Genomic DNA, 229,699 nt, shown 5'->3' with positions numbered 1-229,699 from the left:
AAACCACCCAGGCCGCCACCGCCGTGGAGCAGGCCAAAACCATGTTGGCCACCCGCCAGCCCGACCTCGACCGGCTGGCCGACCACGAGCGCGCCGAACCCTTCGAGAAGCGCTGGGTGCGGGTGAACGCCGCCGCCCGCGATGCGCAACAGGCCGAAACGGCCCGCCAGCAGCTGGCCCGCGATTTGGCTACCGCCCGCGTGCGTCACGCGCAGGCCCAGGCCGCCGTGGAGGCGGCCCGCACGGCCTGGCAACAGGCCGAAGAGGACCTGGCCCGCGAAAAACCAGCGTTGGATGAGGCATTGGCCCAGATTCCCAACCTCGACACGCTAACCAAAGCGGCGGCCATCGCCCGCCGCGAGTGGGACGAAAAAAAAGCCATTCAGCAGCAGGCGCAGCGCGATTTCCTGCACTTCGAACAGCAGGTCACCACTAACCGCACTGAGTTCAATCAGCTCAGCGAGTGGTTAACCCGCCACGCCGCCGACGAAAAGCTGGGAACCGCCGCCGCCCGCCTCGACGGCCTGCTGGCGCAGCGCGATAAAGCCGCCAGCGACTACAGCCTGGTGAAGCAGCAGAAACAGCCGCTGCTAACCGAGCTGAACACCGCCGGCCAGGCCGCGCAAGATTTCCACAATAACGCCGAGCTGGCCAGCGAAGCCCTCGCTGGTCTGGCCGAGGAGTGGGAGCTGTGGCGCCGGCAGCACGCGGGTTTGCAGGAGGCCGCGCAAGACAGACAGCTATTGCTGGTGAATGAGTTAGAGGTAGTACGCGCAACCCACGGCCGGCACTTTGAGCAACTATTGGGCAAGAAATTGTTTGCCCAGCACAAGGACAACCTACAGCCGGGGCACTCGTGTCCGCTGTGCGGGGCCCTGGAGCACCCGGTGTTGCGCGAGGGAGTGGATACTTCGGCCGAAGCCATTGCGGCCTTAGAAAAACAAGTGGCTGCAAGCAGCCAACAGCTGCAAACGCTCACCAGCCAGCAGCAGGATAACGACAAGTTGCTGACCATTCTGGAGCCGTTTCCGCGGGCGTTGGTTGCTAATGCCGCTGCCCGGCAGCTCGACTTGCCCGCTGCCCTGCGCGGGGCGCAACTGTTAGTGCGCGACCTTAACAATGCCCCGGAGCGTCAAACTAAGCACACCAAAGAATACGGCCAGGCCAAAAAGGCCGAAGCTGACGCGCTGGATAAGCAGGAATTGCTCAGTAAGCAGCTGGCTGGGATTGACGAGCAGCTGACGCGCATCCAGGCCGAAGGGCTGTTGGCCGTGCAGGAAATGGAGGAGCTGGCCACCCAACTGGAACTGCCTTTTGACCGCAGGCAGCCGGCTTCGCTAAAGGCGCTGATTCAGGAGCGGGCCACGGCATTTGACCGGAATAATAGCCGCCGCAATAAGCTGGAGGTGGAGCTGGCTGGTGCCACCGCCCGGCTGGAGGCGTTGGAGAAAGCCGCGCAAGGCCTGGTTATGGAAGTCGAAAAACTTGGTGAGCGCCAGCAGGTCGCCGCCCGTGAGGCTGAGGCCTGCGCCGCCGCCATTGCTGCCGCGCACCCTGGCTATGCTTCGCCGCAGGCCGCTCTGAACCACTGGCAAACCGCCGAAAGAACGGCCCGTCAGAGCCATGAGGCCGCCCAAACCACTGAACGCGCTGGCAGCGAGCAGTGCAATAATCTAGAATCGGAGGCACGATATAAGGCTGATGCCCGCAACCTGGCGCAATTTGAGCACGACCACCTGCTCGAAGAGCTCAGCCACCAGCTGCCACTGGCCGGGCTGGCCGCCTCGTCTGCCATTCTCGACTTGCTGTTGCCCGAAGCGCAGCGGCCGGTGCTGCGCCGCCTTGCCACCGAGCTGCGCGGCAACGTAGCCCAGGCCCAGGCCCACCAGCAATGGTGCGCCGTCGAACTGGCCAAAACTCAGGCCCAGGCCCTCACCCCCGAGCCGGCCGAAGCCGTGAAAACCACTTTTGAAGACGCTCAGCAGCATTACTTAACCCAGCGCGACCATCTGGCCAGCCTGAAAAAAGAACTGGCCGACGACCAGCTCAAGCGCGCCACGCACCACGAGCTGGCCCAGGAGCTAACCGCCCAAAAGGCTGAAACCCGGCGCTGGGCCGCCATGTACGAACTGCTGGGCTCGCGCGACAAAAGCAAGTTCAGCCGCTTTGCGCAGGGCCTCACCCTGGCCCGCCTCGTGAGCCACGCCAACCATCACCTGCGCCTGTTCAATGAGCGCTACACCCTGCGCCGCCGCGATGCGACCTCGCTGGGCTTGCTCGTGGCCGACAGCTACGACGACTGCGTGCGCGACGTGGGCACTCTTTCGGGTGGCGAAACCTTCCTAGTGAGCCTGGCGCTGGCGCTCGGCCTCTCCGAATTGGCCTCCAACTCGGCCCGCATCGATTCGCTGTTTATCGACGAAGGCTTTGGTACGCTCGACGCTGATACGCTGGATATTGCCTTAGCGGCGCTGGGCAGCCTGCGGCAGCGCGGCAAAACCATCGGCATCATCACCCACGTCGATGTCGACAAGTTGAAAGATTACATCGACACGCGCGTGGTAGTGGAGCGGGTAGGGCAGGGCAGCAGCCGCCTGCGCGTGCTGCCCGAAGTGCAGCAGGAGGTGTTGGCCTAGCTGGCTCCGCCCGCCGCCTTCACCTCCGCCCACGTCCAGTATTTCTTCGCCTCAATTCCAGCGTAGCCAGCCCGAAAAAACGCCACCACTTCCCGTTCCATCACCTCTGGCGCGATGGACGACGGATAAATCGGCCGGCCATCTGGGTCAGCGTAGCGTTCAGCTTTGCTGAGCTTTTTCCCGGTCAGGCGCAGCAGTGGGCCGGTGTCGGTGATGCCGTCGGCGGCCCATGTGCGGCCACTGGTTTCGAGGGAGTTTAGCCGCGTCACCAGCGGAGCGAGCGCCAGGCGCGGCAGGGTAGGGCGGCTGGCGAGGTCAATCCAGGTGGTGTATTTATACTCCAGCTCGTAGCGGTTGCCCTCGTACTGGCTCAGCACGATATCATAGCCCGCCGTGGGGCCGAAGAGAGCGTAATACGGCAGCGGCACGGGCGTATTCACCACCGCCAGCCCGATTTCCGGGTGGTTTCGCCGCGTGGTTTGAGGACTTTGGGCGATTGCCGCTGCCCGCAGCACCCAGTCGTATTCGGGCTGCCAGGCGGCGCGGCCGGCTTCGGGCTTTTGCAGGATTTCGGCGAAGCGGGGTAGAAACCAGTCAAATTTTTCGGCCGAGGCTTCGTCCTCGCGCCGCCGCCGGATGGGCGCACCGAAGGGCTCGTAGAAGCGGGCTTTTTCCTCGGCATTCAGCCAGCATCCCAGCTTCAGGGCAGCAGCGGCCAGCGGGTGGGCCAGGTCAATTTCGCGGAAGTCGCCCAGCACGGCCACCATACGCAACAGCACTTCGTGCTTCAAAGCCAACTCCGGATTCAGCAGACTCCACACGCCGATAAAGCCGTCGATATCAAAGTGGTTGGCCGTCACGGCCGCCGCCGCCAGGCCCGGCGTGGTGGGCTGGTGCAGCGCCCGCAGCACCGAGCCGGCGCTGGTGTCGTCGCGCAGGGCGGGGGGCGTGGCCGCCCCGCGCCAGTGCGCCAGCGTGAGCACGGCCCCGAGGCCCACGCTATCCACCACAATAGTAGGCTGCTGCCGAAGCTGCGCAAAAGGCACGAAATAGCGGTTCATCCGGCAAAGCTCCGTCAAAAATACCGGGCGGCGCAACCCCGCCTACCGCCGCCCGCGCCGGTTGCTGATGCGCTCCACGCGCTGCTTCCGAATCCAGCGCAGGTAGGTTTGCAGCTCCTCCGCATCCCGCAGGGCTTCAACGGAGGAATAGTGCCGGGCCAGGGCACGGTTGCTCAAAAAGCGGTGTACGCTGCTGTGGCAGGGCTGGCAGAGGTCCACGGTGGGGCCGTGGTTGCCGCCTTGTTCGCGCGGCACGAGGTGGTGGCGCGAAGTGGCCTGCACCTCCCGCTCGCAGAGGCCGCAGCGGGGCACGGAGGCCGGTACTGGGTTATGGGACGGCCAGGGGACGGACCGCGCGCGTGGCCTGGGCATTACGTGATTAGTAGTCGGACGTGAAGAGTTTGGCTGAAACCCCAACCGGCTTAGCCCGCTGCAAGTTGCGGAATCGTTATCGACGTACTATCTTGGCGGGTAATGTGCGGAGGTTTCGCATTTTACCGCTCTTTCTGTTTAGCTGCATTTCACCCTTTTTCTCCTTATTTTAATCGTGATGATAACTGTACCCTCCTTTTTACGGCCTGAACGTTGGCCGCTGGCCGGCTGGCTGACCGGCGCGCTGATGATGTTGCTGCTGCTGGGCTCAGCCCCCGCCGCCCACGCGCAAACCTGGATGGTGAGCACCACCGCCCAAATCAAGCTGGGCGTCCTGGACAAATACGGCCAGCTCGGCCCCTACACGGCCATCTTCATCGTGCATAGTGAAAAAACTGGCAAAGACTACCTGTTGGTGAAGGAACTGGCCAAAGGTCAGACCGGCGTCGACGTGCTTTTTCCCACCGACCCGTCCGACCCCGAATATTTCAAGGCCGAAACCGGGGAAGCGGCCAGCGCCATTCCCGGCCGCTATACTTGGGAATGCCGCGTGAAAGGCGTGAAAGCCGTGGGCGGCCGCTTTACGCTGCCCGAAGTGGCCAATGACGTGACAATTATCAATAAGTAACTGAGCCGGTTCCGGCCGCAAAACCTAAAAGCCCGGCCCCGCGCCGGGCTTTTTGCGTTATACCCAGTCCCAAAGCCCTGACTTCTCGCTTAACCGTTTCGCATCATGCCTCGCAAGTCTTTCCCCGAACTCATCAACAGCCCCGGCATGCCCGTGCTGGTCGATTTTTACGCCACTTGGTGCGGCCCCTGCAAAACCATGGCCCCCATTCTGGAGCAGGTGGCGGCCCAGCACGGCGGCAAGCTGCGCGTGGTTAAAATCGACGTGGACCGCAACCAGGCCGTGGCCCAGCAATACCGCGTGCAGAGCATCCCCACGCTGATTTTGTTCCATCAGGGGCAGCCGGTATGGCGGCAGGCGGGCGTGGTGCCGGCCGCCCAAATCGCGCAGGCCCTGCTGCCCTACGTGGGTAAATAGCCCGTACCGGCGCGGACGCTAAACTATCCGGCGGATACCGGCGTTGGGAGGGCGCTACCTTTGCGCGTTCCTCGACTGTACCGTATGATTTTTAGCTCTGCCCGGCGTTATTACCTGTTATTGTTGGTGTTGGGCCTGGGCTGGCCGCAGGCTGGCTGGAGCCAGACAACGGCGCGGTTCACCATCAGCGGCACCGTGCGCGGCGGGCGCGGCGAAACCCTGCCTGGGGCCAGCGTGGCCGTGCCCGCCCTCGGCACTGGCACGGCGGCCGACTCATTGGGCCACTACTCGCTGAGCCTGCCCGCCGGGCACCACCAGCTGGTCATTGCCTTCATCGGCTACCAGCAAATCATTCGAGAGGTGAACCTGACCAAAAACCAGCGTCTTAGCCTCAACCTGGAAGAAAGCGGCAACGAACTGGGCGAGGTGGTAGTGGAAGGCACCGTGACCCTAGAGCAGAAGCTCAAAACCACCCAAATGGGCGTCGAGCACCTCAGCATTAAGGAGGCCAAGCTGTTGCCGGCGCTGTTTGGCGAAGTCGACATCCTGAAAACCCTGCAACTGAAGCCCGGGGTACAGAGCGGGGGCGAAGGCACCAGTGGCCTGTTCGTGCGCGGCGGCTCGGCCGACCAGAACTTGGTGCTGCTCGATAATACGGTGGTATACAACCCCAACCACTTGTTTGGGCTGTTTTCGGTGTTCAACTCCGATGCCGTGCAGAGTGTGGACCTGTACAAGTCGGGCTTCCCGGCGCAGTTTGGCGGGCGGCTGTCGTCGGTGGTGGATGTGAAGCTGCGCGAGGGCGACCGCCAGCACTACGTGGCCACCGGCGGCGTGGGCCTGATTTCGTCGCGCCTCACCTACGAGGGGCCGATAAACAAGGGCAAAGGCTCCTTCATTGTGAGCGGGCGGCGCACATATTTCGACATTTTCACGCGGGCGCTCAACAAGGCCAACGAGGGCAAGGAGGACTACAGCCCCATTCCCGACTACTATTTCTACGACCTCAACGCCAAGGCGAATTATACCTTGGGTGAGAAAGACCAGGTGTTTCTGACCGGCTACCTGGGCCGCGACGTATTCGGGTTCAGCAGTCCCAATGGCTTCAAATTCAGCTTCCAGTGGGGCAATACCCTCGGCTCGCTGCGTTGGAACCACACGTTCTCGCCTAAGCTATTTGTGAATACGACCGTGTCGGTGTCGGACTACAAATACACGCTGACCAACCAATTGGCCAACGTGTTTAGCTTCAACCTGGGCTCGAAAATCACGGACTACACCGGGCGCACCGATTTCGAGTACACGCCCAACGACCGGCACCAGATTAAGACCGGGGCCATGTTCACGCAGCACCATTTCGGCGTGGGCCGCCTCAGCGCCAGTACCGGCGACGGCCGCCTCGACATCGGCTCCGATGTGCGGTACGACGCCCTCGACGGAGCCGTTTACGCCTCCGACAACTACAAAGCCACCGACAAGCTCCAGCTCGAAGGCGGCCTGCGCCTGACCGGTTTCCGCAGCGGCACCAACCAGTACGGCGGCCTGGAGCCCCGCGCCGCCGCCCGCTACGCCCTGAACGACAAGACTTCGTTCAAGCTCAACTACGCCATGATGTACCAGTATGTACACCTGGTCACGAATTCGGGCGCGTCGCTGCCGACGGATATCTGGTACCCGTCGCGGCTGTCGGTGAAGCCGCAGCAGTCGCAGCAGGTGAGCGGTGGGGCCAGCTTCCTGCTGGGCGGTGGCAAGTATCTGCTCACCAATGAGCTATATTATAAATGGGGCCGCAACCAGGTCGATTTCCGCGATGGCGCGCAGCTGTTCGTGAACCCCGATTTGGACCAGGAATTTATTTTTGGCAAGAGTTGGGCCTACGGCAACGAGCTTTATCTGGAAAAGAAAACCGGCAGAACCACCGGCTGGATTGGCTACACGCTGGCCTGGAGCTGGCGCAATTTTCAGCCCCAGAACGGCACCAACGGCGTGAACGGCGGCCAGGATTTCCACCCCAACTACGACCGCCGCCACAACCTGACCGTGGTGGTGCTGCATCAGCTCAATGCCCGCATTAATCTCACGGCCAGCTTCATTTATACTTCGGGCAACCTCACTACGCTGCCACTGGGCCGGTTTGGCGTGCAGGATATCCCGGGTTCCAGCACGGGCATCGACCCGCGCCCAGTGCCCGTGTACCCTGACCGCAATTCCTACCGCCTCATCCCGTACCACCGCCTCGATCTTGGGGTGGTGTACAAAATCGGGGCCCGGCGCGACCAGGACCTCACCCTGAGCATCTACAACGCCTACAACCGCCGCAACGCCTACTTCGTGTTCTTCGACACGGTGAAGGACAAGGCCAGCGGCCGCACCACCGGCTTCCAGGCCCGGCAGGTGTCGCTGTTCCCGGTCATCCCGTCGCTCACCTACAATTTCCGCTTCTAACCCCTAGGTTTTATGTCGATTTCAATCAACAGAAGCACGTTTGGGGCGCTGGCAATAATTGGACTAGCGTTGGCTGGCTGCGGCAAGCTGCAAAACGACATCAACGTGCCGCTGCCCGCCTTTTCCTCCGATTTGGTGGTGGAATGCTACCTTGAGCCCGGCCGGGTGCCGGAGTTGGCCGTCACTACGTCGGTGCCCTACATCAGCGCCGTGCTGCCGCAGGTGCCCACCGATGTCACCGTCACGCTCACCATGCCCAATGGCACGCTGGTGCCGCTGGCCTTCAACCCCAACTACCGGGCGCTGGTTGACACTACTTCGGGCGTGAAATTCCATTCCCACATTGGCCGCGACCCGCTGGTGGCTCGGGCCGGCGATGTGTTCAAGCTCGACGTGGTGGACACCAAAGGCCGCCACGCCACCGCCACCACCACCATGCTGGTCCCCGTGCCCATCGATTCTTTGAACTACCAGTTCAACGACAAAACCGGCTCCGAACGCAAGGCCCTCTTCCTCACCAGCTTCCGCGACCCGGCCCCGCTCGACGACTGCTACCGTCTGCAGCTCCACAAGGGCAACCCCGCCCGGGGGGCGCTCCTCAAAACCCCGGAAGCGGACCTGTCGGTGGAAGACCGGCTACTCAATGGCCATGAATTTGTGCTCGGCACCAGCTACCGCTTTTTCCCCAGCGACACCATCACGGCCACGCTCTACCACATCGAGCGGGCCATGTACCGCTTTCGGCAGTCGGTGCGAGATGCGCGCCAGGCCAACGGCAACCCCTTCGCTCAACCCTCGGCTATTTATGGCAACGTGCAGGGCGGCATCGGCATCTTCGGCGTGCTGAGCGGCACCACGGCCCAGAAGATTCTGCCGAAGTAAGAATAAGAAGTCGAAAAAAAAGGGCCGGGCTGGGGCAACCATTCGGGCCGGGGAGGCATCTACTTTTCATTCCCAACCAAATTTTTCTCCCTTCTTTCCATGCAAAAACTCCGCTACCCCGTTCTCGCCTTGGCCCTGATTACCCTGAGCCTGGGCAGCTGCAAAAAAGACCCGGCCCCGACGCCACAGCCTACGGTCATCACTTCCACGCAGCAGCTGACCACCGGCAACTGGCGCCTCGACCAGATTAAACAAGCCGGCCAGGTCACCAGCACAGGGTCCGGCATCAAGGACCAGTACTCGCTCACTTTCCGCACCGACGGCACCTACACCCAAAAATTAGTGGCCGATGGCACCACCTACCCCGGTACCTGGATGCTGATGGGCAACAACACCATGCTCCACCTCACCGACAACAAGGGCACCAGCAACGAATACACCGTGGCTGCCCTCTCGGCCACCGAGCTGCGCTACACGTTCACGAATAAGACCGGCGCAGTTGAAGAACGCACGTTCTCGGCCCAGCCGTAAGCGGCTTTTTTAGTAGAAACGATGTAATCAACGAGGCCCGGACATATCGTCCGGGCCTCGTTGGTTTTTGCCCGGCGGGGCACAAGCTAAAGCATGTACTACAGCCCCGCCACCACGGCTTTAATCAGGGCCGTGAGGCGGGGCTCGGCGGCAGCGGCGGCGGCGAAGATGTCGGCTAGTACCACGGGCTTGAGGTGGCCGGGTGCGCACAAATCGGTGATGACCGACACGGCCAGCACCGGCAGGCTGAGGTGGCGGGCGGCAATAACTTCGGGCACTGTGCTCATGCCCACGGCATCGGCCCCGATGGTGCGCAGGTAGCGGTACTCGGCCGGGGTTTCGAGCATGGGGCCGGGCACGCTGGCGTACACGCCGCGCCGGGTGGTGCCGGCCTGGCCCAGCGCCTGGGCGGCGGCTTCGGCCCGGCGCAGCAGGTCGGCATCGTAAGGCGTGAACATATCGGGGAAGCGCGGCCCCATTTCGTCCAGGTTGGCCCCAATGAGCGGGTTGGTGGGCTGCAGGTTGATGTGGTCGTCAATCAGCATCAAATCCGCAAGGTTGAAATCGGGGTTCAGGCCACCGGCGGCGTTGCTCACCAGCAGGCGGGCAATGCCGAGCAGCTTGAGCACGCGCACGGGCATGGCCACCTGCTGCATGGTGTAGCCCTCGTAGTAATGGAAACGGCCTTGCAGGACCGCCACTTTCCGGCCGGCCATGCGGCCCAGCAGCAGCCGGCCGGCGTGGCTCTCCACCGTGCTGAGGGGGAAATGCGGAATATCGGCGTAGTTGATTTCATATTCCACCTCGACCTCGTTGGCCAGCGCGCCCAGCCCGGTGCCGAGGATGATGCCTGTTTCGGGCTGGAAGGCCTGGGAATTGGCTTTGATGTAGGCGGCGGCTTCTTGGAGGTGTTGGAGCATTGGAGGGCAGGGGAAATGACCTAGCGCGAACTTTGTAGTTCGCGCCCCCGCACGACACCCAAATGGGGTTGATGGTGCGAAGACGCGAACTACAAAGTTCGCGCTACAGATGTTCAGGACTGATTTTACTGAATATCCAGCGAATACGGCAGGCGGGCCTGCACGCCGCGCATCTGCATGAGCTGCTGGTACTGGGCGTAGGCGGGGTAAAGGGGGCCGAGCTCGGTTTTGAGGGCGCGGGTTTTGGCGGCATCGTCGTCATCGCCGAACATGGAGATAAAGCCTTCGAGGGCCGATTTCTGGCGGGGCAGGCGCTGCACGCGGTAGTCGTCGGGCTGGAGGTGGGCGCGGGCGGCGGCGATGTTGATGGCATCCTGGTAGTCGCCGAGCACGTCCACGAGGCCGTTGTGTTTGGCTTCGAGGCCGCTCCAGACGCGGCCCGATGCCAGGCGGCGCAGGCGCTCCACGGGCATGTGGCGGCCCTGGGCGGCCTTGCTGGTGAAGTCGGCGTAGATGCGGTTTACTTCTTCCTGCAAGGTGCGCTTCTCGAACTCCGTGAGCGGGCGCGTGATGGTGGGCAGGTCCGAGAACTTGCCCGTCGTCACGCGGTCCACGGTGATGCCGAGCTTGTCGGCCAGCAGCGGCTGGATGTTGGGTAGCACCCCAAACACGCCGATGGAGCCCGTGATGGTGTTCGGGTGGGCCACGATGGTGTCGCAGGCCATCGCAATGTAGTACCCGCCGGAAGCCGCCACATCGCTCATGCTGGCGATAATCGGCTTCACTTTCTTGGTCAGCAGCACTTCGCGGTAGATGATGTCGGAGGCCAGCGAGGAGCCGCCCGGCGAGTTGATGCGCAGCACTACGGCCTTCACCCGGTCGTCGAGCCGGGCCTTGCGGATGGCTTCGGCAAACTTGGTGCTGCCGATGTTGTCGTCGGAGCCCTTGCCGGTCACGATGTCGCCCTCGGCGTACACCACGGCAATATAGCGGCCGGCCTTGCCCTGGCGCTCCTCGGCATCGCCGTTGTAGGAGTTGTCGGCGTAGTCGGAAAAACTTATTATGCTGGGCTTCTTGTCTTTGGCCACGTCCAGCTTGCGGCGCATGTAGTCCTGCACCTCATCGAAGTAGCCGAGCTTGGTGACGAGGTGCAGGCGCAGGGCATCGGGGGCGTTATGCACCAGCATCGAGTCAGAAATCACCTTGAGGCGGGCCGGGTCGATGCCCCGGGTTTTGGCCACCTCGCCAATCATGTAGCCGTTGATGGAGTTCAGGAACGACACCGTCTGGTAGCGGGCCGAATCGGAGAAGTTCTCGCGGAAAAACGGCTCGACGGCGCTTTTGAAGGAGCCCACGCGGAAAATGTAGGGCTCGATGCCGGCCTTGGCGAACAGGCGCTTGTAGAACATCACCTCCGTGCTCAGGCCGTTGAATTCGAGCGTGCCCTGCGGGTTGAGGTAGATTTCGTTGGCCACCGAGGAGAGGTAGAAGCTCTTTTCGGAGGCGATTTCGTGGTAGGCCACCACAAACTTGCCGCTCTTTTTGAAGTCGAGCAGCGCGTTGCGCACTTCCTCCAGCGAGGCCATGCCGCCCTGCACAATGCCCAGGTTCAGCAGGATGCCCTTGATGTCGTCGTCGGCCTTGGCGCGCTTGATGGCTTCCTTCACCTCCACCAGTCCCGTGCTGCCGCCCCCGCCCAAGCCGCCGAAGCGGCCTTCGCGCCCGCGCTCATTGAGCGGCTCGTTGAGCTTGAGCTCCAGCACCGAGTTGGCGGCGGTTTCCTTGGGCTCGTGGGAGCCGCTCACCGTGGCCCCGATGAAGATGGCTAAAACCACAAACCCGAGGAAAGCAAAGGCCGCAAGGCCCACAATGGTGGCGAGGACGTACTTAAGAAACTGGCGCATGGGTGCAGACTAGGTGAGAGCAGGCAAAAGTAGGCGGCGCGGGCCGTTCGGCCGGCCAAATGTAAGGATGGGGCTTTCGACGCCGGAAACCGGTATCGAAAAGGGTGGAAAATATCATCGAAAGGCCGGAAATCAGTGTTAAGCGCCCGGAAGCCGGCATCTCAAGGCCGGGCAGACCGTTCGAAAGCCCGGGAAGACCGTTCGAAAGGTTGGAAAAAGCGTTTGAGGCGCCGGGGAGGATAGTTGAAGCGTAGCCGGTCTGACCGCCCTAGGCGGTCCGGCCGGTTGAAGGCAGCACGTTCTGATAAACAACGACAACCGGTCGGACCGCCTAGGGCGGTCAGACCGGGGCATTCGGAACCTTAATAACCGTACTTTTCGCCCCACCAGCCGCGCAGGCGCTCTTGGATTTTGGCCTCGCCGGCGTTGTGGCCGGGGGCGTAGAAGCGGGTGCCGCTCAGGGCGTCGGGCAGAAACTCCTGGGCCTCAAAATTTCCCTCGCCGTTGTGCGAGTAGGCGTACTCTTTGCCGTAGCCGAGCTGTTTCAGCAGGCGGGTGGGGGCGTTGCGCAGGGGAACCGGCACGGGGTACACGCCGTTGGCCTTCACCTCGGCCTGGGCGGCCCGGATGGCCAGGTAGGCGGCATTGCTTTTGGGCGAAGTGGCGAGGTAGATAACGGTCTGGGCGAGAATTAAATCCGATTCGGGCAGGCCGATGACGGTGCAGGCCTGGAAGCAGCTCGTGGCCAGCATCAGGGCGTTGGGGTTGGCGTTGCCAATGTCCTCGGAAGCCAGAATGAGCATGCGGCGGGCGATGAATTTCACGTCCTCGCCGCCTTCCAGCATCACGGCCAAGTAGTAGAGGGCGGCGTTGGGGTCGGAGCCGCGCATGGACTTGATGAAGGCCGAAATCACATCGTAGTGCATTTCACCGCCCTTGTCGTACTTGGCCAGGGGTCGCTGGGCCACGGTCTGCACCACCGCATCGGTTATCTCGATAACGCCTTTTTTATTGGGCGGCGTGCTTTGCACCACGATTTCCAGAAGGTTGAGCAGCTTGCGGGCGTCGCCGCCGCTGAGGGCCAGCAGGGCGTGGTCTTCTTTCAGCACCACCTTTTTCTGCTTCAGGGCGGCGTCCTCGGTCAGGGCTTTTTGCACCAGCCCGCGCAAAGTGCCCGCGCCCAGCGCCTCCAGCACGTACACCTGGCAGCGCGAGAGCAAGGCCGGAATGACTTCGAAGGAAGGATTCTCCGTCGTGGCTCCAATCAGCGTTACGGTGCCGTGCTCCACCGCGCCCAGCAGCGCATCCTGCTGCGCCTTGCTGAAGCGGTGGATTTCATCAATAAAGAGCACCGTGCCGCGCTGACGCTTGGCTTTTTCAATGACGTCGCGCACGTCCTTCACGCCGGCATTGATGGCGCTCAGGGCTGAGAATGGCTGTTTCAGCTCCGAGGCCAGCAGGTGGGCCAGGGTAGTTTTGCCCACGCCGGGCGGCCCCCACAGGATGAGGCTGGGCAGCCGGCCGGAATTCAAATAGCGGCGCAGCACGCCGGTTTCGCCCACCAGGTGCTGCTGGCCGGCGTAGTCGGCCAGGCGGCGGGGGCGCTGGCGCTCGGCCAGGGGCGCATCCGGGCCGGGCGCGGCGGCGGGGGTGAAGGCGGCGGGTTCGTCGTCGGGGAAGAGGGAGGCCATGGGGATAGTTTTGGGCAAAGTTCGGGCAGCGCAGGCGTTACGTGCGTTTTTCGTTTTAAATCGGCTTGAACAGCCGTTGCAACGCCAAATTTCCGCGGGCTGCTGGGCCGCCGGCCGCGCTTGGCTGCTGGGCTGCCGGGGCTGCCAACTGCCCTTGTACCTTTGCGGCATGGGTCCTTTTTTGCGGCATTTATGGGCGAAGCGTGGCGTTGACCTTTACCAAACCGGACTGCTGATGGCGCTAGTGGTGCTGCTGGTGTGGAATGTGGGCGTGCCGGTGCTGCACGATTGGGACGAAGCGCGTCTGGCCGTGAATGCCTCCGAAATGCTCCGCACCGGCGACTGGCTGATTACCCACTACGATGGGCACCCCGACCTATGGAACACCAAGCCGCCGCTGCTCATCTGGCTGCAAGCCGCCAGCCTGTATGTGCTGGGCTACAGCATGTGGGCCATTCGCCTGCCCTCGGTGGTGGCGGCGCTGGCCACGGCTTGGCTGCTCTACCGGTTTGGGTGCTACACGCTCGGGAGCCGCTTCGTGGGCACCTTTGCCGCCCTGATTCTGGCCACCAGTCCGGGCTACAATGGCATGCATGTGGCCCGTTTCGGCGATTATGATGCCTTGCTGGTGTTGGGGCTCACGGCCACGGCCCTCAATTGGTACCAATACGCGCAGCAGCGGCGGGCCGGGCGGCTTTGGCGGGGAGCGGCGTGGTTTGCCCTGGCGTTGCTCACCAAATCGGCGGCGGCCTTGCTACTACTGCCGGCCGTGGCCCTCGCGCTGCTGCTGGAGCCCGCCAGCCGCTGGGTGTTTGGGCAGTGGCGCACGTATGCGGCCGTGGCGGTGGCGGTGGTGCCGCTCGCGGTGTTTTACAGCCTGCGCGAGGCGGCGGCCCCGGGGTACCTGGCCGCTACGTGGTTCAACGACTGGTACGGCCGGCTAAGCCAGCGCATTGTGACCGTCAATTACCCATGGTGGATTTATATCCAGCGGCTGCTTTTTCCGGGGCTGCTCACGTGGGTGTGGTTGCTGCCGGTGGGCAGCTGGCTGGGTTTTTCGGCCGCCGCTGGCGCTACGCCCACCCGCCGGTTTGCCCGGTTTGCCAGCGTGTACGTCTTCGTCTTTTTGATTATTCTTTCAATGGCGCGCACCCGGCTTTGGTGGTACAGCGCGCCGGTGTACCCCATGGCCGCGCTCCTGTGTGCCCTAGGCCTGGCGCACTTGGTCCGGCAGGCCCGGCACCGCTGGCACTGGCCGAAACCAGCCACAGCGGGCCTGCTCGTGCTTGCCGCAGTGGTGCCCGCGGCGGTGCTCCTGCGCCACGAGTGGACCCGGTGGGAAGCGGAGAAAACCGACCCCATGCTGCAATATGGCTACCAGCTTCCCCGAATAGTAGTTGCCTATCCAACGCTTTACACGTTCAACATCCTGCGGGAGCCAGGGTACCACACCACGCTGAATTTTTACCTGGCCGCCCTGCACGCCCAGGGCGTTTCGCCCATCGAAATCATCGGCAAGGATGCCGCCTTGCAGCAGCTAAAGCCCGGCCAGCGGCTGCTGGTTTGCTCTGCCCTGATGCAGCGCTATGTGCAACAGCACTACCGCACCCAGCCGCTGGAATCGGTAGCGCCGTGCGTATTCCTTGAAATTCTGGGCAGCAAATAGGCAATAACGAGGGTTCGTTTCGTGGCCGGGCAAAAGGAAAGCCAGAACGTATAGCGAAGTAGCGCGACCTTTGTAGTGCGCGTCCCCCGCGCCGTTTCAACGATTGCAAACGACGCGGGGGATGCACACTACAAAGGTCGCGCTACTATGCCCAATCAATTCCGCGTCCATGCGGCCCTCTTCGTCGTTACGGTTATATACGCGGCCAATTATTCACTGTCCAAGGACGTGATGCCGCTCTACATGACCCCGTTCGGCATCGTAACGCTACGAGTGCTGGGGGCGTCGAGCTTCTTTGCGCTGGTGAAATACTTCGTGGCCCCGCAGGACAAAATCATCGGCTGGGCCGATAACCGGCGGTCCATTATTTGCGGTGTGTGCGGCATTGGGGTCAACCAGTTGCTGTTCTTCTCGGGGCTGAACCTGACTTCGCCCATCAGTGCCTCGCTGCTGCAAACAATCGCGCCCATTGTGGTGGTCATCGCCTCGGCGGTTTTATTGAGCGAGAAGATTACGCTGCCGCGCGTGCTGGGCATTGCGGTGGGAGCGGCGGGCGCGGCCTCTCTCATCCTCAGCCGCAACGCGCAGGCGGCTATCTACCCGCACGCCACGCTGGGCAACCTGTTCATCCTGGCCAATGCCACCGTATTTGGCCTGTACCTAGTGCTGGTGCAGCCGCTCATGCGCAAGTATCATGCGTTTACGGTGTTGGCGCGGGTATTTCTGGTGGGGGCCATCGTGGCGGTGCCCTTCGGCTGGCGCGAGGCGCTGAATGCCAACTACGCCAGCTTCCCGCTCAAAATCTGGCTCGAAATCGGCTACATGGTGGTTTTTCTCACCATCCTGGCCTACCTGCTCAATAACTGGGCGCTGAAATACGCCTCGCCGGCCCTGCTGGGCGTGTACATCTACCTGCAACCGGTGCTGGCTGTACTTATCGCCGTCGCCCTGGGCAAAGACAATTTTAGCTGGAGCAAAGCCGGGCAGGCGGTGCTCATTTTCGTGGGCGTGTGGCTGGTGAGCCAGAAGCCGAAAGCCGCGCCCGCGCCGGCCGTGCCGCCGGAAGCGGTGATGGACTGAGAAGGCTGCTTGAAACGTAAGCCGTCATGCCGAGCGCAGCCGAGGCATGACCGGCCTGCTTTCTGCGAGTCCGCCGCGCTAGTGTGCCGTCTGCGGCTGAAACTCCGTAACTGCCTCGCCCAAATCCAGCACCTCCGCCCCTGGGAGTGCGGCTTGCACAATGCTGGTCCCGGCTGCCGAACGGTAGCCGCCCGCGCAGTGAATGAGGATGGGCTTATCGGTCGGAATCTCGTGGGCGCGCTCGCGCAACTCGGGCAGCGGAATGACCAGCGCATTGGCGAACACCGGCGTTTCGGCCTCGGTCCGGTTGCGGATGTCCACGATGGTGAAGGCTTCGGGGTGCTCGCGCACGGCCGCTACGTCCACGGCGGGGGAGGTGGCAGGCTGGGCGGCCGGGGCCAGCAGCGCGCCTTTGATGTTGCCTTCGTAGCCAATTTTGGCCGTTTTGCGGATAACCGTGTCCAGCGCAATTTTGGAATCGGCCAGCAGATAGAAGGACTCTTTGGGGCCGACAACCGAGCCCAGCCAGGTTTCAAACTTGCCGCCGTCCTGCAAATTAATGGCCCCCGGCAGGTGGCCGGCGCGAAACTGGGCCGCCGGCCGCGTGTCGATGAGCAACACGCCGGGTTCCGGCACGGCGTCGCTGCCCAGGTGCGGCACCGCCCGGATGCTGTTCTCGAAGCTGGGCGCACCCAGCCGGTTCAGCGCCACGTCGTGGCCGAAGTACTTGGGTACGAAGGGCTGGTCTTCGAGCAGGACTTTAATGAACTCGTTCTGCGACATGGGTTGCAGGGCGTAGTTGGTTTTCAGTTCCTTGGCGATGGTGGAGTCCAGGTCAAGGCTGGTGGTTTTGCCGCAGAGCGAGCCGGGACCGTGGGCGGGGTACACCTTGGTGCTGCCGGGCAGGGTCATGAGCTTGTTGCGGGTGCTTTTATACAGCTGCGCAGCCAGCTCTTCGCGCTTGTGGCCACCCACGGCCTCGTCCTCGCGCAGGTCGGGCCGGCCCACGTCGCCCACAAACAGCGTGTCGCCAGTAAACACGGCGCGGCTCTGGGCCAGCTCATCCATCAGCAGAATGCTGATGCTATCCGGCGAGTGGCCTGGCGTGTTGATGGCGTGCAGCTCGTAGCTGCCCAGCTTGAGACGGTCGCCGTCATCGAAATTCTTATGCGGATATTTGGCTCCCACCAGCTTGCTGCAATAGATAGTAGCCTCGGTTTCCTCAGCAATTTCCAGGTGCGACGACACGAAATCGGCGTGCGGGTGCGTCTCAATCACGGCGATAATGTTGGCCTCGTGCTCGTCGGCAAAATCGTAGTAAGGCTGCGGGTCGCGGGCGGGGTCGATGACGACGACCTGGCGGCCGCAGCGCACCGCGTAGCTGGCGTGGGCCAGTCCCTTGTCATAAAACTGCTGGATTTGCACGGCCGAGGCCGTGCTACTGGGAAGGGGAGGCATGGGTACAGGGGAGGGTTGGAAGCCGGGTGGTTTGCTCAAATATAAGCAACCCACGGATTGTGGCGAATTGTCCGGCTCGTGCTATCGCACAAAAAAGCCCCAGCCGTTAGGCTGAGGCTTTCCGGAAGAAGCGGGAAGGCAAAAAATTAGGCTTTGGCCTTCATTTTCATCTTGCCGCCGTCTTTGCCGTGGCCGTGGTGTTCGGCTTTCATCTTGTCCATCTTGGCGAACTGCTCCGGGGTGAGGATGGTCTTCATCTGGGCCTCGTAGCGGTCGTGGGCGGCTTTCATTTCGGTGCGGCCGGCTTTGCGGTCGGTGCCGTACTTGGTTTTGAGCGCGGCGCTTTCCTGCTGGCGGGCCAGCATCAGCTGCTCCATTTTGGCTTCCTGGTCGGCGTTGAGGCCGAGTTCTTTGGCCATTTTGCCGGCGCGGTGGTCGGCCATCTTGGCGGGGTCTTTCGGGCCCTGCTTGCCGTTGCCGTAGTGGCGGGCCGTCTGGTTGGCATCGGTGCCGGTGGTTTGCACGGCAGTTTGGGCGAAGCTGGTGCCGACGGTAGCCAAAGCGAGGGCGGCAAGCAGAAACAGGTTCTTTTTCATATTGGAGAAGAGTAAAAATGGGGGTGGGTGAGGAGGGGAGCACTAAGCCATTGCGGGAGCGACTTTGGTGCCTGTCAGGGTAGTTACAAGCGGTATGCCAGCATTTCGCCGGCGGGCTCCAAAAGGCAATTCATCGACGCACGGTCGCTATTTATTGACGGAGCGCCGCTTTATTCGGGCTGGGCGGCCGGGGCGTTGGCGCGACGCTCGCGCATTTTTTCGCGCTGCTCGTCGCGCATCTGGCTGAATTTGAGGAATTGCTCCGGGGTGAGCACCGTTTTAATCTGCTCATCGGCGCGGGCTTCGCTGGCTTTCAGGTCCTGGGCGGTGCCCATTTTCCGGCCGCCGGTGGTGCGCTGCTCGCGTAGCAACTGCAACTGCTGGCGTTGCGCCATGAGGATGGGGGCCAGGCGGGACTGCTGGTCGGCGGTAAGGCCAAGCTCTTTGCCCAGGTACTGGGCGCGGCGCTGGGCCAGCTGATCGGGAGCGGCGGTGGTACTGGCCTGAGCCGGAGCGTTAGCGGGAACCTGAGCGAAGGCGGTGCCGGCCGTGGCCGCGCTGGCGGCGAGGATAAAAAGGAGCTTTTTCATAGTAGTAATAGGGGTTTTCTGATGGGTAGGCGAAAGTAGTGCCAGTATGTTGGATGCATCGCGCCGGACCTGGTTTGGGGAGGGATTTTGGGCATGGGCCGCGCCGTAAAACCGCGCCTGCGCGGGGCCAGTGCCCCGGCGGTGGGAAAATGCTGCCTATATTTCGGCTCCGCCACCAGCGCCCGGGAGGATTTTCATTGCCCAACGGGCCGGGCGGGGATTTTTACTTCCTTCATTTATTTCAAACTTCTTCCTTCTTTACACCGAACACATGGCAAGTATTTTCGCCAAAAAACCATTGGCCGTGCTCTTGGGCGAGGCCAACTCCACCGGGCACGGCACCCTGAAACGGACGCTGGGCGCGGGCAACCTCGTGGCCCTGGGCGTGGGCGCCATCATCGGGGCGGGCCTGTTTGTCCGCACCGCCGCCGCCGCTGCCCAGGCTTCCGGGCCGGGCGTGACGCTGGCTTTCATCCTGGCCGCCTTCGGCTGCGTGTTTGCCGGCTTGTGCTACGCCGAGTTCGCCGCCATGATTCCCATTGCCGGCTCGGCCTACACTTACGCCTACACCACCATGGGCGAGTTCGTGGCCTGGGTTATCGGCTGGGCGCTGATTATGGAATACGCCCTGGGCGCGGCCACCGTCAGCATTGCGTGGAGCGAGTACCTGAACAAGCTCCTGGAGGTTTTTGGCACCAGTATACCGTATAATCTGAGCCACTCGCCCTTCGAGCACGCCGTGATTAACGGGGTGTCGCAGCACGGGGTTGTCAACCTGCCGGCTCTGCTCATCATCGTGGCCCTGAGCCTGTTGCTGGTGAAAGGCACCCAGGAATCGGCCCTCTTCAACGCCGTGGTGGTGGTGCTGAAAGTGCTGATTGTAATCGTATTCATCGCCGTGGGCTGGCAGTTCATCAACCCCGCCAACCATACGCCTTACCTGATTCCGGCCGATGCCGTGGTGAAAAACGCCGCCGGCGAGGTAGTTCGTACCTACGAAGGCTGGAACAAGCACGGCCTGGGCGGCATTCTGGGCGGCGCGGGTATCGTGTTCTTCGCCTTCATCGGGTTCGATGCCGTGAGCACGGCCGCACAGGAAGCCAAGAATCCCAAGCGCGACATGCCCATCGGCATTCTGGGCTCACTGGCTATTTGCACGGTGCTCTACATTCTGTTCGGGCACGTACTGACGGGCGTGGCCAACTGGCGCGAATTTGCCGACCCGGCCCTGGGCGGCGAGGCCTCGGTGGCGTACGCCATCCGGGCGCACATGCCCGGCTACGGCTGGCTGGCTACGGCCGTGACGGTGGGCATCCTGCTCGGTTTCACGTCCGTTATCCTCGTGATGCTGATGGGCCAGAGCCGCGTGTTCTTCTCGATGGCCAAAGACGGGCTGATGCCCAAGGCTTTTTCGGAACTGCACCCGCGTTTCGCCACGCCTTATAAGTCGAACCTGATGCTGATGGTGTTCGTGGGCCTGTTCGCAGCCTTCGTGCCCGGCTCACTCGCCGGCGACCTCACCTCCTTCGGCACCCTGCTGGCCTTCGTGCTGGTGAGCCTCGGCGTGTGGATTATGCGCAAGTCGGACCCCGACCAGCCGCGGCCGTTCCGCGCGCCGCTCTCGTCGGCCAGCTTCCCGCTGGTGCCCATCATGGGTGCCCTGGTCTGCTCAGCCCTGATTTTCGGCCTCGACACGTTCACCCTGAAAGTGGCTTTCGGCTGGATGGCCATCGGCTTCATCGTGTACTTCATCTACGGCCAGCGCAACTCGCTGCTCCAAAAGGGCATCGTGGTGGTACCCACCGAGATGGACGAGGAAGCCTTCATCAAGCCCGATAAGGACAACTGGTAGGCCGTAAAATGGCCAGCACCAAAAAAGCCCCGTCAGCAATTGCTGACGGGGCTTTTTTGGTGCTGGGTTTGGCCGCCTGCGTTTAGCTGGCCGCCTTCACCTCGCTTTTTAGTTTGAGCACGCGGTCGCCGTTTTCCTGTACGATGACCAGGGCGGGGTCATCGGCCGAGCCGTTGCGGTGGATTTCAGAGCCCTTGATGATGCGCGAAATGGGCTCTTTGTGCATTGATTCGATTTTGCCGGTGGCCGTGCCGGTGCCGTATTTCCAGGAAACTTTGGTGCCTTTACGCATAAAAACAGGAAGAAAACGGGGAGTTAAAGGGCTGAACTGAGTTTGAGCTACGTGTACTGCCAACGGCCGTTCCGCGTTGCGGCACTGGCCGGGCGCAGGCGGCGGACCGCGCTGCTCCGCCATTTCGCCGTTCTTTTGCGTAGTTCAACCATGCGTGCTGCCTTTTCGCGCGCCCCCCACGATGTTTCGATTGCTGTCGCTGCTGCTCCTGCTGCCCTTTTTTGCCCCCGCCCAAACGCCGTTCGTGCCCGATGAGCGGGCCTATTACGGGCTGATTGACCGGGGTAGCGGGCGCTGCCTCGACATTGCCAGCGCCAGCACGGCCAGCGGCGCGGCGGCCGTGCAGTGGGAGTTCACGCACGCGCCCAGCCAGCAGTGGCGCTTCGTGCCCATCCGGGCGGGCAGCGAGTACTACCGCATCGAAGCCCGCCACAGCAGCCAGTGCCTCACCGTGGACAAGCCCGGTGAGGGCCTGGGCTTGGTGCAGCGCCCGTTTCAGGGCAGCGAGCAGCAGCAGTGGCGGCTGGTGCCGGCCGGCCCGGTGGGCAGCTTCCAGCTCGAAAACCGCAGCGAAGCCCGCTGCGCCGCGCTGGCGGCTTCGGATAAATTCAACGGTACGCCCGTGGTGGCCCAGAAGAACAACGGCCGCGCCAGCCAGCAGTGGCACCTGTTCCGGCTGCGCCTGAACGTGCTGGAAGGGCCGTCGCCCTTCGGCGCGCCGCAGCCGCTGGCCGGGGCCGTGAATTCGCCCGGCAATGAAGTACATCCCGTGCTGAGCCCCGATGGCAAAACGCTGTATTTCGCCCGCACCAAGTTTGCCGGGAACACCGAGGGCAACACCGACTCCGGCGACGCCTGGCTGAGCCAGAGTTCAGACCAAGGCAAAACCTGGGCCGCGCCCACCCGCCTCGATGGCCTGAACACGCCCCAGAACAACGCCATGGAAGCCACCACCGGCACCGGCGGCCAGCTGCTGCTGGTGCGCGGGACCTACGAGCGCGACGGTACGTTCCGCGACGAGGGCCTGAGCCGGGTGGCGCAGGCCGCCGCCGTAGCCACCGGGGCCACGCCCAAAACCACCCGGCCTGAGGCCCTGCGTATTGCTAATTTCTATTCGGCCGTAACGGGCACGGGGTTTTATATGTCGGCCGATGGGCAAACCATGCTGCTCTCCCTCGAGCGCGGCGACTCGGAAGGCGGCAACGACATTTACCTAAGCCGGCCCGACGGCAGCGGCGGCTACACCGAGCCCAAAACGCTGGGGCCGGTGCTGAACTCGCCCGGCTTCGACTTCGCGCCCTGGCTCACGCCCGATGGCAAAACGCTGTATTTCGCCTCCTACGGCCACATGGGCTACGGCTCGGCCGATATATTTGTGAGCCAGCGGCTCGATGAGAGCTGGACCAAGTGGAGCGAGCCGCGCAACCTCGGCCCGGCCCTGAACGGTCCCGGCTTCAACGCCTACCTGACGCTCACGCCCGATGGCAAGACGGCTTACTACTCGTCCTCGGCCACGCCCAACGGCACCAAGGACATTCTGCGCACGGGCCGCGCCGTGCCGCCCGATTCGCTGCCCAAACCGGCCGTGGTGGCCGAGGCCAATGAAAACTCGGGCCGCGCTTTCCTGAGCGGGCGGGTGCTGGACTCCCGCACTAAGCAACCGGTGCCGGGGGCGGTGGTAAAGGCCAACCTGCTGGGCACCAGCAAAACCAGTCCGCAGTTCCTGGCCACCAGCACGGCCGACAACCAAGGCAACTACCAGATGTCGCTGTTGCCGGGCAAGTACTACCTCTCGGCCAACGGCGCGGGCCTGCTCACGATGGGCGACACGCTGGTGGCGGCTGGCTCGCCCCGGCGCGACATCCTGCTGCTGCCCGCTGCCGTGGGGGCCAAAGTGGACTTGCCCAGCATCATCTTCACCCAGGGCAAGGCCACGCTGCTGGGTTCGGCCTACACCGAATTGAACCGCCTCGCCATTGCCCTACAAGCCGCCCCCGCCACGGAAGTGCGCCTCGAAGGCCACACCGACAACGTGGGGCCGGCCGATAAAAACCAGCAGCTTTCCGAAGACCGGGTGGCCGAGGTGAAGCGCTACCTCGTGGGCCGCGGCGTGGCCGAAAGCCGCATCACCACCGTCGGCTTTGGCGGCTCGAAACCCAAATACGGCAATGACCGTGAAGAAACCCGCCGCCTGAACCGCCGCGTGGAGCTGGTGATTGTGAAATGACGGCCACTATTATCTCCGAAAACCCGCTGCCCGGCCTGCCCTCGGCCTCGGGCGTCGAAATAATTGGCCCCGTGGCCTACGTCATCGGTGACGACTCGCCCTACCTCTACCAGCTCGACGCGGCCACGCTGGCCGTTGCCGGCCGCATTGCGCTGTTCGAGGCCGCCGCTGATTTCGCCTCCGGTCGCCTCCCCAAGCTGATGAAGCCCGACCTAGAGTGCATGGTGGCCCTGACCTGGCCCGCTGGTCGCGCCGGCCTGCTGCTGCTCGGCTCGGGCAGCCGCTCCAACCGCGCACGGGGCTGGTTTGTGCCCACCGAAAACCCCGTGCCCAAGGTCATCGATTTGGCGCCGCTCTACGCCCACTTAGCTGCCAACCTGCCCGCCGGCGTGGTCCTCAACCTCGAAGCCGCCGCCACCACGGCTACCGAACTACTGCTGTTTCAGCGCATCGTTGGCCGGGCCGATGCGGCGCTACTCTTCGTGCTGCCACTGGCCGAAACGCTGGCTTTTCTGAAGAGTCCGACCGGCGCGAACCCGCCCGCCGTGCATCAGCTGGTGTTTGAGCTGCCACTGATTGACGGCTGCCCGGCCGGTTTTTCCGGGGCCACCTTCGTGGATGGCCGGCTGTTCGTATCGGCTTCGGTGGAAAATACCGCCGATGCCGTACTCGATGGGGCCGTGCTGGGCTCGTTCGTGGGCGTGGTGGATGTGGCCGCGCACACTGCGACTTTTGCCCGGCTGGCTTGGGCCGATGGCCGGCCGTATTTCGGCAAGGTGGAGGGGCTGGCCGTGCGCCAGCAATTAGCCCCTAACCAGTTTGAATTGCTGCTCGTGACCGATGATGACGCGGGCGGCAGCACTGCCGCCACGGCCCACCTCGTACTGGACTGAGGCGGACACCTGAGGCCATCCGGCGCGGCCGGTTTCGGCGAAATGGTTTTCGCTGAAACCGGCCGTTTTGCGTCAGGCCGAAACTTGTTTCGGGCCCGACCCCGTGTAGCGCGCTGGAAATGAGGTTTTAACTCTTGGCATTGGGATTGAAAACAGGGAGGCATCTCTCATTCATTCCCTTGTCAACCATGCACAACATCGACCGAACCCTTCAGGAGTTTGAAACCGGAGCCGCTACCAACGGCGAATTTGAAGGCAGCTACGAAACCAGCGGCGAGAACGGCTACGAAATGGGCCAGGAATACGCCCAGGAAATGGGGCAGGAGTTCGGCCAGGAATTCAGCGGCGAGTCGTTCGAAGTAAATAGCGAAGAAGAGCTTGCCGGGCAGCTGCTGGAAGTCAGCAATGAGCAGGAGCTGAACCTGTTCTTGGGCGACCTGATGAGCAAGGCCGTGGGCGCAGCCTCGCAGCTGGCGAAGTCGCCGGCCGGGCAAGGTGTGGGCCGCTACCTCATCGATTTTGGTAAGAAAACCCTGCCCCAGCTCGCCAGCCAGTACGGCGGCCAGGCCGGGGCCGCGCTCGGCAGCCGGGCGGGCGGCGCGCTGGGCAGCCGCCTGGGGCCGGCGGGGGCCCGCGCCGGGCAGTGGGCCGGCGGCAAAGCCGGAGGCTACGCGGGCTCGGCCGCCGGCAACTGGGCCGGTACCCAGGCTGGCAACTGGCTGGCCGACAACGCCCAGAAAGTCTTCGGGCTGGAGCTGGAAGCCCTGAGCCCCGAAAGCCAGGAACTGGAAATTGCCCGTTCGTTCGTGCGCTTCGCTACTGACGTAACCCGCCGTGCCAACCGTGCCCTGCGCCAAAACCCCGGCCTCAGCCTCGGGGCGCTGGGCCGGCAGGTGCTCAGCGCTTCGGCCCCGTACCACGCCCCCGGCCTGCTAAACGGGGCCATGCAACAGCTGAGCGGGCCCGCCCGCCGGGCCCGCTCCGGCACCTGGGAGCGGCGCGGCAGCACCCTGGTGCTCTACGACATCTGAGGGGCCTGGTGCCCCGGCCGTTTGCCCCGGCCCATTGCCTTGGGTGGGGCCCGCTTTTCTCATCCTTCACACTTCACTTTTAACCCCAATGTCATGTACAACAACGAATTTTCTCAGGAATTTGAGCAAGCCATCGGTCAGGAACTGGAAACCGGCGGCTCGTCCATGGAAACCTTTGAGTTTAACCCCGAATTCATGGGCGAAACCAGCGGTGAGACTCAGGGTGAGTCGTTCGAAATGAGCGGCGAGATGAACGAAACCCTGGAAATGGAATTTGCCCACGAGTTGCTGGAAGTCAGTAACGAGCAGGAGCTGAACCAGTTTCTGGGCAGCTTCCTGAAAAAAGCCGCTGGCGCGGTGGGCAACTTTGCCAAGTCTTCCGTGGGCCGCACCATTGGCGGCGTGCTCAAGTCGGTGGCCAAAAAGGTGATTCCCATTGCGGGCGGGGCCCTGGGCACGTTTGTGGGCGGGCCGCTGGGTGGCATGGTGGGCAGCAAGTTGGGCTCGATGGCCAGCAACCTCTTCGAGCTGGAGCTGGAAGGCCTGAGCCCCGAAGACCAGGAGTTTGAAACGGCCCGCGCCTTCGTGCGCTTCGCCAACGCGGCCGTGAACCGCGCCGCCACCCTCCAGAACCAGCGCAGGGGCATGCCCACCTCCGCCGTGGTGCGCCAAGCCCTGGCCAACGCCGCCACCCAGCACGCCCCCGGCCTGCTGCGGCCCCGCAACGCCGACGGTACTTTCCGCTCCATGAACGGCCGCAACGGCCAATATGCCAACCGCAACGGCCACAACGGGGCCCGGCGGCCGGGCTATCCGGCCCCTGGCCAGCCCGCCCGCTACGGCGCGCCGGCCTATGGCTACGCCGCTGCCCCGGCCACGAATGGCTACGACCAAGGGGGGTACGACGACAACGGCGACCAAGGCGACTACGCCCCCGCGTCCACCGGCCGCGCCACCCGCGGCACCTGGATGCGCCGGGGCCGTACGCTGGTTATCAACCTGTAAGCCTTCACCTTCTCACGGCCCCATGCCATGCGAACCGACGCTGACACCCGGTTTTTGGTGAACGAAACGCTGGCGTTGTTCAGCCGCCTCCAAACCGTGCGCTCCTTTTCGCTGAGCACGCCCATGGTGCTGGCGGCGGCGGTGTCGGCCCCGGCCCAGGCGGCCATCAACGCCCACCTGGCCCGCGTGGCCTTCGACCTGCGCCGCAAGCTGCTCAACTTCGTGAAGTGGCTGCACAGCCCCGAAAGCCGCCACCTCAGCGCCGCCAAAGCCCAGGCCCGCTACGTGCTGCTTAAGCTGCGCTTCAATAACCTGCTCGACCAGGTCGACATTTTTGGCGACGTGCTGGGGCAGCGCAGCGAGCACGGCACCGGCACTTGGGTGGCCGGACTGGACGTGCTGGCCGAAGACGCCCTGCACCTGGCCGGCCACCACTACGAGGCCCCGCCGCTCATCTGCTTTCTGGAGCGGGGGCACGGGGCGGCCATCCGGCGGGCGCGCACGCGCCTGCCGGGCGGCGACCTCAACCCGGTGGGCGTAATTCAGATTCCGCGCGAGCGCATGATTGGCTCGGGCATTGCCTCCTCGCTCATCCATGAGGTGGGCCACCAAGGCTCCGAGCTGCTGGACCTGACCACCTCCATTCGCGCCGCGCTGGAACAGCGCGTGGCCGACCACCCCCGCGAACAAGCCCTGCCCTGGCAGCTGCTCAGCCGCTGGCTGAACGAGATACTGTCCGACTGCTGGGCCCTGGGCCACCTGGGCATCTCGGCCACCTACGGCCTGCTGAGCGTGGTGAGCCTGCCGAGCTACTTCGTGTTCCGCATCGGCACCGACGGCCCGCACCCATTTCCCTGGATTCGGGTGAAAATAAGCCTGGCGCTGGGGGCGGCCCTGTTTCCGCACCCGCAATGGGCGGCCCTGGGCCAGCAGTGGGAAGACCTTTACCCCACCGACGAGCTGGGTACTGACAAAAAAGACCTCATCCACCGGCTCGAAGCCGTGCTGCCCGCCTTTGCCGGCCTCGTGCTCGGCCACCGGCCGGCCTCGCTGAAAGGCCTGCGCGTGGCCGATATTTTCCCGGTGGCCGAGCGCCAGCCCGACCAACTCCGCGCCCACTACGATGCCTGGCAGGCCCAGCCGCGCCTGCGCGAGCACAGTGCCCCGTCGCTGGTGTTTGCCGTGGTGGGGCAGGCCAAGGCCGACGGACGCATTTCGACCAACGACGAGGTGCGCGTGCTCTCGGGCATGCTCGCCCGCTGGGCCCTGAACCGGGCCCGCAACTACTGCGCGGTGCCGGCCCTGCCCGCGCCCGCAGCCCGGCACCAGACCTCTGTTTCCTCTCTCACTTCCATCTAAATCATCATGGCTTCTAAACCCTTACGCGGTGAATTAACCTTCACCCCCGATACGCTGGGCCTGGGCGACGACAACGAACTGCGCCTGCGCCTGACGGCCACGCAGCTCGGCGACAAGCTGCGCTCCGGCGGTAGTATTACGCTCGTGTTTACGGCGGATAATGACGCAAATAATCCGCATGAGCAAAGCTACAACTACGAATTCAACCCTAACAAAGGCCTGCTCACGCTCATCCAGGACCCTGCAAATGACAAACTGCCCTTTTACGACCACACCCAGACGGCCCATCGGCAGGTGAAAATCGAGAACGACGCGGGGGTAGACCTGATTTGGAAGTTCAGCAACTGGCGGCAAGCGGGTGGGTACAAAGTGAGCGGCACGCTGGTGCCTAGCGAAGGCGGTGGCGGCCTCGATTTTAAGGCCGGGGTGCTGCGGGTGACGGCCCAGATTGCCGCGCCGGGCCCACCCGCGCCTAACCCGCCGGCCGCCAACCAACCCGCGCCGGTGCCGGCCGCTGGCCGGCTGCCCATTCCGCTGCCCGTCACCTTGTTCGAAGCCGAGCGCGAGCCCAGCGCCGACCAGGTGCTGTGGGGCGTCATTCGGCGGCGCACCGTCAATTTCAGCCGCTACCGGGGCTTTATCGACAAAGTGCTGTGCACCAAGGACGGCCCCGACGGTCCCAACGCGCACCTGCGGGCCGATTTCCGCACCCGCCAGCTGCCCTTCACCCGGGCCGCTTCCTACACCATGCTGCGCTACGCCACCGAGTTTTACCTGATGCACGAGGCCGGCGTGGCCATCGACGATGGCACGGCGGGCATGGGCAGCCAGTGGGACGACGCCGGCGAGCGGCACCGCACCGGCGGCCTGCCGTTCGACATCAGCCGGCTGCGCGACACCTACCTCGAAAGCCTCGAAAACGAGGATGGCAAGGTATTGCCCTACTTCAAGATAATCCGCGAAAAGCTCTCGGAAGTGCCCCTGAAGAACCCCGATGACCTAGTGGGCGGCGACGACATCTGCTACGGCATCCTGAAATCGAAGCTGCAAAACCCGCCCCTGATGGAGCTCATCTGGTCGTACTGGCACGAGGAAGGTGGACTGGTGCAAACCATGAACGCGCTGAGCCTGCGCTTCCAGAACGTGCGCCGCCCCGGCCCCGGCCCCGACCCGCTGGCCAGCATGGCCATCGACCCGCTGCGGCCCCTGAACAACATCATCTGGGGCTACATCGAGGACGAGCGCAACCGCCTCACCATGAACCGCCGCAACCTGGAGTACCAGTACGAGTACGGCTTCGGGCTGATTGGGCGCGGCGTGCAGCCCATTGCCGTGGCCGAAAACCGCACCTTTTTCCTGCGGGGCTTCCACTCGCTGCTGCGCGCCGCCACCGAGTTCTACCAGCAGGCCAACTTCACCACCGTGATTCCCGACGGCTTCCCCATCCTCAACCACCTGCGCGAGGTGCATCTCACCCTGGCCGAAGGGGCTCATAACCAATACGGTGACCTGCCTTGGACGGCCCGCGCCGAGATGCTCACCCAGCAGTGGATTCTGGCCCGGCCCGAGGTGCGCGAGTTTCTGGGCGGCCGCATCATGGTACCCTACACCGAGCCGTGGATGGACCGCGTGGACAACATGAAGAGCATCCAGGGCTGGAACCCCACCAACATCACGCACTTCCACGACCTGGGCGCGTTTGGCGAGCAGCTGCTGCTCAGCATCCGCTACGGGGCCTGGAACAGCCCCACCGTGGGCGCCACCAACGCCGCCAACTGGGCCCACTACTGGCGCGAGGAAATCCAGCGCTATATCCACGCCTACAAGGCCGTAACCGGCATCGACCTGGCCACCGACCTCGGCGACATTCGCCAGAACCTGCCCGAGAACGAGGAGCGCTACCTCCAGCCCGCCCAGCTCATCGAGCGGCAGGTGGCCATCCAGCAGGGGCAGCTCCGCCGCACCCGTCAGCTCAACCAGCCCATCTCTTCGCTGCGCCCCATGGCGGCGCCCATCACCCGCCGCCGCGCCCTGAACGACTGACGGTTGGGTTGTAACCTGTTGGTCAGGAACGTCAGGGTTAAGCCTGAGAATAATAGAACGTCATGCTGAGCGGAGCCGAAGCATCTCTACTGCAATAGAAATTCAATCGTTAGGATTTACTCCTGCGGTAGAGATGCTTCGGCTCCGCTCAGCATGACGTTCTGTTTTTTAATGGCGGTATAAGTTGTTTAAAATCAAACCCCATGCTCGATTTTACCTCCGCGCTGTACCTCGGCCCGCGGCTCTTGCCACCGCCCGCTGGCCTCGTGCTGACCACCGGCCGGCCGGCCGCGCTGGGCGAGGACGACCGGGCCCGGCGGGTGGCGCGGGAAGTGGCCCGGCGGCAGGGGCAGGAAGCCGGCCTGCTGGCTCCGTCCACGCTGCACCTATTCTGGGACGTATTCGGGCTGGTGCCCGATGCGGGTGTGGTGCTGCTCGACCAGCGCCTGTACCCGGTGGGCCAGTGGGGCAGCCTGCGGGCCCGGCAGCGCGGCCTGCCGGTAGCCTGGTTTCGCGCCGACGACCTGGCGGCCCTCGCCCGCCTGCTGCACACCTACCGGCAGCAGGGCCGCACGCCCTGGCTCGTGACCGATGGCTGGCACCCCGGCCGGGGTCCCGCGCCGCTGGCCCGCTACCACGCGTTGCTGGCCGCGCACCCCGGGGCCGTGCTTTTGGTTGATGATACCCAGGCGTTTGGCGTGCTGGGGGCGGGGCGCACCGTAGAAAATCCATTGGGGCAGGGCGGGGGCGGCAGCCTGCCGTGGGCCGGGATAGCAGCCAGCGCGTCGGCCCCCGAAATCCTGCTGATTACCTCCCTGGCCAAAGGCCTGGGCGTGCCCGTGGCGGTGCTGGCCGGCCGCCAGGCCCGGCTCGCGCAGTTCCGGCGGCGCTCCGAAACATGGGTGCATACCAGCCCGGTTTCGACCTGGCACGCCTGGGCGGCCGAGGCCGCCCTCCGCCACGATGCCCGGCACGGGGAGGCGGCCCGCCACCGCCTGGGCTTGCGCATTAGGCAGTTTCGGCGGGAGCTGGCGCGGGCGGGCTTGCGGCCCTTGGGCGGCCCGTTTCCAGTGCAGAAGCTGGTGCTGGCCCGCACCACCGCCGCGCTCAGCCTGCACCAGCAGCTCCGGCAGGCGGGGCTTAATACCCTGCTGCTGGCCGGCGAAACCCAGCCCGACGTGCCCGAAATAGCCTTCTGCCTGCGGGCCGACCATTCGGGGGCCGACATCGCCCGCGCTACCACCGTGCTGGCGGCCCTGGCCCGCCGCACCGACTGGTTTTCCTCTCCTCCAACCGTCACTTCCTCGCCATGAAATCGACTTCTCTGCTTTCGCCGCGGCGGGCCGCGCCCGCTGCCGTGGCCATTCTCTACCCCAAGGTGGGCAACGTGCTGCGGGTGCCGCTCCGGCGCACCGCGCCGCCCGGCGCGGCGGGCTGCGAGCAACACCCCGAGCGGCAGTTCATTGTGTGGTTCAACCGGATGGCGGCGGCCCGGCCCGCGTTTCCGCTCCAAATCAAGAGTATTCTGCTCATTAGCGATGCCCCGCTGTGCCCCAGCTGCCACCGGGCGCTGGCTATGTACCTGAGCCGCTACCACCTGGCTGGCAAGCTGCGCTTGCGCTCTACCGCGCCGGCCGGCTGCGGCTGTGCTACGCGACAATTGCCGGGTGATAATGCTCGGTATCAACTGCCTAGGCAGATTATGCTCAGCCAACTGATTGCCGACTCTGAGTTGGAGGAAGAAGCCTGGTGGGAAAAAGCCAAAAACCTGGGCCGGGCCGCCGTGCTCACCGGCGCGCTGGTGATGGGACCGCAGGGCGCGTTCAAGCCCGTGTACGACGTAGCAAAATCCATCGCCGGAGCCTACGAAAAGCGGCGCAAAACCCAGCAGACGGTAGACGACAACACGCCCCCCAGCGGGAGCCGGTCGGGCCAGGCGCGGGAACTGGTGCTGGGGTAATGGACCGCGCCGCATCGAATGCCCGGTTCCTTGCGGAGCTCCGGCAGCTGGTGGCCTTACCCAGCATCAGCACCGACCCGCGCTATGCCGGTGACGTGCGCGCCTGCGCCGCCTGGCTGGCGGCTCACTTGCGCGGCATCGGGCTCGACGGGGTGCGGGTGTTTGAAACGCCGCGCCACCCGGTGGTATATGCCGAAAAGCGAGTGGGCCGGCACCTCCCCACCTTGCTCATCTACGGGCACTACGATGTGCAGCCCGTGGCCCCGGCTGCTGCCTGGACGGTGCCGCCCTTCGGCAGCGTCATCCGCGGAAACCGGCTGTATGGCCGGGGCGCTTCCGACGACAAGGGTCAGTTTTTCACCCATCTCAAAGCGCTGGATATCCTGCTTCAAGCCGGCGGGCCGCTGCCGCTCAACGTGAAAATTCTGCTCGAAGGCGAGGAGGAAATCGGTAGCCCCAACCTGGGCGCGTTCATCCACCGCCATCGCCCGCTGCTGCGCGCCGACTGGGCCGTGCTTTCCGATACCAACCTGCTGTCGGCCACCCAGCCGGCGCTCACGTATGGCTTGCGCGGCAGCTTCAGCGCCGAGCTGGAAGTGAGCGGACCCCGGGCCGAGCTGCATTCCGGCGTTTTTGGCGGGGCCGTGCTCAACCCCCTGCAAGCCCTGGCCGGGCTGCTGGCCCAACTGCACAACGCCCATGGCCGCATTGCCCTGCCCGGCTTTTACGAAGCCGTAACGCCGCCCCCTGCGGCGGAGCGCGCCTACCTGGCCCGCCAAGGTCCTTCCGATGCGCAGCTGCTGCGCGAAGCCCAGGTAGGGCAGGGCTGGGGCGAGGCCGGCTACAGCCTGTACGAGCGCACCACGCTGCGCCCGTCGCTGAGCATCACGGGCCTGAGCGGCGGCTACCAGGGCGCGGGCACCAAGTCGGTGATACCGCCCCGGGCCAGCGCCAAGCTGAGTTTCCGGCTGGCCCCCGGCCAGGACCCGCACGCGGTGGAGCAGCAGTTGCGGCAGTTTCTGGCGTGGCACGCGCCGCCGCAGGTGCGGGCCACGCTCACGGCGCAGCTGCACGCGCGGCCCTATACCATCGCGCCCGAACACCCGGCCATGCAAGCGGCCGCCCGCGCTTACGCCGTGGGTTTTGGGCGGGTGCCGGTGTTGCAGCGCTCGGGCGGGACCATTCCGGTGGTCACGCTTTTCGAGGAAGAGCTGGGGATTCCGACCGTGCTCATGGGTTTCGGCCTGCCCGACGACCACAAGCACGGCCCCGACGAATTCCTGCACCTGCCCAATTTCTGGCGGGGCATTCGCACCAGTCTGGCATTCCTGCGGGAGCTGGGCAGTGGCTCAATCAGCCGGAGCCGTGCCGCCGGAGCGGACGTGCGGCGCGGCGCACGGCACGCCCAGCCTCGTTCAGCCTTTTCACTTTAGCCCCCATTTTCGCCATGCTCATCATCGACTGCCACTGCCATGCCGGGCGCGGCGACGGCCTCACCGGCCCCTGGGATACCGACGCGCCGCTTCAGCCCTATCTGGCCTGGGCCGATGAGGCGGGCATCGAGCGCACGGTGCTCTTCGCCGCTTTCCACTCCGATTACGCGGTGGCCAACCGTCAGGTGGCCCGGCTGGTACACCAGCAGCCGGAGCGGTTCTACGGCTTTGCCTTCGTACACGCCCAGCGCGACCGCGGCCGGGTGCTGGCCATGGTGCGGACCGCCGTGGAAGAATATGGCTTCGTGGGCATCAAGCTGCACCGGTTCGATGCCCGCATCAGCCGCGAGGTGTGCGACGTGGCCCGCGCCTTCCGCCTGCCGGTGCTCTACGACGTGGTGGGCGAAATATCCGTGGTCGACCTGCTGGCCACCCAGTACCCCGACGTGAATTTTATTATCCCGCACCTCGGCTCGTTTTCCGATGACTGGCGGGCCCAGGCCGGCCTCATCGACTACCTCGTGCGCTGCCCTAACATCTACGCCGACACCTCCGGCGTGCGCCGCTTCGACATCCTGCTGCGCGCCGTGGAGCGGGCCGGCGCGGCCAAATTCCTCTTCGGCTCCGACGGCCCCTGGCTGCACCCCGGCGTGGAGCTTCAAAAAATAAAAGCCCTGCACCTGGCCCCGGCCGAGGCCCAGCAAGTGCTGGCCGGCAACCTGTTGCGCCTCATCGGGCGGGTGCGGCCGGAAGTAGGGGCGGGTGCCGCCCGGCGCGTGGCCGTAGCCGCCGAGCCGCTGGCCAACGAGTGGCGTGACCCCTGGCTGGTGGCCAAATGCTAGGGCCAGCCATTGGGCGCTACGCCAGCCGCAGCTGGCCTTCGGGCTCATCGCGGCGGTGCATTTGCAGGATTCGCTCGCTGCACCGCAGGCGCATGGCGGCCTGCTTCAGGTTGCCGCTTTCGCGGGTGATGGCGACCTTTTTGGCAATTTCCGTCACCTGGTCCTTAATTTCTTTCAGCCCCAAGCCCTGGTAGAGCAGTGTGGTAACGCCAGCTTCCAGCTCGTCGCCGGCCGGGGTGGGAGCGTCCAGCTTGGCAAAGTCCGGCCAGTCGGAGCGCGGAATGTCGCCGATGGTAATCGGCCCTTCGCCCAAATGCTTACTGGCAATGCGGGTGATGAGCTGCTGGAGCTCGCGCACGTTGCCGGGGTAGTCGCGCAGCTGCAAAAAGTCGTACACCTGCCGGTCCACGGGCTGCCGGATGCCGTGCTGCTGCGTAAAAAAGTGCTCGGCCAGCGGCACGATGTCTTCCTTGCGTTCGCGCAGCGGCGGCAGGTGGCAGGTCCAGCCCGAAATACGGTAGTACAAATCCTGCCGGAACGTGCCCTTTTGCACCTCGGCCAGCAGGTCGCGGTTGGTGGCACTCACCAGCCGGAAGCGGGCCTGCCGCCACGTATTGCTGCCCACCCGCTTATAAGTGCCTTCCTGCAACGCCCGCAGAAACTCGGCTTGCAGCGGCAGCGGCAACTCGCCCAGCTCGTCCAGAAACAGGGTGCCCTCGTGGGCCAGGGCCACGGCCCCCTCGCGGGTGCTGATGGCATTAGTAAATGCGCCCTTCTCGTGCCCAAAAAGCTCGCTGCCCGACAGGCCCGGAATGAGGTTGGTGCAGTCCACCACCACGCAGTCGCGCTTGGTGGGGCGCGGGTCGAAGCGGTGGATTTCCTGGGCCACCAGCTCTTTGCCGGTGCCGCTTTCGCCCGTTATCAATACCTGACAGCTCGACAGGGCCATATCGACCACCTGGCGCAGGGTATCGCGCCAGCATTGGCTGCGGCCCACCAAGCGGCGTTGCAGGTCGGCTACGGTGGCGTCGAGGTTTTCCCAGTAGTGCAGACGCGAAATAATGATTTCGACTGGGTGCTCCACCTCAAACCACGAAAACACATCGGTTACGCCGCTGCGCAGAAGGGCCCAGGTGCTGGTGCTGGGGAGGGCTCCCATGCTCACGGCCATCACGTTGGCACCGGGGCTGCGGCGGATTTCGGCCACGGCCTCCTCCACCTCATCCAGTGCCGAGAGCGGGTCCACAAACAGGATGCCCGCGCCGTGGGCATCGTCGTGGGTGCGCCGGATGCGCAGGTCGAGCCCCACCTTTTCCAGACGGGTTACGATTTCGGCCAGGCGGGCGTGCTGGCGCGTGAAAGGCATAAACCACACCGGGCAAGGGGTAGCCATTGCAAACCAGAAATCAGAATGTAGAAGAAATAGACTGTGGTGGAAGGGGCACAAAGATAGGAAAATAATATATAAAATATAATATGTTTAAAATAATAATAATAGACTGTTGACCATCGCATTATTTGTGATATAATGGCTGCTTGTACTTACACAAATCAACTTCGCTGCCGAGCGGTTACGGCAACTGGTGCAGCCAGGCGGTGGCCTCGTCCTCGGTGGCGAAGAGGCGGTAGGTGAGGGCCGATTTTTGCTGCACGGTGCTCATTACCAGGTCCAGGGCCAGGCGGGCGTACACGTCGGTGGGGATGATGATGGCCCCAAACAGGGCGTAGCCGTCGCTGGCGCTCCGGGCCAGCCAGTCCTGGCCAATCCACTGCCGCTCCTCGTCGGTGAACGGGGCCATCTGGCGCTGGTCGGCCAGCATTTTGTGCCAGCCGTGGCGGCGCAGCAGGTGGTGGGTGTGGGTAAGAAAAGCCTGGAAAATAGCAAAATCCCGCGGGGCTTCCGTGTATTGCACCAAGGCATAACCATCGGGGTGCTCAAGCAAACGCCCTACTGGATTCTCAAAATATAATCGCATGCTAAATGCCTAAATTAATGAGATAGAGATAGAAACCGGATAAATTGTTCAGCCTGAAATAATAGATGGCCGGGTCTGCTTACGAGACCTTATAGAATTTGTTGGCAGAAGGGCGCGGGGAGGCTGGTCCGGGCGTAATTTTGTTTGCCTCCGGGGCCGCGCACTACCGCCGCTGGCCTCGCCCGCCCCATTCGTTCTATGCCATTGCTGCCCCGCGCTCAGGAAACGCTGTTCTTTCAAAATGCCGCCGGTAAGGTTTTTTACCAGCCCAGCGGGTTTGTGCGTCTGGTGTGGGCCCCCGAGCGGGCGGCGTTGGAAACCATTCAGGCCTTCTATGAGCAGGTGCTGGGCCTGATGCTGAGCACGGCCACCCGCAAAATTCTCTCCGACCACGGCCAGCGCGCACCTCTCTCCGGCGCGGCCCAGGCGTGGCTCACCGGGCAATGGATTCCGCGCGCCATCAGCCAGGCGCGGGCGCAGTACTGCGCCATCGTGGAAGGGGCCGACCCCATGCACCGGCTCTCCACGCAGTCGGTGGTGAGCGCGGCCCCGGCCGGCCTGGTTTTTCAGCGCTTCTCCACGATGGAAGAGGCCGAAAAATGGCTGTACGGGGCCGTGCTGAGCCGTTAAACTAAAATTGTCATTCCGACGCCGGAGGAAGCTGAGCATTACCTTTCAACGGGTTTTACTCAGATTACTACGGCGTCGGAATGACAATTAGCCTTCAGGCTGAAACTGCTAAGCTGCGTCGGTTTCGGGCACGGCCTGGCCCTTTTCGGCGGCGATAACGCTCTTTTTGGCGGGATTTATTTTACGGCCGCGCGGGGTTTCCTCATCGCCCAGCACCATGCCCCAAGGCTTGAGCGACTCGATGCGGTCGAACACGATTTTGAGAATGGCGATGACCGGCAAGGCCAGAAACATGCCCGCCACGCCGCCAATGGCATTGCCCACCAGCACGCCCACAATGGCCACCAGGGCATTCACCTGAATCTTAGAAGCCACGATGCGCGGAATCAGGTAGTGGTTGTCGATGAACTGGATGAGCATGTAGGCCCCCAGCACCGCCAGCGCGTGGCCGTAGCCGTCCTGGGCCACGAAGGCCATGAGCATGGGCAGGGCAATGGCAATGAGCCCGCCGATGTAGGGAATGAAGTTTAGCAGCGCCCCCATTACGCCCAGCAGCAGCGCATAGGGCACTCCGATGACGAGCAGCACCGTGACGTTGAGTGCGGCCACGATGCTGCCCTCAATCAGCAGGCCCACCATGTAGCTCTGGATGGCGGTTTTGCTTTCGCGCAGCACCTCACTCACGCCCGTATCGCGGCGACGGCCCGAAAAGGCCTGCACCAGAAAATCGACCAGCCGCTTCTGGTACAGAAACAGCAGGAAGATGTAAACCGGTATCAGCGTGAACGATACGAGCAAGCCCGATACCGCCGAGAGCGTGCCGCCCAGCAGGCCCTGGGCCTTGGTGCCGGCCTCGCTCAGCCAGCCCTGCAGCTTCTGGTCGCTCACGCCGAAGCGCGCTTGCAGCAACTGGTGCGCCTGGGCCGAGGTTTCGGCGAACTTCTTCTTGAACATCGGCATCTGGTCCGACAGCTGGGCCGCTTCCATGCTGATGAAATAGACCACGCCCAGCACCGCTGCCACGCCCAGCACCACCGTGAGCAGGATGGCCAGCAGCGGCGGCACCCGGCGGCGAATGAGCCACTGCTCCACCGGATGCAGCATAATGGCGAAAATGGCCGCGAAAAACAGCGGGAAAATGATGTCGCTGGCAATGTGTAACGTGAACACCAGCAGCGCTAGGCCCAGCAGTATGAGCGGGGCTTTTACGTAGAGCGGAAACTGGACCTCGCGGGGTTGGGCGTCGTAGGGGTCGGACATTTCGAAGGAGCAATAAGGGTCGGTTTGGGCAAAATGCCGCCCGGTGCGCCCGCTTACGTGCCCTTGCCCGTCACGTTGCCGGGTTTCGGCGGGTGGGGAGGAATTCTCGGCCAGTGCGGGAGTTGTCACTCCAACGCCGCAGGAATCTGAGGCAATTCGTCCAACGGCTTTATCCAGATTCCTGCGGCGTCGGATTGACAAATTTGGCCTACCGCCCGAAGTCCTCCGTCGTCTGCAGGAACATGGGTGAGGGCACCTCCGTGCTCTGCCCGGTGGGCGTGAGCAGGCCCGATTGCGGGTCGACGCGGTAGCTGAAGATGTTGTTGGAGTTCTGGTTGGCCACCAGCAGCAGGCGGCCGCTGGGGTCGAGGGTGAAGTTGCGGGGCGTTTTGCCCTGCGTGTCCACGTCCTGAATGGGCACCAGCGTGCCGTTGCTGGTATCGATGGCAAACACCGCGATGCTGTTGTGGCCCCGGTTGGAGGCGTAGAGAAACAGCCCGTTGCGCGAAACGTGAATGTCGGCGCAGGAATTCTCGCCCGTGTAGCCGGCCGGCAGCGCCGACAGCGTCTGGAGCTCGCGGAACTGCCCGGCGGTGGCATCATATGCCAGCGCCGTTACGGTGGAGTTCAGTTCGTTGATGAGGTAGGCGTGCTTGCCATCGGGGTGGAAAACCAGGTGGCGCGGCCCCGCGCCGGGCTTGGCCACGAAAGCCGGCTCGGCCGCGCGGGTGAGCTGGGCCTTGGCGGGGTCGAGGCGGTAGCCGTACACGCGGTCGGTGCCCAGGTTCACGGCGAAAGCGAACTTGTTGGTGGGGTCGGGGAGGAGGCAGTGGGCGTGTGAGCTGGTTTGGTTCTTGTGCGGGCCACTGCCGGTGTGCTGGTCCGTGGTGGGCGCGCCCAGCTGGCCATCGGCCGCTACGGGCAGGGCGCTCACGTTGCCGCCCACGTAGTTGGCCACCAGGGCCGTTTTGCCGGTGCGGTCGAGGCTGATATAGCAGGGCGAGGCCCCGTTAGAAGGCTGCTGGTTGAGCAGCTTCAACTCGCCGGTGCGCGGGGCCACGGCAAAGGCGCTCACGCCGCCGCCCGGCGCACCCCGAAACGTCTGGGTTTCGCTCACCGCATACAGGAAACGGTGATTGGCCGAGAGGGTGAGGTAGGTGGGACTGGCCCCGCCGTGCTGGGCGCTTACTTGGGTGAAGGCCCCGGTAGCGGCGTTCACGCGGTATAGGAAAATGGTGTTTTCCTGCTCATTGGCCACGTTGGTGCCTACGTACAGCCAGTAGTCCTTGGGCGCGGCGCTGCTGCCCCCGGCCGGCCGGGCGCAGCCCGCCAGCAGCGTGATGGAAAGCAGCCCGAGCCCGCCCAGGAAGCGGAGCCGGCCGCGATATTCAGAAAAAGCAGTCATAAAGAAGTCAAATTAGAAGGTGCAAAAATGCACAAAACCCGCCGCGCCCAACGGCCCGGCCGCAAAAAGCCATTCCCAGCTACGCAAAACGCCGAAGAATTGCCGGCCTTAAAACAGCCCATGGCACCCGCGCCAAGCCCAAAGCATCGGCCGCCGCACCTCATAAAACATTCACCTGATGCACCTTAATCTTGCAGAAAAAGCACCGCTGACCAAACCCTCATCGTCGCTTTTTTGCCCGTTGCCAATCCGCTTGTTGCCCAGTACCCCGCCATGCCTTTTTTCACGCGCCTCCCCACCGATACCAACCTGATTGAAGCCCACCAGTGGTTTCCGGGGCAGCAAGTGGTTGGGGTGGCCGACGAGGCTCCGGGCTTTGCGGGCAACGACAGCCTGCTGCCCATGTCGCCGCACGCCTACCTCACCACCCGCAAGGGCCGCCTCACCGTGTTCGCCGGCGACTGGGTTATTACCGAACCCAGCGGCGACCAGCACATCTGCCAGGACCGCCTGTTCCGGATGAGCTACACGCTGGCCGAGAATGAGTTTATTCCGTTGTCCGTCACAATGCCCGACGAACAAGTCCAGCCGCACCATAACGGAGCCCTAAACGGCCAATAGCCGTTGGCCCCACCGTGCGCCGTGGCCCTACCTTTGCCGCATGGAGTTTCAGAAAAAGAAGTACGCGTTTCGCGGCATGGATGGCTACGCCGGTTTCCGCAGCGGCCAGGAATACGAACTGGAGCTGGCCCTGAGCCCTGCCGACGAGGAGCGCCCGGCCGAAATTGTCATCATCAACCCGGTTTCCCGCCAGTACATGTATTGCAGCAAACAGGAATTCGCCGTGCGGTGGGAGAAGCGGTAGCTATAGCGCGGACTTTGTAGTCCGCGTCCCCGCGCGGTTGGAGCCTGTCTGATGGCGTGGGGACGCGGACTCTGTAGTCCGCGCTACTACTGCGCTAAACTTACAAGAACGAGGCAACCTCCCCCGAATAAGTGAGCGTGAGCTGGTGCATGGCCCGGGTACACGCCACGTAGAGCATGCTTTTATCGACCTCCGTTTTGTAGGTGCGGGCGGAGGCAAAAGGCACGATGACCGCATCGAATTCCAGCCCCTTCGCCAAATGGGCCGTCGTGATGATGACGCCTTCCTTGAAGGCCGTGGATTCGTCCGTGAGCAGGTAAATACCGGGAGCTTCCAGCGCCTGAAAGGCCTGCTCGGCCTGCCGCAGGGTTTTGCAGATGATGCCCAGCGAATGATTTCCGGAGCTTTGGAAGGTGCTGAGCATCTGCTTAATGGCCTGTAGTTCCTCGTCCGGGCTGCCGAAGCGGGCCACTACGGGCTCCGGCCCGTGCCGTTCCAGCGGAATAATATTCGGGTTCGGCGTGATGCGCTGCGCGAAGGCCGTAATCTCGACCGTGGAGCGGTAGCTGCGGTAGAGCTTCACCACCTCGGCCTGCGGGAAAACCCGCTCAATGGTTTCGGCTGAGGACGCGCTGTAGGGATTAACGGTCTGGCTAACATCGCCGAGAATGGTTTTGCGGCACAGAAACAGGCGCGACAGCACGGCGTATTGCACGGGCGTGTAGTCCTGCATCTCGTCCACGAGCAGGTGCTTGACGTGGTCGTAGGTGCTGATGCCTTCCAGGCGCATGCGCAGGTAAATCAGGGGGAATACGTCCGCGTATTCCAGGCGCTGGCTTTGGTCGATTCGCAGCATTTCGGGCTTGCCTAGCCAACGGTAAAAATCCCGGTACAGGTCTGCCACCTGATGGAACCGGAACATGCGCGGAATGGCCTCCCCAATCGTGGATTTCTCGTGATTGGTGAGCTTGCGCTTGGTGGCGTCGCGCACGAAATTCCGCACCTCCTCGGCCACGAGCGCAAACCGTTTCAGGAGCGGCACCCGATGGAAGGTCTTGAACTTCGCCAGCAGAAACGGCAGCGGTACGATGGTTTGGCCCACGCGCAGCTCCTTCACGGTGAAGTAGTTGTTCTCGACGTAAATCAGGTACTGGTTGAGCTGGCTCAGGAATTCAAACGACGATTTGAACCGGATGCGCTCGATGAACGCGGCGTCGTGCGTATCAAGCAGCGCCGAAACCTGGTCGAAAAAGGTCTGGAACGAGTACTGGTGGTCGAGCAAATCGGCGGCCAGCTCTTCCATGCCCAGCTCGGGAATGTGTTCTTCGCCCAGCTCGGGTAGCACGTTCGAGATGTAGTCGGCAAAGACTTTATTGGGCGAGATAATGAGTACATCCTTGGCCCCAATCGTCTCGCGGTAGCGGTAGAGCAGGAACGCAATCCGGTGCAGGGCAATGGAGGTTTTGCCCGAGCCGGCCACGCCCTGAATGACCATCACCGGGGCCGTCTCGTTGCGAATCACCGCGTTCTGGTCGCGCTGAATGGTGGCGACGATGTTCTTCAGCTTGTCGTCGGAGGACTTGGCCAGCTCGCGCTGCAACACGTCGTCGTGAATGTTGACGTCGTTTTCAATCATAAACTCCATTCGCCCGTCCCGGACTTTATACTGTCGCTTGAGGTCGATAGTGCCCTGCACTATGCCGCCCGGCGTGGTGAATTCGGCTTCGCCCAGCTCAAAATCATAGAACATGGACGAGATGGGGGCCCGCCAATCATAAATCAGGCTCTGGCGCGGCTGCTCGTCGATGAAAGAATAAATCCCGATGTACACCGGCAAGGTGGCTTTCCCCTGCGGCACGAAATCGATGCGGCCGAAGTACGGCGACTGGCCCAGCTTGAGAAGCTTGCGTTTCCGGGCCACGGCCGCGTCGCCCGTAAACGCCATGCGGTTAATGGACTGGCCGGCGGCCACCATATCGGCATCGTCCATGCCCGACTGGTGCTCGTGGATGTACTGTTTCTTCTCCCGAAGCTCGTCCGAAAACTGCTTCACGGAGCCATCGACCCGCCGAATGGCCAGCGTCAGCTTCTCCTTAATTTCTTCCAGGTATTCTCTCTCTTCTCGTTCTGTTGCGTTTATCACTGGCAGTTCTGGGAAAATGGGCTTTAAAGGTGACCGCAAATTTCGGTCAGCCGGAAAGATATTCCCGGCCATTCTCAGCCCCGGCCGACCACTCTATCCTAAACCTTACCCCACGCGTGTTGTTCGCATGCTATTGCGCCAGGGCAATGCCCGAAAGTGTGCGGCGAACGTATGCAAGCCGGAACCTTATACTGGTTCGCAACCCCGAAACTTACCTGTCTACGACATCACCGGAACCCATTATGCACAACCTAAGCCACGATAAAACCGACACCAAAACATTCGAAATGGCCGGCCAATGCCCCTTCGGCGGCGACCGCATCGGCGGCGTGGAAGGCACTCCGCCCACGCTGTCCGACTGGTACCCCAATCGGCTGAAGGTGGAGCTGCTGCACCAGAACGGCCCGCAGGCCAATCCGCTCGGCGACGACTTCAACTACGCCGAAGCGTTCAACGCCATCGACCTGGCGGCGCTGAAGCAGGAAATCAAGACCTTCCTGACCACTTCTGTGGACTGGTGGCCCTCCGACTACAATAACTATGGCCCGCAGATGATTCGGATGGCCTGGCATTCGGCCGGGACCTACCGTATTGCCGACGGCCGGGGCGGGGCCGGCGAGGCGCTGCAACGCTTCGCACCCATCAACAGCTGGTGGGACAACGGCAACACCGACAAGTCGCGCCGCCTCATCTGGCCCATCAAGCAGAAGTACGGCAGCGCCCTTTCCTGGGCCGACCTCATCGTGCTCACCGGCAACTGCGCGCTGGAAATCATGGGCTTTCCCACCTACGGCTTCGCCGGCGGCCGCCACGACGCGTGGGAAGCCGACAACGCCACCTACTGGGGGCCTGAAGTGTGGGACGGCAAGAAAGTAAATACGCCCGACAGCATGGTCACGCGCGACAAGCGCTGGCGCGGCCAGAACGGTGATGCCGACTACGACCTCGAAAACCCGCTGGCAGCCTCCTTTCAGTCCATTATTTACGTGAACCCCGAAGGCCCCTACGGCAAGGGCGACCCGCTGGGCGCGGCCCGCGACATTCGGATTACGTTCAGCCGCATGGCCATGAACGACGAGGAAACCGTGGCCCTCATTGCCGGTGGCCACGCCTTCGGCAAGAGCCATGGGATGGTACCGGCAGCCAAAATCGGGGCGCAGCCCGAAATTGCCCCGATGGAGTTGATGGGCTTGGGCTGGCACAACCCCGAAGGCACCGGCAACGCCGAATTCACGATGACCAATGGCATTGAGGGCAGCTGGACGCCAAACCCGACCCAGTGGGACAACGACTACCTCGAAAACCTGTTCAAATTCGAATGGGAGCAGACCAAGAGCCCGGCCGGTGCCCTGCAATGGACCCCGATTGACAAGAACGCGCCCAAGACACCCGATGCCCACATCCCCGGCCAAATGAACGCCCTGATGATGATGACCACGGACATCGCCCTGAAAACCGACCCCGAATACCGCAAGGTCTGTGAGAAATTCCTCACTGACTTCGACGCGTTTACCCAGGCTTTCTCCAAAGCCTGGTATAAGCTGACCCATCGCGACATGGGACCGCGCGAACGTTATCTCGGCCCCGAGAAGGTGAACGAAAACGACCTGCTCTGGCAGGACCCCATTCCGGTAGCCGATTATACTTTGGTTGACGCAGCGGATACTGCGGGGCTGAAAAGGTCGATTCTGGCGTCGGGTATCTCGGTTTCCGACTTGGTGTACACCGCCTTTTCCGCTGCGGTCACGCACCGCAGCAGCGATAAGCGGGGCGGTGCCAATGGCGGGCGGCTCGCGCTGGCCCCGCAAAAGGACTGGGCGGTCAATCGCCGGACGGTGCCGGTTATCGCGGCCCTGCGCACGATAATGGAAGCGTTCAACAGCCAGGAGGGCAGCAAGAAGGTTTCGCTTGCCGACCTCATCGTATTGGGTGGCTGCGCCGCGCTCGAAAAAGCGGCCGCTGATGCTGGCGTGGCCACCGATGTTCCTTTCACGCCGGGCCGCCGCGACACCACGCAGGAACTCACCGACATTGAGATGTTTACGTGGCTAAAGCCCGTAGCCGACGGTTTCCGCAACTACCTTGACAAAGGTTTCGACGAAATCTCGCAGGGCGTGGCCCCCGAGGAGATGTTTCTCGACAAGGCGCAGCTCCTCTCGCTCACTTCCCCGGAGTGGGTGGCGCTGGTGGGGGGCCTGCGGGCCATGAACACCAACCACGACGGCTCCCCTTACGGTATCTTCACCGACCGCGTGGGCGTGCTCACCAACGACTTTTTCACCGTGCTGACCAGCACGAAATTCGATTGGAAAAAGGCGGATGCGAAGGGCATGACTTTCTCGCTTGACAACCGCGAAACGGGAGAAAGCCGCTTCATGGCGACCCGGTCTGACCTCGTGTTCGGTTCCAACAGCCAGTTACGCGCAGTGGCCGAAGTTTACGCCGGCAGCGATGGCCACAAGCGCTTCGTAAAAGCATTTGTGAAGGCCTGGGATAAAGTGATGATGCTTGACCGCTACGACGTGAAAGTGTAGGGCTTCCCTGCTGCCTTGGCGGCGGCTCCATATAGTTGGTATGACATCAATCAACAACAAAAGCCCCGTGGCGTACCTGCTACGGGGTTTTTTGTTATTATTAAATAGCACCATAAAAAAATGCCAGCAACAAAGCCGACATTAACTGTCCAAGCTTGGTTGCTGGCATTTTTTCATCAGATGTACCCGGAGCCGGAGTCGAACCGGCACATCTTGCGATATTGGTGTTTGAGACCAACGCGTCTACCGGTTCCGCCATCCGGGCAGGATGCTTATTCAGAACAATTCCGCTCTTGCCGGTATCAGGAGCGGGCTGCAAAGGTAGCAACCTGCTGCTGGATGCGCAACAGATACCGCTTTTTTAGGTAGTAGGTACGGATTTGCTGGAGCGCGGCCGGGCGGTGGTCGGCGGGGAGCTGCTCATAGCCAGCGAGAACGGGCTCGATGCCCGCGTCGAGGGTATCGGCCAAGGAGGTGACTTCGGCGGCCACTTTGGCGATGCTGGCCGGGTCGGCGTCCATTTCCAGCTCCATCAGTTCCTCGTTCAGGTCCATCATGTCCATCAGGAAATCGGGCGGGAGCTGCTCCTGCTTGCCTTCTTCGAGCAGGCCGTTTTGGCGCAGGAGGTAGGCCATGCGCTGGTCGGGGTCGGCGAGGGTGCGGTAGGCATCGGTGTTAAGGGTGGCCTGGCGCAGCATCTCGGCCTGGTTTTCGGGCGAAGTGGTGGCGTGGAAATCGGGGTGGGTTTCGCGGCTTTTGGCGTAGTAGAGGCGCTTGAGGGCCGCTTCATCGGGCCGGAAGGATTGGGGCAGGCCGTAGAAGGCGAAGTAATCGGGCGACATAGAAACGGGGGTTATCAGAAGGGGAGTACGGCTATAACACCGGATTCACCGAAAAAGCCACGGGCAGCGCGGCAAATAGCCGCTTGGTGGCCGGCCATACCTCGCCGAAAAGTGCGGATTTGCGGTAGGCGTTGAGGGCAGCCGCATCGTCCCAATGGCTGTGGGTGCAGTAGGTGGCGGGGTTATCGGCATCCTGCCACAGCTCCAGATAGCGGCAGCCGGGCTGCTGCCGGATGCGGTGCTCGGTGGCGCGGAACAGGGCGAGAAAGGCCGGCACCTGCGCCGGCTCGAAATGCATGCGGACGATGCGGATTAGCATTTGGGTGGGGGAGTTGGAGGGGCAAAAGTAAAAAGCCCCGGCTCCGTAACGGGAGCCGGGGCTTGAGAACGTCATGCAGCGCGCAGCGCAGTATCTTTACCGCCACCACTAATCCTTTCGATTGGATTGCGTTGCGCGGTAAAGATGCTGCGCTCTGCATGACGGCCATTTACCTTATTAACCAAACAAAACTACTCCCGCACCACGCGCAGGCGCTGGGGCGAGCCATTGGGGCCGGTCAGCGTTACTACGTACACGCCCGGCGAGGCTTGGCGCAGGAATGTGCCGAGTTGTTCGGCTAGCGCCGCACGCGGGGCCGGCGCAGGGGCTAGTAGGGTGCGGCCCAGCACGGAGCTCAGGATGAGGCGCAGGGGCGCGTCATCGGCCAGGGCGGGGCCGCCGAGGAGCTGCACAGCATCGCCGTGGCTGGGGTTGGGCAGCACCACGTAGGGGCTGGCGGTGGCCGATACGAATACGGCCGGGCTGTAGTGCGTGCTGCCGTCGAGGTCGCGCTGACGTAGACGGTAGTAGGCGGCGGTGGGCGCTTCCAAGTCGGTGTAGGTGTAAGTAGTGGGCTGGCTACCGCCCCGGGCCGGCACGGTGGCCAGGCGGCGGAACTGCTGGCCGTCAGCCGATTTCTCGATGTCGAAGCCGGCATTGTTTTTCTCCAAAGCTGTGGCCCAATTCAGGCGCACGGTGCCGGCACTGGCGCGGCGGCCCTCGAAACGGGTGAGCGTGACGGGGAGCGGAGCGCTGCCATTGCCCACGGCAAATTTCGAGAAGGAACTGATGCCCGCGTAGGTGGCTACAAACGGCCCGCTGCCGGTGATGGTGGCGCGGCCTAGCTCGGTCCAGGTTTCGCCCGCGCCGCCGTGGTTGCGGTAGGTGCTGGCCTGGGTGGGCACGAAGCTAGCGTTCTGGTTGGCGGCATTGTACTGGAGGCTCAGGGCCACGACCGGGCCGGTGACCAAGGCGGGCGTCACTTCCCAAGTGCGGTTCACGAACTCGGCGGTGCTAGCGTAGGGAGCACCGCTGGTGCCATTGGTGAGCAGGCCGCTGAAGGTGCGGACCTGGAACGTGGTGCCGACGCCGCTATTAGCCAGCGCGAGCGGCGTGAACGAGGCCGCCGTGCCCACCGGGAAGGCCACGGCCGAGCCATCGCCCGGCACGGGCCGCACCACGAAGCCACCCGTAGACGCCACGTCGGGCGTTATCACGTAGCGGCTGGCATCGGCCCCGGTTACGGTAGCGGCACTGCCCAAGGTCAGGTTCTGATTATCAATCGTCAAATGGCCGGCCGTGAAAGCCAGCGTGCCGCTCACGCTCACGGGGCTGAGCAGGCGGGCATTCGCCGCATTGTTGATGGTCAGATTATTCAACACCAAAGTCGTGCTGCTGCCGGTGCTTAGCGTCTGTTCGTTGCTGCCGTTCAGCTCCAAAGTGCCGGAACCGGCTATTGAGCCCGTGGCAACCACGTTGCCGCTCACGCGCAGGGTGGTGCCGGTAGCCAGGGTCAGGCTGGCCCCGCTTTCCACGGTAAGGCTGCGGGCGGCCAGGGTGCCGGCCGCCAGGGCGGGGGCGAAGCTGGTGCCGGCCGGCACCAGCACGTCGGTGCTGGCGGTGGGCACTACGCCGGCTTCCCAGTTGCGGCAGTTGGTGGCATCGGCCGAGGCGTCGTTGCTGGTCCAGATGGCCACCTGGTTGGTGGGGGCGGGGGCCGTGAGGGTATTCACGGCGGCGGGCGCGGTGTAGCTCACCTTCACGTAGCAGCGCTGGCCGGCCACGGTGGCGGTGGTGTTGCGGGCTTTCAGGGCCAGCCAGCCGGTGGTGCTAGGGGTGTAGCTGCCCGTGGCGGCGGTGGTGCCGCTGGCGCTGCTCAGCAGCTGGCCGCGCAGGTCGTACACCCCGATGGTGAGGCTGCGGGTGTTGCCGCCGTCTTCGGGGTAGAGGTTGTAGCTCACGGGCTGGCCGGCCTGGGTGAAGATTTTGCCCACCAGCCGGGTGTTGGTCGAGTTCGAGGGGAGCGCACCGCCCTGGCCCAGGCCGCCGCAGTTCAGGTCGCCGAGGTCGTCGGCCATTTCCCATTCCTGGGTGGTGAGGGGGGCGCGGGGCGGCGTGTAGGCGGCATTATCCTGGCCCACGGGTGCCCACACCGAGTAGCCCCGGCGGCCCAGCAGGGCGCTGCCGTTGCAGGGCGGCGTGTTCACGCTCACGTACGCATTGCCATCGCCGCCCCGGAACACGGTGTTTACCGCCGTGCCATTGGCCCCGGAATAGTCCTTCAGCTGCGTGCCCACGGCGAAATCCGTGCGTACGGTGTTGTTTTGCCAAGTCGAAAAATTGTCGTTGATGCCAATCAGGGCCTTCGTGCTGCGCTCAATCACGAGGTGGTCGCCGGAAGTATAGGGTACCTTATAGGCCCCGTCCTTGAAGCCCAGGTGCTGGTGGCACCAGAGCAGGTTCACGAGGTCGGAGCGGGTGGGCAGGTCGGTGGTGGAGGTGGGCACATGGGCGTAGCGCTTGCCCGTGCTGCCGAGGTTGAACAGGTCTTCGATGAAGATGTGCGGGTTGCCATCCACCGCAAAGGCAATGGCGTAGGCGGCCGAGAGGCGCGCATCGAACGGGTCGATGTGGGCGGCCAATTCGTCGCCGGTATTCCAGCCGGTGTAGTTGCCGGTGGCGCTGAGCTGGGGCCGGAACGTGTCGTGGTTGTTCACGAAGGGCGCGGTGCGGTGTACGTAGGTGTTCGAGCCGGCGTAGTAGGCCACGCGCTGGTCCTGCTGCTGGCCCGGAATCTGGCCGAGGTCGTAGTTTCCGCCGCCGCTCACCATGCCGTAAATCGCGCCGCGCAGGCCGAAATCGAAGGTGCCCATCAAGAAATCGTTGCCGCCGTTCTGGCCCTTCACGCTGGTCACGTAACCGTCCAGGTCGGGCTTGCCGCCCACGAATTCGCCCACGTTAAGCATGCCCTCGCCGCCATTGGCCCAGCCGGCATTGTACTTCAGGTTGTAGCTCAAATCCTGCTGGGCGTTGTAGCTGAAGTGCTTCACGGCGTCCCAACGGAAGCCGTCCACGCCGGTCTGCTTCTTCATCCACACTATCCAGTTGCGGGCCTGGGTCTGGCTGTAGCCGGCGCTTTGAGCCGGGTTGAATGCGCCAGGGTACAGGGCTAAGTAATTGGAGCTTAGCTGGCCATAGCCATCGTTGCCGCCGTCGTTGCCGTAGCAGAAATCGGGGCCAAAGTACGGAGCCGCCTGGTCGCCGCTGGTGCTCTGGTGGCCCAGCTGGGGGTGGAAGTTGGTGTAGTTTTTCGGCCAGCGGCCCTGGCGGGCGGCGTAGGCCGCGCCGTTGTCGCCGGTTTCGGGCAGGGGCGTGCCGAAGGAGCTGTAGCGAAAGGTTTTGTAGCCGCTGTTGCTGGCCATCGAGAAGCTGGGCTCGGGGTCCTGGCCGGCGTCGCCGGTTGTGGTGCCGGCCCCGTCGGTGTGGTTCAGCACCACGTCCTGAATTACTTCGAGGCCGTTGGCGTGCAGCACGGCCACTAGGCGCAGAAACTCGTCCTTCGAACCAAAGCGGGTCCGTACGTCGCCTTTCTGGTATTTGTCGCCGAGGTCGTAGGGGTCGAAGGGCGAGTAGCCCACGTCGTTGGTGGCGTTCTTGTTCTTGGGCGTGGGCGGCAGCCAGACGGCATCAATGCCCATTTCCCGGAGGCGCGGAGCCATTTCCGTCAGGTAATCGGCCCACTTAAAGCGGTAGGTATCGTTATAATAATCCCACCAGAAGGCCTGGAGCACCACCTTTTTGATGGTGGTTTGGGCGTGGGCCGAATAACTGCCCAAATGGGCCAGCAGCCACAGCGCCAGTAAGGCGTAGCGTTTTCTCATCGAGTAAGCGGAGGCAAAAAAGAGTTGGGTGGGAAACAGAACCACAAATCTATCAGAATTTGGACTTCAAAACAATGTAAGCGCCTATTTATGAGTGCGCTAAGGTTTGCACAGTGGGGAATTGCGCCAATGCCGAGATACTGCGGCCAACCAGAAGTTTCCGGCTTCTTCCAACCCTGCTAGGTACCAGTCGTAGAACCTGCCGCAAACACCTGCTCTTCATCCTGTCATACTTTACCTGTTCTTTTTCATGAAACTCCCAATCTCCCGTTCGGCGGCCTTTGCCTGGCTTACCGCTCCCGCCCTAGCCGGCGGCCTGCTGCTCAGCAGCTGCAACAGCCAGCCCACCGCCACCGAAACCGACAAAACCGCTACCGTGGTTTCGGAGGGCACCAACGCCGCTTCCGACAGCGCGGCCGTGACCGCCAACGGTATGGGGGCCGTGAAACCCACTGGCCCGAAGCCCGCCTGGGGCCCCAACCTGCACCCCGAGATGCAGGCCGTGATTGAGCAGCTCATGAGCTTCAACAACAAGCCCTTGCCCGAACTCACCGCCGTGGAAGCCCGCAAGGGACCGAGCTTCGCCGAGGCCCTCAAAAAGCAGATGCAGGCCAGCAACATTCCCATGCCGGCCATGAACTGCGACACGATGGGCGTGACTTTAGCGCCCGGCGTGAAGGCCCGCGTATACACGCCCAAGAGCGGCACGGCCCCGTTCCCCGTCATCGTGTATTACCACGGCGGCGGCTGGGTCATTGCCAATAATGACACCTACGCCGCTTCGGCCCAGGCCATGTGCGAGCAGGTGGGCGCCGTGCTAGTATCGGTGGAATACCGCAAGGGGCCGGAGCACAAGTTCCCTACCGCCCACGACGATGCCTTCGCCGCCTACCAGTACGTGCTGAAAAACGCCGCTTCGATGAAGGGCGATCCCGCCAAAGTGGCCGTGATGGGCGAAAGCGCCGGCGGTGGCCTGGCTTGCGCCGTGAGCATGATGGCCCGCGACCGCAAAGTGGCCCTGCCCAAGTATCAGGTGCTGGTATACCCCATCGCGGGCTATGACATGACCACGCCTTCTTACAAGAAATTTACCGATACCGCGCCCCTGAACTCCCCGGCAATGGCTTGGTTTTTCAAAAACTACCTCCGCAGCCCCGCCGATGGCAAGGACCCGCGCGTGAACCTGGTAGCCGCCAACCTGAAAGGCCTGGAACCCACGACCATCATTGGGGCCGAATATGACCCGTTGATGAGCGAAGGCAAAACCCTGGCCGACAAGCTCACCGCCGCCGGTGTGAAAACCAATTACAAGCTCTACGACGGCACCACGCACGAATTCTTCGGCATGGGTGCCGTGGTACCCGAGGCCAAAGAAGCCGAAGCCCTGGCCGCCAGCGACCTCAAAAGCGCGCTGAAGTAGCCTTAACCGGTTAAGCCGAAGGTCAGCTGAACGTCATGCTGAGCCTGTCGAAGCATCTCTACCGCAATGGTAACTAAGTTACTTGAGCGGTAGAGATGCTTTGGCAAGCTCAACGTGACGTTTTTTTGTCAGTTGGCCTTACTCCGCCTGAAACCGGACATCCACCTGCGAGTCAAAATTCAGCCCCAGCAGTTCCGCCGCGTTGCCTTGGCAAATACCCAGACACAAAAAATCCTGGCTGTTGAATACCACCACCGCCTCGCCGGGCGGCACGGCTGAGAAGTGCGGGTGCAGGTCGCGCACCACGTCGCGCCCGAAGTGGATGGCTAATGGCCGGCCGTGGCCCACCGCCTCCACCGCCGTGCGCGAAATGTTGGTGACGAGGTTGCCGTAGTGGTCGACGTGCGCGACGTGGCCCGTGACGCGGTGGTCCTGGAGGCGCAGCTGGCGGTTATTAAGCTGGTGCAGCGTCGTCACGGCCGGGCCAATGGAGCTCAGCGGCTCGCCCTGGGCCAGGGCCACGGCGGCGGGCAGCAGCACATCGCGGGTTGGCGAGGCCGTGATGGCGGCCGGCAGGGCCACCAGGTTTTCGGGGGTGCCGTTGGCCAGCAGGGCCAGAATGCCGTTGTCGCCAGTCAAGAAATAGTGACCTTCAAACTCGGCGGCCAGCCAGCCGGGCTCGGGGCCCGCGCCGTGGTCGGCCACGCCGATGACGTGGACCGTGCCCACGGGGAAATCCCGAAACACGCTTTGGAGAACGTGAACGGCGTGCGCGATGTTGAAGGGTTCGACGCCGTGGCTGATGTCGACCACCGGAACCGCCGGGGCCAGGTGCAGCAGCCGCGCTTTCAGGGCCGCCACGTAATGGTCGCGGTAGCCAAAATCGGTGAGCAGCGTAATCAACCCCATGCCTGTGTTCCGTAGTTTTTCGTAGTATTGTTCCAGCGCCCGAACCGGGGCAAAAGTAGCCGGTTTAGGCTAGAAACAGGCCGTTTTTCCCTCTCCCTTTCTCTTTCCCCCTCTCTTCCAACTTGGTCGAAAAAATCATCACCCTCGAAAACATGTCTTTGGTCGATTTCCTCGGCCCCGACAATCAGAATATCCGCCAGCTGGCCGCCGCGTTTCCCGGCTCCAAAATCATCAGCCGCGGCAACGAAATCAAAATCCAGGGTCAGACGGAAGTCATCTCCCGCATCAACGACATTTTTTCTTCGCTCATCGAGCACTACCACCAGTACGGCCAGATTACCGACAAAACCGTCAACCAATATCTCTCCGCTACTTCGGAAGAAGCCGAAGGCCGGGTGCTGGCCGCTTCTCCCGACGTGATTCTGTTCGGGGCCAAAGGCGGCGTCATCAAAGCCAAAACGCCCAATCAGCAGAAGCTGGTGGATACCGTGATGTCGCACGACCTCACCTTCACCCTCGGCCCCGCCGGTACCGGCAAAACCTACATCTCGGTGGCGCTGGCCGTGCGGGCGCTCAAGAATAAGGAGGTGAAGAAAATCATCATTTCGCGCCCCGTGGTGGAGGCCGGCGAAAGCCTCGGCTTCCTGCCCGGCGACATGAAGGACAAAGTCGACCCGTATCTGCGGCCGATTTATGACGCCCTGGAAGACATGATTCCGGCCGAAAAGCTGAAGTTTTATCAGGAGAATAAAATCATCGAAATCGCCCCGCTGGCCTACATGCGCGGCCGGACGCTGAACAACGCCTTCGTGCTCCTCGACGAAGCCCAGAACACCACGCCGAGCCAGATTAAGATGTTTCTGACCCGTATGGGCCCCACCGCTAAGGTGATGGTGAACGGTGACCGCAGCCAGATTGACCTGCCCACACGCCAGAAATCGGGCCTGATGCAGGCCATGGACATCCTCAAAAACGTGCAGGGCATCGGCTACGTCGAAATGACCTCCGAGGACGTGGTGCGCCACCGCTTGGTGAAGGAAATCGTGGAAGCCTACGACAAGTTCGATACCGAGGAAATGACCCGTACGGCCCAGGCCAACGGCACCCCGCGCCGCGACGAGCGCCACGAGCGCCGCCTGCGCGAGCAGGGCCTGGCCGAAGGCGAACAGCCCGTTTCCGATGAGTCCGAGCTGCCCGTGAACCACGAGCAGGCTCTGTAAGGCGAAGTACCCCAAATCGATAATCCAGGTAAACCGGTGCCCGGCTCTGCAGAGCCGGGCACCGGTTTACTTTTGTCCGCCACATTTTAACGCCGACCCATGCCCGCCACCGCCTTCCGCATTACCGACCTGCGCGACCTCGACGCCGCCTTCACTATTCGCGAGAAAGTATTCGTGGAAGGCCAGGGCGTGCCCGCCACCCTCGAAAACGACCTCCACGACCGCACCGACACTCGCCACTACCTCGCCCGAACCGACGACGGTACGCCCGCCGGGGCTGCCCGCTGGCGCGAAACCGAAAACGGCGTAAAGCTGGAGCGCTTCGCTGTATTGGAAGAATTTCGTAATCAAGAAGTTGGGGCCGCGCTGCTCCACGCCGTGCTTGCCGATGTGCAGGCCGAGCTACCCGATGCCGAAGTGTACCTGAACGCGCAGTTGCGCGCCGTACCGTTCTATGAGCGGCACGGGTTTCGGAAGGAAGGGGAGATGTTTGAGGAGGCTGGAATTCAGCACTATAAAATGATGCTGGGGTAAGTTGCCACTTGGCTTATGCCCCGGTCCGACCGGTTGTCGGTGTTAAAGCCGTTAAGGCCATGCTTCCGGTGACCGGTCGGACCGCCTAGGGCGGTCGGACCGGAGCATACGCTTACAGTAGGGCCGGCCGTTGCGTAATTTCGTGGTAGCAGATGTGGGCCTGACTGAAGTAGTGAAACACCATGCTCTTGCGGGTCTGGGCCGGGTCGCGGTGGGGCTCGCCGCCGTGCATCAGGTTGGCGTGCCAGATGAACACGTCGCCCTTGCGGGCCAGGAAAACCTGCTTGGGAATGCCGGCTTCAGTGATTTTTTGGTTGATGTAGGCCTCGTACTCGGTGTAGGCCTTGTCGCCGATGAGCCACTCGGAGCCTTCGTTCTGGTAGTCGGCATTGAGGTAATAAGGCAGTTTGTGGCTGCCGGGGTAGTAGTGCAGCGGCCCGTTGTCGGGCGTAATATCCTCCAGCGCTACCCACGCCGCCGCCATGCCGCCGAGCGGAAAGGTACTCATGTGAATGCTGTCGGAATGCGTGCGCTGCTGGCTGCCCGTGAGGAAGTTGATGCTTTGAAAAAGGGTGGTTTCGTGGCCCAGCAGAGCGGCCACCAGCTCCCGTAGCGCGCCCTCGCCCGCCGCCCGGATGCGGGCCGACTTCCGAAACGCAAACATGAACTTGTTCACGTAGCGCACGCTAATTTCCCGGCGGGCGATGAGTTGGTGCAGCTCTTGGTTGATACCATCGACGGCCTCGCTGCTGAAAAAGCCGGGCAGGATGGCAAAGCCTTGGTCCTCAAACGCCCGTAGGCTGTCCTGGCTGGCGGTGGGCAGTGCCACAAAAGCGGCCGTAGCGGCCAGCCGCTCGGCCAGCGGGGGCACGGCGGGCAGGCCGGCATTGGCGGGCAGGCCGGCAAAATCGCGGCTGCTGATGGGGGAGAAGTAGCGCTTGTTCAGCCCCAATTGCTGGTAAATGGGCAGGTTGTGGGCCAGCCGGCGGCGCTGGAAAACGTTGTAGGCAGCGTAACTGAGCTTGAGGCGGCGGAGCAGGGAAAGCATGGGCAGGGGAGAGGTTCTTCGGCGGCCCAAGATACGGCCGGGGGCAGGCGTAGCCGGGCCGCAGTTGGCTGTTTCAGCCCAAACCGCTACATTGCCAGCCTAATACTCCTTTCTTTTTCTACCCGCTGATGATTGCCTGGACCACCTTTCCCTTCGTGCGCTATACCCCCGCGCTCATCCTCGGCATTGTGGGCTACCTCTACCTCGGCGCTGATTGGCCGGAGCTGTGGCCCGCCGCCGCCGCCCTGGCCGTTTTGAGCTTAGCCCTGATTTTCTGGGCCGTGCGGCAGCGCACCCCGTTTACCGCCGATGCCGCCGGCTTATTATCGCTGCTCACCATCGTTGCGCTCGGGGCCACGCTCACCCAGCGCGCCACCGAAAGCCGCCGCGCCGACCACCTCTACCGCTTCGGCGATGAAGTAGCATGCTACCAGGCGGTGGTGGACGAAGCCACCGTGGTGCGGGCCGCCACTTATGCTACCACCCTGCGTGTGCAGGCCGTGCGCGTGGCCGGCCGCTGGCGCCGGGCCACCGGCGGCGTGCGGGTGTCGCTGCCCCGGGTGGCGGGCATCGCGCAGCCGCAGTACGGCGAGGTCTGGCTCATTCGCGGCCACCCCGACCCCAGCAAGCCCCCGCTCAACCCCGGCGAGTTCGACTACGCCCGCTACCTGGAGTACCGGCAAGTGTATCATCAGCAATACATTCACCCCGACCAATACTGCGTTTTGGGGCTGGTTCCGCCCAATGTTCTGGTGGCCATTAGCATGCGGGCGGCTGCGCAGCTCGATGGCGTTTTCCGGCACTACATTCACGCAAAACGGGAATATGCCATTGCTTCGGCGCTGGTGCTGGGTATCAAGGACGACGTGGATTTGGCCACCAAGCAGGCTTATACCGCCACCGGCACCACCCACATCATGGCCGTGAGCGGCTTGCAGGTGGGCTTGTTGTTCGCGGCCATGTCGTGGGTATTGCGCAAGCTGTTTGGGCGGGTGAAGGGCTTTTTGCTGTGGTCGTCGCTGGTGGGGCTGGCCGTGATTTGGAGCTACGCTTTTCTCACGGGGCTGTCGGCGTCGGTGCTGCGGGCCACGGTTATGTTCACGGTCATCATCGTCGGCCGGGCGCTGGGGCGGCAGGATTCCATCTTTAATACGCTGGGCGTGGCCGCGTTTGGCCTGCTGATGTGGAACCCGTTTCTGGTGGCCGACGTGGGGTTTCAGCTCTCGTTTCTGGCGGTGCTCAGCATCGTGTACGTGCAGCCGCGCATCGCCCGCTGGCTGGATATCAAAGCATATTTCTACGCCCGCCGGCGGCCCTGGCAGCCCAAGGCGGTGCAGTGGGCCTGGCGCGCCACTGGCTGGTCTCTCGATAAAGTGTGGCAGGCTGTGGCGCTGTCGCTGGCGGCGCAGGTGGCCACGTTCGGGCTGGGCCTGTATTATTTCCATCAGTTCCCGTTCAGCTTTTTGTTCTCCAACCTCGTGGCCGTGCCTATTTCGAGTGGGGCCGTATATGTAGGGCTGGCCTTGCTGGCCGTGAAGGGCATTGTAGCTCTGCCGGGCATCTGGTGGCCAAAGGCTTCGGAATGGCTGGACTGGCTGCCCAAGGGCGTTGCTTGGGTATTTGAGAAAATGGTGTGGGCTTTCAACGAATACATCTTCCTGATAAGTCGTTACTTCTCCGGCTGGGTGGTGCGCGATATCCACGTTTCGGCCCTGCAAACCATCTTGCTTTTCGGGATAATCGGGGCCGGCCTAGCCTGGCTGAACACCCGCCGGCTGGGCTGGCTGCGCGGCATGGCGCTGCTGCTATGCTGCTACGGCGGCAGCCGCGTGGCCGAAGCCCGCGCCGTCGCGCCCACCGAAGAATTCATCGTGTACAGCATCCCGCGCCGCTCGGCGGTGGGGTTCTGGCAGGGCGCGGCGGCCGAGTTTGTCACGCCCGACTCGCTGCCGCTCACCGAAACCGAGCGCACCTACCGCCTGCTGCCGGGCATCATCCGGCGGGCGGCGCGGCGCACGGCCTACCGCGTGGGCTGGCGTGGCTGCACCATCCCCACGCAGCGCCTCGCCGACGCGGACAGCACGAATGAAAAGCTGTATTTCAAGCCCGGCCCGATAGTGCTGGCCCGCTGGCGCGGCCTGCGCGTGGCCTTCGTTTCCAATCGCATTTCCACCGCCACCCGGCCCGCACCAGTCGATGTGCTGGTGCTGCGCCGCAACGCCCGCCTGAAGCCCGAAACCGTGGCCGCCGTATTCGGCCTGCAGGTGCAGGTTGTGTTCGATTCGAGCTGCAAAATCTGGTACGTGGCCCGGCAGGATTCCCTGTTGCGCGCCCAGGGCTTCCGCACCTGGGACGTCACGGCGCGGGGCGCTTTCCGGTGCGCCCCGCCGCTGGCAGCGCGGTAAAGTCCGGGCCGCAGGCAACTGTCAGCCCCGCCAACTCCGAGTTAGGCCCAAAGCCTCCAATCGACCGGTAGTCAGTACGTTTCAACGACTTGGCCGGGCACTTGGTCGAGCGGGGCAGTCCAACCGTACATTTTTTGCGTTAATTGCTTCAAGAGATGCCACCTTTCCAGTGCTGGCGGCATCCCTGCTGTAACCATCCGTCTGCGCCAATCCCGCCCCTATGGAAAACCTGCTCACGCCCGAACTCGAAGCCCTCCGCTACATTCAGTACGAAGCCCAGGACCGCATCGGCTACATCACCCTCAACCGGCCCGACAAACGCAACGCCCTGAATGCCGACGTGGTAAGCGAACTGAAACAGGCCTTCGAGTTCGCGGAAAACGACGAAGACGCCAAGGTCATCGTGTTGCGCTCAGCTGGCGAAGTGTTCTGCGCCGGGGCCGATTTGGCTTACATCCAGGAACTGCAGGGCTTTGGCTACACCGACAACCTGGAGGATAGCACGCAACTCATGCAGCTCTTCCACCAGATTTATACCCTCAAAAAAGTCGTTATTGCCCAAGTACAGGGCCACGCGCTGGCCGGCGGCTGCGGCCTGGCCGCCATCTGCGACATGAGCTTTGCCGTGCCCGAGGCCAAGTTTGGCTATACCGAAGTAAAAATCGGCTTCCTGCCGGCCATCGTGAGCGTATTTCTGCTGCGCAAAATCGGCGAGTCGCGCACCAAGCAGTTGCTGCTCACCGGCGACCCCGTTTCGGCCCAGGCCGCCCTCGAAATGGGCCTCATCACCTTCCTTGCTTCCAAAGAAGAACTGGCCGCGAACGTACACACCTTCGCCCAGCGCCTGTGCCGCGAAAATTCGGCCCAGAGCATGGAGGTAACCAAGGAAATGCTGGCCCACCTGCCTGAGCTCGACCTCGAAGAAGGCCTGCGCTACGCCGCTCAGCGCAACGCCGAAGCCCGTGGCTCGGAGGATTGCCGTAAAGGCATTGCCGCCTTCCTCAGCAAAGAAAAGATTGGCTGGTAGCGCGGAAATCCGTTTCTTCGCACTCCAAACCACCGCAAACGCCGTTCCGCCCCCGGAATTTATGGGGACCGAACGGCGTTTGCGCGTCATTTCTAAACAACCCTTTTCCCGTTTCGGTTACTTCCGCATGACAGCACTGGCCGCTATTGGCATCACCCTCACCACCTTCGGATTCATGGAATTCTGGGCGTGGTTCATGCACAGGTTTGTGCAGCATGGGCCGCTGTGGTTTCTGCACCGCTCGCACCACGTGCGGCACCCTCATCCAGTGGAGCGCAACGACCTGTTTTTTCTGATTTACGGGGCCATTTCGGCCGCTCTGTTCATCACCGGCGACAACGGCGGGCACTGGTGGTTTTGGGTGGGCGTGGGCATTGCCTGCTACGGCACGGTCTATTTTTTTGTGCATGATGTGCTAATTCACGGCCGGCTGCGCTTCTGGAAAAAGTCCCAGAATACCTACCTGCGGGCTCTCAATATGGCCCACAAAACCCACCACAAAACCACGGGCCGCGACGGCTCGGCCGAGTTTGGCCTGCTGTGGGTATCGCCCAAATACCTGGAACTGGCCCGCAAGCGGCAATTAAAAATTAAGCAGGAGAAAATTAAAAATGACCCCAGAGCCGCCGAAATCTAAGGTAGATTCTGTTTGCTAATTTTTTAATTCTCAATCGATAGTTTTTAATTACCCCAATGGGCCACTTCTCCATCAGCGACTTAGAGCAGCTTTCGGGCATCAAGGCGCACACCATCCGGATGTGGGAGCAGCGCTACAACCTGCTGCGCCCGGTGCGCACGGCCACCAACATCCGCATGTATTGCGACGATGATTTGCGCCGCTTGCTCAACGTGACCACGCTCTGCGGCCGGGGCCAACGCATCTCGCAGGTGGCCCGCCTCACCGATGCCGAAATCAGCGAAGCCGTGCTGGCTTGCTGCGACGATGCCCACGACTACCACCGCCAGGTAAATGCCCTGCTGGCCGCCATGCTCGGCTTCGATGAGTCCCGGCTGGCCCAGTTGCTGGGCGAAGCCACTGCCCGCCTTGGGTTCGAAAACATGATGCTTCGCGTGGCCTACCCGTTGCTCCAGCGCATTGGCCTGATGTGGCTGGCTGGCACCGTGGACCTGGCCCAGGAGCACATGCTGGCCCACTTGCTGCGCCAGAAGCTGCTGGCCGCTACCGATTCTCTGCCCACGGTGCCCACCACGGCCCGCCGCTGGGTCCTATTTCTTCCCGCCGATGAGCTGCACGAGCTGGCCCTGCTCTTCATGAATTACCTGCTGCGCGCCCGGGGCCAGCACACTCTGTACCTGGGCCAGAACCTGCCCACCTCCGGCCTGTCCGGTGTGGGCGCCACATACCAGCCCGATGCCGTGGCCACGGTGCTTACTACCCAGCCCGAGCGCGGCCGGGTGGGCGAGTACGCCCACGAGTTGCGCACGCTGTTTCCCGAGGCTCAGCTGGTGCTGTATGGCCCGCTGGCTCGGCAGGAGGGGCTAGTACTGCCGCCCAACTGCGTTTTGCCGATGCTGATGACCGATTTCCTGGCCCTGATTGCCGCCGAGGCAACCGAGCCTGTGGCGGCCTGAGCGGCAATCTGCCGCCGGGCTGATTCCGTAGGTGGCCGCAGGCTTCACAAAACGATAATATCAGTCCGGGCCGGGCATGGTGTCAAAACCCTTGCCCGGTGTACCTTGCCATTCCTGCCCGAAAGAAGGTAGGCGTGCCGGGTAAATTATTTTCGGCCAGGGTTAGCCCATTCTGCGGCTGGTTCGTATATTTGTTTAACAATCGGCCACGAAAAGCTAAACAGCATGACTTCGCTCGAATTCACCTCGCAAGTGCAAAAAATTTCGCTGACGCTCCGGCCCGCCGCCATGAACTTGACGCGAGACGCTGACGATGCCAAAGATTTAGTGCAGGAAACCTTACTTAAGGCCCTGCTAAACAAGGATAAGTTTAAAGCCGGTACCAACCTGAAGGCGTGGTTGTATACCATTATGCGCAACACCTTCATCAACAACTACAATAAGATTACCAAGCGCAGCTCCAACATTGACAGCACGGAGTATTTCCAGTATTTTAACACCGACCAGAATTACATCACCCACAACGGGGCCACGTCCGATTTTGTGGTGCGCGACATCAACGAGGCCATTTCCAGCCTCGGCACCGACTACCGCACGCCGTTTATGATGTATTACATCGGCTACAAGTACATGGAGATTGCCGAGAAGCTGCAGATTCCGATTGGTACCGTCAAAAACCGCATCCACATCGCCCGCAAGGACCTGAAATCGGCCTTGCATGTGTACGCCCCGGTAGGTGCCTCGGCCGCTACCGATGCTGCCGAAACCCTGGAAGACTAGTTCTGCCGCGCCCGCACAGTGGCCGCCGGCCTTGCTGCTGCAATTGCGGCGCGGGGCCGGCGGTTTCTTGTTGAGGCGTACCTCGCCTGCCTGTTCCACCGCCTCCGTTCCTGCTTGCCCTTGCCTTCCCACACCACTCATACGAAACAGGCCGTTGTCATCGGGGCCGGCTTTGCCGGACTGGCGGCGGCCACCACGCTGGCCCAGGCCGGCTGGCGCGTCACCATTCTCGAAAAAAACGAAGGCCCCGGCGGACGGGCGCGGGTGTTCCACGCCCAGGGCTTCACCTTCGACATGGGGCCGAGCTGGTACTGGATGCCCGACGTGTTTGAGAAATATTTTGCCCGCTTTGGCAAGCAAGTGGCTGATTATTATGAGTTAATCCGCCTCGACCCGTCTTACCAAGTGATTTTCAAGGGGCCGGAAGCAGTAGATATTCCGGCTAAGATGAGCGAGCTGCGTGCCCTGTTCGAGCGCTACGAGCCTGGTAGCGCCGCCCGCCTCGACGAGTTTTTGAAGCAGGCGGCCTATAAGTACGAGGTCGGTATCAACCGGCTGGTGTACGCACCGAGCCGCTCCATCTTCGAATTTGCTGACCCGAAACTGCTGGTCGATATGGTGCGGATGGACGTGCTGCAAAGCATGCATAAGCACGTCCGGCGCTTTTTTAAAGACCCGCGCCTGCTGGAGCTGGTGGAGTTTCCCATCCTCTTTCTCGGCGCGACTTCGGAGAACACGCCCGCTCTGTACTCCCTGATGAACTACGCCGACCTGGCGCTGGGCACTTGGTATCCCAAGGGCGGGATGCACAAGATTGTGGAAGGCATGGTGCGGCTGGCCGAAGAGTTGGGCGTGTGCATTGAATACAACCAGGAAGTGACAGAAATTGTGGTCGAAAACGGCCGCAGCACCGGCGTCCGTACCGCCAGCGGCTTCCATGCCGCCGATGTGGTGGTAGCCGGGGCCGACTACCATCACATCGAACAGCAGGTGCTGAAACCGGAGTTTCGCCACTATGACGCGAAGTATTGGGATTCGCGGGTGATGGCTCCATCGAGCCTGCTGTTCTACCTCGGCGTGAACCGCAAGCTGGATAAACTGCGCCACCACAACCTGTTCTTCGATGAGGACCTGACCCAGCACGCCCGCGAGATTTACGAGCAGCCGCAGTGGCCCACCCGGCCCCTCTACTACGCCTCGGTGCCCAGCAAAACCGACCCCACCGTGGCCCCCGAAGGCCAGGAAAACCTCTTCCTGCTCATCCCAGTAGCCCCTGGCCTCACCGACGACGAGGCCACCCGTGAGCGCTACTACGACGTATTGATGGACCGGCTGGAAAAGCACTGCGGCCACTCCATCCGCGAGCATGTGGTGTACAAGCGCAGCTACGCCCACCGCGACTTCATCGCCGACTACCACAGCTTCAAGGGCAATGCCTACGGCCTGGCCAACACGTTGAAACAGACCGCCATCCTGAAGCCCACGCTGAAGAGTAAAAAAGTGGCAAATTTGTATTTCACGGGCCAGCTTACCGTGCCCGGTCCGGGCGTACCGCCTTCGCTCATTTCGGGGCAGGTAGTGGCGGGCGAAGTACTGAAAGAGAATTCTGAATTATGAGTTGTGAATTATGAGTTAGCGCCGCCGACTCGACCAATTCATAATTCATAATTTATAACTCATAATTCAAATAAGTGGACCACGTTAAACTCTTCACCGACACCAGCCTGGCGTGCAGCAAGCTCATCACGGGGCGCTATAGCACCTCGTTCACGCTGGGTATTCGCACGCTCGATGAGCGGCTGCACCTGCCGGTGTACGCCGTGTATGGCTTCGTGCGCTGGGCCGATGAAATCGTGGACACCTTTCATGACCACGACAAGGCTGCCCTACTGGCCGACTTCCGCCGCCAGACCTATGAGGCACTCGATACCGGCCTGAGCTTCAACCCCGTGCTGCACTCGTTTCAGCACGTTGTGCATCGGTATGGGATTGACCGTGAGTTTATTGAAGCGTTTCTGCACAGCATGGCCCTCGATTTGGAGGACCAGAGCTACCACCCCGGCCTGTACCAGGAATACATCTACGGCTCGGCCGAAGTGGTGGGGCTGATGTGCCTGCGCATCTTCTGCGACGGCGACGTGGCCATGTTTGAGCGGCTGCGTGAGCCGGCCCGGCGGTTGGGCTCGGCGTTTCAGAAGGTGAATTTCCTGCGCGACATCCGCTCCGACTACGAAGACCGGGGCCGGGTTTATTTTCCTGGCGTGGTGTATTCGCGGTTCAACGACGCGACCAAAGCAGAAATAGAGGCCGACATCAAAGCCGACTTCGAGGCCGCTTACGCGGGTATTCAGCAGCTGCCGCGCGCGGCCAAGCTGGGCGTGTACCTGGCTTACGTGTACTACCTCAAGCTGTTCTACAAAATCAAAAAGCTGCCGGCCGCCCGCATCCTGGGCGAGCGGGTGCGCGTGCCCGACAATACCAAGCTGCTACTGCTGCTGGGCTCCTATTTCCGCTACCGGCTCTCGCGCATCTGAGGCGGTTTTTGGGCCTGGATTTTGCGTAAAGCCAGTCATTTGCGGCCTTACGCCGTATTTTTGCAGATATGCGAATTCCCAAGATTTTGTTTTTTGCGGTTGTTTTAGGGGTGTGGTCGCCGTCCTCGGCGGCCGGTTTGCGTAGTATTGCCCGGCGGGCCGGCGGCCCGCCGCCGGCTTTCAAAACTGCCCGCCCGGCCGCTAAAGCCGTTCGCCCCTTCTCATTCAAACTCACCTCCCGTCCTGTGTCGTCAACTTCTCCTTACCATCCTGCCACCCTGCGCCGCCACTATGAGGAGGCCGCGGCCGATAAAGTAGCCGGCGAAAAATTCTATAAGCTACTGGCTGATTATCAGGACCGCGACGCGCTGGTGCTGGGCTACAAAGCTGCTTCTGAAGCCATCCGCGCCCGCGACGCGTCGATGTTCAACAAGCTTACCTACGTGCAGGACGCGGCCAAAACCTTCGAGCAAGCCGTGGGCATCGACCCGCAAAACCCCGAAATCCGTTTCCTGCGCTTTTCAGTCGAAAGTAACTTGCCGGCCTTCCTCGGCCTGAGCAAGCACGTCGACGAAGACAAGGAAATGCTGCTCAACGCCGCGCTCAACCACCCCGGCACTGGCCTCGACGCGGAGGCGTTCCGCACGGTGCGCGGCTTCCTGGTAGGGCGAGGGCATGTGAGCGAGGACGAGGCCCAGCGCCTAAGCAAAGTAAAAGAATAGCCGAACCATAATTCCCGGAGCATAAGTTTTGGCTGGTGACGAGCGAAGCGAGTACCGACGTTGGACCGTTCAACGCGGGTACTCCCTCCGCTCGTCACCAGCCAAAACTTATGCTACATTAGGGGGGAATAAAACTGAAATAAGCCAGATTGACGTATTTTCGGCTACCCGGCTTTTTTTTCGCAACCTTGCGGGCGGGTTACTGGTTACCGAGGTCCTATGCCGAACCTGTCGCTCAGCGTCCGAATTGACCCTAACTCCGGCTTTTGCTTTGGTGTGATTTACGCCATTCAAATGGCTGAAGACCTGCTCGATGAGCAGGGCTACCTGTATTGCCTGGGCGATATTGTGCATAACGATGAGGAAGTGCAGCGCCTCGAAGCCCGGGGCCTGCGCATCATCTGCCACGAGCGGCTGGCTGAGCTGCGCGACGAGGCCGTTCTAATCCGCGCCCACGGTGAGCCCCCGGCCACCTACCAAATGGCTTTGGAAAACAACCTGACCCTGATTGACGCGAGCTGCCCGGTGGTGCTCAAGCTGCAAAACCGCATCAAAACCAGCTACGATAAAAAGGAAAAAATATTTATCTACGGCAAGCATGGCCACGCCGAAGTGCTGGGCCTGCTGGGCCAGACTAGCGGCGATGCCGTGGTGTTCGAAAGCTTCGATGAGCTACTAAGCCACGAATTGCCCGCGAACATCACCCTTTACAGCCAGACCACCAAAAGCACCAACAGCTTCTATAATATTAAAAACCAGCTGGAAACGCGGGGATACCAGGTGAATGCCAACGACACCATCTGCCGGCAGGTGAGCAACCGCGACAAGGACCTGCGCCGTTTCGCCGCCCAGTACGACCAGATTGTGTTCGTGTCCGGCACCAAAAGCTCCAACGGCAAGGTGCTCTACCAAGTGTGCAAGGAAACCAACCCGCTCACGCACTTCATCTCCAACGTGGCCGAAATTGACGGGGCCTGGTTCCGGCCGGGGCAGTCGGTGGGTATATGCGGGGCCACCAGCACGCCGCTGTGGCTGATGGAGCAGGTGCGCGACCGGCTGTTGTCACTATAAATTTTGGCGTGAATTCCACCGCAGCCATCCCCGCCATGCGCGTTGCGCCTGCGCCCGTCGGCACTACCGGCGTGGCCATCGGCGGGCTGATTGTGGTGCTGTGGGCGGTGTTGCTGGGCTTCCTGCTGGCGCGGTACCAGCCCGACTGGCATTCGCCCGCGCCCTACCTGCTGGCCCTGCTGCAAACCCACCTCTATACCGGCCTGTTCATCACCGCGCACGATGCCATGCACGGCGTGGTGAGCCCCAACAAGCGCCTTAATAACGCACTGGGTACGCTGGCTGCCGGCCTTTTTGCCTACAACTGGTTCCCTGGGCAGTTGCCCAAGCATCACGCCCACCACCGCCACGTCGGCACCCAGGATGACCCCGATTTCCACGACGGCCGTCACCCGGGCTTCCTGCCTTGGTTCGTACGCTTCGCCTGGAACTACGTGACCTGGTGGCAGGTGCTGCTGATGGCCGCGACCTACAACTTGCTCAAGCTGTTCTTTCCGCAGGCCAACGTCATTGCCTTCTGGATGATACCGGCGGTGCTGGCGACCTTGCAGCTGTTCTTTTTCGGTACCTACCTGCCGCACCGGGGCGAACACGCGGCTGACAATCAACACAAGTCGCGCAGCCAGTTCCGGCATCACCTGTGGGCGTTTGTGAGCTGCTATTTCTTTGGGTATCACTATGAACACCACGACCAACCGTATTTGCCGTGGTGGCGGCTGTGGCGGGCGAAATAGCGGACCACCGATTGAACGGATTTTTTATGGTTCAATCATCATACTGGGTGTTACGAAAGGAAAAGGCCGCCTAATTGGGCGGCCTTTTTCGATTTAAGTCAGAACCAAGCAGAAGTAAAATGGCGGCAGAAGCGGAACCACAAAAAATCCGTTCAATCCGCTAAAACCCGTTCAATCGGTGGGCCTTAGTGGACCGCGTTGGTCTTCTTGCAGCAGTCGGGCAGGCGGTTATAGGCGCGGGCATCGGCGGTGAGCTCGTCGGCGTCGTAGCCGGTTTTTTGCACGGCGGTGCGCAGGGCGGCAGGGGTGGTTTTGTCGGCCTTGTAGGTTACGGTGAGGACTTTGGTGGGTACGTCGAGTACGGCGCTTTGCACGCCTTTCTCATAGGCCAGGCTTTTTTCGATGCGGGCTTTGCACATGTCGCACACGGCCGAGGTTTTGAACTGGGCCGTGGCCGTACCATTGGTGGCGGCCTGCACGGCAGCCGGGGCCGTCTGGGCCTGGGCGGCGGGGGAGCTGCTGAACAGCGGGAGCAGGGAAAGCGAAAGTGGGAGGAGGAATTTCATAACCAGTAAGTTGAAAGCGGATGACAACAGCGTAACAAAATTGCTGCCGGAAAAATTGATTGTGCGGTGAGCACTACTCAATGCGGTAGCGCAGGCCGGCGTAGGTCAGGCGGCCGTATACCGGTCCCCACACCATGGCCGCATCAAACGTGGGCCCGAAGGGGTTGGCCGCGCCTTCGATGGGGTTGGGCTGGCGGTAGTTAGTGAGGTTCTCCACACCTACGTACACCTCCAGGCGCTTGAAGGCGCGGGTGAGCTGGGTATTGAGCAGGGCATAGCGGGGGGCATTTTCGGGCGAGTATTCCTGGCCGGTGCCGTGGGCGTGCGTACTGCTGATGTGGGCCAGCGCCCTTTCGCCAAACCACTGCACCGTGAAATCGGCCCGCCATTTATCGAAGGCGCTGGCGTAGCCCAGGTTCAGGAAGGCGCGGTGCGCGGGCGTGAGGGGCTTGGGCAGCAGCAGGTTGTCGTAGGTGGTTCGCACGTCAAGGTACTTGTATGCTCCTTTCACCTGCAGCCCCTTCACCGGCTCCACCTGAAGCTCTGCTTGCAGGCTGCGTGCGAAGGAGCGGCCGCCCGGCGGGAGATTATCGATGACAATGATGCTGGGAGCGGTGTACATATCGGCCACCACTTGGTTCACGAATTCAGTGTGGTAGTAGTCGAGGATGAGGGTGGCCGGATGGCCCAGCGCCGTGAAATACTGGGTGACGCTACTGCCCATGTTCCAGGCTTTTTCGGGGCGCAGGTTGGGGCCGATGACGAACTCGCGGGCGCTGGCCAGCATGGCGGCATTGTCGGCAATGGGGTTGGCCACGCGAAAGCCGCTGCCGGCGGCGGCGCGCCACACGGTATTTTTCAGCACGTCATACTTCACGTTCAGGCGGGGTGTTAGCTGCCAGCCGTAGAGGTTGTGGTAGTCGGTGCGCAGGCCCGCCACCACGGTCAGGTTGCGGCTGTTCTGATAGGTATACTCGGCAAAAGCGCCGGGCACCAGCTCGCGGCGGGTACGGTGCTCGCGGGCCTCGCGGCCGGCCGGCGTTTCGGTTACATAGGTGCGGCCGTCGCTCAGACGCTCATCGTACTCGTCATACAAAAAGCTTAGGCCCGTGCGATATACGTGCGCCGTGTTGCCTAACGCACTCTGAAACAAGAGGGTGGCATTACCCGTGCGCTGGCTGCCATCGTAGGTGCGCAGGGCGTGGTTGTCGACGAAGTATGGCGGGATGCTCGGGTCGTGGTCGGTGTGGTAGGTCTGGTAGCCGTAGGAGTAGCGCGAGGTAAAGTCGTGGGTAGTGCCCGTCAGCAGCAGGCCCAGGCTCTGGAAGGGGCGCGTGGGCCAGGTGTAGGAGGTTTTGGCGTAGCCGGTGTAGCGGGTGGTGGCCTGCGTGGTGCCGTAGTTCTGGGCGAAGGCCGCCGCGCCGGTGTCGCGGAAACCTAGCTGGCCGCCCTGCCGGGTTTCGCGTAGCGCACCCAGGCCCACCTCGCTCACAATGCCGTGGCCCGAGATATACTTCCACTTATTGAAGGCGTTGAACTGCGTGGCCAGCGGCAGGTCCAGGAAGCCGTCCTTGTTGCGGTCCACGCGGTTGCCGAGGTAGTCGGAGTGCAGCAGCAGCACCGTGCTCCACTTCGGGTTGATGCGGGCCGAGGCGTTCAGGTTGACGTCGAATTTGCCGAGGTCGTTGGCGTAGGCGTTGAACAGCAGTTGGTCCGTCTTCTCCGGCTCCTTCAGCTTCACGTTCACCTGCCCCGAAATCGCCTCGTAGCCATTCACCACCGAGCCCGTGCCCTTGATGATTTCGATGTTCTCAATCCACGGCCCGGCCAGATAGCCCAGGCGGTAAGGCGCGGCCAGCCCGCGCAGGGCCGGCTGGTTGTCCACGGTCAGCAGCGAGTAGCTGCCATCGAGCCCGAGCAACTGAATCTGCTTCGCGCCGGATACCGCGTCCGAAGTCGTGACTTCCACCGAGGCATTGGTTTCGAAGCTCTCGGCCAGGTTGCAGCAGGCCGATTTGGTGAGGTCGCGGCCCGAAATCATCTGCACGTTGGCCGGCGTGAGGGAGGAGTAGGCCGGGGCGCGGTCGGTTACCACCACTTCGCCCAGCTCGGCCCCGGCGCGCAGGGCCACCCGCAGGTAGGGCGCGCCGCCCACGGGCACGGCCACCGTATCGGGCCGGTAGCCCAGCGCCTGCACCACCAGCCGCGAAGCAGCTCGCGCCGGCCGCACCAGCGTGAAGCGCCCGGCCGCATCCGAAGTAGCCGTAATAATCGGTGCGCCGGCATCGGCCGCATCGTAGAGCCAGCGCAGCACCGCGCCGGGTAGGGGCGTGGCTTTGCCGGCCTCCGTCACCTCGCCGCGCACCGGCGCGATGGCCGATGATTGCGCCGCCGCCCGCCCGGCCGGCAACAACGCCGAGAACAGCACCGGAATTAGAAAATGCGGGATAAACCCGCTGATAGGTTTCATTATATCTGAAAGTTAGGCGTTTCTGATGAATTGCTGCCGCAAGCTGCCGCGACGGCATTGGCCGCCCTTGGGCAGCGTCCGCGATGGTCAGAAAAACCTATACTTCGAGGGTGCAGGCGAAGGCCAGCAGCGCCCGGCCACCGAGGGGAGGGGGCGAGGCATCGGCCGCAAACCAGCGCGGGCCAGCCCCGGCCAACGCTCCCCCGGCACCCGGTGCCACCGGCCAGCCCAACGCTGGCGCTGCCAGCAACAGCGCCGGAACCGGCACCAGAACTTTGGCCGCCAGCTCGTGCGCCGGGCTGCTCAGCTTGTGCTCGTGCTTGCTGAAATCGCAGCAGCCGTCCCGGGCTTTGGTCGGGGCCAGCTCGCCCAGGCAGCCGCGCAGCTCGGCCCGGCCGGCTACCGACACGGCCACCGTGCTCTGCCCGCTCATGCGGCAGGTCAGGCGCTGCACCGTGAGGCCCACCGAGGTGATGAGCACCAGCACAGCCAGCAGCACACTAACGAGGCGATGGGATAGGGAATGAGGACGCATAGCTGCCGTAAAGGTACGGCCCGGCACACGTTGTCCGGCGTACGGAATCCGGTTCGGGGAATTGCATCAGCCGGAGCAGCCGGAGCTGCTGTGCTGCCTGCCCATCATTACCCTGACATTCTGGCAAACACCCTGAGTACCCAGATTCACCAAAAGACTAAATGCACGCCAGGCGTTCAAAAACTGCATTTAAACACTCCAGAGACCGTTTTGTATTTGTGGTAGGAAATGGTAAATCGTGGTTGGTTTTCCGTAGGGTTCCCGTACATTTGCTAATGCCGCCGCTTTCCCACCCAGCGGTTTATGCCCATGAACCTGCTCTCCGGCGAATACGAATGCAAGCTCGACCCCAAGGGGCGGCTGGTGTTGCCGGCCAAGGTGAAGGGCAACCTGCCCGAGCAGTCGGGCAACCAGCTGGTGCTGGTGCGGGGCTTCGAGCCCTGCCTGGTGCTCTACCCCCGGGCTGCCTGGCGCGTCATCCACGAGAAGGTGATGGCGCTGGACGAGTTCAACGAAGAGTACCGCCAGTTTCAGCGCAACTTTTTTCGGGGCATGACGGAGGTAGAACTTGATAGTATTAATCGTTTCATGCTGCCGCGCAGTATGTTGCGCTACGCTGGTATCGAGAAGGAGGCTATCATCGTTGGCCTCGGTAACCGCTGCGAAATCTGGGACCCGGCCCGCTACGACGAGTTCCTCATCAAAGACCAGCAGAGCTTTAGCAAGCTGGCCCAGAAATTCTTATCCGTTGAAACCCCGCCGCTCGCCGGCCCGGCCGCATGAGCATGACCGAATACGATAACGACCAGGCCTACCACCGCCCCGTAATGCTGGCCCAGTGCCTGGCCGCCATGGACTTACAGCCCGGTGGCCGCTACGTCGACGTGACCTTCGGCGGGGGCGGCCACTCGGCCCGCATCCTCGAAAAGCTGACCACCGGCCACCTCTACAGCTTCGACCAGGATGCCGACGCGGAGGTCGAAGCCGCCAAGCTGGCCTGCCTGCAGTTTACGTTTGTAAAGGCCAATTTCCGGGATTTATTTGCTGAATTACAGCAACTTGGCGCGCTGCCCGTGGATGCGCTGCTGGCCGACCTCGGCGTGAGCTCACACCAGTTCGACACGCCCGAGCGCGGCTTCTCAACCCGCTTCGATGGCCCGCTGGATATGCGCATGGACCCCGATGGCCCGCTAACGGCCGCTGATATCCTCAATGATTATAAGGAAGCCGACCTGCACCGCATTTTCGGGATGTACGGCGAGGTGACCAACGCCCGCACGCTGGCCGCCACCGTGGGCGCGGCCCGGCGCGGCCGCCGCCTCGAAACCATTGCCGAGCTCAAGCAGGCCATTCAGCCCTGCACGCCGCGCGGCAAGGAAAATAAGTACCTGGCGCAGGTTTTCCAGGCCCTGCGCATCGAGGTGAATCAGGAAATGCAGGCCTTGCAGGAGATGCTGCTGCAAACGGCCGACGTGCTACGCCCCGGCGGCCGGCTGGTGGTGATGAGTTACCATTCGCTGGAAGACCGGCTGGTGAAAAACTTCATTGGCAAGGGCAAATTTTTCGGTACGGTCGAAAAAGACTTCTTCGGCAATGAAAGCAAGCCCTTTGAGGCCGTAAACCGCAAGCCCGAAGAAGCCGACCCGGCCGAAGTCGCGCTGAACAGCCGCGCCCGAAGTGCTAAATTGCGGGTTGCAATCAGAAACTAGCCCCTGCCGATGGCCGCCAACACGCTCCGTCCCACCGATGCCCCGCGCCGCGCCAATGTGCCGCGTCCGGTTGCCGCGCCCGAGCCGGAGGATGCTCCCGCGCCTCCCGTGGTCGAGGACGTGGCTCCCGAGCCGGAACCAGCCCCAGCCCCGCGACCCAGGCGCGAGAAAGTGCGTCGTGAGCCCGCGCCCGAAACGGCCCCGCGCAGTTCGTGGAGCCTGTTTTCGCTGCTTGACCGCGCCACGAGCGTGGACGGGCTGTTCCGCGAGGGGCTGCCGGTACGCTTCCTGCCGCACCTGCTGTTCACAATGCTGCTGGTACTGCTCTACATCGGCAACACGCACTACGGCAACCGCATGAACCGCAATATCCAGCGCCTCAAGCAGGAAACCGAAGACCTGCGGGCCGATTACACCACCCTGAAATCGGACTACATGGAGGCCAGCAAGCAGAGCGAGGTGGCCCGCAAAGTAGCGGCCATCGGCCTGGTCGAAAGCTCCTCGCCGCCCTTCCGCATCACCGTGCCCGCTGGCCACCTCGATGCCGCCGAGTTGGAACTGATGCCCGTGCTAACGGCCGACACGCTGGCTGCCCGCGCCGACCGCGACTCGACCGCCGCCCTGCGCGCCGACCAACTGGCCGGCCGCAAGCACCCGGCCGATGGCAGCGACGTGGACAGCGGCCCCGAAATTATTGCTCCGCCCCAGGCGCTGGAAGGTGATTCGGTGCCGGTTGCCCCCGCGCCGCAGGCTTCGCACCGGGCTGCTGCTGCGCCTCGGGCCGCAAAGGCTACTGCGGCTAAACGCAAATCAAATAGCAAATCGGCTAAGCCCGACAGCAAGAATAAAGCACAAAAAGGTACAACTGCGCACAAGAAACAATCGGTAGATAAGCAGGCCGTTAAAGCTCATTCCCGATGAAAGGCAGCGTTAAGAAATCGATAGTTACGCGGGTGCGGCTGGCTTTTCTGGGTGTAGCGGTGTTTTCGAGCGCCATTTTCTGGAAGGCGACCAAGATTCAGTTTCAGGAGGGAGCCAAATGGCGCGCGCTGGAGCAGGAGCGGCGCATCAGTTATCAGTCGGTGCCGGCCACGCGGGGCAACATTTACTCTGATAATGAGAGTATTATGGCCACTTCGCTGCCTTTTTACCGGGTGGCTTGGGACCCCGGCGTGGTGGAGGATGGCGTGTTTAAGTCCGGGATTGACTCGCTGGCCTGGCATTTGTCGCACTTTTTTGGCGACCGCAGCGTGCAGGAGTACCGCCGCCGGCTGGTGAACGCGCACTCGGCCAAGCAGCGTTACATCCGGCTCAACTCGCGGCAAATCAATTTTCAAGAGAAGAAGCTGATGGCGACCTGGCCGGTGTTCCGCGAGCGGCGGAACCGGGGCGGGGCCATTTTTGAGAAAGTGGACAAGCGTTTCCGGCCCTTTGGTGGGCTGGCGCAGCGCACCATCGGCTTCGTGAACGAGGACAAGCACGGCGCGGGCCTGGAGTACACCTTTGAGCAAAGCCTGGCCGGGAAATCGGGCGAGGCGCTGTTTGAGCGCGTACCCGGTGGCATCAAGCCCGTTTACGACGGCACCGAAATCAAGCCCCTGGCGGGCTACGACGTGAAAACCACGCTCGATATCAACCTGCAGGACGTGGCCGAAAATGCCCTCTACAAGTCGCTGGTGGATAACAACGCCCAGTACGGCTGCGTAATTCTGATGGAAGTAGCGACCGGCGAAATCAAGGCTGTGGCCAACCTGGGTAAGGCTTCGGACGACACGTATAAGGAGGACTACAACTACGCCTTTGCCGACCAGGGCCGCACCGAGCCGGGCTCCACGTTCAAACTGGCCTCGATGATGGCGCTGTTTGAGGCGCACCCGGAGCTGACCCTCGACGACATGGTGGACACCGGCAACGGCCGCATGTACGTGGGCGGAGCCGTGAAATCGGATTCGCACGGCTATGGCCGCATCACGGTGCAGCAGGTGTTTGAGAAGTCGAGCAACATCGGCGTGGCCAAGCTAGTCGATAAATACTTCTCCCGCAATCCGACCGAATACACCGATTACCTCAAGAAATTTGGCCTCGATAAGCCGCTGGGATTCCAGATGACGGGCGAGGCGCTGCCTTACGTGAAGGACCCCCGGGACCGCAGCTGGAGCCGTACCTCGCTCACCACCATGAGCATTGGCTACGAACTGAAGCTGGCTCCGCTGCAAACGCTGGCGCTCTACAACGCCGTGGCCAACGGCGGCGTGAAGGTGCAGCCCATGATTGTGCGCGAAATCAAGCAGGCCGACCAGGTGCTGCTGCACAACGAAGTGAAGGTGCTGAACCCCAAAATCTGTTCCGACGCCACACTGATTAAGGTGAAGTCGATGATGGAAGGGGTGGTGACGGCCGGCACAGCCCGCAGCATCCGGCCCAAGGACTACAGCATTGCCGGCAAAACCGGCACGGCCTGGAAATTCAAAAACGGCCAGTACACCAAAACGTATTCGACCAGCTTCGTGGGCTATTTCCCGGCCGATAAGCCGAAGTACAGCTGCATCGTGGTGGTGGACTCGCCTCGCAACGGCCGCATCTACGGAGCGGATGTGGCCGCGCCGGTGTTCCGCGAAGTGGCCGACAAATGCATGGCCCGCGACCTGCTGAGCCAGCGCCCGCTGCTGGCCAAAGCCCGCCTGAACAAGAGCCACGTTCCGCTGGTGCGCGCCGGCATGAACGACGAGCTGGCCCTCGTGTGCCAGAAGCTGGGCCTGGTGGGCAACACCCAGGCCACCGGCGGCGAGGAATGGGTGCGCGGCGCGTCCGACACCGCTTTCCACGCCCGCACCGTGGCGCTGGTGGTGAACCCCGTGCGCCCTGGCCGGGTGCCACAGGCCCGGGGCCTGAGCCTGCGCGACGCGCTGTTCCTGCTCGAAAACCGGGGCCTGCACGTGCGGGCCGTGGGTTCGGGCCGGGTGCGCGAGCAGTCGCTGGCCCCAGGCTCGCCCATCAAGCGCGGCGACCTGATTACGCTGACCCTCGAAGAATCCGGCCCGCGCATTGCCGCGCCCACGGCCCTACCCGAGCCCGAGCACACCGACCTCGCCGAAAACAAGCTGCTGGTGCCGGTGGATATGGAGCCCGCCAAAGCCCGCAAGTCTTTCGCCGATGGCGAAAAGGCCCATGTGCAGGCTGCGGTAGCCGAACGCTCGGCCGGCGTGAAGCCGAACGCCAAAGCCAGCAAGCCAAACGCGAAGCCCGTCACTACGTCATCAGCTGCTAAATCTGCGGCAACTGGTGCCGCTAAAGCTGCTGATAAATCAAAAGAAGCTACCCGCCAACCCACTTCGGGCAAAAACGCTAAAAAGCCCGTGCCAGCTAAGCCCGCTGTGCGCCGCGCCTAATTTAATCGCCCGCCGGTCCGACCGCCCTAGGCAGTCCGACCGGTTTTTAATCGAACGTAATCAGCCCGGGCCTTGCCCAGCCATCATTGTATTGCCGACAACCGGTCGGACCGCCTAGAGCGGTCGGACCGGCCCAACGAAAACTCATGATTTCCCTGCCGCTTTTTTCCCTACTCACCGACGTGAACGTGCTTGCTCAGCACGGTCCCACCGACGTGCCCATCACCGGCCTCACCCTCGACTCGCGGGAAGCCGGGCCGGGCGTGGCCTTCTGCGCCCTGCGCGGCACCGCCACCGATGGCCACAAGTTCATCGAAGGAGCGGTGGAGAAGGGTTTGGCTGCCGTTATCTGCGAAGAGTTGCCGGCCGTGCTGAACCCCGCCACGGCCTACGTGCTGGTGGCCGACTCGGCCGAGGCATTGGGCCATGTGGCGGCGGCGTTTCACGGGCATCCCTCGCGCCAGCTCACGTTGGTGGGCGTGACGGGGACCAACGGCAAAACCACCTGCGCCACGCTGCTGCACAAGCTGCTGCGCGAGCTGGGCTACCACGCCGGCCTGCTCAGCACGGTGCAGAACCAGATTGACGAGGAAGTCATCCCGAGTACCCACACCACGCCCGACGCCATCCGGCTGAATGCGCTGCTGGCCCGCATGGTAGGGGCCGGCTGCACCCACGCCTGCATGGAAGTAAGCAGCCACGCCGTGGCCCAGCACCGCATCACGGGCCTGCGCTTCGCGGGCGGCATGTTCACCAACCTCACCCACGACCACCTCGACTACCACGGCACCTTCGACAACTACCTGAAAGCCAAAAAGGCTTTCTTCGACGCACTGCCCAAAACCGCCTTCGCCCTCACCAACGCCGACGACAAGCGCGGCCCGGTGATGCTGCAAAACACCGCCGCCCGCCGCGCCACCTACTCACTGCGCGGCGCCGCCGACTTTCGCGCCAAGCTGGTGGCGAACGAAGTCCACGGCCTGCACCTCGAAATCGACGGCCGCGAAATCCTCTTCCGCCTCATCGGCGTGTTCAACGCCTACAACCTGCTGGCCGTGTACGGCGCGGCCGTGCTGCTGGGCGAGGACCCTACCGAAGTCCTGACCATCCTCTCGGGCCTGACCACCGCGCCCGGCCGCTTCGAGCCGGTGGTGTCGGGCCAGCAAAGCATTACGGGCATCATCGACTACGCCCACACGCCCGACGCGCTAGAGAACGTGCTGCAAACGCTGCACGAAATCCGCCAGCCCAGCCAGCGCATCATCACGGTGGTGGGCTGCGGCGGCAACCGCGACGCGGCCAAGCGCCCCATCATGGCCAACCTGGCCGCCCGGCTTTCCAACCAGGTCATTCTCACGTCCGACAATCCCCGCTTCGAGGACCCCGCCGAAATCCTGGCCCAGATGGAAGCCGGCGTGACGGCCCCCGACTCGGCTAAAGTGCAGACCGTGCCCGACCGCCGCGCCGCAATCGAAGCGGCCGTTCGGCTGGCCGGCCCGCACGACATTGTGCTGGTGGCCGGCAAGGGCCACGAGAATTATCAGGAAATTCGCGGCGTGAAAGCGCCCTTCGACGACAAGCTAATCCTTGCCGAAATTTTTGCTGAATTGAACAAGTAACGCGCCGCCCACCGGTCCGACCGCCCTAGGCGGTCCGACCGGTTGACGTAAGAACGCCCTGCCATCGTTCGCCCAATAACCGGTCGGACCGCCTAGGGCGGTCGGACCGGCCCGCTTCCCGCCAAAAACGCTTCCCCAAACCCGAATGCTTTATTACCTCTTCCGTTACCTGCACGAACATTACCACCTGGCGGGCACGGGCGTGTTTCAATACACCACGTTTCGCGCCGGGCTGGCGATAGTGATTTCCCTGCTCATTGCCCAGATTTTCGGACACCGCCTCATCAAAGTGCTGCAACGCAAGCAAGCCGGCGAAACCATCCGTGACCTGGGCTTGCAGGGCCAGAACGAGAAGAAAGGTACCCCCACGATGGGCGGCCTCATCATCATCCTGGCCATTCTGGTGCCGGTGCTGCTGCTGGCCCGTTTGCGCAATATCTACATCATCCTCATGATTTTGAGCACGGTGTGGCTGGGTCTGATTGGCTTTCTGGATGACTACATCAAGGTGTTCCGCAAGAACAAGGAGGGCTTGAGCGGCCGTTTTAAAGTGCTGGGTCAGGTGGGACTGGGCATTACGGTGGGCTGGGTACTGTTCTACAGCAACGAAATCACGGTGCGCGAATACCTGCTGCCCAACGGTACCTATTCGGCCGTCGATGCCAGTAAAATCTTCAAAGACGTGCATTTGATGATTACCACGGTGCCGTTTATGAAGAACAACGAGCTGAACTACGGCGACCTGTTCGCCACGGCGGGCACTTTTTTCAACGGCCTCTACGGCTTCCTCTATATCCCCATCGTCATCTTCCTGATTACGGCCATTAGCAACGGGGCCAACCTCACCGACGGCCTCGACGGGCTGGCGGCCGGCACTTCGGCCATCATCGGCGTCACGCTGGCCATCTTCGCCTTCGTGAGCGGCAACGTGCTACTGGCTGATTACCTGGATGTCATGTTCATTCCCGATTCGGGCGAGCTGGTCATTTTCTGTACCGCGTTTGTGGGGGCGTGCATCGGCTTTTTGTGGTATAACAGCTACCCGGCGCAGGTTTTCATGGGTGACACGGGCTCGCTCACGCTGGGCGGCATCATTACGGTGCTGGCCCTGGTGGTACGCAAGGAACTGCTGATTCCGGTTCTGTGCGGCGTGTTTATCATTGAAAACCTGTCGGTTGTGGTGCAAGTGGGCTGGTTTAAATACACCAAGCGCAAGTACGGCGAGGGCCGCCGCCTGCTGCGCATGTCGCCGCTGCACCACCACTACCAGAAGCTCGGTTACCACGAATCCAAAATCGTATCGCGCTTTTGGATTGTCGGTATTATGCTGGCCGTCATTACTTTAGTTACGCTAAAGCTGCGCTAGCCTTGTGCGGTAAGCTTGAGCTTGCCGTTGCGGAATAATTCAAATGCCTACCCGGCCCTGCGGTGCCAGCTAAAGCTTACTTCACATGCACATCGTCATTCTAGGAGCCGCCGAAAGCGGCGTGGGCGCGGCCCTGCTGGCCCAGGCCAAAGGCCACACCGTTTTCGTGTCGGACCGCGGCCCCATTCAGCCCGGGTACCAGCAGCAACTCACCGAAGCAGGCATCGAATTCGAGCAGAACCAGCACTCTCTGGACAAAATTCTGACCGCCGATGAAGTGGTGAAAAGCCCCGGCATTCCCGAGAAAGCCCCGGTCATCCAGGCCCTGCGCGAGCAGAAAATCCCGATTATTTCTGAAATCGAGCTGGCCGGCCGCTACACCCGCGCTAAGTGCATCTGCATCACCGGCACCAACGGCAAAACCACCACCACCCTGCTCATTTATCACCTCTTAAAGGACGCGGGCCTGCGCGTGGGCCTGGCCGGCAACGTGGGCTACTCGCTGGCCGAGCAGGTTATCGAAGATAAATTCGACTACTACGTGGTGGAATTGAGCAGCTTCCAGCTCGATGACACGTACGACTTTCAGCCGTGGGTTGCCATTCTGCTCAATATTACGCCCGACCACCTCGACCGCTACGACTACTCGCTCGAACACTATGCCCAGGCCAAGCTGCGCATCGTTCGCAATCAGGACAGCGAAGGCACGTTTATCTATAATGCGGATGATGAGAACATTCAGCGCTACTTCAAGTCGGCGCTGCGGCCGGTACACCAGATGCCGTTCAGCCTGCACCACCGCCCCGATATTCACCTGGCGGCGTATTACGAAACCGCCGACCTGCTGTGCGTCGACATGCTGCCCGGCTACTACAGCAAGACTGAGGAAATAAGCACCGCCAACTCGCCCCTCATCGGCCAGCACAACCGCCAGAACACGCTGGCCGCCGTGCTCGCCGCCCGCGTGGCCGGCCTCGAAACCGCGCAGATTGAAACTGCCCTGGGTACCTTTCAAAATGCCGACCACCGCCTGCAACTGGTGGGCGAAATCAACGGCACCCGCTACATCAACGACAGCAAGGCCACTAACGTGGAGGCCGCCTGGTACGCCCTCGACGGCATTCAGCAGCCCATTATCTGGATTGCCGGCGGCACCGACAAGGGCAACGACTACAGCAGCCTGCTGGGCCTGGCCGAGCACCGCGTGAAAGCCCTCATCTGCCTCGGCGTGGACAACGCCAAGCTGCGCACCACCTTCGACCCCATCATCCCGCAAGTGGAGGAAACCCAAAGCATGCCCGATGCCGTGGCCCGCGCCGCCGCCCTCGCCGCTCCCGGCGACGTGGTGCTGCTCTCGCCCTGCTGCGCCAGCTTCGACCTGTTCAAAAACTATGAAGACCGTGGCCGGCAGTTTGCAGCGGCGGTGCATACCCTGCTTGGGGGCGGCGTTTCAGAATCAGTATAATCCGAGAAATCAGTTCTAAAATCAGCGATTATGAAAGACTGGCTGCAACGCAACCTCAAGGGCGACCCCATTCTGTGGGCCATCGTGCTATTGTTCTCCTTCATCAGCATTGCCGTGGTGTATTCGGCTACCGGCACGCTGGCCTACAAGAAGATGAACGGCAACACCGAAGCCTTCCTCTTTAAACACAGTAGTTTGATTTTCCTGGGGCTGGGCTTTATGTGGGCGGCGCACCGCATCGACTACCGGCACTATTCGCGCCTGTCGCTCTACGCGCTGCTGCTGAGCGTGCCGCTGCTGCTGTTCACGTTTTTCATGGGCGGCGAAACCAACGGCGCGTCGCGCTGGATGACCATCCCGGTGATTAACCAGACTTTCCAGCCCTCCGACTTGGCCAAGCTGGCCCTGATTTCGCACCTGGCCAGCATGCTTAGCCGCCGCCAGCAGCACCTCGACGATTTCAAAACCACCATGCTTCCGGTGATGCTGTGGGTGGGCACCATTTGCAGCCTCATCATCCTTAGTAATGCTTCCACGGCGCTGCTGCTGTTCGCCACTTGCATGCTGCTGATGTTCATCGGCCGCGTGCCCCTCAAGCACATGGCCGTGATGGTGGGTATTTTTGTGGTGCTGGGCGGGGCCGGCCTGGCGGCGGGCCAGCGCCTGGGCACGGTGGTGTCGCGCGTCACCAACTTCACCGACAAGACCAAGAAAACGCCCTTCCAGCTCGAACACAGCTACATCGCCATTGCCACGGGCGGCATCGTGGGCAAGGGCCCTGGCAAAAGCACCGAGCGCAATATCCTGCCGCACCCGTATTCCGACTTCATCTACGCCGTCATCATCGAAGAATACGGTTTGCTGGGCGGGTTCGTCATCCTGTTCCTCTACCTCGCCTTCCTTTATCGCGGGCTGAAAACGGTGATGAACAGCTACGGCGCATTTGGTGGCCTGCTCTCGGCGGGCCTCAGTTTCAGCCTGGTATTGCAGGCGCTGGTGAATATGGGCGTGGCCGTGGGCCTCGGCCCCATCACCGGCCTGCCGCTACCGCTGCTGAGCATGGGCGGCACCTCGCTTATCTTCACCGGCATCAGCATTGGCATTATCCTGGCCGTAAGCCGTGGCGAGCGCGAAATCCGCCCCATGACCGGCGAGCCGGAGGATACGGCCCGCATTCCGAAAGTATCGGTCAGCTACTAATGAAACCTCGGCAACTGCTGGCCGCCGAGTATGGTGGCCTTCGGTTTGAAATTGAAAATGATTTGCCAGAAATCGGCTCTTACTTATACGTCTACTTTAACGGAGCTACCCTATTTGATTATCTCCAAAATACCGAATTAGATGCGAAGGAATTTGCGTCGGAAATGTTTGGAGTCTCTTTGAAACTGTGGAAGCTTGAAGAATCAGATTTTATGGCCGTAAACACGACCGAGCCACTTCGTTTCATCATCTCCGGCGGCGGTACTGGCGGGCACATTTTCCCGGCCGTGGCCATTGCCAACGAGCTGCGCCGCCGCCTGCCCAATGCCGAAATTCTTTTCGTCGGGGCCAACGGCCGCATGGAGATGACCCGCGTGCCCGACGCCGGCTACAAAATCGTGGGCCTCGACATCACCGGCCTCCAACGCCGCCTCACGCCCCAGAACCTCATGTTTCCGGTGCGCGTGTTCCGCTCGGTGCGCAAGGCCGGCAAGCTGATTGAGGAATTCCGGCCCGATGCCGTGGTAGGAGTGGGGGGCTACGCCTCGGCCCCGGTACTGCTGGCCGCTACCTCGCGGGCCATTCCCTCGCTTATTCAGGAGCAAAACTCATACGCCGGCCTCGTCAATAAACTGCTGGCCAAGCGGGTGAGCCGTATCTGCGTGGCGTATGATGGCATGGAGAAGTTCTTCCCCGCCGATAAGCTCGTACTCACCGGCAATCCCGTTCGCACCGAAATCACCCTCGGTACCCGTGCCGAAGCCCTGCATTTCTTCGGCCTCGACCCCAATAAACAGACCCTACTGGTGGTGGGCGGCAGCCTCGGCGCGCGCACGCTCAACCAAGCCACCGCCGCCGCCCTGCCGCACCTGCGCGAAGCCGGCATCCAGCTTCTCTGGCAAACCGGCAAGCTCTACTTCCCCGAAGCCCGCCAGCAGGCCGACCAAGCTGCCGGCCTCCACGCCCTGGAGTTCATCCAGCGCATGGACCTGGCCTACGCCGCCGCCGATGTCGTCATCAGCCGTGCCGGAGCGCTGTCGGTGTCCGAGCTCTGCCTCACCGGTAAGGCCAGCATCCTGGTGCCCTCGCCCAACGTGGCCGAAGACCACCAGACTAAAAACGCGCTGGCCCTGGTCAGCAAAGGGGCCGCCGTGCTCATCACCGATGAGCACGCCCCCGAGCGGCTCTACGACGAAGCACTGCGCTTGCTAAGCGACCCCGAGCGTCAGCAGCAACTAAGCAACCGCGTCCGCGAGCTGGCCCGCCCCGATGCGACCGTAACGATTGTGGACGAGTTGTTGAAATTGATTAAGACGTAGATAATTGTTCGAACAAACCAAACAGTCATGCAGAGCGCAGCGAAGCATCTTTACCGCAATAGTAAATGATTACTGGCGGCGGGCAAGATGCTTCGCTGCGCGCTGCATGACCGTCAGAAGTGCCTAAATACTCCCCGAATTTGAAGCAGTTTCCCTTCGTTTTCTTCCTCGGCATCGGTGGCATCGGCATGTCGGCCCTGGCCCGTTGGTTCCGCGCCAACGGCCACCAGGTGAGCGGCTACGACAAAACCGAAACGCCCCTCACCCGCGCCCTCACCTCCGAAGGCATCGCCATTCACTATGCCGATGCGGTGGCGAACATCCCGGCCGAAATCCGCGAAAACCGCGCCCAGACGCTGGTGGTTCTCACGCCCGCCATCCCGGCCGACAGCTTGGAATGGGCTTGGCTGCGGGCCGAGGGCTACGACATCCGCAAGCGCAGCCAGGTGCTGGGTGTGCTCACGCATGGCCGCTACACCATCGCGGTGGCCGGCACTCACGGCAAAACCACCACCAGCAGCATGGTGGCCCACCTGCTGCACCACGCTGGCCTCGACGCCGGGGCCTTTCTCGGCGGCATTTCGGTGAACCTGGGCAGCAACTTGCTGCTGCCCGGCACTTCCGAAGCGCCCATCGTGGTCGAAGCCGACGAGTACGACCGCAGCTTCCTGACCCTGTTCCCCGACGTGGCCATCGTGACGAGCACCGATGCCGACCACCTCGACATCTACGGCGACCAGTCAGCCCTCATTGAGTCGTTCCGCCAGTTCGTGGCTCAAATCAAGCCCGGCGGTACGCTGCTCCTCAACCACACCGCCGACGCCAGTGTAGCCGCTGCCATGCCACCCGGCACCCGTGTCATCCGCTACGGCCTCACGCCGGAACAAGGCCCCGAACTCTACGCTGCCAACATCACCGCCGAAGGCCACCGTTTCCATTTCGACCTGCACCGCACCGAAGGCACCGTGTCTGGCTTGGAACTCGCGGTGCCCGGTTTTCACAACGTGGAGAATATGCTGGCCGCCGCCGCTGTGGCCCAGTTGCAGGGGCTAAACGAAGCGCAACTGCACGCCGCCGTAGCCGCTTACCGGGGCGTAAAGCGTCGTTTTGAATTCGTGGTGACCGCACCCGAAAACGTTTATTTAGACGATTACGCCCACCATCCACGCGAAATCGAAGCCTTCCTGCGTTCCGTGCGGGCGCTCTACCCAACCAAGCGCCTGCGCGTCATTTTTCAACCTCATCTATTTACGCGTACTCGTGACTTTGCCACCGGCTTCTCCCAAAGCTTAAGTATTGCAGATGAGGTGTTTTTGTTGGATATTTACCCCGCCCGCGAGAAGCCACTACCCGGCGTAAACGCGGAAATGCTCTTGGCCGAAATTACCGCGCCCACCAAAGGCCTCGTGACCAAAGAACAGGCCTTGGCCGCCGCCCAAACCGACACGTCCTTCGACGTGCTGGCCACAGTCGGCGCGGGGGATATTGACACGCTGGTTCCGCAACTCAAATTGATATTAACGGAACGATGGAAGTAATTGAATAGTAGATGATTTAGATGAAAATCATTGTCCCTCATAGCCATCAATCCACAACCCCACTAATCCACCAATTTGGAACGCACCGTTAGAAACTTACTCGTGGCCGCTGCCTGCCTGCTGGTGCTGGGCGCGCTGGGCGCTTTCGCCGCCGTGCGCCAGTCCAACCGCGCGGTCAATGCCGTGAAGGTTAACATTGCCAACGAGTTCGATAATTATTTCATCTCCGAGCGAGGCGTCACGGCCCTGCTCACCAAGGGCGGTAAGGAGCCCGTGCTCGGCACCCAGCCCGAAGGCCCACGCCTGCGCGTACTCGAAGCCCGCCTAAAGGCCCATCCTTTTGTGCGCGACGCCCAGGTGTACCGTGACCTCGCCGGTAGCCTGCACGCCGACGTGCGCCAGAATCGCCCCATCGCCCGCCTCACGCACCCCGATACCCGCCTCGATACCTACGTCGATGCCGAAGGCCACGCCCTGCCGCTTTCGCCGCTGTTTACGGCCCGGGTAGCAATGGTGGCGAGGCCCGGTGGGGGTAGCCTGCCAACTGGATTTTTCCAGGACAGCACCGGGCGGCGCTACCTGGAGTTTCTGCGCTACGTGGATGAGCATGAATTCTGGAAAGCACAGGTTTCGGAGGTGTTTATTGAGCCCGGTGGCAAGGTCTCGTTCACCCAGCAGGTGGGCGACCAACGTATCGAATTCGGGCTGCCCGAAAATATTTCGGAGAAATTCGCCAAGCTTATGGTATTTTACCGTCAAATTCCGTCAGTTTTGGGGTGGGACACGTACCACCGCGTAAACGTCGAATACCAAAATCAGATTATTTGCGAATAGCAATTTGCTGAAAAATAGGCTGTTAGGCCTTGAATTTTCATTCCAATCCCACCGCTTCTTCACTGCTCGCCAGCACCGCTCCATATGCAACAAGACAAAATCGTCGTCGGGCTCGACATTGGTACCACAAAAATCTGCGCCCTGGTGGGCCGCAAAAACGAGTTCGGTAAACTCGAAATCCTGGGCATGGGCAAAGCCGTGTCGGAAGGGGTTTCGCGAGGCATCGTGCTCAATATTGATAAGACCGTAGACGCCATTAAACGGGCCATTCGGCAGGCCGAAGAACAGTCCGGAATTAGCATTGGAGTGGTAAACGTCGGCATTGCCGGCCAGCACATCAAGAGCCTCCAGCACAACGGTAGCATCACGCGCAACTCGCACGACACCATCGGGCCGGACGACGTGGCGCGCCTCACGCAGGACATGTACCGCCTCGTGACCCAACCCGGCTCGCAAATCATTCATGTGATGCCGCAGGACTACAAAGTGGACTACGAGGAAGGCATTTCCGACCCCGTGGGCTACGAAGGCGTGCGCCTGGAAGGCAACTTCCACATCATCACGGCCCAGAGCACGGCCATCAACAATATCAACAAGTGCGTGACCAAGGCCGGCCTCGAAATCGCCGACCTGATTCTCGAACCCCTCGCTAGTTCCATGTCCATCCTCTCGGAGGAGGAGAAGGAGGCTGGCGTGGCCCTGATTGACATTGGGGGCGGCACCACCGATTTGGCGGTGTTCAAGGACGGCATCATCCGCCACGCGGCGGTGCTGCCGTTTGGTGGTAACATCATCACGCAGGACATTAAAACCGGCTGCAACGTGGCCCCCGGCCAGGCCGAGCAGCTGAAGGTGAAGTTCGGCAAAGCCATCGCCCAGGAAGCCAGCGACCACGAAATCGTGAGCATCCCCGGCCTGCCCAACCGCCCGCCGAAAGAAGTTTCGCTAAAAAACCTGGCGTACATCATTGAGGCCCGCATGTCGGAAATCATGGAGTTGGTGTATGCCGAAATCTACCGCATGGGCCTGCACGACAAGCTGTCGGCTGGCATCGTGCTCACCGGCGGCGGCTCGCAGCTCCAAAACCTGGAGCAGCTCACCGAGTACATCACCGGCCTTGATACCCGCATCGGCTACCCCAACCAGCACCTCGGCAAGAGCCGTATTGAGGCGGTGAAGTCGCCGATGTATGCTACCACCGTGGGCCTCGTGCTGTCGGGCTACCACTCGCTCGACGAGCGCCAGGTGACGCGCCCCAGCTACGAAGAGGAGCAGGTGGCCACGCCATCTTATTACTCTGCGCCCGCTGCTGCACCCGTGGCCCAGGCCGCACCTGCCCCGGTAGAAACGCGCGTTGCGGCTACGCTGGCGGCTCCGGCCCCCGCGCCGCAGCCGGCCAAACCCAAGGAGCCCGGTGCCGCCAGCCGCTTCTTCAAGGACATCATCACCCGCACCAAAGGGCTGCTGATTGACGATTACGACGATAAATCCTACTAGGAAAAGAAATTATGAATCATAAATTATGAATTATGAATTGGCCCAACTAAAATAGGTCGACCCATAATTTATAATTTATAATTCATGATTTATAATTCAAAAATATGAATTACAAATTCGATATTCCCGCCCAGAGCAAGTCCATCATTAAGGTGATTGGGGTTGGTGGCGGTGGCTCCAATGCCGTGAAGCACATGCACAAGCAGGGCATCAAGGACGTGGAGTTTATCATCTGCAACACCGACCACCAGGCGCTGCAAAGCTCCACGGTACCCAATAAGCTGCAAATTGGCGTCGACCTCACCGAAGGCCTCGGCGCGGGGGCCAAGCCCGAGCGCGGCCGCCAGGCTGCTATCGAGAGCAAGGAGCAAATCCGCGACCTGCTGAACCAAGGCACCAAGATGCTCTTCATCACGGCCGGCATGGGCGGCGGCACCGGTACCGGCGCGGCTCCCGTGATTGCGCAGGTAGCGCAGGAACTGGGCATCCTCACGGTAGGTATCGTGACTGCCCCGTTCATGTTTGAGGGTAAGAAGAAGCGCCAGCAGGCCGAAGAAGGCATCAAAGCCTTGAGCGAGCATTGTGATACGGTGCTGGTAATTCTCAACGACAAGCTGCCGCAGATTTACGGCAACCTGACGATGGGCGCTGCCTTCGCCAAAGCCGATACCGTGCTGACCACAGCCGCCAAGTCCATCGCCGAAATCATCACGGTGACGGCCGATGTGAACGTGGACTTTGAAGACGTTAAAACGGTGATGAAGGACAGCGGGGCCGCCGTAATGGGCAGCAGCGTGACCGAAGGCGAAAACCGCGCCCGCCGCGCCGCCGAGGAAGCCCTGAACTCACCGCTGCTCAACAACACCGACATTCACGGCGCGCAGCGCATTCTGCTCTCCATCATGTCGGGCGTGGAGCACGAGCTGGAAATGGACGAGTTGACGGAAATCACGGAGTACATCCAGGAGAAAGCCGGGCAGGACGCCGAAATGATTTTCGGTCACGGCATCGACGATACCTTGGGCCAGAGCATCCGCGTGACGGTCATCGCCACGGGTTTTGCCCGCGACGCGCATTCTATCACCACGCCCACGATGGGCAATGGTAGCACTTCGCACGAGCCAATTGTGGCCCCGGCCCCGGTAGCTGAAACGCCCCGACCGGAAGCTGCGCCAAATGCAGCAGCTACTTCGGCCCCGTTTGTGCCCAGCTTTGGCGCGCCAGAACCTGCCCGCGTGATGCACGATTTGAACGGTCCGTCGGCGCACAATACGCCACCGCTGGCCGGTATCCCGGCCAGTGCCCCGACCGAGCCCGTGCTTACTTCGAGCGCTGCCGCTGCCGTGCCAGCCGCTGCCGCCGGCCCAGATGCTCATCGCCCGCGCCCGGCGATGGATGCCCAGGCGCTGGAGCGCCGCCGCCGCTTGCAGGAGCTGAGCAACGGCCTGCCGCCCGAAGCAGTTAGCCAGTATGATACGCCCGCCTACCTGCGCCGTCAGGTAAAGCTGGAGAACGTAGAGCCCAGTTCGGCCCAGAATATCTCCCGGTTTAATTTATCGGATGATAATGAGCTGCTGGGCGATAACCGGTTTCTGCACGATAATGTGGACTAATTAATCAGTCGAATTTAAATAAGAAAGCCGCCGCTGAAATTTCAGCGGCGGCTTTCTTATTTAACGTAATTACCATATTTTAGGCGCTGGGTGTCGCGTAGAAATCGAAGTGCTTGTACTTCAGCATATCTTCTTTTCGTTTGATGGGAATAATATCTGTGGTAGCGATAAAGTCAGTGAAATAGAACAGCGAATAGCCGAGGGATTCCAATAGATTAAACTGCTCAAATTTCTCTTCGTCGGAATTTTTGCCGAAGCATTCGGAGATTATGACGGGCTTGTATTTGGTGATGAGGCCGGAGATGGAGCGGATAATTTCCTTGTCGTAGCCTTCGGTATCGATTTTAATTAGCGTGAGCTTATCGAGAAAATGGGGGTATTCCTTTTCTAGAAATCCTTCAAGATTAACGCCTTTTATTTTCGTGCTGAGAGAATATTTGCCATGTTTATTTTCCGGCGTTTTGGAGATGCCGCCGTTGTTGAACGAGGCTTCGGAGGAGTTGTAGTAGAACTCGTCGTCCTGCTCGGAAATGGCGAGGTTGTGGGCACCGATATTCACCAGCTCGGGGTTGAGCGTGGCGTTGCGTTGCAGGATTTCGAAGACGTAGGGGTTGGGGTCGAAGCCGAGGGTGAGGCCGGTGGGGCCGGTGGCCAAGGCCATTTGCACGGTGGTGTGGCCGATGTTGGCCCCGATGTCGATGGCGAAGTCGCCGGGGTGGAGGAATTTTTTGAAAAAATCGACCGTTTCCTTGGTGAATACCTTCTTCTCAACCAGCGGATTTTCCCAGTTGGCAAACTGCACCTGCCCGTTGCCGATGCCGGGAATGGCGAACGTATCGAGCACCATGGGGTGCTTTTGGGTGATGCGGCGGGCCATTTTCCGCTTGAAGGAATTGATGAGGTAGTTGAGCATGATGGTGGGGGCTGGATTTAGACGCGGCAATGGGGTTGGCGAGCCAAATGTAGGAGGTTTTGCCGAGTGGTTTTGGTTGCAGCCCCGGCCGGAATCGGACCTGAAGCCGGTACAGCGGGGAAATATAATGGCGAAATAATGGGTTTCCGGTGGGGTGGCGGCCTCTCAGGAATAAGCCAGCCGATTTTTCCAGCGGTTGAGCGGCGCTTCCAGCCAGTGCCAGGAAGCGGCGGCTAGCAGCAGCATGGCGGGCAGCAGCAGTACCACCGTGGGCAGCGGGCTGAGCCAGAAGCGGCGGGTTTCGGGGGCGGCAAACAGGTGATAGATGGCCCGCTGGTAGAACACGGGCAACAGCAGGTGATACAGGTAGCAGCCGTAGCTACGCTGGCCCACCCAGCGCAGGGCGGTGAGCAGGCGGTTTTCGGCGGCGGGGCGGGTGGCCTGGTGCAGCGCCCAGTTGAGGGTGAGGGCGGCGGGCAGGCAGCCCGCGCTGGCGTAGACGAGCAGCCAGGTGTAGTGCAGCTCCGTGACGTAAAGCACGGCCCAGAGGGCGGCCCAGGCCAGCCAAGCCAGCGCCACCCATTGGAAGCGGGCCAGCCGCCGTACCACCGGCTGCTGCTCGACGTGGCGCAGGATGGCCCCGGCGGCAAACAAATCGAGGCAGCCGGGGAGCAGGGCGAAGGCCAGTCCGGGCCGGACCCAGGTGCTCCAGGCGATGCGGAAAATGAGGCCGCCGGCCGCTACCAGCAGCAGCCAGCGCGTTCGTTTGGGCACCACGGCCAGTAGCACCGGCCACAGTAGGTAAAATTGCTCATCGACGGCCATGGTCCAATAGTGGCCCACGCCTTCGCCCCAGTGCTGCAAGCGGTAGAACAAAAGGTTGGACACCGGCACCACAAACCAGCCGGGATACTGGTGCAGCGTGACGAGCGGCAGCATAAACCCCAGCGCCAGCGACAGGTAGTAGGGCGGGAGCGTGCGCACCAGCCGCCGGAGGAAGAACACGCCCAGCCGCCGCCCCCAGCGCCCGGGCGCGCCCACGTACACCTGCTGCTTCCAGACGATGCCCGAAATAAAGTAGCCGCTAAGCACAAAAAACGTCATGCTGCCCATGAGGCTCATGGGGAAGGACGGCAGCGTCCAGTGGCCCACCACGACCAGCAGAATGGCCACGGCGCGCACGGCATCCAGCCCGGGGCGGTAGGCGAGGGGGCGGGTGGTGGGTGGCATGGCGGCGGGCGTTTGAAACAACAGCGTCATGCTGAGCGGAGCCGAAGCATCTCTACCGCAATAGTAAATAAATTACTTACGCGGTAGAGATGCTTCGGCTCCGCTCAGCATGACGTGCGGTGAGAGTGCTGGTTTATCAGTGAGTTAGCCCACGGTGTGGTACACGGCCTGCACGTCCTCGTCGTCCTCGAACTTCTCGATAATGGTCATCACCTCTTCCAGCTGCTCGTCGGTGAGGGCGACGGTGGTGTTGGGCACGCGCTGGAGATTCACGCTCACCACATGGCGGCCCTGGGCTTCGAGGGCCTTCTGCATCTGGCCGAAATCGGTGAAGGCGGTTTCGATGACGATGAACTTGTGCTCGGCGCCGTGCTCGTCTTCCTCGGTGGTTTCGTACACGTCTTCGGCCCCGAAATCAATGAGCTCCAGCTCCAGCTCGTCGCGGTCGAGGCCGGCGGCGGCTAGTTTGAACACGCCTTTGCGGGTAAAGGTGTAGTCGCTGCTGCCGGCGGTACCCAGCGTGCCCTCGTTGCGGTTGAAGATGAGGCGTACGTTGGAAACCGTGCGGGTAGGGTTGTCGGTGGCGGTTTCGATGACGATGGCCACGCCGTGGGGAAGGTAGCCTTCGTACACCACTTCGGCGTAGTCTTTTTCCTCCTTGCTGCTGGCGCGCTTGATGGCGGCTTCCACGCGGTCTTTGGGCATGTTCACGCCTTTGGCGTTTTGCATGGCCGCGCGCAGGCGAGCGTTGGAGTCGGGGTTGGGGCCGTTTTCCTTCACGGCCATCACGATTTCCTTGCCGATGCGGGTAAAGTCTTTCGACATTTTATCCCACCGCTTCATCTTGCGGCCTTTTCTGAATTCAAACGCGCGTCCCATTTAGGTCAATTAACAATTAGCAATGAGCAATTAACAATGCCGTGGCGGCGGGCTGGTAGGCCAGCGGGGCCGAAACGGGCCGCAAGTTAGCCAGAAGGCGCGGGGGGAGCCAAATGCCGCCGCGCCGCAGAAACTAGCGACGGCGCTTTTTGCCGGTTTTGGCGGAAGGGGCCACCGTGGGGGGTACTGGCTCAGCCGCCACTAACTCGTACACGCCCCGGTTGCCGTCCGGGTAGCCGAGGATGGTGATGGTGAGGTGCTGCGTGGCGGGCTCGAAGCGGAAGGTGCCGCGCTGCACATCGGCCCCTTTCTGGTCGTGGAAGGCGAAGCGGATGCTGTCGCCGGCCAAGGTGAACGTGCCGTCCTGCCGGAACAGCATTGGGCCGTTATTTCCGGGGATAGTCAGGCGTTTTTCGTAGGTGCCGGCCGGGCGCAGGGCGAGGGTGCCGCCTACGCCGCTCACTCGGGTGGGCGGGTCGAGGCTGGTGGTGTCGTACACGGTGTAGGCGGTGTAGCGGTAGGTGGTGTAGAATGTGGGCAGAGACGCTGGGGCCGTTTGGGACTGCGCTTGTGCGGCTGGCAGCTGCGCCAGTAGCAGGATGCCGGTGACCAAAAGCAGCGAAAGCGGGAAGGGAGATAGCACGGGCGAAGGATGAATGAAGTGGAAAAAGGCCACCGAAGTTAGGCTTGAGAGCCGGTTAGCCAAGAATAAGCGGCCGGCTGGCTTCTTCGGTCCGGCCAGCCGCTTGCGTCCGGCTCTCGGCGGGCCTACTGCAACAATTGCGCCCCGCCGGCCGAAAGCCGGACGGCGCGCTACTTTTGGACTCATGCCTACGTTCCTCCGCGACCTCATCCGCCCCGCCACCGAACTGCCCGAAGCCGACGTGTGCCTCGTGGGACTGCCCCTCGATTTTGGCACCGTGCTGGAAGGCGGCCGGGCCGGCGCGGCCGGTGCGCCCGCCGCCATTCGCCGTGAGCTGCGCCGCTACCACAAAACCTACAACCTGGAGCACGACATCAGCCTCGACAATCTGCGCATTGCCGATGCCGGCAACCTCGCCCTGCGCCATCCCGACCACGCCCAGAACCACGCCCACATCCGGGAGCGGCTGGGCCAGCTACTGCGCCAATACCCGCGCGTGGTGGTACTGGGCGGCTCGCACGATGGCACATACTCCACCGTGCGCGGCCTTTTCGATGCGAATGATGGGCAGCCGGTAGGCGGCATTAATTTCGATGCCCACGCCGACGTGAAGGACCGGCCCGAAATCAGCAGCGGCACACCGTTTGGCCGGCTGCTGCGCGAAAGTTTTTTGGCGGGCGAGCGGTTCACCGAAATCGGCCTGCATTCTAACCTGAATACCCGGGAAGATATTGAGTTTCTGCACCAGCAGCAGGCCCATATTGTGCCGCTGGCCCATGTGCAAGAGGGCGGCATAGCGCTTTACGTGAGCCGTGCCCTGCAACGTGCCATTTACCCCGCCTTCGTGAGCTTCGACATGGATGGCTGCGCCGAAGCCTTTGCCCCGGCTGTTTCGGCCCCGAGCGCCGACGGCTTCACGCCCCGGCAGGCGGTGGAAGCCGCGTTCCTGGCGGGCCAAAAAGAAGCGGTCCGGCTGTTCGAAATCGTAGAGCTGAACCCGCTCTACGACCGCGACAACCAGACCGCCCGCTTAGCCGCCACCATCATCACCGCCTATCTGACGGGTGTGGCGTATTCAGTTAAGAGTTAAGAGTTGGAAGGACTTTTTAACTCATCACTCTTAACTCCCCACCCCGCCCCGGTAGAGTGGTGGGGTAGTAGGCGACTTGTAAGCGCCGGATTTCTGGGCGGCTTTGTAGGCCTTTTTGTGGGCTTTCGATTTCTTGATTTTGCGTCGGCCACCGGTGAGCAGCCACGCCGCGCCCGCCGCCAGCAGGCTTCCGCCGATGATGGCGGCTTTGATTGGCAGGGTGTCTTTGGGGGCGGGCGGGAGGTGCTCCACGCCGCTGGCATCGGTGCGGGCAGGCTCGTTTACGTAGCGGCCGTGAGCAGGAATGGGGTAGTTATCGGCCAGCTGATGCAGGCCGCTGGTCGCTTTCGGGCCGATGATAACCGGGCCGTGGCCGCAGCCAATGGCCTTGGGCTCCAGCGCAGCCAGGGCTTGTACCGATTTGCGCGAGGCTTCCCAATCGTAGTTGAAGGGCGTGCCGGCGCGGCTGATTTCGGGTTTGGCCAGCAGAATAGCGGGTACCGAGTCGTGGTGGCAGGTGGCGAAGGCGTCGGCCCCAATCAGTACGTGGTCGGCCTCGCGGAAGAAGGCTAGCTGGCCGGGGGCGTGGCCGGGTACGTGCAGCCATTTCCAAGCCATGAGGTAGGGGGTGCTGGGGTCGTCGGCATCGAGGGCCTGCACCCGGCCGCCGAGGTTGGGCAGCTGGGTGGGGAAGAAGCGGCTCATGAAGGCGAGCGAGCCGCCCACGGTGGGGTCGCGGGGCGGGTACAGGGCCTGGCCGGTCACGTAGGGCAGCTCCAGCGGATGCACGATGACGGGCACGTTCCAGTGGTCGGCCAGCTCCTTGGCCGAGCCCAGGTGGTCGAGGTGGCCGTGGGTGAGGATGATGGCCTCGGGGTGGGAGCCGGGGTAGAACAGCTTGTCGGCGGCGGCGAGGATGGTTTTCTTGCTGCCGGGCAGGCCGGTATCAATCAGCACCCACTCGCCGGGGGTGCCGGTTTCAACGAAATAAACGTTGACAAAGCGCTGAATGCGAAGCTGGGTGACGCCGGCGGCTAGGGTATCCATAGGGCAGGAACAGGGTTGGTGGAAGAAATCTGTACGCAGATTTGGCCAGCGGGATGTGTTTTACGCTCCTTTGAGTGCTTCCGGGTAGGGTGAAAAATAATTCGGTAAGCTGCTGTAACGAATTGGCCGAAGCCCGGTAATCATCGTGTTGGCTGCTTCAGCGGGCAACCGGGCCGGCTGGCCGCGCATCTTTTCTTCGTCACCCCAACCTTCATTCCCAACCCCCATGAAAATCCTGATTTCTGCCCTGGCCCTGGCCTGCGCCTCCCTCAGCGCCGCTGCCCAAACCCCTTCCGCCCCCGTTTTCAAGCTGAACTGCCAGGATGGCGGCTGGGCCAGCTACAAGCAGCTGAAGAACTACTGCGAAACCCGGGACCTGGCCTTCGAGGCCCCTGTTGGCCGGCCGCTCAACGTGGATGCCGACCCCAACGGCGGCATCACGGTACACGGCTGGGACGGTCCCGATGTGCGGGTGCGCGTGAAAGTGCAGGCGTGGGCTGCCACAGAGGAAAAAGCGGCCGCCCGTGCCCGACGCATCACCATTGCCCCCGCCAACGGCACCCTCCGTGCCACCGACCCCGATAAAGACAAGGACTGGAGCGTGAGCTACGAGATTTTCGTGCCCCGCACCACCGCCCTGGCCCTCAACACCGTGAACGGCGGCATCAGCCTCGATAACCTCCAGTCGGCCATCACCTTCGAAACCACCAACGGCGGCGTGAACCTCGCCAACCTGGGCGGCCAGGTGAAGGGCGAAACCACCAACGGCGGCGTCAACATCACCCTCAGCGGCAGCAAGTGGGAAGGCAAAGGCCTGGACGTGAGCACCACCAACGGCGGCATCCACTGGAAGCTGCCCCGCACGTATTCGGCTAAGCTCTACACCAGCACCAACATGGGCGGCATCCGCACGCAACTACCGGTAACCAAATCAGGGATGTTCCACAAGGAAGTGGAGGCCAGCCTGGGCCAGGGCGGCGCTCCGGTGCGCGCCGTGACCACGAATGGCGGCATCGACGTGGACCAGGGACGGGACTAGAACCGTAGTGAGTTGGTATTGGGCACTTAAAAGACCGTCATGCTACGCGCTGCATGACGGTCTTTTGCTGACCAGTATCAGCAGCCGCAACTGAAATCCGGGTAGTCGGCGTAGCCCGGCGCAGGCTGGTCATCAAGTCGGATAATGTGGTCAAGCCGAATTTCCTCGCCCGATTTCAGGCGCATGAACTCCACTTTTTCGCGGATGAAAAACGTGTCAATCACGCCCGAATCCAGACAAAGCTGGCGCAGGTCGTTGAAGTATTGCAGGGCCACGCGGCGGCGCTGGGTGGCGGCGGCTTCCAGCGCATCATAAAAGCCGCAGTCGATGGGTTGATAGTCAGTGCTCATGGGGGCGAGTGTAGCGTGGCCGTATCCGGCAGGGACACTGCGAGTCCGCGCGTGTTTGGAGGCTGTATACGCGGATTTGCGGAGTTCTTGCTGGATACGTCCACGCTACATTTTCCTATCTTCGCCGCACCACCCAAACCACCCACCCATGACGCCCACCACCGACCAAACAGCCGAGTTGAACCTCGAAGCCAATTCCCTTTCCGCTGCCTTGCCCAAGCCCGACGGCAAGCGCCCGATGTTCTACGAATTCAAGCCCGAAGAAACCGTAAAAGCGGCCCACGGCACCACCCTGCGCTGCAAAACCTGGGAAGCCGAAGCCGCCCTGCGGATGTTGGAAAATAACCTTGACCCCGCTGTTTCACTCGTGTACGATGAGCTGATTGTGTACGGCGGGGCCGGCCGAGCCGCCCGCAACTGGAAGGAATATCAGGTCATCGTCAAAACCCTCAAGGAATTGGAGGCCGACGAAACCATGCTCGTGCAGAGCGGCAAGGCCGTGGGCGTGTTACGGACTTGGCCCCACGCGCCCCGCGTCCTCATTGCCAACAGCAACCTCGTGCCCGCCTGGAGCACCCAGGAATACTTCGACGAACTCGACCGAATGGGCCTAATGATGTACGGCCAGATGACGGCCGGCTCCTGGATTTACATCGCCACGCAAGGCATTTTGCAGGGCACCTACGAGACGTTTGCTGCCATGGCCGACCGGCATTTCGGCGGCAGCCTGCGCGGCACCATCACCGTCACGGCCGGCCTGGGCGGCATGAGCGGCGCGCAGCCCCTGGCCGTGACCATGAACGACGGCGTCTGCCTCGTCATCGAGCCGATTGATGAGCGGGTGCAACAGAAAGTGCGAGAAGGCTACCTCGATGAGCAGGCCCGCGACCTCACCCACGCCCTCGAAATCTGCGAGCGCGCCAAAGCTGCTGGCCAAGGCTGGTCGGTGGGCCTTACTGGCAATGCGGCCACCGTGCTGCCGCAGCTGCTGGAATTAGGCTTCAACGCCGAAATCGTGACCGACCAAACTTCGGCTCACGACCTGATGGACTACATTCCCGAAGGCGACATCACCGAAGTACTGGCCCTGCGCGAAGCCAATCCCGAGGCGTTCAAGAAGCAGGCGCTGGCCTCCATCGTGAAGCACGTCGAGGCCATTCTGGAGATGCAGCGGCGCGGCACCATTGCCGTAGATTATGGCAACAACCTGCGCGGCCAGGCCGAAAAAGGCGGCCTCAAGGTGCGTGATGAAAAAGGCCAGTTCCTGTACCCCGGCTTCGTGCCCGGCTACATCCGCCCGCTGTTTTGCGAGGGCAAGGGGCCTTTCCGTTGGGCCGCCCTCAGCGGCGACCCGCATGACATTCTGCGCATCGACCGGGCCCTGCTCGAAACGTTTCCTGAGAATAAACTACTGGCCCGCTGGATTGAGAAGGCTCAGGCCAAAGTTCCGTTCATTGGCCTGCCGGCCCGCGTGTGCTGGCTCGGCTACGGCGAGCGCGAGCAGTTCGGCCTCGTGATAAACGACCTCGTGGCGCGGGGCGAAGTTTCGGCCCCCATCGTCATCGGCCGCGACCACCTCGACTGCGGCTCCGTGGCCTCGCCCAACCGCGAAACCGAAGGCATGAAGGACGGCTCCGACGCCGTGGCCGACTGGCCCCTGCTCAACGCCCTGGCCAACTGCGCCAGCGGCGCCGACTGGGTGAGCCTGCACAACGGCGGCGGCGTGGGCATCGGCAACAGCACCCACTCCGGCATGGTCATCGTAGCCACCGGCACCCCCGAAAAAGCCGAACGCCTGAAGCGTGTTCTCACCACCGACCCTGGCATGGGCATTTTCCGCCACGCCGATGCCGGCTACGAGCTGGCCCAGGACGTGGCGCGGGAGCGCGGCGCGAAGATTCCGGGGCTGCAATAGGAGCGGGATTAGCGTCGATGAGTTAAAGTCTTGGAGTCATATGCTATGAAGAGTATTCGCTTTGTACCTCTGCTTGTCCTCGCCGTACTGCTGATGGCCGCCCTGCCGGCGCAGGCGCCGCTTTTGGCACTAGACGAAGCCAATGGCGTAGGCGGGCTGGTATTTGGCGTGCGAGCTGAACAGGTAGCAGGGTTTGAAAAGCAGTTTGCCGGCATTGGCAAACGCTGGCGCACGACTCGTCTCTATAGCCGTCCCGGCGATACCACGACCATTGCCGGGATGCGGGTGCCGCTCACCTACTGGTTTCGGCTGGGCCGCTTTATTGGCGTTGATGCCCAACTGAAAGTACCGGAAGTTTATGATGAGCTATTGCATCGCTTGACTGCTCGCTACGGGCCGCCCCGGGCCGACACTGTGCCGGAGCAGTGGCATTGGCTGGGGCGTCGAAGCTATCTGCTGCTGGAAAAAAATGACCGGCGCACGGGTATGTTGTTCGCCGCCAGCCTCGATATGCTCAATGAGCAAGTCTACGAAACGGCGCTAAGGGCGCGGGCGCGGCGTGAGTTGAACTGGCATCCCGATTCCGTTGGCCTGCCCCGACAGTTTCCAGTTAAATGAGTGCATGCTTATTACTTGATTTTCGCACCAAATCCGTCATGGCTACCAACGGCCGCACCAATTCAATTTACCCATCTACCAGTCCCCATGAAACAACTGTTGCAACTAGCGCCCCTGGTGCTGTGCTTGGCTGCCTGCCAAAGCAACCCAACCGTTCCCACGGCTACGAACGCAACGGTCCCGGTACCAACCCAACCAGCACCTGCCCAAGAGGAAGCCACCAACCCCGAGCACATCGACCCGAATATCGTCATCGTCATCGGCCTGCCCGACGAGGAGCTGACCACCAAGCAGCTGACGCGCCAGCTGGGCCGCCCCGACCGCATCGCCAAAGGGGCCGTGGAGTGCGGCAGCCGCCTTGACGGCCTTCCGATGGGCAGTCCCGACGGCGACATGTGGTACTACGGCAAAACGATGTATGAGGTGAGCGGCACCCAGGCCATCCTAAGCAGCTTCGATGTCACGTCGGGCAAGTTCCAGGGCAAGCTCGGTAAGCTGGTACTCAATCAAAACACCACGCTGGAAGACGTCCGCCGCTTCTTTCCGGAGGCCGCCAAGGAGGCCGATAAGCCTGCGGGCCCTGGCCGCTCGGGCGAAATAATGAGTCTGCCGTTCTATGATAAAGACGTGCCGCAGGATGGCGCGCTGGAGCTGCAATTTCAGAATGGCAGGCTGCAGGCCGTCGAGTTTTTCAGCCCCTGCTAGCACCGCGCGGAACAACCGCCTCACCCCAGATGCGGCTGATTGCCAGTTTGCGTCTCCCGCCCGGCCAGGCAACTTCCCACCGAAAAAAAGCAAGTAGCTGCCGAAACTGTTTAGCTACCTGCGGCAGCAATTCGCCGCCGCGCAACCCACTCAAACTTTCGCACTATGAACATTGGAATCATCGGGGCCGGCCACATCGGCAGCGCCCTTGCCGTACGGCTCACCAGCCTCGGCCACTCGGTTAAAATCGCCAACTCGCGCGGTCCCGAAACGTTGGGCGACGTAGCCGATAAAACCGGCGCCACCCCAGTTACGGCCCGCGAAGCAGCTCAGCACGGCGAAATCATCGTGGTCACCATCCCGTTGAAAAACATCCCCGACCTGCCCAAAGGCCTATTTGAGGGCGTGGCCGCCGACGTGCCCGTCATCGACACGAGCAACTATTACCCCATGCTGCGCGACGGTCAGATGCCGGAGCTGGAGCATGGCGACCTCACCGAAAGCGAATGGGTGCAGCAGCACCTGGGCCACCCGGTGGTGAAAGTGTTCAACAACATCTACGCCGACCATCTCCAAAACAAAGGCCTGCCCGCCGGCACGCCCGGCCGCATTTCCCTGCCCGTGGCCGGCGACAATGCTGCCGCCAAACAGAAAGTAATGGCCCTGGTAGAGGAGCTAGGCTTCGACGCCGTGGACGACGGCACCCTGCACGAGTCGTGGCGGCAGCAGCCCGGCACCCCGTCGTACGGGGCCGACCTGCCCGCCGATAAGCTGCGCGAGCATTTCGCCAGCCTCGGCAGCACCCGCACCGAGGCCCAGCACGCCGAGTATATGGCCAACCAGGCCAAGGCGGAAGAGGCCATGGCGGCGCAAGGCATCTCGCTGAAATAGCCGCCTGCCGGATAAATCCACAAAAAAAACGCCATGCCCGGCTACGTCCGGCATGGCGTTTTTTTGTGCCCGATTAGGTAGCCATAGCCGCTAACCTGGCAGCTAGCAGCCATCTGGTACTCCTGCTCGCCCCTCGGCCGTTCCTAGTAGCTGCTTCTTGAGAAACTGGAGTAGCTTGCGCCGCACTCGAATCGTCGCTCTTTTCTATGTATTTGGAGATGTTATATGAATTTCTTTTCTATCTAGCATCATGTGGTTAGTGAAGCCTAAACCACATCCGGATAAAAAGAAAAATCATGAAACACTGCATTCTGCTTCTCCTTTGTTGGTTCAGTACAAGAGTTGGAATAGCTCAGCATTCTAACACAAAGGCACAAGTGTATTCAGCATATTTTTCGGAATTCATATTTCAATATGATTCCGTTTATCATAAGCGAATCGAGAACGTTGTGCTAATGCCCCTTGATAGTGGAAGACGCAAATTAGATTTTGATATAGAGTATTTGCGCGACTACTTAAATGGAAACCTAGAAAATAATGAAATATATAAAACCTATGTCCAGCCTAAAGGGTGGGAGCCTTTGTCTTGGTTATCGTACCCGTGGGGGATAGGCCAAATATTAATTAGAGATAGACAGGTTGGTGAAATGCTGATTAGGCTTAATTCTGTTTTAAAAGAAAAACATCAAATTCCCCAGGTGGAAGAGCCTCATGACAAGTTCATACGTGGCAATCAATATGGGTTTAAGCACGACTGGAATACCTTTAAACGTAAGGGTGGGTGGACGTCTTTTTACAAAAAATACAAGCACTGTTACGGCATTGTTGAATTATCAGATGTTGTCTTCTCATTGGATGGTCAGCGTGCTGTTTTCTTTGTTCAACAATACCGTGGTGACTTGGATGGATGGGGAGGGGCCATATTCATGAAGAAAACAGACAAAGGATGGGAGGAGGACTTATCGTTGCAATTCTGGATAAGCTAGGCATTTATGCAAATACAAGTTGCTTAGCTCCCCGCGTTGCTTTTGTACCTTAGAAGCAATATTTCACAATGCACCCCCTCACCGCCTACCGCCCCGCCCTTGCCGCCCTGTGCCGTCGGTACCACGTCCAGCGCCTGGCCGCGTTCGGTTCCGTGCTCACGGCCGCCTTCGGGCCGGAGAGCGACGTGGATTTCGTGGCCGCTTTCGAGCCGATGCCGGTGGAGGACTACGCCGATAATTACCTGGCCCTCAAGTTCGCTCTAGAGCAAGAATTGCAGCGGCCTGTCGATTTGCTGGAAGCGCAGGCCTTGCGCAACCCCTATTTCCGCGCCCAGGTGGAGGCTACGCAGCAGGTGATTTATGAGCGTTGACATCCGCGCCTGCCTCTACGACGTGCAGCAGGCCATTCTCGAAATCGAAAGCTTTTTCGCGGGGCAGCCCATGCTGTTTGCCGCCTATCAGGCCGACACCCGCACCCGCCGCGCCACCGAGCGCAACCTCGAAATAATGGGCGGAGCCGTGGGCCGCATCCTCAAAGCCGACCCCACGTTTCAGCTCTCCAACGCCCGCCAGATTATTGCCACCCGCAACCGCATCATCCATGGCTACGACACGGTTTCCGATGAAATGGTCTGGGGCATCGTGGTGCGCCACCTGCCGCTGCTGAAACAGGAAGTTGATGAACTGCTAAACGGCTAATCTGTCCGATGGCCGCGTACCTTGCTTAGGCTGGTTCGGTAACTGGCTTATTGTGCTCCCCCATGAAGCATTGCCCTACGCTACTCCTCGCCGGGGCCATCCTGCTCAACGCCGGCCCGGCCGCCCGCGCCCAGCAGGCCCCCTCGCCCTACACCACCCGCTTCGCCGTCGAGGCCCCGCTCACGGCCGGGCTGCTGGGCCTGAGCGCCACCGGGCTGCTGCTGGTGCAGCACAAGCGCACCGCCACCGATGCCGAACTGGCTGCCCTCGACCCCGCCAACGTCCCCGCCATCGACCGGTTTTCTGCGGGCCGCTACAGCGAGCACGCCCAACTCATCAGCGACGGCTTCTGCTACGGCACCTTGGCGCTGGTGCCGGCCCTGTTGGCCTTCCAGCCTAACGTACACGGCCGCTACGGGCAGGTGGCCGGCCTCTATTTTGAAACCATGAGCAGCACGGCCGCCATTTTCACCCTCACCGTGGGCACCGTGTACCGCTACCGGCCCTACCTCTACGGCCCCGAGGGCGGCGAGCTGCGCCACGGCCCGGTGGCCACCGATGCGTTTTTTGGCGGGCACGCGGCCCACACGGCCACCGCCACCTTCTTCGCCGCCCAGGTTTTCCACGATTTCAACCCCGGCTCCCGAGCCCAGCCCTACGTGTGGGGCGTGGCCGCCGCCGTGCCCGCCGTGGTGGCTTTCTACCGCATCCGGGCCGGCAAGCACTTCCTGACCGACAACCTGGTGGGCTACGCCGTGGGGGCCACCGTGGGCGTCATGGTGCCGCGCCTGCACCGCAACGACACGGTGTTCGACCCCGCCCTCGTGCCCCCGCAGCGCTTCACCGATTCGGCGGTGGGCGTGGGGGTGGGGGCGGCGGTGGGCCTGGTGGCGCTGCATTTCTACAAAAAGCTGCACCGCTCAGGCGTGTCCATGGTGCCGGTGCAGGGCCTGAATTTGAACGGGTACGCCTACGGCGGCGTGCGCCTGACGCGGGCGCTGTAGCGCGGACTTTGTAGTCCGCGTCCCGGCCATTAGCCCCAGTCCTTGCGTAAGCCTGCTTTAATGCCCGCAGCGCCATGCGCTCTGGCCTGAATTAGTCCCCGTAATGCAAGAACAAATACGACTCGCCGAAGCCCGCGACAAGACCACCGACTGGAAGCAATTCGGCCCCTACCTCACCGAGCGCCAGTGGGGCACCGTGCGCGAAGACTACAGCGCCAACGGCGACGCCTGGAACTACATCACCCACGACATGGCCCGCGCCTACGCCTACCGCTGGGGCGAGGAAGGCCTCGGCGGCCTCAGCGACGATAAGCAACTCATGTGCTTCGGAATCGGCCTTTGGAACGGCCACGATAACCAACTTAAGGAGCGCCTTTTCGGCCTCACCAACGGCCAGGGCAACCACGGCGAGGACGTGAAGGAGCAGTACTACTACCTCGACAGCACCCCTACGCACTCCTACATGCGGATGCTGTACAAGTACCCGCAGGCCGCTTTTCCTTATGATGAACTGCGGGCCGAAAACGCCGCCCGCACCCGCCAGGACCCCGAATTCGAGCTGTTCGATACCGGTGTTTTTTCTGAAAGCCGCTACTTCGACGTCTTCATTGAATACGCCAAAGCCGGCCCGCAGGACCTGCTCATCCAGCTCACCATCCACAACCGCGGCCCCGAAGCCGCGCCGCTCACGGTGCTGCCGCAACTCTGGTTTCGCAACACCTGGACGCTGGGCTACGACGACCACCGCCCCGAAATGCATCGCTCTCAGGTCGATACCATCGCCGCCGAGCACCGCGACCTGGGCCGCTACCAGCTCTATTGCGACCAACCAGCCGAGCTGCTGTTCTGCGAAAACGAAACCAGCCCCACGCTCTTCGGTAAGAAGCGCAAGAAGAAAAACAAGGCCCACCGCTACTTCAAAGACGGCATCAACGAGTACGTAGTAGAAGGCCAGGCCACGGCCGTGAACCCCGCCCACACCGGCACCAAGGCCGCCGCCCGCTACCAACTCACCGTGGAGCCCGGCCAGCCCCAAACCGTGCGCCTGCGCCTCAGCCAGCCCGCCCACGAAGCCGCGTTTGCCGATTTCGACCACCTCTTTAACACCCGTCGCCAGGAGGCCGACGAGTTTTACGACTGCATCCAGGAGGGCCTCACCAACCCCGATGCCCGCAACGTGCAGCGCCAGGCCTTCGCCGGCATGCTCTGGGGCAAACAGTTTTATTACTATGATGTGAGCCAGTGGCTCGACGGCGACCCCGCCCGCCCGGCCCCGCCCAAGGAACGCCTCGAAGGCCGCAATTGCGCCTGGCGGCACCTGCACAATGCCGACATCATCTCGATGCCCGACAAGTGGGAGTACCCCTGGTACGCGGCCTGGGATTCGGCCTTCCACTGCCTGCCGCTGGCCATGGTCGACAGCACCTTCGCCAAGCAGCAGCTGCGTCTGCTTTGCCAGGATGGCTACCTGCACCCCAACGGCCAGATGCCGGCCTACGAGTGGCATTTCAGCGACGTGAACGCACCCGTGCATGCCTGGGCCACCTGGCGTGTGTACCAGATGGACCGCAAGTTGCACGAGCAGCCCGACACCGCCTTCCTAGAAGCCGTATTCCAGAAGCTGGTCATGACCTTCACCTGGTGGGTGAACCGCAAGGACCGCGACGAGCGCAACATCTTCGAGGGCGGCTTCCTGGGCATGGATAACATTGGGGTGTTCGACCGCTCGGCCCCGCTGCCCACCGGCGGCAAAATCGAGCAGAGCGACGGCACCAGCTGGATGGCCATGTTCGCCCTCAACCTGATGCGGATGGCCCTGGAGCTGGCCAAAACCACGCCCGTGTACCAGGAAATGGCCACCAAGTTCTTCGAGCACTTCCTCTACATTGCCGATGCGATGACGCGCGGGGGCGGCGGCCACTTTAACCTCTGGGACGACGAGGACCAGTTCTACTACGACGTCCTCCACGCCCCCGACGACTCGCGCACCCGCCTGCGTATCCGCTCCATGGTGGGCCTGATTCCGCTGTTTGCCGTGGAAGTCATTGACGACGAGCTGCTGCAAACCGTGCCCGAATTCTACGCCCGGGCCTTGGCGCTCATCCAGCGCCGCCCGGCCCTGGCCGCGCTCGTGAGCCGCTGGCAGGAGCCCGGCCAGGGCGCACGCCACCTCATGGGCCTGTTGCGCCAGAGCCGCCTGCGCAGCGTGCTCACCCGCATGCTCGATGAAACCGAATTCCTCTCCGAATTCGGCATCCGCTCGCTCTCCCGCTACCACCTCGACAACCCATACTGGTACCATATGGGCGAAAAGGACAGCTTCTCGGTGGCCTACGTGGCGGGCGAGGCCGACTCGGATATGTTCGGCGGCAACTCCAACTGGCGCGGCCCGGTGTGGTTCCCGGTCAATTACCTGATTATCGAGTCGTTGCAACGCTACCACGCCTACTACGGCGAGGCATTTATCATCGAATACCCCACTGGCTCGGGCCAGCTGCACACCCTGGCGCAGGTGGCCGATGCCCTCTCGGCCCGCCTCGCCCGCCTCTTCCTAAAGGATGAAAACGGCCGCCGCCCCGCCTTGGGCGACACCGAAATCCACCAAACGGACCCGCATTTTCGCGACAACCTGCTCTTTCACGAATACTTCCACGGCGACGACGGCCACGGCCTCGGGGCCAGCCACCAAACCGGCTGGACCGGCTTGGTGGTGCGCCTGCTGCACAAGGCCTAGTAGCAAAGTAGAGGGGGACTTTTAATCTGCGTCCCCTCGCCGTTAGCCTCGCGTGGGTATCCGTCAGGGACGCGGACTAAAAGTCCGCGCTACTGCTACCTCGGCCCGCGTGCGCGGCAGGCTGGCCGGAAACTCGCGCTGTAAAAACGCCACCAGCCCCTCGCGCACCGCGCAGCGCAGGTCCCAAAGGGCGCTGGCGTTGGCGGCGCTCACCAGGGCGCGCAGCTCCAGGGTGCGCTCTTTGGAGTCGGTGACTTGCAGTACGCACACGCGCTGGTCCCAGAGCGGGCTGGCTTCCAGCAGGCGGCGTAGCTCGGCGCGCAGGGCCTCGATGGGCGCGGTGTAGTCGGTTTGGAGGAAAACCACGCCGGTGAGGCGGGCGCTGGTGCGCGTCCAGTTCTGAAAGGGCTTTTCGATGAAGTAGTTGAGCGGCAGCACCAGCCGGCGCTCGTCCCAGATGCTGAGCACCACGTAGGTGAAGGTGATTTCCTCCACCCGGCCCCACTCGCCTTCCACCACCAGCACATCATCAATGCGAATGGGCTGGGTGAAGGCAATCTGAAACCCCGCCAGCAGGTTGCTGATGGAGCGCTGCGCCGCAAACCCCACAATTACACTGGCAATGCCGGCTGACGTGAGCAGGCCCGTACCCAGCCGGCGCACCGTCTCAAAGCTCATCAGCACCAACCCTACTGCCACAAACGCCACCAGCGAGCCCGCCAGCTTCTTGAGAAACTGCAGCTGCGTGAACAGCTTGCGCACCTGCAGATTATCGGTCCCGCTGAGCTGGTAGCGTAGCTGCACCAGGTCCTGAAATACGTCCAGCGTCCTGATAAGGCCCCAGGCAAAGGTGAGAATCAGCGTGAATTCGATGAAGCGGCGCAGCACCTCAAACGGCCTGGGCGGCAGGGGCACCAGCGGCAGCAGCAGCGAAACCGCCAGCACCGGCAGAAACCAGGCGCTGGCCGTGCGCAAGTGCTGCACGATGGAGCGGGCCAGGGCCGAATCCTCGCGCCGGTCATAGGCCCGCAGCAATCCGAAGATGACGAACCGCACCACCAGCCCGGCGGCCAGCCCGCCCAGCAGCACGGCCAGGCCCGTAAAAATATCGGGAAAATGTGAGAGCAGGTGTGCTATTCGTTCGTTCATAATGACCAGCGGCGCGGGCTATGCGACCGGCCTTCGGGTGAGCAGGGTGTACCCCGCCCGGCCCCGAAAGGTTAGCTGGTGGCCGGCAGCGCCCGCAGCGCCGCCAGGGATTCCTCGGTTTGTCGGCGGCTCTTTTTGGCCTTGCGGGCGTTGTCATTGTCGCGGTCGGTTTCGCGGGTGGGCACGGGGATGCCGTTGGCAAAGTAGCTGAGCAGCGCCGCGCGCAGGGCAGGGGTGAGGTGCTCAAAATCGCGCCGGTGCAGCTGGCGCAGCAGCTCGCCGTAGGTCTGGTCGGCCAGCACGTAGGCGGCGGGGTGGGTGGGCGCGCCGGTGTCGAGGTTGGTGTCGGCTAGGGGGCGGGTTTTGGTGGTATCAGCCGGCTGCTGTTTTACCAGCGTGCCGAATCGGGCCAGTGAGGCCTGGTAGCTGCGGTGAAACTGCAGGGCCCCGGCCGCGTCGGGCAGGGTGAAGGCGTAGGGCTTCAGCGGGCCGATTTTGGGCAGCACCCGTAGCACGCCCGCCATCAGGCGCGCCCCGAAGCCGGGCCGCTCGTAGTCGTGCCCAAACTCGCGGCGGTACTGGCGGCGGTTGTTATGATACAGCGAATCGCCGCGCCGGGCACGGGGGCTCAGCTCCTTTATCTCGTCGTGCTTGTGGTACCAGGCGGCCCGCGCCGCTGCCGGCAGCAGCTGGTTCACCGCGAAGCGAAACATGGCCACGCTGGCATCCACGCTCAGAAAAATCTGCTTCATTTCCAGCCCGTAGGTTTGCCGGAAAGCGCGCTCCATCACCGGCTTGCTCACCCGGAAGCCAATGGCCTTGTGGTAGGCCTGGGTACGGTAGAGGCCGGCCGCCACCTGCACCACATCGAAGGAAAACTCCAGCTCGGTGTGCCGCACGCGCGACTGCTCATACGTCACCACCGGCCCGAATTTGGCCTTCAAATCAGGATACACCGTCGGGATAATGAGGTTGGTGCCCTTGGGGTGGCCCTCGTTGTCGGCGGCGTAATGGGCCAGCGCGCCCAGGGCAAAGGCATACTCGTTGCGGTTGCGGGCCTGGATGAGCAGGTTGCGCACGAAATCGCCGGCCCGCACGTAGTGGGTGAGGTTGGTGAAGAACGTGGAGCCCAGCGGGTAGTAGCCCATGTCCTGCAAAATGGCCCCGCCGTAGGCGTAGCTCTTGGCCTCGTTCATGGCCTCGGTAGTGCCGCCGGGGTAATGGCGCTGCAACAGCGGCGCGATGGAGCTATCCCAGGTCGAGTCGACGATGGCCTGGTGGGTGAGTACCGAATAGGCGGCGGCCGGCGCAAGGGGTGCGGCCAGCAGCAGCAGGAAAACCAGAAGACGAAAGAGCATGAAAGCGGGCGCGAGACAAGCAGAACTGTGGCAACGTGGAAACCCGTCCGACCGTTGTTTGCCGCGCACCTTTCGGCTTCGGAAAATGCCATAACTTGGCTGCGTCTTTTTCCACTATCGCCGCCTATGCTGACTACTACCTTGCCACCCCAGCCAATGGCGAGCCGGGCCGCCACGCCCCGCGTGCAGGCCATCGACGTGGTGCGCGGCCTGGCCATGGTCATCATGGCCCTCGACCACATCCGCGAGTTCTGGACGCCCACCGCCGTGCGGCCCGAAGACGTGGCTCACGCCTCGGCGCTGCTATTCTTCACGCGCTGGATTACCCATTTCTGCGCGCCTACGTTCGTGTTTCTGGCGGGCACCAGCGTGTTCCTGTACCAGCAGAAGCAGCCCGACCGGGGCCGGGTGAGCTGGTTTCTGCTCACGCGGGGGCTATGGCTGGTTTTTATGGAAGTGGTGATTATCAACTTCTTCCTGCAATGGGGCGCTTATAATGTCATTCTGCTCCAGGTAATCTGGGCCATTGGCTGGGGCATGGTGGCGCTGGCCGGCCTCATCTGGCTGCCGCGCTGGCTGGTGGCCACGCTGGCCCTGGCCGTCATTCTGGGCCACAACGCCCTGCCCAATATTCAGCCCGTAACGGCCGCCACGTTGCTGCCGGCCCTCATTTACGACAGCCCGTTCCTCTACCAGCTCACGCCCAAGCTACCCGTGCTGGCGGCCTACACCATCCTGCCCTGGGCGGCGGTGCTGGCGGCCGGCTACTGCATCGGGCCGTGGTTTCAGCTGCCGCTGCCGGCGCGCAACCGCCTGTTGCGGCTGGCTGGAGCGGGCGCGCTGCTGTTCTTTGTGGTGCTGCGGTTCAGTAATTGGTACGGCGACCCGCAGCCCTGGGCCGTCCAGCCACGCGGGATGTTCTACACCGCGCTGTCGTTTATCAACGTAACCAAGTACCCGCCGTCGCTGCTGTTTCTCAGCCTCACGCTGGGCGTGGCGCTGCTGCTGCTCTCGGTGGCCGAGGACGTGTCCGGCCGCCTGGCCCGGTGGCTGAGCACCTTCGGTAAAGTGCCCATGTTCTACTACCTGCTGCATTTCTGCCTCATCAGCGGCGGCGCGCTACTGTGGACGTGGGCGGCGTTTGGGCGGCCTTACAACCTCTCGTTTGCCCCGCCCGGCGCGCCGCAGCCGGCCGCGTATCAGCCCAGCCTGCTGCGGGCGTACGTGGTGTGGGCGGTGGTGGTGGTGGCGCTGTATTGGCCCTGCCGCTGGTACCTGGGCTACAAGCAGCGGCACGCGCACTGGTGGCTGTCGTATCTGTAGGGCCGTGCAGCTGCTCAACCGCTGCTGAAACCGAACCAAGCCCGCCGGATTATTCCCGGCGGGCTTTTTCATGCAGCGACGACAATACCGCCAGGAAATATTTTCTGGTGAGAAAGGGTAGGGGTTTGATTGATTGGGCTTTACCTTGCCGTGGGGTTGCTTGGCCCCGGTTTTTCTCGTTCACCACCCATCACCAACCCATGAAACAACGCTACCTCCGCTTTTGCCTGCTGCTGGTGCTGCTGGCGGCCACCCTGGCCGTGCAGGCCCAGATTGAGCCGGCCGCCCAGTACACCACCCTCACCCCGGCCCAGCTGATGGCCTGGACCGCCACCGGCCCCACCGCCGTGCCGGCCAACGTGAGCACCGTACCCCTGGCCACCCGCCAGAATTCGCTGGCTCCGCAACTCAACCCCGCCCAGAGCTTCAGCTCCAAGGTGAACTGGTGCCCCGATGGCATGAACAACTTCGTGGGCTACCTCAACGAGCAGCCCCAGTTCAACCTCTACAACTTCACCCACTGGCAGTATATCGATGTGCTGACGTGGTTTGCCAGCCCGGTGGGCATTCCGTGCCGGCCGTGGGTGGAAGCCGCGCACCGCAACGGCGTGAAGATTATCGGCACCGTTTTCACCGATGGGCCGGGCTTCGTGGCCCTCACCCAGAAGGACGCGGCCGGCAACTACCTCGGGGCCCAGAAGCTGGTGGACGTGGCCAATTACTACGGCTTCGATGGCTGGTTTTTCAACGAGGAATCGCGCCTGAGCACGGCGCAGGCTGCCGAGCTGATTAACCTGCTCAAGCAGCTGCAAGCCCTCCGGCCAGCCGGCATGGAAATCCACTGGTATGATTCCATGCTGCCCAGCGGTGTGGTATCGTATCAGAACACCCTGAACACCAGTAATGCCCCGCTGCTGCAAAGCGGCCCCGACCGCGTGAGCGACGCCATGTTCACCAACTATTTCTGGTCGGGCGCGGGCGCATTTAACACCGCCGTGGCCACGGCCGCCAGCATCGGCCGCAGCCCGTTCGACGTGTACAGCGGGGCCGATATCTGGCCGGGCCGCAACCCCCAGCAGCTGTTCAACAGCACCACCTGGCTGGGCAACTACTACACCGGCAACAATCCCGCCACCCCGCGCACCTCCCTGGCCGTGTTCGCCCCCAACCTCACCTTCAACGGCGGCCTGAGCAACTTCAACAGCAACCCGGCCGACTACCAGAACTTCTACAACACCGAGGTGCGCCTTTTTTCTGGCGATGACCTCGACATCACCACCGCCGACGCCAGCGGGTGGTCGGGTTTCGGCTACTACCAGCCGGTGCGCTGCGCCATCACCAGTCTGCCTTTTGAAACCAATTTCTGCGTGGGCCAGGGCAAAATTTTCGCCAACAACGGCGCGGTGGCCGTGAAGGGCTGGACCGACATGGCCAAGCAGGCCCTGCTACCCTCGTGGCAGTGGGCGCGCACCGGCGCGGCCACCGTCGGCGTAGGTTTTGATTTCAGCCGCGCCTGGTACGGCGGCACCAGCGTGGCGCTGGCCGGCAGCCTGGCCGCCGGGGCCAGCACCACCGTCAAGCTCTACCAAACCAGGCTGCCCATCACCGCCTCCACCAGCCTCGACCTCATCTACAAGGGCCGGGCCGCCGGGGCCAGCAGTACCCGCCTGGCCCTGTATTTCAGCGATAACCTGACCACGCCCGAATACCTCAGCGTGCCGGCGTTGGCCGATACGCTCTGGGCCACCACCACCGTATCGCTGGCCGCCTACGCCAACCGCGAGCTGGCCATCATCGGCGTGCAGGCTACTTCGGCCACGGCCCTGGCGGCCTACCGCTTCAACCTCGGCAAGCTGAAACTGTACAACGGCACGGCCGCCGCCGTGGTGGCCGTGGCCAACTTCGCGGCCACGGCCACCACCGTGCTCACCGGCCAGCCCGTCACCTTTGCCAACTCCTCCACCAACGCCACCAGCTACGCCTGGACGCTGCCCGGGGCCACGCCCGCCAGCAGCACCGCCGTGCATGCCACCGCTACCTACGCCACGGCCGGCACCTACGCCGTGACGCTCACGGCCAGCAGCCCGGCCGGCCAGAACGTGCTCAGCCGCCCGGCCTATATCACCGTGCTCACGGCCCCGCCCACGGGCAGCAACACTTCCCTGAGTTTCGATGGCCTGAGCAAGTACGTCGACGCCGGCATCATCAATATGAGCGGCGCGGCCTTTAGCCTCGAATGCTGGGTGAAGCCCAACTCCTTCAAGGCCACGTCGCCCTACATTTCCAGCCTGCTGGGCATGGAAGACGGCGGCGTGAACACGCTGCTGCTGCGCCTCGGCGACGGGGCCATCGACCCCAGCCAAGTGCAGCTCGTGGCCCAGCTGGGCGGCAGCACCCGCAAGCTGGCCTCGGTAGCGCGCCTCGCGTCCGGGCAGTGGACCCACCTGGCGGGCACCTACGATGGCACCACGCTGCGGCTCTACGTCAACGGCGTGCTCGATAACTCCCAGGCCGCCAGCGGTAGCCTGACCGCGAACGCGCCCTTCACGCTGGGCCGCAACTACGCGGCCTCGCGCGGCCTCGACGGCCGCCTCGACGAGGTCCGGGCCTGGACCCGCGCCCTCACCGCCGCCGAAATCGCGGCCAACGCCTGCAGCGTGCCCGCCACCAGCACCGCCCTGGCCGCCTACTGGAAGTGCAACGACTCGCCCAACCTGACGGCCGCCGACGCCTCCGGCCACGCCCACCCCGGCACCCTCACCAACATGGCCGCCAGCGACTGGTCGGTCGATGTCCCCGCGCAGTGCGCCAATATCACCGCTACCCGCCCGGCCTCGGCCAGCGCGGGCCTGCAAATTCGGGTGTTCGGCAACCCCGTGCCCGGCGGCCGGGCCGAAATCGAAATCCAGGGTGCCCAGAATCAGCCCGTAACGGTGCAGGTGAACAACGCGCTGGGGGCCGTAGTGTGGCGTCAAACCGTGCCGGCGGGCTGCACCACGCGCCTCAGCGTGCCGCTGTCTGGCGCGGCGGGCCTCTACACGTTGCGCGCCAGCACGGCCAGCGGCACCGCCACCGTGAAGCTACTGAAGCTATAGCAACCGGCTTGCCCTCAGGATGCTGCCGCCGAAAGAAGGGATGGGCTTGCCATAAGGTGAGCCCCTTTTGCTTGTAAGTCAGCCTGCGCCGCCTCCCAGCCCTCGCCTGAAATGGCGCGGGTGGCATCGATGAGGACGGTGGTGGTAAAACCCGCTTCCAGCGCATCGAGCGCGGAGTAGTACACGCAGTAGTCGGCGGCTAGGCCAGCCACGAAAACTTCGGTCACGCCCCGGCCGCGCAGGTAGTCGGCCAGGCCGGTGCTTTTGCGGTGGTCATTGTCGAAAAACGCGCTGTAGCTGTCGATTTCCGGATTCATTCCCTTGCGGAAGATGGCCTCAATGCGCTCGGTGTGCAGGGCGGGGGCCAGTTCGGCCCCTTCGCTGGCCTGGGTACAGTGGTCGGGCCAGAGCACCTGGGGCAGGCCGTGCAGGTCAATCTGCTCAAACTGGCTGCGGCCGACGTGGCTGCTGGCAAAGCTCTCGTGGCCGGCCGGGTGCCAGTCCTGGGTTGCCACCACCAGCTCGAAATGCGGCTGTAACGCATTCACCAGCGGAATGATGGCGTCGCCCTCGGGCACGGCCAGCCGGCCGCCAGGCAGGAAATCGTTTTGAATATCGATGAGTAGCAGCGCTTTCATGAGGCAGGAAATGGGAATAGAGGAGACAGCTGGGGGGAATTTAGCAGCAAAACCAAGCATCTGGCCGGGAGTTACGTTTACGCTGGTACGAACATACGTTTCTCCATCATGCCCGACCTTCAAAACCAGATAATCCTCGTCACCGGTGCCACGTCCGGCATCGGCAAAGTCACGGCCACCGAGCTGGCCAAAATGGGTGCCCACGTCGTCATCCTGGCCCGCAGCGCCGAAAAAGCGGCCGATACCCAGGCGGAAATCAAAGCCGCCGCTGGCCACGACCACGTCGACGTGCTGCTGGCCGACCTCGCCGACCTGGGCCAGGTGCGCCGCGCCGCCGCCGAGTTCAACGCCCGCTACCCGCGCCTCGACGTGCTGGTGAACAATGCCGGGCTGATTTTTGGGGCCGAGCGCCAGCTTTCGCCCGATGGCAACGAGATGGGCGTGGCCACCAACCACCTCGGACCATTCCTGCTCACGGCCCTGCTCTTCGACAAGCTCAAGGCCAGCCCGGCCGCTCGCGTAGTCAATGTGGCCTCGGAAGCGTACCGCATTGCCCGGCCGGATTTGGCTGATTTTCAGTCGGCGCGGGGCTACGGAGCGTTGCGCGTGTACGCTAATACCAAGCTCTACAACATCATGTTTACGCAGGAGCTGGCCCGCCGCCTGCGCACCCACGGCATCACCAACGTGACCACCAACGTGCTGCACCCCGGCGTGGTGGCCAGCGGTTTCGGCAGCAGCTCCGGCGGCCTGATGAGCCTGCTCACGCAGCTGGGTCGTCCTTTCATGATTTCGACGGCGAAAGGGGCTGAAACCAGTATTTTCCTAGCCTCCTCGCCCGCGGTGGCGGCCGTTAGCGGCGGCTACTTCGATAAGAAAAGAGCCGAGCCCGTAAAAAGCTCCTTCAATACGCCCGAAAGTGCCGCCCGGCTCTGGGCGCTGAGCGAGGTGCTCACGGGGGCGCAGTTTCTGGACTAGTCAGGGAGTAAAGTGCTGAAAAGCAACGTCATGCTGAGCGGGGTCGAAGCATCTCTACCTGCAAGTAATTCATTTACTATTGCGGTAGCGATGCTGCGGCTGCGCTCAGCATGACGTTCTTGAGATATACTCGTCCTATGGAAGGACCTAAACTGCCGGATGCGCTGGGTGAATTGCCCGCCACTCATCCTCCAGAATACCCATTTCGATGAGTGTCCAGTAGCCGTCGCCGTGGCGCACCACGTCGCGCATCACGCCCTCCTGCTGGAAGCCGCACTTGAGGTAGCAGTTGATGGCCGCGTGGTTGAAATCGTAGACGCCCAGGCTGATGCGGTGCAATTTCAGGTCCTCGAACCCGATGCGCAAAAGCGCCTTTACCATGCCCTGGCAGATGCCCCGGCGGCGCTCAGTGGTGTTGCCCACCAGCACCCGGGTGATGCGCCCGGCCCGGTCGCGCTCGCTGATGCCGCCCAGCGAAATATGCCCGACGGTGACTCTGGTTTTAGAATCCACCGCTTTGTAGATGAAGACGTTGGGGTCGTTCACGTCGTTCGAGCCTTCGATGTACCAGCTCAGGCCGGCCTCGGTGAGGGGGAAGGAAAACATCGAGCCGCTCCACTCTTTCATCAACCGCTCGTCGTCGACCCATTCCATGAGCTGGGTGAAATCGTCGGAGGTGAAGGGTTCCAGTTTAATCATACAAAAAAGGGGAGGGCCGGCTTGATAAGCCCGGCAATAAGCCCGCAAGATAAGGCGCTACGGAGCTGTTTTGCTAACCAATCGGGCGGCTGGCTTGTTAGCGGCCTGCTCCTTAAAAAACCCTAATTCCCGTCATGAACTTAGCCACCAACACCATCCTGCTTACCGGCGGCGCATCGGGCATCGGCCTGGCCCTCGCGATACGTTTCCTGCAAGCCGGCAGCACCGTCATCATCGTGGGACGGCGCGCCGATAAGCTGGCTGAAGCCCAACAGCGCTACCCCGGCCTGATTACGCGCCAAGCCAACGTGGCCGACGTGACCGAACGCACCGAGCTGGTGCGCTGGGCCACCGCCGAATACCCGGCCCTCAACGTGCTGGTGAACAACGCCGGCATCCAGAACCGCATCCAGCTGGCCGAGGACGCCGCCACCGACTGGGAGCAGCGCCGCGAGGAGCTGGTTATCAACGTGGAAGCGCCCATTCACTTAGCTACGTTGCTGGTGCCGCACCTGCGCCGGCAGCCGGGCGCGGCCATTATCAATGTCACCTCGGGCCTGTCGTTTGCGCCGGCCGCGTTCGTGCCCATTTATAGCGCCACCAAAGCAGCGCTGCATTCGTTCACGCTCTCGCTACGCCACCAGCTGGCTCCCACGGGCGTTTCGGTGCTCGAAATCGTGCCCCCGGCCGTGGATACCGACCTCGGCGGGCCGGGCCTGCACACCTTCGGCGTGAACGTGGACGAGTTTGCCGATTCGGTAATGGCGCGGCTGGCGGCCGGCGAGCAGGAAGTGGGCTACGGCAGCTCCGAAAAGTCGCGCTTGGCCTCACGGGCCGAGCTCGACGAGCAGTTTCGGATGATGAACAACCGGTAGTAGCTGGTAATAAACCTGAAAAAAACATCCGTCATGCAGAGCCCAGCGAAGCATGACGGATGTTTTGTTATAGGTTAAGGCCGATTCCTCACGCCTCTAACCGCAGCACTTCGCGGCTGTGCTCGCGCACGGCAGCGGCCAGGGCCGGATTATCGGCCAGCTTCTGGCCGAAGGAAGGCACCAACTGCCGGAACCGGGCCTGCCACTCGGGCGAGGCGGCGCGCTCGGGGAAGCACTTCTGCACCAGCTCCAGCATGATGGCCACGGCCGTGCTGGCTCCCGGTGAAGCGCCCAGCAGTGCGGCAATAGAGCCGTCGGCGGCCGTCACCATCTCAGTGCCAAATTCGAGCACGCCGCCTTCCTTCTTGTCCTTTTTGATGACCTGCACGCGCTGGCCGGCCACTCCGAGCTGCCAGTCGGCGGGGTCGGCCTCGGGATAATATTCGCGCAGGGCGGCGGTGCGTTCCTGGGGCGTTTGCAGCACCTGACCGATAAGGTATTTGGTGAGGCCCATGTTGCGCGCCCCGGCGTAGAGCAGCGGCCGAATGTTGCCCAGCTCGATGGATTTGAATAAATCGGTGTACGAGCCCTTCTTCAGAAACTTGGTGCTGAAGCCCGCGTAAGGCCCGAACAGCAGCTCTTTGCGGCCGTTTATCTGGCGGGTGTCGAGGTGGGGCATTGACATGGGCGGCGAGCCCACGGCGGGCTTGCCGTACACTTTAGCTTCGTGCCGGGCAATCACGGCGGGGTTCTGGCACTTCAGCCACTGCCCGCTCACGGGGAAGCCGCCGAAGCCGTTGGCCTCCGGAATCCCCGACTTTTCGAGCAGCGGCAGCGAGCCCCCACCGGCCCCAATGAACACGAAGCGCCCCCGTACAATACGGCTCTGGCCGGTGGCCAACTCCTTCACCTTGAGCCGCCAGATGCCGTCGTCCTTGTGCCGGAAATCCTCCACCTCGTGGCCCAGGTGCAAATCCACGCCCGGCAGGCTCTTTAGATAATCCGATAACGCGCGGGTAAGGGCGCCGAAATTCACGTCGGTGCCCACGGCCATGCGCGTGGCGGCCACCGACTGGGCCGGGTCGCGCCCGTCCATCACCAGCGGAATCCACTCGGTGATTTTGGCCGGGTCAGTGCTAAATTCCATGCCCTGAAACAGGGGCGAGTGCAGCAGCGCGGCGTGGCGCTTGCGCAGGTATTCCACGTTGGCATCGCCCCACACGAAGCTCATGTGCGGAATGCTGTGGATGAAGGCCGTGGGGTCGGGCAGCTGGCCTTCCTGCACCAGCGAGGCCCAGAGCTGCTTGCTCAGCTCAAACTGCTCGGCAATTTTATCGGCTTTGCTGATGTCAATCGAGCCATCGGGCCGCTCGGGCGTGTAGTTGAGCTCGCAGAAGGCCGAGTGGCCGGTACCGGCGTTGTTCCAGGCATCGGAGCTTTCGGCGGCCACGGCATCCAGCCGCTCGTAGCCGCTGATGGTGAGGCTGGGGTCCAGCGCTTTAAGCAGTACGCCGAGCGTGGCGCTCATGATGCCCGCGCCAATGATGATGACGTCGGCAACGGGTTTGGCAGGGGAGGAGTCGGGTGAATTCATGTAAATAGGTAAGGGGGCCGCTGGCAATACGGGGGACGGGGGAACGGGGCTGCTTGTTGGAGAAAAAATCAAGCGCCCTACCTTCGTCCAGCCCTGAAGCTACCCCCGCCCGCTTCCCGCCGCCCGCCCCATGCCCGACCTCGACCTGCCCCTGCTGCCCCTGCCCACCCGCGCCGACGTGGCCGATACCACCGCCCCGCGCCTGCTCATCATCTACACTGGCGGCACGGTGGGCATGGCCCTGAGCCGCGCCGGCGACCTGGTGCCCATGCAGTTCGGCCGGCTCGACCGCAAGATGCCCGAGCTCACGCGCCTGCCCTTCCGGCTGGCGCTGCTGAGCCTGCCCGAACCCATCGACAGCAGCAATGTGACGCCCGCCGACTGGCTCTTTCTGGCCCAGCTCATTGGCCGGCACTATGCTGATTTCGACGGCTTCGTGGTGCTGCACGGCACCGATACCATGGCTTATTCGGCGGCGGCGCTGAGCTACACTCTGGAGCATCTGGGCAAGCCGGTGGTGTTCACCGGGGCGCAGGTGCCGGTGGGGGCCAACCGCTCCGATGCCCAGCGCAACCTCATCACGGCCCTGGAAATTGCGGCCGCCCGCCACCCCCGCGCCCACACCGTGCGCGTGCCCGAGGTGTGCGTGTTTTTCAACGACGTGCTCATTCGCGGCACACGGGCCAAGAAGGTAGAGAGCCAGCAATTCGCCGCCTTCAAAAGCGAGAATTACCCGCCGCTGGCCCGCGCCGGCATCGGCCTGGAGTTCGACGACAAAAGTATTCGGCTGCTGCCCGGTGCCCGCCTAATAGTCCACCAGCAGCTCGAAACCGGCGTGGCCGTGCTGCCGCTATTTCCGGGTATCACAGAGGCGGTGGTTTCGGCCGTGCTGCACGTACCGGGCCTGCGCGGCTGCGTCCTCGAAACCTACGGCTCGGGCAATGCGCCCACCGCCGGGTGGTTCCTGGATTGTCTGGCCGACGCCCGCCAGCGCGGCGTGTGGCTCCTCAACGTGAGCCAGTGCGAGGAAGGCCGCGTGGTGCAGGGCAAGTACGAAACCAGCGCCCGCTTCGCGGAAATGGGCATCGTGGGCGGCGATGACATTACGACCGAGGCGGCCGTGACCAAGCTCATGTTCGTGCTGGGCCTGGGCGTGAGCGAAGCCCGCACCCGTGAGCTGCTGGCCACCGACTTGCGCGGCGAGATAACGCTTTGAAAATGAGTTAAGAGTTAGAGAAAATGAGTTAAAAGTTAGCAGAACAGCAACTCTTAACTCTTAACTCCTACCTTTTAACTCATTTCTCCCCCTATCTTTGCCCCATCAACCACCATCCTTGAGGGGTGTCCGAGTGGTCGAAGGAGCACGCCTGGAAAGTGTGTATGGGTCAAAAGCTCATCGTGGGTTCGAATCCCATCCCCTCAACGAAATACCCCGTTTCCGGCCTGGGAACGGGGTATTTGCTTTTTCGGGAGAAGCCGGCCTTTCGTTTTTGTGTGTCTGGGTGCCGAAAAAAGCCCCGTGACCTGGCGCGGCGCGGGCTTCACCAGGGCAAATACTTTACCAGTAGCCCAGCCAGGGACGCAAACGCAAAGAGGGCCAGGGCCAGGCGGTTGGCTCGCTTGCCCTGCACGGGAGGCTGGTTGCAGTGGTCAGCAGGGGGCGCGTACGGGACGAAGTGCATGACGAAGGAAATAAGGTTGCTGGAGGTAGCCTATTTATTGCTGGCCCCGGCAGTGCATTACACCTCGGGCACCAGGAAATATCTCACATGTGGGCGGGGCTTATTCGCAAGGGCGATGGTCTAAACCGATTCGCTGAGCAGAGCTAAGTTTACGGTCATTAAAAGCGACGCTTTGCCGTAACTCCCAACTTCCCACCCGCATGCAGCCCACGCCGCTCCCCGCCAAGCCCCATTATCCCATCCTCGATGGCCTGCGGGGCGTGGCGGCCCTGGTGGTGGTGGCGTTTCACCTGTGCGAGGCCCACGCCACCAGCCACCTCGACCAGCTTATCAACCACGGCTACCTGGCGGTTGATTTCTTCTTTTTGCTGTCTGGGTTTGTGATTGGCTACGCCTACGACGACCGATGGGGCAGGATGACGGTGGGCGGTTTCTTCAAGCGGCGGCTGGTGCGGCTGCAGCCGATGGTGGTAATGGGAATGGTGATTGGGGCGGGGTTTTTCTACTTCCAGGCGGGTAGCTTGTGGCCCGCCATCGGCCAGACGCCGGGGTGGCTGGTGCTACTCGTCATGCTCATTGGCTGCATGATGGTGCCGGTGCCGCCCGCCCTCGACATTCGGGGCTGGCACGAAACCTACCCGCTCAACGGGCCGGGCTGGTCGCTGTTCTACGAGTACGTGGCCAACGTCTTGTACGCCACAGTGGTGCGCCGCTTCTCAAACGTGGCCCTGGCCGTGCTGGTGGCGCTGGCGGCGGGGGCGCTGCTGCACCTGGCCGTCACCAGTCCCGCGGGCGATGTCATTGGCGGCTGGTCGCTGGAGCCGGAGCAGCTGCACATCGGGTTCGCCCGCATGATGTATCCGTTTTTTGCGGGGCTGCTGCTGTTTCGGCTGGCCCGGCTGCGCACGGGAATCCGGAATGCCTTTGGGTGGAGCAGCCTGTTGGTGGTGGGCGTGCTGGCCATGCCCCGCATCGGCAGCCCCGCGCACCTGTGGCAAAATGGGCTTTATGATGCGCTGAGCATAATTATCGTCTTCCCCGGCATCATCTTCCTGGGGGCCAGCGGCGTGGTACGCTCAGCCCCGGCCCAGCGGCTATGCCGCTTCCTGGGCGATATTTCGTACCCGATTTACATCACGCACTACCCGCTCATCTACACCTACACGGCCTGGGTAGCGGCGAATAAAGTGCCCCTGCGCAACGGCTGGCCCGTGGCGGCGCTGGTCTTTCTGGCCGCCGTAACCATTGCCTACGCTTGCTTGAAATTTTACGACGAGCCGGTGCGGGCCTGGTTGAAGAAGAAGGTGTTGGGGAATGGGGGTGGATGGTCGTAGCCCTTCGGCAGGCCGAAGCTCACCGTGCGCTGCGGCCCCAGCACGTAGCGGCAGGGCACGGCCACGCGGCGGCCGTCCACCACCTGGTACGCATACGGCTGCTGCTCCGTAACGCGGCGCGGCCAACGCTGATGCCGATTTGCAGGGCACCACCTACCACGGTCAGCGACTCCTCGCCCTCTTAGCGCAACTTAATGCGGGCGGCATCTGCCCCGGCGGCCAGCTCGAAATCGTACTCCATCACGGCCCCACGCGCGTACAGGCGCAGGTCGGTGCCGGGGTAGAACTGGCTGGTAGCGCACGTCGGTGAGGGTGGGCACGTGGGCCACAGGCGGCGTGCCGGCCACGGCATCAGAAAAGGCAAATAAGGCACTGCCCAGGCAAAGTCAACGCGTAAGGGTACGACGCATGAAACAGGGTGGAGGTGGGGAAAAACAACTACTGCCGGACAGCAAAAGACCCTGCTGGGGGCAGGGTCTGACTTTCCGGGGGTGAATCCCGGTGAATTGCCAGATTTATCGTGGTGGGTATTGATTTGGTAATCTGGCCCAGTGGGTGGTTTTGGCCAGCCCTCACCCCACCGTGGCTACTGGCTGGACGCGAACCCACCTCCCCGTGAATTGGCCAATTGCCCCGCCGCCCGGCCCAAACCCGGCGGGCCTGCTACTTTTGGGGCCTGCCTGCCTCGCCCCGCTTCTTCTCCTGATGACCGACCAACCCACTTCGCCGCCCCCCGCCTACTTCCTGTCCCTGAGCCTGGAAAACGTGCGCAGCTTCGGGGAGAAGCAGACGATTTCCTTCGCCCGCCCCGATGGAAGGCCGGCGCAGTGGACGATTATTCTCGGGGATAATGGGGTGGGGAAGACGACGGTGTTGAAGGCGTTGGCGGGGTCAAGACCTACTCATAAGTCAACACCATTTGATTCGACAAGCTACGCTCCAGCATTATATAAATCAGAATATTCAGAATGGGTTCCTAATAGAAATGTTGCTACCCAAACAACCATACGTGCAGGAGTTCAATACAACGAAAAACTAGTTAAGCCGATAAATCGGGATTACTTAGTTTGGGTTGAAGAAACGTCAATTACCTATGGAGTCGACAAAAAAGGTAATTATACTCTCGGAAGCGCCCTGCTATTTAATGAGAATGAAATAGGGCTCAAATGTTACGGTTATGGTGCTGGGCGTACCACGGGAAACTCTATGCTTAGTGAGGCACCAGTTAATGTTGATACTTGTATCAGTTTGTTTAATGACCGTGCGGATTTACTGAATCCTGAAGAATGGTTCTTGCAGATGGAATACAGTTCACTTAAAGGAGACGTACAAGCAGCAAAGTGTTTAGAACAAGTGCGAAAAGCTTTGCTATTGGTCTTGCTTGAAGTAACCAATATCCGTATTTCCAGCAAAGGCTATCAACAATACTTAGAATTAGAAACCCCTTACGGCTGGGTGCGCCTGCGCGACATGAGCCTGGGCTACCAAACCCTGGTGGTGTGGCTCACCGACTTCGCCAGCAAGCTCTTCATCCGCTACCCCGAGAGCGCGAACCCGCTGGAAGAGCCCGCCATCGTGCTCATCGATGAAATCGACCTGCACCTGCACCCGGAATGGCAGCGCAAGCTCATCGGCTTCCTGAGCGGGATTTTTAAGAACACGCAGTTCATTGCCACTGCCCACAGCCCGCTGGTGGTGCAGGCCGCCGGCGACGCCGGGGCCAACGTGGTGCTGCTGCGCCGCGAAGGCGACCAGACCGTGGTGGTACCCGACCTGCCCGACGTGCGGCGCTGGCGCATCGAGCAAATCCTCAGCAGCGAGCTATTCGAGGACACGTCCCCGCTCTCGCCCCAAACCGAAGCCGACCTGAAACGCCGCAACGAGCTGCTACTAAAGAAGCGCCCCACCGCCAAAGATAAAGCTGAGCTGGAGCGCCTGAATGCCCTGTTCGCCGACCAGCCCGTGGGCACCACCCGCCCCGAGCGCCGGGCCGAGGACCTGCTGGCCCGCCTCGCGCGCAACCTGAATCTGGACGAACAATAACCCTCGTTGTCATGATTCGGGTTGTGAAAAGCCAGCCGCCTCCTGCGCCACTGGGCAGCAGCGGGGCAAGGCACTTAGCCAAGCTCAAAGAAGCTCAGGAAGCCGACCCGGCTGCCTGCCAGCAGTTGGGAAGCAAGCTGCTGGATTCCAAAAAGGGCATCTACAACGATGCGCGGGTAAAGGAGCGCCTCCAGTACGACCAACACGACAAGTGCTGCTATTGCGAATGGAAGCCCACCGATAACTACGGCGACGTAGAGCACTTTCGGCCCAAAGGCGGCGTGCAGCAAACCCTGAACGGCCCCTTGGAAAAGCCCGGCTACTACTGGCTGGCCTACGAATGGAGCAACCTGTACTACGCCTGCATCTACTGCAATCAGAAGTACAAGACCAATTACTTCCCGCTGCGCAATTCAGCCGCCCGGGCGCTGAGTCATGCCGACGTGCTGACGCTGGAAGAGCCGCTGTTGGTGGACCCCGCGACGGAAGACCCGGCTGCTCATCTGACATTTGCACAAGACACCATCAAATTCTTAACCGACCGGGGCGACGAATGCATTAAGGCGTTCGGCCTGGACCGGCCCGAATTGATTCAGCGCCGCATCAATCATCTGAAACTGCTCCAGTACGCTCGGCAGATAGGCGACTTGCGCATGAGCCGTCCTTTAAACCGGGCGGCGGCCAAGTTTCTGCGGGACTTTAATTTCACCTTTGCCGAAGGCGTGGCCGAGGTAGCCTGGGCGCGGGCGCTCTGGCAGGAAGCGGCCTTCGGCAATGCCGAGTTTGCCGGCATGATGCGCGCCAACTTCCCGCACCTGCCCCAACGGTAACGCCTCCTTCCCAACCCCAACCGTAAAAACCCGTTACCTTCCCCGGCGCAATCCCTAACCTTCTCAGCGCTCACTTATGACCCCAACCCCGACGCTCCCCGCCGCCGCCGCTGGCGCGGTCGAAAAAGACAACAAGCGCATCACCACCGGCTGGACGTTCTACGACTGGGCCAACTCGGTGTACCCTCTGGTAATCACCAGCTCCATTTTCCCGATTTACTGGTCCAGCGTCATCAAACAGATAACGCACACCGACAGCGGCCAGAGCCCCGTGAGCTTCCTAGGCATGATGGTGCCCGGCTCGTCGCTGCTGAACTACGCCATTTCGGTGTCGTTCCTGCTCATTGCCATCGTCAGCCCGTTCCTCACCTCGCTGGCTGACTTTTCGGGCCGCAAGAAGCTGTTCCTGCAAATCTTCTGCTACATCGGGGCGGTGTCGTGCGCGGGGCTGTACTTCTTTTCGCCGGCCACGCTCACCTTGTCCACGTTCATTTTCGTGGCGGCCACGGTGGGCTTTTCGGGCAGCATCGTGTTCTACAATTCCTACCTGCCCGAAATTTCTTCGGAAGAGAAGTTTGATTCGCTCTCGGCCAAAGGCTTTTCGATGGGCTATATCGGCTCGGTTATTCTGTTGGTGACCTGCCTGGTGATAAACCAGTTTCACGATAAAATCGGCATCGGGGCCGAGCGCGCCGCCCAGATTTCGTTCCTGCTCACCGGCCTGTGGTGGGCCGGCTTTGCCCAGATTCCCTTCGCCACGCTGCCGTCCGACCGGGGCCGCCCCGCCGATGCCCCCGAAGCCAAAGGCGGCTGGTTGCTCAACGGTTTCCACGAGTTGGGCAAGGTGTGGGACCAGCTCAAGCAGCTGCCCAACGTGAAGAAATTCCTGCTCGCCTATTTCACCTACAACATGGGCGTGCAAACGGTGATGTACGTGGCCACCCTCTTCGGTACCGATGAATTGCACCTCGAATCGGGCGCGCTCATCCTCACCATTCTGCTGTTGCAGGTGGTGGCCATTGCGGGCGCTTACCTGTTCGCTAAGCTCTCCGAGCGCATCGGCAATACGCGCGCCCTGAGCTGGTCGGTGTTCATTTGGATGCTGATTTGCATTGCCGGTTACTTCGTGCAGGCTGGCTGGAGCTTCTACGCGCTGGCGGCGGTTATTGGCCTGACAATGGGTGCTATCCAGAGCCTGAGCCGCAGCACCTACTCCAAAATCATTCCTGAGAATACGCCTAATTCGGCCGCCTTCTTCAGCTTTTTCGATGTGACCGAGAAGCTGAGCATCGTGATTGGCACGGCCACATTCGGCATCATCAACCAGGTCACCGGTTCGATGCGCAACAGCCTGCTAGCCCTCATTGTGTTCTTCATCCTGGGCCTGTATTTCCTGCTCCAGCTGCGCGGCAAGAAGCTGCGCGAAGACGTGGTGGTCCCCGCATTTCCGGGCCCGCCGCCCGCCTCGGCCATGGATAGCACCCCGAGCACCCTGAAGTAAAACCGGCCCTCGTCCGTCTCAGCCAAACGGGCGGTCATTGGCTGCCCGTTCAACTTTCTTCCCACTCCCATTTTTTCTGTTTCATGAGCGAAACCACCGCCCCCACCCGTCTCACCCCACAGGCCGCCCTGGCCCAGGAAGCCCAGCGCGAGCTGGCCCTGACCCGCCGCCTCCTGGAGCGCGTGCCTACCGACAAGTTCGACTGGCAGCCCCACCCCAAAAGCATGAAGCTGGGCACCCTGGCTTCGCACATGGCCAACCTGGTGGGTTTCCTGCAGATGTCGCTGGGTGGAGCTACCACCGACATGGCCACCGTGCAAATGCCCCCGTCGCCCACCCACACCGACGAGGTATTGCGCCGCTTTGATATAAACGGCGAAAACCTGCACAAGGCCCTGTCCGACATCGACGACGCCACTTTTTGGGAGATGTGGAGCATGAACCGGGGCGAGCAAACCATCATGGCCATGCCCCGCATTATGGTGGCCCGCGTGATGGTGCTCAACCACCTCATCCACCATCGCGGCCAGATGAGCGTGTACCTGCGCCTGCTCGATATTCCGGTGCCCGCCATCTACGGCGGCTCGGCCGACGAAGCTCCGCAGCGGTAGCGCCGGCCCATCGTAATAACCTAAAAAGGCCTGCGGAACATTGTTCAGCAGGCCTTTTGACTTTGGGGAATGATTATTTCCGCCCGAATACCCGCTCGCCGCCAATCCACGTTTGCAGCACCTGCGCGCCGCGCAATTTCTCGTTCGGGGCCGTCAGCAAGTCAGTATCCAGCACCACGAAATCGGCCAGCATACCGGGTTTAATCTGGCCTTTGCGCTTCTCCTCGAAGGCGGCGTGGGCGGCCCAGGTGGTCATGCCGCGCAAGGCCTGCTCGCGGGTAATGGCGTTTTCCATCTGGAAGCCGCCTTTGGGAAAGTTCTTCGCATCCTGCCGGGCTACGGCCGAGTGGAAGCCGAACAGCGGGTTGATATTCTCTACCGGAAAGTCGGAACCCAGGGCCAGCTGGCCGTACTGTTTCAGCAATTCGGCGTAGGCGTAGGCCGTTTTCAGGCGGGCCGCGCCCAACCGTTCGCCGGCCCAATACATATCGGACGTGGCGTGGGTGGGCTGCACCGAGGGCACAATGCCGAACTGCCCGAACTTGGGCATGTCTGCCGGCGTCACAACCTGGGCGTGTTCGATGCGCCAGCGCCGGTCTTTCTGGCCCTTCAACGCCTCACCGTAGATATTGAGGATGATGCGGTTGGCCGAGTCGCCAATGGCGTGGGTGTTCATTTGGAACTTGGAGGCGGCAATCTCCTTGGCCAGGGCGCGGTACTCTTTTTCGGTGGAAAGCAGGAAGCCGGTTTCCTTGGGCCGGTCGGCGTACGGGTTCACCAGGCAGGCCCCGCGCGAACCGAGCGCGCCGTCGGCGTACACTTTGAAGGAATTGATAGTGAGCTGGTCGGTGAGAACCGGGCCATTTTTGAGGTAGTAGGCGCGGTTGGTCGGCGTCGGGTTCAGCATGGCGTAGAGGCGCAGGTGTAGCTTCTTTTGCTGCTGCAAGGCCGCCATCTGGTCGATGTTGGCTTTGTCTAGCCCGGCATCGGCGAGGCTGGTGAGGCCCACGGCCAGGCAGTTTTGCTGGGCTTGCAGCAGGAGTTGAGCGGCCTGGGCAGGAGCCGGGTCGGGGATTTTGCTGCTCACGAGGCGCGTGGCGTTATCAACCAGCAGGCCCGTTAGGCGGCCTTGCGCATCGCGCGTAATAATGCCGCCGCTGATGGGCGTGCGGGCCGTGACACCAGCCAAATCCAGCGCCTTCTGGTTCACGAGCGCGGCGTGGCCGTCCACGCGGACAAGCAGCACTGGCACGTCGGGAAACAGCTGGTCGAGCGTGTCTTTGGTCGGGAACTGCTTGGTGGGCCAGTCGTTTTGGTCCCAGCCGCGGCCCGTGAGCCAGGCGGCCTGCGGGTATTTCTTCCGGTTCTGCTGCAGCTTCTGAATCACCTCTTTCCAAGAGTTCGTACCCACCAAATCGGCACTGGGCAGGGCCAGGGCGTAGCGATAGAAGTGGCAGTGCGCGTCGTAAAAACCGGGATAGATAAACTTGCCGCCCGCGTCCACTTCCTGCGTCGCCTGGTACTTCGCTTTCAACTCAGCGGCCGGGCCAACGGCCACGAATTTGCCATCTTTCACCGCAAAAGCTTCGGCTTTCGAAAAGGTCGAATCGACGGTATAAACCGTGGCGTTGGTCACCAGCAAATCCACAGCTTCGCGCTTGGCTCCGCAGCCGCTGAGCAGCGCTAGGGCTAGGAGGGAGGCGGCGAGTTTTTGAGATAATTCAGGTATTGATGTGTGCATGGGCAGGCGGGAATTATGACAAAAAAGGCCCGTCATGCAGAACGCAGCGAAGCATCTTTACCACAATAGTAATCCATTCGAAAGGATTAGGGGTGGCGGGTAAGATGCTTCGCTGCACTCTGCATGACGGGCTACGAAATCGATAGAATCCGCAAAAATGTGCGCTTTCTACTCGAAGCGCATGTGCTTCACCGACTCGCCCGAGAACTGCAGCTCCTGCAGCGATTCGATGCCGATTTGCAGGTGGCGCTTCACGAAATCGGTGGTCACTTTCGAGTCCGATTCCGAGGTTTTCACGCCTTCGGGGGTCATCGGGTTGTCGCTCACCAGCAGCAGCGCGCCGTGCGGAATGTCGTTCATGAAACCGACTACGAAAATGGTGGCCGTTTCCATGTCCACGGCCAGGGCGCGCACCCGGCGCAGGTAGTCCTTGAAATCCTGGTCGTGCTCCCACACGCGGCGGTTGGTGGTGTACACGGTGCCGGTGTAGTAGTCCAGCTCGTGCTTCTTAATCATGGAAGAAACAGCGCGTTGCAGGCGGAAGGAGGGCAGCGCCGGAATTTCCTTGGGCAGGTAGTCGTCGGAAGTACCGTCGCCGCGAATGGCCGCGATGGGTAGCACGAGGTCGCCGAGCTTGGTCTTTTTCAGGCCGCCGCATTTGCCCAGAAACAACGCCGCCTTGGGCTTGATGGCCGAAAGCAAATCCATGACCGTGGCCGCCATTGGCGAGCCCATGCCGAAGTTGATGATGGTGATGCCGTGGGCCGTGGCCGTTTGCATGGGCTTGTCCAGCCCGCGCACTTCCACGTCAAACTGCTCGGCAAACATATACACGTAATTGCTGAAATTGGTGAGCAGAATGTACTGCCCGAAGTCGCTCAGCGGCACGCCGGTGTAGCGCGGCAGCCAGTTATTAACAATCTCTTCTTTGGTCTTCATAAAAGGTGTTTGAGTGGCTGAATGGCTAAGTTCGGGAGTGAGAAAAGGGTATGCGTTTCGGCGTCACTTAGCCACTCAGTTGCTCAGTCACTCGATACCAGACCCCTACCTTTGGAGGTGATGCAAGCCCTGGACCTGCCGCCTTTCGAGGCCAAACTTACGCAATCGGCCACAAACCAACCGCTCATCTGGGATGGGCTGCGGCGCAAACACGTCGTGCTCACGCCCGAGGAGTGGGTGCGCCAGCACGTCGTGCATTTCCTAATCAACCACCTGGGCTACCCACGCGGCCTGCTGGCTCTGGAGCGCGGCCTGCGCTACAACCAGCGCCAAAAGCGCACCGACCTGCTGGCCCTCGACCCCGCCGGCCAGCCCCTGCTGCTGGTGGAGTGCAAAGCGCCCTCCGTGCCCATCACGCAGGCCGTGGCCCGGCAGGCCACTACCTACAACCAGACCATTGGGGCACCGCTACTGCTGCTCACCAACGGCCTGGTTCATTACTGCTGGCGGGTGGATTTTGTGATGCGTACCAACGAGCGTCTGGAGGAAATACCAGCTTTCGTAGATGCTATTTGACAACTTCAGCGAATTGTTCATGAGTAAATTGCCTTTAAAAAAGAATTGCAAAAAGCCCGGCCGCAACTGCTTGCGACCGGGCCTTTCAACTTGAAAACTAGGGGCTGAACGCCTTAGTTCTTCGGCTTGATTTTCGTCTTGTTGCGCTTGTCCTTCACCTTGGTGTCGGCGGGAATAACGGTTTCGGCTGGGGCTGCCTGGATTACCGTAGTCGAAGCCGGGTCAGTGGTGGTTGTGGTCGATTCCGTGGTGGTCGAGGAAGCGGGAGCGGGCGTGGCCGTCGGGTACGTGGCCGGAGCGGGCGTCACCGTGGTCTGGCGCGTGGTGGTCGTGCTGGTGCTGCTCTGGGCATTGGCCGAGAAACCACAGACGGCGAGGAACAAAGCGAGAATGAGGGGTTGCTTTTTCATAGGTCAGAAAAGGTTGAGTGAAACAAATTCCCACGCCGGTTAAAGCATGATATTTGAGTTGCCTTTAACGGAAAAAAACAAGTTCGGGTTCGTTTTGAATGTAAATAGGTGTTGTGAAGCTATTTGTAGAGGCGATTATCCAACAGCCCGTTCACGTAGAATTGCACGCAGGCTCGGAGCTCGTCCCCGTATTTCTTCACCAACGCCGGGTTCGGGTGCGCCACGGGCTCGTTGGGAATAAAATGGGTCTGGTAGGGGTAGAGGCGCACTTCGTTCTTGTTCGTCAACTCGGTCACGAAGTCGGAATGCACGAGATAGTACGAGTCGCCGTCGCGGAAAATGGCCCGGCCCGGGCTGGCCGTATCGAACACTGATGAGCCGAAGGGCAGCAGCGCCGTTTGCTCCTGCGTCAGGCCCAGCACGTCGAGCACCGAGGCGGGCACGTCGAGCTGCTCCGTGATGCGGTGCGGGTTGGCGGCTGGCAGCGGCTGGCCGGGACGGAAAAATAGCAGCGGCGTTTTGTGCACGCCCAGCGGGTTCTGGTAGCCGGCACGGTCCGACTGCGACGTGTGGTCGGCCGTGAGCACGAACAGCGTGTGCGCGTACCACGGCTCCTGGCTGGCCGCCGCGAAAAACTTCCGCAGCGCCATATCCGCGTAAGCAATGGTGGGGTGAATGGGCTGGGTGCCGGCCGCGAATTTACCCTTGTACTTCGCCGGCAGCGAGAATGGCTCGTGCGAGCTAAGCGTGAATATCGTGGCCATAAATGGCTGCTTGGTAGCCGTGAGCCGCTGGTTAAAGTATTGCAGGTAGGGCTCATCGAAAATGCCCCAATGGCCGTCGTAGTCGGGGCTGGCCCCGCCGCCGGGGTACTCGTTCAGGCCGTAGTAATGCTGCATCCCGGCAATGCCGGCAAACATATCGAAGCCCATGGTGCCGTTGGAGCCGGCGTGGTACATGGCCGTGTTGTAGCCGTGGCGGCCCAGGATTTCGCCCAGCCCGTGCAGCTCCGCCGTCTGGAAGCTGGAGGTGATAAAGGGCTCATCCATCAGCGAAGGCAGGCCCGAGAGCACGGCCGGCAGCGCCTCGATGGAGCGGCGGCCGTTGGCGTAATTCTCCCGCATCAGCCGCGCGCCGGGAGCTGCGGCCAATGAATCGAAAAAGGGGGTGAAGCTGCCCTGGCCGCCGTTTTCCACCCCGTTATACTCCGAGCCGAAGCTTTCGAGCAGCAGCACCACCACGTTGTTGGGCGGGGCGGGGGCAGTAGTCCGGGCGGGCAGCGGGGCGGCGCTCAGGGCCGGGCGCAGCGCCGTGGTGGTGGGAAAGTAGCTCACCCGGTCAACCTGCACTTCATCGAAGGATTTCAGGACCGTAAACGTGCTGTTCAGGGCCAGGTGGCCGAGCACGGCGGGCTGTTGCTCGAAGGCAATGCCGGTGCGCAGCGGCTTGAGCTGCCAGCCGCCGCGCAGGCCCAGCACCACCAGGCCCACCGTGAGCAGAAACTCCACGGTGCGCTGCACCCAGCGCCGGCGGCCGGCGGGCGCGACCAGCTCGGCCGGCGTGGGCATGGGGCACAGCCGCCACAGCAGGTACACCAGCCCCAAAAGCGGAATGGCCAGGTACCAGTATTGCAAGCCAATCTGCCCGGCCTGCTGGGCAATGTCGTGCCCAATGGTGCTCCACTCGTTGCTCAGCCGCCGCCCGATAAATTTAAAGTACTCCCAGTCAATGATGTTAATTAAAAACCCCGGCACGTTCAGCAGCACAAACAGCCCGCGCAGCCATTGCTGCCCGCTCCGCGACCCCACCGGCACGAGCAGCGACAGCAGCACCAGCAGCAGGTTCAGCCACAGCAGCGCGGCCACATCGAACCGCAGCCCATGCACAAAAGCCAGCGCCACCGGTCCCGCCTCAATGCCCCGGAACGTGACCAGATTCAGGCAGTAAAAGCCCAGGCGGAGCAGCGTGTAAACGGCCATCAGCAGCGCAAAGCGGCGCAGCAGCAGGCGGATATTGGGAGAGGGAAACATGAGGTCAGTAGGCGTTTGTCATTGTGAGTGGAGCGCAGCGAAACGCGGCAACCCGTCCTCCCAAAGCGACAAACTTAAAAGATGTGAAAAGCCCCGATACTGCGCAGTATCGGGGCTTTACTATAAAATGGGTATCGCATTATCAGGCTGGTCGCATCGAAAGGACAGATTGCCGCGTTCCGCTGCGCTCCACTCGCAATGACAGTCCCTACTTACAACTATACGGCCGCCAGCTCCAGCACGGTTTCCACGTTCACCAAGGGCAGGCCCCAGGCATCGGCTACGCCTTTGTACACGACTTCGCCGTGTACCACATTCAGGCCGAGGCGCAGGGCCTCGTCGCGGCGGCAGGCTTCCTGCCAGCCCTGGTTGGCCAGTTTCACGGCGTAGGGCAGGGTGGCGTTGGTCAGGGCCAGGGTCGAGGTGTAGGGCACCGCGCCGGGCATGTTGGCCACGCAGTAATGCACCACGTCGTCGATGATGAAGGTGGGGTTTTCGTGGGTGGTGGGGTGGCAGGTTTCGATGCAACCGCCCTGGTCCACGGCCACGTCCACGACCACGGTGCCGGGACGCATGGTCTTCAGCATGTCGCGGGTGATGAGGTGCGGGGCCTTCGCGCCGGGAATCAACACTGCGCCCACAATCAGGTCGGAGGTTTTGATGGCTTCGCGGATGTTGTACTCGTTGGAATACTGCGTCACCACATTTTTGGGCATGAAGTCGTCCAGTTCGCGCAGGCGGTTCAGGCTAACGTCCATAATGGTGACCTGCGCACCGAGGCCGGCGGCCACTTTTGCGGCCTGCGTGCCAACCACGCCGCCACCCAGTATCAGCACGTTGGCCGGCTTCACGCCGGGCACGCCGCCGAGCAGAATGCCGCGGCCTTTCAGAGGTTTCTCCAGGTACTTGGCGCCTTCCTGCGGGGCCATGCGGCCGGCCACTTCGCTCATCGGGATGAGCAGGGGCAGGGCGCGGTTGCTGAGTTCCACCGTCTCATACGCCAGGCATATGGCCTTGCGCTCAATCATGGCGTGGGTCAGCTCCTCGCCGCTGGCAAAGTGGAAGTACGTGAACAGCAGCTGGTTCTCCTTGATGAGCGGGTACTCCTCAGCAATCGGCTCCTTCACTTTGATAATCATCTCGGCCTGCCCGTACACCTCGGCAATGGTGGAGAGGATGGTCGCGCCGGCCGTCTGGTACTCCTCGTCCGAGAAGCCCGAGCCTTCGCCGGCCGTGTGCTGCACCAGCAGGGTATGGCCGTGCTTGCGCAGCTCAGCTACGCCGGCGGGCGTGAGGCCCACGCGGTTTTCATTATTTTTAATCTCCTTAGGAACGCCAATAATCATGAGCGAAGTGGGAAAGTGATGGGAGTGGGGAGGTGAGCTTTCGAGCCGCAAAGATAGGGCGCGGGCCTAGTACCCGGTGCGCCAAAATTTGGTTCAGCCTACGCTTCCGCCAGCAGCGCATTCAGGTCCAGGGCGCGGGTGTACATCTGCACTTCGCCGTCTGGCGTCATGGGCCATTGCCCGCGGGGCCGGTCCCAGTACAGCTCCACGCCGTTGCCGTCGGGGTCGTCGAGGTAAATGGCTTCCGACACGCCGTGGTCGGCCGAGCCGGTGATGGGGTAATTGGCGGCCACCAGTTGCCGGAGCGCGCCCGCCAGCTCGGCCCGCGTGGCGTAGAGAATGGCGGTGTGGTACAGCCCCGCGCCCTGCTTGCGGGCGGGCGGCCCGCCCAGGCTATTCCAGGTATTGAGCCCGATGTGGTGATGGTAGCCGCCGGCCGAAATAAACGCCGCCTGATTCCCAAACCGCTGCATCACCTGGAAGCCCAGAATGTCGCGGTAAAAACCCAGCGCTTTGTCGATATCGGTGACTTGCAGATGAATGTGGCCGATGCGGGTTCGCGCCGGGACTTCGTAGGCGGCGCTGGCTACGGGTGCGGCGCTGCTGGTTTCGTTTGCCATGATGAAGCTGATAATCAAATGGATTAATGTACCGACATTAATCCAAAATCGCTCCATAAAAAGCCCCGCCAAATTGGCAGGACTTCCCGGCAATTAGGGAAAAAGCCGGGGCCGTCCTAATCTGCGTAAACCGCTACAATCTGCGGACAATTTTAGCGGTGCGGAGGTTAATCGAAGCCCCGAATTTGGGTATATCTTTTTTCGTTTTGGCGCCCCATCCGCACGATTTGGCGTTCGAAGTCTTTGGGGTCGTTGAGGATTTTATAAAACTCACTTAAATAGTGCGTAGCAAATTCCTGCTCATCCCGGCTGAGATAGGGACAGGCCAGGTACACGTTGTAGAGCGCGGCGCGTCGGGAATTAAAAAGGTCCCGAACGGCGGCATACGTCTCCGGCGAGAAGTAGTAGCCGCGAAACAGGCGCTGCCGCACCGACGTGATACCAAGCTGCTCGGGCGGCACCGCGTACGGGGCCATCACCAGCCCGCTGTAATCGAAATCAAAGGCCACCGGTAGCGGTGGGGTAATCAGACTCCGGACCAGCAGCTTGGTATTGTGCCGGTAGGGCACCGACCAATCTGTGTTGCCAATCATGTATTGGAAGATGACCATCGTGGCCGTGGCCGGTTGGTTCAGGTTTTCCATGCCCATGAACAATGGTTTTGGTAACACTGTGGTTTGATTGCGCCGCGCAAGGGCATCGGTATTCTCCAGAAAGAAACCGTAATGCACGGAAGTGCTGGCCCGTCCGCCGTTATCCCGGTAGGTAATGCGGCACAGCCGGACCCGGTAGCTCAAGTCCGTCAGCACATTGTAGAGCTTGTAGACCAAATATTCCCGCAGGGTATAGTCGTCGGAGAGGCAGTGGGTGGTTAGTTTCAATTCGGCTACCGGCCCAAAGAGGGCGCTTGGCCCGGTGGGCGGCGGAAACTTTACCAGCAGTGGCGGGAAGCCACACACGGCGGGGTCTTTGCGCCGGTTGCCGCGCACCTGTACGGCCAGCGTTTGCGTGCCGCCGTTGGCACCCCGGTAGGAGAGCAAGGCCGGGTGGAGCCCGGGACTAGCGCCCCGGTCTTTCAGGACTTGTTCCAGCGGCAGCGAGAGCGTGAGCTCAACGATTTCATCGCTGGTAAAGAAGGGGTTATCGGCGGCGTATGCCTTCCCCTGCGCCGGCCAGCCAACCAGTGCCAATGCCGGCTGGCTAAGCAGCAGGCCGTAACAAACCAGAACCAGAAGAGAAATCATCACGGCAGTGGGCCAACGCGGGGCGGCCCTTTAAGAAAATCCGGCCCGGCGAAGCACTCAACCAGGACGGTGACTGACGGCTCAGCCTGGAATAACAGGCTGAGGACACACGTTATCAGCGTTTAAACAACGCCTCAATCGACTTGCCCTGGCCTTGGGCAAAGGGAATGCCCAGCATGTAGGCCACGGTGGACGGCACGTCGACCAGGGTGCAGGTATCCTTCACGGTGCGGCCCTTTTTGAAATCCGGCCCCAAGGCCAGCAGGCTGATGTGGCGGCAGCCCTCGCAGCCATCGCCGTGCTCGGTCCACCCCGGCGGCACGGTGTCGAGGTGGCGGCCGTGGTCGTTGGTCACGAACAGCGCCGTGTTGTTGCGGTAGGCTTTGTTCTTCTGCAAAAACTCATAGAGCTGCATCACATAACGGTCATCGCGCGCAATGCCGCGGATGTAGTTGGGCCAGTTGCCGGCGTGGGCAAAGCCGTCGGGCTCCATAAAATTGATGAGCACCAGGTTGGGCTGGTACTGCGTCAGAATGCGCTTGACGGCTATCAGCGTTAGGGAATCGGCGCGGTAGCCGGTGCCCGGGCCGTTGACGCCGCAGTCGACGGAAGGCGGGAACTGGTCCTTCCATTCGGGGTTGAGGGTACTGGCCAGAATGTAGAGCTTGTCTTTGCTGGTGATGAGCCAGGCGGCGGTGGCGGGTTTGCCGGTGGCTTTGCGCCACAACTGAAAGAGGGAAGGCTGTTGCGGAAACTCCTTGTCGAAGTTGTCAATGGGCTGGTTGATGCCCGTGGTTAGGGCCGTGTGCCCGGAGTTGGTGTAGGTGTACCCGTTGTTATAAAAGGCAGAAAAATACACGCCCCTGGCCTTGAGGCTGCCCGACATATTGGGAATGTTGCCCGGAATGTTGCCCCACGTCTCGGAATAGCGCGGGCCATCGATGACCACAATGATGACGTTTTTGGTGCGCAGGCCCTTTTTGGGCGGGGCCGGCGCTCCGCCCACCGCGAAGAGCAGCAGCAGCACCCCGCCAAGCACGTACTTCAGCCCGCCAGTGGCCGTAAGAAAGCGGCTTTGCCGCCCGGAAGGTGCAAAAAAAGCCATGGCGCTTGACGGAATAACTGTGGTTTCTGCAACAGCCAGCGGCCGTTGGCAGGCATATAACAATTATAAATATACATTATTATATATTGATAACAAAAGGCTCAGTAGAGGTAGCCGATGGCAGTTCAGCTGAAAGTACGAAAGGAGGCTCCTGAAATAGCCACGGGCTCCGGCAGCTGGCCCGGCACCAATTAGTGCTGGCCAGCCGCCGGAGCCCGTGGCAATAGGCTATCCAGGAGATTGTGCTTATTTAAACGGAACTGCCGTGCCGCTTTCCTTCACCATGCTGTTGCCGCTGAGGTCGCGCACGATGTTGGCCTTGAGCATGATTTTGGCGTCGCCGCTCACGTCGTTGGAGGTGATGGTTACGGCGTCGCTCACCTGCCCGAGCTGGCGCTGGCTGTAGAGCAGCTCCACCACGGCGCTCTGGCCGGGCGCGATGGGGGCGGGGTTGTTCTTGTAGCCCACGCAGTAGCAGCCCGAGGTGAGCGCGCCCAGCACTAGCTCGGTTTTGCCGGTATTCTTCACCGTAAAGCGGGCGGTGGGCTGCTGGCCGGCTTCCATCTTACCAAAATCGTGGGTGCTTTGGTCGAGCACGAGGTGGGGCGAGGCGGCCAGCTGGGCGGGCGTGAGCGTGGGCTTAATCTGGTCTTTGGTGAGCACCGTGCCTTTGATGCTGAGGACCTTGCTGGCTTCGGTGGCATTGCTGGTCACGGTCACCGTTTTGTTGAACACGCCGGGGCGGCCGGCACTGCTGTATATGGCTTTGATGACGCCCATCTTGCCGGGCAGGACCGGGGTTTTGGTCCAGTCGGGCGTGGTGCAGCCGCAGCTGGCCTGCACGTTGGCAATGATAACGGGCTGGTTGCCGGTGTTTTTGAACTTGAACTCGTGGATGGCCATCGTGCCTTCGGGCACGTTGCCGAAGTCGTGGTTGTCGGTTGTGAACTGCATCACGCCCTGGGCGTGGGCCGCGCCGGCCAAAGCCAGCAGGCAAATAGTAAGGAGTTTCTTCATGATTTCTAAACCCTGAGCCGGTAATCAAAAGCCGGGGCGGGTGGTTTTGAAGGAGAAAAAGAAAGCCGTGAACAACAGTGTTGGGCTGAGAATCAGCAGGGAATACCGATTACCGCCGCACCCCAAATATACGGCCAAACCCCGCCACGCCACCCACCCGGCCCCGATTCCGTATTTTTGCAGCACGGCCCCGGCCGCTCGCCCTATCCGCTCCAGAATTCCCACGTATCCTGACCCCTATTATATGTCCGCAGCCGAAACCGCCGTGCCCACGCTAGCCGCGCCCCTCACCAAGGCCGACTTCCTCACCGATTACCGCCTGGCCTGGGAAAGCCGCCACGCCTCGCTGGCCGGCCGCAAAGAAGTATTCATGGGCAAGGCCAAGTTTGGCATCTTCGGCGATGGCAAGGAAGTGCCGCAGCTGGCCATGGCCCGCGCCTTCCAGGACGGTGACTTCCGCGCCGGCTACTACCGCGACCAGACGTTTATGGCCGCCATCGGCCAGCTTACCTGGGAGCAGTATTTCGCCCAGCTCTACGCCAACCCCGACGTGGAAGCTGAGCCCGCCACGGCCGGCCGCGCCATGAACGGCCATTTCGCCACCCGCATGCTGGACGACGACGGCAACCTGACCGACCTCGCCCACACCAAAAACTCCTCGGCCGATATTTCGCCCACCGCCGGCCAGATGCCGCGCCTGCTGGGCCTGGCCTACGCCTCCAAGCTGTTTCGCCAGAACCCCGAGCTCCACCAGTTTGACACACTTTCGACCAACGGCAACGAAGTAGCCTTCGGCACCATCGGCAACGCCAGCACGTCGGAGGGCATGTTTTTTGAAGCTCTGAATGCCGCCGGCGTGCTGCAAGTGCCCATGCTGGTGAGCGTGTGGGACGACCATTACGGCATCTCCGTTCCGGCTGAGTACCAGACCACCAAGCAAAGCATCAGCGAAATTATGATGGGTTTGCAGCGCGAGGGCGAAGGCCAGTCGGGCTTCGAGATTTACGTGGTGCGGGGCTGGGACTACGCCGGACTGGTGGATACCTACCAGCGCGCCGCCGCCGTGTGCCGCGAGCAGCACGTCCCTGTCCTCATCCACGTCACGGAACTCACGCAGCCGCAGGGCCACAGCACCAGCGGCTCGCACGAGCGCTACAAGAGCAAGGACCGCCTGACCTGGGAAGAGGACCACGACTGCCTGCACAAGCTGCGCGAGTGGCTGCTGGCCGAGGGTCACGCCACTGAGCTGGAGCTGGACGAAATCGAAAAAGCCGCCGCCGCCGTTATTAAAACGGCCCGTACCGCCGCCTGGGCCGCCTTCTTCGACCCCATCAAAGCTGAGCGCGACGAGGCCGTGGCCCTGCTCGAGAAGCTGGTGGCCGACACCGGCACCGAAAACACGCTGCACGAGCAGGTGGAGCAGCTGAAAACTAATCCCACGCCCATCCGGGCCGATATTGTTCGGACAATGCGCCGCGTGCTGCGTGCTGTGCGCAACGAGAAGCGCAGCTTCGGCCGCCGCTCGGTTCAGCGCCACCTGGAGCAGTTGCTGGCCGAAAACGCCGACCGCTACAACTCCAACCTGTTCAGCCAGAGCGAGCTGGCGGTAGGTAACATCGAAGAAGTGGCCGCCACTTACGCCGCCGATGCGCCCGTGGTGGACGGCCGCGAGGTGCTGCAAGCCTGCTTCGACGCCAACTTCCAGCGCGACCCCAAAATATTCGCCATTGGCGAGGACGTGGGCAAGATTGGCGACGTAAACCAAGCCTTTGCCGGCTTGCAGGACAAATTTGGCGAGCTGCGCGTGACCGATACCGGCATCCGCGAATGCACCATTGTGGGACAGGGGATTGGGGCCGCGCTGCGAGGCTTGCGGCCGATTACCGAAATCCAGTACCTTGATTATCTGCTGTATGCCATCCAGATTCTGAGCGACGACCTGGCCTGCCTGCAATACCGCACCAAGGGCGGCCAGAAGGCTCCCCTCATCGTACGGACGCGCGGGCACCGGCTGGAGGGCGTGTGGCATTCCGGCTCGCCCATGCAGATGATTCTGGGCAGTATCCGGGGCATCCATTTGTGCGTGCCGCGCAACATGGTGCAGGCCGCCGGCTTCTATAACACACTGCTGCGCAGCGACGAGCCCGCCATCGTAATCGAATGCCTGAATGGCTACCGCCTGAAAGAGAAAACGCCCAGCAACGTGGGCGAATTCACCCTGCCGCTGGGCCGCCCCGAGGTGCTGAAAAAAGGCACCGACGTAACGGTGGTCACCTACGGCTCGATGTGCCGCATCGTGATGGACGCTGCCAAGCAGCTGGCCGAAGTGGGTATTTCCGTGGAGGTTATCGACGTGCAAACCCTGCTGCCCTTCGACACCGACCACCTAATCGCCGACAGCCTCCAGAAAACCAATCGTGTGTTGTTTGCCGACGAGGACGTGCCCGGCGGCGGCACCGCCTTCATGATGCAACACGTACTGGACGAGCAGCAGGCCTACCGCTTCCTCGACGCGCAGCCGCGTTGCCTGGCCGCGCAGGCCCACCGCCCGGCCTACAGCTCCGACGGCGACTACTTCAGCAAGCCCAACGCTGAGGACGTGTTCGACACCATCTACGAGATGATGAGCGAGGATGCGCCGGAGCAGTTCCCGGCTATCTATTGAGGAGTTGGCAGGGTAGGCTGGCTCTCGGGCCGGCCTACAGCGTCACCTCGCTGGTGGTGATTTTGTTGCTCTCGTGTAGGCCACGGTCCAGGATGCTGATTTCGAACCGGAAAACCTGGCCGGGGGCGAATACGGTGCCATCAAGGAAGATGGGCAGCTTGTAGCGCAGCTCGCCTTTCAGCGGCGCGGCGCGGCCATCGGCTCCATTCAGACGCGGGTATTGGCTGTCGTATTCGCCCACGATACCGCCGGGAAATGGGGGCTGGGCCGGAGTTACAAAAAAGTCGAAATCCTTAACGGAATTCTTTTTGTAGGGCTGGATAAAGTAGTTGTAGCTGTAGCCCCGGTTGTTGTGCCCACCGGTTTTGGTATTGAAGGGCGCTACGGCGAGGTCCTGGTCGCTCAGGCCCAGGTCGCCGTCGCCGTCGCGGAAGCCGAGCACGAATTCGAGCGTATCTCGGCCCACGTTGCCATTTAAGCCGGCAATGTGGGTCACCTTGACTTCCTTAAACTCAATTTCGGGCGTGTTTGAGTAATTGGGGGCGTTGAGGCAGCCGCTGAGGCCCACCCCGGCCAGGCCAAGGAAAGCAACTCCGCTCAGGGTACGAAACAGGTTCATAAAGACAGAAAGTGAGAAGTCAGCAGCACAACGGCCGAAGTGGCCCCAAAGTACGTTCTTCCCAACGAATAGCCAAGGTGGTTGGTTCGGGATTACCCGCTAATCTGGTTATCGGCTCATGAGTTTCCGTTCCGAATTTCTGCAAGGCCTGCCCCAGGTGACGGCCGCCACATTTGAGGCCGCCGCGCTGGCGCTGTTTCGGCACCAGGCCGCGCACTGCCCGCCCTACGCGGCCTATCTGAAAGCGCTATCCTTTCCCTCTGCCCACGTCGCGCATTTCGAGGAAATCCCGTTTCTGCCCATCGAGTTTTTCAAAACCCACGAGGTACGCACGAATCCAGCAAATTGGGAGCCGCAGGAAGTATTTCTCAGCAGCGGCACCACGCTGCAACAGCGCAGCCGTCACCTAGTGCGCGAGCCGGCCCTGTACCGCGAAAACGCGGCCCGCATCTTCGAGCAATCCTACGGCCCGCTCACGGACTGGACGTTTCTGGCGCTTCTGCCCTCGTATCTGGAGCAGGGCAATTCTTCGCTGGTGGCGATGGTCGATTATTTCGCGCAGCAATCGGGCCAGACGCAGCCGGCATTTTCCCTGCACGACCACGCCGCCCTGCGCGCCGCGCTGGCCGAGGCCAAACAAGTGCCCGGCCGTCGCGTCATGCTCATCGGCGTGAGCTACGCGCTGCTGGACTTTGCGCTGGAAGCCGGCCCCGCGCCGGAGCTGCAAGACCTCACCGTGCTCGAAACCGGGGGGATGAAGGGTCGCCGCCGCGAGATGATTCGGGAGGAGCTGCACGCCGAATTACAGCAGGCATTTGGCCCGGCTGGCATTCACTCCGAGTATGGTATGACCGAGTTGCTCAGCCAGGCCTATTCGCTGGGCGATGGCCGTTTCCACTGCCCTTCGCCGATGCAGGTGCTGCTGCGCGACCCGTCGGACCCGTTCTCGATGGGTGATAGGGGCGACGGGGCCATCAACGTGATTGATTTGGCGAACATTGATTCCTGCGCGTTCATCGAAACCAAGGACTTAGCGCGCATGCATCCGGACGGCAGTTTTGATGTGCTGGGACGGATGGATAATTCGGACGTGCGTGGGTGTAACCAGATGGTGTAGCTGCGGGCAAGCGCTTTTCAACTTATTTTTCAACTTATCTTGTTTTGCAAACATTGCCAACGGTAGCATGCTTCCCGAAGGTTTGTTGCGCACAAAGCGCCGCTTTCCGAAACTTACAACTGTGCTGGGTTTCGGCAACCCAGATGTTATGCAATATTTAAAATCATTGCTGTGATATAAACATGAAGTATTTATTAAAAATATGGTTATCAACTTGCACAATTTCCCCATTGCTTATTATACTAATCAATGAGGGATTTAATGACTTGAAATTTGATATGTTTTATAATTGGGTGTTTGCGATAATTTGCGGGTTGTTCTTATCTATTCCTGCAACGATAATTCTATATCTAACTTGGGAAAAAATTAGTGCATACAATTATTCCAAAACAATTTTATCAATCGTATCTTTCTTATTAATCCTTACTACATTTTGTATTGTGGGTTTTAATATCCAAAATTCGGAGAATTTATATTTGGCGTTAATATATTCTATTGTCATGATTATTGCAATTTGGGTTTTTAATCGTTGCCACAAAAACATCGCATAACATCGGTTTGGCAAAAGTAGGGGTTCAGTTTTCCGCCGACAGTTTTGTGGTTAATCAAAATTTGGTTCTCCGCATCAATATTTGTAGTAAAATACGCCACCTTCGCCAAGCCGCAAACCGTTAATAAGAACACAAAAAGCAGCGCCCGAATTAATTGATTCGGGCGCTGCTTTTTGTTCATGAACTAAATTTTCTATTACTTCCCCGCAAACGCCTTCGCGTCGCCTTCCGAAATCGTGTCGTCGCTCATAATTACGAGGCGTTCCACCACGTTGCGCAGCTCGCGGATATTGCCGCGCCAGTCTAGTTCCTGCAGGTATTTGAGGGCATCGGCGTCGATTTTCTTGGGCTTGTTGCCGTAGTCGGCGGCGATGTCGTTGAGGAACTTCTGAATCAATTCCGGGATGTCTTCGCGGCGGTCATTCAGCGAAGGAACCTGAATCAGAATGACCGAAAGGCGGTGGTAGAGGTCTTCGCGAAAGTTCTTGTCGGCGATTTCCTGCAACAGGTCTTTGTTGGTGGCGGCGAGGACGCGCACGTTCACCGAAATTTCCTTTTCGCCGCCCACGCGGGTGATTTTGCTTTCCTGCAACGCCCGCAGCACCTTGGCCTGGGCCGAGAGGCTCATGTCGCCGATTTCATCGAGGAAGAGCGTGCCGCCGTCGGCCTGCTCAAACTTGCCGATGCGCTGCTTCACGGCCGAGGTGAAGGAGCCTTTTTCATGGCCGAACAGCTCGCTTTCAATCAGCTCGGAGGGGATGGCGGCGCAGTTTACTTCCACCAGCGGGCCGTTGGCGCGGCTGCTGAGCTCGTGCAGCTGGCGGGCTACCATCTCCTTGCCCGCGCCGTTGGGGCCGGTGATGAGCACGCGGGCATCGGTGGGGGCCACCTTTTCAATGGCTTTGCGCACGGCCCCGAGGGCAGCCGAGGAGCCCACCATTTCGGAGCCTTTCGTGACGGAGAGCTTCTTTTTGAGCGTCTTGGTTTCGGTGACGAGCTTGGTGCGGTCGAGGGCGTTGCGCACCGTCACGAGCAGGCGGTTGAGGTCCGGGGGCTTGGAGAGGAAGTCGTAGGCTCCTTTTTTGGTGGCATCGACGGCGGTTTCGATGTTGCCGTGGGCCGATACCATGATGAAGGCGGCATCGGTGCCCATGGCCTGGGCGCGGCTCAGGACTTCCAGGCCGTCCATTTTGGGCATGCGGATGTCGCAGAGCACCACGTCGTATTTCTGCTGGATGAGCAGGTCGAGGCCGGCGGGGCCGTCTTCGGCCTGGTCGACTTTGTAGTTTTCAAATTCCAGAATCTCCTTCAGCGTGTTGCGGATGGCTTTTTCGTCGTCGATGATGAGGATGCGGGGCATGCGGGGCGGAATACGGATGGAATGCGAACAGAGCGCAGCGAAGGTAACGAAAAGCGGCGCTTGGAGTTTAAGGGCGTAGCAAACAACAACTGCGGTCCGCCGTTTCTATACCGACCTGCAAACCGCTTTACCTTCGCCCAATCCAACCCAAATTCCCCGCATGAAAAACGCGATAACCCGCCCACTGCTGTTCACGGCGGCCCTGGCCGGCAGCTTCGGCCTCTACTCCCTCGTCAGCAAGCCCGCCCTCGCCCCCGACCCTAATAACGCCGGCCTGAAGCTGCCCGCCGGCTTCGGGGCGCTGGTGGTGGCCGAAACCGGTGGCCGCGCCCGGCACCTCACCGTGACGCCGGAAGGCAATATTTTTGTGAAACTTAACAAGCCCAAAGACGGCAAAGGCATTCTCGAATTAAAACCCAATGCCACCGGCAAAGCCACCGTTTCGGGCGGTTTCGGCAGCTACGGCGGCACGGGCATTTATGCCAAGGGCGGCTATCTCTATGCCTCTTCGGATGAGGACGTGTACCGCTACAAGCTCGATGCGAAAGGGGAGGTAACCAACCCTGCGCAGCCCGAAAAAATAGTGAGCGGCCTGTTGAACCGGGGCGAGCACGAGAGCAAATCCATCGTGCTGGACAACGCGGGCAACCTCTACGTGAACGTGGGCGCGTACTCCAATTCCTGCCAGGTGAAGGACCGGGAAAAAGGCTCGATGGGCCGCCCCGACTGCCCGATTCTGGATTCGGCGGGCGGCATCTGGCAGTTCCGGGCCGATAAGGCGGGGCAGACTTACGGCAGCGGCACGCGCTACGCCACCGGCCTGCGCAACGTGGTGGGCCTCGACTGGAACGCGCAGAACAACCAGCTTTTCGTGATGCAGCACGGCCGCGACCAGCTCCACGACATCTTCCCGGCGATGTACGACAACAAGCAGTCGGCCGAGCTGCCCGCCGAATGCCTCTACGAAATCACCAAGGGCGCGAATGCCGGCTGGCCCTTCCTGTACTACGACGGCGTAGCGCACAAGAAAATGCTGGCCCCCGAGTACGGCGGCGACGGTAAGAAGCTGGCCGACCCCAAGTACCTGGAGCCCGCCGCCGCCTACCCCGCCCACATGGCCCCCGACGGCCTGCTGTTCTACACCGGCACCATGTTTCCGGCCAAGTATCGCAACGGCGCGTTCATCGCCTTCCACGGTTCCTGGAACCGCGCTCCCGAGCCCCAGAAAGGCTATTACGTGGTGTTTCAGCCCTTCAAAAACGGCAAGCCCAGCGGGCAGTGGGAGGTATTTGCCGACAACTTTGCCGGCTCGGATGCGAAGGCCGCCGCCGGCCGCGCCGACCACAAGCCCTGCGGCCTGGCCCAGGGACCCGACGGCTCGCTCTACGTGAGCGACGACAAGGCCGGCACCATCTACCGCATCATGTACAACCAGAAATAAGCGCGTTCGTGAAGAAGTATTTTGCCATCTTGGCTGTGCTGGCCCTGACCAGCGCTCCGGCCTTCGCCCAGAAAAAACCGGCTCCTAAAGTAGCCGCTAAGTCTCCCGCCGCCCCGGCCGGGGTGCTCAAGGGCAAGGCCATCTACACCCAATACTGCCTCACCTGCCACCAGGCCGACGGCCTCGGCGTGGACGGCATGAACCCGCCCCTGGCCAAGACCGACTACGTGCTGGGCGACAAAACCCGCCTCACGAAAGTGCTGCTCAACGGCTTGAAAGGCGAGGAAATAAACGGCGAAGACTACCACGGCGTGATGCCCTCGCAAGCCTACCTCACCGATCAGCAGATGGCCGATGTCCTCACGTATGTGCGCAACAGCTTCGGCAACAAAGCCAGCGCCGTGACCGTGGCGGAGGTGAAAGCCGTGCGCGCCGCCAACAAGAAGTAACCACTGAGCCGTGGGGCCGCCCCAACGGGCGTTCGGGCACCCGGGAAGGCGTTGGGGCCGCCCCAGAGGTCAGTCGGGCACCCGAATGCCCGTTGGGGCCGCCCCAGAGGTCAGTCGGGCACCCGTTTGCCTCGCGGGGCCGCCCCGTAGCTCATTCGGGTGCCCGACTGGCTTACGGGGCGGCCCCGGCACTTGGGAACAAAAAAGGCCACTCCCGCGCGGGAGTGGCCTTTTTGATGTGAGGTGATGGGTCTGTAAGCCGGGTTTTGTCCGTGGCCGAAGCCACTGCCTCACCATTTATCTAGGCCAGTCCTCGCGGAAAGGCTCCATCAACCTACCCGCTGGCGCCGGACGAGCCGCCCGGTGCCGATGCGGCCGAAACCGCGCCGGCGTACCAGCTTATTTGGTCTTTCAACCCCTGAGGTTTACCCAGCCGGGACGGTTGCCCGCCCGCTGGTGCGCTCTTACCGCACCTTTTCACCCTTACCGGCACCGGCCCGAAGGCTGGTACGTAGGCGGTAATTTTCTGTGGCACTCGCTGTCCTGGGTTGCGTTATGCGCGCCAGTCCTTCCCGTTAGGAAGCAAGGTGCTCTGCGTTGCCCGGACTTTCCTCGTCGCCCGAAAGCGCCGCGGTGAGGCGACCCATCACTGCGGGCAAAGGTAGGAGGTAACCTAGCATTTAATACAAAAAATTAGCTAATCGATGTCCTTATCATATCGCAAACAGGTCCTAGCGCTGCTTGTAGATTAGAAGCATTAGGGTCATAGCTTGCCTTCGTAATTCCTGCGAAATCTGTCAAAATGTGTATGTCTGATTTCTGCGGATGAATTAAAAAAGCCTTTTTTCTACCAAGCTTCCCAATAAACATGCCTAACTCAAAGATTACATTGTCTCTTGCTGTCGTTTTTGTTTGTCCTCTACTTTCAATCTTGTCATCAGGAGTGAATACAAAGATGCCGTAATCAAAAGCATTTACAGTTTCCTCAAGTATTTCCAGGAATGACAGGCCTAACTTGTCAAAAATGCCTTGGCTCCAAATAACAACATCAAATTCGTGTGCTAAATCATTCTGAATTTTTCTAGCTACATCTAATCCTTCTGTGGAAGAGCCTATAAATATTTTGGCTTTTTTGGCCTTTTTTCTCAATTGTTATCGGGTCTTTTGTATACAGTTCTTCGACTTTACCGAATATTGTATTTAGGCTGGTAAATTGTGCTGCAGAAATATTGTGATTAGGGCTCATTATTGTAGTTCTACAGCTATCACAAACTGAGCCAGCCTTCATACTTTTAATAATATCGTTCTTTCGAACTTTCATGTCAAATACACAGTCTCGTGTTTCATCGTGATTTCTATGGCTTGGTATAAGAAAATTAAAAGTGTATCGTGCAATATAATAGGCAATATAAGATTTGATTTTTTCGACAGGGATTATGGTTTCAGGTACACCATTAAAAGTGAAAATTGCTACTCCTTCTTCAGGGTGAGCTTCTCCGAATAAATTCGAATATTCTTTGCCTGATAAAAAAGTGTTTGAAATTACTATTAGATAAGGATGAAATCCTTTAAGGTCATTCCTTATTTTCTTTATTTTTCCTAAAATATCATCAGCATTAGCTTCCTTAAAGTCAAGTAATTGAAACTTTTCCTCATCAGCTGTAGATAGCATTGAAAAATGTATTTCTTTTTGAAGATTATCAAGTAGGAATACAGTCTCTTCAATTTCCTTATTGAAGGTTCCTCCAATACGTACAATTTCAACCGGGAGCTTTGCCATGAATGCGAATTATTTAATAAGATGATTATATTGAGTATTGCAAATTTAGTTGTGATTTAATAAGGATACGGATAATTATCAAACTACTTCCCCTCCCACACATTGTCCTTCGGGTAGCTGTCGGGCACGAGGGTGCTGCCCAGCGTCACGCGCTTCAGGGGCTGCTTGGTGGGGACGGGTACGGTGACGGAGCTGGCCCCGGTTTCCCAGACGGCGATGCTGCGGTGGATTTTCTGGGTCGTGTTGTCGGCGAAAGTGAGGGTGAGGTCGACGGGGACGGGCTTGGTGCCTTTGGTCTGCACCTGGATGTCGTAGCCGGCGGCGGATTTGGTGACGCGGGCAATGGCCAGGTCCGGGTAGCCGTCATCGAAGAACCAGCGCTGCCAGAACCAGTTGAGGTTGCGGTTTGCGCCGGCGTTCATGCTGTTGAAGAAGTCATAGGGCAGGGGGTGTTTGCCGTTCCAGTTGGTGATGTAGGTGTGCAGGGCCTGCGTGAAGAGCTTGTCGCCGAGCATATCCTTTACGTAGAGGTAGCCCATGCCGGGCTTGGGGTAGGAGTTGAGGAAGAAGGGCATCCCCGTTTGCTGGGTGCTGAGGGTGACGATGGGCAGGTCGTTTTCGGTGGCGGCCTGGGCGGCGTAGCGGGCCACGCCGTAGTCATCGTCCAGCTTGGGGTCGATGATGCCGGAAATCAGCCACTCGCCGATGGTGGCCCAGCCTTCGTCCATCCAGCCGTACTTGGTTTCGTTGATGCCCATGTAGAAGGGGAACATCGTGTGGAATATTTCGTGGTCGGTGAGGGTGATGGCGTCCTCGCGGGTGGCGGTGGGGTTATCGTTCACCATCATGGGGTACTCCATCTGGTCGAGGCCGTCGAACACAGTTTCGTGGGCGTAGGGGAAGGGCCAGCGGGGAAAGGTGTAACTCATGGCCTCCACCGTTTTGCGGCTGAAGTTGATGACTTCCTGGTAGTCTTTGTGCGTGGGGTTGTACACGGCATCGACGCGGGTGCGGCGGCTGGTGGCGGGGTCCACCACCAGGCTAGTGCTCTGCCACACGTAATGGTCGGCGGTGGCAAACACAAAATCCGTGACGTTCTTGGCCTCGAAGCGCCAGGTGTTCTGGTCGGTTTGGGCGGTAATATCGCGGCGCTTCGCATCATCCTCACTGATGATGCTGACCACGGCATCCTGCTGGCCGGCCTCGCGTAGGCGCTGGGCGTATTTCGGGGTGAGAACTTCGGGGGCGTTGGTGAGGTCGCCGGTGGCCCAGACTACGAAGTTTTTGGGCACCGTCACGGCGGCTTTGAAATTGACGAAGTCGTTGTAGAACTCCTGGTCGCCGGTGTAGGGCACGCGGTTCCAGCCGTCGAGGTCGTCGTAGACGGCGATGCGCGGGAAGAAGTAGGCCACGAAATCGGCCCCCGGCTCAATCTCGCCGGTGCGCTGGTGCGAGCCTTTGTTGAGGATATAGGCGTAGGTAACGCGCACGGTGGCCACCTGGTGGGCCGGCAGGGCGCGGCGCAGTGTCACGGGCAGGTTGGTGGCATCGATGGGTAGCTTGCTCACATCAAAGGTTTCGCCGTTGATGGTGAGGCTGAAGATTTTGACGCCGTCGCTCACGTCCTCCGGGGCGATGGTGCGGCTGCGGGGCGCGCCCTTCTGGTAGAGGTTGGGGTAGAGCTTGAACCAGATTTGCTTGAGCGAATCGGGGCTGTTGTTGATGTACTTGATATCGACCGTGCCGGACACGAGGCGGGTGCCGGGGTTGAAATTCACGGCCAGGTCGTAGTCGGCGGTGTTTTGCCAGTAGCGGGGGCCGGGCAGGCCGGTTTCGGCGCGGGTGCCTTTGGTGTATGGGGCTTGCAGGTTGCGCGGCACGGGCAGCGGGCGCTGGGCAAGGGCCGGGCCGGCCAGCAGCAGGGCGGCGAAGGGAAGAAAACGCATGAGAAGGGGAGCGGAAGAAAAAGCTGTACTACAAAAGAACGTCATGCTGAGCGCAGCCGAAGCATGACGTTCTTTTCATCTTAACTACTTTTCCAATGCACCGCCCCGCCCGCTGGCTCAGGCGCGCACCAGGCCGGTGGGCGTGAGCGTCTGCTCGCCGTGCCAGCGGTAGCCCACCAGCTCGCCGCCCCGGGCCACGCTGTAGTCGAGGCACACGGCGTGGGGCGTGAGCAGCCGGGGCTCGCCGCGCAGCCAGTAGTGGCCGAAGAACACGGGCGTTTCGTCCTGGTAGTAGCTGGCGTTGGGCAGGGCGGCCACGTCCACGGGCTGGCCGGCCAGGGCTTCGATGGGCTCCAGGTAATACTCGTTGTAAGTGGCAGCGGCCGGGGCGCGCCACCAGGCGGTCCGCATCTTGGTGCGGCGGTGGCCGTCTTTGTCGAAGAAATGGTGGGGGCCGGGTAGGTCGGTTTCGTGGCCTTTGAGGGTGATTTCCACGGCATCCATTTCGTCCGAACCCTGGCGGCTGGCCCGCAGCAGGAACTCGGGCGTCAGGCGGTCGTCGGGCAGCCACGCGCGCAGCTGGGCAATGTAGCGGGCATCCCAGCAGGCATGCACCACGCGTAGGCCGGGCCGCTCCAAAAACAGCGGCAGCCGCATAAACCACGCCAGGTAGTCCCGCCACTCGGCCTGCAATTCCGGGCCGGCAAACTCATCCATCGTTTTTTGATGCTGGATGATGTGGTGGGGCCGGTGGGGCCGCAGGTAGTCCCCGGCGGGGTCCGGCGTCCAGAAGGCCAGGGCGTTGTATTCGTGGTTGCCCATCACGGCCAGGGCTGCGCCGCCGTCTACCATGCCACGCACGATTTGCAGCGTTTCGCGGATGGCGGGGCCGCGGTCAATAAAGTCGCCCACGAAGATTACCTGCCGGCCCCCGGCGTGGCGGTACACGCCGGGGGCATCGGGCGTGTAATCGAGTTGCTGGAGCAGCAGCCGCAGCTCGGCCGCGTGGCCGTGGATATCGCCGATAAGGTCGTACATGGTGGGGAGGTGGATAGGGGATAGGGATGCGGAAGAACCCGCAGGTCATGCTGAGGGCGGCGAAGCACGACGGGCTTCGAGAGCTGCCCCCGTTGCATGGCGCAAAGGTCCGGCCCAGACCCATGCGGCGGTATAACACGGGCATGTTGTTTTTCGGGAAAGCCAGGCACGAAAAATCCCCCGGCCAGGCGGCCGGGGGATTGGGTAAAATGGGCTGCCCTTGCCAGGAATGCCGGTTAGTTGCCGCCCCGGATGAAGGTCCAGTTGGTGCCGTCGGAAATAACGGTCACGGTCTTGCTCGAACCGGTAGGGTTCAGGCCGTAGTTCCCGCTGGTTGCCGTGGCCGACCCTCCATCGAACATAAAGCCGCCCTGGGTACTAATGTAGGCGATGTTGCTTGGGCTGTTGTTGCGCAGGTAATACACGCGGCCCATGCAACTGGTGGCACTGGGCAGCAGGTAATAGTCGGAGCCACTGGTGGGGCTCAGGCCCAGATAGCCGCCGCCCGTGAGCGGAGTGCCGCTGCTATTGCCGGGCAGGCCCATCACTACGCCCACGGCGGTGGTGCCGGCCACTTGTAGGGTGCTGGTGGGGGCGGCGGCGGTGCCAACGCCCAGGCTGCCGCCCACCAGGCCGTTGCCGCTGATGTTGAAGCCAGCCGCCTGTACCGTCGTCGTCTGGTTCTGAATAAACGTGGCCCCACTGGGCGTGGGCGCACTGCCGGCGGTGCCATCGGGGTTCACCACCACTGTGCGGGTGGGCTGGGCGAATACCTGGAGGTCGTTGGCGGCGCTGGCATTGGCGGCCAGCACCAGCGTGCTGGTCACGGCCACGTTGTTGGCGCTGGCATCGAGGGTGGCCGTGCCGCGCAGTACGGCGCTGGTCCCGCTCACGTCAAGCACCTGCAGGGTGCTGCTGACCTGGCAGGCCACGTAGGCTAGGCTGCCATTCAGGGCCACGCTCACGGGGTTGGCCGCCGTGGTGTAGAGGTGGCGCAGGCTGAGGGCGCCGGCGGGGCTCACGTTGTAGGTGGCCAGCTCGGCGGTGGCGGGGTTCAGGGTGCAGAGGGTGGTGGTGGTGAGGGCCACCGGCTCGTCGCGGCCATTGTAGCTGCCGGCGGTGAGACCCGTGCGGGTGATGGCGGTGGGGTTGCTCACGTCGAGCAGGGCGGCTCCGGCGTAGGCGTGGCCCACGGCCACAAAATTGCCCGCCGCCGCCACGGTCTGGGGCGTGAAGTAGCCGGAGTTGCCGGTGGTGCAGGTAGTACAGGGCGCGGCGGGGTTCAGCAGGTTGGTGGTGCCGGGCGTGCTCACATCGTAGGCGTAGAGGTAGCCGTAGGAACTGCTGCGGTCGAAGGTGGCATACAGCATGGTGCCCGTCATGGCAATGCCACTGTAGAGCCCGGACGACGACGCGGGCGGCGTCAGCGTATTCACCAGCGCCGGTGCGCCGCTGCCCAGCGTATAAAGCAGCACGGAGCCCGAACCCGCGCTGCTGAGCACGGCCGCCGTGCTGCCGCTGATGGCCACTTCGGCCCCGGAGCTAATGCCGGTGGCCGTGCCGCGCAGCACCAGGGCGGCGGGGTTGCTCACGTCGTAGAGGCTCAGGGTGCCCGCGCCCTTGTTCAGCACCACCGCCAGCGTGCCGCTCACGGCCACCAGCGGGTTGCTGAGGCCGGTAACGGTGCTGGCCAGTGCCGGGGCCACGGCCGCCGTGGCCGGGTAGGCGGTGGCCCCGGCGCTGAGGTTGCCGGCGGCATCGACCTGCAGCAGGCGAGCATCGGTACCGTTGAGGCCGCGCACACGCAGGTTGCCGTTCACATCGAGTTTTTGGGTGGGGCTGTTTGTGCCGATGCCCACGTTCTGGGCCTGGGCCGCCACGCCAGCGCCCGCCAGCAAAGCCGTAAGGGCCAGGCCCCGGTAAGAAAGAGTAAACAGGTTCTTCATCAAAAACAAAAAGCTAAAGGAGAATAAGTTGAAAGCAAAAAAGGCTACTGCACCATGCAGCGGCTGCTGTAGCGGACCGTGGCTGTGGTGTAGCGCAGCAGGTAGCTGCCAATGGCCAGGCCCGCCAGCGGCACTTTGCCCTGGGCGCGGCCATCCACGGCCACAGTGCGAATGGTGCGGCCCAGCAGGTCGAGCACCTCCAGGGTGCCGGCCTCCGTTGGGCCGGTGTAGAGGTAAGTGGCGGCCTGGCCCACGGGCACCCGCGTGGGGTACACGGCAAAGCCCGCCGCCCGCGCTGTCAGGGCTACAGTGCGAATGGGCGAGTAGCTAAATTCGCCGCTCACATCGGTCTGGCGCAGGCGGTAATAGAGCAGGGTCGTGCTGCCGGGCAGCTTGCTATCCACCAGGGTGTAGTCGTGGCGCGTGGCGCTGGTGCCGGCCCCAGCCACGGTACCAATGGCGGTGAAGCCATGCGCATCCAGGCTGCGCTCCACCGTGAAGCCGGCGTTGTTCAGCTCCGAAGCCGAGGTCCAGCTCAGGCGCACGGCCGCCGGCCCGTCGGCCTGCGCCGCGAAATCCACGAGCGTGACGGGCAGGGGATTGGCCGCGTTGCTCACCGTGAAGCGGCTGAGCGAGGTGGGGCTCATGCTGATGCTGCGGCTGCTGGCATTGGCCACCGGGCTGCGCACGGCCCAGGGCTGGCCGGCGGCGCTCTGCTGCCATACGCGGGCCTGGGTGAAGTCAGTTAGGCCGTTGTCGTTATCAGTTATCCAGCTGAGGGTAAGCTGTACGGCGGCGCTAGGCTGGGTGGCGGGGGCCACGGTCCAGATGCGGTCGATGCCCTTATAAGCGGTGTTGGCGAAATTCACGCCCCGGCTCACGTCATCCGTCAGCAGGCCCGCCGTGCGGGTAATCACCACCGTGCCCAGATTGTTGGTGGTGGGGTTGAGCATGGCCCCGTGGCCGAAATCCACGACCGCGCCGCTCACGGCGTTGCGGGTGATTTCGAGCGCGCCCAGCACGTAGCGGCCGGATGTTTCGCCCGTGAGCGTGGCTCCGTTGGGCAGGCGCAGGGTGGAAACGGTACCGCCGTTTTTGGTGCTGATGAGGCCGCTGCTCAAGCTGAGCAAGCTGCTCACTGTGAGGTCGCCGGCTAGGCGCAGGGTGTTGGCCCCGGCGGTGGGCTTGTTCAGCAGCAACTGGTACAGCGTGGCTCCGCCGGGGCTGAGCAACTGGTTGGCCGCGCCGGAGAAGGTGACCGGGCTGGTACCGGGCAGCAGCGTACCAGAGTTGGCAAAGTCGCCCCCCACTTCCAGCGCGCCGCTGCCCAGGTCCAGGGTGCCGGCGTTGGCGATGGGGCCATCCACGCGCAGGCTGCCCTGGTTGCTGAGGGTGCCGCCAGCTTGGTTGCTTAGGCCACCGGTGCCCACGTACACGGCCGTGCCAGGCTGCACGGTGATGGTGGCCCCGGTATTGGTCAGGTCCTGGGCGGTGGCAGGAACTGCCAGCAGCAGAGATGCCACAATGTAGAGTTTGGCCATTAAATAGGACTTAATGAAATAAATGGATTTTTAGGATTACAAAAGTACAGCCCATCTATTATCCGGCCGCCAAAAAAAGCACCTATCCGGCCGCCGGGACCAGATGGGTGCTTTTCATGGGTGAAAGGCGCGGTGCGGGCCGCCCCGTGGTGCGCTCGTTACTTCAGCCGCACCAGCGTAGCGCCGAAGCCGAACTTTTCCTTCCGCGCATCCTCAAAGAACTTTATGTCCTTGTTGCGGCTCAACTGGCGGTGGATTTCCTTGCGTAGCACCCCGTTGCCCATGCCGTGAATGAACACGATTTCGTGCATGTTGGTAGCCAGCGCACGGCTCAGGGTATCCTCAAACGCATCGAGTTGGAGGCGCAGGATGGCAGTGTTGCTTAGCTCCTCCTTATTGTCGGGGCGCAGGGCTTCGAGGTGCAGGTCCACTTCATGGGGCGGGGCCACTACCGGGCCGGTGGGCGTCGGCGTGGAGGCGGCCACCACGGCCGCGGGCTTGGCCGGCGCGTCGCCGCTGAGCTGGGCTTTCAGCGCGGCGATATCCACGCCGGCCGGTTTGGCCGGGGCGGCCGGAGTCGGGGCGGGAGCTTCTTCGGCGAACTTCTCGGGGGCGATGGCGGCGGCAGCCTTCTCATCCAGCTGGAAGAGGTAGGCATCCTTGCCAATCACCGGCGCGGCCCGCTGGCTACCGTAGAACGTGCTGGCTTTGAAGGCCTGCCGCTTGGTGAGGAGCTCGTAGGCCGCGTCACCATTCAGCTTGGTGGGCAGCAGCTGGAACACCACGGCGGGCCAGGCCTCAAAGTCCTTCATGTGCAGGAAGGAGAGGGGCTTGGTGCTGGTTTTGGGGCCGAGCTTGTCGGCGGCCAGGGCGCGGTAGGGGCGGGCGCTGGTTTCTTCGCCGTAAGTGAAGAGCACGTCGGCCTCAGTATTGTTGATAAGCGTGACGCCCAGCAGCTCCGGCGACTGATGCACCAGGGCTAGAAATAGGCCCTTGGCAGCGGCCGGCTGCTTGGCACCCACGGCCGGGCCGCTGATTTTGGCCACTCCCTTGCCGCTGGATGCCACGGCGGCCAGCGCCTCTTGCAGCGAAGGCTGGGCCGGCCGGGGAGCAACCGGGGCCGCGCGCTTGCTGTTGTCCTTCTTGCTGGCGTTGGCGTTTCGGCCGGGCGTCTGGCCGGGGCCGTAGTCCACGGCGGCGCGGTCGAAGTTCTTACCTTCTTCCTGGGCCACTACCACCACTTCGCGCCGCAGCACGGGAATGGTGAAATCGTTGTCAATGGCCACTTCCACCAGCTCACTGTCGAGCAGGCGGGTGACGATACCTTCTTCGGTGCCGGTCAGGAGCCGGACTCTATCTCCTACGTTCATAACCACAGATTTAACGGATTTTAACGGACTGAAACGGATTTTTTGTGGTGCCGTTCCGCCGTCGTTTCGAAAGGACTTACGCGTCCTGAATTTGTAAAAGTAAGGCTTGCAATGCGCGAAGGCCACGCTCTCGCACGGGCCGCCAGTAAGCGGCTCGCTGCCCTCATTACCCAAAGACTTACGTAATAATGAACAGGCAAGGGCGCGGAACCACAAAAATCCGTCCCAATCCGTTAAATCTGCGGTCCTACATATAGAGCCCGTGAAAGCCGAAACCGTTGCGTGGGTTGTACTCCAGCGCCGGGGCCGGCAAATGGAAGATGCTGAGCGTGTAGAACACTTTTTTCAGCAGCGGGCTGCGGGTGGGAATGCGGCGCAAGTCCACGTCGAGCGAGAGGTAGAACTGGCGGTAGGGGTGCAGGCCCTTGGCGGCGTTGGTGCCGTCGTCGTTGTACACCATGTCCTGGCCGCCGTAGCCCACGGCCGGTTGCAGCCAGCGCGGCCAGCGGTTGCCGGGCTTGAGGAAGGCCCCCACGTCGGTACACAGCCAGTAGGTCTGGCCGTTGTAGTCCTTGAGCCAGCGCTCGGGTACGTTGCTGCCCAGCACGTTGGGCCGCATGGCGGCGTAGCTGGTGAGGTGAAATGACCATTTGGGCATAATGCGGACATCGTGCCAAGCTAGCTGCTGGGCCAGCAGGGCCGAGGAGCCCAGAAAGTTGGCCGCTAAATCGGTGGCCGACGCGCCGTAGGCCGGGTCGAAGCCGTCGAGAATTTCAATCGGGCTCTGCACCACGAAGCCCACGAAGGAGCCGTACCAGATGGCTTTTTTCTCGCTCAGGCCGGCCCAGCGCAGCATATCCACCGCGCCCCGGCTTTCCTGAAACGAGCCCCAGAAATGGCCGCACTTGTCGAGCTGCTGCCACTCGGGCAGGTCGTTGAACCAGTGCAGCGGCACCCGCTCGCCGGTGTACCAGGCGGTGGTCAGGCCCGTGTAAATCACCCCGTAGCTTAGGGCCGTGCCGCCCACCAGCAGGCGCAGGCGGCGCTTGCGTAGCGCCACCGAATCGACCGGGACGCTACCGGGTGAGGAAGTCCGCACCGTGGGAACCTGCGAGGCGGCCACGCTGTCGGTACGGAGGGGAACCTGGGCGTGGGCGGCCAGCGGCAACGCCAGCGCGCCGCTCATCACCAGCCCAGCTAACCGCTTGCGCCCGAACAAATCCAAAAACAACGAGACAAGCGCCATGCGGGCTAAAAATAGTAGCCAAAGATACGCCCCCTAAAGCCGGCTGCTGGCCCCCGTAGCGTATCTTGCGACTTGGTTTGCCGACAAAAACAATTAATTACAGGCTTGGCAAACGTTTCGACAAGCTTTCATCTCAGCTACCTAAGCGCATTTTAATCAGTCACTTTCTAATCATTTCGCATCCTAAAAATTCCCAATGCAAACATTTCGACGCCTGACAGCCCTGCTGTTGACCCTTGTGGCCTGGACGGCCCAGGCCCAGGTCACCACCTCGCCGGTGTTCTTCACCGATACCACGCCCGTCACCATTACCTACGATGCCACCCAGGGCAACGGGGCGCTGGCCAACTTCACCGGCAACGTCTACATCTGGACCGGCACCGTGACCAACCTGAGCACCAGCAACACCAACTGGCGCAATGTGCACAGCCCCAGCTTCGGCACGGCCGACCCCTCGGCCCTGATGACCCGCGACGCTACCAACCCGAACATCTACCGCATTACCTACACGCCGCGTACCTTTTACCCCATTCCGGCGGCCGAAACGCTGCTGCGCCTGGGCATGATTTTCAAGAACGCCGACGGCTCCACCGTGGGCCGGGCCACGGGCGGCGGCGATATTTTCGTGGATGCCGCTACGACTGCCCTTTCGGCCCGCATCACCAACCCGGCCTCCAACTCAAGCGGCAACCCGCTGTTTGTGGCCTTGGGCGCGCAAATCAGCGTGACGGGCACAGCCTCGGCCAGCGCCAGCCTGGCCTTTAGCCTCAACGGTACGCAGGTGGCCCAGCAGGCCAGCGCCACCACGCTCACCACCACCGTAACGGCCGCCGCCGGCCGCAACGTGGTGCGCTTCACCGCCACCAGCGGCACCAACCAAGCCATCGATTCGCTGATTTTCGTGGTGCGCCCCGCCGTGACCATCGCCGCGCTGCCCGCCGGGGCCAAGGACGGTGTCACGTATTTGAATGGTGGCACGTCGGTCATCCTCAACCTCACGGCTCCCAGCAAGCAGTTTGCCTACGCCATTGGCGAGTTCAACAACTGGCAGACCACCGACGCCAGCTACATGAACAAAACGCCCGACGGCAGCCGCTGGTGGGTGCAAATTAACGGCCTCACCGCTGGCCGCGAATACGCCTACCAGTACCTTGTGGACGGCACCCTGCGCGTGGCCGACCCCTACTGCGAGAAAATCCTGGACCCGAACGACGACCAGTACATTCCCGCCCGTACCTATCCCAACCTGAAAGCTTACCCCACGGGCCGCACCTCGGGCATCGTGTCGGTGCTGCAAACCAACCAGACGCCCTACGTGTGGACGGCCACCAGCTTCCAGCGCCCCAGCCGCACCAACCTGGTAGTATATGAGCTGCTGATGCGCGACTTCACGGCCTTCCATGATTACCAGACCGTGCGCGACACCCTGAACTACCTCTCACGCCTCGGCGTGAATGCCATCGAGCTGATGCCCATTAACGAGTTCGACGGCAACGACAACTGGGGCTACAGCCCCGATTTCTTCTTCGCCCCCGATAAATACTACGGCACCAAGCAGGCCTTCAAGCAGTTCATCGACGAATGCCACCGCCGCGGCATCGCCGTGATTATGGACATGGTGCTCAACCACTCCACCGGCCAAAGCCCGATGGTGCAGCTCTACGCCGGGGCCAACGGCGGCCCGTCGTCCGATAACCCCTGGTTCAACGTGACGGCCCCGCACCCTTACAGCGTGTACAACGACTTCAACCACGAAAGCGCCCTCACCAAGTACTTCTCGAAGCAGGTGATGTCGTTCTGGCTCCAGGAGTATCACATTGATGGCTACCGATTTGACCTGGCTGGTGGCTTCACGCAGCAGCCCAGCACGGGCAATACCTACGGCAACTACGACCAGAGCCGCATCAACATCTGGCTCGATTACTACCAGCACATGATTGGGGTTGATGCCAACCTGTACCCCATTCTGGAGCACTTCCCCGAAAACCGCGAAGGCAAGGCCCTCGCCGATGCCGGCTTCATGCTCTGGGGCAATGCCAATACCAACTACAACGAGGCCACGATGGGCTACCTGCCCAACTCCAACTTCAGCTACGGCTACTACGGCAGCACCGCCCAGGGCGGCCGCGGCTGGAACAGCCCCAACCTGGTGACTTACATGGAGAGCCACGACGAGGAGCGCCTGATGTACAAAAACCTCACTTTCGGCAACTCAGCGGGCACATACAGCACCCGCGACCTCAACACCGCCCTGGCGCGCATCGAGTTGGCCTCGGCCTTCTTCTTCACCGTGCCCGGCCCCAAAATGGTGTGGCAGTTCGGTGAGCTCGGCTACGACAAGTCCATCTTCACCTGCTCGAACGGCACCGTGCCCACGCCCTACGGCAACGACCAGTGCAAGCTGAGCGCCAAGCAGCCCGTGTGGACCTACTACCAGGATGCCAACCGCCGCCAGCTCTACGACGTGCAGCGCGCCCTGATTGCCCTCAAAAAGCAGGAGCCCGCCTTCGCCAACCCCACCAGTTACACCCAGCAGTTGGCCGGCGCCGCCAAGTCCATCCACGTCAGCAACGCCACCCAGAACATCACCGTCATCGGCAACTTCGACGTGGTTAGCACCACCATCGACCCCGCCTTTCAGCGCACCGGCAAGTGGTACAATTACCTCTCCGGCGACAGCATCACCGTGACCAACGCCAATGCGCTCATCACGTTGCAGCCCGGGGCCTACGCCGTCTACACCACGCGTCGCCTCCGCAAGGCCACCCTGCTGGGCACCAAAGCCAGCCGCACCGAGGCCCTGCGCCTCGTGGCCGTGCCTAACCCCAGCAGCAGCAGCGCCAGCCTCCAGTATGAGTTGGCCGCGCCGGCCGCTGTTACCGTCACCGTGCATAACGTGCTTGGCGCTACCGTCCGCACTATCAGCAGCCGAGCCACGCAGGCTGCCGGCGCGCATGAGCTCACCCTGCCCGTGCAGGACCTGGCCAATGGCATTTATGTGGTGCGCCTCAGCACTGGCCAGCTTACCCAGACCACCCGCCTCGTGGTGCAGCACTAGCGCTGTTCGCATAAGGCACGAAAAAGGCCGCTTCCAGATGGAAGCGGCCTTTTTTTGTGCAGCAGTAATATCGGTAATGCCGATAAACCCGGCGTCTAACGAACCGGCAACTCGTCGTGGAATGCCACCAAGTCGTCGATAGGGGAGCGAATAATCTTGCCCACCTCCATGTCGTGGTTCTTGGCTACCTGCGTCAGCACGTCGCGGAAATTGTAGCCCACCGAGCCCACGCAGTTGAACGTGTACTCCTGAAAGCGGGGGTAGTGCAGCACCAGGTTCTGGAAGAAGGTCTCGAAGCCCTCAAGCACGATTTCGCGGCAGTAGCTCACGTTGTTGTGGTCGTAGGCAAACTTGGCAAAATTGGCCAGGTAGCGGTTGGGCAGCGGCTGGTTGTATAGCCGGTCCAGAATGTCGTTGCGCGAGCCCAGTGAGTACGTCTCCTTGAAAATCTCCTGCAAGCCATCGGGGAGCAGGCCGCGCAGATAGTCGCGCAGCAGCCGCTTGCCGAAATACGAGCCCGAGCCCTCATCACCCAGAAAGTAGCCCAGCGAATCCACGTTATAAATGATTTTTTCGCCGTCATAGAGGCAGGAGTTGGTGCCCGTGCCCAGAATGGCCGCGAAGCCGGGCTTGTGGCCCAGCAGCGCCCGGGCCGCCGCCAGCAGGTCCTCCGTCACATGCGCCCTGGTCTTGGGAAACACCTGGCGCAGGGCCGCCGCAATCACCTCCGCCTTCTGCGCCGACGACACGCCCGCGCCGTAGAAATGCACGTCAGTCACTTCCTCGCGGGGCAGCGTGCTGGGCAGGTTCTGGTTGAGCGAGGCCACGATGGCCGCCGTATCCATAAAATCGGGATTGTAGCCCTCCGTGTTAAAGTACACGCGGTTGTGCGCGTCATCGAGCTGGCACCAGCTGCATTTCGTTGAGCCGCCGTCGGCAATAAGTATCATAGGAGAGGGAATGTATGAAGAGGGCAACGAAAGTAGTAATTCAGGCCGGAAAGTGATGGGCGATGGAAGCTAAACAAACGATTGCAGTATCATTTTAAAGAAAAAATAGCTTATTATCCTTCAATTCTCGCTGTATCGGTGCTTTCTGCCAAGTTACTGTGAGGATGAATTCTGGTTTCGATACATCAGTACTTCTGCTTCCAAATGCCCCCGATTGGTTGGGTCGCTATCCCGGGTCTGGGTGAGAGAGGCTACTGGATAGCAACAACAATTAGCCGGTAAATACTGGCCAAATGCCTTGCCATTCTATCAACCTGCGCCAGCATGGGCAGAGCAAAGGCACGAAAAAGCCCTGCCATTTTCGTGGCAGGGCTTCCGGTGCTTACTCAAAAGGCTTATTTTTTGGTAAGGGTGTAGGTGTATTTGTCCGGATTGTTCAGGTCCAGCACGATGTCGTAGCGACCGGGGCCAGCCGTCTTCAGGTTGTTGCCATCCTGGTCGAGCTTGGACGCGTTGGGCGTCGTTTTCGAATCACCGTAGTTGATGTCCCAAGCGTCGTTGGCACGAAACTTAAACTCGTTGTTCGTTCCACTACCGGGCATGTTGTAGTTGGTCAGTTTCCAGACTTTATCAGCCACACTGTAAGTCATGGGTACCGACTGATTCCAGCCCGTACCATCGCCAGTGGTGCCCGAGCCGATAACGCCCCAATCCGTGGCAACAGCCGTTAAAGTGTTGGTGGCAAGATTAACCCGGATGCGGTACATGCGAGGACCAGCCAAGGTCAATTCTGAAGCGCTGCCGCTGGCAAGGTTGCCAGTAGTCGTGCCTGCGCCGGCTCCAAATACCGTACCAGCCGGCGTACTGGTGTTGGAAAGCTTAAATGTGTTGGTCGCGTTGGGGAAGTAAATGTACCCCTCGTGCTGACCGGGCTGCTCACTGATGTAGGGCGAGGACGAACTCAGTGGTCCCAAGCTAGCGCCAAAGAAATAAAGCTCACGCGAGTACGGCGTAGCCGTTAGCTTAACGGTGTTGCTTACCAAGTCACTTTGGTTACCGGCGTAGTTTGCCCGCAGGCGTACATCAACAGTACCCGTAATGGTTGGGGTAAGCCCCGCCTTTACAAGAACAGAGTTCAGGTCGCCCACTTTCACCGAATCACGGGTGATGCTGCTCCCCGCCGACAAAGTGGAGAAGGTGGCGAAGTTGGTGCCCGTCTTGGCAAATTCCAGAGTGTAAGAAGTAGGAATCACCGCCTTGGAACCGTCTGACAAAGCAAACGTTACCGGCGACCAAGTGTAAACCAAAGCAGTCTTGGCCACGTCAGTGCTGACCAAGGTAAGTGCGCTGGTAGTATTCGACGCCAGCACGGGAGCCGCGCCAACATCAGCCTTAACCTGCACCTCGTCCTTTTTGCAGGAACTGAGCGCAAGAAGCAAGCCTGCTGCGGCGATTAATGAGAATGTGTTTTTCATGGAAATGTGAAGAAGTAAAAACCGGTAATTGGCCGGCTCCCCCAAAGGAAAGCCGGCCGAAAAAAGTTTAATTAATACCCGGGATTTTGTTTCAGATTGGGGTTCGCCACCAAGTCCGTCGTTGGAATCGGGAAGATGGTACGGGTAGCCGGCACGGGGCCGCCTGCTGGCGACTTGCGGTCGGTAGTACCCTTAAATACCCACGGATAGTCAGCGCTGGTGAACAGGTTGTTGCTGGGTGTGTAAGTCATCGAGTAAGACTTATCGAAGCGGATAAGGTCGGTACGACGGTGGCCTTCCCAGTACAGCTCGCGGCCGCGCTCGTCCAGAATGTCCTTCAGGCCAACCGCGCCCAAGGGTGCAAGCTGCGAGCGGGTGCGTACATCGTTCACGTTTTGCAGAGCTGTGCCGCTGGCCCCACCGGTACCACCACGCAGCAGAGCTTCGGCATACATCAGCTTCACATCAGCCAAGCGAAACATTGGGAAGTCGGTGTCCACAAAGTCACCGGCACCGCCTTTCGACTTGTCGTCCGAACCCGGTACGCCGGTTGAAGTCACGTTCTTGAACTTGGTGACAGTATAACCTTGCGAGAACGTGAAGATGTCGCTGATTTGCTTGGTTTGACCCGCTGTGTAGAAGGTATTGCGTACGTCAGCAGAGTTGCCGTTGAACAAATCCACGAGGGTGGACTTGGCCCGGTTGCCGTTCCAGCCGGCGCTCACGCCGTAGTCGGTGAGGGGCATGGTACCACCCACAGCCGCATGGATGATAAAAGGCATCCCGCCGTAGGTTTTGGTGTTTTTGCCGTCGAATGTAATCGGAAAGATGATTTCGTTCCGGGCATCCGACGTATTGTTGTCGGCAAGGAAGAGCAGACGGTATTCCGAAGCGAGGTGATAGCCGGAACCGGTAGCCAGCACCTTATCGGCATATTTAACAGCGTTGTTATAGGCATTTTTCTTATCGGCACCCGCTTTTCCCAGGTACACCTCGGCATTGAGGTACAGCTTGGTGAGCAACGTCCAGCAAGCCCCTTGGTCAGCCCGGCCGTAAGTGGCGCGGGGGGCCAGCAGTGAGCTTTCGATGCCAGTAAGTTCTGCTTCAACTTTATCAAACAGCTCAGCCCGCGAAATCTGCTTGGCCAAGCTGCCACCTACCGCTGAGGTTTCATCGGCGTAGGGTACGCTGCCGAACATATCCAGGGCGTGGTAGTAGGACAAGGCACGCAGGAAGCGCGCCTCGGCCCGGTACTTGCGAACGGTAGCAGCCTGGTCACCGGTGATGCCGTGGCTGGCCATTTTGTCGTCAGTCGTCTGCCGGATGAACTCGTTGCAGAGCGCCACCTGGTAGAAAATCCGGTCGTACATGGCGCGCACAAATTCATTGTTGGCGTTCCAAGTCAGGGTATTGTAGTCGGGCAGGTTGCCGTCGTTCCAAGCGATAATGGCTTCATCGGTGGTTACTTCCTGGGCCAGCCAAAACTGGCGCAGGTAGTTCGAAAAGCCTTCGTCGATGCCCGAAATGTCGGGGAGACCAGCCGGACCGCTTTGGCCGCTCACGGCCAGTGTGGCGTACAGGCGCGCCAGTGCCTGGAAAGTCTGGGCCGGGTCGCTGTAAATCGCCTCCGAGTTTGCGCTATACGAAGGTACCTGGTCAAGGTCCTTCGTGCATGAAGTAGTAGCGGCGGGCACCAAGGCGGCGGCCAGTGCCCACATACCCAACGTGCGTTTAATACGAGTTTGCATAACGAGTGGGAATTAAAGAGGTTAGATACCGAGGCTGAGGCCTACCGTGAACGTGCGAGGACGCGGGTAAATGTTGTTATCGATACCAACAGTAGCCCGGGGGTTAGGGTTGGTGCCCGACGGCGTTGGAATGCTGATGATTTCCGGGTCGAGTCCTTTGTAGTTGGTGATAAGGAACAGGTTCTGAACCGCAAACGTCAGATTTAAATTCGTCTTTTCGTGCAGCAGGCTGCCGAAGTTGTAGCCGGCCGATACGTTCTCCATCCGCAGGAACGAGGCGTTCTCGATGAAGTAATCGGACTGCGAAACCGTGGTAGCGCCGCTGTTGAGGTGCGAGTAGAGCTGCTCGGTGCTCACGTTGTAGAGCGAATTGGTTGAACTTTGCACGAAAGCGCTGGAAGAGCGCACGTTGTTGTATACGTACTGGCCCAGGTTAGAGCGCATGGTGAAGGCCAGCGTGGCCTTGCCATAGTTGGTGCTCGCTCCGAAGCCCAGGATGGCCACCGGCCGCGTCGACTTGCCGTAGTAGCGGTCCGAGCCATTGATGGTGCCATCGCCGTTGAGGTCGCTCACGGAACCCTGAATTGGGGTACCGTTGGCGCTGTAAATTTGCTTGTACAAGTAGAAGGTGCCCGCCGAATGACCGACCGCGTTTATCTCAGCGTTGTTACCTACGCCGCCGGATATGCCACCGGTTTCCTGCCCTACGTAATTAGGGCTGTCCACGATGGTTAGTTTGGTGATGCGGTTCTGGTTGAAAGTGGCGTTGGTGTTCAGCGTTAGGCCAAATTTCTCACTGCGCACTACCTGAAAATTAGCTGCGATTTCAACGCCTTTGTTGGTGAGAGAGCCTACGTTTAGGTTGCCCGCGTTGGTCAGATTGGAAAGCGCCGCTACGTTGCTGAACAGCAGCAGGTCTTTGGTGTCGCGCTGGTACACGTCCACCGTACCGGTAATGCGGTTGTCGAGGAAGCCAAAGTCAAGGCCTGCGTTGTAGGTAGTCGTGGTTTCCCAGGTCAGGTCCGGGTTATAGAAGGCCGGGCGCAGGGTCTGGTAAAATTGGTTGCCGAACTGGTAGCGCGAGGACAGGTCGCTCAGGGTCGAAACCGGCAGGAAGCCGAAATTAACCCCGATGTCCTGCTGGCCCGTCTGGCCCACGCCCAGGCGCAGCTTCAGGTCGGAAAAGGTTTTCGAGTCTTTCAGGAAATCCTCACCCTTTAGGCGCCAAGCAAACGAGCCCGAGGGGAAGTAGCCCGTGCGCTTGCCAGGGGCAAAGTTCGACGTGTTATCAATCCGAAACGTGCCCGTAAACAGGTACCGGTCCTTGATGTTGAGGTTGGCGCGGGTGTAGTACGAGAGCAGCACCTGCGTGTTCAGGTACGTGTTTTGGTTGTCGTAGGAAGGAGTGTAGGGCGAGAAAACCGAGCCATCGAATCGGTTATCGTTGAACACGTAGTTGCGGTTCTGGAACTTCTGGAAGGAGTAGCCCGCCAGAATGTCGAAACGCTGCCCGAAGATTTCGCGCTGGTACTTGGCGTAGGCCTCTAAGATGGTGTTGTTGAGGTCCTGCTTGTAGATATTGTTCGTACCCCCACGGTTATATACCGAGGCCGACGCCGGATTAATCAGCGTGGTGCCGTTGCCGCGCTGAATGTCGTAGCCCAGGTTAAGGTTAGCTGATAGGCCTGGCACGAATGGCAGCTTGTAGTCGAACTGCACATTGCCGATGCTGCGCTGCACCGTGCTGCGGTTGCGGCTCTGGTTGATGAGACTGAGCGGGTTGCGGGTAGAAAGGGTGTTGAGGCTGCCATCCACGTTCAGGTATTCGTAGTAGCCACCGAAAGGGGCATACTTGGAATCGCTGGACGTCACGGGGTGGGTGGGGTCGAAGCTCACGGCGGCACCCACGGCACCCTGGTCCGAGAAGTTATTGTCAATCCAAGTGCCTTTCAGGTTCAGGTCGATGCGCAGAGCGTCGTTGAACAGCAGCGGCGAAATGCCCACCGAGCCGGAATAGCGCTTCAGGTCGTTGCGCTTCAGCACTCCCTCCTGGTAGAGGTAGCCCGTGGACACCCGGAAGGGTACCTTGCCAACCGAGCCCAGCAGGCTCACGTTGTTGTCGGCCGAGTAAGCTGGACGGTAGATTTCCTTCTGCCAGTTAGTGTTTGCCGTGCCCAGCAGGCCTTTCTGCTGGTCATTGCCGGCGGAATTTACCAAAGTGCGGTACTGGTCGCCGTCGAGCACCGGAACGTACTTCGTCACAACCGAAACGGATTGCTGGCTCGAAGCATTTACGTGCAGGGCATCGCCCTGCGTACCCTTCTTGGTGGTTACAATGATAACGCCGTTCGAAGCCCGAACACCATAAATGGCCGTCGACGAAGCGTCTTTCAGAATCGTAATGCTTTCGATATCATTCGGGTTAATCAGGGAAAGCGGGTTCGATGCGCCGGAGATGCCATCGTTGCTAACGGGAACACCATCAATCACAATCAGCGGGCTGTTGGACGCCGATAAGGATGAACCACCACGGATAAGAATCTGCGAGGCAGCACCGGGCGCGCCGTTGTTGGTCGTAATCTGCACGCCGGCTACTTTGCCTTGCACCAACTGCTCAGGGTTAGTTACCTGGCCTTGCACAAATTCCTTCGACGTAACTGTCGTAATAGAACCCGTCACGTCCTGCCGGCGCTGTGTGCCGTAGCCTACTACCACGGCCTCGGCCAGTTGGGTCGTGTTCTCGGTCAGGCCCGCTGATACCTCGGCGTTCTGGCCGGCCACCACCGTCACGGGGCGGCGTACGGCGTTGTAGCCAACAAACGAAATCACTACCGTGTGCGGGCCGGCGGGCACGCTCTGGATGCTGTAGGTCCCGTCTACGTTAGAAGAACTGCCCAGCGAAGTGCCCTCGATGAGGACCGTAGCGCCGGGAATGCCTTCGTTTTTGCTGTCGGTGACCCGGCCGCTGACCGAACCGGTCGACTGAGCAAAGGCTGCCGAAGGGAGGAAGCCAAAGCCCGCTAACAATAGCAGAAACAGAAGCTTCGCTAAATAAGGGTGTCTCATGGGAAACGTCTTAAATGTGTTGGTGGTGGGAAATTTTTAAAGATTGGGGCTGCAAGTTACCAAAAACTTGCATCACAGAAGGTTTAGAGGCGGTTTTTTAAAAATCACAACGCTTCCTAAATGTGGAAAAACGTTTGCTCAAATTCGAGTATTTTCTGCCGATATTTAAGTAAGAAGTAGTTTGAAAATCATATTAATTTTATAAGCTAAATCCTGTGTAATAAGTTTTTAACTCTTGCATTAATGCCGAGCACCGGAGGTTGCGCAATGCAAACGATTCGGAGTTGGTGCGCAAAATGCCTGAGAATGAGCCTTTTTCTAAGGTTTTTCAGGAAAAAATAACTTTGAAAGGATGCATTTTTTCGGGTGTGTACCTACTCATCGCGGGTGTGGAACTACTCATTCGGCCGTTTTGCTGGTTGCCCAGTGCTTTCCTTTGCTCACGGCCGCCACGTACGGAAAAGTCACTTGCTGAACCGGCAGTCCGGGGCCGGCCCTCGGCGCGGCAAATCCGGATTAACCACCTTTGCCGGGGCCGTACTTCGGCAGGCACCGGCCCATAATGGCACTGTTGCGCGCCAACTGGCGCAGTAATTGCCTTGCCGGGCATATTCTCCTTGCTACTTTTGGCTTTTCCTTAGAAAATGAAAAAGCACCTACCATTAATTGCGTTGCTACTGGCCGGTACCATGACCGGGGCCGTGGCCCAGTCCCGGCCGGGTACGCGCAAGCCGGCTCCCAAGAGCACGGGCAAGCCCGCGCCCGGTGCCCGCGGGGTGGTGAAGCCGCCGCCGGTGTACACGCCCATCACCACCCAGCGCGCCACCGATAACGAGGATGCGCTGCCGCTCATGGTTGTGAGCAAGCTGAAGCTGAAGAAGCCGGTGCTGGTGTACTACGAAGAGCCGGCCCCGGGCAAAACGGTGCAGCAGCTCATTATGTCGGAGGAAAACCTGACGCTGCTCAAAACCCTGGACCTGGAGCACCTCATGTCCCGCCGCGAAGTGTTTGTGGATGGCTTGGGCAACCTAACCCTGCCCGGGAGCGATGTGAATAAGTTCCGGCTGCTGGGCACCAGCGCCGTGGCCGAAACCACGCGCCGCCCGGCCGGCGATGGCCGTAGCTTTTTCTCCCGCTTGAAAGTGCCGTCGCCGGGCGTTTTGTACGTGGTGCGCGAATCGGCCGAAGAATACCGGCATTTCGTGAAAGGCCCGCAGAAGAAGGGGGCCCTGCTTGATTTCCAGGCCAACGGCCTGCCGGGCGTCGACTCGGTACGGGCCGTGTACACGCTACGCAAAACGGACGCCGCCGAACGCGGTGCCGGCAGCGGTGAAACCATTCGCTAACCAATATGAGCCAACAATTGCGATTGAAACGCACGGCGCTGCTGGTCAGCGCCCTGGGCTTGGCCTGGGGCGCCGCCAGCGCCCAGGCCATTCTGAAATTAACCCAGGTGCCGGCTACCACCCCGGCCGGGGATACGCTGTTTGTGGCGGGCTCTTTTAACGACTGGAACCCGCACAGCCGGGGCTACGCCTTGCGGAAGCAGGCCGACGGCACCTACCAAATCAGCCTGCCGCCCGGCCTGGGTAGCATCGAATATAAGTTTACGCGCGGTAGCTGGCCGACGGTGGAAGTAGACGGCAAAAACGAGCAGATTGCCAACCGCAAAGCCGACCTGACGACTGCCCGCGAAATCACCAATCAAGTGCTGGCTTGGAACGAGCAGAGCGGCGCTTCTAAAAAGCACACCGCTACACCACAGGTCCGTATACTGTCCGCCTCCTTCGCCATGCCGCAGCTGGGCCGGCTGCGTCGCGTCTGGCTCTACCTGCCCGCCGATTATGCGGCCAACCCCGCCCGTCGCTACCCCGTGCTCTACCTGCACGATGGTCAGAACGTGTTTGATGCCGCCACCAGCTTTGGCGGCGAATGGGGCGTGGACGAAACCCTCGACCGCCTGCGCCAAGCCGGGCAGGATGCCACCGGCAGCATTGTGGTGGCCGTGGACAACGGCGACCAGTTTCGCTCCGATGAGTACATTCCTTGGGCCAGTGCCGAGCTCAAGGACCAGCCCCACCGGGGCGGCCAGGGCAGCGCCTACGTCGATTTCCTGGCCCTCACCCTCAAGCCGTACGTGGATGCCCACTACCGCACCCGGCCCGAGGCGGCGCATACCGGCATCGCCGGTTCCAGCCTGGGCGGGCTGATTTCGGTGTATGCCGCGCTGAAATACCCGCAGGTTTTTGGCGAGGTGGGCGCGTTTTCGCCGGCCTTCTGGGTATGCAACGATTCGCTGCGGGCCTATGCCAAAACCCACCCGGCGGCGCACACGGCACGCTTCTATTTCGTGTGCGGCCCGAAGGAATCGAAAACCATGCTGCCGCTGATGACGCAGTGGCGCGACGAGCTGCGGGCCGAGGGCGTGCCGGCCGCCAACCTGGCTTTTTCAGCCCCGGCCGATGGGGAACACCGGGAGTGGTTCTGGCGGCGGGAGTTTCCGGCGGCCTACCGGTTTCTGTTCGGTTCGGCGGTGAAAACCAAGGCATCGGCAGTACGTAAGTAGTGCGCCGGAGGCATCGGTGAAGGTCTTATTGGTTGTGGAATTGGTGGCATTTGTATCAATGGCTTGACAAGCTCGCATGATTTTTTGCTTGCAGTTGCCGGAATTTTAAGAAAACTGCTTTATCTTTGCGTCGCGTTTCAGAAAAGCGCTTCCTCAACATGAATTCACATCGTACTTCCCAGGCTTGGTGGTGGCAGCTCCGAAACATCGGACCGGCCTTGCTGTGCGCCTCGTGAAGTCAACCTGACTTTACTTGATTTCACAAAAAGCCCGGCCCACAGCCGGGCTTTTTCGTTTCTGTTTTTCCTTGAGGCAGCCCATCCGCCTCGCTTGCTCCCCTTTCGTCCTCGTGCCGTACCAACTCATCACCCGCACCCGCCGCCTGCTCGCCGACACCGTGACGCCCGTGGGCCTGTTTCTGCGCCTGCGCGACCAGTACGCCAACTGCCTGCTGCTGGAAAGCGCCGACTACCATGGCCAGCAAAACGCGTTCAGCTATCTGGTATGCGAGCCGCTGGCCACGTTTGAGCTGCGGCGCGGCGGCGTGCTGCGCCAGCTGCTGCCCGGCGCGCCCGAAACCACCGAAACGCTGGCCCACCCCCGTGAGGCGCTGGCCCGGCTGCGCGATTTTGCCGCCGCCGGCACGCCCGATGCTTCGGCCGGAAAGCTGCCTTTCATCAGCACCGGCCTGTTTGGCTACATGGGCTACGAGGCCGTGCAAAGCTTTGAGGACGTGCAGCTAAATCCCGAAAAGGTGCCGGCCGGCGACATTCCGCTCATTCGCTACGGCGTGTACCGCTACGTCATCGCCTTCAATCACTTTCGCCAAGAGTTGCACCTGTTCGAGCACGGCGTGGCCGGGGAAGCCCCGGCCGAAACCGATGGCCTCGACCGCCTCGAAAATCTAGTGCGCCACCCCAGCGTGCCCGCGTTTGACTTTGCCACGGTAGGCGAGGAGCAGACCAACCAGACCGATGCCGAATTTCTGGCACGCCTCACGCAGGGCCAGGCCCACTGCCTGCGCGGCGACGTGTTTCAGATTGTGCTTTCGCGCCGCTTCCAGCAGGGTTTTTCGGGCGATGAATTCAACGTGTACCGGGCGCTACGGTCCATTAATCCCTCGCCGTACCTGTTCTATTTCGATTATGGCGACTACAAAATCTTCGGCTCCTCGCCCGAAGCCCAAGTGCTGGTGCAGGGCCGCGAAGCCACGCTGTTTCCCATTGCGGGCACCTACCGCCGCACCGGCGACGATGCCGCCGATGCCGCCGCTGCCCAGCGCCTGGCCGCCGACCCCAAGGAAAACGCCGAGCACGTAATGCTGGTGGACCTGGCCCGCAACGACCTTGCCCGCCACGGCACCAAAGTGGAGGTGCGCACGTTGCGCGAAATCCAGTTCTACTCGCACGTCATTCACTTGGTAAGCAAGGTCACGGCCGAGCTAGCCGAGGCCACCGATACCCTGCAGGTAGTAGCCGATACCTTCCCGGCCGGCACGCTCTCCGGCGCGCCCAAGTTCCGCGCCCTGCAACTGATTGACGGGCTGGAACCCACCGCGCGCGGCTATTACGGCGGCTGCCTGGGCCACCTGGGCTTCGATGGCAGCTTCAACCACGCCATCATGATTCGCTCGTTCCTGAGCACCGGCAACCAACTGTATTTCCAGGCGGGCGCGGGGGTGGTGGCGGCCTCCAAAGTGCAGTCGGAGCTAGAGGAGGTGCATCATAAGCTGGGCGCGTTGCGGGCGGCGCTCCGGGCGGCGGCAGAGGTGCGGTAGCCGGTCAGGCTGAGCGAAGTCGAAGCATCCCTACCGCTTCGTTGAGCCAGTATTAGTTACATCCTCAGTAGAAATGCTTCGACAAGCCCAGTATGACGTTCCTTTTTCGTCAATTCCCATGAAAATCCTTGTTCTCGATAACTACGACTCCTTTACCTACAACCTGGTGCATTTGCTGCGCGAGCTTGGCCACGGCCCCGGCCTGACCGTGACGCGCAACGACCAGCTCACCCTCGAAGCCGTCGATGCGTACGATGCCATCCTGCTCTCGCCCGGCCCCGGCATTCCAACGGAGGCGGGCCTGATGCCGGCCATTATCCAGAAATACGCGCCCACCAAACGCATGCTGGGCGTGTGCCTGGGCCACCAGGGCCTGGCCGAAAGCTTCGGCGCGGAGCTCTACAACATCCCCGCCGTGCTGCACGGCGTGGCCAATGAAGCGGAAGTGACGGTGCCCGGCGAGCGCCTGTTCGCCGGCCTGCCGGCGCGGTTCCAGGTGGGGCGCTACCACTCCTGGGCGGTGCGGCCCGAGTCGATGCCCGCGACGCTGGAAGTAACGGCCCGCGACGCCAACGGCGAGGTGCTGGCCTTCCGTCACCGCGAGTACGACGTGCGGGGCGTGCAGTTCCACCCCGAAAGCATCCTCACCGAGCACGGCGCGCAAATGCTGGAAAACTGGTTGAAGTAGCCATTCAGCATGACGTTCTACAAGGAAACGGCTCTATTTAGTAATGAAAACGTTTTGAAACAGATTCTCACCAAGCTCTTCGACCATCAGCCCCTGACCCACGCCGAGGCCCACGCCGCCATGCGCCAGTTGGGCGAGGGCGGGACCAACCCGGCCGAAACGGCGGCTTTTCTGGCCGTGTACCGGATGCGGCCCATCACGGTGGCCGAGCTGGCCGGCTTCCGCCAGGCATTGCTCGACCTCAGCCGCGACCCGGAGCTGGGCACGCACGAAGTGGTGGACATTGTGGGCACCGGTGGCGATGGCAAAAACACGATAAACATCTCCACCCTGGCCTGCTTCATCGTGGCCGGGGCGGGTACGCTGGTGGCCAAGCACGGCAACTTTGGCGTGTCGTCGGTGTCGGGCGCTTCCAATGTGCTGGCGCATTTCGGGTATGATTTCGAAGCCAGCTCCGACCAGTTGCGGCGGCAGCTCGACCGGGCGGGCATCTGCTTTCTGCACGCGCCGGCTTTCCATCCGGCCATGCGTCATGCCGGCCCCATCCGCCGCGAGCTGGGCCTGCGCACCTTTTTCAACATCCTCGGCCCGCTGGTGAACCCGGCCCGGCCAGCGGCCCAGCTGCTGGGCGTGTTCAACCTCGAATTGCAACGCCTCTACCACTACCTCATGCAGCCCACCGGCACCCGCTACGCCGTGGTGCATGCCCTCGACGGATACGACGAGCTGGCCCTTACCGGCCCGGCCAAAGTGGTTTCCTCGTTTGAGGGCGAGCGACTCTTTACCGCCGAGACGCTGGGCCTGCCCGCCTGCGCGCCCGGCGACCTGGCCGGTGGCAGCACCGTGGCCGCCGCCGCCGAGCTATTCAAGCAAGTGCTTGATGGCCACGGCACCGCCGCCCAGCGCAACGTGACCACCGCCAATGCCGCCCTGGCCCTGCAATGTGCCCGCCCCGGCCTGGGCTGGCCCGAAGCCCTGGCCCTCAGCCGCGAGTCGCTGGATTCGGGCGCGGCGAAAAAGGCCTTCGAAACCATGCTGGCTACTCAATAAAATTTCTACATGGCGCGAAGCAAATCCTGCGCGCTGCTGTTCTCCAAGTCATGTCCCAATCAACGATTCTCGATACCATCGTCGCTCACAAGCGCAAGGAAGTAGCCGGCCGCCGCGAGCTGGTGCCCACCAAGCTGCTCGAAACCAGCCTGTATTTTAATTCGCAGCCGCTCTCGCTGCGGCAGTACCTCACGCGGCCGGATAGCAGCGGCCTCATTGCCGAGTTCAAGCGCAAGTCGCCCTCCAAGGGCTGGATTAACCAATATGCGCCGGTGGAGCGCACCACGCTGGGCTACATGCAGGCCGGCGCGGCGGCGCTGTCCATCCTCACCGATGCCGAGTTTTTCGGCGGTAAAAACGAGGATTTGACCACGGCCCGGCGCTTCAATTTCTGCCCCATCCTGCGCAAGGATTTCGTGGTAAACGAGTACCAGATTCTCGAAGCCAAGAGCATCGGGGCCGATGCCGTGCTGCTGATTGCCGCCGTCCTCACGCCCGCCGAAATCGACGCGCTGGGCCGCCTGGCCCGCTCGCTGGGCCTCGAAGTGCTGCTCGAAGTACACGATGGCGAAGAGCTGGCCCGCTCCGCTAATGCCGAGGCCGTGAACCTCATCGGCGTGAACAACCGCAACCTGCACGATTTCAGCCTCAGCCTCGATACCTCAATGGCGCTGGCCGAAGCCATTCCGCAGGAGTTTATGAAGGTGTCGGAAAGTGGCATTTCTACCGCCACGGCCATCGGGCAGCTGCGCGAAGTGGGCTACCGGGGCTTTCTGCTGGGCGAGGCGTTTATGCGCCACGCCCGCCCCGAGCGCGCCTGTGCCACGCTGGTGCAGGAAATCGCGACTCTGCCGAAGACCGAACCTGCGGTTGCCTAAATTTTCTTCATGAAAACGCCCCGCCCCAACCTGTCTGCTTTGGCCCTGGCCGCTGGCGTGCCCGGTGCCACGGTGCCGGGCGCCGCCGCGTCCGCCCGGTTGCTGGTGAAGGTGTGCGGCATGCGCGACGCGGCGGCCCTGGCCGAAATCGCCGCGCTGGAGCCGGACTTTCTGGGCTTCATTTTCGCGCCGAAGTCGCCCCGCTTTGTGGGCACGACCCTGGCCCCGGAACTGGTGCGCGCCCTGCCGCCCACCATCTGGAAAGTGGGCGTGTTCGTGAATGAAACCACCGAAAATATCCTCGCCACGGCGCACCGGTTCGGCCTTGCCGCCGTGCAGCTGCACGGCCACGAAACGCCCGCGCAGTGCGAGGAATTGAACGAGGCCGGCTTGCTGGTGATGAAAGCTTTTCCGGTAGGGGAGGCGGTTGACTTTACCGCTCTGCTGCCCTACGTGCCGTATTGCGACTACTTTCTCTTCGATACCAAAGGAGCTGCGCCCGGCGGCAACGGGGCCATTTTCGACTGGAATTTGTTGTCAGCCTACAACCTGCCCGTGCCTTATTTCCTGGCCGGCGGGTTGGGCCTCGAACACGCCGCCGAGCTGGCGGCCCTGCGCCTGCCCGGCTTGGCCGGCGTCGATTTGAACAGTGGTTTTGAAACCGCGCCGGGCGTGAAAGATGCTGGCCGCCTGGCCCAAATGCTTACCCAACTGCGCCCCGGCGCCCCATCCATATGACTCCCACTACTTCATACCAACAGCCTACGGCCCGTGGCTACTACGGCCAGTTCGGCGGCGCTTTCGTGCCCGAAATGCTCTATCCCAACGTGGAGGAGTTGCGCACGCAGTACCTGGAAATCATGGCCGACCCCGCGTTTCAGGCCGAGTTGCAAGCACTGCTGCGCGACTACGTGGGCCGGCCCACGCCGCTGTTCGAGGCCAAGCGTCTGTCGGCCAAGTACAATACGCGCATCTTTCTCAAGCGCGAAGACCTCTGCCACACCGGCGCGCACAAAATTAACAACACCGTGGGGCAGATTCTGCTGGCTCAGCGGCTGGGCAAAACGCGCATCATCGCCGAAACCGGGGCCGGGCAGCACGGCGTGGCCACGGCCACCGTGTGCGCCCTCATGGGCCTGCCCTGCGTGGTGTACATGGGCGCGGTCGACATGGAGCGCCAGGCCCCCAACGTGGCCCGCATGCGCCTGCTCGGGGCCGAGGTGCGCCGCGCCGAAAGCGGCAGCCAAACCCTGAAAGACGCCACCAACGAAGCCATCCGCGACTGGATTGCCAACCCGATTGATACGCATTACATCATCGGCTCGGTGGTTGGCCCGCACCCGTACCCCGATTTGGTGGCGCGCCTGCAGGCCGTTATCAGCGAAGAGATGCGTAAGCAGCTACTGGAAAAAACCGGCTCCGGGCTGCCCGATTTCGTGGTGGCCTGCGTGGGCGGCGGCTCCAACGCGGCCGGTGCGTTCTACCACTTTCTGGATGAGCCGGATGTGCGCCTGATTGCGGTGGAAGCTGCTGGGCACGGCATTCACTCGGGGCACTCGGCGGCCACGTCGGTACTCGGTACGCCGGGCATCATCCACGGCAGCAAAACCCTGCTGATGCAGGACGAGCACGGCCAGATTACCGAGCCGTATTCGCTGAGCGCAGGCCTCGATTACCCCGGTATCGGGCCGCTGCACGCCTATTTGGGCGCGGTGGGCCGCTCCGAATTCATTGCCATCACCGACGACGAAGCCCTGACGGCCGTGAGCGAGTTGAGCCGCCTCGAAGGCATCATTCCGGCCCTGGAAACAGCCCACGCGCTTGCCGCCCTCGGCCAGTTGGGCGCTGGGCCGGACGACGTGGTGGTGGTGAACCTATCGGGCCGCGGCGACAAGGACCTGGAGACCTACCTCAAAAACATGGACAAGCTCGTTTGATTTTTTCACCGCAGAGGACGCAGAGGTATTCGCAGATGCGCGTCCTCTGCGAACACCTCTGCGTCCTCTGCGGTAAAAACACACCTATGAACAACCGAATAGCCAACGCCTTTGCGAGCAAGCACAACCTGCTCAATACCTACTTCACCGCCGGCTACCCCCGCCTACACGACACCATTCCGCTGGCCAAAGCGCTGGTGGAAGCCGGAGCCGACATCCTCGAAATCGGGATGCCCTTTTCCGACCCGCTGGCCGATGGCCCGGTTATTCAGGGCAGCAGCTCGGTAGCTTTGGCCAATGGCATGAACCTGCCCGTGCTGTTCGAGCAGCTGCAAGGCCTGCGCGCGGCTGTGCCCGAAACGCCGGTGCTCCTCATGGGCTACCTCAACCCGGTGATGCAGTTTGGTGTGGAGGAGTTCTGCCGCCAGGCCGCCGCCGTGGGCGTCGACGGCCTTATCCTGCCCGACCTGCCGCTCGCTGAATACGAGGAATTCTATCAGGAAACCTTCAAGAAGTACGGCCTGAAAGCAGTATTCCTCATCACCCCGCAAACCTCGGAAGAGCGTATCCGTCGCCTCGACAGCCTCTCCGAAGCCTTTCTCTACCTCGTTTCCGGCCCCGGTACCACCGGCGGCACCACGCTACCCAACGCCGAGGAGCAGACCCAATACTTCGAGCGCATTGCCGCCCTAAAGCTGCGCAACCCGCGCCTCATCGGCTTCGGCATCGCCGATAAAACCGGTTTCGACCGCGCCTGCCAGCACGCCGAAGGAGCCATCATCGGCTCGGCCCTCATCCAGGCGCTGGAAGGCGTAGAGGATGCGCCGGCGGCGGCGGCGCATTTTGTGCGGGGCATCAAGCAGGAGTAATCAATACTTTTAAATCTAAGGAACGTCATGCTTCGGCTGCGCGGACGCCAGATGAGCATGACGTTCTTTTTCTTCGACCAATTCCGTGATAATTCAACTCGAAAAAAACGCCTCGGTAGCCACCATCACCGAGCACCTGAAGCAGCAGGGCTATAAAGCCACCGAAGTCACCACCCAGCACGCCCACTACCTGGTGGCCATTGGCAAGAAGGACTTCGACATTCGCGCCATCGGCCAGCTGCCGGGCGTGCGCGACGTGCATCGCGTGAGCGACGACTACAAGCTCGTGAGCCGCAAATGGCGCGTGAAGCCCACCGTGCTCGACCTCGGCGACGGCGTGACCATCGGTGGCAACTCGCTGGCCATCTGCGCCGGACCGTGCAGTATCGAGAGCGAAGCCCAGATGGAAAAGGTGATGGACCACCTCGTGGCCAACTGCGTGCGCCTGATGCGCGGCGGCGTATTCAAGCCCCGCTCGTCGCCCTACGCCTTCCGCGGGCTGGGGCTGGAAGGGCTGCGCGATTTCCACCGCATGGCCCGGGCGCGCGGCCTCAAAATCGTGACCGAAGTCATGCAGGTGTCGCAGGTGGAGGAGATGCACGATTTCGTGGACGTGTTTCAGGTGGGAGCCCGCAACACCCAGAACTTCAACCTGCTTGATGCCCTGGGTGGCGTGGACAAGCCGGTGCTGCTCAAGCGCGGCATCTCGGGCTCAATTGAAGAATTGCTGTCCTCGGCCGAGTACGTGTTTTCGGGCGGCAACGAGAAGCTAATTCTCTGCGAGCGCGGCATTCGGACGTTTGAAACGGCCAGCCGCAACACCTTGGATTTGAATGCGGTGCCCATCCTGAAAGCCAAGAGCCATTTGCCGGTAATTGTCGACCCCTCGCACGGCATCGGCATTCGGGAGTACGTGCCCACCATGGCACTGGCCGGCGTGATGGCCGGGGCCGACGGCATCGTGTACGAAACCCACGAAACCCCCGAAACCGCCGCCTCGGATGGGGCGCAGACGCTGGACTTCGATGAATCGGCCCGTTTAATTCGTAATCTGCGGCGCGTGTACCAGCTGCGCCAGGAACTTGAATAAAGAAAAATTAATGTGGGCAAATGCTTGCATTTTCGAAATCGGTTCCTAAATTCGTCTCACTCATGCGCCACCAATTCGTCAATTGCATTAACACCCTAATGACCGCCCCCAAACAGGGCGGGTACGGGCTGCGATTGGCGCTAACGGAAGACGAGGCATGACACCCGAACTTCTCTAGAAACTTTCAAAAGCCCGAATCCGCAAGGAATTAGGGCTATCAACTAAAAACCCTCTTTACGATAGCGTAAAGAGGGTTTTTTCTTTTAATCTATGACAGTGTTGTGACAGTGTTTTGCGTGTTGTAACTTGTGTGAATCAAGCACTTAACGGCAAACGCCAAACACAAAAATGTACAAAATCAGCTATATCCAGCGGAAAACGGGCAAAGGAGCCGATTGGGGCGTATCGGTGCGCTGCTTAGGGTTCTCCCGTAGCACCGGGGTAAACGTGCTGCCAGCACTCTTTAACAAGGCTACTGGCAAGGTATCCAGCAAGCTCCCGTTACACGTTGAATGGAACGCGCAGATTCAAGCGATGTATAATGACTTTGAAAAGGTGTTGCGCACGGTGGAACGGTGCGAAGACACTGTAACTACGGAACTACTCGCAAAGGAGTACGACGCGATGCTAAAGCAACGTGCCGACAATAAAGCCAAGGCACCTAAAACAATCGCCAAGGTTGAAACCGCACTGGATAAACTACGGGTGAAACTTGCCGATTTAGAAGCGGAGGTAATTACTACTAAACGTGATATTGCTGAGCTAGAAAACGCGTTTGATTTGGGTCAAGATGATTTGCTGACTGATTACGTTAAGAATTACCGCGATGATAAAGCAAATGATTTGCGCGATTCCTCAAAAAAGGTTTACGATGTATTAATTCACAATTTGAATCAGTGGAATCGTGGTATTAAATTCAATGAAGTAAACGAACAAACATTGAATGATTTTCAGACCTATCTATTAGGTCAGAATAAGAAATCCGCAACCATACGCACAATGCTTGTACGTGTGAAAGGTGTTGCTAATGCGTATTCTGATAAACTGAAAAATCCCGAATCATTCCGCAAATACAAAGCGATTAAAGTAAAACGTAATCCAACGGTTGTATTTCTTACTAAAGATGAATTACGGCAATTAGAAGAATTACCGTTAACAAAAATGCAAAATGATGTACGCAACATCTTTGTATTGCTCTGTCATACGGGTTTACGGTGGTCCGACCGCAACTTTACCAAAGACAATGTAAAGAACGGCGTAGTAGAAGTGTTAAACGTGAAAACGGACACCCTAGTAAAGATTCCACTCAGTAACAAAGCAAAAGAAATACTTGCTTTGTACGATGCCCCTTTACCTGAAAACCCAGATAAGAGCGATTATCAATTGCCTCAAATGGATGATAAGTATTTCAGAACGGTAATCAAATCGGTCTGCAAGCAAATACCAACTATGCGCGAAAACGTAACCGTAGTAAAGTTTTCAGGCAGCAAAACGGACACCATTCCGAAACCCAAATACACGCAATTAGGCGCACATTCAGCACGGCGCACGTTTGTTAACTTGTGTTTGATTGCTAAGACAAATCCGGCTGTTATTTCGGGTTGGGTTGGTCACCACTCATTAGCACAAACAATGGATTACGCTTCAAAGGATGCAAATACAAAACAGGAACTTGCCAACGTGTTTAACTAGCAGTACCCGCGCCGTGATTGTGAAAGGATAGCCAGCACCGGTTATCCTTTCTTTTTGCCCTGTTTCGTGACTTCTAAGAGACTCTAAGCCGCTAGAGCTACAACGGTGCCACTAAATTGTTTCTAGTGACTCACAGCAATGTTATAGTATGTCATACTTTGCAAGCTCTGTTCTTACAGATATGTTCATTATTTGATATACTTTGATTATATTCTCATTTATTTCAAGACTCTTTCTAACTATTGTGTCAATATCAGAGGTGTATTCATTATCACCTTCCGATTTAAGGTAATCTGATAAAATAATTTGGTGACTATTGTATTCAAGTATTAGTTTGTTTGCCTCTTCATTGAGGTTTACAATATCAAAGAATGAATGCGGAGAAAAACTGTTGCTTAGATTAGTTTCTCTTTGCTTATTTCTTGAAGCAACAATAGCATCATAGTATTCTTTGTTAAATACTCTGTTCTCAATAAGATATTTACAAAATACTGTGATTAAATAATGGTTATTGATTCTGATAGTTGTTTTGCTAACAAAATCTATTCCTGCATCTATCTTTTTATTTACATAACTAGCCCGAATAGTTAACTTGTGCTCGTTGACTTTCTGTTTAGCATCAATTCGTTTTGACCAAATGCTGAATAGCCCCGTTGCCAGTATCGTTGCCAACGAACTGCCCGCTACTATCCATCCGCTGTCTACTGCCATTGTCTGTGCCGTGTGAGTAAGCAGGCAAGATACGCAGTTTTAGTCTTTCTGTGAGCCTTAACGGGCCGCGAAGCGGCACCTACTAGGGTTTGATGCCTGCCAAGCGTATGGGGGCTCTAATGCGAAAATACGCGTAGGCTTAATGTGAGAATATTTGAGTGTATAAAAATATCTGATAATATTCTCTAATAAGAGTAAACAAAATACCACTTTCATCTTACAATATATAGAATGACATAAAAAAATAACCCATATTATATGCTTCCCCTAGCAACCCTATACACTATTAACCTTGATAAGTTAGAGTTAATGTTGACACAGCCAGCAGATTCTAACACTTCTATCTTCACCACTGATGCAACTACCCATTTTTCTAGTCTAACACCTTCAACTTCATTTGATAGCTACTGCGCTAACGGCGTGGTGTTGGAGCGTGTACAATGCATTGACCGTAATTACCACTTGTGTTATACTGTTACCATTAACAAATTACAATTTGGCACACTTTTAATGAATCGGACCAAATTATATGAAAATGAAAATGATTTGGTAAAGCTAAAGGTTGATAATTCAGTATTGTATACTGACTTTCTGCCGTTGCTCAACAAGGTACTATCAGCATTCCGATTTGAAATCAATAATATTACCCGTTTGGAAATTGCATTAGATACAAATACTAATCTATTAAGTAACTTCTACCATTATTTCAGGGATGAAACTAATTACTTTTTGAAAGGTGGGGTTAAGAAACTGGATAGTATTACAAAGTTTGCCAAGGAATACCGTAATGGTGACGAAACGCCTACCCTTTATATTGGAAAATCTGATAAAAAGTTAAAGATTTATAATAAATCGTTAGAAATATTAGAAACCGGTAATCACAAAGACTATATTACCACTTTTCACGCTGCTAATGGGTTGGATATTACAGCCGATGTGTATCGTATGGAAATAGCGCTTACTAACACTGCTTTGAAACGCTATATTACTCAGTATCGGCACAATCAGACCGGTAAAGTCATTACGCAATACCAATACGAAAAGCTTTGCTATAATAATAGTGAACAAAATACCAGTTACATCAAAGAAACAGTCAAATCAGAGTTGCTAATTGCCGCCGCTGACTTTACCAATACTACGGCGCTTACTTCTATATTCAAAACGGTGTTGGCTAGTCTTTGTCAATTTAAAATGACTGATAACGAACGGATTAATCGGTGTACTGACGTAAACTTGATTGACTTTTCTGCTATAACCAACGTACTATATAACAATACAATCACGCAATCAAAAAAACGAGATAAAAACAAAATGAAGAATTATATTAAAGCCACTATTCGTACTTATCAAAAGACTTCGGTTACTTCTTTACTAACGGCTGCATATGATGTGGCAAAGAGTGAGGGGCTACTTGAGTATTACAACCAAGTGATTAAGGAACTGAAAATTAAGCCAGTTTCTACTATTGGTGTGAGTGAGAGCAATACGGTCGGCTTATTTGAAGATTACTTGAACTAACGAGGGGACGTTACTTTAGTAATGTAAGGGGTTACCGTTTCGGTAGCTCCTTTTTCATTCCCTCTAATAAGAGTAAACAAAATACCAACTGTTAATTAAATGACAAGTATAAACCTAAGTAACTACGCTTCGCTGCCCCCCAAGGGCAGAGCGAAAAGCGGGTGTATACAGTTAATAATGTTCTCATATTATTAACTGTAAAATAATCTTGAATATCACGAAAATAATCACGAAAACCAGTAAACAAAACTTAGCATTCTGCTTTAAATAAGTATAATAATAAAACAATAAAACTGTATGCAACAATTGAAACTTAAATATTATAACACCCTTGATTTTAAATTGAGTGAGTTAGTTAAAGTCTTTAACCAAATTAAACTAAATGAAACCGCTTCTCAATATGTAAACGGTATACCAGTGGTTGACGTGGAAACAGCCACCGTACTACGTCAGCACAAGTATGACAAAGCATCTACGCTGCCCAATTTCATTCAATATCAAAACGCTGGTATTGATTTGTCCGTCACTATGCCCGATTGTGAGCAAACCAAATCCTGTTTACAATCGCTCACCAATAAAGTTGATGAGTATCTGGGCACTGAGTTCGGCAAAGAATTACAATTTATTTCATACGATATAAAGATTTCACAATTCATTGTAAATCAATCCGGTAAGGCAGCGCTTGACCGTGCTATTATCACTCTCAGTAAAGTTGAGGAATCCGTTTATAACGCAGTGCTGGCGCTACATAAAGCAATGATGAATATTGATTCGGGTAATAAGTGGAACCTCCTTAGCGGTGATATTATCAATACTACATTTGATAATGAGCTACGTATTGATGACCTAGTTTCTGCGATTAAAAAGCGCACCACCGAAACGGGTCGCTAATAATAAAAGTGACGGTTGGGAGGTTTTATATGGTTTCCCTCAATCAATTGCTCGCTGCTGTTTTTAGTCATAGTTTTTTCAGCAGTGAGCAATCACTTTTAATCAAAAATATACTAGTAAATGCTTCAATACAGAGACACAATATTTCAACATTTACCGATAAATTATAGATACCAAAAATAATAATAATTACTATGCCTTATAATTCACTCTCCCTTAACAACTTGCAGCGAAAAGGGAGCAAACCGGGACGTAAAAAAACTATCACATTGCCACTGGCTAATAAACTAGTTGATTTGCTTGCCGATAATCACGCGCTATTTGTTCAACATATGCACTCACTTAGTCCAAAGGATTACTGCGATGCGTATTTAAAACTCGTTAAAATGGTTATTCCTGCTAAACTTAACCTTGATGTTGCACCAACTGATAAACCCGTTTGGAATATCGTACTAGCAAGCACTACTGTTACTGCTGCTGCTACTGATTCAGTGAATGACAATGAATAAATTGATTTAATAACTTCTCACTTAATAAGCTCCCTGCCTCACAGCGGGGTGTACTTGTTAACACCCTTCAATAAAGTGAGAATAGATTATGAACGGGCACTAGAAAGGCACCAACACGCCGCTATCATACTACGGGCAAGGTATCTAGACCTTTCAGCCGGTCGCTTGCCGTGTAGCCCCGTTATTGATGTAAATCAAGTATATAAGATACTGTATGTAATACTGGTGAGCCACTGTGTAGCTTATGATGCTATTAACCTTTCGCTATTCCTTGCCAATCAGTGCGGTTATGAGTATATTTGAGTAGATAGGGAGCGGGCGCACCACGCCCCGCCAAACTTGTTAAAATCATATTCTTACACTTACTACCTCTGTCACTGTTTTACCTTGCCACTGTCACAGAAAAAGACATAAAAACTGTGACAGTGCATAATTTGACTAAAGTAAAGTGCTTTTAAAGCAAATAGAGGCACTATTTTAACTGTTACCCCAATTCCGCCAGGATATCGGGCTTTTTTTTCGCCCGGTTTTACCCCCGCATTCCCTAATCGTTACGCCATGTTTACCAAGCCCAGCTCCGCCGCCACCCCCAGTCAGGACCAGCTTATCTGGAAGATGCTGTTTGACCGCCAAACCGCGCTGCTGCACCGGCGGGCCGTGCCGGCGTTCAGCCAAGGGCTGGCCCGGCTGGGCTTGCGGCGCGAATCCATCCCCGACATCCGGGAGCTGAGCGCCACGGTGGAGGCCGAAACCGGCTGGCAGCTGGCCCCGGTGGGCCGCCCGTTTGAGCCGGCCGCGTTTTTCGCCCTTTTGGCCGAGCGGAAGTTTCCGATTGTAACGCGCATCCGGTCCATGCAGGCGTTCGATTTCAGCCCCGAGCCGGACTTGTTCCACGACCTGTTCGGGCACGTACCCATGCTGCTTGATGAGGGCCTGGCCAACTTTCTGCATGAGCTGGGGCAGGCCTACGTGGCCCAGCCGGAAGGCTCGCCGGCGCGGGAGCAGCTGTGGGCACTCTACTTCTTCACGGCTGAGTTTGGCATGGTGCAGCATGAGGGCAAGCCGCACCTCTACGGGGCGGGGCTGCTGTCGTCGGCCGGCGAAATCCACCACTGCGTGAACGAGTTGACTCCGCGCCCGGCCTTCGACCTGGCCACCGTGTTGCGCACGCCTGTGACCGGTGCCCGCTACCAGCACCAGTATTTCATGCTGCCCGCCTGGGAGCAGCTCACCGAATGCGTGGCCGAACTGGCCGGCATGCTGGCACTGGGGTAAGGGAATAGTGAGCGAAGCATGGCTATATGCACTAGCTTCGCGGCATGCTGTTTCAATTTGGTGCGCACAGCGGATTGCTGCTGCCTTTTGTGGTGCCGGGCCTGGTGCTGGCGGCGCATTTGCTGATTCGGAATTTCCGCTTCGGTGCATTGCCCGACGGGCTGCTGGCGCTGATGCTGCTGCTGAACGTGCTGCCCGTGGCCCAGTGGATGCTGGGCTATGCCGGCTGGTACGACAGCCACGACGGCTATTCCACGGCCATGTTCTACGTGCCGTGGCGGCCCTGGCTGGCTTGGGGGCCGGCGTTTTACCTGTACTTCCGCAGCCTCACCAACCAGGAATTTGAGCTGCGGAAGCACTGGGGGCACCTGGCACCGGGGCTGCTGTTTGCGGGCCTGTACGCGGCCGCCGCGCTTTACGATTTGGGCTGGAGCCGGGCGTTGCACGGCCAGGAGTTGCCCTACCACTTCGGCACGAAAGGCGCAGCGGCCAACTTTCTCGATTGCCTGAGTGTGCCTGTCCAGTGGCTCGGTTATGCCCTGATGTTCGGCTACGGGCTGGCCACGCTGCGGCTTTTCCGCCGCTACCGCCGCTACCTCGACGACAACTTTTCGGACACGGCACGGCTGCGGTTTCGGGGGCTGCGCGATTTGCTGGTGGCCGCGTTGCTGGGGTTGGTGCTGTGGGTGGGATTTGAGGTGGTGAACCGCGCCATTGGTCCGCTGGGCTACGGCGACTATTGGTACGCCTATTTCGCCAACGGCGCACTGATTTACTACCTGAGCATCGTCGGTTTACAGGCTAACTTTTCGGCTGTCAACCCGTTGCGCTTCGCACCCGAATCCGTTGGCGCAGCCAGGGTTTCCTTCGTCTCCGGCCCACCGGGTTCTGCTGAATTACCCGCCGGACCCGCTTCAGCCCGTGAACTACCCTCGGTTGAGCCAGCAATTCAAGCCGCCTCAGTTGCTGATTTGCCACTTGCTCCCGCTGCCGCCGCCCCCAAGACGGCGGCTGGCGCTACCAAACCGGCCAAGGCCGTTGCGCCAGGTGAGGCCACCACCGATGCGCTGGCCCCCGAGCTGCACCCGTGGCGCGCCAAACTGCTGGCTCTGATGGCCGAAGAACAGCCCTGGCTGGAGCCCGAGCTCACCCTGGCTGAGCTGGCCCACCGCCTGCGTACCAACACCTCGCTGCTCTCGCACGTCATCAACACCGGCTGCGGGCAGAACTTCAACGACTTCGTGAACAGCTACCGCGTGGCCGAAGCCGAGCGCAAGCTGCAGGACCCGCGCCTGGGGCATTACTCGCTGGTAGGCATTGCGTTGGAGTCGGGCTTTAACTCCAAGTCCACCTTCAATCGGGTGTTCAAAAAGCTCACCGGCCGCACGCCGGGCGAGGTGATGCGGCCCAAATCATAAGCCGGGACGGCCCAGATAGTAAGTTGGAGCGCGGGCTGGGTTTAGCCGGGGGACTTTTGGGGCATCACTTCACCAATCCAATCCCCCAACCAACTCCCATGAAAAATCTGTTTCGACCATCGGCGGGCCAAAGGGTCCGGCCAGTGGGCCTTATCGCGGCCGTGTTGTTGCCGCTGCTCGGCTTCGCGGGCACCATTCATTCGCACCTGCTCATCGAGGCGGGCAAGCAGTTTATTCTGGGGGGCGGGCAGCCCGGCGCTTTCCGGGTGGTGGCGCACAACGTCGGCCCGGTATCCGTCGAGATTCGGGAGCGGCCCCGGGGTGGCGGCATTTTTGGTAAAGCTACCCTGGCCCCAGGCCAACGCGGCGTGCTCCGCTTCGCCGACGGCTCTACGGCCGTGCTGCTCAACCCCAGCCCCAAGCAAGCCGTGCTCGACCTCACCGTTTCCGGCGATACCCGGCAGCTAGCCATGACCTACGAGCCGGTATCTGCGACCGGAGCTGCGGTTAAATAGATGATTGACAATCTAATACGGATATTGTGTTTTTCGCGGCTAATACCCCCAGCCCAGCCGGCGGTACACGAAATGCAGCAGCCACAGCGGCCCAATCAGCAGAAACTGCAGGTCCTTGAGGAAGCTGGGCTTCTTGCCTTCGACCTTGTGGCCCCAGAACTGGCCCACCCAGGCCAGCGCAAAAATGATGAGGCAAATACCCCACAGCGGTAGTACTGCTGCGCCCGCCACCACGCGCAGGGCCAGCGCCATGGCCACCCACACCAGCACCATGCCCAGGGCCAGCCGTCCGCTCAGCCGCACGTAGTAGAGCAGGGCCAGGGCCATCACCAGCGTGCCCCAGTTCAGCCATGGGCTGATGCGCTGGATGGCCGCTGGCACCGGCACCGCCCACAGCAGGCCGATGAGCGAGAACATTATCAGCGGCACGCACACCCAATGCACCAGCTTGTTGGTGGGGTTCTGGTGGCTTTCGCCGTATTCGGCAAGGAGGGCGGTGAGCGGGGCCATGACGGTGAGAACTCTGAAAAAAAGGGCGTATCGGCCAACAATTTAGCACAAAAAAAGCCTTCCCGATTGGGAAGGCTTTTCTGTTTCAAACCAAAAACTTATGCTTTCAGCTTGAAGCGGCCGCGCAGGTAGGCCAGTGCCTGGCCGTGGGCTTTGGTGGCGTATTCCTTGTTGAACTTGGGGTTGGAAGGGTTGGCGAAGGCGTGGTCGGCATCGTAGCTTTCGATGGTAACGCTTTTGCCGGCGGCGGTCATGTCCTTTTTGAACTGGCCCACCACTTCGGGGTTAATCCATTTATCCTGGCTGGCAAAAATGCCCAACACGTCGGAGTTCAGGCTTTTGAGCTTGGCCACGTCCTTCTCGGGCATGCCGTAGTACATCACGCAGCCCACCGTTTGCTTGCCGCCGAGCAGGGCTTCCTGCAAGCTCCAGCCGCCGCCGAAGCACCAGCCGATGCTGGCAAACAGGGCCTTGGGGCCGGCGTACATTTCCACGCCTTTGAGGATAGCCGTGGCGCGCTCGGTTTTCACCTCGCCCATGTATTTGCCGGCCTCATCGGGTGTGGTGGCTATTTTGCCATCGTAAAGGTCCACGGCGATGACGTTGACATCGGGCATTTCGGTGGCGAAAGTGGCGGCTTCTTTCTTGATGTAGTCATTCAGGCCCCACCACTCGTGAATCACGAACAGGTATTTATTCGAAGGCTTGGCGCTCTTAATTTCGAAACCGTGACCGGAGGTGCCGTCCGGGGTTTTGAATTCAATCATCTTGCCCTCGCCGGCATAGGAATAGGGCAGGGGCGCATCGTGGCCGCCCGAAAAATCCTTGTCGGTGGCGAGCATGGCGAAGGCTTCGGTGGCCGAGGCCGACAGGTTGCCGGCGGGGCGGGCGCAGCAGCTGGCCATCTTTTGGGCCGAAGCCGAGAAGGTGAGGCCGAGCAGCGCAGCGCCGAGGGTAAGTAACTTTTTCATGGAGATTGGTAAGAATTGAAACGAATGAGCCTACCCAACAGCTAACCCGGCAAAACTTCCCGCAAAATGTTGCGAAGTTTCGGCAATTCGCGCGCCGCCCGGCTGCGCAGCGCAGCCGATTTGGTGGTGCGCAGGGCCGTTTCGGCGGTAGCCACTACTTCAGCGGCCAGCTCGGGGTAGGGGCCAGCCAGGCGGGCGGCGGCCGTGAGGGCGTAGGCCCGCATGGTCACCGGCTCGCGGGGAGCCCGCAACATCGCCAGGCAGGCATCGAAGGCCAGGGCCTGCCATTCTTCGGGCACCGGCACAAATTGCAGCACCCGCGCCACGGCCCGCCGCACGGCCGGGTGCTGCTCCGGGCTGGGCTGGGCGGCGGCCAGCAGGCCCGGAAGGTGGGGCACCAGCCATTGGGGCCGCCGTTGGCCCACCCAGCCCAACACGTCGGCGGCCAGCTGGCGCTCGCGCTCCTGGCCGTACCAGAATAGTTGGAGCAGCTCGGCCAGGGCCGTGGGATGGGCGCAGGCGTAGTCGGCCAGCCGCTGGGTCTGGCGCGCCGAGTGTTCCCGCAGCAGCTCGGTTCGGAGGTTCATGAGGGCAAGGTAGCGCGAACTTTTAGTTCGCGTCCTGGCACTGTTCGAGTTGCTTTAACGGCGCGGGGACGCGAACTAAAAGTTCGCGCTACGCCGGAATCCCGGTTTCAATTGACGCGCCCAACTCCGTGAGCAGCGCAAATAGGCCCACGTAGGTCCGGTTCAAATAGATAAAATGCGCGGAGCCGCGCGGTTCGCGCTGCTTGCGCAGCTCGGGGTCAGCCATCAGGTCATCGCCGAGGGCGTAGAGGGCGGCCATGTATGCCGGGTCGCCGAAGTCGAACGTAGCCTGGCGGAAGGGGCGGCCCACCAGCTCCAGCGACACGCGTAGGGTGCGCAGGTAGAGGGCACGCATGGCGGGCGCATCATCGGGGCGGAGTACGCCGGCCTGGGTGAGCAGGGCTTCGAGGCGGGCTCCGTCGGTGAAGGTTTCGGGAGCCAGCAGGTCCTTGAACAGCTGATACACGTCCATTGGTACGTCCTTCACGCAGCCGAAATCGAGTACGCCGAGGGTACCGCCGTGGTCGGCCCGCATCAGGAAATTGCCGGGGTGCGGGTCGGCGTGCAGCTGGTGCAGAGTGTTGAACTGGAACTGGTAGAAATCCCACAGCGCCTGGCCGATTTGGTTGCGGATTTCCTGGCTGGGGTTGGTGGCCAGAAACTCCTTGAGGTGCTGGCCAGGCAGCCAGTCCATCGTCAGAATGCGGGCCGTGGAAAGTTCGGGATAGTAAGCCGGAAACTCCAGATGCTGCAGTCCCTGGCAGCTGGCCGCGATTTCCTGGCCGCGCCGCAGCTCCAGTTTGTAGTCGGTTTCTTCCAGCAAACGGGTTTCGACTTCTTCCAGATAAGGCCGCACTTGAGCTTCGCTTAGGCCCATCACGCGCAGGGCAATGGGCTTCACCAGCCGGATATCCGACTTGATGCTGTCGGCCACGCCGGGGTATTGCACCTTCACGGCCAGCTCTTTGCCGTCTTTGCGGGCAAAATGCACCTGCCCGATACTAGCCGCCTGCCGCGCCTCGGGCTCAAACTCATCAAACAGTTGGTAGGGCGACTTCCCAAACGCATCACGAAAAGCCTTGGTTACCAGCGGGCCGGACAGGGGCGGGGTCGAGTACTGGGCTTTGGCAAACTGGTCGGCATAGGCCGTGGGCAGCATGTTTTTTTCCATGGCCAGCATCTGAGCTACTTTCAGCACGGAGCCTTTCATCTCGCTCAGCGTGCCGTAGAGTTCGGCGGCGTTGGCGGCGTGCAGGTCCTCGGTGGTCGACTCCGCGCCCACGGCCTTCTTGGCGTAATGCTTTATGTAATTGGTGCCGACGTTGAAGCCGGTTTTGGCAAAGCGGGCGGCGCGGGCCACCTTGGTGGTCGGCAGGGAAGTTTGGGGTTCGTCGGACATAAGGGTAGGGGCGGGGCTTGCCCCCGCCCGAATCGTCAGGTGTTTGTCGTTGAGCGAGTTCGTTCAACGATTCAGGCGGGGGCAAGCCCCGCCCCTACATTCTTACTTTCTAACCAGAAACCGCACGAAATCCACGGCCGAATCAATCGTATTGCGGCCCACTAGGTCGAAGCTCAGGGTCACGGCTTTCTCCACGGCGGCATCGGTGCGCTCGAAGTTCAGGGTATCGTCCTTGGCAAAATAGCCGAGCACGAACAGCGCCTGCTGCCAGAAAAAGCGCGGGTAGCCGTCCTGCACCAGGGGGCGGTTGGCGATTTCGCCGCTCACGCGGCCATCGCGCAGCAAATCGCCCACGAAGTATTCAAAATCCTGCCGGAAATCGTCCAGCACGCGGGGCGACAGCGCGGGGATGCGGTGCAGCGAGCGGCGCAGGCTCATCAGGGCATAGGAGCGGTTGCTTTTAAGGATTTCGAGCAGCGTGTAGTAAAACGCCAACAGCTTTTCGCGGCTGCCGTAGCCTTCCCACACGGGCTCGGCGGCGGCGGTTTCGCGCGCCTGCCGGCCGAAGTCAGCCCAGATTTCCCGGTCAATGGCTTCGAAATTCGGGTAGCTCTGGTAAAATTCTGACTCGGCCAAACCCAGCTGCTGCGTGAGCTTGAACACCGATTGCGGCGGGTGACCTTCGTTGAGCACGAAGTCGAGATAAGCTTGTTTGATGCGGTCCTTTTCCATGGAACAACAACCGCTTTGCAGGCCTTACGGTTCGGCGGCCAGCCCACTAAAAACCAATAGCTTTTCAGGCTTAGCTCGCCGCTATCCGCGCCGCCCGGAGGGCTTCCACGGCCCGCTCGCGGCCGAACTTGTGTTCCACAATTGGCGCGGGGTATTTGGCGGTCCCAATTTCCGGTACCCAGCGCTTTACGTACTCCATTTTGGGGTCGACCTGCGCCAGCTGGCTGTCGGGGCTGTACACCCGGAACCAGGGGGCCGAGATGGCCCCGGTGCCGGCCATCCACTGCCAGTTACCCACGTTGTTGGCCATTTCGTAGTCCAGGAGTTTGTCGGCAAAATACCGCTCGCCCCAGCGCCAGTCGATGAACAAATGCTTGACTAGAAAGCCGGCCACGGTCATGCGCACGCGGTTGGGCAGGTAGCCGGTTTGGTTGAGCTCGCGCATGCCGGCATCTACCAGCGGGTAGCCGGTGCGGCCTTCGCACCAGGCCCGGAACTCCTCTTCATTGTTGCGATACGGGACGTCCCGCATCTTGGGGTCGTAGGCTTCGGTAGCGGTGTTGGGGAAATGCCAGAGCAGCATCATGAAGAAATCGCGCCAGATGATTTCAGCCAGCAGCTTCTGATTTAGCTCTTTCGCCTGTTTCATGGCTTCGCGCACGCTTAGCGTGCCGAAGCGCAGATTCAGCGACTCGCGGGTGCTGCCGTGGGCGTTGGCGGGCGTATCGCGGGTTTTGTGGTAGTTGCGCACGATACTTTCGGCCGGCAGCTTCACCGGTGGGAAGTACTGCTCCTTGCGCTCGAACCCCATGCTTTTGAGCGTGGGCCGGACTCCTGCTTTCTCTTTAGCAACGTGGTGCAGATTGACTTTCTGAAACGTCTTTTTAGAATCGCAGGGCTCCAAAAGCGCATCCGTCAGCTTGGCCGTGTAGGCTTTCAGGTACGCCCCGAAAACCTTGGGCACGGTGCCCGATTTGGTCATGATTTCGTCTTTGGCGAAGATGACTTGGTCCTTATAAGTGTGAAATTCCACGCCGTGCTTCTTCAGCAGCTTAGCTACCGCGGTGTCGCGCTTGGTGGCGTAGGGCTCGTAGTCTTCGTTGGTATGCACGGCGGCCACGTCAAAGTCTTTCAGCTGCTGCTCCAGCACCGCCAGCGGCTGGCCATAGCGGGCCAGAAAAGTGCCGCCGGCCGCCTCGGTCTCCTGCGCCAGCTTTTCCACTTCATCATAAATAAAAGTGAGCCGGGCGTCGGCCTTCTCGGGCAGGTGGTCCAGGATTTCCTTATCGTAGATGAACAAAGGCACCACCGGCAAGCCACTGGCCAGCGCCGCTGCCAGCCCCGCGTTGTCGTGGATGCGCAAGTCGCGCCGGTGCCAGAAGATGCAGATTTTCATGGCGCTAGCTACTTCAGTTTGCCCATGCCGCCGTCCACGGCCATCGTCTGGCCGGTGATAAACGAGCTGTGGTCGGAGAGCAGAAACGAGGCCGTATAAGCCAAGTCCTTGGGCTGGCCAATGCGCTGCAAGGGGTGGCGCTTGCCGCCAGCCTCCACCTTCTCGGGCGAATTGAGCAGGGCAGCGGCCAGAGGCGTGTTGGTGAGCGAAGGCGCGATGCAGTTCACGCGCACGCCGCTGGCGGCATACTCGGCGGCCAGGGCACGGGTGAGGCCCTCCACGGCGGCCTTGGCGGTGGCAATGCTGGCGTGGAAACTCATGCCCGTATCGGCCGCCACGGTGCTGAATAGCACGACGGAAGCCGTGCCTTCGGCCTTCTTCAGGCGTTTCATCACGGCTTGCAGCACCCGCACCGCGCCCAGCACGTTCAGGTCGAAATCGGCGGCGAAATCGGCCACTGGTATCCGCTCAAACGGGCGCAGCTTGATGCTTCCGGGGCAGTACACCACGCCGTGCAGCACGTCGGGCAGGGCATCAAAAGTTGCTCCGGCTTCCTGGGTGGCATCGTAGTCGAAGTGAGTGGTATTGAGCGCGGCCAGCTCCGGCGAGCGATGCCGCGAAGCCGTGAACAGGTGCGCGCCGAGGCCGTGGAGCAGCGTGGCCGTAGCCAGGCCAATGCCGGAGGAGGCACCGATAATCAGAATATTTTTGTCGGAAAACTGCATGGGTGGGCAAGATGGTTAATGCGTGTTGGCTAACCTCATTTGCGCGTGGTTGTTTGCCCAGGGGCACCGGCTATACCCTCAGAATACTGAATAAATGGTAAATAGTCTGGTTGCGGTAAGGGGTTGCAGGCTGACATCGGCGAATGAGGCAACAATTTGATAACACAGGGCCTTGCTTACTGGCTCGCTGCCTATTGTGAAAAGCGCAAACGTTTGTATTCGGGATTGCCCAGCCTTTGACGTAGTTTCGCCGTATCCGCGCCAAACGCTCCCTTGCTTCTATGAACATAACCAAACTCCTGGTCGCCAACCGTGGCGAAATTGCGATTCGCGTCATGCGCGCCGCCACCGAGCTCAACATCCCCACGGTGGCCGTGTACACCTACGAGGACCGCTACTCGCAGCACCGCTACAAGGCCGATGAGGCCTACCAGATTGGCCGCGACGACGAACCGCTCAAGCCGTATCTGAACATCGAAGGCATCATCTGCATAGCCAGGGAAAACGGCGTCAATGCCATCCATCCCGGCTACGGCTTTCTATCGGAAAACGCCACGCTCTCGCGCCGCTGCGCCGAGGAAGGCATTATTTTCGTCGGCCCCCGCCCCGAAGTCATGGAAGCCCTCGGCGACAAAGTGCGCGCCAAGGAAGTGGCCCAGCAGTGCCAAGTGCCCCAAATCGAGAGCAGCGCGGCTGATTTGGTCGACTTTGAAACCGCTCAAGCCGAAGCCAACCGCATCGGCTACCCCGTGATGCTGAAGGCGGCCAGCGGCGGCGGCGGGCGCGGCATGCGCATCATCCGCGACGATGAGCAGATGGAAAAGGGCTTTTTTGAGGCCCGCAACGAGGCGCTGAATGCCTTCGGCGATGACACGGTATTTCTGGAGAAATTCGTGGAGCGCCCCAAACACATTGAGGTGCAGCTGGTGGGCGACCACCACGGCAACCTTGTTCACCTCTACGAACGCGACTGCTCGGTGCAACGCCGCTTCCAGAAAGTGGTGGAAGTAGCGCCCGCCCTGAACCTGCCCGACCACCAGCGCCACCTCCTGTATGAGTACGCCCTGCGCATTGGGCGGGCCGTGGGCTACGACAACGTGGGCACCGTGGAATTCCTGGTGAACCCCGAGCAGGACCGGATTTACTTCATTGAAGTGAACCCGCGCATTCAGGTGGAACACACCGTAACCGAAATGATTACGGGCGTGGATTTGATTAAAACCCAGATTTACATCGCCGCCAACTACAAACTCAGCGACCCCGAAATCGGCCTCGGCCCCGACGTGGTGCCGCTGCGCACGGGCTTCGCGGTGCAGTGCCGCGTGACCACCGAAAACCCCGCCAACGACTTCAAGCCCGACTACGGCACCATCGTGGCCTACCGCTCGGCGGGCGGTTTTGGCATCCGGCTCGACGAGGGCTCGGTGTACCAGGGTGCGGTGGTGTCGCCGTTTTTTGATTCGCTGCTGGTCAAAATCTCGGCCCACGCGCCCACCCTGCACGGCGCGGCCCAGAAAATGCTGCGTGCGCTCGATGAGTTTCGGATTCGCGGGGTGAAAACCAATATCCCGTTTCTGAAAAATATCGTTGGCAACGAGGAGTTCCAGACCGGCCACGCCACCGTCGATTTCATTAAGGACCACCCCGAATTATTCCAGTTTGATGCCCGGCAGGACCGCGCCACGCGCCTGCTCGGCTTCATCGGCGAGACGGTGGTGAACGGCAACCCCGACGTGCGCCACCTGCTCGACCCGCGCGCCAACCCGCGCCAGCCGCGTATTCCCGCCTTCGAGTACACCGCGCCCACCCCCGGCACTAAGCAAAAGCTGGATGAACTCGGCCCCGAGAAATTCGCGGAGTGGCTGCGCAACGAGCCCCTCATTCACTATACCGACACCACCCTGCGCGACGCCCACCAGAGCCTGCTCGCCACCCGCATGCGGACCTGGGACATGCTGAAAGTGGCCCGTGCCTACGCCCAGCAGCATCCCCAGACCTTTTCACTCGAAGTCTGGGGCGGCGCGACCTTCGACGTGGCCCTGCGCTTCCTGCACGAAGACCCCTGGGAGCGCCTCGCCAAACTGCGCGAAGCCATCCCGAATATTCTGTTGCAGATGCTCATTCGCGGGGCCAACGGCGTGGGCTACAAGGCCTATCCGGATAACCTGACGGAGCGGTTCGTGATGCAGGCAGCCGAAACCGGCGTGGACGTATTCCGCATTTTCGACTCGCTGAACTGGATGAAAGGCCTGGAATCCTGCATCGGTTTCGTGCGCAACAAAACCAACCGCCTGGCCGAGGCCAGCATCTGCTACACCGGGGACATTATGGACCCAAACCGTACCAAATATACCCTCGACTACTACCTCAAGCTGGCCAAGCAGCTCGAAGATGCGGGCGCGCACATCCTCTGCATCAAGGACATGGCCGGCCTGCTGAAGCCTTACGCCGCCACTGAGCTCATCGCCGGCCTGCGCGATACCGTGAAGCTGCCCATCCACCTGCACACGCACGACACGTCATCGCTGCAAGCCGCCACCTACGCCAAAGCCGTTGAGGCCGGCGTGAATGTCATCGATGTGGCGCTGGGTTCGCTCTCGGGCCTCACCTCGCAGCCCAACTTCAACTCGGTGGTTGAAATGCTGCGCCACACGCCGCGCCACCGCGAGTTCAACCAGCATTCTCTCAACGAGTTCAGTAACTATTGGGAGGCGGTGCGCGAGATGTATTATCCGTTCGAGTCGGGCCTGAAAGCTGGCACTTCGGAGGTATTTCAGCACGAGATTCCGGGCGGGCAGTATTCTAATCTGCGCCCGCAGGCGGCCTCGCTGGGCCTGCTCGATAAATTCGAGGAAGTGAAGCAGCGCTTCGGCGACGTGAACATGATGTTTGGCGACATCGTAAAGGTGACGCCCAGCTCTAAAGTGGTGGGCGACATGGCGTTGTTTATGGTTTCCAACGGCCTCACGCCCAAGGATGTGATGGAGAAGGGCGAAACCCTGAACTTCCCGGAGTCCGTGCGCGAGCTGTTTCGCGGCGACATTGGCCAGCCCGAGGGCGGCTGGCCCGCCGAGTTGCAAAAGCTCATTCTCAAGAACGAAACGCCCTTCACCGACCGGCCCAACGAGCACCTCGCGCCCATCGATTTCGACAAGGAATGGGCCGCTTTCCAGGAGAAATACCCCAACGGTAAGTTCACGGACCTGCTCTCGTCGCTGCTCTACCCCAAGGTGTTCGAAGAGTACTGGGCGCACCGCCAGAAGTTCGGCAACGTGAGCAAGGTGCCGACTTCGGCGTTCTTCTACGGCCTGAAATCGGGCGAGGAAACCATTATCGAAATTGCCCGGGGCAAGTCGGTTATCGTGCGGCTGGAGTCGGTGGGTGACATCAACGAAGAGGGCGAGCGCACCATCTTCTTCACCCTCAATGGCCAGACCCGCAATCTGCAGGTGCGCGACCAGTCGGTGGAAGTCACCAAAATCAGCAACGCCAAAGCTGACAAGGCCAACCCGCGCCAGATGGGCGCGCCGCTTCAGGGCATGCTCAGCAAAGTGCTGGTGAAGCCCGGCCAGGCCGCCCCCAAAAACACCCCGCTCTTCGTCATCGAAGCCATGAAAATGGAAACCACCATCACCGCCCCGCAGGACCTCACCGTGGCCGAAGTAGTGCTGGCCGAAGGTGCCCGCGTATCGGCCGATGACCTGGTTCTGACTTTGAGCTGAAACACAGAGCCAGTAGGGGCGGAGCTTGTTCCTGCTTGCCGTTGAACGAAATCGTTGCAGCGGCGGGCGCGGACAAGCCCCGTCCCTGCATTGCACTAATTCACACCGTCACTTTTCGCATGAAAAATATTCTTCTTCTTCTTCTTCTTCTTCTTCTTCTTGGCGGACTGCTCGCCGCCCTGCCTGCCACCGCCCAGAAACTTGCGAAGAAACCCACCACCAAAGTCCTCAGCGTATCGACGGCCACGGTAACGCGGGTCGTCCAGACCCTGGCCGCCGATGACATGCAGGGCCGGGGCACCGGCCAGGCCGGCGGCCTGAAAGCGGCCCGGTTCCTGGCCGCCGAGTTCAAGCGTATCGGTCTGAAGCCGTTGCCCGGCCAAACTGGCTTCGAGCAAATCCTCACCGTGTATCAGGGCCTGACCAGCCCGGTGGCGGCCGTCATCAACGACCAGACAATGGCACCGTTGCAGGCCGTAGCCATTTCCGGCCAGCCCACCCTGCGCTGGACCAGCGAGGATGCCCAGCCCCCGGCCGTGGTCGTCATCGGCCCCGAGCCCGCCGAGCGCGGCAAAATGTTCTCCTACTTGCGTCCCACGGCCAACACGCTGGTATTTGTAGACACGGCCCAGGCCAAAGTATTCCGCCAGTTGGTTGGTTACGCGGCGCAAGGCACCACCAGCGCCGAGCCGCCGAAACCCTTCTCGACGGTGTTTGTGCTGGGGCCTAAGCCGGCAGTGCTCACCTATCGCATCAGCGCCAGCAGCGTGATGGAGCCGGTGGAACTGCGCAACATCGTAGGCCAGCTTCCCGGCCACGACCCCAAGCGGGCCAAGGAAAACGTGGTGTTCTCGGGCCACTACGACCACCTCGGCTACCTGAAGCCGGTGGCCGGCGATTCCATCGCCAACGGGGCCGACGACGACGCCAGCGGCACCACCGCCGTGGTGGCGCTGGCCGAATACTTCAAGAAGAAAAACGACAATGCCCGCCCGCTCATTTTCGTAGCCTTTGCGGCCGAAGAAGTGGGCGGCTTCGGCTCGCAGTTTTTCTCGAAGCAGCTCGACTCGCAACAGGTGGCGGCCATGTTCAATATTGAGATGATTGGCAAGGAAGCCAAGTTCGGCCCCAACACGGCCTTCATCACCGGCTACGAACGGTCCGATTTCGGCAAGCTGCTGCAAGCCAACCTAGCCGGCAGCAAATTCAAATTCGAGCCCGACCCGTACCCCGAGCAAAACCTGTTCTACCGCTCCGACAATGCTACCCTGGCCCGCCTGGGCGTGCCGGCCCACACCATCAGCACCGACCAGATTCCGATGGACGGCCTCTACCATTCCGTTGACGACGAAGTGGAAAGCCTGAGCCTGGCCAACATGACGGCCGTCATTCAGGCCATTGCCCAGAGTGCCAGCGGCATCGTGGCCGGCCGCCAGACGCCTACCCGCATCCCGCCCCTCACCGACGACAGCCGGCGCTAGTGCAGATATACCGCCTCCAGCCGCGCCACCGGGGCACTCGTGGCGTTGAATAGTAGCAGCGTGTCGCCGCTGATGCGGTAGGTGCTGGACTGGCCCAGGGCCTGATTAAATTCGTTTTCGGTGGCAATTGCCGGGCAGCTCATGCGCGTGCTCATCAGCGGGCTGAACTTTAGCTCGCCCGCTGTTTCGTTGAAGAAGGTGCCCCGGAAGCGGTTGTAGCCGCCGTTGCCTTCGGCCGTGCCATCGGCGCGGAGCAGCAGGTAAGGCTCTCTGGTATCGGCGGGCACGGCCACGCGCTGACCGGCCAGCTGGCGCGGTACCCAGCGGGTTTCGCGCAGCTGGGCATTGGGGGCCACGCGGGCGGGTGGGGGAGTAGCGGCGGCCGTTCCCTGGGTGGGGCGGGTTTGGCAGCCGGCGGCCAGCAGGGCCAGAAGCAAAAAGGAGAGACGCATAGCAAACGCGTTGAAAAGCTGATTTTACGCAAAAAAGCCCGCGTACTAACGCAGGCTTTTGGCTGAATGTTGTTTTGCGGAGCTCGTGCCCACGGGTTCTATTTGCCTACTTTGAAGGTAAGCCCAGCCCCCACCGTGGTGGTACCAGCCGCCAGGCCACTCACCGCCTGCCCCGCCGTGATGTCGAGGCGCATGGCCGGAATGGGGCGGAAATACATCCCCGCCGTGGTGCCGGTGGTCAGGGCCTGGCGGCCGTAGCCGTAGGCTTCCACGAAGAATCCGGCCTTCTCGCTCAAGGGGCCATTGAGGGCCAGCGTGCCCAGGAACTGACCTTTTTCAATGTCTTTGGTGGTCAGGCCGCGCTGGCTGAAGCCAAAGTTGGCTTCGAGTCCGAACCGCTCGCCAATCTGCTCGCTCACCAGCAGGCGGCCGCCGGGGCCCCAGTTGTTGCCGCGCAGGCCCGCACTGCCCGTGCCCGGTACTGCTGACTCTACTAGAATGGCCACCTGCGTACGGGTGTCGTAGTTGGGCGAAAGCATGAATTTCGCCCCCACCACCACGGGAGCCCAGCCGCTGGAATCGACCCGGCCGGCTTCGGTAGCGCGTGTCGGGCCGTTGTGGAAGTAGGGCTGGCTCACGCGCAGCTCCATGCTGTTGAAAAAGCCGATGCGGAGCGTGGCCGCACTCAGGCTTTGGGCCAGGCCCACGCCCCCAAACTGGCGCTGGAAGCCGGTTTCGAGCTGGATGCGGCCCGGGCGAAGGACCTGGGCGGTGATGGTTTGGCCGGGACGGTCGGCGCGAATGTTTCGCACGAACGGGGCATCCACGTTGGGGTTGTTGTCGTCCGGCGTGTTCTGGGCCAGGGTGAGGCCGGGGCTGCCCAGCAGGGCGGCGGCGGCCAGCAGAGTGGTCTTGCGCATGGCCTAAAGACCGTGGCCGACACGGAATAATTCAAACCGGGTTGCGGTTTGCAGAACTTTCGCCTGATAGTACCATGTGCTTGTTTAATAATGCCACCTTAAGACCGTGTGCCGTACTTTTGCGTACAATCCGCTATTCTATGAAAACAACCGCTACTATTGCCTTTCTGGGACTGATGCTGCTGGCTTCCGGACGCCTGCTCGCGCAGCAGACTTTTCCGATTTACTCGGGCACCGTGCCCGACTCCCAGCCCAGCGCGGTGCAGGAATCCAGCATCACGCTGGCCAACGGCGGCGTGCGGATTTCCAACGTGGTGCAGCCCAACCTTACGGCTTTCCTGCCAGCGGCGGGCACGGCCAACGGCACAGCGGTCATCATCTGCCCCGGCGGCGGCTACGCCCGGCTCTCCATCGACAGCGAGGGCTACGACGTGGCCAAGCGTCTTAATGAGTTCGGCGTCACGGCCTTCGTGCTGAAATATCGCCTGCCCAACGACGAAAGCCAGGTCGACAAGTCCATTACCCCGCTGCTCGATGCCCAGCAGGCCCTGCGCCTCGTGCGCCAGCAGGCCGCCAAGTACAGCATCAACCCCGAACGCATTGGCCTGATGGGCTTTTCGGCGGGCGGGCACCTGGCGGCGTGGGCGGGCACCCAGTTTGCCCGGCCCGTGGGCGACAATGCGGGGACGGTTTCAGTGCGGCCCGCGTTTCTGGTGCTCCTGTACCCGGTCATTAGTTTCAGCGATACGCTCAGGCATCCGGGCTCGCGCGATAACCTGCTGGGCAAAACGCCCTCGGCCGAGCAAATCCGGCAGTATTCCAACGAGCTGCACGTATCGGCCCAGACCCCGCCCACCTTTCTGGTGCATGCCGAGGACGATAAAACGGTGCCCGTGAACAACAGCATCGTGTTCTACCAGGCCTGCCTGCGCCACAGCGTGCCCGCCGAAATGCACCTCTACCCCAAAGGCGGCCACGGCTTCGGGCTCAACAATAAAACCACCCAAGACCTCTGGACGGACCGCCTGCGCAATTGGCTCGACGCCAACGGCTGGCTCTCAAAATAATGCGCAACCTAGTGGCCGTCGGCCTGCTGGCCTTGCTGGCGGGCTGCGAGCAGAAGCTTCATTCCACCAAGTCGGATGCGCGGGCCATGCCCAGCGTGGCGGTCACGCCTGCGCCCCTGCCAGAGCCACCGCCCGCTGCCCACCCGCCCGTGGCCAAGCCCAAGCCGCCGCCCGAAATCCCCGGCTGGGCCCCACCCGTTGCGGCCGATACGCTGGTGCTGCTCAACGGTCAGCCCTACCACCTGCTGCTGGCCGCCGAAACCGACTCGGCCCGCCGCCTCACGGCCACCTACGAGGAAACGCCCGGCCACTTCAAGCGCGTGCGCGGCTTCGAGGGCTACTATACCGTGACGCTGCGCGAGCAATCCGGCCGCCAGGTTTTCAGCCGGAAGTTGCGCAAGGCCGCTTTTTTCAAGAAGGCCGGGGCCGACATCGTGACCGAGAGTGAAGCCTACCTGCCGCAGTTCCTGGGCTATAGCCGGCCGCTGGGCGCGCTGGTTTTTACCCTCGATTTTATGGTGCCCGACAGCGACGTGGGCGGCCAGGTGGTGGTGCTGCTGGACCTGGCCGGCAACGTGCTGCGCCTGAGCGAAGGCCGGGGTCCCGGCGGCGGCCCCGAGTCCGAGCCCACCCTTTCGCCCAACGGCGCGGCCCTGCTCACGGCGTCGGAGCTGCTGCGGCCCGGCCGCCCGCCCCTGCGCTTCGAGCGGCTTGATGCCGAGCTGGTGGGCGCTTCTTTCCTCAGCGACAGCACCGTGCTGGTGGTGTACGCGCCCGGTAAGGCCCACCCCATCCGCTTTGCCGATGGGGTGGAGGGCTACGGCCGCACGCCCACCGTGCAGCAGCAGCGCGCCCCCAATGCCTTCGTGCGCAACATCCGGACCGGGCGCGTGCTGCGCCGCTTCCACTACCACGGCTTCTACGAGGAGATGGGCTACACCATTCCCGGCTTCCAGCTGCGGGCCACCGCCACGCACTACCTGCTCGACGACAAGCGCGGCCTCTACCTGCTGCCGTTGGGCGGCACGGGCGTGCCCGTCGAGATGCGCTTCGCCACCATGCCGCGCTTCACGCCCCCCAAGCGGCTGGCCGAAGTGCGCTTCGAAATCAACAGCGCCGAAACCACTTTCGCCTTCTACGTGGACACCAGCAGCGTGCAGCCGCGCATCCGCTACCAGCGGCTGGAGTAGGGCTGTAGCGCGAACTTTTAGTTCGCGTCTCCACGCCGTTAAAGCCGTTCGGATATCGTGCGGGGACGCGAACCAAAAGTCCGCGCTACATCTTGGCCAGCACCTGCTCTATCTCCGCAAACAACGGCCGGGCCGCTCCCTCCGCCTGTACGCAGCGCCGTTGCAACTCCCACAATGCCGCTACCGCCGCTGGGGCTTTGTCGGCCTCGTCGCAATGCGTCAGCAGCTCTTCCAGCAGGCCGCCGAAGGCCCGCACTTCCAGCCTTTGCAAGGCCATGGCCCATTCCGCATCTTCCACATCGAAGAAGCTGGCCGCGCCAAAGTCACCCAGCAGGGCATTGCCTTCGATGGTAGTCAGGATGTTGTGGGCGTATAAATCGCCGTGCATGATGCCCTTCGTGTGCAGGTGCCCGGCGGCGGCGGCAATGCCGGAAGCAATAGCCAGGGCAGTTTCCAGGCTGAACGAGGTGCCTGGCCGGTACACGTCGCGGGTGCAGGTGGCCAGGCTGGGCGGCCCGGCCAGGTTGCCAAACGCCTCGTCAATCAGCTCCAGTACTAGGCCTTCGGTGCCGGCGGGGTGGCCGCTTACTTTGCCTTCCACGGCAATCAGGTTGGGGTGCGCCCCGGCTTCGATGCAGGCCAGCATTTCGCAGTGGGGCAGGCCATCGCTGGTTACCGCGCCCTTGAATAATTTCACGGCCACCTCGGTATCCTCCACGTTGGGCTGCGCCCGGCGGGCCCGGTAAATCACGCCGGAGGCTCCTTCGCCCAGCTTTTCTTCCACCGTGAGGGCCGCCCAGGCAATGGGGCCGATGCGCTGCCGAGCCTCCACGCGGGCCTCGGCCGCCGCGCTGAAGGGGTTGCCCGCGTAGGCCAGCCACGCCAGGCGCGGCAGGGCCGGCAGCCACTGCGGCAACTCGGTGAGCTGGTTGGCGGCGATACGCAGTAGCTCCAGGTTGGTGCAATGGGCCAGCGTTGCGGGCAATTCGCGCAGTTGGTTGCCGGCCAGCATCAGCTTCTGGAGCTGCTGGCAGCTGCCGATTTCGGCCGGCAATTCTTCCAGCTGGTTATCGGTGAGGATGAGCCAGCGCAGGGCGGGCGTGAGGGCCGCCGCCGGCAGCGTCCGTATCTGGTTGGCCTTGAAGCCCACCATGCTCAGCTGCGGGCACTGACCCAGCACGGCGGGCACTTCGGTGAACTGGTTATCGGAGCAAAACAGCACCTCCAGCTTGTGCAGCCGGCCCAGGTCATCGGGCAAAGCCGATAGGGCGTTTCCGGTGAGGTTGAGCACCACCAGCGTATCGGCCAGGGCGAAGATTTCGCGGGGAAATTCGGTGAGGCCGGCGGCTAAATCGAGGCGCTTGAGGCCGTGGAGCTGGCCGGCACGCAGTTGGGCAAGGGTGTGCATGGGGGCAAAGGTCGTAGCGCGAACTTTTAGTTCGCGTCCCCGCGCCGTTTGCAATCGTTGAAACGGTGCGGGGACGCGAACTGAAAGTTCGCGCTACGAATAGCTCTCCTTCCGGAAGCCCCAGCTGCGCAGTTCCGCCTCAAACGTCTCCGGGAAATTGGCCTTCAGCGCGTACACCACGGCTTGCAGCACCCGGCGCAGCTCCAGCTTCGCGGTGTCTTTCTGGCTCACCGACTTGCTCACTTTGCCGGCCAGGCCGCCGGTTTCATTCAGCAGCTTCTCGTACTCATCGAAACGGGTTTGCCAGAAGGCGGTGCCATAGTCGCGCTTAGCGAAGGGAGCTTTGGCCACGGCCGGCAGCAGCATATCGCGCAGGGCCACGAGGCGCTCGTCGCGGTCGCGGCTCAGGTTGAAGCCGCCGTTTTTGTTGGCCAGCAGGCCAAAGCCGGGTAGGCGGGCATCCGTCTTGGCCTTGTTGTAGCTACTGTCTTCGTTGATGTATTTCTTCAGAATGCGCAGGCCCTCGTCGAATTGGTCATCTAACTCCTGCAGGCGCTGGCTTTGCGGGGTGCGGGCCGTGGCAGCGCTGCGCTTGTCGGTGATGCTGGCGGAGAATTCTAACACCAGCTTGGCGAAATCAGCCTGCGTTTTCTAGCGCAGGATAAACCAGGTTTCCTTGCCCCAGGCTTCGGCCACGAGCCGGGCCACTTCGGCCAGCGGGCCGTCTTTTTTGGGGATGAGCAGCTTGGGGTTCACCAGCGCATCGGCGGGGGTAGAGGGGCCGGCCGCAGCGGGCGTGGTAGTTTGGTCTGTCATGGGATAAAAAGGAAACAGTAAGGGATGAAAGGTGCCGCAGCAGCACGGCCGGGCTAAGGTGCGGAGAAATTCCGAGGGAGCAAAATTTCCCGCAATTGTTTGCGGTTTGCCGCGCCAGTAGCCGCCGCGGCGCTCAACAGCCTTCGGCTACTGGTGACATAGCCCGTCGCGGCGCTCGACGGCCCTTGGCGCGTGGTGCCATAGCCCGTCGCGGCGCTCAACGGCCTTCGTCACCTCGTGCCGAGTGCTCCCGAGCCGCTCGACGGCTCCCAACTCAAGGTGACAAGGGCCGTCGAGAATTTTTTCGATTGTGTGCTGGCGCGTGTCTGCGACGCGCTGCCGCCTGGCGGCGAGCCTGTGGCTCGGGGTTGAAACGGAACCGGACTACGGGTTCAGCCGGTGCGCGAAGCCCGAGCCACAGGCTCCAGCGCGTCGCAGACGCACGCCAGCGGGGAAATGAGGCCATTTATGATGATTTGTGTTCAAAGTGTTAATACTTTTGAACGAGCATATCCACCCTCAAAATCATTTCATGAAAAAACTCTTTATTCTTCTACTTATTATTAGTAGCCATTTCTATGCGAAAGGTCAGCAAATTGTTGATGTGGCTGATTTGACCCTTCGTTTAGGCGGTAATGAAACCAAGGAGCTTTATTATAGCTTCGCAAAAGACGACCAAATAATCTTCAATTTTGAAGAGGCAGACCATAAAACCGTAAAAGAGATAGATGTAACTGAAGCTAATACAGGAACGAAGAGATACGAAGATTACGAATCAGCTCTAATTAAGGATAAGACATTATTTGTAAACCAAAAAGGAGTCTATAAATTCAGGATTTATAATTCTTCGCTTTTAAAAGGGCGCGTCTGTAAAATTAGAATTCAACGGAAGCCAGGAACGGAAGCAACTAGACAATTTAATACTGCGGTTAAGTGGATTGATAAATCAGATACCACTTACAATGTATACACTAAAAAAGTAGTGACAGGCCATCGTGATTATGATGTACAGAAATCAAGAAAAGTAATTGCTCGGATTGATACTATACCCGTTACTATAGTTGACAGGTTGGAAAGAGTGCATTCTGTAACGAATACCAACTCTCCCAACTTCTCTAACATGGATTTTAGCTTTCCTCAGAATTCATTTGAACCTAATGTGTTCGACCCTTATAAAACGACGGAGGTCATCTCATGGGCCTATACATTAAGCACTGGAGAAGCGGGCGCTGCCTGGTACAAAGACGCGAATAAACGTGCTATGGGCAGCAGTCTAGTAAAAACAGCTGTTTCAGCTGGTGCAGTTTCAGGCGGTACGGGGGCAGTTGCTGTTTTAGCTATGTATGGAGCTTCTATGTTCAGCAATCCACCATCAGGCGACAACGTTATTTTCTCTTTTAGATTTAGTCAAAACGGTCAGAATTATCTTCTGACCGAAGGGCAGGGAAATTCAGTCGTTGTAAAGGGTCGGGTTACGTCTTTGAAGCAAGGCGGAATGACCCTGCGACTAACAAATGATAATACCATTGATGCCATTAATGTCGATGTTAAAATTGTTGCGGCTGTTTTGACGAAAACATACAAAGACGAAATTTATACAGTTAGAAAAAGCGACCCAATTGAAGAGGTGAAGACATTTCGTGACCCCGTAGTTACTGCGCGTAAGATGCCGGTAGCAATGGAATAAATTTCTCACACCTCCACCACTTCCCCCGTCCCGAAATAATAAATAACCCCGCGCACCTCCGCGTACCCCAACTGCTCGAATAGCGTGGCGTAGTTCCGCAGCAGGCGCTTGTGTTTCTCCTGCGGCGGGGGCAGGCGGAAATCCATCAGCGTGACGCGGCCGCCCAGGCGGTGGTGGGCTTCGAGGGAGGGTTCGAGCACCACGCGGTCGGGCTTGTAGTCGCGCAGCTTCACGCCGCCCACCAGGATTTCGCGCTCCGTTTCCACGCTCAGGTGCGGGGCGAAGTAGGGGGCCAGGCGCGGGTCACTCACCAGCCGTTCGAGGCTCTCGACCAGCGCCGGCCGCTCCTTGGCGCTCAGGATGCCCTCGGCCACGAGCTGGCTGGCCACCCGGCCCACATCGGAGGCCGTGAGCAGGCGGCGCAGGGCAAAGTGCAGCTTGCGGTTCCACTCGCCCTGGGCCTTCTGCTCGTCAAAATCGAAGAGCGTGGTGGCGTGGCGGCGCAGCTTCAGGCGCTCCTCCCAGGGCGCGGCGGCGAGGTTCGTCAGCTCGTAAGTAGCCGCCATGGGGGCGCTGCCAGCCTTTTTCTCCGCCGCCAACGAGCCTTTCGATACCACGAAAGACACCTGTTCTTCCTGCCACTCGTCGCGGCCCAGCAGGTAGCCGTGGAGCAGGTCGGCCACGGTGCGGGCGGCCGTGGTGGGCGCGGCGGCGTCCAGCTCGTCGGTTTTGGTGGTTTTCTGGGTCTCCGGCCGCTTGCTGATGACGTAGAGGCGGTGGCGCGGCCGGGTGAAGGCCACGTACAGCGTGTTCAGCCCTTCGAGGAATGTTTTCTCGCGCTCCTCGTCGTACTGCGCCCCCAATACCGTCTGCTGAATGCCCTTGCTCAAACTCACCACCGCCACGTCGGGCATGAGTTCGATGGGTTTCTGGCCCGGCTCCAAATGCCCCCACAACAGCGTGCCCCGGTGCGGCTCCAGGCTCCAATCGGCAAACGGCACAATCACCACGCCATACGCCAACCCCTTGGCCTTATGCACCGTCGTAATCGTAATGGCCGCCCGCCCGCCCGGCGCGTTGATGCTGATGCGCCCCTTGCGCTCCTCCCAATGCGTGAGGAAATTGCCCAGGTTGTTGCCAAATTTCAGGCTGTATTCCAGCGTCAAATCTAGGAAGCGGAACAGGTACTCGCTCTCCCCATTCCGCCCCAACAGCCCGAACAAACTCAGCAGCCGCTCGGCCAATTCGTAGAGGCCCAGGTTGCCGGTCTCGGCCTCGTTCACGTCGTAGCCCAACACCCGCAACTCGTCGAAAAACGAGGTGCCGCCCGCCGCATTGGCCACCGCCGCGATGTGCCGGGCGCGGGCCGGCGTGGGGGCCAGCCCGCGCACCACCTTATCCACCAGCAGCAGAGCCTCGGCCCGCGCCAGCGTATCGGCCGGCTGGTGCAGCACCCGCAAAATGCTCACCAGCAAGTTCACCACCTCCGCAAATTCCAGCGCCAGCGAATCGGCCGAAATAATGGCGTAGCCCCGCTCTTTCAGGAACTTGGCAATGGTCTTGCTGGCCCCCCGCGTGCGGCAAAGCACTGAAATATCCTGCAATTCATACCCATCGCGTAGCGCCTGCTCTACCAGCTGCAGGGTGAGGTAGCAGGTGCTTTCGTCGTAGCCCAGCAGCGCCTCGGCCGCGTGGCCGGGGAGGGATTCGGCGGTGTAAGCGCCAGCCGCCGGGTCGAAAATCAGGGCCGGCGCATCCTTTTGGGTGAATAACAGCTCCACATGCCCCTGCTGGTCCGCCCGCTGCGATTCCGGCACCCGCTGCCCAAAATGCGCGTCATAAATCCCCGTCACCAGTCCCAGCGCCTCGTGCCGCCCACTCACCGCCTGAAAAAACGCGTTGTTAAAATCAATAATCTCCCGCGCCGACCGGTAATTCACCTGCAACACCCGCGGCTCCAGCTTCCCCCGAAACGACTCGTAGCGCCCCCGCAGCAGCTCGCGCATCTCCGGCTCGCGGGCCCGCGCCGCCAGCGCCTCCGTGTTGCCCTGGTGCAGCCGCAGAATCTGCTCCATCTCGCCCCCGCGCCACCGGTAGATGGCCTGCTTGGCATCGCCCACCGCCAGGCTGCTGTGCCCATTCGCCAGCGTGTTTTCCACCAGCGGCAGCAAATTATTCCACTGCAAAACCGATGTGTCCTGAAACTCATCAATCAGAATGTGCTCGTATTTCTCGCCCAGCCGCTCATATAAAAACGGCACCGGCTCGGTGAGCACAATACTAGCAATGCGCCGATTAAATTCCGAAATCAACACCACGTTGCGCTCGCGGCTAATTTGCTCCACTATTTTATTTAATTCACTCAACAGCGACGCGTGAAATAAATACGGCTGCATCGCCGCTAGTAATAAATAATTCGGCAAATACTCGTCCCGCATTTTGTCCAGCGTCGCCACCAGTGCCGTCAGCGGCTCGCGCACCGCATCCACCCGCGCCTTGTCGGCGGGCGATTTAATTTTCCCGCCGTGCCATTTATCCTCGGCCAGCGTTTTGCGCACGTAGCTGTTCGGCCCCGCGTCGGCTTGCAGCAGCGCCACGCCCTTCTGCACGTATTGGCCGATGCCGCTTTTGCCGTAATACAGGTCGTCCACGCGCACATCAGCCTGCTCTAAAATTGCTGCGCCTACCTCCTGCGTCTGCGCAAACGCCGCCTCAATCTCCGCCCGCCGCACCCGAATCTCCTTGTCCAGCCGCCGGAAATCGGATAGGCTCAACCTGTCCAGCTGCGCCACCGCCTCCTGCACCGTTTCATTAAACAGCACCCGGCCAAACCCGGCCAGCTCCTCCGGCAGGCGGCTCCAGCTTTTGCCCTCCTCGGCCTGCCCCAGCGCATATTCCGCCAGCGTCTGCGACAGCAGCTTGCTGTTCGGGTCGCGGTTCACCTTATCCAGCAGCGCGGCCACCGCGCTTTGCAGCACCGCATCCGTATCCAGTTCCACCTCAAACGTGGCCGGCAAGCCCAGTTCCCGGGTAAACGCCGTCACAATCCGCTGCACAAACGAATCAATCGTGCTCACCCCAAAATCGGCATAATGGTACAGCACCAGCCGAAACGTGGCCGCCGCCCGCCGCCGCACCTCCGCCGCCGGCAGCTTCAGCTCGGCCGCAATATCGGCCAGCAGCGCATCCGTTTTGCCCGCCGCCGGGTAGGCAAAATTCCGCAGCGCATCCACAATGCGGTGCTTCATTTCCCCCGCCGCATCGTTGGTAAACGTAATCGCCAGCACCCGCTTGAAATACGCCGGGTCATCGGCCCCCAGCGCCAGCAGCAGGTATTCTTTCGTTAATTGGTACGTCTTCCCCGAGCCGGCCGAAGAGGAGTAGATGCGGAAGGAGGGAGGCATGTATATTTGATTTCGTCAAACGAATTAATGACAAGTATTATGAGACGTTTTAATTACTTGCCAATTGTTTTTTGCTTGATATTCTCAATCTCGAATCTGCATGCACAAGCCGGAAAGAAACTGAAAGCTTCACCAACTTCAGATTTCGCTGTTCTGCATTACGATTCTTTAGATAAGGAAATGTTCGAGCTTAACAAGAATGTGAAACAAGCATCGTTAAGTCAAACCGAATTGAATAAATTAATCCTGCTCTTGAGTCGCGCAGCTAAAGAAAACAAGCTGAAAGTTTACAAGCGTCAATACGTTTGCGTTGTTGACCAGCACGGCGACAAATTGGTTTGGGTTAATTGCTTCTGCAATCCTTATGATGGATGGAGGACTACCACACAAGTTGTTGTCGATGGCGGTGATTGTTACTACAGTTTAGTAATCAATCTAAAAAATGGCAAGTATGAAAACTTGATTGTTAATGGCGAAGCATAGTTACTTAGGCACAAGCCAACCCACCATCTCCGCCGTCACCCGCACCGGCCGGCCGCTCTTGGGGTCGAGCAGCACCCAGGTCGTTTCCGCCTCGCACAGCAGCACGCCATCGGCGGCGCGGGTGAGGTGGGTGAAGCGCAGCGACGTGGCCCCGCTGGTTTCGCCCACCCAGGTGCTGGCCCGTAGCGTCTCGCCCGCAAAGGCCGATTGCAGGTAGCGAATCCGGTGCTCGCGCACCACCCAGATAATCTGGTCGCGCAATTCGGCCGGGCAGATGCTGAGCCAGTGCGCGCCCGCCACGTCCTGCACCCAGCGCACGTATTCCACGTTGTTGGCGTGGCCCAGCGCATCAATGGCGCTGGCCGGAACTTGAAAATCGTGCGAAAAAGCGTGGGCGGGCGCGTCGGGCATACTGTATTAGGTAGGAGGGGGAGCGGGCAAAGGTCGGCAGCGAATGAAAAAAATACCTATCGACTTGCTGATTTGGAAATTATGCCTATCTTTGACGCAACCTAAGAAACCAAGCCACGGTGGCCCAAAAGCTTAGGGAAACTCCACAACACAACCACCATGCCCACCGGAACGGTAAAATTCTTTAATGAGACCAAAGGCTTTGGTTTCATCAAAAACGACGAAACTGGCGATGACATTTTCGTACACATCAGCGACTTGCAAGTAAGCTCGATTCGCGAAAATGACAAAGTTCAATTCGAAGTGGCTCAGGGCAAAAAAGGCCCGAACGCTGTGAAAGTGACGCTGGTTTAGTCCTGTCCTAACTTTGTTCTTGATAAGAAAGCCCGCCTTACGGCGGGCTTTTTTTATGCCCTGGAGGTAACGCTAGTAGGTGTCCGTATGTCATGCAGAGCGCAGCGAAGCATCTTTACCGCAATAGTAAACCAATCGTTTTGGTTGTCTTGCCCAGTAATGATGCTTGGCTGCGCTCTGCATGAACGTTAGTAAAACTCCAGACAGCCAAATCAATGTACGTCTACATCCTCACCAATACTGGCCGTACCGTTCTCTACATCGGCGTAACCAACGACCTAACCCGCCGCCTTTACGAGCACAGCACCGGCCGGGGCGATGCCAGCAAATTCATCGGACGCTACCAAACTGATTTGCTGGTCTACTTTGAGCAATTACCTGATGCTGCTCAAGCCATTGCCCGCGAGAAAGTGCTGAAAGGATGGTCACGGGCCAAGAAAGATGCGTTGGTTGCTGTGTTCAATCTCACTTGGAAGCCGATTGATTTGGAAACGTGGGAGGGTTGATTAGTATTGAGGTAAAGATGCTTCGCTACGCTCTGCATGACGTTATTTTTGTCCAAGCGCTAGCTTTTTCCAAAAATAAATCCTACCTTTGCACCCGCATTTGAGGACGGCCCAAGTCCGCGCAAGCCCGAGAGAGGCGCTAACGCATTGGCCGCGTAGTTTTTTGGTTGTTTTTTCCCGCCTGATTGTGACAAGGTAGAAGGAGGGGAAACGTCGCTGAGTACGGCTGTTTTCAGAGCTAAGTCTCTTTTCCCCCTTATCAACTCCAATCATGGAAGCTGAAAAAATTGTGGTTCGCTTTGACGAACTGAACCTCTCCGAGGAAGTACAACGCGCCATCACCGAGATGGGCTACGAGGAAGCTTCGGCCATTCAGGCCGCTGCTATTCCCGTGCTGCTCGCCGGCAAAGACGTTATTGGCCAGGCCCAGACGGGTACCGGCAAAACCGCTGCCTTCTCCATTCCCGCCATCGATAACATTGATACCGAGAGCAAGGACGTGCAGGTATTGGTGCTCTGCCCCACCCGCGAACTCGCGGTGCAGGTTTCGGGCGAAATCCAGAAACTGGGCAAGTACAAGCGTGGCCTGATGGTGGTGCCCATTTACGGCGGCAGCCCTTACGACCGTCAGCTCCGCGCCCTGGAGCGTGGTGTGCAGATTGTTATCGGCACGCCCGGCCGCATCATGGACCACATCGAGCGTGGCACCCTGAAGCTGGAGAACACCACCAAAATCATTCTGGATGAAGCCGACGAAATGCTCGACATGGGCTTCCGCGACGACATCGAGTTCATTTTGAGCAAGATGCCGAAGGAGCGCCAGACGGTGTTCTTCTCGGCCACGATGAGCAAGCCCATCATGGAGCTCACCAAGAAGTACCAGCGCGACCCGCAGGTAGTGAAGGTGAACCACAAGACGATGACGGTGACCAACATCGAGCAGAGCTACTACGAGGTGCGCGGCCCCCAGAAAAAGGACGTGTTGAGCCGCTTGCTCGACATGTTCAACTTGAAGTCGACCATCGTTTTCGCCAACACCAAGCGCATGGTTGACGAAATCGTGTCGGACCTGCAAGCCAAAGGCTACTTCGCCGAAGGCCTGCACGGCGACATGGGCCAGCAGCAGCGCCAGAATACACTGGATAAATTCCGCAAGTCGACCATCGAAGTGCTGGTTGCGACCGACGTAGCCGCCCGCGGCATCGACGTGGACAACGTGGAGGCCGTCGTGAACTATGACCTGCCGGCCGACGAAGAATATTACGTACACCGCATCGGCCGCACGGGCCGCGCTGGTAAGTCGGGCAAAGCCTTCACGTTTGTGAGCGGCCGCGACATCTACAAGCTGCGCGATATCATGCGCTTCACCAAGGCCGACATCAAGTTGGAGCAGGTGCCGTCGTTCGCCGATGTGTCGGAAGTGAAAACCACGTTGTTCCTGAACCAGATTAAGGAAATCGTGGACAAAGGCAACCTGGACAAGTACGTGGGCCGTGTGCAGCGCTTGCTCGACCAGAGCGAAGACATTACCTCGCTCGACATTGCTGCTGCGCTGCTGAAAATGACGATGAAAGAGGACAAGAGTGCTCAGCAGAGCCTCGACGCCAGCAAGGCGGCCGGCCAGGCCCGCCCCGGCTACACCCGTCTGTTCGTGACCATGGGCAAGAAAGACCGGATTCACCCCCGCGACATCGTGGACCTGATTTCGGAATCAAGCAACCTGACCGGTGCCAAAGTGGGCGACATCGCCCTCTATGACAAGTTCAGCTTCGTGGAAGTACCGTCGGAATACGCCGATGAGATTGTGAGCAAACTGGGCCGCACCAGCATCCAGGGTACGCCGGTTAGCTTCAGCATTGCCACTCCCGTGCAGGAAGGCGCGGCTAAAGAGGAAGGTTTCAACCGCACGGGCGGCACGGGTGGTCCCGGCGGCTTTGGTGGTGACCGGGAGCGTCGTCCCTTCAACGGTGGTGAGCGTCGCGAGGGTGGCAGCAGCTACGGCGGCGGCTACAAAGGCGGCAATCGTGGTGGTGGCAGCTTCGGCGGTGGCGAGCGTCGCGAAGGTGGCAGTGGTTACGGCGGCGGCTATAAAGGCAACCGCGAAGGTGGCAGCGGCTACGGCAACAAACCTGCTTACGGCGGTGGCGAGCGTCGCGAAGGTGGTAGCGGCTACGGCAACAAGCCGGCCTACGGCAACAAAGGCAGCTACGGCGACAAGCCCAGCTATGGCAATAAGCCGAGCTACGGCACGCCCCGCGAGTACGATACGCGCCCCGCGCCCCGTGCGCCCCGCAACGAAAGCTTTGACGAATAAGGACCGCAGATTTTAACGGATTTGACGGATAGGAGCAGATTCGGCCGGGTTGTTGCAATCCGGTCGATATCTACCATCGTAGTTATCTATCAGGTATTCATTAGCCATATATTTATTGTTTGTCGGTGATAATTAGTAAAGATATTCTTTAAAGTTAGTGCTATAAAAAAGGCCTCTCGAATAATCGAGGGGCCTTTTTTGATTGTGATTCAGCGAATTTGATTACAAAGAAAAACGAGTTTATCAGAGTCCGTTCTTATCCGTCAAATCCGTTAAAATCTGCGGTCCTTATTTCGACGAATCGCGCAGGGCTTTAATTTTGTCGTGGCCTTCAACCACGCCTTGGTACTGCTTCTCGATAACCGATTTCAGCGCAGCGGGCAGGCCTTCGGCTTTTAGCGCGGTTTGATATGCTTTCTTAGCGTAGTCTTCGCCGCGCTCGCACTCGGCGAGGATGCTGTGACGGTCTTTGCCGGTTACGGCTGATTTCAGGTCAATCCAAGCGCGGTGTACAGCACCGGTGATGGAGCCCTGGGCACCTTCGTTGGTGTCGGGCTTGAGGTCGAGCTTGAACATCTGGTCCTCAATTTCATTGAGGTAGCTCGAGCGCTGGGCGGCGAAATGCTTGAACGTGTCCTTTAGGTCAGCATCCTGTACGTCAACCATTGCTTCGGCGTAGCCTTTCTGGCCGTCTTTGAGGGTTTCAACCAATTCGTTGAGCAGGGCTTGGGTGGCTTTGGCTTCCATGAGGAAAGAGTATTTTGAAGTGAAAGATTATGTCTTCCTTTACTGCCTGTTCGCATGGAAGGTTACACTGCCACACCCACCGGCTCAGCCATTGCTCGTCCGGCCAAGTAGCCGGTGGTCCAGGCCGCCTGGAAGTTAAAGCCGCCGGTGATGCCATCGATGTCCAGCACTTCACCCGCGAAATACAGGCCGGTTAGTCGGCGGCTCTGCATGGTTTTGAGGTCGACTTCATCGAGGACGATGCCACCGCAGGTCACGAATTCTTCCTTGTAAGTGGTTTTGCCGCGCACGGCCAAGGGCATGCGGAGCAATAATTCGAGCAGGCGGTTCTGGGCTTTGGCGGGCAGGTCGCTCCAGCGGGTTTCGGCGCTGATACCGGCCTGCTCAGCTATGTTGCGCCAGAGGCGTTGGGGCAGGCCAAACTGCGGGTTGCTGATTACCGTTTTCCGGCCGTTTTCCTGCCGGAACTGTTGCAGCCAGGGGCGCAGGGTTTCTTCGGTGAAGGCTGGTATCCAGTTTATAAGCGCGGTACCTGCGTAGCCGAGTTCGCTGAGCCGCCGGGCACCCCAGGCGGAGAGTTTGAGCACGGCCGGGCCACTCACACCCCAGTGCGTGACGAGCAGTGGGCCTTCGTATTGCAGCTTTTCGCCGGCCAACACCACGCGGGTCTGGGGCACGCTCACGCCCATGAGCTCGCTTAGGGGCGAACTGGGTACGTTGAAGGTGAACAGCGAGGGTACCGGCTCAGCAATGTGGTGGCCGAGAGCACGTAACCAGTCGTAATTAGCTGATTTAGGGTTGCCGCCGGTGGCGATGAGTAATTGTGAAACCAGCAGCGAAGTGCCCAGCTGCGCGCTGCCTGAGCCGCTGATTTTCAGGTTGAACCCACCTTGCGGTAGTGGCTGGATTTCATCAACGCTGGCATTGGTGATGATGCGGACGCCTGCCTGGCGGGCCGCTTCTTCCAGAGCGCGGGCAATGGTTTCGCTCGAATCGGTGGTGGGAAACATGCGGCCATCGGTTTCCGTTTTCAATTGTATACCACGTTTAGCAAACCAGGCAATGGTTTCAGGCACTCCAAACTGCTGAAAGGCTGCTTTGAGCTGCTTGCTGCCGCGCGGGTAGTGGGCCACTAGTTGGGCGGGCGTATCGCAGGCATGGGTCACGTTGCAGCGCCCCCCGCCCGAAACGCGCACTTTGGCGAGGAGCTTGCCCGTCTTTTCCAGCAAAATAACGGATATATGGGGGTTGGCTTCGGCACAGGCAATGGCACCAAAAAAGCCAGCCGCCCCGCCGCCGAGTACGGCCACGAGGGGTTGGGCAGCATCTTTTTTCACGGGGCAAAGGTACGGCCGGCGGGTAGCATACGCTTTCGCTCGTGTGGCGGTAGCCGTTCTGATGATTGCACAAGCGAAAGCTTATACTACAACTTACCTAGCAGTAGGCCAGGGAGGCCAGCACGTCGTCGTGCTTGAACTGATAGGGCACGATGCTCCGTACCAGGCTGCTGTCAATGGTTTTGCCGCTCACTCCCTCCTCATTTTTAAAAGTGGGAGCGGTCAGGTTAAGATACTGGGCGGCAGCCGGATAAAAATCGCGGCGGCGCGGGTGCTGGGCAGCACATACGTTCAGGGTATGGCCCCAGGTCCCGCGCTCAATGATGCAGGACAGCACGCCGACTACATCGGTCAGGTGGATGAGGTTGACGGGCGCGTTGCCCTGGTCGAGGCCCTGGCGGCCCGCCAGGAAGCGGCCGGGGGCCCGCTCCGGGCCAATGAGTCCCCCCAGGCGCACCACAGTGCTTTTCCATTGGCCGTAACGCGGCACGAAATGGCCTTCGGCCCGCAGCACATCCGAAGCCGCGTCGCGGGTGCTGACGGCATCGGTTTCGCGCATGAGGCGCGGCTCGTTTGGATACACGCTGGTAGAGCTCACGAACAGGACATGCGGCGTGCCGGCGGCGGCCACGGCCCGATGAATGGGCCGCAGTAGGGTGGGGTAGGCACCGGCGGCGGCGGCGCGGGGCGGCACGTTCAGCACCAGCACATCGGCGGCGCTGAGCAGGCGATGCAGCAGGGCCTCAGCTGGCGCGCCAAAATCGGAACCCAGCCGCAGCAAATGGCCATTTATGCCGGCAGCAGCCATCAGGGGCAGGTTTTCGGGGGTGGTGGTGGTGCCCAGCACGGGGTGACCGGAGGCTGCCAACTGCCGGGCCAGGGCCATGCCCAGCCAGCCGCAGCCCAGCACTAATATGGTAGGGAGCCCCGCTCCCGCAGCCGGGCTCGTGGAGCCCCCGGAAATGGAACTAGTCATGCAGTGTCAGTACCTTTTAATGCCTTCAAGCTGCGAAGGTGAGAAAAAAATATGAAACACTATATTCGGCATTGAAAATAAATAATCCGACTTCTGAGGTGCGTTGGGCTAACATTCGCACCAGCAGCCTTGTACCTTCGGGCGGCGGACCGACCCGCTTATCCCACCCTCACCGTCTTTTTTTCGAATGAACGCACCCTACACCCAGCCCATGCTGCGCGATAACGCCCTGGCTGGCAAAACCATCATCGTAACCGGCGGCGGCACCGGCCTGGGCCGGGCCATGACCACCTATTTCCTCCAGCTGGGGGCCAACGTCACCATCACCAGCCGCAAGCTGGACGTGCTGGAGAAAACGGCCGACGAGCTTCGCCAGCAGACCGGGGGCAACGTGCTGGCCATTGCCTGCGACGTGCGCAAGTACGACGAAGTGGAGGCAATGCTGGCGCGCACCATCCAGGAATTTGGCGGTGTGGATGTGCTGCTCAACAATGCGGCCGGCAACTTCATCAGCCCCACCGAGCGCCTGAGCCACAAGGCGTTCGATGTGATTGTGGACATCGTGCTGCGCGGTTCCTACAACTGCACGCTGGCCGTGGGCAAGCGTTGGATTGCCGACAAAAAGCCCGGCACCATCCTCAATATTGTGACTACTTACGCCTCGGTGGGCTCGGCTTTCGTGGTGCCTTCGGCTACGGCCAAGGCCGGCGTACTGGCCATGACGCGCTCATTAGCAGTCGAATGGGCCAAGTATGGCATCCGCTCCAACGCCATCGCACCCGGCCCGTTCCCCACGGAAGGGGCCTGGAGCCGCCTGTTCCCCGAGCCGCTGGCCAGCAAGCTCGACCCGGCCGCTAGTGTGCCGCTCAAGCGCGTGGGCCAATACCAGGAGTTGGCCAACCTAGCCGCTTATCTGGTATCGGATTTCTCGGCCTATGTGAATGGCGAAGTCGTGACCATCGACGGCGGCGAGTGGCTGAACGGAGCCGGCGAGTTCAACAAGCTCGAAATGCTGACGTCCGATATGTGGGATACTATCGAGAAAACCATGCGTCGCTGAACCGCAGATTGTCACGGATTTGACAGATAAGAACGGATTCAATCGAAATCAGGTAGCATAAAAAGGCCCGTAGCTATTCAGTTACGGGCCTGTTTTGATTTGCACCAGGTCGCATAAGAGAAGTGCCTGAATCCGTTTTTATCTGTCAAGTCATTGACAATATGTGGTTTAGAGTTTGTATCCTTTATAGTCCTTTGTGAATTCCTCCAGGGGAATGGGCTGGTTGGGAGTTACGTCTTGGAATTCAAATTTTTCAAACAACCCTTTCTCGTCATTCACCTGCACCATGGTGGGGAGGTAGGTTTTGGGGTCGACGCAGAGCGTGGTGCGGCGGCCGTACGAATTAGGCACCTGTAGCACTTTGCCTTCGGGGATTTTGTCGCCAATGCTCAGGCCGTTGCGCTCGATGATGCGGAATTCACCGCAGCCAAACCGCTCGGCGACCGTGCCAATGGTTTCGTTTTTAACGGCTTTGTAGCTCACGTAGCGGTATTGCGGGTAGTCGGAGCGGAGCACATAGTTCGTGTGGCCCAGCAGCGTAGTGTCGCCCACGTAGCGGAACGAGCGGCTGTAGGAGTTGTCCTGGCGCAGGGTGGTAGTGCGCAGCAGGTCCGAAATAGTGCCGAAACCGGCCTGCAAAGCCGTGTGGTGCTGGCCGCCGCGCATCAGCTTGCCGTTGGGGTCCAGGCTGAGGGTGACGTAGGGAAAAGCCGCCGGATACACCCAAGCATCGCCGCTGTTCTGGCCCGCCAACCAGAGCACTTCCACTCCTTTTTGGTTCTTAATATAAATGCGCAGCGGCTTATACGTCAGCTTCATAATGCTGCGCGCCTGGTGAATGCTGCCCTCGATGCGCTCCTGGGCCTTCACGGTGCAGCGCAGAAACTTCAGGCTTTCGATGGCCGAGCTCATGCGCGTCGTGAGCTGCTCCGTGGTGATAGGGGGCGGGGTAGCGGGGGCTGCGGCGGCCATCAGAGCCAGAATGCCGCCCGGAATGACAAAGCGTAGGGCAGTAGAAGTCGTAATGGGAAAAGCAGGCATAAAAGGCTTGAAATGAGCGGCCGGCTGCTCCAAAAGTACGGAGCGAAGCAGGGTTAATTAAGATTGATGTGGGGAAAGCGCGAGGCCGTGCTGTCGAAGATGAACAACTCATCAATTTCCACGCCACGCAGGAAACGGTAGAGCGGAAACTGTTCGACGAGGGCCTGCACCGCGGCGGCATCATCGCCGTTCATGGTGACCCAGCCCCGGCTCCGGTCGCTGCTGATGGCATAAGATTCCACAATTTTTTCGTTCAGCAGGCGGTTGATGAAGTCGCGGTGACGCGGAATGAGGGCGATGAACTCCTCGTTGAAGGCATCGGGCAGGCGTAGGGAAACAACAAAAGTCGGCATACGGGTGGAGCAGCACAGCGGCGCGAAGCGCACTTTGCTAAAAGTAAAAGAGAGCGGCTAGAGTTTGGCCAGTGGCGGGCCGGCAGTAGCAAATAATCAGCCGGTTTGGTTGGCAGGGTAACGAAAAAAGCCCCAGCCGGAGCTGAGGCTTTAATTACGAAGAGCAAGTTACGAATGCCCAAGCTCGGCCACGCTGGGCTGGACCTGGTCGCCCCGGGCAGGTTCGGCGGCGGCATCTGGGCCGGGGCTGCCGACGGCGGCGCGGGCACCGGTTTGCTCCCACTCCCGGAACTTGGTGATTTCACCCTGGAACTTGCCCAAAAACCAGCTTATCAGGCTCAAATCATCTAGAAAGCCGATAACCGGAATGAAATCAGGAATTAAATCGATGGGCGACACCACGTAGAGCAACACAGCCAAGCCCGAAATAACGGTGCTGGTAGAAATGTCCCGGTACTCGCCGCTGATGTAGGCGCGAACCAGCCGTACCAGCGTGAGGGCCACATCGAATAACTGCTTGAACTTATTGTCCTTACTATCCTTGCTGGATAGTTTATCGGCCGTTTCATTCAAAATGGTGACTACCTTGAATGGCTTGCCCAGGAGCTTGGTAGCGCGACCAATAAAGACGTTGAAAAGGGCATTTTTGGAGATTTTGAGGCCTTTTTCGGCCAGCGGAGACATGGGCATAACGATGCGGGTGAAAGGATGTTGGGCGGGCTTTACGCGCAATCGCCCCGTGTTGTTCACGCCCGCTTCACTCTGCGCCAGCGGCGCTAGCGCTCGAACAGGGGCGTGGTGCCGCCCACCCAATCCTTGTTCTTATTAAAATCAACCCCAATCATCTCGCCCCGGCTCAGGCGGCTGAGACCACAAAGCAGCGTAGGGCGCGGCTGGCCGGGCTGCCAGATGTAAAGGAGACGAATTTCGCTTTTCACAAGACCGTCAGGCGATTGCACCACGGGCTCGTACTGTACTTTGCGCTGTAATAAATAGTGTTCCTTGTCCGTAATGGCATCCAGGTCGGCGGCGGTGACGTGCAGGCGCACACCGGCCCCGGCAAAAGAGAACAGGGGCTTGAGCACGTAGTTTTCCAGGTCCTTGGGGTAGGAAGTTAGTTTGTGCAGGTAGTAGCTGGGCGGCACAAACGGCCCGTTGAGCAGCGGCAATGTGTATTTACTGACCCGGAAAAACCAGTTGGGGTGTCCCACCCAGGTTACGTCCACATCATCGGTCAAATTAAACTCGCCGGGCAAATTCGGATAGCGCGCCAATTCGTCAAAAATAACGCGGTTATAAATGCGCTTAATTGGAATTTGTCGCCCGTCTTTTTCGTAGAATAATTGCCGCCCGTTTTTGCGAACTTTGGTGAGGCAAATGGCCTCAATTCCCCAAAACTCCTTCGTTAAAACAAAGTCGATTCGAGTTTTTTGTTTCTCCGGATATATTTCCAGCAGAATAACGTTTTCTGGTGCTTCATCACCCAATAAAAAGCCGCGCATTTCTTCGCGATATCCCACAGCATCCGGTGAATTCAGAAAAGGAGAAACGGAATTTGAAATAGGAAAATGTTGTCCAAAAATGCCTGGTAACCAAGCCTGAAATGCGTAGAGCGAGGGGAAGCCCTGCATCTCGATGAGCTGAGGTTCCAGGTCGCCGCTGGCATTACGGCACACGGCAAAATCAAATGTTAAAAAATCTGGTCGGCCTTCATCGCCGGGTACGCGCTGGTGCGGGGGGATGGCCGCTTCGGTTAATTCCTTGAAATTGTCCTGCTGAATAACGTCAATAATTGAGTCGCCGGCCGCAATTAATTTATCGCGCAAATCAGCCGGAATAAATACCGGAGTTTCGGCCACCCGAAAGTCTAATTGCCCGGGAAATTGCTGGTCGATATCGGCCAGCAATTCCTGATATTTCTCGGGCGTGAAAGCGGCGTTGTATCGGTGGCGGTGCTCAGGAATCATAAGGAAAGGAGCGGCTGAATGCGGGCAGGAATTAAGCGGCCGTGAGCTGACCCAACTGGGCTAAAGCGCGACGTAAAAAAGTAGGCAGAATGATGGATTCGGTATACTCAATCGTGTCCGGGTCGGCCAGCAGGCGCACCATTTCGTGGTATTTGGCTTCACCATAAGCGGTGATTACCTGCTGCTTGCGCTCGTCGGTGAGCATGTAGCGCAACATGCCTTCGCCATCGGCTTCGGGATGAAACTGCGTGCCGAATACTTCCGGCGAGAAGCGGATGGCCATCACGGCGCGGGCCAGGGGCACGTGGGGGCGCTCTTTCTCCAGGCATAGAATTTTGGCTCCTAATTCCTCGATGCGCGGCATGTTGAGGTCGGCCAATTGATAATCGCGCGAATCGACCACGTAAAACGGGTCAGCTAAGCCCCGTAGCGTAGGTTCGGCCGCGCCGGCCGGCGTGAAATGTACCGGCAGCACGCCGAACGAGGTGGATTTGCGCCGGCTAATGGTGCCCACGCCCAAATGGCGGCTTACCAACTGAAACGAGTGGCAAATTAGCAGTAAGTGCTTCTTCTCCTCATTAACTTGATTATGAGCAAGTATTGCGTCAATCAGGCGAAAGTAGCGGGGTTCCCACAGCTCGTCGGAAGGTAGTGGGCTACCGGGGCCGCCGCTCGAAACGTAAATGTCATAATCCAAGCCGGGCAACTCATTTTCGGCCCGCACATTAAAGGTGTCGACGCGAAACCGGGCACCGTTTTCTTCCGCGCTACGGGCCAGCAGCTGCCGGATGCAGCGCATTCCTTCGTTACGGGCGTTATCATACATATCCAAAATGGCAATGCGAATAGCTTTCATATATTACTCAATAAATAGGGCATTGCAGCCAAAAAATAGAAAAAGGCCAAGCCGAAGCCAGGCGTAAAAACAAGCAACGCCAACCGGAGGGCTGGCGTTGCGAAGGCAAAGATAATTCAGTTACAGGCCGAACGTGGTTTCGGCCAGAATATAGTCGACCACCTTGGTCAGGTCACCGGTTTCGCGGAAGACGTGGAGCTGGCGGTCAGCCCCGGTACCCATCTCCATCATTTTCAGCACGTATTCTACTTCGTGGCGGCTGCCAAGGTCGTCCACCACGTCATCGATGAAATCGAGCAGTTCCAGGATGAGCTTGCGTGTGGGCACCTCCTCCTGAATGCCGAAGTCAATCATGTTGCCATCGAGGCCGTAGCGGGCGGCGCGCCACTTATTTTCCTTAATGAGGGCGCTGCGGTAGACGCGAAAATTGAGGTTCTGCGCCTTGAGCTTGTAGATTTTGGCCACCAGCGCCTGCATAACAGCGGCTACCGCAATGGTTTCGTCGGCGCGCATCATCATGTCGCAGATGCGGTACTCGATGGTGTCAAAAAAGGGGTGTAGGCGCACATCCCACCAGATTTTCTTGCCGTTGTCGATGCAGCCGGTTTTTATCAGCAGCGCGATAAACTCATCGTAGTCGCTGGCGCTGTGAAAAAAACCGGGAATCCCAGTCCGCGGAAATCGCTCAAAAACTTTGGTTCTGAATGATTTATAGCCAGTTTCGCGGCCTTCCCAGAAAGGAGAGTTGGTGCTGAGCGCGAACAGGTGCGGTAGGAAATACCGCAGTGTGTTCATCATGTACACGCCCATCTCCCGGTTTTCGATGCCGACGTGGACGTGCATGCCGAAAACGAGGTTGGAGCGGGCAGCTTCCTGCAATTCCTCCACAATTTTATCGTAGCGCACATCGGGCGTGATGGGCTGGTCCTGCCAGCGCGAAAACGGGTGCGTGCCGGCCGCCCCGATTTTCAGGCCCTGGCGGTCGGCCAGCTCAATTACCTGGCGGCGCAGGTGCAGCACCTCGGTACGCGCCTCGCCGATATTCTGGCAGATATTGGTGCCCACTTCCACCACGGCCTCGTGCATTTCGGCCTTCACCTGCTCGTGGAGCGTGATTTTGCCGTTTTCGACGATTTGCGAGAGGTGGGAGCGAAGCTCCCGGGTTTCGGGGTCAATGGTCTGAAATTCTTCCTCGATGCCGAGGGTAAACACGGGGGTGGGCATGGACGGGACGAATAAAATAGGAAAGGAATAAGCGTAGCCGTACCCAGCACGCCAGGGAGAGTGGCAGGTACGGCGGGGCTTAAATCAGGTGATTACGCCTTTTTGGGTGCAGGCTTTTTGGCGGCCGGCGCTTTTGCGGCGGTGGCTTTGGGCGCAGCCGGTTTTTTGGCGTCCGGGGCTTTGGCTACGGGAACTGCGCCGGTCGCCGGCTCGGGCTTGGGGGCGCTGGCTGCTTTGGGGGCAGCCGCTTTCTTGGCAGTGGGCTTGGGGGCACCGGTGGCACCAAGGTCGTTGGTTTCGCTCAGGGAGCTGCCTACTTGCACGTCGGCTTTACTGGCCACCGATTTCCTGGGGGCGGTGCCCACCGAATTCTGCACGAAGCTGCCCCAGGTGAGATTGGTTTTGCCAGCCTGGTTGGCCTGGGCGCGCTCAATGGCCAGCAGCGCCGCGTGTTCTACTACCCACTCAAAGTTCTCAGCACCAACCGAATTAACGTCGGCATCGGGGGCGGGATTGCCGAAGTCGATGGCGATAGGTATCCCGGCGCGCACGGCAAATTCAACGGTGTTGAAGTCGTAACCCAGGCCCTGGCACAGGCGCAGGGTATAGTCCTTGATGGTGTCGAGCAACTGCTGGCCAGCCTCACCCTGGGTTTTCATGGTGGTCTGGTAGCGCTCGTGAGGCGCGTTGCGCGGCTCGTAGGGCATGATGAGTACGTGCTTGCCGCCCAGGCAGTAGCAACGGAAGTAGTCGTCAAACTCAATGGCTTCCTGGTACAGCATCACCAGCTGGCCGGTTTCGTCGTAGGCGCGCCAGGCTTCCTCGGGGTTGTCGACTTTATACACGCTCTTCCAGCCACCGCCGGAGTGAGGCTTCATGAAAGCCGGGAAGCCGATGCGCTCAAACGCCCGCTCCCAATCGAACATGGCCAGGTTGCGAAACGAATTTTCGGAGGTGTCGTCGGGACGGGCCTTACTGGGCAGCAGCAGCGTTTTGGGTACCGGCACGCCCAACTGCACGGCCAGGGCGTTGTTGAAAAACTTTTCGTCGGCGCTCCACCAGAAGGCGTTGTTGATAACGGCCGTGCCGGTCAGGGCCGCGTTTTTCAGGTAGGCGCGGTAAAACGGCACATCCTGCGAAATACGGTCGATAATGACGTCGTAGCCGCAGGGTACGGCCTGCTCTACTTGCTCAATCTTCACAAACTCGGCCGTGATGCCGTCCACGGCTTTCTCGTTCACGCGGTCGATAAAAGCTTGGGGGAAAGTGTTTTCCTGTCCGAAGAGGATGCCAATTTTTTTCATAGGTCAATTAGGAGTTTTGGGGGCGGTAATAGGGGTACGGAATAAGGAGCGGCTTAGCCGATGGTGGCGAGGTATTGGGGGAACATTTCGCGCCACACGGGCCAATCGTGGTTGCCGAATGGCTTCACGTCCAGCGAGTAATGAATGCCTTTTTCGCTGAGTATGCGAGCCATCTGGAAGTTGCTTTCTTTGCAGAAGTCATGCTCGGCAGTGCCCAGGATGATGTTCATCCACTGGAAATGCTCGTTGTACGCGCCGGGCAGGTATTCGGGCGGGTTGTTGTAATACACGTTGTCGTCGTGGTAACCGTCCACAAACTGGCGGATGTCGAAGGCCGCGCCCATTGTGAATAGATGCGCCACCTGGTCGGGGTGGCGGAAAGCGAAATTGAGCGCGTGGAAGCCGCCGAAGCTGCAGCCCGCCACCGCAATTTTATCGACGTGGCACTCCTGCTGGAGCATGGGCACCAGCTCCTCGCTCAGGAATTGGTCGTAGAAAACGTGGTTCTGAATCCGGAGGCGGGGCTCCAGGTGCTTGGCGTACCAGGAATGCTGGTCGATGCTGTCAATGCAGTAAAGCTTAACCCGGCCAGCCTCGATGAGCGGACGCGCCGCCTCGATGAGCTTGAAGTCGCGGGCCTCGTACTCGCGGCCGCCGGACGTGGGAAAGATGACCACCGGGTAGCCCCAAGTGCCGAAAACCAGCATATCGATATCCTGGCCGAGGTGGTGCGAGTAAAAGCGGCGATGTTGTTCCTGCACGGGGTGGGGGGGAAGGAGGGCGGGGAAATATTTGGGGAGCGGTGCGGCAAACTAGCAAAGAAATCATGGACCGGCTGCATTTATCCGGTTTTAATTTGATTACGAAGCGCATTCCAACCGGGCGGCGTTACTTTGTTTGATGCTTGCAGACCCCACCAGCCCCTTAATGTCATCCGTTGGCACCCGCCTTTGCCGGGAAGTGCTACTGTCCAGCTTTTTGGCGCGCGAGGTAGAGCTGAGCATTTTGCTGCCCCCGGCGGGCCTGGCCCCGGCCGTTCCCTGCCCGGTGCTGTACCTTAACGATGGGCAGGATTTTGAGCGGCTGCACTTGCAGGAAACGCTCGATGGGCTATATGCCCGGGGGGCGGTGCGGCCCTTTGTGGTTGTGGGCATGCACGCCAACGAATTGCGGGTGCAGGAGTACGGCACCGTCGGCCATCCCGATTTCAACGGCCGGGGCAGTTTGGCCGGCGCATATGCGCAGTTTGTGTTGGAAGAGCTATTGCCTTTTATACAAGCGCATTACCAGGTTTCGGCCGACCCGGCCGAGGCGGTAATGGCCGGTTTTTCGCTCGGCGGCCTGTCGGCCTTCGATTTGGCGTGGCACCACCCGGAGGCGTTTGCGCGGGCCGGGGCATTCTCGGGCTCGTTCTGGTGGAGGCAACGGGCCGTGGGGGCCGGCTACACGCCCGCCGACCGCATCATGCACGGCTTGGTGCGGGCCGGTGGGCTGCATCCCAGCCACCGGTTCTGGCTGCAGGTGGGCACGCTCGATGAGCGCGGCGACCGGAACGAAAACGGCGTCATCGACTCCATTGAGGACTGTTTGGACTTAATCGAAGAGCTGATTGCCTGCGGTTTAGATACGCAAAAGGCCCTGCGCTATGTGCAGGTAGAAGGCGGCCACCACCACCCTGATACCTGGGGCCGGGTGATGCCCGACTTTCTGATTTGGGCGTTTGGCCAAGAAGAAAATGCCGCCGTGTTGCCCATTCCGCTGCCGGTGGTGCGCCTGCAGCTCGACCCGCGCCTGGCCCCTGCCATTCTGCCGCCTTTGGCTCCGCCAGTCGCGCTGGTTGTCGCGCCGCTGGTTCTGCCCACTCCCGAAAATGCCGTTGGGCAACCCCTGCCAAGCGCCGTAGTCCTTGCTACTCATTCAATTCCCGCTCCCATGTTCCTGACTCGCCCTGTCGACGGTGACTTCCTGCCGTACGCCGCCGGCTATATCAACTTAGCGCCGGCCGATGCCGACCCGCGCGAAGTTTTACGCTCCCAGCCCGCCGAAATCCACGCCGTCTTTACCGGACTGAGCGAAGAGCAAGCCGAAAAAACATACGCTCCCGGCAAGTGGAACCTGAAGGAAATGCTGCTGCATCAGATTGATTCTGAGCGGGTATTTACTTATCGGGCCATGCGCTTTGCCCGCAACGATGGGCAGAACCTGCCCGGTTTCGAGCAGGACGATTACGTAGCGCACAGCGGGGCCAACACCCGTTCCATTGCCAGCCTCCTGGCTGAGTACGATGCCACCCGTGCGGCTACGGTGGCCTTGTTCGATACTTTCACTGCGGAGCAGCTGGGCCGGCGGGGCATGGCCAACGGTGGCCCCGCCACGGTGCGAGCGCTGCTCTACATTGTGCCCGGCCACGAGCGGCACCACCTCAACATCATCCGTGAGCGGTATTTACCCATTTTGTAGGCGGTTTTCGGTAAAGTTTCTACCTTCGCCCACTACAACACGCCGGCCCGGCCGTGCGTTGAAACAACCGAAACCCATTCCCTTACCTAAACTTCTTTTCAATCATGGCCAAAGCGCAGGATGCCCGCAAAGAAAAAAAGAAAGAACCCGTTAAAACCACCAAAGAAAAAAAGGCGGAGAAAGACGAGAAGAAAGTAGCCCGCGCCCGCAAGCAGGAGTAATTCTTTTGAAATCAAAACAGAACAGCCTGCTCATTGAGCAGGCTGTTCTGTTTTAAAAAGCAATGACTTCGCCGTTCACAAAATCCGCTGATTCCGAGCCAATCCGTGGTTCAGATAGTGTAGTAAGGCACTTTCTCCTTGTCGTGGTGGCGGATGTAGCCGTGCAGCACCAGCTTTATCAGGGTTTGATAGGCGCGGCGCTTGCCAAAATTCACCAGCTTCATAAACTGGGCTAGTGTGATGCGGGGGTGGGTTTTCAGGTAGTCGATGACGGCCAGCTCCTGCTTGCTGAGCGGGATTTGCTCGAAGCGGGACTCTAGTGGCTGCTGGCGTTCTAACAGCTTCTCGGTGAGGCCGCTGGTTTGCACGCTGGTATCACGCACACGCACATAGCCGCGCCAATCGTCGGGAGCTACCTGGGCGCGGTGGGGCTTGCTCGGGCTCTCGGGCACGGTCACGATGAGGACGGTGCGGCCGTCTTCCTCCACTTCGTGGAAGCGCAGGTCGGCCAGGGGCGGGTCGACGTAGTGCGCGGCGGCATCGCGCAGCACAAACAACTCTTCCTCCGCATCGCGCACGCCCAAGATGCGGCCGGCATCATCGACACCTACCAGCACCAGCCCGCCCCGCGTGTTGGCCAGCGAAACCAGCGTGCGAGAAATGCGGTGCGGGTGCGTGGTTTTTTGTTTGAATTCCAGTTCCTCGCCTTCGCCCCGCGCTATCAGCTCGTGTAAGTCCATGAAATATTATACGTAAAGCAGGCATAAAAAATGCCGCCCCCGGGTACCGGAGGCGGCATTTTCGAACGTGTTATCCCATAGCCAGGCCAGTGGAATGAACGGCTGGCCTTAGAAGGGCAGGTCGTTGTCGTCGTCGCTGGCGATGGGCGCGGCCGAAGGCTGAGCGCGCAGCGTGGGGTTCTGGTTTTGGGCAGCAGGGCGAGGAGCGGCTTGCTGCTGGCCACCACCACCGCCGTAGTTGGCAGCGCCAGCTGCCTCAATTTTCCAGGCCTCTAGGTTGGTGAAGTACAGCATCTGGCCGTTTTTGTTGAAGCCACGGCCGCGCAGGTTGAAGGTTACCTTCACTTCGTCGCCCATCTTGAAAGGGTCGATGAGGCTGGTTTTGTCCTGAACCATCTGAAACTTAATATGCTCGGGATACTGGCCGTCCTGGACTTCCAGCACGAACTCGCGCTTGCGAAACTTTTCGCTTACCTGCTGTTCGTCAAATATTTCGTGCAGCCGGCCGGTTACGTCGTATGCCATAAAAATGGGGTGTTTTTGGATTTGTAGACTTGAACATCAAACCTACGAAAAAAAACGCAAGCGGCCCCGCCACCGTTCCCTCCGGCTACCTTTGCGAGCGCTTTTCTCTCGTCTTTTTTTACTCCTTATATATATGTTCGCCTTTGCCATCCACGGGGGTGCCGGCACCATTGCCCGCGCCTCGCTTTCTCCCGCCGATGAACAACTCTACCGCACGGCCCTCGAAGCGGCCCTGAGCACCGGCTACCATATGCTGCGCGATGGGGCGGCCGCCCTCGATGCCGTAGAAGCCGCCGTGCGCAGCCTCGAAGACTGCCCGCTCTTCAACGCCGGGCGCGGGGCCGTGTTCACCCACGACGGCCACCACGAAATGGATGCTGCCCTGATGAGCGGCCATAATAAACTGGCCGGCGCGGTAGCTGGCGTGCGCCAGGTGCAGAACCCCATCCGCGCCGCCCGCCTCGTGATGGAGCATACCGAACATGTGTTGCTGGCCTACCCCGGGGCCGACGAACTGGCCCGCGAGCACGGCCTGCCGCTGCAACCGGTGGAGTATTTCTTCACCCAAAAGCGCTTCGACCAGCTCCAGGATGCCATCGCTTCGGGCAAAATGCAGCTCGACCACGCCGCCGACCCAAACTGGAAAAAAGGCACTGTGGGGGCCGTGGCCCGCGACCAGCACGGCCACCTGGCCGCCGCTACCAGCACCGGCGGCATGACCAACAAGCGCTACTCCCGTATCGGCGACACGCCGCTCATCGGGGCCGGCACCTGGGCCGATGCGCGCTGCGCCATCAGCTGCACCGGCAATGGGGAGTATTTCATCCGGGCGGTGGCGGCTTACGATGTGGCTTGTTTGATGGAATACAAGGGGTTATCGTTGGAAGCAGCAGCCCGTATCGTGGTGCAGGACAAGCTGGGACCCGTGGGCGGCGAGGGCGGTTTGATTGCCGTGGACGCGGCAGGGAACATTACGCTGCCGTTCAACTCGGAGGGAATGTACCGCGCCAGCCGGGTTGAGGGAGGCGAGGCAATGGTGGCTATCTATAAGGAGTAGCGTAGCGCGAACTTTGTAGTTCGCGTCCTCGCGCCGTTAGAGCCGGTTTCATGGCGCGGGGACGCGAACTACAAAGTTCGCGCTACAATAATCTACCAACTGTAATGCACCAGCGGCCGAATCCGCTCATCGTAAATCGTCCGCACGGCCTGCATTTGCTTCGTAGTAAGTGGATGTAAATCAGTGGCTTGCAGGTTCGAGAGAATCTGCTCGGGACGGGAAGCGCCGGGAATGACGCAGCTTATTTCGTCGAACATCAGAATCCAGCGCAGGGCCTGGGCAGCAAGGGCTGTCTGAGGTCCGAAAACGCGTTTCAATTCTTCCACGGCGGCGAGGCCGGTTTCGTAATCCACGCCGGCGAAGGTTTCGCCTTTGTCGAAGGCTTCGCCGTGGCGATTGAAGTTGCGGTGGTCGGCGGCGGAGAAATGCGTTTGCGGGGAGAACTTGCCGGTGAGCAGGCCGCTGGCCAGGGGCACGCGCACAATCAGGCCGATATCGCGCCGGGCGACCTCTTTGAACAGCAGCTCCGGCGGGCGCTGGCGGAACAGGTTGAAAATAAGCTGCACCGTGGTCACGTTGGGGAACTCAATGGCTTTCAGTCCTTCTTCCACTTTCTCGATGCTTACGCCGAGGTGTTGGATTTTGCCTTCTTCACGCAGACGCTCAAATTCGCCGAAAATTTCGGGGCGATAATACACCTCCGTGGGTGGGCAGTGCAACTGAACCAAGTCGATGGTTTCCAGCTGCATATTGCGCAAACTGTCTTCCACAAACTGGCGGAGCGCGGCGGGCTGGTAGGCCTCAGCGGTGTGGGGCTGGAGGCGGCGGCCGCATTTCGTGGCCACAAAAAGGCGTTCGGAGCGGGAGCGCACCAGGCGGCCCACGGCTTTCTCGCTCTCGCCGTCGCCGTACACGTCGGCAGTATCAATGAAATTGATGCCGGCATCGACGGCGGCGTTCAGGATTTTATCGGCGTTGGCGTGGCTGAATGGGTCGCCCCATTTGCCGCCGACCTGCCAGGTGCCCAGACTTATTTCAGAGACGGAAAATCCGGTTTTGCCGAGCTTGCGGTAGTTCATAATAGTTGAAGTTGGGGTTTGAGAGAGCGGTGGAATCGGCTCCGCGATGGGCGGGTAACTCCAAACTAGCGTACGAGAAGAACCCGGCAATGGCAGCAAAAAGCCCGCTCATTTTGTGAATGAGCGGGCTTTGATGAGCAAAATACCGGGAAGATTTATTCACCGGGCGAAATATCGATGGCCACGCTCGGAGTTGCGGCGGGGGCCAGCACGTCTTTGCTAGGGTAGAACTTCCGCTCCCGCATATCATACACGTTGCCTTTGGCTAGGACGTGCATGGTCACGTTTTCGATGGAAAGCACCGTGCCTTTTTTGGCGGCGGCGGCGTTGTTGTGCTGGATGTTGTGGCCATCAAAAATGATAACCAGGTTAGAGCCAATGGTTTCTACCAGATTGCCTTCGGTGATGAGCACGCCGGTGTCCTCGCCCAGCCCGATGCCGATGAGCTTGGGGTGCAGCGCCACCGACTCGATGAGCCGGCCAAACCGGCCGCGCTTCACGAAGTGCGAGTCGATGATGGCGGCGGGCAGCAGGCTCAGGCCGGTGCCCATTTTCACGGCCCCTTTCAGCAGGGCATCAGGCACCGAGCCTCCGCGAATCATGTAGTGCGACATGGCCATGGCCCCGGCGCTGGTGCCGGCAATCACGAAATTCGGCTCAGCATAATAGCGCTGAATCATGCGGTCGAGGAAGTCGGTTTCGCCGAACATCTCGCGCAGACGCGACTGGTTGCCGCCCGAAAACATCACTACATCGGCAGCCAGCAGGCGCTCCAGGTACTCGGGCTGGCGGGCATCCTCGGGCGTGCGAATGTCCATGATGCCCACATTCAGGCAGTTGAGCATGGCGAAGGAACCGGTATAAATCGGCCCTACTTCCGCCGGAATCATGGAGGCGGTGGTCACAACTTCGATGCGCGGGTCGGTTTTGCCGGTTTCGAGCACGATGCGCTTCAGGATGCCCAACTCGAAAAAGTTGAGGTAATACTTGCGGCGGGTCCGGGGGTTGGGGTACGTGCCCTTGTCCTCGTTGCCGCCCACGGCGATGAGCTTGCCGAGCGGAATGATGGTTTTCAACGGATGGCGGAAATTACGGAGTGATGCAAAAACGAAATGGCCGAAATGTGGCCGGGCCAAAGCCCGAGGCAAAGTTCGGGCCGGATGGGGATTAATGACGCTCGGGCCGGGCGGCAAGTAAGGTATCGAGCGTGCCGGTCGTCACGGAGTGGTAGTTCGGCCGGGCTTCGGCATAGATGGCCCGCGCCCGCGCCGGGCCGTCGGGCGTAGCCAGCAAGGCCTGGTAGAGCGGCACCACAAATTTGCGCCGGCCTACGTGAAGCAGAAAGTTTTTCACGGCTTCATCGGCCGCCACGTATCCGGCCCGCAGCGTGTGCGGAAACCAGGCGGCTAGAATTTCGGCATTACCGGAAGTGGTAAAGTGGAACGCCGCATCCAGCGCCGCCAACTGCTCCGCCGTCAGGGTCGGGGAGAGGCGGTGCAGAAAATGGACCCATTCGTGGCTGCTCCACTCGGTAGTGGCCGGGCGGAGGTCGACCGGCGCAGTACCTGCTTCCAAGCCGGCCAGCGCCTGGTCGACCTTGGCAAAGCGTTGGGAAGTCGGGGTTGGCGCGTTAGGCGGGAGACCGGGGCCGTCGACCCAGGCGGCCAGGTTCAGGCGGGCTTCGAGGCCGGGCTCCGGGTCCAGCAGCTCGGCGCGGAGGTAGTGCAGGAAGGTGGCGGTGTCCATCGCCTGAAAACTGAAGCGGGCGAAGTACTCCTTAATAAAGGCATCGAGCCGGGGCCGGCCGATGAGCGACTCCAGCGTCAGGAGCAGGGCGCAGCCTTTTTCGTAGGCAATCTCGGTGAGGCCTTCGTCGGGGTCGCGGCCAGCCAGGGCCAGGTGCAAATGGGTGTCGGGACTAGCCGCCCCGATTTCTTCGATGGTATGATGCAACGCGGCCCGGCCCAACACCTGGAGCATGTCGGCATATTCGCGGCCGTACAAATGTTCCATGATGCGGCGCTCGAAATACACCGTGAATCCCTCGTTCAGCCAAAAATCATTCCACGTTGCATTTGTAACCAGGTTGCCCGACCATGAGTGGGCCAGCTCGTGCGCCACCAGACTGGTCAGGCTGCGGTCACCCGCGAGGATAGTGGGTGTTACAAATGTTAACCGCGGGTTTTCCATCCCGCCGAAGGGGAAGGAGGGAGGCAGCACCAGCAAATCGTAGCGCTCCCAGCGGTAGGGGCCGTACAATTGCTCGGCAGCGGCCACCATGCTTTCGAGGTCGGCAAACTCGTGGGTGGCCACCGGTAGCGTGGCCGGCTCGGCGTAGATGCCGGTGCGGTTGCTGAGGGGGGCAAAGGCGAGGTCGCCCACGGCCAGCGCCATGAGGTAGGCCGGAATGGGCTGCGCCATGCGGAAGTGGTACTCGCCGGTAGCGCTACGCTCCTGCGGGTTCTCGGCGCTCATCAGGGCCAGCAGGTGGGCCGGCACGCGCACCGTGGCCTCGTAGGTGAAGCGGATGCCCGGCGAGTCCTGGCACGGCAGCCAGGTGCGCGCCAGAATGGCCTGCGACTGCGTGAAGAGGAACGGCTCGGTGCCGGCCGTTTGCTCCGGTTTCAGCCACTGCAAAGCCGCCGCGTGCGGGGCCGTGCGGTAGCGGAGGCGGACGGCCGTGATTCCGGGTGCCAGCACAATGCCCAGCGCCTGGCCCAGCACGGCATCGGGCAGACCCAGCGTGAAGTTGGTGGCCGTGGCTTGGCCTGCGGCATCGAGCGCTTCAACTGCCTCAATGGTCAGGTCGCGGGTGTCGAGTACGAGCTCGGCGGCCGCACCGGGATTGGCGAGGTGCCAGGTGGCGGTGCCGGCCAGGGCCTGCTGGTCGAAGTCGACTGTCAGGGCCAGGGCGAGGTGGCGCACCCGCACCGGGCTGCTGCCGGCGAAGCTGTGTGGGTCGGTGGGCAGGGCAGCGGGCGCGAGGTCGGATGCGGGAGTCATACAGGAGGTTGGAGAGAGAATCGGAAATGCTTGGGTGGGCGTGACGCGTTGGGCAAGTCGGGACGGTGCCAAACGCCGGCCCGAAATAACAGCCGCCCCGGTGGTTTGGCCGCACCTGCACATAGAAGCCGTCCGCCAGGGAGTACCGGATGCCAGTTATACCCCGCCAAATACGGCTATTTGAGATAGGTCGGCAT

194 protein-coding genes, 2 tRNA genes, 1 other RNA gene and 2 pseudogenes (1 of these 199 running past the window's edge) are annotated in these 229,699 nt (G+C 60.8%); 107 read left to right on the top strand and 92 right to left on the bottom strand.

Features of this window, described 5'->3' with window-relative positions:
* A protein-coding gene (locus ACVWYF_RS17090; RefSeq protein WP_457070205.1) for an AAA family ATPase crosses the window boundary here: on the top strand, positions 1-2,636 show its 3' portion. Its footprint begins 766 nt before the window's first position; 2,636 of the gene's 3,402 nt are visible here — the last part of the coding sequence; the start codon falls outside the window, past its left edge; it ends in the stop codon at positions 2,634-2,636.
* On the opposite strand, the gene ACVWYF_RS17085 is transcribed toward ACVWYF_RS17090, so the two are convergent.
* Both ACVWYF_RS17085 and ACVWYF_RS17080 read right to left on the bottom strand, forming a co-directional pair.
* Positions 2,633-3,697 carry a DUF6687 family protein gene (locus tag ACVWYF_RS17085; protein ID WP_457070203.1) on the bottom strand — a complete coding sequence of 355 codons (1,065 nt, stop codon included), beginning with the start codon at positions 3,695-3,697 and terminating at the stop codon, positions 2,633-2,635. The genes ACVWYF_RS17090 and ACVWYF_RS17085 overlap by 4 nt on opposite strands.
* A gap of 42 nt (positions 3,698-3,739) precedes the next feature.
* Positions 3,740-4,009: an HNH endonuclease gene (locus ACVWYF_RS17080; RefSeq protein ID WP_457070201.1), complete on the bottom strand. Its 270-nt coding sequence runs from the start codon at positions 4,007-4,009 to the stop codon at positions 3,740-3,742.
* Between the two features lie 238 nt (positions 4,010-4,247).
* Here ACVWYF_RS17080 and ACVWYF_RS17075 point away from each other — a divergent pair, with 238 nt between their 5' ends.
* The 5 genes from ACVWYF_RS17075 to ACVWYF_RS17055 all read left to right on the top strand — a co-directional run bounded on the left by ACVWYF_RS17075 (position 4,248) and on the right by ACVWYF_RS17055 (position 8,972).
* Complete coding sequence (locus ACVWYF_RS17075) at positions 4,248-4,697, top strand: hypothetical protein (RefSeq protein ID WP_457070199.1); 450 nt, start codon at positions 4,248-4,250, stop codon at positions 4,695-4,697.
* A 105-nt stretch (positions 4,698-4,802) separates the two neighbouring features.
* Positions 4,803-5,114, top strand: a complete 312-nt coding sequence (trxA, locus tag ACVWYF_RS17070) for a thioredoxin (protein WP_457070197.1) — start codon at positions 4,803-4,805, stop codon at positions 5,112-5,114.
* Positions 5,115-5,198: 84 nt separating this feature from the next.
* On the top strand, positions 5,199-7,559 hold the full coding sequence (locus tag ACVWYF_RS17065; protein WP_457070195.1) for a TonB-dependent receptor: 2,361 nt from the start codon (positions 5,199-5,201) through the stop codon (positions 7,557-7,559).
* Between the two features lie 12 nt (positions 7,560-7,571).
* On the top strand, positions 7,572-8,441 hold the full coding sequence (locus ACVWYF_RS17060; protein ID WP_457070193.1) for a DUF4249 domain-containing protein: 870 nt from the start codon (positions 7,572-7,574) through the stop codon (positions 8,439-8,441).
* Between the two features lie 99 nt (positions 8,442-8,540).
* Positions 8,541-8,972: a lipocalin family protein gene (locus tag ACVWYF_RS17055; RefSeq protein WP_457070191.1), complete on the top strand. Its 432-nt coding sequence runs from the start codon at positions 8,541-8,543 to the stop codon at positions 8,970-8,972.
* Positions 8,973-9,070: 98 nt separating this feature from the next.
* Here ACVWYF_RS17055 and ACVWYF_RS17050 read toward each other — a convergent pair whose 3' ends face one another.
* The 3 genes from ACVWYF_RS17050 to ACVWYF_RS17040 all read right to left on the bottom strand — a co-directional run bounded on the left by ACVWYF_RS17050 (position 9,071) and on the right by ACVWYF_RS17040 (position 13,487).
* A complete protein-coding gene (locus tag ACVWYF_RS17050; RefSeq protein ID WP_457070189.1) occupies positions 9,071-9,892 on the bottom strand; it encodes a purine-nucleoside phosphorylase in 822 nt (273 codons plus the stop codon).
* Between the two features lie 125 nt (positions 9,893-10,017).
* Positions 10,018-11,796 (bottom strand): signal peptide peptidase SppA, encoded by a 1,779-nt coding sequence (gene sppA / locus ACVWYF_RS17045; protein ID WP_457070187.1) that lies wholly within the window; start codon positions 11,794-11,796, stop codon positions 10,018-10,020.
* Positions 11,797-12,158: 362 nt separating this feature from the next.
* Positions 12,159-13,487 carry a replication-associated recombination protein A gene (locus ACVWYF_RS17040; protein ID WP_457070185.1) on the bottom strand — a complete coding sequence of 443 codons (1,329 nt, stop codon included), beginning with the start codon at positions 13,485-13,487 and terminating at the stop codon, positions 12,159-12,161.
* A 169-nt stretch (positions 13,488-13,656) separates the two neighbouring features.
* On the opposite strand from ACVWYF_RS17040, the gene ACVWYF_RS17035 reads away from it, so the two are divergent.
* Together ACVWYF_RS17035 and ACVWYF_RS17030 are read left to right on the top strand one after the other, a co-directional pair.
* Entirely contained in the window at positions 13,657-15,153 is a 1,497-nt protein-coding gene (locus ACVWYF_RS17035) for an ArnT family glycosyltransferase (protein ID WP_457070183.1), read from the top strand.
* A gap of 147 nt (positions 15,154-15,300) precedes the next feature.
* Complete coding sequence (locus ACVWYF_RS17030) at positions 15,301-16,233, top strand: DMT family transporter (RefSeq protein WP_457070181.1); 933 nt, start codon at positions 15,301-15,303, stop codon at positions 16,231-16,233.
* A 78-nt stretch (positions 16,234-16,311) separates the two neighbouring features.
* Here ACVWYF_RS17030 and ACVWYF_RS17025 read toward each other — a convergent pair whose 3' ends face one another.
* From ACVWYF_RS17025 to ACVWYF_RS17015, 3 genes are all read right to left on the bottom strand, one after another.
* Positions 16,312-17,691 (bottom strand): MBL fold metallo-hydrolase, encoded by a 1,380-nt coding sequence (locus ACVWYF_RS17025; protein ID WP_457070179.1) that lies wholly within the window; start codon positions 17,689-17,691, stop codon positions 16,312-16,314.
* 146 nt (positions 17,692-17,837) lie between these two features.
* The gene (locus ACVWYF_RS17020) at positions 17,838-18,287 is read right to left on the bottom strand and encodes a hypothetical protein (protein WP_457070177.1); all 450 of its coding nucleotides are present in this window, start codon (positions 18,285-18,287) and stop codon (positions 17,838-17,840) included.
* Positions 18,288-18,457: 170 nt separating this feature from the next.
* Complete coding sequence (locus ACVWYF_RS17015; protein ID WP_457070175.1) at positions 18,458-18,877, bottom strand: hypothetical protein; 420 nt, start codon at positions 18,875-18,877, stop codon at positions 18,458-18,460.
* A gap of 271 nt (positions 18,878-19,148) precedes the next feature.
* Between ACVWYF_RS17015 and ACVWYF_RS17010 the strand changes: the two genes are divergently transcribed.
* Positions 19,149-20,729, top strand: a complete 1,581-nt coding sequence (locus ACVWYF_RS17010; protein WP_457070173.1) for an amino acid permease — start codon at positions 19,149-19,151, stop codon at positions 20,727-20,729.
* A gap of 82 nt (positions 20,730-20,811) precedes the next feature.
* On the opposite strand, the gene ACVWYF_RS17005 is transcribed toward ACVWYF_RS17010, so the two are convergent.
* Positions 20,812-21,021, bottom strand: a complete 210-nt coding sequence (locus ACVWYF_RS17005; RefSeq protein ID WP_457070171.1) for a DUF2945 domain-containing protein — start codon at positions 21,019-21,021, stop codon at positions 20,812-20,814.
* 181 nt (positions 21,022-21,202) lie between these two features.
* Here ACVWYF_RS17005 and ACVWYF_RS17000 point away from each other — a divergent pair, with 181 nt between their 5' ends.
* The 10 genes from ACVWYF_RS17000 to ACVWYF_RS16955 all read left to right on the top strand — a co-directional run bounded on the left by ACVWYF_RS17000 (position 21,203) and on the right by ACVWYF_RS16955 (position 33,814).
* The gene (locus ACVWYF_RS17000; RefSeq protein ID WP_457070169.1) at positions 21,203-23,248 is read left to right on the top strand and encodes an RICIN domain-containing protein; all 2,046 of its coding nucleotides are present in this window, start codon (positions 21,203-21,205) and stop codon (positions 23,246-23,248) included.
* Complete coding sequence (locus tag ACVWYF_RS16995) at positions 23,245-24,141, top strand: DUF6929 family protein (RefSeq protein ID WP_457070167.1); 897 nt, start codon at positions 23,245-23,247, stop codon at positions 24,139-24,141. The genes ACVWYF_RS17000 and ACVWYF_RS16995 overlap by 4 nt, the downstream gene beginning before the upstream one ends.
* 188 nt (positions 24,142-24,329) lie before the next feature.
* Positions 24,330-25,172, top strand: a complete 843-nt coding sequence (locus tag ACVWYF_RS16990; RefSeq protein ID WP_457070165.1) for a hypothetical protein — start codon at positions 24,330-24,332, stop codon at positions 25,170-25,172.
* A gap of 93 nt (positions 25,173-25,265) precedes the next feature.
* On the top strand, positions 25,266-26,177 hold the full coding sequence (locus ACVWYF_RS16985) for a hypothetical protein (RefSeq protein WP_457070163.1): 912 nt from the start codon (positions 25,266-25,268) through the stop codon (positions 26,175-26,177).
* A 27-nt stretch (positions 26,178-26,204) separates the two neighbouring features.
* Entirely contained in the window at positions 26,205-27,536 is a 1,332-nt protein-coding gene (locus ACVWYF_RS16980) for a hypothetical protein (protein ID WP_457070161.1), read from the top strand.
* A gap of 6 nt (positions 27,537-27,542) precedes the next feature.
* Positions 27,543-29,579, top strand: a complete 2,037-nt coding sequence (locus ACVWYF_RS16975; RefSeq protein ID WP_457070159.1) for a hypothetical protein — start codon at positions 27,543-27,545, stop codon at positions 29,577-29,579.
* 203 nt (positions 29,580-29,782) lie between these two features.
* On the top strand, positions 29,783-30,892 hold the full coding sequence (locus tag ACVWYF_RS16970; protein ID WP_457070157.1) for an aminotransferase class I/II-fold pyridoxal phosphate-dependent enzyme: 1,110 nt from the start codon (positions 29,783-29,785) through the stop codon (positions 30,890-30,892).
* On the top strand, positions 30,889-31,539 hold the full coding sequence (locus ACVWYF_RS16965) for a hypothetical protein (protein WP_457070155.1): 651 nt from the start codon (positions 30,889-30,891) through the stop codon (positions 31,537-31,539). The genes ACVWYF_RS16970 and ACVWYF_RS16965 overlap by 4 nt, the downstream gene beginning before the upstream one ends.
* On the top strand, positions 31,539-32,972 hold the full coding sequence (locus ACVWYF_RS16960; protein WP_457070153.1) for a dipeptidase: 1,434 nt from the start codon (positions 31,539-31,541) through the stop codon (positions 32,970-32,972). The genes ACVWYF_RS16965 and ACVWYF_RS16960 overlap by 1 nt, the downstream gene beginning before the upstream one ends.
* A 14-nt stretch (positions 32,973-32,986) precedes the next feature.
* On the top strand, positions 32,987-33,814 hold the full coding sequence (locus ACVWYF_RS16955; RefSeq protein WP_457070151.1) for an amidohydrolase family protein: 828 nt from the start codon (positions 32,987-32,989) through the stop codon (positions 33,812-33,814).
* 16 nt (positions 33,815-33,830) lie between these two features.
* On the opposite strand, the gene ACVWYF_RS16950 is transcribed toward ACVWYF_RS16955, so the two are convergent.
* A complete protein-coding gene (locus ACVWYF_RS16950) occupies positions 33,831-35,207 on the bottom strand; it encodes a sigma 54-interacting transcriptional regulator (RefSeq protein ID WP_457070149.1) in 1,377 nt (458 codons plus the stop codon).
* A gap of 178 nt (positions 35,208-35,385) precedes the next feature.
* Positions 35,386-35,790, bottom strand: a complete 405-nt coding sequence (locus tag ACVWYF_RS16945) for a hypothetical protein (RefSeq protein ID WP_457070147.1) — start codon at positions 35,788-35,790, stop codon at positions 35,386-35,388.
* A gap of 198 nt (positions 35,791-35,988) precedes the next feature.
* Between ACVWYF_RS16945 and ACVWYF_RS16940 the strand changes: the two genes are divergently transcribed.
* Positions 35,989-36,420 (top strand): hypothetical protein, encoded by a 432-nt coding sequence (locus ACVWYF_RS16940; RefSeq protein WP_457070145.1) that lies wholly within the window; start codon positions 35,989-35,991, stop codon positions 36,418-36,420.
* Positions 36,421-36,528: 108 nt separating this feature from the next.
* Here the strand turns inward: ACVWYF_RS16940 and ACVWYF_RS16935 are convergent, their stop codons facing one another.
* Entirely contained in the window at positions 36,529-37,680 is a 1,152-nt protein-coding gene (locus ACVWYF_RS16935) for an AI-2E family transporter (protein WP_457070143.1), read from the bottom strand.
* A gap of 208 nt (positions 37,681-37,888) precedes the next feature.
* Positions 37,889-39,085 (bottom strand): lactonase family protein, encoded by a 1,197-nt coding sequence (locus ACVWYF_RS16930; protein ID WP_457070141.1) that lies wholly within the window; start codon positions 39,083-39,085, stop codon positions 37,889-37,891.
* Positions 39,086-39,358: 273 nt separating this feature from the next.
* On the opposite strand from ACVWYF_RS16930, the gene ACVWYF_RS16925 reads away from it, so the two are divergent.
* Together ACVWYF_RS16925 and ACVWYF_RS16920 are read left to right on the top strand one after the other, a co-directional pair.
* The gene (locus ACVWYF_RS16925; RefSeq protein WP_457070139.1) at positions 39,359-39,706 is read left to right on the top strand and encodes a hypothetical protein; all 348 of its coding nucleotides are present in this window, start codon (positions 39,359-39,361) and stop codon (positions 39,704-39,706) included.
* 40 nt (positions 39,707-39,746) lie between these two features.
* Positions 39,747-39,950: a hypothetical protein gene (locus tag ACVWYF_RS16920; protein ID WP_457070137.1), complete on the top strand. Its 204-nt coding sequence runs from the start codon at positions 39,747-39,749 to the stop codon at positions 39,948-39,950.
* A 100-nt stretch (positions 39,951-40,050) separates the two neighbouring features.
* On the opposite strand, the gene ACVWYF_RS16915 is transcribed toward ACVWYF_RS16920, so the two are convergent.
* Positions 40,051-42,093 carry a HelD family protein gene (locus ACVWYF_RS16915; protein WP_457070135.1) on the bottom strand — a complete coding sequence of 681 codons (2,043 nt, stop codon included), beginning with the start codon at positions 42,091-42,093 and terminating at the stop codon, positions 40,051-40,053.
* 242 nt (positions 42,094-42,335) lie between these two features.
* On the opposite strand from ACVWYF_RS16915, the gene katG reads away from it, so the two are divergent.
* Positions 42,336-44,627, top strand: a complete 2,292-nt coding sequence (gene katG / locus ACVWYF_RS16910) for a catalase/peroxidase HPI (protein ID WP_457070133.1) — start codon at positions 42,336-42,338, stop codon at positions 44,625-44,627.
* Positions 44,628-44,810: 183 nt separating this feature from the next.
* Here the strand turns inward: katG and ACVWYF_RS16905 are convergent.
* The 4 genes from ACVWYF_RS16905 to ACVWYF_RS16890 form a co-directional block, all read right to left on the bottom strand.
* A tRNA-Leu gene (locus ACVWYF_RS16905) sits at positions 44,811-44,892 on the bottom strand.
* A 37-nt stretch (positions 44,893-44,929) separates the two neighbouring features.
* Complete coding sequence (locus ACVWYF_RS16900; RefSeq protein WP_457070131.1) at positions 44,930-45,469, bottom strand: iron-sulfur cluster co-chaperone HscB C-terminal domain-containing protein; 540 nt, start codon at positions 45,467-45,469, stop codon at positions 44,930-44,932.
* Between the two features lie 31 nt (positions 45,470-45,500).
* Positions 45,501-45,788, bottom strand: coding sequence for a putative quinol monooxygenase (locus ACVWYF_RS16895; protein WP_457070129.1), 288 nt, complete (start codon positions 45,786-45,788; stop codon positions 45,501-45,503).
* A gap of 191 nt (positions 45,789-45,979) precedes the next feature.
* Positions 45,980-49,669, bottom strand: a complete 3,690-nt coding sequence (locus tag ACVWYF_RS16890; RefSeq protein WP_457070127.1) for an alpha-amylase family glycosyl hydrolase — start codon at positions 49,667-49,669, stop codon at positions 45,980-45,982.
* A gap of 250 nt (positions 49,670-49,919) precedes the next feature.
* Between ACVWYF_RS16890 and ACVWYF_RS16885 the strand changes: the two genes are divergently transcribed.
* Positions 49,920-51,089 carry an alpha/beta hydrolase gene (locus tag ACVWYF_RS16885; RefSeq protein WP_457070125.1) on the top strand — a complete coding sequence of 390 codons (1,170 nt, stop codon included), beginning with the start codon at positions 49,920-49,922 and terminating at the stop codon, positions 51,087-51,089.
* A 138-nt stretch (positions 51,090-51,227) separates the two neighbouring features.
* Here ACVWYF_RS16885 and ACVWYF_RS16880 read toward each other — a convergent pair whose 3' ends face one another.
* Positions 51,228-51,998, bottom strand: coding sequence for an SAM hydrolase/SAM-dependent halogenase family protein (locus tag ACVWYF_RS16880; RefSeq protein ID WP_457070123.1), 771 nt, complete (start codon positions 51,996-51,998; stop codon positions 51,228-51,230).
* A 122-nt stretch (positions 51,999-52,120) separates the two neighbouring features.
* Here ACVWYF_RS16880 and ACVWYF_RS16875 point away from each other — a divergent pair, with 122 nt between their 5' ends.
* Complete coding sequence (locus ACVWYF_RS16875) at positions 52,121-53,218, top strand: PhoH family protein (protein WP_457070121.1); 1,098 nt, start codon at positions 52,121-52,123, stop codon at positions 53,216-53,218.
* A 99-nt stretch (positions 53,219-53,317) separates the two neighbouring features.
* Positions 53,318-53,752 (top strand): GNAT family N-acetyltransferase, encoded by a 435-nt coding sequence (locus ACVWYF_RS16870; protein ID WP_457070119.1) that lies wholly within the window; start codon positions 53,318-53,320, stop codon positions 53,750-53,752.
* Between the two features lie 112 nt (positions 53,753-53,864).
* Here the strand turns inward: ACVWYF_RS16870 and ACVWYF_RS16865 are convergent, their stop codons facing one another.
* Positions 53,865-54,800 carry a phytanoyl-CoA dioxygenase family protein gene (locus ACVWYF_RS16865; protein WP_457070117.1) on the bottom strand — a complete coding sequence of 312 codons (936 nt, stop codon included), beginning with the start codon at positions 54,798-54,800 and terminating at the stop codon, positions 53,865-53,867.
* 128 nt (positions 54,801-54,928) lie between these two features.
* Here ACVWYF_RS16865 and ACVWYF_RS16860 point away from each other — a divergent pair, with 128 nt between their 5' ends.
* The 10 genes from ACVWYF_RS16860 (at position 54,929) to ACVWYF_RS16815 (ending at position 65,666) form a co-directional block, all read left to right on the top strand.
* Entirely contained in the window at positions 54,929-57,205 is a 2,277-nt protein-coding gene (locus ACVWYF_RS16860) for a ComEC/Rec2 family competence protein (RefSeq protein WP_457070115.1), read from the top strand.
* Positions 57,206-57,425: 220 nt separating this feature from the next.
* On the top strand, positions 57,426-58,232 hold the full coding sequence (locus ACVWYF_RS16855) for an enoyl-CoA hydratase/isomerase family protein (protein WP_457070113.1): 807 nt from the start codon (positions 57,426-57,428) through the stop codon (positions 58,230-58,232).
* 127 nt (positions 58,233-58,359) lie between these two features.
* A complete protein-coding gene (locus tag ACVWYF_RS16850; RefSeq protein ID WP_457070111.1) occupies positions 58,360-58,869 on the top strand; it encodes a fatty acid hydroxylase in 510 nt (169 codons plus the stop codon).
* A 56-nt stretch (positions 58,870-58,925) separates the two neighbouring features.
* Positions 58,926-59,825 (top strand): MerR family transcriptional regulator, encoded by a 900-nt coding sequence (locus ACVWYF_RS16845; RefSeq protein ID WP_457070109.1) that lies wholly within the window; start codon positions 58,926-58,928, stop codon positions 59,823-59,825.
* Between the two features lie 225 nt (positions 59,826-60,050).
* The gene (locus ACVWYF_RS16840; RefSeq protein WP_457070107.1) at positions 60,051-60,605 is read left to right on the top strand and encodes an RNA polymerase sigma factor; all 555 of its coding nucleotides are present in this window, start codon (positions 60,051-60,053) and stop codon (positions 60,603-60,605) included.
* Positions 60,606-60,725: 120 nt separating this feature from the next.
* Positions 60,726-62,222: a phytoene desaturase family protein gene (locus ACVWYF_RS16835; RefSeq protein WP_457070105.1), complete on the top strand. Its 1,497-nt coding sequence runs from the start codon at positions 60,726-60,728 to the stop codon at positions 62,220-62,222.
* Positions 62,223-62,296: 74 nt separating this feature from the next.
* On the top strand, positions 62,297-63,139 hold the full coding sequence (locus ACVWYF_RS16830) for a phytoene/squalene synthase family protein (protein ID WP_457070103.1): 843 nt from the start codon (positions 62,297-62,299) through the stop codon (positions 63,137-63,139).
* A gap of 245 nt (positions 63,140-63,384) precedes the next feature.
* Positions 63,385-63,861 carry a hypothetical protein gene (locus tag ACVWYF_RS16825; protein WP_457070101.1) on the top strand — a complete coding sequence of 159 codons (477 nt, stop codon included), beginning with the start codon at positions 63,385-63,387 and terminating at the stop codon, positions 63,859-63,861.
* 219 nt (positions 63,862-64,080) lie between these two features.
* Entirely contained in the window at positions 64,081-64,932 is an 852-nt protein-coding gene (locus ACVWYF_RS16820) for a 4-hydroxy-3-methylbut-2-enyl diphosphate reductase (protein ID WP_457070099.1), read from the top strand.
* Between the two features lie 35 nt (positions 64,933-64,967).
* Complete coding sequence (locus ACVWYF_RS16815) at positions 64,968-65,666, top strand: fatty acid desaturase (protein ID WP_457070592.1); 699 nt, start codon at positions 64,968-64,970, stop codon at positions 65,664-65,666.
* A 185-nt stretch (positions 65,667-65,851) separates the two neighbouring features.
* Here ACVWYF_RS16815 and ACVWYF_RS16810 read toward each other — a convergent pair whose 3' ends face one another.
* From ACVWYF_RS16810 to ACVWYF_RS16800, 3 genes are all read right to left on the bottom strand, one after another.
* On the bottom strand, positions 65,852-66,232 hold the full coding sequence (locus tag ACVWYF_RS16810; protein ID WP_457070097.1) for a heavy-metal-associated domain-containing protein: 381 nt from the start codon (positions 66,230-66,232) through the stop codon (positions 65,852-65,854).
* Between the two features lie 73 nt (positions 66,233-66,305).
* Positions 66,306-68,702 (bottom strand): TonB-dependent receptor, encoded by a 2,397-nt coding sequence (locus ACVWYF_RS16805; RefSeq protein ID WP_457070095.1) that lies wholly within the window; start codon positions 68,700-68,702, stop codon positions 66,306-66,308.
* A 97-nt stretch (positions 68,703-68,799) separates the two neighbouring features.
* Positions 68,800-69,237, bottom strand: a complete 438-nt coding sequence (locus ACVWYF_RS16800) for a hypothetical protein (RefSeq protein WP_457070093.1) — start codon at positions 69,235-69,237, stop codon at positions 68,800-68,802.
* Between the two features lie 309 nt (positions 69,238-69,546).
* On the opposite strand from ACVWYF_RS16800, the gene mraZ reads away from it, so the two are divergent.
* From mraZ to ftsZ, 13 genes are all read left to right on the top strand, one after another.
* Positions 69,547-70,020, top strand: coding sequence for a division/cell wall cluster transcriptional repressor MraZ (mraZ, locus tag ACVWYF_RS16795; RefSeq protein ID WP_457070091.1), 474 nt, complete (start codon positions 69,547-69,549; stop codon positions 70,018-70,020).
* A 2-nt stretch (positions 70,021-70,022) separates the two neighbouring features.
* A complete protein-coding gene (rsmH, locus tag ACVWYF_RS16790; protein ID WP_457070590.1) occupies positions 70,023-70,946 on the top strand; it encodes a 16S rRNA (cytosine(1402)-N(4))-methyltransferase RsmH in 924 nt (307 codons plus the stop codon).
* A 9-nt stretch (positions 70,947-70,955) separates the two neighbouring features.
* Positions 70,956-71,867 carry an FtsL-like putative cell division protein gene (locus ACVWYF_RS16785; protein WP_457070089.1) on the top strand — a complete coding sequence of 304 codons (912 nt, stop codon included), beginning with the start codon at positions 70,956-70,958 and terminating at the stop codon, positions 71,865-71,867.
* Positions 71,864-74,335, top strand: a complete 2,472-nt coding sequence (locus tag ACVWYF_RS16780) for a penicillin-binding protein (protein WP_457070087.1) — start codon at positions 71,864-71,866, stop codon at positions 74,333-74,335. Before ACVWYF_RS16785 ends, ACVWYF_RS16780 begins: the two co-directional genes overlap by 4 nt.
* A 146-nt stretch (positions 74,336-74,481) precedes the next feature.
* Positions 74,482-75,954, top strand: a complete 1,473-nt coding sequence (locus ACVWYF_RS16775) for a UDP-N-acetylmuramoyl-L-alanyl-D-glutamate--2,6-diaminopimelate ligase (protein WP_457070085.1) — start codon at positions 74,482-74,484, stop codon at positions 75,952-75,954.
* 145 nt (positions 75,955-76,099) lie between these two features.
* Entirely contained in the window at positions 76,100-77,320 is a 1,221-nt protein-coding gene (mraY, locus tag ACVWYF_RS16770) for a phospho-N-acetylmuramoyl-pentapeptide-transferase (protein ID WP_457070083.1), read from the top strand.
* Positions 77,321-77,405: 85 nt separating this feature from the next.
* Positions 77,406-78,785: a UDP-N-acetylmuramoyl-L-alanine--D-glutamate ligase gene (gene murD, locus ACVWYF_RS16765; RefSeq protein WP_457070081.1), complete on the top strand. Its 1,380-nt coding sequence runs from the start codon at positions 77,406-77,408 to the stop codon at positions 78,783-78,785.
* Positions 78,786-78,815: 30 nt separating this feature from the next.
* Positions 78,816-79,985, top strand: coding sequence for an FtsW/RodA/SpoVE family cell cycle protein (locus ACVWYF_RS16760; RefSeq protein ID WP_457070079.1), 1,170 nt, complete (start codon positions 78,816-78,818; stop codon positions 79,983-79,985).
* 212 nt (positions 79,986-80,197) lie between these two features.
* Complete coding sequence (murG, locus tag ACVWYF_RS16755) at positions 80,198-81,304, top strand: undecaprenyldiphospho-muramoylpentapeptide beta-N-acetylglucosaminyltransferase (protein WP_457070077.1); 1,107 nt, start codon at positions 80,198-80,200, stop codon at positions 81,302-81,304.
* Positions 81,305-81,444: 140 nt separating this feature from the next.
* A complete protein-coding gene (murC, locus tag ACVWYF_RS16750; protein ID WP_457070075.1) occupies positions 81,445-82,842 on the top strand; it encodes a UDP-N-acetylmuramate--L-alanine ligase in 1,398 nt (465 codons plus the stop codon).
* A 75-nt stretch (positions 82,843-82,917) separates the two neighbouring features.
* Positions 82,918-83,676, top strand: coding sequence for a cell division protein FtsQ/DivIB (locus ACVWYF_RS16745; RefSeq protein WP_457070073.1), 759 nt, complete (start codon positions 82,918-82,920; stop codon positions 83,674-83,676).
* 84 nt (positions 83,677-83,760) lie between these two features.
* Positions 83,761-85,173, top strand: a complete 1,413-nt coding sequence (gene ftsA / locus ACVWYF_RS16740) for a cell division protein FtsA (RefSeq protein WP_457070071.1) — start codon at positions 83,761-83,763, stop codon at positions 85,171-85,173.
* Between the two features lie 104 nt (positions 85,174-85,277).
* Positions 85,278-86,786 carry a cell division protein FtsZ gene (gene ftsZ, locus ACVWYF_RS16735; RefSeq protein WP_457070069.1) on the top strand — a complete coding sequence of 503 codons (1,509 nt, stop codon included), beginning with the start codon at positions 85,278-85,280 and terminating at the stop codon, positions 86,784-86,786.
* 79 nt (positions 86,787-86,865) lie between these two features.
* Here the strand turns inward: ftsZ and ACVWYF_RS16730 are convergent, their stop codons facing one another.
* The 4 genes from ACVWYF_RS16730 to ACVWYF_RS16715 all read right to left on the bottom strand — a co-directional run bounded on the left by ACVWYF_RS16730 (position 86,866) and on the right by ACVWYF_RS16715 (position 90,451).
* A complete protein-coding gene (locus ACVWYF_RS16730) occupies positions 86,866-87,699 on the bottom strand; it encodes an FkbM family methyltransferase (protein ID WP_457070067.1) in 834 nt (277 codons plus the stop codon).
* 165 nt (positions 87,700-87,864) lie between these two features.
* Positions 87,865-88,959, bottom strand: coding sequence for an acyltransferase family protein (locus tag ACVWYF_RS16725; RefSeq protein WP_457070065.1), 1,095 nt, complete (start codon positions 88,957-88,959; stop codon positions 87,865-87,867).
* A gap of 114 nt (positions 88,960-89,073) precedes the next feature.
* A complete protein-coding gene (locus ACVWYF_RS16720; RefSeq protein ID WP_457070063.1) occupies positions 89,074-89,808 on the bottom strand; it encodes a YebC/PmpR family DNA-binding transcriptional regulator in 735 nt (244 codons plus the stop codon).
* 133 nt (positions 89,809-89,941) lie between these two features.
* Entirely contained in the window at positions 89,942-90,451 is a 510-nt protein-coding gene (locus ACVWYF_RS16715) for a hypothetical protein (protein ID WP_457070061.1), read from the bottom strand.
* A gap of 184 nt (positions 90,452-90,635) precedes the next feature.
* Here ACVWYF_RS16715 and ACVWYF_RS16710 point away from each other — a divergent pair, with 184 nt between their 5' ends.
* Positions 90,636-91,541 carry an arginase family protein gene (locus ACVWYF_RS16710; protein WP_457070059.1) on the top strand — a complete coding sequence of 302 codons (906 nt, stop codon included), beginning with the start codon at positions 90,636-90,638 and terminating at the stop codon, positions 91,539-91,541.
* A gap of 30 nt (positions 91,542-91,571) precedes the next feature.
* On the opposite strand, the gene ACVWYF_RS16705 is transcribed toward ACVWYF_RS16710, so the two are convergent.
* Entirely contained in the window at positions 91,572-92,588 is a 1,017-nt protein-coding gene (locus tag ACVWYF_RS16705) for an MBL fold metallo-hydrolase (protein WP_457070057.1), read from the bottom strand.
* 226 nt (positions 92,589-92,814) lie between these two features.
* Between ACVWYF_RS16705 and ACVWYF_RS16700 the strand changes: the two genes are divergently transcribed.
* Positions 92,815-93,627, top strand: a complete 813-nt coding sequence (locus ACVWYF_RS16700; RefSeq protein ID WP_457070055.1) for a DUF4097 family beta strand repeat-containing protein — start codon at positions 92,815-92,817, stop codon at positions 93,625-93,627.
* Between the two features lie 77 nt (positions 93,628-93,704).
* Here the strand turns inward: ACVWYF_RS16700 and ACVWYF_RS16695 are convergent, their stop codons facing one another.
* Positions 93,705-93,977: a hypothetical protein gene (locus tag ACVWYF_RS16695; protein ID WP_457070053.1), complete on the bottom strand. Its 273-nt coding sequence runs from the start codon at positions 93,975-93,977 to the stop codon at positions 93,705-93,707.
* 148 nt (positions 93,978-94,125) lie between these two features.
* Between ACVWYF_RS16695 and hutU the strand changes: the two genes are divergently transcribed.
* From hutU to ACVWYF_RS16650, 9 genes are all read left to right on the top strand, one after another.
* On the top strand, positions 94,126-95,892 hold the full coding sequence (gene hutU / locus ACVWYF_RS16690) for a urocanate hydratase (protein WP_457070051.1): 1,767 nt from the start codon (positions 94,126-94,128) through the stop codon (positions 95,890-95,892).
* A gap of 45 nt (positions 95,893-95,937) precedes the next feature.
* The gene (locus tag ACVWYF_RS16685; RefSeq protein ID WP_457070049.1) at positions 95,938-96,510 is read left to right on the top strand and encodes a hypothetical protein; all 573 of its coding nucleotides are present in this window, start codon (positions 95,938-95,940) and stop codon (positions 96,508-96,510) included.
* An 87-nt stretch (positions 96,511-96,597) separates the two neighbouring features.
* Entirely contained in the window at positions 96,598-97,215 is a 618-nt protein-coding gene (locus tag ACVWYF_RS16680) for a hypothetical protein (RefSeq protein WP_457070047.1), read from the top strand.
* Positions 97,216-97,344: 129 nt separating this feature from the next.
* A complete protein-coding gene (locus tag ACVWYF_RS16675; protein ID WP_457070588.1) occupies positions 97,345-98,106 on the top strand; it encodes an NADPH-dependent F420 reductase in 762 nt (253 codons plus the stop codon).
* A gap of 296 nt (positions 98,107-98,402) precedes the next feature.
* The gene (locus tag ACVWYF_RS16670) at positions 98,403-99,092 is read left to right on the top strand and encodes a hypothetical protein (protein ID WP_457070045.1); all 690 of its coding nucleotides are present in this window, start codon (positions 98,403-98,405) and stop codon (positions 99,090-99,092) included.
* Positions 99,093-99,160: 68 nt separating this feature from the next.
* Positions 99,161-99,463 (top strand): nucleotidyltransferase family protein, encoded by a 303-nt coding sequence (locus ACVWYF_RS16665; protein WP_457070043.1) that lies wholly within the window; start codon positions 99,161-99,163, stop codon positions 99,461-99,463.
* Positions 99,453-99,791, top strand: coding sequence for a HepT-like ribonuclease domain-containing protein (locus ACVWYF_RS16660; RefSeq protein WP_457070041.1), 339 nt, complete (start codon positions 99,453-99,455; stop codon positions 99,789-99,791). Before ACVWYF_RS16665 ends, ACVWYF_RS16660 begins: the two co-directional genes overlap by 11 nt.
* A 62-nt stretch (positions 99,792-99,853) precedes the next feature.
* Positions 99,854-100,795: a phosphatase PAP2 family protein gene (locus ACVWYF_RS16655; protein ID WP_457070039.1), complete on the top strand. Its 942-nt coding sequence runs from the start codon at positions 99,854-99,856 to the stop codon at positions 100,793-100,795.
* 103 nt (positions 100,796-100,898) lie between these two features.
* The gene (locus tag ACVWYF_RS16650; RefSeq protein WP_457070037.1) at positions 100,899-103,529 is read left to right on the top strand and encodes an MGH1-like glycoside hydrolase domain-containing protein; all 2,631 of its coding nucleotides are present in this window, start codon (positions 100,899-100,901) and stop codon (positions 103,527-103,529) included.
* 63 nt (positions 103,530-103,592) lie between these two features.
* Here the strand turns inward: ACVWYF_RS16650 and ACVWYF_RS16645 are convergent, their stop codons facing one another.
* On the bottom strand, positions 103,593-104,678 hold the full coding sequence (locus tag ACVWYF_RS16645) for a mechanosensitive ion channel family protein (RefSeq protein ID WP_457070035.1): 1,086 nt from the start codon (positions 104,676-104,678) through the stop codon (positions 103,593-103,595).
* A gap of 71 nt (positions 104,679-104,749) precedes the next feature.
* Positions 104,750-106,036 (bottom strand): zinc dependent phospholipase C family protein, encoded by a 1,287-nt coding sequence (locus tag ACVWYF_RS16640; RefSeq protein ID WP_457070033.1) that lies wholly within the window; start codon positions 106,034-106,036, stop codon positions 104,750-104,752.
* A 126-nt stretch (positions 106,037-106,162) separates the two neighbouring features.
* Between ACVWYF_RS16640 and ACVWYF_RS16635 the strand changes: the two genes are divergently transcribed.
* Both ACVWYF_RS16635 and ACVWYF_RS16630 read left to right on the top strand, forming a co-directional pair.
* Positions 106,163-107,359: a DUF1624 domain-containing protein gene (locus tag ACVWYF_RS16635; protein ID WP_457070031.1), complete on the top strand. Its 1,197-nt coding sequence runs from the start codon at positions 106,163-106,165 to the stop codon at positions 107,357-107,359.
* A 200-nt stretch (positions 107,360-107,559) separates the two neighbouring features.
* Positions 107,560-110,454, top strand: coding sequence for an endo-beta-N-acetylglucosaminidase (locus ACVWYF_RS16630; protein WP_457070029.1), 2,895 nt, complete (start codon positions 107,560-107,562; stop codon positions 110,452-110,454).
* Between the two features lie 14 nt (positions 110,455-110,468).
* On the opposite strand, the gene pncA is transcribed toward ACVWYF_RS16630, so the two are convergent.
* Complete coding sequence (gene pncA / locus ACVWYF_RS16625; protein ID WP_457070027.1) at positions 110,469-111,092, bottom strand: bifunctional nicotinamidase/pyrazinamidase; 624 nt, start codon at positions 111,090-111,092, stop codon at positions 110,469-110,471.
* 108 nt (positions 111,093-111,200) lie between these two features.
* On the opposite strand from pncA, the gene ACVWYF_RS16620 reads away from it, so the two are divergent.
* Positions 111,201-112,070 (top strand): SDR family oxidoreductase, encoded by an 870-nt coding sequence (locus ACVWYF_RS16620; protein ID WP_457070025.1) that lies wholly within the window; start codon positions 111,201-111,203, stop codon positions 112,068-112,070.
* A 147-nt stretch (positions 112,071-112,217) separates the two neighbouring features.
* Here the strand turns inward: ACVWYF_RS16620 and ACVWYF_RS16615 are convergent, their stop codons facing one another.
* Positions 112,218-112,769: a GNAT family N-acetyltransferase gene (locus tag ACVWYF_RS16615; RefSeq protein ID WP_457070023.1), complete on the bottom strand. Its 552-nt coding sequence runs from the start codon at positions 112,767-112,769 to the stop codon at positions 112,218-112,220.
* A 134-nt stretch (positions 112,770-112,903) separates the two neighbouring features.
* Here ACVWYF_RS16615 and ACVWYF_RS16610 point away from each other — a divergent pair, with 134 nt between their 5' ends.
* The gene (locus ACVWYF_RS16610) at positions 112,904-113,644 is read left to right on the top strand and encodes an SDR family oxidoreductase (protein ID WP_457070021.1); all 741 of its coding nucleotides are present in this window, start codon (positions 112,904-112,906) and stop codon (positions 113,642-113,644) included.
* 88 nt (positions 113,645-113,732) lie between these two features.
* Here ACVWYF_RS16610 and ACVWYF_RS16605 read toward each other — a convergent pair whose 3' ends face one another.
* Positions 113,733-115,238, bottom strand: coding sequence for a malate:quinone oxidoreductase (locus ACVWYF_RS16605; RefSeq protein WP_457070019.1), 1,506 nt, complete (start codon positions 115,236-115,238; stop codon positions 113,733-113,735).
* 130 nt (positions 115,239-115,368) lie between these two features.
* Here ACVWYF_RS16605 and ACVWYF_RS16600 point away from each other — a divergent pair, with 130 nt between their 5' ends.
* Positions 115,369-116,454, top strand: coding sequence for an asparaginase (locus tag ACVWYF_RS16600; protein WP_457070017.1), 1,086 nt, complete (start codon positions 115,369-115,371; stop codon positions 116,452-116,454).
* Positions 116,455-116,573: 119 nt separating this feature from the next.
* Positions 116,574-116,661, top strand: a tRNA-Ser gene (locus ACVWYF_RS16595).
* A gap of 118 nt (positions 116,662-116,779) precedes the next feature.
* On the opposite strand, the gene ACVWYF_RS16590 is transcribed toward ACVWYF_RS16595, so the two are convergent.
* Entirely contained in the window at positions 116,780-116,920 is a 141-nt protein-coding gene (locus ACVWYF_RS16590) for a hypothetical protein (protein WP_457070015.1), read from the bottom strand.
* A gap of 200 nt (positions 116,921-117,120) precedes the next feature.
* Here ACVWYF_RS16590 and ACVWYF_RS16585 point away from each other — a divergent pair, with 200 nt between their 5' ends.
* Entirely contained in the window at positions 117,121-118,254 is a 1,134-nt protein-coding gene (locus tag ACVWYF_RS16585) for an acyltransferase family protein (protein ID WP_457070013.1), read from the top strand.
* Here the strand turns inward: ACVWYF_RS16585 and ACVWYF_RS16580 are convergent.
* Both ACVWYF_RS16580 and ACVWYF_RS16575 read right to left on the bottom strand, forming a co-directional pair.
* Positions 118,188-118,334: a hypothetical protein gene (locus tag ACVWYF_RS16580; protein ID WP_457070011.1), complete on the bottom strand. Its 147-nt coding sequence runs from the start codon at positions 118,332-118,334 to the stop codon at positions 118,188-118,190. The genes ACVWYF_RS16585 and ACVWYF_RS16580 overlap by 67 nt on opposite strands.
* Positions 118,335-118,435: 101 nt before the next feature.
* Positions 118,436-118,606: a DUF7948 domain-containing protein gene (locus ACVWYF_RS16575; protein WP_457070009.1), complete on the bottom strand. Its 171-nt coding sequence runs from the start codon at positions 118,604-118,606 to the stop codon at positions 118,436-118,438.
* Positions 118,607-118,959: 353 nt separating this feature from the next.
* On the opposite strand from ACVWYF_RS16575, the pseudogene ACVWYF_RS16570 reads away from it, so the two are divergent.
* From ACVWYF_RS16570 to ACVWYF_RS16550, 5 genes and pseudogenes are all read left to right on the top strand, one after another.
* Positions 118,960-119,130 (top strand): annotated as a pseudogene (locus ACVWYF_RS16570) (AAA family ATPase); the annotation flags it as partial.
* Between the two features lie 501 nt (positions 119,131-119,631).
* On the top strand, positions 119,632-120,297 hold the full coding sequence (locus tag ACVWYF_RS16565) for an AAA family ATPase (protein WP_457070586.1): 666 nt from the start codon (positions 119,632-119,634) through the stop codon (positions 120,295-120,297).
* Between the two features lie 11 nt (positions 120,298-120,308).
* A complete protein-coding gene (locus ACVWYF_RS16560) occupies positions 120,309-121,127 on the top strand; it encodes a hypothetical protein (RefSeq protein WP_457070007.1) in 819 nt (272 codons plus the stop codon).
* 76 nt (positions 121,128-121,203) lie between these two features.
* On the top strand, positions 121,204-122,628 hold the full coding sequence (locus ACVWYF_RS16555; RefSeq protein WP_457070005.1) for an MFS transporter: 1,425 nt from the start codon (positions 121,204-121,206) through the stop codon (positions 122,626-122,628).
* Between the two features lie 83 nt (positions 122,629-122,711).
* Positions 122,712-123,239, top strand: coding sequence for a DinB family protein (locus ACVWYF_RS16550; protein ID WP_457070003.1), 528 nt, complete (start codon positions 122,712-122,714; stop codon positions 123,237-123,239).
* A 73-nt stretch (positions 123,240-123,312) separates the two neighbouring features.
* On the opposite strand, the gene ACVWYF_RS16545 is transcribed toward ACVWYF_RS16550, so the two are convergent.
* A complete protein-coding gene (locus ACVWYF_RS16545) occupies positions 123,313-124,980 on the bottom strand; it encodes an amidohydrolase (RefSeq protein ID WP_457070001.1) in 1,668 nt (555 codons plus the stop codon).
* Positions 124,981-125,148: 168 nt separating this feature from the next.
* Complete coding sequence (locus tag ACVWYF_RS16540) at positions 125,149-125,919, bottom strand: AMP nucleosidase (protein ID WP_457069999.1); 771 nt, start codon at positions 125,917-125,919, stop codon at positions 125,149-125,151.
* Positions 125,920-126,039: 120 nt separating this feature from the next.
* Here ACVWYF_RS16540 and ACVWYF_RS16535 point away from each other — a divergent pair, with 120 nt between their 5' ends.
* Positions 126,040-126,495 (top strand): type I restriction enzyme HsdR N-terminal domain-containing protein, encoded by a 456-nt coding sequence (locus ACVWYF_RS16535; RefSeq protein WP_457069997.1) that lies wholly within the window; start codon positions 126,040-126,042, stop codon positions 126,493-126,495.
* Positions 126,496-126,608: 113 nt separating this feature from the next.
* Here the strand turns inward: ACVWYF_RS16535 and ACVWYF_RS16530 are convergent, their stop codons facing one another.
* The 7 genes from ACVWYF_RS16530 to ACVWYF_RS16500 form a co-directional block, all read right to left on the bottom strand.
* The gene (locus ACVWYF_RS16530) at positions 126,609-126,905 is read right to left on the bottom strand and encodes a hypothetical protein (RefSeq protein WP_457069995.1); all 297 of its coding nucleotides are present in this window, start codon (positions 126,903-126,905) and stop codon (positions 126,609-126,611) included.
* A 119-nt stretch (positions 126,906-127,024) separates the two neighbouring features.
* Positions 127,025-128,935 (bottom strand): LTA synthase family protein, encoded by a 1,911-nt coding sequence (locus ACVWYF_RS16525; RefSeq protein WP_457069993.1) that lies wholly within the window; start codon positions 128,933-128,935, stop codon positions 127,025-127,027.
* A gap of 218 nt (positions 128,936-129,153) precedes the next feature.
* Positions 129,154-130,281, bottom strand: a complete 1,128-nt coding sequence (gene ald, locus ACVWYF_RS16520; RefSeq protein ID WP_457069991.1) for an alanine dehydrogenase — start codon at positions 130,279-130,281, stop codon at positions 129,154-129,156.
* 98 nt (positions 130,282-130,379) lie between these two features.
* Positions 130,380-130,901, bottom strand: coding sequence for a VOC family protein (locus ACVWYF_RS16515; RefSeq protein WP_457069989.1), 522 nt, complete (start codon positions 130,899-130,901; stop codon positions 130,380-130,382).
* A gap of 167 nt (positions 130,902-131,068) precedes the next feature.
* Positions 131,069-132,148 (bottom strand): hypothetical protein, encoded by a 1,080-nt coding sequence (locus ACVWYF_RS16510; protein WP_457069987.1) that lies wholly within the window; start codon positions 132,146-132,148, stop codon positions 131,069-131,071.
* A 112-nt stretch (positions 132,149-132,260) separates the two neighbouring features.
* Entirely contained in the window at positions 132,261-133,250 is a 990-nt protein-coding gene (locus ACVWYF_RS16505; protein ID WP_457069985.1) for a sulfatase-like hydrolase/transferase, read from the bottom strand.
* Positions 133,251-133,496: 246 nt separating this feature from the next.
* Positions 133,497-134,267, bottom strand: coding sequence for a DUF1573 domain-containing protein (locus ACVWYF_RS16500; protein ID WP_457069983.1), 771 nt, complete (start codon positions 134,265-134,267; stop codon positions 133,497-133,499).
* 244 nt (positions 134,268-134,511) lie between these two features.
* Between ACVWYF_RS16500 and ACVWYF_RS16495 the strand changes: the two genes are divergently transcribed.
* Positions 134,512-136,932, top strand: a complete 2,421-nt coding sequence (locus ACVWYF_RS16495) for an alpha-ketoacid dehydrogenase subunit alpha/beta (protein WP_457069981.1) — start codon at positions 134,512-134,514, stop codon at positions 136,930-136,932.
* Positions 136,933-136,966: 34 nt separating this feature from the next.
* Here ACVWYF_RS16495 and ACVWYF_RS16490 read toward each other — a convergent pair whose 3' ends face one another.
* On the bottom strand, positions 136,967-137,551 hold the full coding sequence (locus ACVWYF_RS16490) for a hypothetical protein (RefSeq protein ID WP_457069979.1): 585 nt from the start codon (positions 137,549-137,551) through the stop codon (positions 136,967-136,969).
* A 118-nt stretch (positions 137,552-137,669) separates the two neighbouring features.
* Here ACVWYF_RS16490 and ACVWYF_RS16485 point away from each other — a divergent pair, with 118 nt between their 5' ends.
* Positions 137,670-138,668, top strand: coding sequence for an acyl transferase (locus tag ACVWYF_RS16485; RefSeq protein WP_457069977.1), 999 nt, complete (start codon positions 137,670-137,672; stop codon positions 138,666-138,668).
* A 747-nt stretch (positions 138,669-139,415) separates the two neighbouring features.
* Here ACVWYF_RS16485 and ACVWYF_RS16480 read toward each other — a convergent pair.
* On the bottom strand, positions 139,416-140,579 hold the full coding sequence (locus tag ACVWYF_RS16480; RefSeq protein WP_457069975.1) for a sigma-54-dependent transcriptional regulator: 1,164 nt from the start codon (positions 140,577-140,579) through the stop codon (positions 139,416-139,418).
* 160 nt (positions 140,580-140,739) lie between these two features.
* Here ACVWYF_RS16480 and ACVWYF_RS16475 point away from each other — a divergent pair, with 160 nt between their 5' ends.
* Together ACVWYF_RS16475 and ACVWYF_RS16470 are read left to right on the top strand one after the other, a co-directional pair.
* A complete protein-coding gene (locus ACVWYF_RS16475; protein WP_457069973.1) occupies positions 140,740-142,020 on the top strand; it encodes a PQQ-dependent sugar dehydrogenase in 1,281 nt (426 codons plus the stop codon).
* An 8-nt stretch (positions 142,021-142,028) separates the two neighbouring features.
* Complete coding sequence (locus ACVWYF_RS16470; RefSeq protein ID WP_457069971.1) at positions 142,029-142,469, top strand: c-type cytochrome; 441 nt, start codon at positions 142,029-142,031, stop codon at positions 142,467-142,469.
* A 239-nt stretch (positions 142,470-142,708) separates the two neighbouring features.
* Here the strand turns inward: ACVWYF_RS16470 and rnpB are convergent.
* The 9 genes from rnpB to ACVWYF_RS16425 form a co-directional block, all read right to left on the bottom strand.
* Positions 142,709-143,119: RNase P RNA component class A (gene rnpB / locus ACVWYF_RS16465), an RNA gene on the bottom strand.
* 43 nt (positions 143,120-143,162) lie between these two features.
* Positions 143,163-143,618 carry a nucleotide-binding protein gene (locus ACVWYF_RS16460; RefSeq protein WP_457069969.1) on the bottom strand — a complete coding sequence of 152 codons (456 nt, stop codon included), beginning with the start codon at positions 143,616-143,618 and terminating at the stop codon, positions 143,163-143,165.
* The gene (locus ACVWYF_RS16455) at positions 143,551-144,249 is read right to left on the bottom strand and encodes a hypothetical protein (protein ID WP_457069967.1); all 699 of its coding nucleotides are present in this window, start codon (positions 144,247-144,249) and stop codon (positions 143,551-143,553) included. The genes ACVWYF_RS16460 and ACVWYF_RS16455 overlap by 68 nt, the downstream gene beginning before the upstream one ends.
* An 83-nt stretch (positions 144,250-144,332) precedes the next feature.
* Positions 144,333-146,195 (bottom strand): M1 family metallopeptidase, encoded by a 1,863-nt coding sequence (locus ACVWYF_RS16450; protein ID WP_457069965.1) that lies wholly within the window; start codon positions 146,193-146,195, stop codon positions 144,333-144,335.
* 117 nt (positions 146,196-146,312) lie between these two features.
* Positions 146,313-147,233 carry a metallophosphoesterase gene (locus ACVWYF_RS16445; RefSeq protein WP_457069963.1) on the bottom strand — a complete coding sequence of 307 codons (921 nt, stop codon included), beginning with the start codon at positions 147,231-147,233 and terminating at the stop codon, positions 146,313-146,315.
* A gap of 236 nt (positions 147,234-147,469) precedes the next feature.
* Positions 147,470-149,179 (bottom strand): hypothetical protein, encoded by a 1,710-nt coding sequence (locus tag ACVWYF_RS16440; protein WP_457069959.1) that lies wholly within the window; start codon positions 149,177-149,179, stop codon positions 147,470-147,472.
* 44 nt (positions 149,180-149,223) lie between these two features.
* Positions 149,224-150,720, bottom strand: coding sequence for a hypothetical protein (locus tag ACVWYF_RS16435; RefSeq protein WP_457069958.1), 1,497 nt, complete (start codon positions 150,718-150,720; stop codon positions 149,224-149,226).
* 158 nt (positions 150,721-150,878) lie between these two features.
* Entirely contained in the window at positions 150,879-152,090 is a 1,212-nt protein-coding gene (locus ACVWYF_RS16430; RefSeq protein WP_457069956.1) for a Smr/MutS family protein, read from the bottom strand.
* A gap of 247 nt (positions 152,091-152,337) precedes the next feature.
* Entirely contained in the window at positions 152,338-153,336 is a 999-nt protein-coding gene (locus tag ACVWYF_RS16425; protein ID WP_457069954.1) for a DUF2279 domain-containing protein, read from the bottom strand.
* A 196-nt stretch (positions 153,337-153,532) separates the two neighbouring features.
* Between ACVWYF_RS16425 and ACVWYF_RS16420 the strand changes: the two genes are divergently transcribed.
* Positions 153,533-156,394 (top strand): DUF4961 domain-containing protein, encoded by a 2,862-nt coding sequence (locus tag ACVWYF_RS16420; protein ID WP_457069952.1) that lies wholly within the window; start codon positions 153,533-153,535, stop codon positions 156,392-156,394.
* Positions 156,395-156,489: 95 nt separating this feature from the next.
* On the opposite strand, the gene ACVWYF_RS16415 is transcribed toward ACVWYF_RS16420, so the two are convergent.
* From ACVWYF_RS16415 to ACVWYF_RS16400, 4 genes are all read right to left on the bottom strand, one after another.
* Positions 156,490-157,344 (bottom strand): N-acetylglucosamine kinase, encoded by an 855-nt coding sequence (locus ACVWYF_RS16415; RefSeq protein ID WP_457069950.1) that lies wholly within the window; start codon positions 157,342-157,344, stop codon positions 156,490-156,492.
* A gap of 395 nt (positions 157,345-157,739) precedes the next feature.
* Positions 157,740-158,819 (bottom strand): SusE domain-containing protein, encoded by a 1,080-nt coding sequence (locus ACVWYF_RS16410; RefSeq protein WP_457069948.1) that lies wholly within the window; start codon positions 158,817-158,819, stop codon positions 157,740-157,742.
* A gap of 71 nt (positions 158,820-158,890) precedes the next feature.
* Positions 158,891-160,567 carry a RagB/SusD family nutrient uptake outer membrane protein gene (locus tag ACVWYF_RS16405; RefSeq protein ID WP_457069946.1) on the bottom strand — a complete coding sequence of 559 codons (1,677 nt, stop codon included), beginning with the start codon at positions 160,565-160,567 and terminating at the stop codon, positions 158,891-158,893.
* 21 nt (positions 160,568-160,588) lie between these two features.
* Entirely contained in the window at positions 160,589-163,633 is a 3,045-nt protein-coding gene (locus tag ACVWYF_RS16400) for a SusC/RagA family TonB-linked outer membrane protein (RefSeq protein ID WP_457069944.1), read from the bottom strand.
* A 644-nt stretch (positions 163,634-164,277) separates the two neighbouring features.
* On the opposite strand from ACVWYF_RS16400, the gene ACVWYF_RS16395 reads away from it, so the two are divergent.
* From ACVWYF_RS16395 to ACVWYF_RS16345, 11 genes are all read left to right on the top strand, one after another.
* The gene (locus ACVWYF_RS16395) at positions 164,278-164,979 is read left to right on the top strand and encodes a hypothetical protein (RefSeq protein ID WP_457069942.1); all 702 of its coding nucleotides are present in this window, start codon (positions 164,278-164,280) and stop codon (positions 164,977-164,979) included.
* Positions 164,980-164,984: 5 nt separating this feature from the next.
* A complete protein-coding gene (locus ACVWYF_RS16390; RefSeq protein ID WP_457069940.1) occupies positions 164,985-166,199 on the top strand; it encodes an alpha/beta hydrolase-fold protein in 1,215 nt (404 codons plus the stop codon).
* A 349-nt stretch (positions 166,200-166,548) separates the two neighbouring features.
* Positions 166,549-167,976 (top strand): anthranilate synthase component I family protein, encoded by a 1,428-nt coding sequence (locus ACVWYF_RS16385; protein ID WP_457069938.1) that lies wholly within the window; start codon positions 166,549-166,551, stop codon positions 167,974-167,976.
* A gap of 118 nt (positions 167,977-168,094) precedes the next feature.
* Positions 168,095-168,664: an anthranilate synthase component II gene (locus ACVWYF_RS16380; RefSeq protein WP_457069935.1), complete on the top strand. Its 570-nt coding sequence runs from the start codon at positions 168,095-168,097 to the stop codon at positions 168,662-168,664.
* Between the two features lie 54 nt (positions 168,665-168,718).
* On the top strand, positions 168,719-169,714 hold the full coding sequence (trpD, locus tag ACVWYF_RS16375; RefSeq protein ID WP_457069933.1) for an anthranilate phosphoribosyltransferase: 996 nt from the start codon (positions 168,719-168,721) through the stop codon (positions 169,712-169,714).
* A 50-nt stretch (positions 169,715-169,764) separates the two neighbouring features.
* Positions 169,765-170,592 carry an indole-3-glycerol phosphate synthase TrpC gene (gene trpC / locus ACVWYF_RS16370; RefSeq protein WP_457069930.1) on the top strand — a complete coding sequence of 276 codons (828 nt, stop codon included), beginning with the start codon at positions 169,765-169,767 and terminating at the stop codon, positions 170,590-170,592.
* Positions 170,593-170,601: 9 nt separating this feature from the next.
* Positions 170,602-171,330 (top strand): phosphoribosylanthranilate isomerase, encoded by a 729-nt coding sequence (locus ACVWYF_RS16365; RefSeq protein ID WP_457069928.1) that lies wholly within the window; start codon positions 170,602-170,604, stop codon positions 171,328-171,330.
* Positions 171,327-172,529 (top strand): tryptophan synthase subunit beta, encoded by a 1,203-nt coding sequence (gene trpB, locus ACVWYF_RS16360; protein WP_457069926.1) that lies wholly within the window; start codon positions 171,327-171,329, stop codon positions 172,527-172,529. The genes ACVWYF_RS16365 and trpB overlap by 4 nt, the downstream gene beginning before the upstream one ends.
* Positions 172,530-172,615: 86 nt before the next feature.
* Complete coding sequence (gene trpA, locus ACVWYF_RS16355; protein ID WP_457069924.1) at positions 172,616-173,398, top strand: tryptophan synthase subunit alpha; 783 nt, start codon at positions 172,616-172,618, stop codon at positions 173,396-173,398.
* Between the two features lie 85 nt (positions 173,399-173,483).
* Positions 173,484-174,488 (top strand): 3-deoxy-7-phosphoheptulonate synthase, encoded by a 1,005-nt coding sequence (aroF, locus tag ACVWYF_RS16350; protein ID WP_457069921.1) that lies wholly within the window; start codon positions 173,484-173,486, stop codon positions 174,486-174,488.
* A gap of 348 nt (positions 174,489-174,836) precedes the next feature.
* Complete coding sequence (locus ACVWYF_RS16345; RefSeq protein ID WP_457069918.1) at positions 174,837-176,180, top strand: tyrosine-type recombinase/integrase; 1,344 nt, start codon at positions 174,837-174,839, stop codon at positions 176,178-176,180.
* 141 nt (positions 176,181-176,321) lie between these two features.
* On the opposite strand, the gene ACVWYF_RS16340 is transcribed toward ACVWYF_RS16345, so the two are convergent.
* A complete protein-coding gene (locus tag ACVWYF_RS16340; protein ID WP_457069916.1) occupies positions 176,322-176,891 on the bottom strand; it encodes a hypothetical protein in 570 nt (189 codons plus the stop codon).
* Positions 176,892-177,149: 258 nt separating this feature from the next.
* Here ACVWYF_RS16340 and ACVWYF_RS16335 point away from each other — a divergent pair, with 258 nt between their 5' ends.
* The 6 genes from ACVWYF_RS16335 (at position 177,150) to ACVWYF_RS16310 (ending at position 183,017) form a co-directional block, all read left to right on the top strand.
* Positions 177,150-178,409: a hypothetical protein gene (locus tag ACVWYF_RS16335; RefSeq protein WP_457069914.1), complete on the top strand. Its 1,260-nt coding sequence runs from the start codon at positions 177,150-177,152 to the stop codon at positions 178,407-178,409.
* Between the two features lie 297 nt (positions 178,410-178,706).
* Complete coding sequence (locus tag ACVWYF_RS16330) at positions 178,707-179,300, top strand: hypothetical protein (protein WP_457069912.1); 594 nt, start codon at positions 178,707-178,709, stop codon at positions 179,298-179,300.
* Between the two features lie 194 nt (positions 179,301-179,494).
* The gene (locus ACVWYF_RS16325) at positions 179,495-179,809 is read left to right on the top strand and encodes a hypothetical protein (protein WP_457069910.1); all 315 of its coding nucleotides are present in this window, start codon (positions 179,495-179,497) and stop codon (positions 179,807-179,809) included.
* Positions 179,810-180,367: 558 nt separating this feature from the next.
* A complete protein-coding gene (locus ACVWYF_RS16320; RefSeq protein WP_457069908.1) occupies positions 180,368-181,084 on the top strand; it encodes a phenylalanine-4-hydroxylase in 717 nt (238 codons plus the stop codon).
* Between the two features lie 44 nt (positions 181,085-181,128).
* A complete protein-coding gene (locus tag ACVWYF_RS16315) occupies positions 181,129-182,502 on the top strand; it encodes a helix-turn-helix domain-containing protein (protein ID WP_457069906.1) in 1,374 nt (457 codons plus the stop codon).
* 98 nt (positions 182,503-182,600) lie between these two features.
* On the top strand, positions 182,601-183,017 hold the full coding sequence (locus ACVWYF_RS16310) for a hypothetical protein (RefSeq protein ID WP_457069903.1): 417 nt from the start codon (positions 182,601-182,603) through the stop codon (positions 183,015-183,017).
* Between the two features lie 39 nt (positions 183,018-183,056).
* On the opposite strand, the gene ACVWYF_RS16305 is transcribed toward ACVWYF_RS16310, so the two are convergent.
* The 7 genes from ACVWYF_RS16305 to ACVWYF_RS16275 form a co-directional block, all read right to left on the bottom strand.
* A complete protein-coding gene (locus tag ACVWYF_RS16305; protein WP_457069901.1) occupies positions 183,057-183,527 on the bottom strand; it encodes an Mpo1 family 2-hydroxy fatty acid dioxygenase in 471 nt (156 codons plus the stop codon).
* Between the two features lie 98 nt (positions 183,528-183,625).
* Complete coding sequence (locus ACVWYF_RS16300) at positions 183,626-184,498, bottom strand: dienelactone hydrolase family protein (RefSeq protein WP_457069898.1); 873 nt, start codon at positions 184,496-184,498, stop codon at positions 183,626-183,628.
* A 41-nt stretch (positions 184,499-184,539) separates the two neighbouring features.
* On the bottom strand, positions 184,540-185,085 hold the full coding sequence (locus tag ACVWYF_RS16295) for a hypothetical protein (RefSeq protein ID WP_457069896.1): 546 nt from the start codon (positions 185,083-185,085) through the stop codon (positions 184,540-184,542).
* A gap of 88 nt (positions 185,086-185,173) precedes the next feature.
* Positions 185,174-186,484 carry an ABC1 kinase family protein gene (locus tag ACVWYF_RS16290; RefSeq protein WP_457069894.1) on the bottom strand — a complete coding sequence of 437 codons (1,311 nt, stop codon included), beginning with the start codon at positions 186,482-186,484 and terminating at the stop codon, positions 185,174-185,176.
* Positions 186,485-186,586: 102 nt separating this feature from the next.
* Positions 186,587-187,216 (bottom strand): TetR family transcriptional regulator C-terminal domain-containing protein, encoded by a 630-nt coding sequence (locus ACVWYF_RS16285; protein WP_457069891.1) that lies wholly within the window; start codon positions 187,214-187,216, stop codon positions 186,587-186,589.
* A gap of 70 nt (positions 187,217-187,286) precedes the next feature.
* The gene (locus ACVWYF_RS16280) at positions 187,287-188,612 is read right to left on the bottom strand and encodes a cryptochrome/photolyase family protein (protein WP_457069889.1); all 1,326 of its coding nucleotides are present in this window, start codon (positions 188,610-188,612) and stop codon (positions 187,287-187,289) included.
* Between the two features lie 8 nt (positions 188,613-188,620).
* Positions 188,621-189,337 carry an SDR family NAD(P)-dependent oxidoreductase gene (locus ACVWYF_RS16275; protein WP_457069887.1) on the bottom strand — a complete coding sequence of 239 codons (717 nt, stop codon included), beginning with the start codon at positions 189,335-189,337 and terminating at the stop codon, positions 188,621-188,623.
* A 281-nt stretch (positions 189,338-189,618) separates the two neighbouring features.
* Between ACVWYF_RS16275 and ACVWYF_RS16270 the strand changes: the two genes are divergently transcribed.
* Both ACVWYF_RS16270 and ACVWYF_RS16265 read left to right on the top strand, forming a co-directional pair.
* Positions 189,619-193,059, top strand: coding sequence for a pyruvate carboxylase (locus ACVWYF_RS16270; RefSeq protein WP_457069885.1), 3,441 nt, complete (start codon positions 189,619-189,621; stop codon positions 193,057-193,059).
* A 119-nt stretch (positions 193,060-193,178) separates the two neighbouring features.
* Positions 193,179-194,540: a M20/M25/M40 family metallo-hydrolase gene (locus tag ACVWYF_RS16265; protein ID WP_457069883.1), complete on the top strand. Its 1,362-nt coding sequence runs from the start codon at positions 193,179-193,181 to the stop codon at positions 194,538-194,540.
* On the opposite strand, the gene ACVWYF_RS16260 is transcribed toward ACVWYF_RS16265, so the two are convergent.
* Both ACVWYF_RS16260 and ACVWYF_RS16255 read right to left on the bottom strand, forming a co-directional pair.
* Positions 194,537-194,992 (bottom strand): META domain-containing protein, encoded by a 456-nt coding sequence (locus ACVWYF_RS16260; protein ID WP_457069880.1) that lies wholly within the window; start codon positions 194,990-194,992, stop codon positions 194,537-194,539. The two genes, ACVWYF_RS16265 and ACVWYF_RS16260, sit on opposite strands and share 4 nt — an antisense overlap.
* Before the next feature lie 98 nt (positions 194,993-195,090).
* A complete protein-coding gene (locus ACVWYF_RS16255; RefSeq protein ID WP_457069877.1) occupies positions 195,091-195,912 on the bottom strand; it encodes a transporter in 822 nt (273 codons plus the stop codon).
* Between the two features lie 140 nt (positions 195,913-196,052).
* Between ACVWYF_RS16255 and ACVWYF_RS16250 the strand changes: the two genes are divergently transcribed.
* Entirely contained in the window at positions 196,053-196,979 is a 927-nt protein-coding gene (locus ACVWYF_RS16250; protein ID WP_457069875.1) for an alpha/beta hydrolase, read from the top strand.
* Positions 196,979-198,169 (top strand): hypothetical protein, encoded by a 1,191-nt coding sequence (locus ACVWYF_RS16245; RefSeq protein ID WP_457069873.1) that lies wholly within the window; start codon positions 196,979-196,981, stop codon positions 198,167-198,169. The genes ACVWYF_RS16250 and ACVWYF_RS16245 overlap by 1 nt, the downstream gene beginning before the upstream one ends.
* A gap of 85 nt (positions 198,170-198,254) precedes the next feature.
* Here the strand turns inward: ACVWYF_RS16245 and ACVWYF_RS16240 are convergent, their stop codons facing one another.
* From ACVWYF_RS16240 to ACVWYF_RS16230, 3 genes are all read right to left on the bottom strand, one after another.
* Positions 198,255-199,577 (bottom strand): leucine-rich repeat-containing protein kinase family protein, encoded by a 1,323-nt coding sequence (locus ACVWYF_RS16240; RefSeq protein ID WP_457069871.1) that lies wholly within the window; start codon positions 199,575-199,577, stop codon positions 198,255-198,257.
* A 93-nt stretch (positions 199,578-199,670) separates the two neighbouring features.
* A complete protein-coding gene (locus ACVWYF_RS16235; RefSeq protein WP_457069869.1) occupies positions 199,671-200,201 on the bottom strand; it encodes a hypothetical protein in 531 nt (176 codons plus the stop codon).
* Between the two features lie 27 nt (positions 200,202-200,228).
* Positions 200,229-200,393 carry a hypothetical protein gene (locus ACVWYF_RS16230; RefSeq protein WP_457069867.1) on the bottom strand — a complete coding sequence of 55 codons (165 nt, stop codon included), beginning with the start codon at positions 200,391-200,393 and terminating at the stop codon, positions 200,229-200,231.
* Positions 200,394-200,925: 532 nt separating this feature from the next.
* Here ACVWYF_RS16230 and ACVWYF_RS16225 point away from each other — a divergent pair.
* Positions 200,926-202,080 carry a hypothetical protein gene (locus tag ACVWYF_RS16225; RefSeq protein ID WP_457069865.1) on the top strand — a complete coding sequence of 385 codons (1,155 nt, stop codon included), beginning with the start codon at positions 200,926-200,928 and terminating at the stop codon, positions 202,078-202,080.
* Between the two features lie 5 nt (positions 202,081-202,085).
* Here the strand turns inward: ACVWYF_RS16225 and ACVWYF_RS16220 are convergent, their stop codons facing one another.
* Complete coding sequence (locus tag ACVWYF_RS16220; protein WP_457069862.1) at positions 202,086-205,484, bottom strand: UvrD-helicase domain-containing protein; 3,399 nt, start codon at positions 205,482-205,484, stop codon at positions 202,086-202,088.
* 39 nt (positions 205,485-205,523) lie between these two features.
* Here ACVWYF_RS16220 and ACVWYF_RS16215 point away from each other — a divergent pair, with 39 nt between their 5' ends.
* Entirely contained in the window at positions 205,524-205,967 is a 444-nt protein-coding gene (locus ACVWYF_RS16215) for a hypothetical protein (protein ID WP_457069860.1), read from the top strand.
* On the opposite strand, the gene ACVWYF_RS16210 is transcribed toward ACVWYF_RS16215, so the two are convergent.
* Positions 205,968-206,378, bottom strand: coding sequence for an acyl-CoA thioesterase (locus ACVWYF_RS16210; RefSeq protein ID WP_457069858.1), 411 nt, complete (start codon positions 206,376-206,378; stop codon positions 205,968-205,970). It lies immediately after the preceding gene.
* A 159-nt stretch (positions 206,379-206,537) separates the two neighbouring features.
* On the opposite strand from ACVWYF_RS16210, the gene ACVWYF_RS16205 reads away from it, so the two are divergent.
* The 3 genes from ACVWYF_RS16205 to ACVWYF_RS16195 all read left to right on the top strand — a co-directional run bounded on the left by ACVWYF_RS16205 (position 206,538) and on the right by ACVWYF_RS16195 (position 209,552).
* Positions 206,538-206,732, top strand: a complete 195-nt coding sequence (locus tag ACVWYF_RS16205) for a cold-shock protein (RefSeq protein WP_168673032.1) — start codon at positions 206,538-206,540, stop codon at positions 206,730-206,732.
* Positions 206,733-206,947: 215 nt separating this feature from the next.
* Positions 206,948-207,238 carry a GIY-YIG nuclease family protein gene (locus ACVWYF_RS16200; RefSeq protein ID WP_457069856.1) on the top strand — a complete coding sequence of 97 codons (291 nt, stop codon included), beginning with the start codon at positions 206,948-206,950 and terminating at the stop codon, positions 207,236-207,238.
* A gap of 271 nt (positions 207,239-207,509) precedes the next feature.
* On the top strand, positions 207,510-209,552 hold the full coding sequence (locus ACVWYF_RS16195; RefSeq protein WP_457069854.1) for a DEAD/DEAH box helicase: 2,043 nt from the start codon (positions 207,510-207,512) through the stop codon (positions 209,550-209,552).
* Between the two features lie 288 nt (positions 209,553-209,840).
* On the opposite strand, the gene ACVWYF_RS16190 is transcribed toward ACVWYF_RS16195, so the two are convergent.
* The 3 genes from ACVWYF_RS16190 to ACVWYF_RS16180 form a co-directional block, all read right to left on the bottom strand.
* Positions 209,841-210,299 carry a PA2169 family four-helix-bundle protein gene (locus tag ACVWYF_RS16190; protein ID WP_457069852.1) on the bottom strand — a complete coding sequence of 153 codons (459 nt, stop codon included), beginning with the start codon at positions 210,297-210,299 and terminating at the stop codon, positions 209,841-209,843.
* A 62-nt stretch (positions 210,300-210,361) separates the two neighbouring features.
* Complete coding sequence (locus ACVWYF_RS16185) at positions 210,362-211,636, bottom strand: NAD(P)/FAD-dependent oxidoreductase (RefSeq protein ID WP_457069850.1); 1,275 nt, start codon at positions 211,634-211,636, stop codon at positions 210,362-210,364.
* Positions 211,637-211,733: 97 nt separating this feature from the next.
* Complete coding sequence (locus ACVWYF_RS16180) at positions 211,734-212,612, bottom strand: SDR family oxidoreductase (protein WP_457069848.1); 879 nt, start codon at positions 212,610-212,612, stop codon at positions 211,734-211,736.
* Between the two features lie 187 nt (positions 212,613-212,799).
* Between ACVWYF_RS16180 and ACVWYF_RS16175 the strand changes: the two genes are divergently transcribed.
* Positions 212,800-213,672 (top strand): SDR family oxidoreductase, encoded by an 873-nt coding sequence (locus ACVWYF_RS16175; protein WP_457069846.1) that lies wholly within the window; start codon positions 212,800-212,802, stop codon positions 213,670-213,672.
* 168 nt (positions 213,673-213,840) lie between these two features.
* Here the strand turns inward: ACVWYF_RS16175 and ACVWYF_RS16170 are convergent, their stop codons facing one another.
* The 8 genes and pseudogenes from ACVWYF_RS16170 to ACVWYF_RS16135 form a co-directional block, all read right to left on the bottom strand.
* Complete coding sequence (locus ACVWYF_RS16170) at positions 213,841-214,713, bottom strand: LysM peptidoglycan-binding domain-containing protein (RefSeq protein WP_457069844.1); 873 nt, start codon at positions 214,711-214,713, stop codon at positions 213,841-213,843.
* Positions 214,714-214,766: 53 nt separating this feature from the next.
* Positions 214,767-215,066, bottom strand: coding sequence for a hypothetical protein (locus ACVWYF_RS16165; RefSeq protein WP_457069842.1), 300 nt, complete (start codon positions 215,064-215,066; stop codon positions 214,767-214,769).
* Between the two features lie 330 nt (positions 215,067-215,396).
* Positions 215,397-215,519: pseudogene (locus ACVWYF_RS16160) on the bottom strand (YkvA family protein); the annotation flags it as partial.
* 323 nt (positions 215,520-215,842) lie between these two features.
* Complete coding sequence (locus ACVWYF_RS16155; protein WP_457069840.1) at positions 215,843-217,033, bottom strand: hypothetical protein; 1,191 nt, start codon at positions 217,031-217,033, stop codon at positions 215,843-215,845.
* 31 nt (positions 217,034-217,064) lie between these two features.
* Complete coding sequence (locus ACVWYF_RS16150) at positions 217,065-217,889, bottom strand: type 1 glutamine amidotransferase (RefSeq protein ID WP_457069838.1); 825 nt, start codon at positions 217,887-217,889, stop codon at positions 217,065-217,067.
* A gap of 120 nt (positions 217,890-218,009) precedes the next feature.
* On the bottom strand, positions 218,010-219,113 hold the full coding sequence (locus ACVWYF_RS16145; RefSeq protein ID WP_457069836.1) for a carboxylate-amine ligase: 1,104 nt from the start codon (positions 219,111-219,113) through the stop codon (positions 218,010-218,012).
* Positions 219,114-219,205: 92 nt separating this feature from the next.
* Positions 219,206-220,417: an ATP-grasp domain-containing protein gene (locus tag ACVWYF_RS16140; RefSeq protein WP_457069834.1), complete on the bottom strand. Its 1,212-nt coding sequence runs from the start codon at positions 220,415-220,417 to the stop codon at positions 219,206-219,208.
* 53 nt (positions 220,418-220,470) lie between these two features.
* A complete protein-coding gene (locus ACVWYF_RS16135) occupies positions 220,471-221,178 on the bottom strand; it encodes an esterase family protein (RefSeq protein WP_457069832.1) in 708 nt (235 codons plus the stop codon).
* Positions 221,179-221,344: 166 nt separating this feature from the next.
* Here ACVWYF_RS16135 and ACVWYF_RS16130 point away from each other — a divergent pair, with 166 nt between their 5' ends.
* Positions 221,345-222,877, top strand: a complete 1,533-nt coding sequence (locus tag ACVWYF_RS16130; RefSeq protein WP_457069830.1) for an alpha/beta hydrolase-fold protein — start codon at positions 221,345-221,347, stop codon at positions 222,875-222,877.
* Positions 222,878-223,208: 331 nt separating this feature from the next.
* On the opposite strand, the gene ACVWYF_RS16125 is transcribed toward ACVWYF_RS16130, so the two are convergent.
* Together ACVWYF_RS16125 and ACVWYF_RS16120 are read right to left on the bottom strand one after the other, a co-directional pair.
* On the bottom strand, positions 223,209-223,838 hold the full coding sequence (locus ACVWYF_RS16125) for an AlbA family DNA-binding domain-containing protein (protein ID WP_457069828.1): 630 nt from the start codon (positions 223,836-223,838) through the stop codon (positions 223,209-223,211).
* Positions 223,839-223,946: 108 nt separating this feature from the next.
* Positions 223,947-224,363, bottom strand: a complete 417-nt coding sequence (locus tag ACVWYF_RS16120) for a DUF3127 domain-containing protein (RefSeq protein ID WP_457069826.1) — start codon at positions 224,361-224,363, stop codon at positions 223,947-223,949.
* Positions 224,364-224,496: 133 nt separating this feature from the next.
* Here ACVWYF_RS16120 and ACVWYF_RS16115 point away from each other — a divergent pair, with 133 nt between their 5' ends.
* On the top strand, positions 224,497-225,420 hold the full coding sequence (locus ACVWYF_RS16115; protein ID WP_457069824.1) for an isoaspartyl peptidase/L-asparaginase family protein: 924 nt from the start codon (positions 224,497-224,499) through the stop codon (positions 225,418-225,420).
* A 92-nt stretch (positions 225,421-225,512) separates the two neighbouring features.
* Here ACVWYF_RS16115 and ACVWYF_RS16110 read toward each other — a convergent pair whose 3' ends face one another.
* The 3 genes from ACVWYF_RS16110 to ACVWYF_RS16100 form a co-directional block, all read right to left on the bottom strand.
* Positions 225,513-226,499: an aldo/keto reductase gene (locus ACVWYF_RS16110; protein ID WP_457069822.1), complete on the bottom strand. Its 987-nt coding sequence runs from the start codon at positions 226,497-226,499 to the stop codon at positions 225,513-225,515.
* A 155-nt stretch (positions 226,500-226,654) separates the two neighbouring features.
* Positions 226,655-227,575, bottom strand: coding sequence for a cyanophycinase (locus ACVWYF_RS16105; RefSeq protein ID WP_457069820.1), 921 nt, complete (start codon positions 227,573-227,575; stop codon positions 226,655-226,657).
* 91 nt (positions 227,576-227,666) lie between these two features.
* Positions 227,667-229,502, bottom strand: a complete 1,836-nt coding sequence (locus ACVWYF_RS16100; RefSeq protein ID WP_457069818.1) for a M1 family metallopeptidase — start codon at positions 229,500-229,502, stop codon at positions 227,667-227,669.
* Positions 229,503-229,699 lie beyond the last annotated feature (197 nt).

This window comes from Hymenobacter sp. UYAg731, assembly GCF_054061335.1.
The sequence above is the reverse complement of the archived record's forward strand: the minus strand, read 5'-3'. Positions and strand labels throughout refer to the sequence as shown.

What these genes read in the sequence shown, in the direction of transcription:
- ACVWYF_RS17085 (WP_457070203.1), bottom strand. Translation starts at nt 3,697, where the DNA reads ATGAACCGCTATTTCGTGCCTTTTGCGCAGCTTCGGCAGCAGCCTACT.
- ACVWYF_RS17075 (WP_457070199.1), top strand. Translation starts at nt 4,248, where the DNA reads ATGATAACTGTACCCTCCTTTTTACGGCCTGAACGTTGGCCGCTGGCC.
- trxA (WP_457070197.1), top strand. Translation starts at nt 4,803, where the DNA reads ATGCCTCGCAAGTCTTTCCCCGAACTCATCAACAGCCCCGGCATGCCC.
- ACVWYF_RS17065 (WP_457070195.1), top strand. Translation starts at nt 5,199, where the DNA reads ATGATTTTTAGCTCTGCCCGGCGTTATTACCTGTTATTGTTGGTGTTG.
- ACVWYF_RS17060 (WP_457070193.1), top strand. Translation starts at nt 7,572, where the DNA reads ATGTCGATTTCAATCAACAGAAGCACGTTTGGGGCGCTGGCAATAATT.
- ACVWYF_RS17055 (WP_457070191.1), top strand. Translation starts at nt 8,541, where the DNA reads ATGCAAAAACTCCGCTACCCCGTTCTCGCCTTGGCCCTGATTACCCTG.
- ACVWYF_RS17050 (WP_457070189.1), bottom strand. Translation starts at nt 9,892, where the DNA reads ATGCTCCAACACCTCCAAGAAGCCGCCGCCTACATCAAAGCCAATTCC.
- sppA (WP_457070187.1), bottom strand. Translation starts at nt 11,796, where the DNA reads ATGCGCCAGTTTCTTAAGTACGTCCTCGCCACCATTGTGGGCCTTGCG.
- ACVWYF_RS17040 (WP_457070185.1), bottom strand. Translation starts at nt 13,487, where the DNA reads ATGGCCTCCCTCTTCCCCGACGACGAACCCGCCGCCTTCACCCCCGCC.
- ACVWYF_RS17035 (WP_457070183.1), top strand. Translation starts at nt 13,657, where the DNA reads ATGGGTCCTTTTTTGCGGCATTTATGGGCGAAGCGTGGCGTTGACCTT.
- ACVWYF_RS17030 (WP_457070181.1), top strand. Translation starts at nt 15,301, where the DNA reads ATGCCCAATCAATTCCGCGTCCATGCGGCCCTCTTCGTCGTTACGGTT.
- ACVWYF_RS17025 (WP_457070179.1), bottom strand. Translation starts at nt 17,691, where the DNA reads ATGCCTCCCCTTCCCAGTAGCACGGCCTCGGCCGTGCAAATCCAGCAG.
- ACVWYF_RS17020 (WP_457070177.1), bottom strand. Translation starts at nt 18,287, where the DNA reads ATGAAAAAGAACCTGTTTCTGCTTGCCGCCCTCGCTTTGGCTACCGTC.
- ACVWYF_RS17015 (WP_457070175.1), bottom strand. Translation starts at nt 18,877, where the DNA reads ATGAAAAAGCTCCTTTTTATCCTCGCCGCCAGCGCGGCCACGGCCGGC.
- ACVWYF_RS17010 (WP_457070173.1), top strand. Translation starts at nt 19,149, where the DNA reads ATGGCAAGTATTTTCGCCAAAAAACCATTGGCCGTGCTCTTGGGCGAG.
- ACVWYF_RS17005 (WP_457070171.1), bottom strand. Translation starts at nt 21,021, where the DNA reads ATGCGTAAAGGCACCAAAGTTTCCTGGAAATACGGCACCGGCACGGCC.
- ACVWYF_RS17000 (WP_457070169.1), top strand. Translation starts at nt 21,203, where the DNA reads ATGTTTCGATTGCTGTCGCTGCTGCTCCTGCTGCCCTTTTTTGCCCCC.
- ACVWYF_RS16995 (WP_457070167.1), top strand. Translation starts at nt 23,245, where the DNA reads ATGACGGCCACTATTATCTCCGAAAACCCGCTGCCCGGCCTGCCCTCG.
- ACVWYF_RS16990 (WP_457070165.1), top strand. Translation starts at nt 24,330, where the DNA reads ATGCACAACATCGACCGAACCCTTCAGGAGTTTGAAACCGGAGCCGCT.
- ACVWYF_RS16985 (WP_457070163.1), top strand. Translation starts at nt 25,266, where the DNA reads ATGTACAACAACGAATTTTCTCAGGAATTTGAGCAAGCCATCGGTCAG.
- ACVWYF_RS16980 (WP_457070161.1), top strand. Translation starts at nt 26,205, where the DNA reads ATGCGAACCGACGCTGACACCCGGTTTTTGGTGAACGAAACGCTGGCG.
- ACVWYF_RS16975 (WP_457070159.1), top strand. Translation starts at nt 27,543, where the DNA reads ATGGCTTCTAAACCCTTACGCGGTGAATTAACCTTCACCCCCGATACG.
- ACVWYF_RS16970 (WP_457070157.1), top strand. Translation starts at nt 29,783, where the DNA reads ATGCTCGATTTTACCTCCGCGCTGTACCTCGGCCCGCGGCTCTTGCCA.
- ACVWYF_RS16965 (WP_457070155.1), top strand. Translation starts at nt 30,889, where the DNA reads ATGAAATCGACTTCTCTGCTTTCGCCGCGGCGGGCCGCGCCCGCTGCC.
- ACVWYF_RS16960 (WP_457070153.1), top strand. Translation starts at nt 31,539, where the DNA reads ATGGACCGCGCCGCATCGAATGCCCGGTTCCTTGCGGAGCTCCGGCAG.
- ACVWYF_RS16955 (WP_457070151.1), top strand. Translation starts at nt 32,987, where the DNA reads ATGCTCATCATCGACTGCCACTGCCATGCCGGGCGCGGCGACGGCCTC.
- ACVWYF_RS16950 (WP_457070149.1), bottom strand. Translation starts at nt 35,207, where the DNA reads ATGGCTACCCCTTGCCCGGTGTGGTTTATGCCTTTCACGCGCCAGCAC.
- ACVWYF_RS16945 (WP_457070147.1), bottom strand. Translation starts at nt 35,790, where the DNA reads ATGCGATTATATTTTGAGAATCCAGTAGGGCGTTTGCTTGAGCACCCC.
- ACVWYF_RS16940 (WP_457070145.1), top strand. Translation starts at nt 35,989, where the DNA reads ATGCCATTGCTGCCCCGCGCTCAGGAAACGCTGTTCTTTCAAAATGCC.
- ACVWYF_RS16935 (WP_457070143.1), bottom strand. Translation starts at nt 37,680, where the DNA reads ATGTCCGACCCCTACGACGCCCAACCCCGCGAGGTCCAGTTTCCGCTC.
- ACVWYF_RS16930 (WP_457070141.1), bottom strand. Translation starts at nt 39,085, where the DNA reads ATGACTGCTTTTTCTGAATATCGCGGCCGGCTCCGCTTCCTGGGCGGG.
- ACVWYF_RS16925 (WP_457070139.1), top strand. Translation starts at nt 39,359, where the DNA reads ATGCCTTTTTTCACGCGCCTCCCCACCGATACCAACCTGATTGAAGCC.
- ACVWYF_RS16920 (WP_457070137.1), top strand. Translation starts at nt 39,747, where the DNA reads ATGGAGTTTCAGAAAAAGAAGTACGCGTTTCGCGGCATGGATGGCTAC.
- katG (WP_457070133.1), top strand. Translation starts at nt 42,336, where the DNA reads ATGCACAACCTAAGCCACGATAAAACCGACACCAAAACATTCGAAATG.
- ACVWYF_RS16900 (WP_457070131.1), bottom strand. Translation starts at nt 45,469, where the DNA reads ATGTCGCCCGATTACTTCGCCTTCTACGGCCTGCCCCAATCCTTCCGG.
- ACVWYF_RS16895 (WP_457070129.1), bottom strand. Translation starts at nt 45,788, where the DNA reads ATGCTAATCCGCATCGTCCGCATGCATTTCGAGCCGGCGCAGGTGCCG.
- ACVWYF_RS16890 (WP_457070127.1), bottom strand. Translation starts at nt 49,669, where the DNA reads ATGAGAAAACGCTACGCCTTACTGGCGCTGTGGCTGCTGGCCCATTTG.
- ACVWYF_RS16885 (WP_457070125.1), top strand. Translation starts at nt 49,920, where the DNA reads ATGAAACTCCCAATCTCCCGTTCGGCGGCCTTTGCCTGGCTTACCGCT.
- ACVWYF_RS16880 (WP_457070123.1), bottom strand. Translation starts at nt 51,998, where the DNA reads ATGGGGTTGATTACGCTGCTCACCGATTTTGGCTACCGCGACCATTAC.
- ACVWYF_RS16870 (WP_457070119.1), top strand. Translation starts at nt 53,318, where the DNA reads ATGCCCGCCACCGCCTTCCGCATTACCGACCTGCGCGACCTCGACGCC.
- ACVWYF_RS16865 (WP_457070117.1), bottom strand. Translation starts at nt 54,800, where the DNA reads ATGCTTTCCCTGCTCCGCCGCCTCAAGCTCAGTTACGCTGCCTACAAC.
- ACVWYF_RS16860 (WP_457070115.1), top strand. Translation starts at nt 54,929, where the DNA reads ATGATTGCCTGGACCACCTTTCCCTTCGTGCGCTATACCCCCGCGCTC.
- ACVWYF_RS16855 (WP_457070113.1), top strand. Translation starts at nt 57,426, where the DNA reads ATGGAAAACCTGCTCACGCCCGAACTCGAAGCCCTCCGCTACATTCAG.
- ACVWYF_RS16850 (WP_457070111.1), top strand. Translation starts at nt 58,360, where the DNA reads ATGACAGCACTGGCCGCTATTGGCATCACCCTCACCACCTTCGGATTC.
- ACVWYF_RS16845 (WP_457070109.1), top strand. Translation starts at nt 58,926, where the DNA reads ATGGGCCACTTCTCCATCAGCGACTTAGAGCAGCTTTCGGGCATCAAG.
- ACVWYF_RS16840 (WP_457070107.1), top strand. Translation starts at nt 60,051, where the DNA reads ATGACTTCGCTCGAATTCACCTCGCAAGTGCAAAAAATTTCGCTGACG.
- ACVWYF_RS16820 (WP_457070099.1), top strand. Translation starts at nt 64,081, where the DNA reads ATGCCGAACCTGTCGCTCAGCGTCCGAATTGACCCTAACTCCGGCTTT.
- ACVWYF_RS16815 (WP_457070592.1), top strand. Translation starts at nt 64,968, where the DNA reads ATGCGCGTTGCGCCTGCGCCCGTCGGCACTACCGGCGTGGCCATCGGC.
- ACVWYF_RS16810 (WP_457070097.1), bottom strand. Translation starts at nt 66,232, where the DNA reads ATGAAATTCCTCCTCCCACTTTCGCTTTCCCTGCTCCCGCTGTTCAGC.
- ACVWYF_RS16805 (WP_457070095.1), bottom strand. Translation starts at nt 68,702, where the DNA reads ATGAAACCTATCAGCGGGTTTATCCCGCATTTTCTAATTCCGGTGCTG.
- ACVWYF_RS16800 (WP_457070093.1), bottom strand. Translation starts at nt 69,237, where the DNA reads ATGCGTCCTCATTCCCTATCCCATCGCCTCGTTAGTGTGCTGCTGGCT.
- mraZ (WP_457070091.1), top strand. Translation starts at nt 69,547, where the DNA reads ATGAACCTGCTCTCCGGCGAATACGAATGCAAGCTCGACCCCAAGGGG.
- rsmH (WP_457070590.1), top strand. Translation starts at nt 70,023, where the DNA reads ATGACCGAATACGATAACGACCAGGCCTACCACCGCCCCGTAATGCTG.
- ACVWYF_RS16785 (WP_457070089.1), top strand. Translation starts at nt 70,956, where the DNA reads ATGGCCGCCAACACGCTCCGTCCCACCGATGCCCCGCGCCGCGCCAAT.
- ACVWYF_RS16780 (WP_457070087.1), top strand. Translation starts at nt 71,864, where the DNA reads ATGAAAGGCAGCGTTAAGAAATCGATAGTTACGCGGGTGCGGCTGGCT.
- ACVWYF_RS16775 (WP_457070085.1), top strand. Translation starts at nt 74,482, where the DNA reads ATGATTTCCCTGCCGCTTTTTTCCCTACTCACCGACGTGAACGTGCTT.
- mraY (WP_457070083.1), top strand. Translation starts at nt 76,100, where the DNA reads ATGCTTTATTACCTCTTCCGTTACCTGCACGAACATTACCACCTGGCG.
- murD (WP_457070081.1), top strand. Translation starts at nt 77,406, where the DNA reads ATGCACATCGTCATTCTAGGAGCCGCCGAAAGCGGCGTGGGCGCGGCC.
- ACVWYF_RS16760 (WP_457070079.1), top strand. Translation starts at nt 78,816, where the DNA reads ATGAAAGACTGGCTGCAACGCAACCTCAAGGGCGACCCCATTCTGTGG.
- murG (WP_457070077.1), top strand. Translation starts at nt 80,198, where the DNA reads ATGGCCGTAAACACGACCGAGCCACTTCGTTTCATCATCTCCGGCGGC.
- ftsA (WP_457070071.1), top strand. Translation starts at nt 83,761, where the DNA reads ATGCAACAAGACAAAATCGTCGTCGGGCTCGACATTGGTACCACAAAA.
- ftsZ (WP_457070069.1), top strand. Translation starts at nt 85,278, where the DNA reads ATGAATTACAAATTCGATATTCCCGCCCAGAGCAAGTCCATCATTAAG.
- ACVWYF_RS16730 (WP_457070067.1), bottom strand. Translation starts at nt 87,699, where the DNA reads ATGCTCAACTACCTCATCAATTCCTTCAAGCGGAAAATGGCCCGCCGC.
- ACVWYF_RS16725 (WP_457070065.1), bottom strand. Translation starts at nt 88,959, where the DNA reads ATGACGCTGTTGTTTCAAACGCCCGCCGCCATGCCACCCACCACCCGC.
- ACVWYF_RS16720 (WP_457070063.1), bottom strand. Translation starts at nt 89,808, where the DNA reads ATGGGACGCGCGTTTGAATTCAGAAAAGGCCGCAAGATGAAGCGGTGG.
- ACVWYF_RS16710 (WP_457070059.1), top strand. Translation starts at nt 90,636, where the DNA reads ATGCCTACGTTCCTCCGCGACCTCATCCGCCCCGCCACCGAACTGCCC.
- ACVWYF_RS16705 (WP_457070057.1), bottom strand. Translation starts at nt 92,588, where the DNA reads ATGGATACCCTAGCCGCCGGCGTCACCCAGCTTCGCATTCAGCGCTTT.
- ACVWYF_RS16700 (WP_457070055.1), top strand. Translation starts at nt 92,815, where the DNA reads ATGAAAATCCTGATTTCTGCCCTGGCCCTGGCCTGCGCCTCCCTCAGC.
- ACVWYF_RS16695 (WP_457070053.1), bottom strand. Translation starts at nt 93,977, where the DNA reads ATGAGCACTGACTATCAACCCATCGACTGCGGCTTTTATGATGCGCTG.
- hutU (WP_457070051.1), top strand. Translation starts at nt 94,126, where the DNA reads ATGACGCCCACCACCGACCAAACAGCCGAGTTGAACCTCGAAGCCAAT.
- ACVWYF_RS16685 (WP_457070049.1), top strand. Translation starts at nt 95,938, where the DNA reads ATGAAGAGTATTCGCTTTGTACCTCTGCTTGTCCTCGCCGTACTGCTG.
- ACVWYF_RS16680 (WP_457070047.1), top strand. Translation starts at nt 96,598, where the DNA reads ATGAAACAACTGTTGCAACTAGCGCCCCTGGTGCTGTGCTTGGCTGCC.
- ACVWYF_RS16670 (WP_457070045.1), top strand. Translation starts at nt 98,403, where the DNA reads ATGAAACACTGCATTCTGCTTCTCCTTTGTTGGTTCAGTACAAGAGTT.
- ACVWYF_RS16665 (WP_457070043.1), top strand. Translation starts at nt 99,161, where the DNA reads ATGCACCCCCTCACCGCCTACCGCCCCGCCCTTGCCGCCCTGTGCCGT.
- ACVWYF_RS16660 (WP_457070041.1), top strand. Translation starts at nt 99,453, where the DNA reads ATGAGCGTTGACATCCGCGCCTGCCTCTACGACGTGCAGCAGGCCATT.
- ACVWYF_RS16655 (WP_457070039.1), top strand. Translation starts at nt 99,854, where the DNA reads ATGAAGCATTGCCCTACGCTACTCCTCGCCGGGGCCATCCTGCTCAAC.
- ACVWYF_RS16650 (WP_457070037.1), top strand. Translation starts at nt 100,899, where the DNA reads ATGCAAGAACAAATACGACTCGCCGAAGCCCGCGACAAGACCACCGAC.
- ACVWYF_RS16645 (WP_457070035.1), bottom strand. Translation starts at nt 104,678, where the DNA reads ATGAACGAACGAATAGCACACCTGCTCTCACATTTTCCCGATATTTTT.
- ACVWYF_RS16640 (WP_457070033.1), bottom strand. Translation starts at nt 106,036, where the DNA reads ATGCTCTTTCGTCTTCTGGTTTTCCTGCTGCTGCTGGCCGCACCCCTT.
- ACVWYF_RS16635 (WP_457070031.1), top strand. Translation starts at nt 106,163, where the DNA reads ATGCTGACTACTACCTTGCCACCCCAGCCAATGGCGAGCCGGGCCGCC.
- ACVWYF_RS16630 (WP_457070029.1), top strand. Translation starts at nt 107,560, where the DNA reads ATGAAACAACGCTACCTCCGCTTTTGCCTGCTGCTGGTGCTGCTGGCG.
- pncA (WP_457070027.1), bottom strand. Translation starts at nt 111,092, where the DNA reads ATGAAAGCGCTGCTACTCATCGATATTCAAAACGATTTCCTGCCTGGC.
- ACVWYF_RS16620 (WP_457070025.1), top strand. Translation starts at nt 111,201, where the DNA reads ATGCCCGACCTTCAAAACCAGATAATCCTCGTCACCGGTGCCACGTCC.
- ACVWYF_RS16615 (WP_457070023.1), bottom strand. Translation starts at nt 112,769, where the DNA reads ATGATTAAACTGGAACCCTTCACCTCCGACGATTTCACCCAGCTCATG.
- ACVWYF_RS16610 (WP_457070021.1), top strand. Translation starts at nt 112,904, where the DNA reads ATGAACTTAGCCACCAACACCATCCTGCTTACCGGCGGCGCATCGGGC.
- ACVWYF_RS16605 (WP_457070019.1), bottom strand. Translation starts at nt 115,238, where the DNA reads ATGAATTCACCCGACTCCTCCCCTGCCAAACCCGTTGCCGACGTCATC.
- ACVWYF_RS16600 (WP_457070017.1), top strand. Translation starts at nt 115,369, where the DNA reads ATGCCCGACCTCGACCTGCCCCTGCTGCCCCTGCCCACCCGCGCCGAC.
- ACVWYF_RS16590 (WP_457070015.1), bottom strand. Translation starts at nt 116,920, where the DNA reads ATGCACTTCGTCCCGTACGCGCCCCCTGCTGACCACTGCAACCAGCCT.
- ACVWYF_RS16585 (WP_457070013.1), top strand. Translation starts at nt 117,121, where the DNA reads ATGCAGCCCACGCCGCTCCCCGCCAAGCCCCATTATCCCATCCTCGAT.
- ACVWYF_RS16575 (WP_457070009.1), bottom strand. Translation starts at nt 118,606, where the DNA reads ATGCCGTGGCCGGCACGCCGCCTGTGGCCCACGTGCCCACCCTCACCG.
- ACVWYF_RS16560 (WP_457070007.1), top strand. Translation starts at nt 120,309, where the DNA reads ATGATTCGGGTTGTGAAAAGCCAGCCGCCTCCTGCGCCACTGGGCAGC.
- ACVWYF_RS16555 (WP_457070005.1), top strand. Translation starts at nt 121,204, where the DNA reads ATGACCCCAACCCCGACGCTCCCCGCCGCCGCCGCTGGCGCGGTCGAA.
- ACVWYF_RS16550 (WP_457070003.1), top strand. Translation starts at nt 122,712, where the DNA reads ATGAGCGAAACCACCGCCCCCACCCGTCTCACCCCACAGGCCGCCCTG.
- ACVWYF_RS16545 (WP_457070001.1), bottom strand. Translation starts at nt 124,980, where the DNA reads ATGCACACATCAATACCTGAATTATCTCAAAAACTCGCCGCCTCCCTC.
- ACVWYF_RS16540 (WP_457069999.1), bottom strand. Translation starts at nt 125,919, where the DNA reads ATGAAGACCAAAGAAGAGATTGTTAATAACTGGCTGCCGCGCTACACC.
- ACVWYF_RS16535 (WP_457069997.1), top strand. Translation starts at nt 126,040, where the DNA reads ATGCAAGCCCTGGACCTGCCGCCTTTCGAGGCCAAACTTACGCAATCG.
- ACVWYF_RS16530 (WP_457069995.1), bottom strand. Translation starts at nt 126,905, where the DNA reads ATGAAAAAGCAACCCCTCATTCTCGCTTTGTTCCTCGCCGTCTGTGGT.
- ACVWYF_RS16525 (WP_457069993.1), bottom strand. Translation starts at nt 128,935, where the DNA reads ATGTTTCCCTCTCCCAATATCCGCCTGCTGCTGCGCCGCTTTGCGCTG.
- ald (WP_457069991.1), bottom strand. Translation starts at nt 130,281, where the DNA reads ATGATTATTGGCGTTCCTAAGGAGATTAAAAATAATGAAAACCGCGTG.
- ACVWYF_RS16515 (WP_457069989.1), bottom strand. Translation starts at nt 130,901, where the DNA reads ATGGCAAACGAAACCAGCAGCGCCGCACCCGTAGCCAGCGCCGCCTAC.
- ACVWYF_RS16505 (WP_457069985.1), bottom strand. Translation starts at nt 133,250, where the DNA reads ATGGCTTTTTTTGCACCTTCCGGGCGGCAAAGCCGCTTTCTTACGGCC.
- ACVWYF_RS16500 (WP_457069983.1), bottom strand. Translation starts at nt 134,267, where the DNA reads ATGAAGAAACTCCTTACTATTTGCCTGCTGGCTTTGGCCGGCGCGGCC.
- ACVWYF_RS16495 (WP_457069981.1), top strand. Translation starts at nt 134,512, where the DNA reads ATGTCCGCAGCCGAAACCGCCGTGCCCACGCTAGCCGCGCCCCTCACC.
- ACVWYF_RS16490 (WP_457069979.1), bottom strand. Translation starts at nt 137,551, where the DNA reads ATGAACCTGTTTCGTACCCTGAGCGGAGTTGCTTTCCTTGGCCTGGCC.
- ACVWYF_RS16485 (WP_457069977.1), top strand. Translation starts at nt 137,670, where the DNA reads ATGAGTTTCCGTTCCGAATTTCTGCAAGGCCTGCCCCAGGTGACGGCC.
- ACVWYF_RS16480 (WP_457069975.1), bottom strand. Translation starts at nt 140,579, where the DNA reads ATGCCCCGCATCCTCATCATCGACGACGAAAAAGCCATCCGCAACACG.
- ACVWYF_RS16475 (WP_457069973.1), top strand. Translation starts at nt 140,740, where the DNA reads ATGAAAAACGCGATAACCCGCCCACTGCTGTTCACGGCGGCCCTGGCC.
- ACVWYF_RS16455 (WP_457069967.1), bottom strand. Translation starts at nt 144,249, where the DNA reads ATGGCAAAGCTCCCGGTTGAAATTGTACGTATTGGAGGAACCTTCAAT.
- ACVWYF_RS16450 (WP_457069965.1), bottom strand. Translation starts at nt 146,195, where the DNA reads ATGCGTTTTCTTCCCTTCGCCGCCCTGCTGCTGGCCGGCCCGGCCCTT.
- ACVWYF_RS16445 (WP_457069963.1), bottom strand. Translation starts at nt 147,233, where the DNA reads ATGTACGACCTTATCGGCGATATCCACGGCCACGCGGCCGAGCTGCGG.
- ACVWYF_RS16440 (WP_457069959.1), bottom strand. Translation starts at nt 149,179, where the DNA reads ATGAAGAACCTGTTTACTCTTTCTTACCGGGGCCTGGCCCTTACGGCT.
- ACVWYF_RS16435 (WP_457069958.1), bottom strand. Translation starts at nt 150,720, where the DNA reads ATGGCCAAACTCTACATTGTGGCATCTCTGCTGCTGGCAGTTCCTGCC.
- ACVWYF_RS16430 (WP_457069956.1), bottom strand. Translation starts at nt 152,090, where the DNA reads ATGAACGTAGGAGATAGAGTCCGGCTCCTGACCGGCACCGAAGAAGGT.
- ACVWYF_RS16425 (WP_457069954.1), bottom strand. Translation starts at nt 153,336, where the DNA reads ATGGCGCTTGTCTCGTTGTTTTTGGATTTGTTCGGGCGCAAGCGGTTA.
- ACVWYF_RS16420 (WP_457069952.1), top strand. Translation starts at nt 153,533, where the DNA reads ATGCAAACATTTCGACGCCTGACAGCCCTGCTGTTGACCCTTGTGGCC.
- ACVWYF_RS16415 (WP_457069950.1), bottom strand. Translation starts at nt 157,344, where the DNA reads ATGATACTTATTGCCGACGGCGGCTCAACGAAATGCAGCTGGTGCCAG.
- ACVWYF_RS16410 (WP_457069948.1), bottom strand. Translation starts at nt 158,819, where the DNA reads ATGAAAAACACATTCTCATTAATCGCCGCAGCAGGCTTGCTTCTTGCG.
- ACVWYF_RS16405 (WP_457069946.1), bottom strand. Translation starts at nt 160,567, where the DNA reads ATGCAAACTCGTATTAAACGCACGTTGGGTATGTGGGCACTGGCCGCC.
- ACVWYF_RS16400 (WP_457069944.1), bottom strand. Translation starts at nt 163,633, where the DNA reads ATGAGACACCCTTATTTAGCGAAGCTTCTGTTTCTGCTATTGTTAGCG.
- ACVWYF_RS16395 (WP_457069942.1), top strand. Translation starts at nt 164,278, where the DNA reads ATGAAAAAGCACCTACCATTAATTGCGTTGCTACTGGCCGGTACCATG.
- ACVWYF_RS16390 (WP_457069940.1), top strand. Translation starts at nt 164,985, where the DNA reads ATGAGCCAACAATTGCGATTGAAACGCACGGCGCTGCTGGTCAGCGCC.
- ACVWYF_RS16380 (WP_457069935.1), top strand. Translation starts at nt 168,095, where the DNA reads ATGAAAATCCTTGTTCTCGATAACTACGACTCCTTTACCTACAACCTG.
- trpC (WP_457069930.1), top strand. Translation starts at nt 169,765, where the DNA reads ATGTCCCAATCAACGATTCTCGATACCATCGTCGCTCACAAGCGCAAG.
- ACVWYF_RS16365 (WP_457069928.1), top strand. Translation starts at nt 170,602, where the DNA reads ATGAAAACGCCCCGCCCCAACCTGTCTGCTTTGGCCCTGGCCGCTGGC.
- trpB (WP_457069926.1), top strand. Translation starts at nt 171,327, where the DNA reads ATGACTCCCACTACTTCATACCAACAGCCTACGGCCCGTGGCTACTAC.
- trpA (WP_457069924.1), top strand. Translation starts at nt 172,616, where the DNA reads ATGAACAACCGAATAGCCAACGCCTTTGCGAGCAAGCACAACCTGCTC.
- ACVWYF_RS16345 (WP_457069918.1), top strand. Translation starts at nt 174,837, where the DNA reads ATGTACAAAATCAGCTATATCCAGCGGAAAACGGGCAAAGGAGCCGAT.
- ACVWYF_RS16340 (WP_457069916.1), bottom strand. Translation starts at nt 176,891, where the DNA reads ATGGCAGTAGACAGCGGATGGATAGTAGCGGGCAGTTCGTTGGCAACG.
- ACVWYF_RS16335 (WP_457069914.1), top strand. Translation starts at nt 177,150, where the DNA reads ATGCTTCCCCTAGCAACCCTATACACTATTAACCTTGATAAGTTAGAG.
- ACVWYF_RS16330 (WP_457069912.1), top strand. Translation starts at nt 178,707, where the DNA reads ATGCAACAATTGAAACTTAAATATTATAACACCCTTGATTTTAAATTG.
- ACVWYF_RS16325 (WP_457069910.1), top strand. Translation starts at nt 179,495, where the DNA reads ATGCCTTATAATTCACTCTCCCTTAACAACTTGCAGCGAAAAGGGAGC.
- ACVWYF_RS16320 (WP_457069908.1), top strand. Translation starts at nt 180,368, where the DNA reads ATGTTTACCAAGCCCAGCTCCGCCGCCACCCCCAGTCAGGACCAGCTT.
- ACVWYF_RS16315 (WP_457069906.1), top strand. Translation starts at nt 181,129, where the DNA reads ATGCTGTTTCAATTTGGTGCGCACAGCGGATTGCTGCTGCCTTTTGTG.
- ACVWYF_RS16310 (WP_457069903.1), top strand. Translation starts at nt 182,601, where the DNA reads ATGAAAAATCTGTTTCGACCATCGGCGGGCCAAAGGGTCCGGCCAGTG.
- ACVWYF_RS16305 (WP_457069901.1), bottom strand. Translation starts at nt 183,527, where the DNA reads ATGGCCCCGCTCACCGCCCTCCTTGCCGAATACGGCGAAAGCCACCAG.
- ACVWYF_RS16300 (WP_457069898.1), bottom strand. Translation starts at nt 184,498, where the DNA reads ATGAAAAAGTTACTTACCCTCGGCGCTGCGCTGCTCGGCCTCACCTTC.
- ACVWYF_RS16295 (WP_457069896.1), bottom strand. Translation starts at nt 185,085, where the DNA reads ATGAACCTCCGAACCGAGCTGCTGCGGGAACACTCGGCGCGCCAGACC.
- ACVWYF_RS16290 (WP_457069894.1), bottom strand. Translation starts at nt 186,484, where the DNA reads ATGTCCGACGAACCCCAAACTTCCCTGCCGACCACCAAGGTGGCCCGC.
- ACVWYF_RS16285 (WP_457069891.1), bottom strand. Translation starts at nt 187,216, where the DNA reads ATGGAAAAGGACCGCATCAAACAAGCTTATCTCGACTTCGTGCTCAAC.
- ACVWYF_RS16280 (WP_457069889.1), bottom strand. Translation starts at nt 188,612, where the DNA reads ATGAAAATCTGCATCTTCTGGCACCGGCGCGACTTGCGCATCCACGAC.
- ACVWYF_RS16275 (WP_457069887.1), bottom strand. Translation starts at nt 189,337, where the DNA reads ATGCAGTTTTCCGACAAAAATATTCTGATTATCGGTGCCTCCTCCGGC.
- ACVWYF_RS16270 (WP_457069885.1), top strand. Translation starts at nt 189,619, where the DNA reads ATGAACATAACCAAACTCCTGGTCGCCAACCGTGGCGAAATTGCGATT.
- ACVWYF_RS16265 (WP_457069883.1), top strand. Translation starts at nt 193,179, where the DNA reads ATGAAAAATATTCTTCTTCTTCTTCTTCTTCTTCTTCTTCTTGGCGGA.
- ACVWYF_RS16260 (WP_457069880.1), bottom strand. Translation starts at nt 194,992, where the DNA reads ATGCGTCTCTCCTTTTTGCTTCTGGCCCTGCTGGCCGCCGGCTGCCAA.
- ACVWYF_RS16255 (WP_457069877.1), bottom strand. Translation starts at nt 195,912, where the DNA reads ATGCGCAAGACCACTCTGCTGGCCGCCGCCGCCCTGCTGGGCAGCCCC.
- ACVWYF_RS16250 (WP_457069875.1), top strand. Translation starts at nt 196,053, where the DNA reads ATGAAAACAACCGCTACTATTGCCTTTCTGGGACTGATGCTGCTGGCT.
- ACVWYF_RS16245 (WP_457069873.1), top strand. Translation starts at nt 196,979, where the DNA reads ATGCGCAACCTAGTGGCCGTCGGCCTGCTGGCCTTGCTGGCGGGCTGC.
- ACVWYF_RS16240 (WP_457069871.1), bottom strand. Translation starts at nt 199,577, where the DNA reads ATGCACACCCTTGCCCAACTGCGTGCCGGCCAGCTCCACGGCCTCAAG.
- ACVWYF_RS16230 (WP_457069867.1), bottom strand. Translation starts at nt 200,393, where the DNA reads ATGACAGACCAAACTACCACGCCCGCTGCGGCCGGCCCCTCTACCCCC.
- ACVWYF_RS16225 (WP_457069865.1), top strand. Translation starts at nt 200,926, where the DNA reads ATGAAAAAACTCTTTATTCTTCTACTTATTATTAGTAGCCATTTCTAT.
- ACVWYF_RS16220 (WP_457069862.1), bottom strand. Translation starts at nt 205,484, where the DNA reads ATGCCTCCCTCCTTCCGCATCTACTCCTCTTCGGCCGGCTCGGGGAAG.
- ACVWYF_RS16215 (WP_457069860.1), top strand. Translation starts at nt 205,524, where the DNA reads ATGAGACGTTTTAATTACTTGCCAATTGTTTTTTGCTTGATATTCTCA.
- ACVWYF_RS16210 (WP_457069858.1), bottom strand. Translation starts at nt 206,378, where the DNA reads ATGCCCGACGCGCCCGCCCACGCTTTTTCGCACGATTTTCAAGTTCCG.
- ACVWYF_RS16205 (WP_168673032.1), top strand. Translation starts at nt 206,538, where the DNA reads ATGCCCACCGGAACGGTAAAATTCTTTAATGAGACCAAAGGCTTTGGT.
- ACVWYF_RS16200 (WP_457069856.1), top strand. Translation starts at nt 206,948, where the DNA reads ATGTACGTCTACATCCTCACCAATACTGGCCGTACCGTTCTCTACATC.
- ACVWYF_RS16195 (WP_457069854.1), top strand. Translation starts at nt 207,510, where the DNA reads ATGGAAGCTGAAAAAATTGTGGTTCGCTTTGACGAACTGAACCTCTCC.
- ACVWYF_RS16190 (WP_457069852.1), bottom strand. Translation starts at nt 210,299, where the DNA reads ATGGAAGCCAAAGCCACCCAAGCCCTGCTCAACGAATTGGTTGAAACC.
- ACVWYF_RS16180 (WP_457069848.1), bottom strand. Translation starts at nt 212,612, where the DNA reads ATGACTAGTTCCATTTCCGGGGGCTCCACGAGCCCGGCTGCGGGAGCG.
- ACVWYF_RS16175 (WP_457069846.1), top strand. Translation starts at nt 212,800, where the DNA reads ATGAACGCACCCTACACCCAGCCCATGCTGCGCGATAACGCCCTGGCT.
- ACVWYF_RS16170 (WP_457069844.1), bottom strand. Translation starts at nt 214,713, where the DNA reads ATGCCTGCTTTTCCCATTACGACTTCTACTGCCCTACGCTTTGTCATT.
- ACVWYF_RS16165 (WP_457069842.1), bottom strand. Translation starts at nt 215,066, where the DNA reads ATGCCGACTTTTGTTGTTTCCCTACGCCTGCCCGATGCCTTCAACGAG.
- ACVWYF_RS16155 (WP_457069840.1), bottom strand. Translation starts at nt 217,033, where the DNA reads ATGATTCCTGAGCACCGCCACCGATACAACGCCGCTTTCACGCCCGAG.
- ACVWYF_RS16150 (WP_457069838.1), bottom strand. Translation starts at nt 217,889, where the DNA reads ATGAAAGCTATTCGCATTGCCATTTTGGATATGTATGATAACGCCCGT.
- ACVWYF_RS16145 (WP_457069836.1), bottom strand. Translation starts at nt 219,113, where the DNA reads ATGCCCACCCCCGTGTTTACCCTCGGCATCGAGGAAGAATTTCAGACC.
- ACVWYF_RS16140 (WP_457069834.1), bottom strand. Translation starts at nt 220,417, where the DNA reads ATGAAAAAAATTGGCATCCTCTTCGGACAGGAAAACACTTTCCCCCAA.
- ACVWYF_RS16130 (WP_457069830.1), top strand. Translation starts at nt 221,345, where the DNA reads ATGTCATCCGTTGGCACCCGCCTTTGCCGGGAAGTGCTACTGTCCAGC.
- ACVWYF_RS16125 (WP_457069828.1), bottom strand. Translation starts at nt 223,838, where the DNA reads ATGGACTTACACGAGCTGATAGCGCGGGGCGAAGGCGAGGAACTGGAA.
- ACVWYF_RS16120 (WP_457069826.1), bottom strand. Translation starts at nt 224,363, where the DNA reads ATGGCATACGACGTAACCGGCCGGCTGCACGAAATATTTGACGAACAG.
- ACVWYF_RS16115 (WP_457069824.1), top strand. Translation starts at nt 224,497, where the DNA reads ATGTTCGCCTTTGCCATCCACGGGGGTGCCGGCACCATTGCCCGCGCC.
- ACVWYF_RS16110 (WP_457069822.1), bottom strand. Translation starts at nt 226,499, where the DNA reads ATGAACTACCGCAAGCTCGGCAAAACCGGATTTTCCGTCTCTGAAATA.
- ACVWYF_RS16100 (WP_457069818.1), bottom strand. Translation starts at nt 229,502, where the DNA reads ATGACTCCCGCATCCGACCTCGCGCCCGCTGCCCTGCCCACCGACCCA.